This window comes from Actinoplanes sp. NPDC051859 (genome assembly GCF_044452725.1).
GTDB lineage: Bacteria > Actinomycetota > Actinomycetes > Mycobacteriales > Micromonosporaceae > Actinoplanes.
Genome location: NZ_JBITBX010000001.1, coordinates 45,180 through 272,344, shown reverse-complemented (window position 1 = coordinate 272,344; position 227,165 = coordinate 45,180). Strand labels below are relative to the sequence as shown.

The window sequence follows — 227,165 nt, the reverse complement described above, 5'->3', positions numbered from 1 at the left end:
GTGGTGCTGAAGTCGAAGCGTTCCGCGGCGGTCGGCTACCACCTGCACGAGCTCTCTCTGGTGCCGACCGCGGAGGAAGACACCCTGGTCGGCCACCTCGGTCCCGATCTGCTGGGCGCGGACTGGGACCCGGCAGAGGCCGTCCGCCGCATCGCCGCCAAGCCGGACGTCAGCATCGCCGCGGCGCTGCTCGACCAGCGCAACCTGGCCGGGGTCGGCAACCTCTACAAGGCGGAAACCCTGTTCCTGCGCGGCCTCTGGCCCTGGACTCCGGTCGCCGACGTCCCCGACCTCACCGCCACGGTCACCCTGGCCCAAAAACTCGTGGCGTCGAACCGTGGCCGCTGGACGCAGACGACCACCGGCTCACTGCGCCGAGGCCAAACCAGCTATGTGTACGGCCGCAGAGCCCAACCCTGCCGCCGCTGCGGCGCTGCCGTCCAGAAAGCGGAACAGGACGAGCGGGTCACCTACTGGTGCCCACACTGCCAACCCAAGCCCTGACTGACTCAAGCCGCGGGGGCGGGCGGCCGCTTCAGTTCCGACAGGCCCTCGGCGAGTCCGCGGAGCCGGTCGGTCGCGTCGATGAGACCGGTCAGGCCCGGATGCTGCCCGGCGATCGGGTGCCCGTCCTCGGCAACGTAGCTCGCTGCCGCGGCGACCAGCCGCTCGTAGGCGGTCACGCCCGCGGTGAACTGGTCCGACAGGGAGATGTGCGACTGTTCGAGGGTGGCGCGATTTTCCGCCGGGGTCAGGGGCAGGGCACGTTCGACGCTAGCCACTCGCTGACCCAGGTCACGAAGCCAGTGTTCGGCCGTCGCGGCTTCGAGGACCGCGCCCTCGCCGGGGCCGGTCAGTCGTCCGGTCAGGCCTCCGAGGGTGATGGATGCGCGATCCAGCCGGTCCCAGGCCTGCGCCACAGCGGAGCCGCGGACGGCGTACCGGTTGCGCTGGCGGCGTACCTCCTGGAGAACCTGACGCCCGGCCGGGAAGCGTTCCACCGCGGCGACCAGGCGGTGGCCCGGCAGTGCGGGTGGCGGCGCGGGCGGCGGCTCCACCGCGGCGAGTTGCCGGTGGTCGCTCCAGCGCCACCAGGCCAGCGCGACCGACGCTCCGGCGGACGCGGCCCAGGCGGCATCCGCGATCCCGATCCCCGCGTACGGGGTGAGTACCGCGGTCGCGGCCGTCAGCCCGCCGCCGATGACACTCCAGCGCCGCGCCGCGCCCCGCAGCCGCTTGAGCCGCCGGAAGTGTCTGGTCCGCTCGTCCACCGTCCGCTCCCTCTCCGCTCGTCCGGCCGACTAGCCCGCGGCCGACGCGTCTCCACGCTTGTTCATGCTGGCCCGGATCTCGTCGAGGCGGGCGACGCCGGCCGGGTCAGCGGCCGGGGTCTGCTCGACCGCGGGCTGTGCCGGGGTGGCACCGAGTTTGTCGCCGGCCATGCTGGCGCGGATCTGCTCGAGGCGGGACGAGCCGGCCAGGTCGAGGCTCGACTTCTGCACCTCGAGCATGCGGCCCTCGACCGAGTTGGAGGCGAGTTCGGCCCGGCCCATGGCGTTGGCGTAACGCTGTTCGATCTTGTCGCGGACCTCGTCCAGCGACGGGGTGTTGCCCGGCGCGGCCAGGGACGACATCGATTCGAGCGACTTGGCGACGGTTTCCTGCATCTTGGCCTGCTCGAGCTGGCTGAGCAGCCGGGACCGCTCGGCGATGCGCTGCTGCAGCACCATCGCGTTGTTCTCGACCGCCTTGCGGGCCTGCCCGGCGGCGCCGAGCGCCTGGTCGTGCAGGGTTTTGAGGTCTTCCATCGACTGCTCGCCGGAGACGAGCTGGGTGGCGAGCGTCTGCGCCGTGGCCTCGTACTTCTGGGCCTCGGCCTCGTCGCCGCCGGAACGGGCGCGGTCGGCCAGGACGAGGGCCTGGCGGGCCATGCCCTGCAGCTTCTCGACCTCGGACATCTGCCGCGACAGCTTCATTTCGAGCTGGCGCTGGTTGCCGATCACTGCCGCAGCCTGCTGCACGAGCGCCTGGTGCTGCCGTTGGGCATCCTCGATGGCCTGCTGGATCTGCACCTTGGGATCGGCGTACTCGTCGATCTTCGCGCCGAAGAGCGCCATCATGTATCGATAGCCCTTGACGAACGGGTTCGCCATATCCGCGGTATCCCCTCAATGTCGCTGCATCTGACGCGCCACCGACGCGGGCCCGAGGGGTCTTCACGATGGCGCGGGCTCCATCGTGTCAGCTCTTCGCCACCGGCGTCACGTGACCTCGGGGGGATCTCAGGGTGTTCCAGGAGCTTCCCCCACGTCCGAGGCTACGCGCCGATCCGCGTTCCGGCGACGCCGCGGGTCCCCGAACGATCACGCCACGTGGCAGGAAATGACCCGCCACCGGCTCCAGGGTGATCATGCGGCACGGGCTGGGCAGCCAGCGATACGCTGCTCTGCCCCGAGCGGGCAGGCTGCGTGATCGAGCCGTGGATCGGGCGGTCAGGCCGCGTAGCTGACGTCGCGCTCGCGCTTGCGGCGGGTGCGCAGGGTGGCCTTGAGCGGATTGTCCTGGTGGACGGAGACCGAGACGGTGCCGTCGGTCGTGACCTGGCGCACCGGCGAGGCTTCCTTCGCCTGCTGTTTGACTCTCGTCCCGGCGACGGCCTGTGCTCCGGCAGCCTGAGCAGCGGCGGCCGGTCCGCTCGTGCGGGCCGCGGCCGGGTCGACGGGCACGAGCACACCTGTCATGCCTTCGGCGAGTGCCAGCGTGTCGCTCACCTCGCCCAAGACCTCGGAGAGGCGCGCGCCGAGCGCTTCGCAGATCGCGGCGAGCAGTTCGCTGGATGCTTCCTTCTGGCCTCGTTCGATCTCGGAGAGATATCCGAGGCTCACGTTGGCAGCGGTTGACACCTCACGCAGCGTGCGGTGCTGTCCCTGTCTGCGCGCCCGCAGTGCGTCACCGATTACCCGGCGTAGCAGGACCATGGCACCTCCTCCTGCGGCGAGGCCGCCGGCAGCCGCCGGAGGCTTCCCGCAACCGTACCCGGTGCGAGCGACGCCGACATCCCGCCCCGCCGAATTCCGCCGAGGGCCGAGAACGGTCAGGGTCGCGACACGGCCGCTGAAGTGATCATGACGGTGCCGATGGATGGGCTGGCTGGCGAAGTTCGTCGACGAGCAGCGCCAGCACCGAGGTGATCGTCTCGTGCCGGATGTCGGCCCGCGAACCGGTCAGCTTCAGCTGCCGGACCTGCGTGCGGGCGGGTCCGGCGACAGCGACGAACACCATGCCGACCGGCTTGCCGTCCTGCGGCTCCGGCCCGGCAACGCCGGTCGTCGCCAGACCCCAGTCGGCACCACACCGGCTCCGCGCTCCTTCGGCGAGAGCCCAGGCCACGTCCGGGTCGATCGGGCCGCGATCCGCCAGCATTTTCTCGGGTACGCCCGCCAGCGAGTGCTTCAGCTCAGTGGCATACACGACCAGGCCGCCACGGAACACGGCACTGACTCCGGGTATCTCGACCACGGTGGCCGCCAGCAGCCCGCCGGTCAGCGACTCCGCCACCGCCAGCGTCTCCCCGCGGTCCACGAGTGCGTGCACGACCGCAGCCGCGGCTACCCCGATGTCCATGTCCCCCTCGTTCCGCAGCAGCGCAGCAGTCCCCGCGCAGAAGCCGAGAATGTCACCCGTGCGAGACCCCGCGAGTCAGGACCGGCCGAACCGGTCGAAGACCGGTCAGGACAGGCCAGGACCGGCCCGGAGCGCATCCCGGCGGATCCGCATTGCCTGCAGCACGTAGTCCGCCCCGGTGATCAGCGTGATCAGCAGCGCCGCCACCATCAGCCACGTGCCCACCGCGTCGAACGGCGCCGGCACCGGCCAGAGCAGCCAGGCGATCGCCAGGATCTGCAGGGCTGTCTTGAGCTTGCCGCCGCGGCTGGCCGGGATGATGCCGTACCGGATGACCCAGAACCGCAGCGCGGTCACGCCCCACTCGCGGGCGAGAATCAGCCCAGTCACCCACCACGACAGCCGGTCGTACGCGGACAGCAGGATCAGCGCGCTGCCGGTGAGGGCCTTGTCGGCGATGGGGTCCGCAACCTTGCCGAACGAGGTGATGAGCTGGTATCTGCGGGCGATCCAGCCGTCGGCGAAGTCCGTCGCGGACGCCACGCAGAAGGTCAGGCAGGCAATGATGCGCCAGCCGTTACCGGCCGTCTCCGAGATCACCGTGAAAACGACGAAGACGGGGACGAGCACGATCCGAGCGGCGGTGAGCATGTTGGCCGGGTTGTTGAGCGGGACGCGCCGGGGGACGGCGACCGGCACCGGCTCGTCGGTCATGGCGCGGTCGCCACCGTCTGCACAGAGACCGCGCCCGCCGGGGAGACCGGGCGGGAGGCAGCCGAGATCATCTCGACCGGGACGGCGATCAGGTCGACGCCTTCGGTGGCCGTGACCCGGGCCCGAACGAAGTCGCCCGGGCGGAGAGCGGCCAGGTCGACTCCGGCGTCGCCGGCGACCAGCGTGGTCGAGCCGTCGACCTCGGGCGCCTGGTGCTCGGCGCGGCCTTCGATCTCACCCTCGTCCACGGTGTCGACCATGACTTCGACAATGGATCCGAGGCGGTCTTCGGCGCGCTGGGCGCACAGCTCGTCGGCGAGGTCGCTGATCCGGGCGTACCGTCGCTTGATGGTGTCTTCGCGCACCTTGTCGGGCAGACCGACGGCCTCGGTGCCGTCCTCGTCGCTGTAGTCGAAGACGCCGATGGCGTCGAGCCGCGCGTCGGTGAGGAACCGGACCAGCTCGTCGACGTCCTGCTTGGTCTCGCCGGGGAAGCCAACGATGAAGTTGCTCCGCGCACCCGCTCCGGGGGCGAGGGCTCGCGCCGAGGCGAGGAGCTCCAGGAACCGCTCGGTCGACCCGAAGCGGCGCATCCGGCGCAGCACGGGCTCGCTGGAGTGCTGGAACGACAGGTCGTAGTACGCGGCGACGCCCGGCGTGGTCGCGATGACCTCCACCAGCCCGGGCCGGGTCTCGGCGGGCTGCAGGTAGCTCGCACGGACCCGGACGATGCCGGTGACCGCGGCGAGCTGGGGCAGCAGCTTTTCCAGCGCCCGCGGGTCGCCGAAGTCCTTGCCGTAGGAGGTGCTGTTCTCGCTGACCAGCACCAGCTCGCGGACGCCCGTGCCGGCCAGCCATTCCGCCTCGGCGAGCAGCTCTTGCGGGTCGCGGGAGACGAACGCGCCACGGAAGGCCGGGATCGCGCAGAACGAGCAGCGGCGGTCGCAGCCGCTGGCGAGCTTGAGGCTGGCGACCGGGCCGGTGTCGAGCCGGCGGCGCAGGACTTTGCGCAGGTGGGCCGGCGTGTGCTCGTCGACGGTGGCGTGCCCGGGGACGACCACCTTGGCGGCCTGCCGGTGCACCGGGGTCAGCGGCAGCAGTTCACGGCGGTCCCGCGGGGTGTGTGCATCGAACTTCTCCCCGGCCATGACTCCGTCGAGCCGGGCGGCGATGTCGGTGTAGTCGTCGAAGCCGAGGACGGCCTGCGCTTCGGGCAGGCTGTCGGCCAGCTCCCGGCCGTACCGCTCGGCCATGCAGCCGGCGGCGACGACCTTGGCACCGGTGTCAGCGGCGGCGAGCAGGGTCTCGATGGAGTCCTGCTTGGCTTTCTCGACGAAGCCGCAGGTGTTGACGACCACGACGTCGGCGCCCTCGGCGTCGGTGCTGACCTGCCACCCCCCGGCGTCGAGGCGCGCAGCGAGCTCCTCGGAATCGACCTCGTTGCGGGCGCAACCGAGGGTGAGGAGAGCTACACGGCGGGGCGGAGGAGTCACGGACACCCGCCAAGGTTACCGGCAGGCCGGGCTCAGTCGTCCAGGCGGAGTGTGGCGAGCGTCGCTTCCAGCTCGTCCGGTTTCACGAGGACTTCGCGAGCCTTGGAGCCTTCGGACGGGCCGACGATGCCGCGGGTCTCCATCAGGTCCATCAGTCGGCCGGCCTTGGCGAAGCCGACCCGCAGCTTGCGCTGCAGCATCGACGTCGAGCCGAACTGCGAGGTGACGACCAGCTCGATCGCCTGGAGCAGCACGTCCAGGTCGTCGCCGATCTCCTCGTCGATGTCCTTTTTCTTGCTGGCCGCCGGGGCGGTGACGTCTTCGCGGAACTCGGGTTCGCGCTGTTCCTTGCAGAACTTGACGACGTCGTTGATTTCTTTCTCGTCCACCCAGGCGCCCTGGATGCGGACCGGCTTGGAGGCGCCCATCGGCAAGAACAGCCCGTCGCCGCGGCCCAGCAGCTTCTCGGCGCCGGGCTGGTCGAGGATGACCCGGGAGTCGGCCAGCGAGCTGGTCGCGAACGCCAGCCGGGACGGCACGTTGGCCTTGATCAGGCCGGTCACCACGTCGACCGAGGGCCGCTGGGTGGCTAGCACCAGGTGGATGCCGGCCGCACGGGCCAGCTGGGTGATCCGGACGACCGAATCCTCCACGTCGCGCGGCGCCACCATCATCAGGTCGGCGAGCTCGTCGACGATCACCAACAGATACGGGTACGGCTTCATGACCCGGTCGACGCCGGGCGGGGCGACGATCTCCCCGGAGCGGACCTTGCGGTTGAAGTCATCGACGTGGCGTACCCCGTTGGCGGCGAGGTCGTCGTAGCGCATGTCCATCTCGCGGACGACCCATTCGAGGGCGTCGGCCGCCTTCTTGGGGTTGGTGACGATCGGTGTGACCAGGTGCGGGATGCCCTCGTACGCGGTCATCTCCACCCGCTTGGGGTCGACCAGCAGCAGCCGTACCTCGTCGGGGGTGGCTCGGGTCAGCAGGGATACCAGCAGGGAGTTGAGGCAGGAGGACTTGCCCGCGCCGGTGGCGCCCGCGATGAGGATGTGCGGCATTTTGGCGAGGTTGGCGACGACGAAGCCGCCTTCGATGTCCTTGCCGAGCGCGACGAGCATCGGGTGGTGGTCGGCGGTGGCGGCGCGGGAGCGCAGGACGTCGCCGAGGGAGACGTTTTCCGGGTCGGTGTTCGGGATCTCCACGCCGACCGCACTCTTGCCGGGAATCGGCGACAAGATCCGCACATCAGGCGATTTGACCGCATAGGCGATGTTGCGGGAGAGCTGGGTGATGCGCTCGACCTTGACGCCTGAACCGACCTCGACCTCGTAGCGGGTCACGGTCGGCCCCCGGGTGAAACCGGTGACCTGGGCATCGACGTTGAACTGCTCGAAAACGCCGGTCAACGCCGCCATGATCTCGTCGTTGGCCCGACTGCGCGTCTTCGGGGCGCTGCCCTTGCCGAGCAGGTTCGGCGGCGGCAACCGGTAGTCCCCCGGCACCGAGGAAATCTCCAGCTGCTCGGCGCGGGTCGGCAGCGCCGAGTGCTCCGGCGGCTCCGGCGCCCGGCTGGCCGGCAGCTTGGCACCGCGCGGCAGGGCGACCGTGTCGTGCAGGATCTCGCCGTCGCCCTCCCCCGCACCCTCGTCCGGGCCGAGGCCGATGTCGGCGAGCGAGCCCTGCCGGCGGCGAGCCGGCCGTCGGGTCGGGGCTGGTTCCGGCTCGTCCTCGTCCAGCTCCAGGTCCAGGTCGGGGGCGTCGAGCACCGGCGACTGGGCTGACGGGCGGCCCGCCAACAGGTCGACCAGCAGCAGGAACCGCTCGGGAATCTTGTTGATCGGCGTCGCGGTGATGACCAACAGACCGAAAACGAAGAGCAGGATCAGCAACGGTACGGCGACCCAGCCGGTCACCGCCCGTTCGAGCAGCGCCCCGACACCGAACCCGAGGAGGCCACCGGAGTTGGTCAGCTCGACGTCGTCGGTGGGCTGCCGGGAGATGTGCAGGAGGCTCGCGGTGGCGACGACCAGGGCGGTCCAGCCCACCACCGACCGGCCCCGGTGTTCAGGGTCGGCGGGTTTACGCATGAAGCGGATGGCCCCGTACAGCAGGAGCAGCGGAAGCAGAATGCCCAGGCCGCCGAGGAAGAGTCGGACCGCGTCGGCGAGCCAGGTGCCGACCGGGCCGGCCGCGTCGGCCCACACCGCGACACCGACGAGGATGGCGAAGCCGAGCATGAGCAGGCCGGCACCGTCGCGCCGGTGCTCGGGGTCGATCTCTTTGGCGGTGGCTGCCTGCCGGCCGACACCACGCGCGGCCCAGCCGACGCCGTGGGCGACACCCATCCAGACGGCGCGGGCGCCGCGACCGGCGCCGGTGGCGAGCGCCGAACCCACGCTCGGGCGGGCCTGGGTGGCGCTGCGGGCGCGGGCCCGGGCCCGGGCCGGAGTGGCTTTACGCGGCGCTGGCTTGCGTGCCGGCGCGGCTGCGGCCTTGCGAACCGGCTGTTTTCCGGGCTGCCGGGCACGCGCCGACGCGGCGCCGCCCTTGGACGCGGCACGGCCCCGGCTCGCCGGAGGAGTACGGCCCGCCATGAAAGCACCGTAACCTTGCAGCGCCCGCCGGGCGTTACGCCGCACCGTGACCAGGTTTCGCTTTTTCCACCGATAAGATCGAGACCATGCCCGCGTCCCTACAGCCGCTCAGCGACGAGCTGATCATCTCGGCCCTCACCGCCCGCGAGTTCGCCCACTTCGTCGACGACGACGGCGACATCGGCGGCAACTGGCAGGGCTGCCTGATCTACTTCTTCCGGCTCGGCAAGAACAACGAGATCTTCCAGGTCAGGGCGCTGACTCAGACCGAGTTCAGCACCGACGACGTGCCCCAGCTGTATTCGTTCTGCAACGCCTGGAACCACGACCGGCTCTGGCCCAAGGCGTACGTGCACACCAGCGACGACGGCGTGGTCCGGGTGGTCGGCGAGGTGGGTGCCGACTTCGAGCACGGCGTCACGCCCGACCAGCTAGACCAGGTGCTGATCTGCGGCATCGCCACCGGTGTCGAGCTTGCGGAGGCGGTTGCGGCGCTGAAGTAGCGCGAACCCGACCCACGAGGTCAGCACCAGCACGGCGACCACGATCTGCGCCACCCGCTCGTAGCCCGCGGGGTAGAAGATCCCGGCGACATGGTTGTCAAGGAAGCCACCGTCCAGCGCCGGCTTGCCCAGGCGCTCCCGGGACCGGTCCTCGATCCAGGTGAGCGGGCAGTAGAGGTTCGACACGACGATGATGAACAGCCAGAGCGCGTCCGCGGCCTGCCACCAGATCAGCCGGGGCCAGCGCCAGGCGAGGAAGCCGCCGAAGACACCGAACGCGATGAAGGCGTAGTGCGTCGCGACAGCGAGCACGATCAGCAACTGATACCCCACGCCTAGCACGCTATCGACACAGTGCTGCCCGCGTAGGTCGGAGGATGACCTGCGCGGGCAGCACGTTCCAGGCGGGAAGAATCAGGCGTGGCTGCGCTGCTTCCCACCGCGGTTCTGGCCGTTGCCCTGCTGGTTCTGGCCGCCCTGCTGGTCGTTGCCGCCCTGCTGGTTCTGGCCGCCCTGCTGGTCGTTGCCACCCTGCTGGTCGTTGCCGCCCTGCTGGTCCTGACCGCCCTGCTCGTTACCGCCCTGGTCCTGGCCGTTGTCCTGACCGCCGTTGTCCTGGCCGCCGTTGTCCTGACCGCCGTTGTCCTGGCCGCCGTTGTCCTGACCGCCGTTGCCCTGGTCGTTGCCGCCCTGGTCCTGGCCGCCGCCCTGCTGGTTACCGCCGCCCTGACCGCCCGTGGTCAGCAGGGAGAGGTTGTTGCGCTCGAGGATCTCGTTAACCGGCTGGAAGAAGGTCTCGCCGCCGACCGTGCAGTCGCCGGAGCCACCCGAGGTGACACCCTGCGCCTGGTCGCCCGAGAGCCACGGGCCGCCGGAGTCGCCACCCTCGGCGCAGACGTCCGTACGGGTCAGGCCGGTGACCGCGCCCTCCGGGTAGTTCACCGTCTGGTTCTTCGCCAGGATGGTGCCGCAGAACGTGCCGGTCGTCGAACCGGAACGGCACACCGCGGCGCCCACCGGCGACTCGGTCGAACCGCCGACCGGCAGCGCGTTGCCGTTGAAGTCGTCCACGAACGGCTGCAGCTGCACATCCGCGCCGGTCTGCACGAAGCCCAGGTCAGAGTTGCCCGGGAAGACCGAGTCCACGACCTGGCCCTGCGCCTGGCCGTCCAGGTCCCGGGTCTGCGTGCCCTCGGCGCCGCAGTGACCCGCGGTGACGAAGCCGCCTTCGACCGCGAACCCGATCGAGCAACGGGCCTGGCCGATGAAGTAGGGCTGCGCGCCGATCACGTCGGCCAGCGGCTTCGGCGACGACTTCACCGTCACGACGCGGACCGCCGAGCTCGGGATGCCGGCGTCCGCGGCGAGGGCCCGGGCCTTACGGGAGTCGCCCGGCAACGCCTGCACGACGACCTCGTTCGCCGCCACGTCCACGTACCAGCCGGGCAGGTCGCGGTCCGACTTCGTCGCGGCCGAGTCCAGTGCCCGCTTGGCCGAGTCGAGCTGGGCGACGCTGCGCTTGACCAGCTTGGGCTCGGCACCGGCGGCGCGGACCTTCGGGGCCAGGCTCGCGTCGGTGATGGCGATGTTCAGCGTGTTGCCGTCCTTGCCGAGCCACGCGCCGCCGTACGAGTCACCGGCGGTGCCGCGGAGCTGGGCGCTCACGCCGCTGGCCCACTTGGCCCGGGCGAGTCGTGCCGTGGCCTGGTCGGCGTTGAGGCCGAGGTCGCGCTTCATCGCGGCAAGCAGCTGCGGAGCCACTGCACTCGCGGGCTTCGCGGCAGGGCGCTGTGACGGCTGGGTACCCGCCATGGACGGCAGGGTGAAAGCCACCGCCGCTCCCGCTGCCGTTACCGTCGCCGCGATCGCGACCACCGTTCTGCGCTGCATTCGCAAACTCCCCTCGCATCGCGGTGCCGTGGGGGCGGCACCGTGCCCATCGATACGAAGGGGAGCGCGGAACGGTTCAAATAATTGTCAGACCTCCACGACAGTGGGGACGATCATCGGGCGGCGGCGGTACGCGTCGTTGACCCAGCGGCCCACCGTACGACGCACGATCTGCTGCAACTGGTGGGTGTCCGTGATGCCTTCCTCGGCCGACCGGTCCAGGGCGGCGGTCAGTAACGGCAGCACCGGATCGAACGCCGCCGGGTCCTCGGAGAAGCCCTTCGCCATGACGGTGGGCTCGCCGACCACCTTGCCGGTGACCGAGTCGATGACCACGGTGGCGGAGATGAAGCCGCCGTCGCCGAGGATGCGCCGCTCGGTCAGCAGGGACTCGCTCACGTCGCCCACGGCGAGGCCGTCCACGTACACATAGCGGCTCTTGACCCGGCCCACGTGCCGGGCGTGCCCCTCGATCAGGTCGACGACGTCGCCGTCCTCGCAGAGGACCACCCGATCGGGTGCCACACCGGACTCGATGCCGAGCTGGGCGTGGGCACGCAGGTGCCGCCACTCGCCGTGCACGGGCATCAGGTTGCTCGGGCGCACGACGTTGAGCAGGTAGAGCAGCTCCCCCGCGGGCGCGTGGCCGGACACGTGCACCTTGGCGGTGTCCTTGTGCACGACCGTCGCACCGGCGCGCGCCAGCTGGTTGATGACCCGGTAGACCGAGGTCTCGTTGCCCGGCACCAGCGAGCTGGCCAGCACGACCGTGTCGCCGGGGGCGATGGTGATGTGCCGGTGGTCGCCGGTCGACATGCGACCCAGCGCGCTCATCGGCTCACCCTGCGAACCCGTCGACATGAAGACGATCTCGTCCGGCGGCAAGTTCGTCGCCTCGTCCAGGCCGACCATCAGGCCGTCCGGGATGCGCAGCAGGCCCAGGTCGCGGGCGATGCCCATGTTGCGGACCATCGAGCGGCCGATCAGGGCCACCTTGCGGTCGTATTCGTAGGCGGCGTCCATGACCTGCTGCACCCGGTGCACGTGCGAGGCGAAACTCGCCACGATGACCCGGCCGGAAGCCTTAGCGAAGATGGAGTTCAGCACCGGGCCGATGTCGCGCTCCGGGGTGACGAAGCCGGGGATCTCCGCGTTGGTGGAGTCCGACAGCAGCAGGTCCACGCCCTCGGCGCCGAGCCGCGCGAAGCCGGCCAGGTCGGTGATCCGGCCGTCCAGCGGCACCTGGTCCATCTTGAAGTCACCAGTGTGCAGCACCAGGCCCGCCGGCGTGCGCACCGCCACGGCCAGCGCATCCGGGATGGAGTGGTTCACCGCGAAGAACTCGCACTCGAACGGTCCGAGCCGTTCCTTCCCACCCTCACGGACGGTCAATGTGTACGGGTCCAAGCGCCGTTCCGCCAGCTTCGCCTCCACCAGCGCCAGCGTGAACTCGGAACCGACCAGCGGGATGTCCGGCTTGTGGGCGAGCAGGTAGGGCACCGCGCCGATGTGGTCCTCGTGCCCGTGGGTGAGCACGATGGCCTGCACGTCTTCGAGCCGGTCCAGGATCGGCGCGAAGTCGGGCAGGATCAGGTCGACGCCCGGCTGCTCCACGTCGGGGAACAGGACGCCGCAGTCGACGATCAGCAGCTTGCCGTCGTACTCGAAGACCGTCATGTTGCGGCCGATGGCGCCAAGTCCACCGAGCGGCATGACGCGCAGGGCGCCCTCCGCGAGCGGCGGGGGCGGATCCAGCTCTGCGTGCGCTTGGCTCATGTGTGTCTTTCCGTTGGTGTCAGAGGTCCACGCCGGCCGCCGTGGCGTCCTGGCGCAGTTGGTTCAGTTCCGCTGCGGTGGCGTCGACCAGCGGCGGTCGCACCGGACCGGCCGGAAGCCGCAGCTCTTTGAGGCCGGCCTTCACGAGGATCGTGCCCTGCGTGCGGAAGATGCCGGTGAACAGCGGCAGCAGCAGCTGGTGCAAGGCGAGAGCTCCGGCGACGTCGCCACGCTCGTACGCCTCGATCATGTCCTTGGTCTTCGCCCCGATGAAGTGGGTCGACGTGCCGACGACGCCGACCGCCCCGACCGCGAGCCAGGGCAGCACGGACGCGTCCTCGCCGGCGTAGTAGGCGAGATCGGTCCGCCGCATCACGTCCGCGCTGGCCGCGACGTCACCCTTAGCGTCCTTCACCGCGATGATCCGGGCGTGCTCGGCGAGCCGGATCATCGTCTCGGTCGCAATCGGCACCCCGGTCCGGTGCGGCACGTCATACGCCATGACCGGCAGCCCGGTGGCGTCCGCGACGGTGGTGAAGTGGTGCAGCAGCCCGGCCTGCGGCGGCTTGTTGTAGTACGGCGTGACGACGAGCAACCCGTGCGCCCCCGCCTTCTCCGCAGCTCGGGCCAGCTCGACGGTGTGGGCGGTGTTGTTGGTGCCCACACCCGCGATGATCCGCACCCGGTCCCCGACCGCCTCGGCGACGACCCGGATGAGCGTCTCTTTCTCGGCATCGGTCGTGGTCGGCGACTCGCCGCCGGTGCCACTGAGGATGAGGGAGTCGTGACGCTGCTCGTCGACCAGATAGGTGGCAAGGGCGGCGGCCCCGTCCGTGTCGAGCGAGCCGTCCGCGGAGAAGGGAGTCACCATGGCCGTGATCAGCCGGCCGAAGGGCCGAGCGGGGTCGGGCGTCATACCGACAACTTATCGGACGCCGCTGCGCGCCGCCCTCGGGCTTCACCTCCCCGCCGCGCTCCGCAGCCGCGGCCGGTCAGCAGTTCGAGGGGCCGACCTGAGCGGTCGGTCGATCGGACCGGCCGGACGGAACCGGGGGTGGCTCGGCCGGCGCGGGACGGGCGGCGGTCAGACGTAGAAGGCGGCGAAGGGTGCCCAGGGCAGGTTGCGCAGGAGGCTGAAGGCAGCCCACACCGCGATGAAGGCACCGATGACGCCCGGGGACAGGTTGAGCTCCGGAAGCTTCCAGCGGAACAGGCGCTGCCCGCTCCACGCCACATACATGTAGAGCAGGAAGGGGACCGCGAAGACGAAGAGCGCGTGGTGCCGGGCCGCCGCGGGGACGTCGCCGTGCAGCAGGAACCAGGCGGCCCGGGTGCCACCGCAGCCGGGGCAGATGAAGCCCGTCGTGAGCTTCAGCAGGCAGCTGGGCGCCGCGCCGGCGTTCGCCTCAGTCGGGTGGGTGCCCAGGGTGTAGCCGACAGCACCCGCCATGCAGACCAGCATGGCCGCGGGCGCGACCCACACCGGCGAGTCCCGCCATTTGCGTTGGACGAACCGGGTCAACCGGTCCTGCTGCGGCGCGGCATAGGGCGCGTAACCGGCGGGAAAGGCGGGAACTCCGGGGTGCGGGGCCGGCAGGTCAGCCGAATCGGGCTGCAGAGGAGCCACGGGCTCGGTCGTGCTGCTCATGGCCGCCACGGTACACGGGGATGGGCCCTCGCTGCCGCCCCCGAATGCTCGCTATGCGCCCACCCTTCGCCCACCAGTCACTCCCCCGTCGGGACGCCGGCTCGATGCCCCTCAGGCGCCCGCTCACTCGCTCCTCAAGGCGCCCGCTCACCCCGCCTTGAAAGCGCCCGCTCACCCCGCCTTGAAAGCGCCCGCTCACCCCCGCCTTAAAAGCGCCCGCTCACCCCCGCCTTAAAAGCGCCCGCTCACCCCGCCTTGAAAGCGCCCGCTCACTCCTCTTTCAGGGCGTCGGTGAGCGCTGGCGCGAGGTCGCCGCGCTCGGGGAGCGCGATCGTGTCGAGGCCCAGCCAGGTCGCGAGCCGGCGCAGCTCCGCGGCGAGGGCGGTGGCCGTCTCGGCGGGGTCCGCGGCTGGCTCGGACCAGGCCGCGGGAACGCAGAGCATTCTCGCTTTGCGGTCGGCTTTGAGGTCGACGCGGGCCGCGAGTCGGTCGCCGAGCAGGAACGGCAGCACGTAGTAGCCGTACAGCCGCTGGGCGGCCGGGACGTAGATCTCGATGCGGTAGTTCATGCCGAACAGCCGCTCGGTGCGGCCGCGTTCCCAGATCAGCGGGTCGAACGGGCTGACCAGGGTCGCCGCGTGCACCCGGCGGGGCAGCTTCGCCTCGTGGTGCAGGTACGCGGGCCGGTTCCAGCCCTTAACCGTCACCGGCGTCAGCACCTTGTCCTCCACGAGCTCGGCGAGCGCCTGTTTGAAGCCCGCCACCGGCAGCCGGAAGTAGTCGCGCAACTCCGGCTCGGCGGCCACCCCCAGCGCTCGGGCGGACAACTGCACGAGAGCGCGAAACGCATCCTGCGGTGCCGGGGTGGTGATCTCCATGACGTCGCGCGGCAAGACGCGCTCGGTGAGGTCGTAACGGCGCGCGAACGAGGTCGTGCGCTCGGCCGCGGTGACCTGACCGGTGTAAAAGAGCCATTCGAGGGCCTGTTTGACCGCCGACCAATTCCAGCCCCAGTGCTCCTTGCTGCGGGGCACGTCGTGCTCGAGCTGCGCGGCGGTGACCGGGCCGCGGTCGCGCACCTCACGAAGCACCCGGTCGATCAGCTCGGGCTGCTCGGTGGCGATCCGGACCATGCCGCCCCACGCATACTCCCGGGCCCGTTCCATCCGCCAGCGGAACAGCGGTTGCAGGTCGACCCGGATCAGCGACGCCTCATGGCCCCAGAACTCGAAGAGCTCCCGCGGCTCGCGGTAGGCGGCCCGCTCCAGCAGCCCCGGATCGTACGGCCCGAGCCGGCTGTAGAGCGGCATGAAGTGGGCCCGCTGCAGCACGTTCACCGAGTCCACCTGGATCAGGTGCAGTCGGCGCAGCACCCGGCGCAGGTGGCGACGGTCGGTGGCGCCGCCGGGCGCGGGATCGGTGAACCCCTGCGCGGCCAGCACGATGCGGCGGGCCTGCGCGACAGAGAGACTTTCGGGAACAGCCATCGACGCGCACGCTAGCCGAGGGGTACGACAAAAATGACCGGACCGGGCAGGATCAGGCCATGATCGTGATCCGCCCCCAGACCGATGTCGACATCGACCAGGTCGCCGCCGTGCACCTGCGCAGCTGGCAGATCGGGTACGCCGGCATCGTCCCCGCTGACTACCTTGCCGGCCTGACCCAGGCCGAGTTCGCGGCACGGCGCCGGGAGATGACCCGCCGCGGCGCGGAGTTCGGTGCCGCCACGCTGGTGGGATTCGAGGCCGGGGTGGTCGTCGGGTTCGTCAGCTTCGGGCCGTCCCGCAGCAATGCCGGGGTGGATCGGGCACACGGCGGGATCTATGCCCTCTACGTCGAACCGGAGCGGTGGGGCTCCGGAGTGGGACAGGCGCTGTTTGCCGCGGGGACACGGGAATTAGCGACAGCCAAATACCCCGACCTGCGGCTATGGGTATTGGCGGAGAACCACCGCGCCCGGCGGTTCTACGAACGGGCCGGATTGCGGGCCGACGGCGAGCGGGACGTCTACACGCCACAGGGCACGAGCGTGGAACTGCCCGAAGTGCGCTACTCGGGGCCTCTGTAGGCTCCCCGCATGGCTCTCGGCTTCGTCCGTCCGGCCCGTCCCGTGGACGCCGGCGAGATCGCTCGTATTCAGCTCGCCACCTGGCGCACCGCGTACCGGCGGATGTTCCCGGCACACGTGCTCGCCAACCTGGACGAGGCGTACCTTGCCCGGGGCTGGGCCGAGGCGATCGAAGCCGCGCCGTCGCCGCGGCACCGGGTGCTGATCGCCGTCGAGCAGAGCGAAACGGCGAATACCGTGGTCGGCTTTGCCGCCGCCGGCCCCGCCGACGAGCAGGCGTTGGCTCCCGAGGAGCCGCCGCTGGCCGAAGACGTCGCGGCGGTGACAGATCTGCTCGTGGAGCCGCGCTGGGGGCGGCGAGGACACGGGAGCCGGCTGCTGGCGGCCACCGTCGACCTGTGGCGCGAGGACGGCTTCTCCTCGGCGGTCGCCTGGGCCTATGACGCGGACGAGGCGATGAAGAAATTCCTCACCTCGACCGGCTGGGAGCCCGACGGCGCGACCCGCGCCTTGGACGTGGACGACATGCTGGTCAACCAGCTCCGCCTGCACGTCGCCCTCAACGACTGAGCCGCGCGCGGAGATGACCGTCAGATCAAGGAGCTGAGCCGCACGCCAAGGAGCCCGTCGCGCACGCCCGGCGAGGCGATTCAATCCAGGAGCGCGTCAAGGCCCAGCGTCAGGCCGGGGCGGTTCTGGATGGCGCGCACAGCGAGGAGGACGCCGGGCATGAAGGATGCGCGGTCCAGGCTGTCGTGCCGGATGGTCAGGGTCTCGCCCTTCGCGCCGAACAGGACTTCCTGGTGGGCGACGAGGCCAGCTGCGCGTACGGAATGAATGCGGACGCCGTCGACCTCGGTGCCGCGCGCTCCCGACATCTCTTCCTTGGTGGCGTCGGGCATCGCGCCGAGGCCGGCGTCGGCGCGGGCCGCGCCGATCAGCTTGGCCGTGTGGGTGGCCGTGCCACTGGGGGCGTCGAGCTTGCGCGGGTGGTGCTGCTCGATGATCTCGACCGACTCGAAGTAGCGGGCCGCGCGGGCCGCGAACTGCATCATGAGCACCGCGCCGAGCCCGAAGTTGGGGGCGATCAGCACGCCGACGCCGGGCTTGTGGGACAGCCAGGAGCGGATCCGGTCGAGGCGCTGGTTGGTGAAGCCGCTGGTGCCGACAACCACGCTGATGCCCTGGTCGACCGCCCAGTGCAGGTTGTCCATCACCACATCCGGGGTGGTGAAGTCGACGAGCACCTGGGCGCCGGCGTCGGAGGCGTTGAACAGCCAGTCGCCCTGGTCGACCATCGCCACGAGTTCGAGGTCGTCGGCGGCGTCGACCGCCTGGCACACCTCGAGGCCCATACGGCCGCGGGCGCCGAGGACGCCGACCCGGATCGGTTCAAGCTCGTCAGTCACGCGGACAATTTATCCCACGGTGGTCACCGGCTCAGCGGTCGGCACCCGGCGGCACCACCGCGCCGTCGCTCCCGACGACCGGCGCGGCACCGGGCTCGTCGAGGCTGCCGCGCGGTCCGGCGGGTGTCGGGGACGCGCCCCGGCGGTCCCGCCACCAGCGTTCGAGCGCGCCGACGAGCAGGAACACCCCACCCACGTACGCCCAGCCGACCAGCACGTCGATGATGTAGTGCTCACCCGAGTAGACCAGGGTGAACGTCATCGCCAGCGGGTACGCGAGCAGCAGCGGCCACCACTTGCGGGCGACGACCGGCAGGAAGAAGACGACGGCCATGAGCGCGTACGCGGTGTGCAGCGACGGCATCGCCGCGACCGGGTTGGAGGCGCTGACCTGGAGGGCGTTGAGGGTGTTCCCCGCGCTGTGCAGGCCGATCACATCCCACCCGTTCGTGGAGATGCGGGCGACGTGTTCGTCGAGTTGGCCGTACACCGACGCCCACCACGGCGGGGCGGCCGGGTAGAGGAAATAGGTGATCAGCCCGGCGACGCTCAGCGTGAACCAGCGACGCATGAACCGGCCCCACTGCTCGCGCTGCCGCAGCCACAAGATGACGCCGATGGTCGGTACGGCGAGGAAGTGCGAGACGTAGACGAGGGAGACCACGACTTCCCACCACTGGACCACGCCTGGGTCGTAGAGGTGCTGCTGGAGCCACACCGTGGGGACCTCACCGCCGGTCGCCCAGCCGAACATCACCTCGTCGGCGCGGATCAGCTCGGTGACGTGCGGGGCGAACAGGTCGTCCGCGTAGCTGCGGGAGACGTTGTAGATCTGCAGGAGCACACAGATCGGCAGCCAGTCCCGCAGGAACAGCAGATGCTGCCGCCAGGGCAGATCGCTGCGCCAGGCGATCGTGGCGAGCCAGAGCCAGCCGAATGCGATCAGCGGGTCGCTGGTGGGCACACCGATGAACCAGGTGCCGACGGCGAACACGGCGGCCCAGATCAGCATGCCGATGATCCGGCGCTTGCGGCGCTCGGCGGTGATCGACTCGTCGACGGGTGGTAAAGGGCTCAGGGTGGTCACGGCGTCCCAGGCTAGCGGTCGGACGAAAACGCACCGGTGTCGAATGGGCCGACCACGGCCAGTGACATCGGGCGGGAGAGCAGCTCCGCGGCGAGGGCGTTGACCTCGTCGAGGCGGACGGCGTCGACCTTGGCGAGCAGGTCGTCGACGCCCATCATGTCGCCGTAGAGCAGCTCGGACTTGGCGAGGCGGCTCATCCGTGAGCCGGTGTCCTCGAGGCCCAGCACGTACGTGCCTTTGGCCATGCCTTTGCCGCGGGCCAGTTCGGCGGCGCTGATGCCTTCGGCGGCCACCACGGCGAGCTCCGCACGGATCAGCGCGAGGACCTCTTCCGCTTTGCCCGGGGCGCAACCCGCGTAGACCGCGAAGACGCCAGCGTCGGCGTACTGGCTGCCGTACGAGTAGACGGAGTAGGCGAGGCCGCGCTTCTCGCGGATTTCCTGGAAGAGCCGGCTCGACATGCCGCCGCCGAGGACGTTGTTGAGCACGCCGAGCGCAAACCGGCGGTCGTCGTCCCGGCCTAGGCCCTCGCAGCCGAGGACCAGATGGGCCTGCTCGGTGTCGCGGTGCCGTACGACGGTGGCCGGGGGCTTGATCCGGTGCTTCTTCGACGCGTCGCGGGCACCGGCCGGGCTGCCCGGGGTGTCGAGCGGTGTGCCGGCGAGGGCGGCGCGGATCAGCCGGACGACCTTGCCGTGGTCCAGGTTGCCGGCCGCGGTGATGACGATTTCGGACGGCTGGTACCGGGTGCGGTAGAAGCGGTGGATCTGGTTGCGGGTCATCGGCGAGATGGTGGCCTCGGTGCCCGAGATCAGCCGGCCGAGTGCGCTGCCGGCCCCGAAGATCGCTTCGAGGAAGACGTCGTGCACCTCGTCGCCGGGCTCATCGTCGTGCATGGCGATCTCTTCGAGGATCACCCCGCGCTCGGTCTCCACGTCGGCCGGGTTGAGCACCGAGTTGGCGACGGCGTCACAGAGCACGTCCACGGCCAGGGGGAGGTCGGCGTCGAGCACCCGCGCGTAGTAGCAGGTGTATTCCTTCGTGGTGAAGGCGTTCGTCTCGCCACCGACAGCCTCGATCTGCGCCGAGATGTCGAGAGCCGTGCGCTTCTCCGTACCTTTGAACAGCAGGTGTTCGAGGAAGTGGGAGGCGCCGGACAGCTTGGGGGTCTCATCGCGGGAGCCGACGCCGACCCAGACGCCGAGCGCGGCGCTGCGGGTCGTCGGAATCGCCTCGGTGATGATGCGCAGACCGCTGGGCAGGATGGTCCGACGGACGCCGTCCTGCAGGGTCTTGGTAGAGACGCGGGCCGGCCTCTCGGCCGGCCCGCGGTTGTTACTCGTTGTCATGTGGTGACTTAGCCGCGGTCGCCACCGCGGTCGCCGCCACGGTCGCCGCTGGGACGCGACCGGCGGCGCCGAGGAGCGTCGCCGCCACCCTCGCCACGGTCACTGCGGGGGGCACGCTCCTCGCGGGGCTTGTCGGACGCGGCCGGAGCGGCCGGGGCCTCCTCGCCCTCGGGGCGGACCTTGTCCAGGTAGATCTTGCCGCGGTTGTCGATGTCCGCGATCGAGACCTCGACCTTGTCGCCGACGTTGAGGAAGTCCTCGACCTTGTCGACGCGCTTGCCGTCGCCCACCTTGGAGATGTGCAGCAGGCCGTCGCGGCCGGGCAGCAGCGAGATGAATGCGCCGAACGCGGCCGTCTTCACCACCGTGCCGAGGAACTTGTCCCCGACCTTCGGCAGCGTCGGGTTGGCGATGGCGTTGATCCGCTCGACCGCCGCGTCGGCCGACGGGCCGTTGGTCGCGCCAACGTAGATCGTGCCGTCGTCCTCGATCGAGATGTCCGCGCCGGTCTCGTCCTGGATGGCGTTGATCGTCTGACCCTTGGGGCCGATGACCATGCCGATCTTGTCGACCGGGATCTTGACGCTGGTGACGCGCGGGGCGTACTCGCTCATCTCGGCCGGGGTGTTGATCGCCGCGTCCATGACGCCGAGGATCGTCGCCCGGGCCTCGTGCGCCTGCTGCAGCGCGGCAGCCAGCACGTCCGACGGGATGCCGTCGAGCTTGGTGTCGAGCTGCAGCGCGGTGACGAACTCCGGCGTGCCGGCGACCTTGAAGTCCATGTCGCCGAACGCGTCCTCGGCGCCGAGGATGTCGGTCAGCGTGACGTACTCGGTCTTGCCGTCGACCTCGTCGGAGATGAGGCCCATGGCGATGCCGGCGACGTTCGCCTTCAGCGGCACACCGGCGCTGAGCAGGGCCAGCGTCGAGGCGCAGACCGAGCCCATCGAGGTCGAGCCGTTCGAGCTCAGGGCCTCGGAGACCTGGCGGATCGCGTACGGGAACTCCTCGCGCGTCGGCAGCACCGGCACGAGCGCCCGCTCGGCCAGCGCGCCGTGGCCGATCTCGCGGCGCTTCGGCGAACCGACCCGGCCGGTCTCACCGGTCGAGTACGGCGGGAAGTTGTAGTTGTGCATGTAGCGCTTGGACTTCTCGGGCGCGAGGGTGTCCAGCGACTGCTCGAGGCGGAGCATGTTCAGCGTGGTGACACCCATGATCTGGGTCTCGCCGCGCTCGAACAGCGCCGAGCCGTGCACGCGGGGCAGGATGCCGACCTCGGCGGACAGCGGCCGGATGTCGCGCGGGCCACGGCCGTCCATGCGGACCTGGTCGCGGAGCACGCGCTGGCGTACCTCGGACTTGGTGACCGAGCGGAACGCCGCGCTGATCTCCTTTTCGCGACCCTCGAACTGCGGGCCGACGGCCTCGAGGACCTTGGCCTTGATCTGGTCCAGGGCGTCCTCGCGGTCGGCCTTCTGGACGATCTTCAGCGCCTCGGTGAGCTCACCCTTGGCGGCCGCGGCGACGGCGGCGTACACGTCGTCCTGGTAGTCCAGGAAGACCGGGTAGTCCAGGACGGGCTTCGCGGCGACCTCGGCCAGCTCGCTCTGCGCGCGGCACAGCTCGCGGATGGCCGGCTTGGCGGCCTCGAGGCCGCTGGCGACGACCTCCTCGGTCGGCTTCGGCGCACCGGACGCGATCAGGCTCAGCGCGTGCGGGGTGGCCTCGGCCTCGACCATCATGATCGCGACCTCGCCGTCGGCCAGCGTCCGGCCGGCGACGATCATGTCGAAGGTGGCGCGAGCGAGCTCGTCCAGCGTGGGGAAGTTGACCCACTGGCCCTCGACGTGCGCGACGCGGGTCGAGCCGACCGGGCCGCTGAACGGCAGGCCGGACAGCTTGGTCGACATCGAGGCGCCGTTCATGGCGACCACGTCGTACGGGTGCTGCGGGTCGAGCGCGAGGACGGTCTCGACGACCTGGACCTCGTTGCGCAGGCCCTTGGTGAACGACGGGCGCAGCGGCCGGTCGATCAGGCGGCAGGTGAGGATGGCGTCCTCGCTCGGGCGGCCCTCGCGGCGGAAGAACGAGCCGGGGATGCGACCGGCGGCGTACATCCGCTCCTCGACGTCCACCGTGAGCGGGAAGAAGTCGAAGTGGTCCTTGGGGGTCTTGCCGGCCGTGGTGGCGGACAGGACGGTGGTCTCGCCCAGCTGGACGATGACCGAGCCAGCGGCCTGCTTGGCGAGGCGGCCGGTGGAGAAGACGATCTCGCGGGTGCCGAACGATCCGTTGTCGATGACGGCGGTGCGGGATTCGGTGCCGAGAGCGTTGTGCTCTGTCATGTGGTGCGGTACTCCTTCGTCGAGGACCCGGCGGTCTCTACAGCGCGGTTTACAGCGTGGCCGGTCTTCGATCGAAGTGCCCGGGATTCTGGCCCGGGAACCACTACCGAGGACCGGTGCCGTGTGTCTGTGGCCGCGCGGGTCCGTGGGGTAAAGCTCGGGGGAGCAGCCCGTTGGCTACTCCCCCGGCGAAACTAGCGGCGCAGGCCGAGACGCTCGATGAGCGTCCGGTAGCGCGCGATGTCCTTCTTCTGCACGTAGTTGAGCAGACGGCGGCGGCGACCCACCAGCAGCAGCAGACCACGACGGCTGTGGTGGTCGTGCTTGTGCACCTTGAGGTGCTCGGTGAGGTCGGCGATCCGCTTGGTGAGCATCGCGACCTGGACCTCGGGCGAGCCGGTGTCGCCTTCCAGGGTCGCGTACTCGGTCATGATCTTGGTCTTGGTCTCTTGGTCGAGCGCCATGTTCTCCGTGATTCTGTGTTGCCGGTGAGAGCGGTATCCCCGCGGCCCGCGGCGTCGGGCAGGCAGGCGGGACCGTGGACCTAGAGCCGGTCCGGGGCCAACCCTACCAGGGGCTCAGCTGAGCAGCTCGCGGGTCTGCGCGACGTCCTGCTCGATCTGCGCCACCAGCGGATCGATCCCGGTGTATTCGCGCTGCTCCCGCAGGTGGGCCACGAAGTCCAGGCTGACCCGCTCGCCGTACAGGTCGCCCGCGAAGTCGAGGACGTAGGCCTCGACCCGGCGCTCCCGGCCGTTGAAGGTCGGGTTGGTGCCGATCGACACCGCGGCGGGCAGCGGCGTGCCCTGGTCGCCACCGCGGACCAGCCGGGCGGCGTACACCCCGTCGGCCGGGATGGCGGCATAACGGTGACACATCAGGTTCGCGGTGGGAAAGCCTATTTCGCGGCCGCGCTGGTCGCCGCGGACCACCACCCCGCTGAGCCGGTGCGGCCGACCCAGCGCTTCGGCAGCGGCCCGGACGTCCCCGGCGTCGACACAACTGCGGATGTACGTGGAGGAGAACACCAGCCCGTCCTCCGTGACCAGCGGCGCTTCCTCGACGGTGAACCCGAAGGTGCGCCCGAGACGGGCCAGCAGCGCCATGTCCCCGGCGGCCTTGTGCCCGAAGCGGAAGTTGTCCCCCTCGACGACGACCGCGGCGTGCAGGGCTTCCACGAGCACGTCGTGGACGAACTGCTCGGGGCCGAGTTTCGAGAACGCCGGGGTGAACGGCACCACACACAGCGCGTCCACGCCGAGCTGTTCGATCAGCTCCGCCTTGCGGACCGCCTCGGTGAGCACGGCCGGGTGCGACCCGGCGCGAACGACCTCGGCCGGGTGCGGGTCGAAGGTCACCACCACCGACTGGAGACCGGCGTCCCGGGCGCGCTTCACGGCGTACCCGATGATCGCCTGGTGTCCGCGGTGCACCCCGTCGAAGACGCCGATGGTCACCACCGATCGGCCGAACCCGCCGGGCACCGCCTCGTACCCGCGCCACCGCTGCATCTTCGCTTTCCTCCCCTGTCGTCCCGGGCGTAAGAGTATCGGTCTGTACGAGTGCCTGAAACGCTACAGTTGATCCTGATATGCAGGTCGACTGGAGCGCGCTGATCCTGTTAACGGCGGAGTTCACCTTCGTCGTCCTGTTCGTCCGTGCGCTCCGTGGCTATCTCCGTCGCCGCGATCCGTTGGAACGCGACGTGACGCTCGTCTTCGCGCCCTGCACGGTGCTGTTCTGCGTCGATGTGGCCCGGCGGCTCCACGACGGCACTCTGCCCTCCTGGGTGAGCGCCGTCGCCCTGGCCTTCCTGCTGGCCCAGCCCTATCTGACGGTCCGCCTCGCCGGCCGGCTACGCCCGGTGCCGCAGTGGCTGCACATCGTCCTGCCGGCCGTCTTCCTCGCGGCTGCGGTCCCGCAATTCTTCATGGCCCGGCCGTTGCCACGGGGTTGGGTGCTGTTCGCGCTCAGCTACTTTCTGGTCGCCGAGGTCGTCGCCGCCGCCCTGATCTTCGGCAAAGCCCGGACCCGGACCGGCGCGAACCGGGCCCGGCTGACTATCGCCGCGGGCGCGACCCTCGCCTTCGGGCTGATGATCGTGCTCATCGGCCTCGGCTCGCTGCCGGGCGCCGACCCCGCCTACGGCGCGGTCAACCGGGTGCTCGCGCTGGTCTCCGGCATCGGCTACCTGATCGCGTTCGTCCCACCCCGTTTCCTACGCCGGGCCTTCTCGGCCACCGCGGCCCAGTCGGTGACCGAGCGCCTGCTGCGCGCCCAGGTCAGCAGCCCGGAACAGGTCTGGCAGACGTACGCCGAAATCATGCGGCTGCAGACCGGGGCCGACGCCGTGGCCGTGCTCATGCCCCGAGCCGACGGCCAACTCGCCCCCGCCGCGTACGCCGGACCGCCGCTCACCATCCCCGAGGATCTCGGCTTCACCGACCTGACCGCGCTGATCCGCGCCGGCCAGCCAGCCCGACTCCGCGAAGGCGACCCCGCGCTGGTCCGGCACTACGGCGGCGCTGATCTGGGCGACGACTTCGTGACCGTCCTCAGCATGCCGGTGCCGCCCGACGCGGAGGGGGCCGTGCTGCTGTTCAACCGGCACCGGGGCCTGTTCAGCGACGACGATCTGCGGCTGCTGGCTCTGCTCGGCGGCCAGGCGGCTGTGCTCGCCGAACGGCAGGCGGTGCTGGATGCGCAGCGCCGCATGGCGACCGAGCTGAGCGCGTCGGTGGAGGCGCTGACCCGAGCCAGCCAGGCGAAGAGCTCCTTCCTGGCAAACATGAGCCACGAGCTCCGGACGCCCCTGAACGCGATCATCGGCTTCAGCGACCTGATGCGGCTGGAGGAGCCCGACGGCGACCGGCGTCGGGTGCCCGCCGAGTGGGTCGAGCACATCCACACCAGCGGTCGGCACCTGCTGGGCCTGATCAACGACATCCTCGACCTGGCGAAGGTCGAGGCCGGAAAGTTGGAGCTGCGACTCGCTCCGCTGCGCGTCGACTCCGCGGTCGAGGAACTCCTCACCGGCCTCTCCCCCTTGCTCACCACCAAGGACCTCACCGTCCGGACCGAGCTCGTCGCGGCCACCGCCAACGCCGACCGGGTGCGCTTCCGGCAGATCGTCGAAAACCTGCTCTCCAACGCCATCAAATTCACGCCGGAGGGTGGCCGGATCACCGTGACCACGGCAGTCCGCGGCGACTTCGTCACCGTCACCGTCGCTGACACCGGCGTCGGCATCGCCCCCGCCGACCAGGAGAAGGTCTTCGAGGAGTTCCAGCAGGTCGGCGACCCGGACCGGCAGCGGGCCGGCACCGGACTCGGACTCGCCCTCACCCGGCGTCTGGTGGAGGCGCACGACGGGGAGATCACCCTGGTGTCGGCGCCGGGTGCGGGCAGTGCTTTCACCGTACGGCTGCCAGCCGCCCCCGTCGTCAGCTCGCAAGCACCCGCCGAGCCCGGCGCGGGCGCTCGCGTCCTGCTGGTCGAGGATGATCCGCAGTCCGCGGAGTTGCTGAAGACCCAGCTCGAGCACGCCGGCTACCAGGTCGACCTGGCCGGAACCGGCGAGGCGGCCCTCACCGCGGCCGGCGCCCACCCACCTGACGCGATCGTGTTGGACGTCAGCCTGCCCGGCATGGACGGCTTCGAAGTGTTGCGCCGGCTCAAGGCGGACGAGCGCCTCGCGGGCATCCCGGTCTTCTTCGCCACCATCCTCGACGAGCGGCAGACCGGCCTCGCCCTCGGCGCCGCCGACTATTTCATCAAGCCCGTCGACCAGCCCGCCCTGCTCGGCGCGCTGGCCCGCGCGGTAGCCAACCGGCCCGCACCCCGGGTGCTGGTGGTCGACCACGACGATGCGATCCGGCAGGCCATCGAGGACGGGCTACGCGCCGGCGGCGCCGACGTCGTCGCCGTAGCCAACGGCCGCGACGGCCTGGCGCAAAGTCGCGAGGGCCACTTCGACCTGATCGTCTGTGACATGCAGGCACGCGAGGTCGACGGGTTCAGCATGCTGGCCGCGCTCGAACAGGACCCGGCTACCCGGGACACCCCGGTGCTGGGCCTCGCCCCCGCCGCAGGAGATGCCTCGCTGGTGGCGACGGCGATCGCGGGCGGCGTGGTCGCCACCGCCATGGCCGGTGGCGCCGGCTCGGACAAACTCGGCCCGCTCCTCGGTGGGCGCAGCGACGACAAGGAGAAGCCGTGACGGCCGAGAATCCGCGCATCCTGCTCGTCGAGGACGAGGAACTGAACCGCACCCTGGTCAAGGCGGTCCTGGCCCGGGCGGACGTAGCTGCCGTCCGTACCGCCGAGATCCTCGACGCGCCGAGCCTGTCCTCGGCCCGCGCCCAGCTCGGCCGGGAGGATGTGGACCTGGTGCTGCTGGACATGAACCTGCCGGACGGCAACGGGCTCGCTCTGGCCGGCGAGCTGATCGCCGGCACGGCCACCGCGGGCCGTCCGCGCCCGGCGGTCGTGGCGGTCACGGCAAGTGTGCTGCCACAAGATCGGGCTGCAGCGCTGGAGGCGGGGTGCGACGGTTTCCTCGACAAGCCGTACGCCGCCGCCGAACTGGTCGCCGTCGTCGCCGAGCACCTGCCCAGCCCCGCCGCCTAGGCGGGAGCCAGCACGATCTCCGCGCGCGCCTTGCCGTGCCGCTCCGACACGATGGCGAGCAGCTCACCGGCCGGGCCGAAGACCGCGTACGGTCCCGAGATGCCCACCGGCTCCAGCGGTCCGCCGTGGCGCAGCACCCGCGTCTCCTCCTCGGTCGCGTCACGCTGCGGGAAGGCTCGACGTGCCGCCTCGGCCATCGGCAACGAGACCACGTCCGGGGAGCGTTCCTCCAGCTGGTCCAGCGTCGACGCCTCAGCCAGGGTCATGCCGCCTACCGCCGTACGCCGCAATGCGGTGAGGTGACCGCCCACGCCGAGCGTGCGGCCCAGGTCTCGCGCGATGGCCCGGATGTAGGTGCCGCTGGAGCAGTCCACGTCGACGTCGACGTCGATCCCGTCCTCGACCCGGCGGATGTCCAGCACGTCGAGCCGGGAGATCGTGACCCGGCGCGCGGCCAGTTCGACCTGTTCGCCGTCGCGCACCCGCTTGTACGCCCGCTCACCGTTGATCTTGATCGCACTGACCGCGCTGGGCACCTGGTCGATCTCGCCGGTCTGCGCGGCCAGCCCGGACCGGATGCCGGCGTCGGTGACGTCGTCGGTGTTCGCCGTCGCGGTCACGTCCCCCTCGGCGTCGTCGGTGACCGTGCTCTGACCGAGGCGGATCGTCGCCCGGTAACTCTTCTGCGACCCGATCACGTAGGTGAGCAGCCGGGTCGCCCGGTTGACCCCGATCACCAGGACGCCGGTAGCCATCGGGTCGAGCGTGCCGCCATGCCCCACCCGTCGGGTCTTGGCAAGCCGCCGGATCCGGGCAACGACGTCATGGGAGGTCATCCCGCCCGGCTTGTCCACCACGATGAGGCCATCCACATTCACGGCACCACCCAACCAGATCGGCCCTATCGGGTTGCGCCCAGGACCACCCACCGGGGGCCACGCCAGCGGATCAGCAGGGCCACCAGCCGGACCAGGGTGAACATCGCGAGGCCGGCCCAGATGCCGGGCAGGCCCCAGTCAAACGCGTACGCGAGCCAGATGAGCGGGAGAAACCCGCCGAGTGCGCCCACCAGGGTCATCGTGCGCAGGTAGCCGACGTCTCCGGCGCCGATCAGCACCCCGTCCAGGGCGTAGACCACACCGGCGAACGGCAGCATACCCACGAACCACGGCCACACCACGGCCGCCTGCTCGTGCACCGACCGGTCGCCGGTGAACAGTCCGGGAATCAGCCCGGCACCGGCCGCGGCGCCGAGCGCGAACACCACCCCGGCGATCCCGCCGACGATGGTGACCCGGCGAGCTACTTCCCGGGCGGCCTGCTCGTCACCCGCACCTAGCGCGGCACCGACCAGTGACTGGGCGGCGATGGCGACCGCATCCAAAGCAAGCGCGGCGAAGAACCACAGTTGCAGCGCGATCTGATGCGCGCCGAGGGCGGCCACGCCGAACCGGGCCGCGACAGCGGTGGCTGAGAGCCAGCAGGCTTGAAATGCCGCACCTCGCAGCAGGAGGTCCCGGCCGAGCAGCAGCTGGTTGCCGATCACCGCCGGCACTGGCCGCAGTGGCGCACGCTCCCGCACGATCGCCCACAGGAACAGCCCGCCGGAGACGGACTGCGCGACGACGTTGGCGACCGCGGAGCCCAGAAGTCCCCAGCCGGCGGGATAGACCAGCAGCGGACAGAGCGCGGCGGAGAGCACATTCGCACCGAGGACGAACCACAGCGGGCGGCGGGTGTCTTGGACTCCGCGCATCCAGCCGTTGCCGGCGGCGGCGAGCAGCAGCCCCGGCGCACCGAGCACGGCGATGCGCAGCCAGTCCGCGGCGGCCTCGGCGGCCTGGGGATCGCTGGCGAGGGCTCGGCACAGTGGCCCCGCGCAGAGCTGGACGAAGGCGATCAGGAGGACGCCGGTGGTCAATGCCAGCCAGGACGCCTGCACTCCCTCAGCGACGGCGGCGGTGCGATCCCCGGCACCGAAGCGGCGGGCGGCGCGGCCGGTGGTCCCGTACGCCATGAGCGTGCCGAACCAGACGGCGAGCGACATGACGGTGCCACCGACGGCGACTGCGGCCAGGGGCACGCGGCCGAGGTGACCCACGACGGCGGTGTCCACCAGGACATAGAGCGGTTCGGCGGCGAGCACGACCAGGGCCGGCAGGGCCAGAGCGGCGATGCGGCGCGTGAGCGTGCGATCGGCGACCACGGCGGACGGGCTCATGAACAGTCAGGATGCCCGCCCGACCGTAAGGGTCGCAAGGCAGGTGCGCCAGTTACATCGGCGCGCCTTGTCGAGTGTTACTGGCGAGTGTCCATCGACGTCTGCAGGGCCCGACGGGCCTGTTCGCGGGTGTCTTCGGACGGCTGGGGCTTCGGCTGAGCGGCCATGATCGTGGAACCTCCCACATGGGATCGGATCGAGCGGGGCGCCGCTTCCGCCGGCCCGGGGTCACCGGGGCACATGGCATGCGACGCAGCCCGGATGGGTGACATCCGGGTGGCTCGAGGTCAACGCGACGGACCAGGTTCGGGCCTGCGCAATAACCAAATCACCGTTAACCCAAGCTAACGTTCCGTCCCGCTCTATGCCGCATCGTTCCCGCACCATGGGACAACAATCTTCGCCCAGACCGCGCATCCGCCCTGCTGAGGGCGTATTTCAAGGCTGGTCACGCCACCACGTGGGCGGCCAACTGTTCGCGGACGGACACCATGACGTCGCCTGGGGCGCCGTAACCGGTGAAGCCGGCGGCGAGCCGGTGCCCGCCGCCACCCAACGCGATCGCCACCGCGCTGACATCAACAGCACCCTTGCTCCGCAACGACACCGCCCACTCGCCCGCAGCGACCTCCTTGACCACGACGGACACGTCCACCTCGGCCACACAGCGCACCGGGTCGATCAACGCGTCCAGCACGTACGGCCGCTGCTCGTGCCGGGCCAGGTCGTCCAGCGTCGCGTAGGTCCAGACCAGGCCGTGCCCCGCCGCGGCGGTCGGTTCGAGCTCCGCCCGGCCCAGCACGTCGGCGAAAAGCTTCATGGCTCCGAACGGGCGGCTGTCGAAGATCCGCCGGGAAATCTCGCCCGGCCGCAGCCCGGTAGCGATCAGCCGAGCCGCCATCTCGTGCACCCGCGGCGTGGTCATGTCGAACCGGAAGGAGCCCGTGTCGGTAGCCAGCGCGACATACAGGCATTCGGCGATGTGCAGGTCGAGTGGCACATCAAGGCGGTCGAGCAACTGCTCGGCGACCACGGCGGTAGCGGCCGCGGTGGCGTCGACCAACTGCACATCCCCGAACCGGGTGTTGGAGGCGTGGTGGTCCAGCACCACCGTGGCTCGGGCCGCCGCGAGCCGGTCGACGAGACCGCCGAGTCGAGACTCAGCGGCCACGTCGAAGACCAGCACCAGATCCGGGTTCGGGTAGGCGTCGGCCTCCGGCACCAGCAGATCGAGACCGGGCAGGCCGGTGAACGGCTCCGGAATCTCGAACGGCCCGGGGAAGGTGGCCTGCAGGTCGCGTACGCCCAGCCGGCGCAGGCCCAGCGCGAAGCCAAGCATGCTGCCGAGCGCGTCGCCGTCCGGGCTCACGTGGCAGATCAGCAGAACCCGGCCGGCCGGCGCGAACTCGCGCACCGTGCGGACGGCACTCGCCCAGTCCGCCTCCGCAATGGTGACGTCGATGGTCGTGGCGACCGCCTCGGTCACCGTTTCTCCTCGGCGCCCACTCGCTCGTCGGCTGCGTCGTCGTCCTCGTCGTCCTCGGACTTGTACGGGTCCGCGTCGCCGGCGTACTTCTTGTCGGCCGCCAGCCGCTGCACCTCAGCATCCCGGTGCCGTGCCTCGGCGAGCAGGTCGTCGATCTCCTTGGCGTGGTCCAGCACGTTGTCCAGCACAAAGGTGAGGCTGGGCGAGTGGCGCAGCCGAAGCGCGTGTCCCACCCGGGTCCGCAGCATGCCCTTGGCGCTCTCCAACGCTGCCGCGGTTGACGCCTGCTCGGTCTGGTCACCCAGCACGGTGTAGTACACATGGGCGTCCCGCAGGTCACCCGTGATCCGGGCGTCGGTGACGGTCAGCATGCCGAGTCGCGGATCCTTGATCTCGCGCACCAGCGAGGCCACCAGCTCCTTCACCCGCTCCGCGTGCCGCCGAGTCTTGGCCGGGTCCGACATTTCGCCCACCTCCGACAACCGTGCTTCCGGGGTGAGTCCCACCCCCGCCTAACGCAGAGAGCCTACCCATCACTGCCCCGGCCCGAACGTCCCGCCGGTCCGTCCATGCCCCAGCTCACCCCGCCGCCCGCCGAGAGTGGCCGCCCTGAGCCGGAAGCGGCCGGGCCGCCCTTTCCTGCCCCACACCCGCCGGTTCAGTCTTCGTCGCCATAGAGGCGGCGACGGACCGACAGCAGTTCGATCTCGGGACGCCCGGCGACCTGGTTCTCGCAGGTGTCGAGCACCGCGCGAGCCTGTGCCGGCTCAGCCGCGACCACGGCCACGCCGAGCTGCGCGCGACCGTGCAGGTCGTGCATGCCCACCTCGGCGACGCTGACCTCGAACTTGCGCAGCATCGCGATGATCGGCCGGACATAGGAGCGCTTCTGCTTGAGCGACTGCGAGTCGCCGGGCAGGAGCAGGTCAAAGAGCGCAGTCTCCGTATACATCAGCGAGCAGCCTACGCCCGGCCCACGACAAGATCATCCGGATTATCGGGCCGGCTTGCGGGCCACCACCACGTCCCGTTCGATGCCCTGGTCGACGCGGTGGCTCAGCTCCTCGTGAGCGACGATCTGCAGGCCATTGGCGATCAGGATGTCCTCGGCCAGCTCCCGCTTGGCGACCTTCAGGTTCCAGGACAAGCCGATCGCACCGCCCGGCCGCAGCAGGTTCGTCCACAGCGGCACACCTCGCTCCAGCAAATCCAGCGGGCGACGAGACATGCCGCCCTCGTCGTCGTAGCTGCCGTGGGCCACGCCGTACGGCAGGTCCGCCACCAGCACGTCCGCGCAGTTCGGACGCAGCAGGCCCTCGATCTGCGTGGTGTCCGTGTGCATCACGGTCACCTTGCTGACGTCGCCGGCCTTGTGGTCTTCCTTGCTCGCCGCGAACGTGACCTCCATCCGACGCGCGGCCCGGCGGCCCTGACGGCGAACCGGCACCAGCTCAGCGGAGTGCTTCAGCCGCTTACGCTTCAGCCAGGTCTGCAGGAACAGCTTGTACGCCTCGACGTCCTTGCCGTCGATCTCGATGCCCAGCGCGTCGTACCCGTACATGAGGGCCTGGTTGAGGGTGGTGCCGCGGCCCGCGAGCGGGTCGCAGACCGTGAGGCGGCCGTCGAGCATGCGCGGCGCCGAGGCCGAGGCGAGCAGCGTCAGGTTGAGCAGCAGCTTGGTGAACTGCTCGTTGGTCTTGCCCGCGTATTTCGGGATGGTGATGAGGTCGCTGTCGAAACGGGCCAGCGGGCGCAGCGCGAGTGGGCGCAGCAGGTCGTCGTCGACCCGCGCGAAGAGGGCGTAGCCGGCCGACAGGTTCGACAGGTACGCGATGTCCTTCTCGTCGAGCTCACCGGCGAAGGTGAGGTAGCCGACGCCGCCGATGGTGGTCTCCGCGAGGTCCGTGAGAGGGCCGGAGAGCACCGGCGAGAAGGCCGCCAGTTCGGCCAGCGAGAGGCGGCCGGCCTGGTCGGCGTAGACACGGTTGGCGGAGGGCGCGAGCAGCAGGGCGTAGCGGGACATCCCAGTAGTAAAGACAACGGCCCCCGGTGCTCTCGCACCGGGGGCCGCATCAGGCCGGAGCTCTTACGAGCGCGGCTTCTCGCGCATCTCGAAGGTCTCGATCACGTCGCCGGTCTGCGGCGTGCCGAAGCCCTGCAGGGTCAGACCACACTCGAAGCCCTCGCGGACCTCGGTGGCGTCGTCCTTGAAGCGCTTGAGCGAGCTGATCGTGACGTTCTCCGCCACCACGACACCGTCGCGCAGGATGCGCGCCTTGGCGTTGCGACGGATGAGGCCGGACCGGACCATACAACCCGAGATGAGACCGATCTTGGACGAGCGGAAGACCTCGCGGATCTCCGCCGTGCCCAGCTCGACCTCTTCGTACTCGGGCTTGAGCAGGCCCTTGAGCGCCGCCTCGATCTCCTCGATGGCCTGGTAGATGACGCTGTAGTAGCGAATCTCCACGCCGGCGCGGTCGGCCATTTCCTTGACCTTGTTGGAGGCCCGGACGTTGAAGCCGATGATCGTCGCGATCTGCTCGGACGAGGCCGACGCCAGGTTGACGTCGCTCTCGGTGATCGCACCGACGCCGCGGTGGATGACCTTGAGCTGGATCTCGTCCGGAATCTCGATCTTGAACAGGGCGTCCTCGAGCGCCTCCACCGAACCGGAGGAGTCACCCTTGATGAGCAGCGTGAGCGAGGTCTTCTCGCCCTCCTTGAGCTGCTCCATGAGCGTCTCGAGAGTGGCCCGGCCGCGCGAGTTGGCGAAGCTCGCCGCGCGGCGACGTGCCTGCCGCTGCTCGGCGATCTGCCGCACCGTGCGGTCGTCCTCGGCGGCGAGGAACGTGTCGCCCGCGCCCGGCACCGAGGTCAGACCCAGCACCAGGACCGGACGAGCCGGCTCGGCCTCGGCCACGGTGTTCCCGTTCTCGTCGAGCATGGCGCGGACGCGGCCGTGCGCGCCACCCGCCACGATCGAGTCGCCGGCCCGCAGCGTGCCCTTCTGCACCAGGACGGTGGCGACCGCACCGCGGCCCTTGTCCAGGTGCGACTCGACCACGACACCCTGGGCGGGGCCGTCGATCGGAGCGGTGAGCTCCAGCGACGCGTCGGCGGTCAGCAGCACGGCCTCGAGCAGGTCGTCGATGCCGATGCCGGGCTTGGCGGCCACGTCGACGAACATCGTGTCGCCGCCGTACTCCTCGACCAGCAGGCCGTAGTCAGCGAGCTGCTGACGGACCTTCTCCGGGTTGGCGTCCGGCTTGTCGACCTTGTTGACCGCGACCACGATCGGCACCTCGGCGGCCTTGGCGTGGTTCAACGCCTCGACCGTCTGCGGCATGACGCCGTCGTCGGCGGCCACTACGAGGATGACGATGTCCGTCGCCTGGGCGCCACGGGCACGCATGGCGGTGAACGCCTCGTGACCCGGGGTGTCCAGGAACGTGATCGCCCGGTCCTCGCCGTTGTGCGGGACAATGACCTGGTAGGCGCCGATGTGCTGGGTGATGCCACCCGCCTCGCCGGCGACCACGTTGGTCTTGCGGATCGCGTCGAGCAGCTTCGTCTTACCGTGGTCGACGTGACCCATGACGGTCACGACCGGCGGCCGGGTGACGAGGCGGTCCTCGGCGATCTCGGCGTCGAGGTCGATGTTGAACCGCGACAGCAGCTCGCGGTCCTCGTCCTCGGGGCTGACGATCTGCACGTCGAAACCGAGGTGCTCACCGAGCAGCAGCAGGGTGTCGTCGGAACACGACTGGGTCGCCGTGACCATCTCGCCCAGGTTGAACATCTCCTGGACCAGCGAACCCGGGTTGGCGTTGATCTTGTCGGCGAAGTCGGAGAGCGACGCACCGCGGGACAGCCTGATCTCCTGGCCGCTGCCGCGAGGCGCGCCCGAGCTCATCTGCGGAGCCGACAGGTTGTCGAACTCTTGACGCCGCTGCTTCTTCGACTTGCGACCGCGGGTCGGCCGGCCACCCGGACGCCCGAAGGCACCCGCGGCACCGCCGCCACGGCCACGGCCGCCACCACCGGGACGACCCGGGGCACCGCCCACGGGACCGCCGCCACCGGGACGGAAACCGCCGCCGGCACCGGCACCACCGCCGCCACCGGGACCACCGCGGTAGCCACCGCCACCGCCGGCGCCCCCACCGGGACCGCCACGGTAACCGCCGCCACCGCCGCCGCCACCGGGACCGCCGCGGTAGCCACCGCCGCCGCCACCGGGACCGCCGGGACGCGCGCCCGGACCGCCGGGACGGCCACCGGGACCGCCACGACCGCCGCCGGGACCGGCAGGGCGCTGCGAAGGCATGGACGCGGGGCTGGGCCGCGGCGGCATCGACGCCGGGCTCGGCCGCGGCGGCATGCCGGGCTGGTTGGGACGCGGCATCGCCGACGGGGTCGGCCGAGCGGCGCCACCGGAGACACCGAACGGGTTGTTACCGGGACCACGCGCCGGCGGACGCGGCGAACCGCCCGGACCGGGACGACCCGGCGCAGGGGCGCCCGGCGCACCGGGACGAGTGGCCGCGGGCGAACCGGGACGTGGCGGAACCGTGCCCGGGCCCGGGGGACGCGGGCGGGAAGTGCCCTCGGCCGGGGGCTGCTGCGCCCGACGCTCGGCATCGCGGGTGCGAGCGGCCTGGGCCGCCTTCACCGCTGCTTCCTGCTCGGCCTTCAGAGCCGAGGCGCGCGCCTCGGCGGCCGCCACCTCGATGTCGTGGGCACTCGCCGGCTTGGCGACCGGACCGGGCACGGGGCCCGGACGGCCGGGAACCGCCGGCTTGGGCCGGGCCAGCGCACCGGGACTCGGCGCCGGGGACGTGGGTGCACTGGGTGCACCCGCGGCCGGGGCGGCGGGCCGACGCGGCGGCTGCGGCCGTGCGGTTGCGGGATTGGGACGGGGCGCGCTGGGCGCGGGGGCGCTCGGGGCTGCCGCGGCGGGAGCCGCCGGAGCGGCACCGTCCTGGGCGTCGAGGGCGCCTCGCAGCCGCCGGGCCACGGGGGCCTCGACCGTGCTAGACGCGGATTTGACGAACTCGCCCATCTCCTTGAGCTTGGCGAGAACGGTCTTGCTGTCGACCCCGAGCTCCTTCGCGAGCTCGTGTACGCGGGCCTTACCTGGCACTGCACTCCTCACTTCGAGGTCGTGCGAGCCGGAAAAACCCGCAGCGACCTCACTCCTGCACTTGAAGCCTGGTCATTTCAGGGACTTCATCGTGTGCTCATGTCGGTCGTCCTACCTTGCTGGGTCGTGACGGGACTCTGACGCTCCGTCAGCGGTCGTTCCGGGTGGCATGACCACGCGGATGTGCTCGGCAAGCAAGCCGGTGTCAGCAACACCGGTGAGACGCAACGCCCGCCCGAAGGCGCGACGCCGCTCCGCCTGCGCGAAGCAAGCCGGATCAGGATGCAGGTGCGCTCCCCGACCCGGCAGTCGACGGTCCGGATCGGGCTCCAGCCGGAAAACAGCTCCGACCGGCACCGCGACGAACCGCAGTAACTGGGAGGTCAGCACGCGTGAGCGACAGCCGATGCAGGTTCGCATCGGGCCGACCTCCGAAAAGTCTACCCCTCGGACGCGGGATCCGCGTATCCGGTCAGCTTCCGGTCTCGGCGGCATCCCGCTCCGCAGTCGTCGCCGGCTCGTTGTCGGGGCGGATGTCGATGCGCCAGCCGGTGAGCCGAGCCGCGAGGCGGGCGTTCTGCCCCTCCCGGCCGATCGCCAGCGAGAGCTGGAAGTCGGGCACGATCACCCGCGCGGTCCGGCTCGCGAGGTCCACGACCTCCACCCGCAGCGCCTTGGCCGGCGACAACGCGTTGCCGACGAACTGCGCCGGGTCGTCCGACCAGTCGATGATGTCGATCTTCTCGCCGTGCAGCTCGCTCATCACCGCACGCACCCGCTGACCCATCGGCCCGATGCACGCACCCTTGGCGTTGACGCCGGGCACCATCGAGCGGACCGCGATCTTCGTACGGTGACCAGACTCACGCGCGATGGCGGCGATCTCCACCGTCCCGTCGGCGATCTCCGGCACCTCCAGCGCGAAGAGCTTCTTCACCAGCGCCGGGTGGGACCGCGACAGGGTGACCTGCGGGCCGCGGAAGCCCTTGGCGACGTGCACGACGATCGCGCGGATCCGGGAACCGTGCTCGTACGTCTCGCCGGGCACCTGCTCGGCCTGGGGCAGCACCGCCTCGATCTTGCCGAGGTCGACGATCACGATGCCCTTCTCGGCACGCGCGGCGTCGGCCTGCACGATGCCGGTGATCAGGTCACCGTCGCGGCCGGCGTACTCGCCGAAGTGCACCTCGTCGGTGGCCTCGCGCAGCCGCTGCAGGATGACCTGCTTGGCCGTCATGGCCGCGATGCGGCCGAAGTCGTGGGGAGTGTCGTCCCACTCCCGCACGATCGTGCCCTCGGCGTCGAGCTCCTGGGCGTAAACCAGCGCCGCGCCGTGCTTGCGGTCGATCTCCACCCGGGCGTGACTTTCCGCACCGTCGGTGTGCCGGTACGCGGTCAGCAGCGCGGTCTCGATCGCCGCGAGGATCGTCTCGAACGGGATCTCCCGCTCGCGCTCCAGGGCGCGCAGCGCCGCGAGGTCGATGTTCATCTGTCCCCGCCCTCCCCATCCTCGTCGTCTTCGATTAGGTCGTCATCTTCTGCATCGTCTTCGCCGTCATCGTCGTCTTCATCGTCTTCGTCGGCGAAGACCGCCTCGTCGAGGCGTTTGAACTCGATCTGCACCCGGCCTGGGCCCAGGTCGGCGTAGGCCGCCTCGGTCACCTTGCCGTCGCTGTCCAGCACGATCCCGGCGTCGTCGGCTGCCGTGATGCGGCCGGTCACCGTACGCCCGGCGACGGCGACCGTCACGAGGCGGCTGACGTTGCGCCGCCAGTGTCGCGGCAGGGTCAGCGGCCGGTCCACGCCCGGCGAGCCGACCTCGAGCTGATATTCGCCGGCCAGCACCTCGCCGCCCGACTCCTCGGCCGCGTCCAGCGCCGCCGAGATCTCCCGGGACACCACCGCGACGTCGTCCAGGCTGATCCCGCCGTCGGCGTCCACCAGCACGCGAACCACGTGCCGCCGGCCTGCGCGAGACAGGTGCACTTCTTCGAGGTCGTACCCGGCCGCCGCGACCACCGGCTCGATCACCGTCTGGACCCGCGCGCGAGCCGCCACCAGGTCGATCCGCGGCGCGGCGGGCGGGCGCTGCTCCTCGGCGGCGTCCCGGCCCCGGTTCCCCGAGCGACGGTTAGCCGGCCGGGCTCCGGCGCGACCACGCTGCGTCATCGGACCCAACCCTTCTGTTTGTGTCCGGCGAGGTCAGGTGCGCCCCACCGGTGGTTCACCGGAAACGCCGGCATGCCACCGGGCCCAAGTCCCCGGAGGCTGACGCAGAGCGTAACGCGCCCGGCTCCCGACCCGGCCGCCGCCGCACCGATTCCGCGCCATGCGCAGGTCAGCGACCACCCCACCGGGCGGCGACGACCGGCCGCCGGGGCTACGAGCGGCGATGGTGTTGACTGGCGGGCGTGAGAAGACGTCAGCTCCTGGGCGTGGCCGCGGGAACGGCCGTGGGTGTGTCCGCGGTCGCCGGGTGCAGCCTCTTCGATGACGATCAGGACCCGGCGCCCGAGCCTGACGCGCTGCAACCCCTGCTCGATGAGGCCATCCGACTGGCCGCTGGCTACGACCGCGCTATTGCCGCCGATCCGTCGCTGCGGGACCGGTTGAGTCCCCTCGCCGACGATCATCGGGCGCATGTCACCGAGTTGTCGGCACTCATCGGCGTGACCGCCCCGTCCACCGCCGCGTCCGCCCCGCCGGGCGGCGCCCAGTCGCTCGCCGCGCTGCGTAAGGCCGAGCAGACCGCGCAGAAGACCGCCGTCACCGCCTGTGGTCAGGCTCCGGCCGACCGCGCGGCCCTGGTCGGCTCGATCGCCGCCGCCCGCGCCGCGCACGCCGAGGTGCTGCGATGAACGCCCAGCTGGTGGCCGCCCTGGCTGCGGAAGAGGCGGCCATTTACGCGTACGGGGTGTTGGGCGTCAAACTCGGCGGCGACGGCGACGTGACCCAGGCCCGAGCCGCGGAGGCGGTGCACCGGAACCGCCGCGACGTGCTGGTGAGCAAGATCGCGGCAGTGCAGGCCAGCGCGGCCGCAGCGCCGGCCGGCTATCAGCTGCCGTTTCCGGTGAACGATCGGGCGAGCGCGGTGAAGCTGGCGATTCAGGTCGAGGACGGCGTGGCCCAGGCGTGGCGGGCTGTCCTGCCGGTCACCGAGGGCGGCGACCGGTCCACCGCGTTGAGCGCCCTCACCGACGCTGCCGTCCGGGCGGCCCGCTGGCGCCGCCGCGGCTCCGTCACTCCGACGACGCTGGCCTGGCCCGGACGCCCTACGGGAGGGTGAGGATTTCGTAGCCGTCCTCGGTGACGACGAGGGTGTGCTCGAACTGGGCCGTCCATTTGCGGTCCCGGGTGACGACCGTCCAGCCGTCGTTCCACATCTCGTACTCGTACGTGCCGAGCGTGATCATCGGCTCGATGGTGAACGTCATGCCGGGCTCCATCACCGTGGTGAGTCGCGGGTTGTCGTAGTGCGGGATGTAGAGCCCGCTGTGGAATGTCTCACCGATGCCGTGGCCGGTGAAGTCACGCACCACGCCGTAGCCGAACCGGCGGGCGTACGCCTCGATCACCCGGCCGATGGCGTTGATCTGTCGCCCGGGCGCCACCGCGCGGATGCCGCGCATCATCGCCTCGTGGGTGCGCTCGACCAGCAGCCGGGCTTCCTCGCTGACGTCGCCGACGCAGAAGGTCGCGTCCGTGTCACCGTGCACACCCCCGATGTACGCGGTGACGTCGACGTTGATGATGTCGCCGTCCTCGAGCACCGTGCTGTCCGGGATGCCGTGGCAGATCACCTCGTTGAGCGAGGTGCAGCAGGATTTGGGGAATCCCTTGTAGCCCAGCGTCGAGGGGTAGGCCCCGTGGTCGACGAGGAACTCGTGCACGACACGATCGATCTCGTCGGTGCTCACGCCCGGCTTGCAGTGTTCCCCGGCGAGCTGGGTGGCCTGCGCGGCAAGCCGGCTCGCGAGCCGCATCTTCTCGATCGTCTCGGGGGTCTGCACGTGCGAACCGCGCCACTCTTTCGGGCGCCTTTTGCCGACGTACTCGGGCCGGACGATCTGCGGCGGTACCGCCCGGGTGGGCGTCTGCTTTCCGGGGGTGAGCGGGGCACGAACGGTCATACCGACAGCCTATCGCCGCCGATGTGTCTGATCCGCGGAGCGTGCACCGGTTGTTGCCGCCGCCAGAACCGCTGTGTAATCGTGGCTAGCGTGGATCAAGACGACATGGCGAGCTTCTTCTCGGCCACCACGTCGGTGGTCGGCGACCGGGCCACTGTGCTGGTGACCGGAGAGGTGGACATGTCGACCGCGGACCGGATGTTCCAGGCGGCGACCGGCGAGGGCACCCGTGCCGCCACTCTCGACCTGCGCGCGGTCACCTTTTTCGACTCCGCCGCTATCCACACCCTGCTCCGCCTCGCCGAACGGTTCCCGACGACCCTCGAGGTGATCCCTTCCGCACAGGTCCGGCGGGTGCTCGACATTTCCGGCCTGAGCGGCCAGCCCTGGCTGGTCAAGCCCGACTGAAGGGCCGCCGCAGGGTGACCGACGTGCCGGCCTCGGAGCGGGTCACCGACAGGTCGGCCAGCGCCCCGATCAGGGCGAGCCCGCGACCGCGGAAGCTCGGGCCGGTTGCCGGGCGCCAGCTCCCGGTGTCCCGGACGGTCGCCGTCACCGCGTCCTCGTCCAGCGAAACGCGGACCGTGACTACCGGTTCGACCGGGTCGACCGGATGTTCGATCGCGTTGGCCGCCGCCTCCGACACCGCCACGAGCAGGTCGAAGATGTCGTTCTCCGGCACCTGGTTGCCGGTGAGGAAGTCCTCGACCCGCCGGCGCAGCACGGTAAGCTTCGTCGCATCGGCCGGCAATCGCAGCTCCAGTTCGCGCGGCTCGGTGACCTGCAGGGCCAGCAGTGCGATGTCGTCTCGGCGTGCGTGCCGGGCTGCCTTGCCGAGCAGGCCGTCAAGAAGATCCTCGACGTGGTCGGCGCTCTGGGCCAGGTCGGCGCACACCTCGGCAAGCCCCTCATCGATGCCCTTGCGCCGGTCCTCCACCAGCCCGTCGGTGTAGAGCAGCAGTCGGTCGCCAGGCGCCAACTCGGTGCGCAACGTCGGATACACCGAGTCGCCAAGCGCGCCGATCGGCGGCCCCAGCGCCGACGTGAAGAGAAAATCCCCGACCTGGCCGGGCGCCGCCCGCACCGGCGACGGGTGGCCGGCCGCGGAGAAATGCAATTCCCGGGTACGCGGATCGAACCGCACGCACACCACGGTCGCGAATTGCCGCTGACCCAGGTTGTCCACCAGCCGGTTGAGGCGGGTCAGGGCCTCGCCACAATCGAAACCCTCGAGAATGTACGCCCGCAGCGCGTTACGCAGCTGCCCTATCCCCGCGGCGGCCTGCACACCCTTGCCGACCACGTCACCGATGACGAGGAAGAGCTGGTCGCCGGGGGCGTGGATGACGTCGTACCAGTCGCCGCCCACCTCGGCTTCGCTGCTGCCGGGCAGGTATCGGCTCGCCACGATCGCGCCGGGCATGCGGGGCAGCGACTGCGGCAGCAGGCTGTGCTGCAACGTGCTGGCGATGCGGTGCTCGGCCTCGTAGAGCCGGGCGTTCTCCAGCCGCAACCCGATGAGCCGGGCCAGTTGGGTGAGCAGCACCGGCTCGGGCGCGCCGTCCGGGCCGGACCAGACCGACAGCTCACCGAGGATGACCCCCGACGTGTCCGGCAACGGCAGCACCGCGTCGGCTACCGCGGCCAGCTCGACTGTTCCGCCGACCGCTTCGGCGCGGGCTCCGGGCGCGGTCACCACGACCCGGCCTGCGGAGGTCATCGCCGCCACGTGCCGGGCCGCGACGTCGAGCACCTCGGCGGTCGTGCGTACGGTATTGACGGCCGCCGCCGCGTCGACCAGACCGCGCAACCGGCTGATGATCTGTCGGCGCACCTGGCCCAGCTCGAGGTTGGCCCGCACCCCCGCCGTCAGGTCCCGCACCGAGAACGGCTTGACCAGATAGTCGTCGGCGCCCGCGGCGAGACCCTCGACTGAGGACTCTTCGCCGGCCCGGGCGGACAGCATGACAATCGGCACGTCCCGGGTACGCTCGTCGGCCCGCAACGCCTCGATCAGCCCGAACCCGTCCAGCCGCGGCATCATCACGTCCGTCAGCACCAGATCGAACGGCAGCGCCCGGGCCTGTTCCAGCGCCTCCCACCCGTCTTCCGCCGTCGTCACCTCCCAGTACGGCCGCAGCAGCCGCGCGACGTGATCCCGCAGATCGGCGTTGTCATCGACGAGCAGCACCCGGCCCTGCCGTGCCGCCTCGACCTCGCCTGGCGGCACCGGCGGCCCTGGCTCAGACCCGGTGTCCCCGAGCCACCAGTGCGCCTCCTCCACATAGAGCCGTGACTGCTCGTCGGGCGCCGCAGCGGAGTGCTCCGCAACGATTTGGTCGGCGGGCAGGTGTGCCGTACCGAGCGGCACGGTCACGGTGAACGTGCTGCCCACGCCGAGTTCACTGCGCGCGGTTGCTGTGCCGCCGTGCATCTCGGCTAGCTCGCGGACCAGGGAGAGGCCGATGCCCGTACCCTCATGGCTGCGAGACCAGGCCCCGGTGACCCGGTGGAAGCGGTCGAAGAGCGACTGTTGATCGTCGGCGCTGACGCCGGCGCCGGTGTCTTCGACCTCCAGCACGGCCGCGCCGGTCGGTGCGGTGGCGGGGTGTTCGCGCAGCCGGACGGTGATGTGGCCGGCGCGGGTGAATTTGAGCGCGTTGGAGAGCAGGTTGAAGACGATCTTCTCCCACATTTCCCGGTCGACGTGCACCGGCCCGGTCAGCGGCGGGCAGTCCACCCGCAGCTCGAGTCCCGCCCGCTCGATGGCGGAGGAGAAGGAGCTGGACAACCGCATCGTGTAGTCGGCCAGATCGGTGGGCCGGAATTCGGCCCGCAGCCGCCCCGACTCCAGCCGGGAAAAGTCGAGCACGGTGTTGACCAGCTTCAACAGGCGCAATCCGTTGCGCTGCATGGGAATCAGCCGGTCCCGCAGTTCACTGTCGAGCTCCCGGCGGCCGAGCAGGTCTTCCAGCGGACCCAGGATCAGCGTCAGCGGGGTCCGGAACTCGTGACTGACATTCGAGAAGAAGTTCGTCTTCGCCGCGTTGAGCACCGCCAGCTCCGCCGCCCGCCGACGTTCCTCTTCGTACGTTCGCAGATTCGTCACGGCCCGCGAGATTTGCGCGGCGACCAAATCCAGGAAGTCCCGATAGGTGTCGTCCGGCGCCAGGTAACGGCTCACTCCGACCACGAGCGCACCGGTCCCCACGGGGAGGACGAAAGCCTCGTCGGCGGCCGATGGGGGCGGCGCATCGATAAGCGCGGTAAGCGGTGTCGTCGCGGGCCGACCGCTGCGCACCACCTCGTCGACGACTTGCCGGGCCGCGTCAGTCAGCGCCCTCGCCGCCTCCTTCGCCGTGGCCTGGCGCTCCCCGTCCGCTGTCTCCTCGGCGCCGGCCACATATAGGGCTGCATCGTCGCCGGAACCATGCGCTTCGTCGCCGGAACCGTGCGCTTCTTCGCCGGAACCGTGCAGGTACAAGGCCGTGATCGGCAGGTCGTCCCGGTTTTCGGCGAGGACCTGCACCGCCCGGCTGCCCAACTCCGCCTGGTTCGTCGAACCCGTCAGCAGGGAGCCGATCCGACTCAGCGTGCGCACCCGACGATCGCCCAGCACGCGGCGCGTGGTGTCGCTGACGATGCAGAACACCCCGCCGACCGTGCCGTCAGCCCGCCGGATCGGATCGTAGGAGATATCGAAGTAGGTTTCCTCGAGGAACCCGTGCCGCTCCAGCATGAACGGGTGATCAGCGGCGTAGAACGCCTCGTCGGCTGCGGCCACCCCGGCGAAGAGGTCATCGAGCAGCGACCACGTCTCGGCCCACATCTGGTTGCCGGGCCGCGCCAGATGCCCTGGATGTTTGCTGCCCATGGTCGCGATGTAGGCGTCGTTGTAAAGCGCGCACCGCTCCGGCCCCCAGAAGAGCACGATCTGCGCCTTTGAGGCGAGCAGCCGTGCCACGGCTTCCGCCAGCTCGGTGGGCCACCGGTGCGGCTCGCCCAACGGGGTCGCCGCCCAGTCCAGAGCCAGCATCCGGCGACCCATCTCGCCGCCGCGCTCGAACGCCGTCCGGAGCCGCTCCGGCAGCGCGCCCCCCATGCGTCCTCCCGTGTGTCCCGCCGGTCGCGATCCGCGCCGAACCCCACATGGGCACGGTAACGGAATCGGCGCCGACCTGCCGGGCGGCACCGCCCGGATGCGCTGGGCGGACAGAGAGAACGGAGTCAAGCAGCGAGGCCGGTGCGACCCAGACCCGACCGGCGGGCGGCGGCCTCCGCCAGCGCCGCGAAGACCCGGAGATCGCCGGTGCGTTCCGGATGCCACTGCACGCCCAGCGCAAACGACGCGTCGCGCTTCTCGACGATCTCCACGATCTGGTCGTCGGGACACCAACCGCTGACGGTGAACGTACCCGGATCGTCGATGGCCTGGTGATGGAAGGAATTCACCGTGAGCTGTGCCCCTAACAGACTCATGGCCCGCGAGCCCCGCTGCACGACCACGTCATGCCGGCCGAACGAGGCCGAGTCCGCAGCGAGCGGATCGGTGCCGGGCGACGCCCGATGCCGATCATGCCCGACGAGATCAGGCAGATGCTGGTGCAACGAACCGCCGGTCGCCACGGCCATCAGCTGCATGCCCCGGCACACACCGAGCACCGGCAGGTCGGCGGCGAGGGCAGCCCGCATCAGCATCAGCTCGGAAAGATCACGGACCGGGTCGGCGTCGGTCGCCGGATGCGGCTCGGCACCCCAGTGCACCGGGTCCAGATCCCCACCGCCGGCGAAGCAGATGCCGTCCAACGACTCGATCACGTCGGTGCCGGGATCGTCGGGGGTGATCAGCACGGCTCGGCCTCCGGTGGCGTGCACGGCTTTGACGTAGGACAAGGGCAGCATCCCGGCCATAACGTCGTTCCCGTTGTACTGCACGTTCTCGGCGTACGAGGTCAGTCCGATCAGGGGCCTGCGCATGTGGTGCAATCCCTCCTTGGTCTTCAGCTCACCATTCGGCGGCACATATCTTGTTTTCCTTAACCAGCGCCACCGCGAACAATCTGTTGATCACCAACGATTTCTCCGAGCCGGAGAATATTCCCGGTTGCCACGAGATTTTCCCGACAAAGAACGCCATTCGCGGTACCTGTTTCCAACAATCCGACCGGTAGGAGAATTCCGGCGTTCACCCCATCGAGTGCCGAACTCCCGGTTCGGACGCGGCCGCCGTGAGTGCACCAAACAACCGCTTGTCCCGGACGACTTCGGGGTGCCATTGCACACCGAGGACGAACCTGCGCCGCGGATCCTCGACCGCTTCCACACACCCGTCGTCCGCCCAGCCGGTCACCACCAGCGAACCCGCCTCGGCGACCCCCTGATGGTGATAGCACCGCACGGCGCGATCGTCACCCATGAGCGCGGCAATCCGACTGCCCGCAACGAAGCTCACTTCCTGCCGCCCGTAAACCGCGGGCGCCGGGCGATGCCGCTCGTGGCCGAACACGTCAGGTAGATGCTGGTGCAGCACTCCCCCAGCGGCAACAGCGAGCAGTTGCATGCCCCGGCAGATCCCCAACACCGGCAGGTCACGCTCCAGCGCGGCCCGCGCCAGCAGCAACTCCCCTGAGTCTCGATCTGGCCGTGTGTCGGTCAAGGGCTCGGCCTGCGCACCGTACAGCTCGGGGTCGACGTCTGCGCCGCCGCTGAGCACCAGCCCATCGAGCACTCGCACCACATCGGCATCAAGGTCATCAGGAGGCAGCAGCACCGCCCGACCGCCGGCATCCGTCACCGCCGCGACATAGTCGTACGGCACGAGCGCCGAGGTCAGATCGTGCCAGACAGCCCAGGAGGCGGGCTCCACATAGGTGGTGATGCCGATGACAGGGCGCACCAATCCAACCTAGCGATCAGCGGGCGGCGATCAAGCCCCCCCAACTAGGCGATCCCCAACCAGGCAATCCCCCAACCCAGACCCGGACCCGAGCGGCACCACCACACCCACCCGCGCCCGCCACCCGGTCACCAAGACACCCAGCGGCGCTCTGCAGCACCAGATCAGGCAGCACCACATCAGGCGGCACCATCACCGAGTGGCACCAACACCGAGTGGCACAAACACCGGGTGGCATCAGGCGGCACTAACGAGCGCGCGGCGCCCGCCCCTTGGGGATGGCGCCGCGCTCGGGCCCGTGCATCCCGCCAGCGCAGCGATCGAAGCGTGCACCCGCGGGGATTCGACCCCTGCACGCTGCCAGAGCAGCGCGTGAACGATCGGTGCCCGCGGACTGATCGGCTTAAACAAACCCGCGCGATTCGGTTGCTCCAGATCGCGAACCGCCCACGCAGTCGGTTGCTCCGAGTCGCGAACCGCCTCCGCGATCGGTTGCTCGCCAACCACGAACCGCCCACGCGATAAGGCCGCTCGCCAACCACGAACCGCCCACGCGATAAGGCCGCTCGCCAACCACGAACCGCCCACGCGATAAGGCTGCTCACCAACCACGAACCGCCCACGCGGTCGGTTGGCGGCGGCGTTGGCGTGCACTCAGAGCGGGGTCACGTAGGCCCCCGTGATGCCGCCGTCGACGACGAACTGGGCTGCCGTCATGAAGGAGGCGTCGTCGCTGGCCAGGAAGGCCACCGCTGCCGCGATCTCCTCGGGCTCGGCGAAGCGGCCCATCGGGACGTGCACCAGGCGCCGGGCCGCGCGTTCCGGATCTTTGGCGAAGAGGTCCATGAGCAGCGGCGTCGCGACCGGGCCGGGGCACAGTGCGTTGATCCGGATGCCTTCGCGGGCGAACTGCACGCCGAGCTCGCGGGTCATGGCAAGCACACCGCCCTTGCTCGCCGTGTACGCGATCTGCGACGTCGCGGCACCGAGGAGGGCAACGAACGACGCCGTGTTGATGATCGAGCCTTTGCCCTGCCGCTGCATGTGCGGGATCGCGTACTTGCAGCAGAAGAAGACGCTCGTGGTGTTGACCTTGAGTACGCGTTCCCAGGCCTCGATGCCGGTGACCAGGATGGAGTCGTCGTCGGGCGGGGAGATGCCCGCGTTGTTGAAGGCGATGTCCACACGCCCGTGCCGCTCGGCCACCCCGTCGAAGAGGGCGCGCACGGCCTCCTCGTCACTGACGTCGCACGCGACGAACTCTCCACCCACCTCGTCGGCGGCCGCCTTGCCCGCATCCGCCGAGATGTCGACGCACACCACCGTGGCCCCTTCGGCGGCGAACCGGCGGGCAGTCGCGAGGCCGATGCCGCTGCCGGCCCCGGTGATGACGGCGACCCGATCCTGCAAACGCTGCATGCGCGAACCTCTCAGCTATCCGTGGCGATGAAAACGTTCTTGACGTCGGTGAAGCTCAGCGGCGCGTCGGGGCCCAGCTCGCGGCCGAGCCCGGACTGCTTCATGCCACCGAACGGCGTCCAGTAGCGCACCGACGAATGCGAGTTGACGCTGAGGTTGCCGGCATCGACGGCCCGGGACATCCGCACGGCCCGGCCGAGGTCGCGGGTCCACAGGGAGCCGGAGAGGCCGTACTCGGTGTCGTTAGCCAGCTCGATCGCCTCGGCCTCGTCCCGGAACGGCATGACCGACAGCACCGGCCCGAACACCTCTTCGCGCCAGTGTGCGTCGCTGGACGAGCGGGCGAGCAGCACGGTGGGCGGGAACCACCAGCCGTCGCCGGACGGCGCCTCACCGGTGAAGGCGACCTCCGCCGCGGCGGTGTACGCGGCGACCTTGTCGCGGTGGGCTGCCGTGATCAGCGGGCCCATCTCGGCGGTGTCCAGGCTCGGGTCCTGCACCCGGAACGCCTTCACCGCCGGCTCGAGCAGGGCGAGGAAGCGCTCGTACACCGACTCCTGCACGAGCAGCCGCGACCGGGCGCAGCAATCCTGCCCGGCGTTGTCGAACACCGCGCTGGGGGCGGTGGCAGCGGCCTTTTCCAGGTCGGCGTCGGCGAACACGATGTTGGCGCTCTTGCCACCGAGTTCGAGGGTGACCCGCTTCACCTGGTCAGCGCAGCCAGCCATGATCGATTTGCCGACCGCGGTCGAGCCGGTGAAGCAGACCTTGCGGACGGCCGGGTGCGTCACGAACCGTTGCCCGACAATGCTTCCCTTGCCGGACAGCGCCGTGAAGACGCCTTCCGGCAGTCCCGCCTCGAGCGCCAGCTCGCCGAGGCGCACCGCGGTCAACGGGGTCACCTCGGCCGGCTTCAGCACGACGGTGTTGCCGGCAGCCAGCGCCGGCGCGAACCCCCAGCCCGCGATCGGCATGGGAAAGTTCCACGGGACGATGATGCCGACCACGCCGAGCGGCTCGTGGAAGGTGATGTCGATGCCGCCCGGCACCGGGATCTGCCGCCCCGACAACCGCTCCGGGGTGCCCGCGTAATAGTCGAGGACGTCCCGAACGTTGCCCGCTTCCCAGAGCGCATTGCCGATCGTGTGTCCCGCGTTGCGCACCTCCAGCTCCGCCAGCTCCGCACGGTGCTCGTCGACCACCACCGCGAACCGCCGCAGCAATCGCGCCCGGTCTCCCGGTGCCACCTGTCGCCACGCTGCGAAAGCCCGCTGCGCCCGCTCGATGGCGGCATCGGTCTCGGCCAACCCGTGCGACGGCACGGCCGTCAGCACGGCGCCGGTGGCCGGATTGATCACCTCAGTGCTGTCCACGCCCCACCTTCCTGGTCAAGCCGGGCAACGTCGTTCTGGTCAAGCCGGGCAACGTCGTTCTGGTCAAGCTGGGGCGCCTCAGAGCCGCTCGAAGCCACGGCGCAGCTCCCAGTCCGTCACGGCGGCGTCGAAAGCGGTCAACTCCACCTTCGCCATGTTCGCGTAATGCGCCACCACTTCGCCTCCGAACGCCGCATTCGCCACCGCGCCGCGCTCCCACAGCTCCAGCGCCTCCCGCAGGGTCGTCGGCACCCGGGGCGCGGTGCTGTCGCCGTACGCATTGCCGGAGAATTCGTCCTCCAGCGACAGCTCGTTCTCGATGCCGTGCAGTGTTCCGGCGACGAGCGCCGCGATGGCCAGGTACGGATTGACGTCGCCGCCCGGCACCCGGTTCTCCACCCGCATCCCCTGGCCGTGCCCGGCGATGCGCAACGCGCAGGTCCGGTTGTCGACGCCCCAGCGCAGGGCGGTCGGGGCGAACGAGCCGGGCTGATACCGCTTGTAGGAGTTGATGTTGGGCGCGAAGAGCAGGCTGAACTCCCGCATGGTGGCGAGCAGCCCGGCGAGCACCCGCTGGCCCGTCTCGGAGAGGTGGGCGGGGCCGGCACCGAGCATCGCCGACTGTCCGTCCGGTCCGCGCAGCGAGAAGTGGATGTGGCAGGAGTTGCCTTCGCGGGCGTTGGGCTTGGCCATGAAGGTCAGCGCCATGCCCTCCTGAGCCGCGATCTCCTTGGCGCCGTTCTTGTAGATGACGTGGTTGTCGGCACTGGTCAGCGCATCGGCGTACCGGAAGGCGATTTCGTGCTGCCCGAGGTTGCACTCGCCCTTCGCACTCTCGGGGACCAGTCCCGCGCCGGCCATGTCGTTGCGGATGCGGCGCAACAGCGGCTCCACCCGGGCGGTGCCGAGCAGCGAGTAGTCCACGTTGTACTGGTTGGCCGGCTCAAGATCACGGTAGTTCTTCGTGAAGGCCTGCTCGTAGGTGTCGCGGTAGAGAACAAATTCCAGTTCGGTTCCCGCGTACGCCGAAAGCCCGTGCTCGGCCAACCGATCGAGCTGGCGCCGCAGGATCTGCCGGGGTGACGCGAAGACCGGCGTGCCGTCGGTGGTTTCGAGATCGGCGAGGACCAGCGCGGTGCCGGGCTGCCACGGAACGGGGCGCAGTGTGCTGAAGTCCGGTCGCATCACGAAGTCGCCGTAGCCGCTGTCCCAGGAGGACATGGCATATCCGTCGACGGTGTTCATGTCGACGTCGACGGCGAGCAGGTAGTTGCAGCCCTCGCTGGCGCCGGCGGACACCTCGTCCATGAAGTAGCGGCCGTGCAGCCGTTTGCCCTGCAAGCGGCTCTGCATGTCGGTGAGCGCCAGCAACACCGTGTCGATGCTGCCACTGTCGACGGCGACGGCGAGGTCCTCGAGATCCATGGGTGCAGTCCTATCGCATGGGGCCGACAATTTCTCGCCGGACCGGACCCGGGTCCGGTCCGGCGAGCGATCTTCACTCCGGTGGGGTCGGCATCGTCTGCTCGCCGTGCGCGGCCTTGTCGATGAGGTTCTGCTTCGGCCCGGTGAACCACTTCCGCGCGCTCGCGAACCACCAGATTCCGGCCGCGCCGACCACGACGGCTACCGCGACGATCGTGTAGTTGAACGTCTTCGCCGTGATCGGGCTGGTCGTCGGCAGGACGAACAGGACGCAGATGAGCACGACCCAGACGATCGCGATCCAGCCGACCGGCGCGCTCCAGCGACCCAGGTTCCAGGGACCCGGCCGGAAGTCGGGGCTGAGCCGCCGTAACAACACCGGTCCCACGTAGGCGATGTAAAGACCGATGACAGCGATCGACGTGGCCGCTGCGTAGGCAGTCGTATTCCACAATGAGGGCAGCACGAGAATCGTGCTCATCGTCACGCAGAGCCAGATCGAGTTGGTCGGCGTACCCGTGCGAGGGTTGACCTGCTTCCACCACCGCGAGCCCGGCAGCGCGCCGTCGCGGGCAAATGCGTAGGCCATGCGGGAATTGGCGGTGACCGATGCCATGCCACAGAACCACTGCGCCACCATGCAGATGAAGAGCAGGAAGGTGCCCAGATCATGACCAACGGCGTCGATGAAGATCTGCGCTGGCGGCAGCCCTAGTGCGGTCGTGCGCTGCGTCTCGTAGTCCTGAATGGACCAGGTGATCGCCACCAGCAGGACGAAACCGGCGATCACCGAGACCACGACCGACATCACGATTCCGCGCGGCGCGGCGCGCGCCGCGTCGTGCGTCTCTTCCGCGACGTGCGCCGACGCGTCATATCCCGTGTACGTGTACTGCGCCATCAACAGCCCCACGAGCACGGCGTAGGCACCCGCGCCGGCGAAGGTGAAGCCCGTGGCGTTCTGCACCTCGAAGAAGACCTCGGAAATCGGCTTGTGCTGGTCGGGGACGACGGCGAGCACCCCGACGATGACCGCGACGCCCACGAGATGCCACCAGGCACTCACGTCGGAGAGCAGCCGCACCAGGTTCACGCCGAACGTGTTGAGCAACCCGTGCGCCACGATGATGACCAGGAAGATCAGGAAGGTCCGCGGCGCCGTCACCGTCATGTCGAAGGCGAGGCTGAGAAACGCGGAGGTGGTGATCGCCGCACCGAAATCGATGGCGGCGGTGACCGCGACCTCCCCGAGGAAGTTGAACCACCCGACGAACCACGCCCAGGCGGCCTTGTTGCGTTTCGCCAGCGCGGCAGCCCACCAGTAGAGGGCACCGGCGGTCGGATAAGCGGAACAGACCTCCGCCATCGCCAGCGCCACGAAGGTCACCATGACCCCGACGAACAGCCAGCCGAGGGTGATCGCCAAGGGTCCGCCGGCGGTCATGGCGATGCCGTACGACGTGATCGCGCCGGCGAGAATCGAGATGATCGAGAAGGAGACCGCGAAGTTGGAGAAGCCGGACAGTCGGCGGTGCAGTTCCTGCTGGTAGCCGAGCTGGGCAAGCCGTTCTTCGTCGGTGCTGGGGACAGGGTCAGCGCTCATGCAAGCTCCCTGGGCCGAGGGGGCGGCTGTGACCTGGGCCACCGCCGTTGGGGAATGATCCACCCACGGTGCGACAGCCGTCAATGACTCCCGGTAATTGCGTTGCCCAGCGTCGATCGCTGCGCGCACACTCGTACCCATGACAGGGACGACGAACGTACGGCGCGGGCTCACCCGCCGCCGCATACGGACGGCCCTGCCGGTGTTCTGACGCCGCGCTGCGGCGCGCGAGCCCTCGGTAGGCATCGCGAACACCCGGGAGCAGCTTCCGAGCGCTCCCATCCCGCGGCGGCGCGGGGCGTGGTCACCTCTCTCTCGCACGGCGATGCGCTGTGCCACGCGCCCGCCCCGCGCCGCCGCCCCTTTCCCCGCGCCGCCATCACCGCCGCCGACACGCCAGAAAATCTACAGCGGCGAGTCTAGAAAATGACACGTGGTCGTCCTAATATCGTGAGGTCGGCCACGCACAGCCGACAAGCAACTGGCACAGAACCTGAGTTGGTTAAGGAGGACGAGATACCGCAGCAACGCGAAATCACCACGTCCCCGAATCGACAAGAGGTGATCGCAGCCGATGCCCATCACTCCGGCCACCCGCTAGCGGCACGCAGGCGGACGGCCCTTGCCGGCGACGGTCGGCAACAGAATTGAAAAGCCAGGGTCCCGGTAACCCGCCGGGGCCCTGGACTATGTCTCAGCCCCCCGCCCGCCACGCAGTCCCCGCCCCCGGAAGGCCGCATGAGCACGACGTTCGACGACGCCGACTTCCCGGCGTACACGATGGGCAGAGCCGCCGACATGCTCGGCGTGACGCCCGCGTTCCTGCGCAGCCTCGGAGTCGCCGGGCTCATCGAACCCGAACGGTCGCTAGGCGGTCACCGGCGATACTCGCGGCATCAGCTCCTGCTCGCCGGCCGAGTGCGCCAACTGCTCGACGAAGGAATCCTGCTCACGGCCGCCTGCCGCATCGTCACCCTCGAAGACCGGCTAGCGGCAGCCCACCGCCGGATCCTCGAACTCGGCGGCAGTCTGACGCCCGACGAGGACGCTGACGTTCCCACGCAGACCCATCCGGACATCGCCACCACCAGGTATTACCCCACGCCACGCACCGACCACTCCCCGACGGCGCCATAGCAGCGGACGTTTCGGTCAGCTCAGACCGGTTGCGGCGAGGCTCGACTCCCACAGCAGGTCGGCGCGTCGAAGGCTCGTCGACCGGCCCGTGGCGCCGAACGGTCGTTCCCAGGCGAAGTACCCGCCCGGCACCAGCCCATCCGTTTCCCGCGCCAGCCAGACCAACGTCTCGGCACCCTGCGCAGGACTTCTGAACAGCACCGGCACCAGCCCCGCCAGCGAGAACAGCGGACTGCGCCGCCCAAACCGGCTGCGAATCAAGCCCGGAAAGAAACACGTCGGCACGATTCCGTACGGGGCCCAGCGCCGCGCCGCCGCCACCGTGAAGAGGAGGTTGGCCTGCTTGCTGGCGCCGTACGCGAGCCATCGGCTGAGCTGACGCCGGCCGGGACGCCGCACGTCGAGCGTGCCCCACGCCTCGGCCGCGGAGCCGGTCGTGATCACCCGCGCCGGGCCGTCCGCGCCCGCCGCCGCCCGGAGCCGGTCGAGCAGCAGATGCGTCAGCAGGAAGCCGGCCAGGTGATTCGTCTGCATCGTCGGATCCCACCCGTCGACGGTCGGCCGCCGCACCGAGGCAAGCTGCCCGGCGTTGTTGATCAGGACGTGCACCCGCTCGTAATCAGCCGCCAGCCGGGCACCCACCTCGCGGACCTCGTCGAGCACCGCGAAGTCCGCCCGATAGGCGGCGGGGGTGCGGGCACTCACCTCCCGTACGGCGTCGACGGCGTGTTGCAGCCGCGCCGGATTCCGCCCCAGCAGGACCACTTCGTCCCTGCCACGAGCCAACTCCACAGCGCCGGCCAGGCCGATCCCCGAGCTGGCTCCTGTGATCACCACCGTCCGATCCACCTGGTCATTGGATCACTTCACTAGCGTGGGACCATGCTGTGGATCACGAAAGTCCTCCTACTCGGCGCTGCTGCGACCCGGTGCACCACCGACGCAGGTCAGCCCACGAGGTCCGCATGGTGATTCGCCGCTCCTGGCCTGCCGGTGACACCGCCCGCTGGTGCGGTGGCATCGCGGGTGTAGCTGTTCTCGCCGGGGCGACGGTCATGCTGGTCGCGCTGATCGCCGCGCCTGGTTCCTGGCTCGTGGGCTACGTCAGCGAAGCGGGCACCGCGCTAGCGCCATGGGCCACCGCCTACCAATGGGGGCTGCTCATCCTCAGCGCCGGAGTCGCCCTGCTCGGGTTGGCGTTGCGGCCATGGTCCCGGCTCATCGCCGGGCTTCTGGGCGGAGCCGCGGTTTTCGCCGCGACGTCCGGGGCAGTGCCGTGCTCCCGCCAGTGCCCACTGCCGCCGTACGAGCCGACGACGCTGAGCGATGTCGTGCACTCGGGCGCCAGCATCGTCGGCATGGTGCTGCTGGCCGGCGCCATGTCCCTCGTCGCCGCCTCGGCCGCCTTTCGTCCCGCCGCGCGCCGCTTGGCCGGCGCCCACGCGGCGCTGACCATCCCGCTGGGCGGCGCGCTCGGGCTCATCATGCTTCTGGTGGGTCGGGGATCGGCCGGAGCCATCCTCGAACGGATCATGCTTGCCGTCGGTGTCAGCTGGCTCGTCGGCACCTCGCTCTTGACGATGTTACGCATTTCCGAAAAAAGATCATTACGGATGCCGCCCCGTAGCCCCTCGAGCCCGCAAACCTCACGCGCCTAGGGACTGTTCCGCAGCCGGAATTCACCGGTCGCATAGCGTAGGGACATGACCAAGGTGCTGACCGTAGACGCCGTGAGCCGCAGTTTCGGGGAGCGGCAGGTGCTCAAGGATGTCTCGTTCACTGTGGAGCCAGGCCGGATGACCGGGTTCGTCGGCGCCAACGGTGCGGGGAAGACAACGACGATGCGGATCATGCTGGGGGTGCTCGCCGCGGACAGTGGGGTGGTGAGCTGGGGCGGTGAGCCGTTGAACCGACAAGCTCGGCATCGGTTCGGATACATGCCTGAGGAACGTGGGCTCTATCCGAAGATGACCGTGGCGGACCAGATCGTCTATCTGGGTCGGCTGCACGGCATGACCGCTTCGGATGCCCGGCGCAACACCGCTGCGCTGCTGGAACGGCTCAGGCTCGGCGAGCGGGCCGGAGAGCTCGTCGAGAAGCTGTCGCTGGGAAACCAGCAGCGGGTGCAGATCGCTGCCGCGCTGGTCCATGATCCGGAAGTGCTGGTGCTCGACGAGCCGTTCTCCGGATTGGATCCCCTTGCCGTCGATGTGGTCGTCGGAGTTCTCCGGGAGCGTGCTGCTGCAGGTGCTCCCGTGTTGTTCTCCAGCCATCAGTTGGATGTCGTCGAGCGGTTGTGTGACGACCTGGTGATCATCGCGGACGGGATGATCCGGGCTGCCGGGTCGCGACAGGAGCTGCGGACAGCGCATGCACTTCCCCGCTTCGCCATCGAGGTGGCGGCGGATGCCGGCTGGCTGCGCGACCATCCCGGGCTCACACTCGTCGACCTCGACGGCGCCCGGGCCGTGTTCGACCTCGCGCCCGGGGCCGACGACCAGGCCGTGCTGCATGCCGCACTCGCGCGGGGTGCGGTTCGTTCCTTCGGCACGGTCACCCCGTCGCTCACCGAGATCTTCCGAGAGGTGACCCAGTGACCACCGCCCAGGCCGCAAAGTTGGTCGCCGCCCGCGAGCTGCGGGTCAAGCTGCGCGACAAGACCTTCATCTTCAGTACGGTGTTCTTCCTGTTCATCGCGGTCGCCAGCACAGTGCTGCCCGCCCTGATCGACGGTGGCCCCACCAAGGTTGCCGTTGCGGACAGCGCGCTCGCTGCCGCCTTGAAGCAGAATGCCGACTTCGAAGTGCAGGTGGTCGCCGACGACGCTGCCGCCGAGCAGGCTTTGCGCAACGAGGACGTCGAGGCGGCCATCGTTGCCGGACCGACCGTCGTCGCGAAAGAGGAAGCACCGTCCGATGTGATGAGTGCACTGAGCGTGGCACCGAAGCTTCGGTTGCTGGAGCCGGACACCGTGGACCCGTTCCTGAAGTTCATCGTGCCGTTCGCTATGGCGTTTCTCTTCTTCATCACGTCCTTCACCTTCGGCTTGCAGATCGCTCAGAGCGTCACCGAGGAGAAGCAGACCCGCATCGTGGAGATCCTGGTGGCAAGCGTGCCAGTGCGGGCGCTGCTCGCCGGCAAGGTCGCCGCGTTGACGCTGCTCGCCTTCGGGCAGATCGCTCTGATCGCGCTCATGGCCGGCCTCGGTATGCAGATCGCCGACGTCGACGCCGAGGTGGTCAGCCTGGTCGGGCCGGCGATCGGCTGGTTCCTTCCGTTCTTCGTGCTCGGGTTCGTCATGCTCGCCACGCTGTGGGCCGGTGTCGGCGCGCTGGCTGCCCGGCAGGAGGACATCGCGGGCGCGTCGACGCCGCTGCAGATGGCGGTCATGTTGCCGTTCTTCGCGGTCCTCTTCCTGACGGACAATGAGGCCGCGATGCGCATCCTGTCCTACGTCCCGCTGTCCGCACCGATCGCCATGCCGATCCGCCTCTTCAACGGTGAGGCGGCCGCCTGGGAGCCCTTCCTGTCGCTGGCCCTGCTCGCCGTCGCGGCGGCGGTCTTCCTGGCGGTGGGCGCTCGCATCTATGAGGGTTCACTGCTGCGCACCAACGGCCGCACCTCTTTCGCAGCCGCATGGCGCAGCCGGTCGGCTGTGGGCTAGACCGGCTCCAGTCAGAACGGGGCCGGGATCACCCCAGTGATCCCGGCCCCGTTCTGCGCGTTCCGGGCGGCTAGGACACGCGGCGGACGATGTTGAGGAGGGACTGTTCCACCTCTTCGATGCTGCGGTCCGGCTGGAAGACGAGCCAGTCGACCGCGACGACCAAACCGACGCCGAACAGGGCCGACGAGGCGACGCGGACGTCGAGGTCGGCCGGAAGGTCACCGGTCTGCACGCCGGCTTTCAACGTTTCGGCGATCACGCTGATTGCCTGCTCCCTGAGCAACACCAGGGTCTGCTGCCATTCCCGGTTGGTCCGCCACATCTCCGACAGGAGCAGTTGAGCGAACGCTTGGTAGCGGCGGATGTAATCGAGTTGGGTGCGGACGAGGGCCGCCACCGCTTTGGGCGGCGGCAGCCCCTCGACAGCCGCGCGGAACTCGTCGGTCAGGACACCGATGCCGTGTCTCAACAGCTCCTCGAAGAGCGCCGTCTTCGAGGCGAAGTTGTAGTAGACAGTGCCCTTGGCGACCTTGGCCCGCAAGGCGATGTCGTCGACCGTCGTGGCGGAAAAGCCCTGTACGGCGATCAGTTCCACCGCGGCCTCGTACAGGCGCTGGCGGGTGTCGTTCCGCCGTCGGGTTCTTCCGTCCACGATTGTCAGATCACCAGCTCCGGGTGCAGGTCAGACGACGACAGACGACGCTTGCCGCGGGCGACTGCCACCGTGAGAGCCAGTGCGGCCGCGCCGTAGCCGGCGAGGGCGAGGGCGCCCGTCCACACCGTATCGCTCGAGCCACCGTCGATGGCGTGGCGCAACGCCGCTACGACGTACGTCATAGGCAGGAAGGAGTGGACCGCCTGGAAGAAGCCGGGCGTGGTCTGCACCGGATAGGTGCCTCCGGAGGAGGTGAGCTGGAGCATCAGCAGGGCGAGGGCGATGATGCGGCCCGCGGGGCCGAGGGCCGCGCCGACCAGCTGCATGATCGCCGCGAAGGCCGTGGCGGTGAGCAACAACAGACCCAGTGTCGTCCCCGGGTTGTGCGGGCCGAGGCCGAGGCCGAACACCACCACGACGAACAGCAGGATGGCCTGGGCGCACCCGATCGCGATCGCCGGGAACAGACCGGCGAGCACAACGCGGTGCGGCGGGGCTCCGGAGACGAGGTAGCGCCGGTTGAGGGGGCGCAACACCATGAAGGTGATCATCGCACCGACCCAGAGCGCCAAGGCCAGGAAGTACGGGGCGAAGCCCACACCATAGGTAGCAGCCGGGTTACGCACCGTCCGATCCACCCGTACCGGGTTGGCGAGCAGGTCCGCACGGTCCGCGGTCTCGTTGCCGTACCCGGGGATCTCGTCGACGCCGTCGGTCAGACCCGAGGCCAGTTTGTCGGCACCCTTCTGCAGCTCACCGAGCCCCGAGGCGAGTTTGCGGCTGCCGCCGGACAGCGTTGGCAAACCGTTGTCGAGCTGGCGGGCACCCGAAGCGAGCTGGAAGACGCCACCGCTGATGGCTGCCGCACCCGCCGCCGCGGTGGACGTGCCGTCGCTGATCTGCTGGGCACCGGTCGCGATCTGGCTGAGTCCACCGGCCAGTTTGTCCATCTTGGTGCGAGCCCCGACGATGTCGTCGGCAAGGTGCGGTGCGACGTCGGACAGCTCCCGGGCCATGACCGACACGGTCTTGAGCTTCTTGCTCCACTCGTTCAAGTCGGCGTCGGCGACGGCGGCCTGGAGCTTTTTCGCCACAGCGAGGAGCTGCGCCACGTCGGCACGCGCGTCGGCGATGCCCTCGGTGCTGTCGGGCATCAAGTTGAGGAACATCTGCACCTTGGTCGCGAGGGCCACGGCAGCAGCGGCGTCCTGGTCGAGCGTGTGCACGTTCTTTGACAGGTCCTCCGAGGCACGGGCCACCAGATCCGCGCCGTCCTCGATGAGCTTGGCATTCTCGCGCAGCATCGGCTCGTACTTGTCGGCCGCACTGCCGATCTTCGCGGCGAACTGGCGGGTGCCGTCGGCCGCCTGCTTCGTCCGCTTGGCGATCTCGGCCGTGCCCGACTTCAAGGTGACCAGACCCGCGGCGAGCTCGTCCGTCTTCTGAGCAGCCGTGCCCAGCCCACCCGCGATCTTGTCGACGCTTTCCTCGACCTTGGTGACGCCCTTGTCGACCCTCTTCGCACCGGCATGCAGCTCGGTCGCGCCGTCGTCGAGCTCGTGCGCTCCATCGGCGGCCTTCTGCGTCTCCGCCTTCAGGTCGGTGAAGCCGATCAGCATCTTGTCGAAGTAGCCGGACTGCGCGGACTGCGCCGCCGAGGTCCGCACCTCGTCGAACACGGTGCGCGAGAACACCCCGGAGAGGTAGTTCGTGGCGTCGTCGTTGATGACGATCAGCTGCGCCGGTTTCGGGGCCGCGTTCGCATCGGGACCGCTGGTGAGGTTCGCGGAGAAGTCCCGCGGGATCCGCAACGACAGCTGGTAACTGCCGTCCTTGAGCCCCTTCTCGGCCCCCTGCTCGTCCGTGATCTTCCAGTCGAAAATCTCGCGCTCGATCAGTTTGTCGGCGAGATCCTTCCCGGCGTGCACCTTGGTGCCGTCGGTCGCGGTGGCCTCGCTGTCCTCGAGCACCAGCGCGACGGGCACGTGGTTCAGCCGCCCGTACGGATCCCAGAAGGCATACAGATACAGGGCGCCGTAGAGCAGCGGGATGACGCAGATCACGACGAGGGCAGCGGTGGGGAGCCGGCCGCGGAGGAACCGGCGCAGCTCGAAGCCGGCCAGGCGCAGGCTTGACGTTCCGGTCACTTGTTCTCTCCGAGGTGGTCGGTGTCGGTCACAGGTCTACGGGCGGCGGGAATCGGCTGGGTCTCCGCCGAAACATCGATCGTCTCGGTCTCCCACATCGGCTCGTCCTCAGCAGCCGACTCCGCCTCAGCAGCCAACTCCGACTCAGCAGTCGACTCCGCCTCAGCAACCGACTCCGACTCAGCAGCCGACTCCGACTCAGCAGTCGACTTTGACTCAGCAGCCGACTCCAATGCAGCGGCCGACTCCAGGTCAGCGGCCGACTCCGGCTCAGCGGCTGTGGAAGGGTCGTGCGACGCAGAGCGCTCGGGCGGCGAGGGCGGCGAGGGCGGCGAGGGCGGCGAGCCGGGTTCTGCAGGCGCGGCCCAGAAAGAAGCCGCTGCAGCGGGTGCGGGTGCGGGTGGCAAAGTCGCAGGGGTTGGCTCAGCGTGGTCGCGGTGCGGCCCGCCTAGCTGCACCACTGTGGTGACCTGGGCAGCGTCAACTTCCCGGGCAGCGACCAGCACAGTGACCCCGGCCGCCGAGATCTCGGCGATCAGACGCCAGAGCGCCGCCCGCTCCCCCGCGTCGAGGCCTTCGTCGGCGGCGTCGACAGCCACGACCTGGGGACCGCCGAGCCGAGCCAGGATCAAACCCAGGATCTGCTTTTCGTACGGGCTCAGCGTGTACCCACGCGCAGCAGGATCCAGCCCGTGCCACTCCACCGCCACGTCGGGCCGCTGTCCGATGAGGATCGCGCGTTCGCGGACGTGTTCGGCGGCGGTGAGCACCGCTTCGGGTTCTGAGACGCGGGGCACATAGCCGAGCGCCGCCTGACCCGCGATGTCGACCTTGCCCGCGGAGAGCTTGAACCGCTGGGCGAGGGCGAGGAGAACCGTGGTTCGCCCGCTACCGGGCGGGCCGACGATGGCGACGATGTCGCCCGCGGAGGCGGTGACGTCGAGGTCGCGGAAGAGCCACTGACGGTTACGGCGTACGCCCGCGCCCCGTGCGCTGAGGACCGACATGATGAGCACCCACTTTGCACTGACTGGTCAGTGCAAAAACATACCGACGAGATCCGCGGATAGCCCTGTACCGTGGCCGACCTCACGGACGGTTGCCGATATTTCAATGCGTTTTTACATGCGCATCAAGCAGGTGAAACTCGGACGAAACCGGGGCCGAACCGGTGGACCCGGCCGCCCTCTGGAGGCAGGATCACACACATGTCGCAGCGATGGGGAATCACGGTTCCACTGGGCGGAGTCCCGCTCGTCGATCACGCCGCGGTCTTCGCGGCTTGCACCGAGGCCGGATTCACCGACTTGTGGTCGAGCGAGGTGAACGGCGCCGACGCCTTCACACCGTTGACCCTCGCCGCCGCGTGGGCACCCGAGGCCCGGCTCGGCACCGCCATCGCACCGGTCTACACCCGGGGGCCGGGGCTGCTCGCGATGACCGCCGCCGCCCTGGCCGAGGCCGCGCCCGGTCGCTTCCAGCTCGGCATCGGCGCCTCGTCACCCGTGGTCGTCGGCGACTGGAACGCCGGCGACTTCTCCCGCCCGTACGCCCGCAGCCGCGACATGCTCCGCTTCCTGCGCGCCGCCCTCGCGGGCGAAACAGTCGACCAGGCTTACGAAACGTTCAAGATCCGCCGGTTCCGCCTCGAGCGCCCGCCGGCCACTCCGCCGGGCATTCTGCTCGCCGCCCTGCGACCACAAATGCTCCGCCTCGCCGCCCGCGAAGCCAACGGCGTGATCCTCAACTGGCTCGCCGCCACCGACGTCGCGAAAGCCCTGGCCGAAACCAGCACGTCCGCCACGGCCAGCACGTTCGCCACGGCCAGCACGTCCGCCACGGCCAGCACGTCTACCACGGCCAGCACGTCCGCCACGGCCAGCACGTCCGCCACGGCCACGACTGCCGTGACCGCCGCCACGACTAGGACCGCCGGCACCGGCACGTCCGACTTCGACGTGGTCGCCCGCATTTTCGTTTGTCCGACCGCCGACGCGACCTACGCCCGCACGCTGGGCCGCCGGATGATCGCGGCCTACCTGACCGTCCCCGCCTATGCGGAGTTCCACCGTTGGCTGGGTCGCGACGATGCACTAGCTCCGATGTGGACGGCCTGGGCGGCGGGTGATCGCAAGGGCGCACTCGCCGCCATCCCGGACGAGGTCGTCGACGAGCTGATCGTCCACGGCACTCCGGAACAGTGCCGGGCGCACGTGCAACGCTACGCCGACGCGGGCGTCAAGGTTCCGGTCATGGCGCTGCTGCCCACCCCGGATGACTCCCTCGACCTGATCAAGGCGTTGGGGCCAGCCGCGTAGGCGACGGCCGGCCGCGTAGGCGAGGGCCGGCCGCACAGGCGAGGGCCAGCCGCATAGACGAGGGCCAGCCGCATAGACGAGGGCCAGCCGCATAGACGAGGGCCGGCCGCATAGTCAGAACAGGACGGTCGCGAAGCTGCCCTGCGGCACGAACCCGCAGCGTGCGTAGACCCGCCGGGCCGCAGCGTTGTAGTCGTTGACGTACAGGCTGACGGTCGGTGCCACTCGGCGGAGGGCGTCGTACACGACGGTTGCCATCGCGGCGGCGGCCAGGCCACGGCCGCGGAATTCGGGGTCGACCCAGACGCCCTGGACCTGCGTCGTGCGCCGGGTCACGATCGCCAGCTCGGCCTTGAAGATCACCCGGTCGCCCAGGAACCTCGCGTACGCGCGTCGCCCCCGGACCAGCTCGGCGATGCGCCGCTTGTAGCCGCGGCCGCCGTCGTCGAGCAGGGGCGAGACCCCGACTTCTTCGGTGTACATCGCCACCGCGGCGGGGAACAGCTGGTCGACTTCTTTGAGCGTGACCAGGCGCACGGCCGGGTCGGGGGCGACTGGTGCGTCCCGGTCGGCGACCAGGAGCGGCTGGTGGGCGCGGATGTCGCGGGCCGGCCCCCAGTGCCCGCCGAGGCGGTCCCACAGCTCCAGCACCGCGTCCGCTCGGCCGATGATCGAGGAGCAGATCCGAGACTCGGCGCCGAGCAGGTCCGCGTAGGCCGCGACAGCCGGCGAGGTTGCGCAGACCGGCACGAGATGGGCGCCGGACCAGCATAGGGATTCGATGCGGCGGCCGCCGTAGCCGTAGATCCGGCCGTCCGACCGCCACCAGTTGAGGCCGTGCGCCGCCACCCGCTCGGCGATCTGGGCGCCGGCGTAGGGGTCTTGGTCGAGGATCCGCTCGACCGTCGCGCGCTCGGGCTCCCCGAGTTGGCGAATCGGCACCGTCAGCACAGCTATCAGATTGCCAGATGGCGGCCGCCGCGTACCCGACGCTCCCCGCCGGAATCCAGAAACCCTTGCGGCCGACAGGTTGCCGATATATCGTCTAACTATCGACAACAGATCGGAGATAGTCATGAGGCACGAACACATGCGGCGACTGCACGAGGCTCGGATGCGCGGAGGCTTCGGCTTCCCGCCCGGATTCCCCTTCGGCCCGGGCGGCCCCGGCGGCGGCTTCGGCGGCGGCCCGGGCTGGGGACACGAAGGCCCCGGCGGTCGCGGCCATCGACGCGGCGGGCGAGGAAGCAGGCCCAACGTCCGGCCCGCTCTGCTCGCTCTGCTGCTGGAGCGCCCGATGCACGGCTACGAGATGATCCAGGAGCTGGAGAGCCGCACCGGCGGCATCTGGCGCCCGAGCCCCGGCTCGGTTTACCCGACCCTGCAGCTCCTCGAAGACGAGGGACTGATCCAGGCGGAGGCCGAGGGCGGCCGCAAGCGCTTCTCCCTCACCGAAGCCGGCCAGGCGGAGGCGCAGACCGCCGCCGAGAACCCGCCGTGGGCCCAGTTCAGCGACGACACCATGTCGCAGGTCCAGGACTTCCGCGACGCGGCCGTCGGCATCATGGGCGCCCTCAAGCAGGTCGGTTTCAACGGCACCCCCGAGCAGCGCCAGCAGGCCCTCGAAGTCCTCAACGAGACCAAGCGCAAGCTCTACGCGATCCTCGCCGAGTGATCGTCAGGTCCCACGAGCGAAATTCTTGATAATTACGGCGCGACGAGCCGGACAACCGCACCACCGGGCTGAGCCCGCACACGCCAACGCAAACGACCCGCCGCACGATGTTCGTGCGGCGGGTCGCCCATGTGTGGGTGCTTTGGCGAGCGCGGGAGTCGCTTCCGGGGGCTGTCCAGTTCGGGAGCTTGCGAGCCGTGTGCGGGCTCAGCCTCGGTGTTGCGGTTGTCCGGCTCGTCGCGCCGTACTTAAGAAAGCGGTTGATTCTGGGAATGCCTGGTCAGTCCGGGCAAACCTAGTGCACCGTGACCTGGGGGCCGGGGAGCAGGTCGCGGAGTTCTTCGGGGAGCTCGGCGCCCATCTCGTCGGCGAGGCGGAGCGCCTCCTCCACCAGGGTCTCGACAATGATCGACTCGGGCACCGTCTTGATGACCTTGCCCTTGACGAAGATCTGGCCCTTGCCGTTGCCGGACGCGACGCCGAGGTCGGCCTCGCGAGCCTCGCCCGGCCCGTTCACGACGCAGCCCATGACCGCGACCCGCAGCGGCACCGGGAAGCCTTCGAGGGCCGCCGTGACCTGCTCGGCGAGGGTGTAGACGTCGACCTGGGCACGGCCGCAGGACGGGCAGGACACAATCTCCAGGCCGCGTTCGCGCAGGCCCAGCGACTCGAGGATGCCCTGGCCGACCTTGATCTCCTCGACCGGCGGGGCGGACAGCGAGACCCGGATGGTGTCGCCGATGCCCTCGGCGAGCAGGGCACCGAACGCCACCGCGCTCTTGATCGTGCCCTGGAAGGCCGGGCCCGCCTCGGTGACACCGAGGTGCAGCGGGTAGTCGCACTGCTCGGCGAGCTGGCGGTACGCGCGGATCATCACGACCGGGTCGTTGTGCTTGACCGAGATCTTGATGTCGCGGAAGCCGTGCTCCTCGAACAGCGAGCATTCCCACAGGGCCGACTCGACCAGCGCTTCCGCGGTGGCCTTGCCGTACTTCTCGAGCAGACGCTTGTCGAGCGAGCCCGCATTGACGCCAATCCGGATGGGCGTGCCGGTGGCGCTGGCCGCCTTGGCGATCTCCTTGACCTTGTCGTCGAACTGGCGGATGTTGCCCGGGTTGACCCGGACGGCCGCGCAGCCCGCGTCGATGGCCGCGAAGACGTACTTCGGCTGAAAGTGGATGTCGGCGATCACCGGGATCTGCGACTTCTTGGCGATCGCAGGCAGCGCCTCGACGTCGTCCTGGGACGGCACGGCGACCCGGACGATCTGGCAGCCGGATGCGGTCAGCTCGGCGATCTGCTGCAGCGTCGCGTTGATGTCCGAGGTGAGGGTGGTGGTCATCGACTGCACGCTGACCGGGGCACCGCCGCCGACCAGGACACCGCCGACGTTGATCTGGCGGCTCTGCCGGCGGGTCGCCAGCGGCGGCGGGGGTACGGCGGGCATGCCGAGGCTGATCGCGGTCATTTCACACTCACCTGGAGAAGATGGAGATCGGGTTGACGACGTCGGCGGTGATCGTCAGCAGGGTGAACGCACCGCCGATCAGGATGACCGCGTAGGTCAGCGGCATGAGCTTGTAGTAGTCGACGCGGCCGGGGTCAGGCTTTTTCAGGCGGGCGTAGACCCACGAGCGGGCGCGTTCGAACCAGGCGATCGCGATGTGGCCGCCATCCACCGGCAGCAGTGGCAGCAGGTTGAAGAGGCCGATGAAGACGTTGAGCGAGATGAAGATCATCAGGAAGATCTCCGGAACGCCCTTCTCGATCGCCTCGCCACCGAGCCGGCTCGCGCCGACCACACTGATCGGGGTGTCCGGGTCGCGTTCGTCGCCGGTGATGGAGTTCCACAGCGCGGGGACCTTCTCCGGGATCCGCTTCATCGCGGCGAAGGAGGCCTTCACCAGGGTCCAGCCGTAGTCGAAGCTCGCCCCGATGCTGTCCACCGGCCCATACGTGACCAGGCCCGGCATGTCGAGCAGCGGGCCGACCCCGGCGACGGCGACCTGCTTGACCTCGCCCTTCGGGTCGTCGAGCGGAGGCCGCTGCGCCGCCATGAGCGTGACCGTCGTCTTCGCGGCAACGCCGTCGCGGGTGTAACCGAACTCGATCGGGCCGGCGGGCAGCGACCGGATCGTGTCGGTCAGCTGGCCGTAGTTCTGGATGGTGGTGGCGCCGACGCTGGTGATCAGGTCGCCGCTCTTCAGCCCGGCGGTGGCGGCCGGCGCCTTCGGGTCGGTCGGCGCACAGCCCTGCTGGTCGGTGAGGTTGATCTGCACGCACTCGCCGACCGAGATCTTGGCCGGGATCGCCCGCTCCTCGGCGGCGGTGGCGGGCAAGTCGGGGTTGGGCAGGCCGACGAAGACGGCAGCGAACCAGGTGGCGACGATCGCCAGCATGAAGTGGGTGATCGAGCCCGCGGACATGACGATCGTCCGCTTCCACACCGGGAAGCGCCACATGGCCCGGTGCTGGTCCTCCTCGGCCACGTCGTCGTCCTGCGGCGTCATGCCGACGATCTTGCAGAAGCCGCCGAGCGGGATGGCCTTGAGGCCGTACTCAGTCTCGCCGCGCTTGAAGGAGAAGATCGTCGGGCCGAAGCCGACGAAGTACTTGGTGACCTTCATGCCGAAGCGCTTCGCCGTGATCATGTGGCCCAGTTCGTGCAGGCTCACCGAGATCAGGATCGCGAGCGCGAAGGCGGCCGTTCCCACCCAGTACAGCATCAGGCTCCTTCAGCCGCAGTCGCGATGATCCGCTGTGCCTGGGCCCGTGCCCAGGTCTCCGCGGCAAGCACTTCTTCGACGGTACCCGGTTCGCCGAAGTCGGGGGCCGCCGCGAGCACCGCCGACAGGGTGTCGACGATGCCCAGGAAAGGTAGCCGACCGGCGGCGAACGCGGCCACACACTCTTCGTTCGCAGCGTTGTAGATCGCCGGACGACACCGACCTGTCCGTCCGGCTTCCTTGGCCAGCTCCACCGCCGGGAAGGCCTCGTTGTCGAGCGGGCGCAGCTCCCAGTTGTGCGCGAGCGTCCAGTCGACGGGCTCGGCGGCGTGCGGCACCCGCTCCGGCCAGGCCAGCGCCAGCGCGATCGGCAGGCGCATGTCGGGCGGGCTGGCCTGGGCGAGTGTCGAGCCGTCGGTGAACTCGACCAGTGAGTGCAGCACCGACTGCGGGTGCACCATGACCTCGATGTCGTCGTACACCACGTCGAACAGCTCGTGCGCCTCGATCACCTCGAGCCCCTTGTTGACCATCGTCGCGGAGTTGATGGTGACCACGGGACCCATGTCCCAGGTGGGGTGCTTGAGGGCTTCCTCGGGGGTGACGTTCGTCAACTCCTCGCGCCGCCGGTCCCGGAACGCGCCGCCGCTCGCGGTGAGGATGAGCCGCCGTACCTCCCGCTCGGTGCCGCCGCGCAGGCACTGGGCCAGCGCGGAGTGCTCGGAGTCGACGGGCACGATCTGCCCCGGCCGCTGCACCGCGGCCTTGACCAGCGGGCCGCCGGCGACGAGCGACTCCTTGTTGGCGAGCGCGAGCGTCCGCCCGGTGCGCAGCGCGGCCAGCGTCGGCGCGAGCCCGAGACTTCCCACCACGCCGTTGAGCACCACGTCACACGGCCACTGCGCCAGCTCGGTCATCGCCTCCGGCCCGGCCACGATCTTGGGCAGCTTGAAGTCGCCGGTGGCCCAGCCCCGCCGCTGCGCCTCGGCGTAGAACGCGAGCTGCAAGTCCTGCACCACGCTGGAACGGGCCACCCCGACGGCGTCGACGCCCAGTTCGAGGGCTTGCTCGGCGAGCAGGGCGACGTTGCCGCCACCCGCGCCGATCGCGACAACCCGGAAGGCGTCCGGGTTGCGCCGGACGATGTCGATGGCCTGGGTGCCGATGGAACCGGTCGATCCGAGCAGGACGAGCTCACGCATGCCTGCCATCATTCCGGACGCCCGCACGCTGTGAGAAACCGTGGTCCGGGGTATGTGAGGTGCATGCGAAAGCTGCGCCGGACGTTCACCGCCCCTTTTCATTCGTTACGGGGCCGCGACCTGGCGCTGCATGCTGCCGCGGTGACGTTCTACGCCGGGATCGCGGTGGTGCCGGTGGCGCTGCTCGCCGTGTGGATCACCGGCCTGGTCGCCGGGCCGGGGCGGGTCCGTCGCCTCACCGGCCACACCATCGACGCGCTGCCGGACGCGATCGGCGCCCCGCACGCCCTGGACCGCCTGATCGACGCCGGGCTCCAGCTCACGCCCTGGCTGGCGCTAGCCAGCCTGCTGCCCGCCACCCTGTACGGCGAGGGCCTGCGCCGCGCCTTCGTCAGCCTCAGTGCCGCCGGCGAGTCCCTGATCGGCTGGCGCGGCCGACTGCTCTGGCTGCCGCTGCTCGCCGCCTCGCCCGCGTTGCTGCTCGCCCTGTTCCTGGCCCTCCCGGTCACCAGCGGCCTCTGGGTCCGCGGCGGCTGGTACGCGGTGCTCGGCGTCGTGCTGTCCTTCCTCGCCGCCTGGCTGGTGCTGACCCCGGTGGTGATCTGGGTCTATCGCGCGGTCGCACCCGGCCGCCCGGAGTGGCTGGCGACGGTCCTCGTCGGGACCTTCACCGCTGCCAACCTCTCCGGTTTCCTGCACGGCTTCGTGCTGTTCTGCTCGCTGCCACTGGACCTGGGCGCGCCGTTCGGCGGGTTCACCCAGATCGGCGGGGTGGTCGCTGTCGGCCTGTGGCTCTACCTCTTCCACGTCATCCTGCTGGCCGGCTTTGCCGCCACTCGCAGTGCGAGCGCGTACCAGGTCAGACGGACACGGAGTCGCGCTGCGAAGACTCAGCCGCCTTCGGAGCCGGCGCCTCGTGGATCCCGTACCGGGCGTAGAAGCGACCGAGGAATCCCGGTGCCCACCAGTTCCAGTGACCCAGCAGCCGCATCGTCGCCGGGACCAGCAGCGCCCTGACCAGGGTGGCGTCCACGATGATGGCGACGATCATGCCCACGCCGATGGTCTTGATCACGCTCATGCCGCCGGTGGCGAAGCCCGCGACCACAGTGATCAGCAGGACCGCGGCGGCCGTGATGATGCCGCCGGTGTGCTGCAGGCCGGTAGCCACGGCGGCGGTGTTGTCGCCGCGGGCGTCCCACTCCTCCCGGACCCGGGAGAGCAGGAACACCTCGTAGTCGGTGGCTAGGCCGAAGAGCACGGCCAGCACCAGAATCATATTGCTGGGTTCGATGAAGCCGGTCGACTCGAACCGCAGCAGGCCTTCCAGGTGCCCGTCCTGGAAGATCCACACGACGACGCCGAAGGACGCGCCGATCGATACCAGGTTCATCAGGACGGCCTTGATCGGCAGCAGGATCGAGCCGAACGCCAGGAACAGCAGCACCATCGTGGCGACGGCCATGATGAGCGCCATCCAGGGCAGCCGGTCGGCCAGGCTCTCCAGCAGGTCGAGGTCGATCGCCGGGCGGCCGCCCACCAGCACGCCGGCGTCCGCGGGCGGGGTCAGGCCGCGAATGCCGGAGACGATCTCCCGGGCATCGGCGGTGTCCAGCGCGGGCGGGTAGGTCACCGTCAGCAGGGTCGCGTCGCCCTGTTGCGCGGTCACGGTGGCCGACGAAACGTCCGGCAGCTTGGCAATCTGGTCGGCGAACCCGGTCGCCGGCCCGGTCACCAGCACGCTGATCGGGTCGGCGGCGCCACCCGGGAATTCGGCAGCGATCCGCTCGCCGACGACGCGTGGCTCCGAGCCGGGCGGCAGCACCCGCTCGTCGAAGCCGCCGAACTCCACCCGCAGGAACGGGGTGGCGAACGCGGCCAGCACCAGGAGGACACCGACGGCGTACAGGACCGGACGCTTCATGACGCTGTGTGCGAGCTTGGCCCAGCCGCCTTCCGCCACGGGCCGCTTGCGCGTCGGCAGCGGGATGCGCAGCTTGTCGATGCGGTGCCCGAGCAGCGACAGCACCGCCGGGAGCACGGTGAGCGCGGCGAGCATGGCGACCAGCACGGCGGCCATGCCGCCGATGGCGAGACCGCCGAGGAACGGCTGCGGGAAGATCAGCAGGCTGGACAGCGCGAGCACGATGGTGAGGCCGGAGACCACGACCGTACGCCCGGCGGTCGCGACCGTGTTCCGGACGGCGGCCGGCACGTCATGGCCGTGTGCCAGCTCCTCCCGGAACCGGCTGACCACGAACAGCGAATAGTCGACGGCCATGCCCAGGCCGAGCAGGGTGATGACGTTGATGGCGAAGACGGAGATGTCGGTGACGTAGGTCAGCGCGCGGACGGCCACGAAGGCGCCGAAGATGGCGATGCCACCGACGAGCAGGGGCGACAGCGCGGCGATCAGCCCGCGGAAGATCAGCACGAGCAGGACGAAGAGCACCGGCAGCGAGAAGATCTCCGCGCGGGTGACGTCCTCCTCGGTCTGGATGTTGGCCCGGTCGGCGAAGGCGATCAGGCCACCCACCTGCGTCTTCAGCCCGGGTGCGGCGAAGTCCTGCTCGATCCGGTGAAAGGCTGCGCGCTTCCCGTCCTCGTCCGCCGCGGTCAGGTAGACGGCGGCGTAAGTGGCGTGCTTGTCGGTGCTGACCATCGCGGGCGCGGCCTGCGGATCGGTGTACGCCGCGACCCGCTGCACGTCACCCTGAGCGGCACGGATCCGGCCCACCGCCGCGGTGACCGCCTCCCGGAAGCCCGCGTCCTCGACCGTGGCCGACGCACTGGACCACAGCACCACGAGGTCGGGATCGCGCACCCCGAGCTGCTCGGCGATGGCCGTGGCAGCGCGCTTCGCCTCACTGTCCGGATCCTCGTAGCCGCCACCGGTCAGGGCGCCGAAGACGCCGGTTCCCCAGGTGGCGCCGGCCACGACGAGCGCGAACGCGGCTGCGACAACCCACCACCGCAGCCGTACGACCGCTCTGCCCCACCAGCCGAACATGCGTCCGCCTTCCGCCCGAGCCGTTACAGTCGCCACAGATCGTCGACGAATGAGTGAACAGCGTTTACCGTTGCAAACACCGTTCGCTACGTCAATGGAGTTGATCTATGACGACGACCACGCCCAGCCGGCGGGAGCGGCTGCGCGCGGAGACCGTCACCGAGATCAAAGACGCCGCCCGGCGCCTGCTCGTGGCCGGCGGCCCGACCGCTGTCTCGCTGCGCGCCATCGCCCGGGACGTGGGAATGACCGCGCCCGCGCTGTACCGCTACTTCGCCAACCTCGACGCCCTGGTCACCGCGATCGTCACCGACCTCTTCGAGGATCTGCGGGCCGCCGTCGCCGACATCGCAGCAGTGCACGCCGGCGAGGATCCGCTCACCCGCATCGCGCACATGTCACGCGGCTTCCGGCAGTGGTCGCTCGCGCACCCCGCCGAGTTCGCCCTCATGTTCGGCAGCCCGCTGCCCGGGGTCACCCCCCTCCCCCAGCGCGGCCCGCCCCTGCACGAGGCCGGGGCCCGGTTCGGCGAGACGTTCTTCGCAGTCCTCGGTGAGCACTACGAGCGACACCCGTTCGGGGGCGAGACGCACCGCATGGCCGACCCTGAGCTGCGCGAACTCTTCAAGCCGTACCTGGACAACTTCGGCGACCGGTTCCCACTGCCGATCATCTATCTCTTCGTGACCGCATGGGTCGGGCTCTACGGCATTGTGGCGATGGAGGTCTTCGGCCATCTGGCCTGGGCAATGACCGACGTGGAGCCACTTTTCGAGGCCGAATTGGCCCGCACCATGGCCCAATTGGCACGCTAAGCTCGCCAGCCATGAGTGCTCTGCCGGAACGCGCCGATGTCGTGATCATCGGGTCGGGCCACAACGGCCTGGTCTCCGCCATTCTGCTGGCCCGCGCCGGCCTCGACGTCGTCGTGCTCGAAGCCGACGCCGTGCTCGGCGGGGCGACCCGCACCGAGCATCCGTTCGCCAAGGTCCCCACGCTGGGCCAGTCGACCGGCTCCTACCTGCTCGGCCTGATGCCGCCGGAACTGCTCGCCACCCTCGACGTCGACATCCCCGTCCTGCGCCGCGACCCGCACTACTTCCTGCCGACGCCCGGTGGGCCAGGCTCGCCGTACCTGCTGTTCGGCAGCGACCGCGACGCCACCCGCGCCCAGATGGAGCAGTTCTTCTCGGCCCGCGACGTCGCCGCCGACGAGGCCATGCAGGTCGAGATCGCCGCGCTGCGCGCCGACCTCGCCCCGGCCTGGCTCGCCGAGCCCGGCACCGTCGAAGAGATCGCCGACCGGCACATCCGGCCGCAGCTGCAGAGCACCTTCATCGACCTCGTGCGCGGCTCGGTCGCCGACTATCTCCAGCGCTTCGGCTTCAAGAGCGAACTGCTGATGAGCATGTACGCCGTCACCGACGGCCTCTCCGGCCTCAACGCCGGCCCGGACGACCCCGGCACCGGCCACAACTTCCTGGTCCACAACATGTGCCGCCTCCCCGGCGCCGACGGCACGTGGATGATCGCCGCGGGCGGCATGGGCACGGTCTCCGGCACCTTCGCGGCCGCGGCCCGCGCCGCCGGAGCGAAGATCTTCTCGAGTGCACCGGTCAGCGCCGTGACCGTGGCCCAGGGCGCCGTCACCGGGGTGGCCCTGGCCGACGGCCGGACCATCGAGGCCGGGGTGGTGCTCGGCTCGTGCGACCCGTACCAGCTGATGTCGCTCGTGCCGGACGGTGCGCTGCCTGCCGAGCTGACCAGGCGCATGAACGCCGTCCGCAAGACCGGCAGCACCATGAAGGTCAACCTGGCCCTGGCGGGGCTGCCGCAGTTCGCCTGCCTGCCTTCGGGCACGGCGTCGCCATTCGGCTCGACCATCCACCTGTTGCCCGGATCCGCGGGACTCGCGGGCCTGGCCGAGTCCGACTCCCCCATGGCTGCCCTGCGCGCGATGTGGGCGGACGTGCAAGCCGGCCGGTTGCCCGCCGAGCCGACCATCGAGTGGTACCTGCACACCACGGTCGACCCGTCGCTGCAGGACGCGGCCGGGCACCACTCGTCGGCGCTGTTCGTGCAGTCCGTGCCGTACGAGCTGGCCGACTCGACGTGGGACGCCGAACTGCCCGGCTACGTCGAGAAGCTCCTCGACATCTGCGAGCGGTACGCCCCCGGCACCCGCGAGCTCGTCGTCGACATGATGCCGCTGACCCCGGCCGGCATCGAGCGGCACTTCGGCATCACCGGCGGCCACATCCACCACGTCGACAACACGGTCGCCTTCGACGAGCGCATGCCGTACGCGACGGGTCTGGACGGCCTCTACGCCGGCTCCGCGGGCGCCCACCCGGCCGGCAGCGTCATCGGCGCAGCCGGCCACAACGCCGCCAAGCGCATCCTGGCCGACCTCGGCCGGGGTTGATCTTCTGCCCTGACCGGAACCACTCACGCACAGTGAAGGGTTCGGAGATCCGCTCATGAGCCGCTAGGCGATTGGATCTCCGAACCCGGCTCGGCGGGAGCGGCGGCTCGCACCACCCACCGAGCTACGACATATGCCTTCTATGCAGTTTTCTCGGCTCGGATCTTGTGCCCCACACTCGTCAGGCACTTCCCGCTGTTGAGGTCGAACTTCCAGCCGTGCAACTGGCAGGTGAGAACATCCCCCTCGACGATGCCGAACCGGCTCAGGTCGGCCTTCAGGTGCGGGCAGCGGCGCTGGACCGTCCAGTCCCCCAGCTGGGTGTCCTCGGCGTCGACCGACCTCTCGTGCTCGTCATACCAGCCCTCGGCATACTGCAGCCGCTCCTCGCTGAGGCACTTGAAGAAGGCGTAGACGAACTCGTTGTACTGGCCGATCCGCGCCGCGGAGAAGCGGCAGCTGAGGAACAGCGAGTTCACCCAGTCGCCCTCGTCGACGAAGATCAGATGCTCGATCAGCTCGCGCTGGGTGCGGAAGCGGTATCGCACCTTCTCGTCGGCATACGGGCGAACCTGCTTGCCCGGGAAGTCCACGACGATCGACTCCACCGCGTCGCCGTCGTAGTGGACCAGGTCGAAGCGGACCGGCCCGCCGACGCCCTTGGCCAGGTAGATCGACTCCTCGAGCAGCGGCTCGATGCGCTTCTTCAGCTCGCCGAGCACGTCGATCTCGGGGTGCCGCCACGACGCCTTCTCCGCGGCGATGACGGGCGCCTTACGCTCCCGCATCTCCTCGAGGTGCGCCTTCTTGTTGGCGAAGAACTCGTCCACGTCGGTGGGGTGGGTCGTCTCGATGCTGCCCGCCGTGACGTCCGAGACGCTGCCCGGCAGCAGGATCACGCCGTTGGTGCCGCCGACCTTCGCGTATTCGCGCTGGAAGACCGACTGGTCCGGGAAGATGTTTCCCTCGTCGCCGAAGATGTCGTTGAACTGCCACAACTCGTCGTCGAGGAAGCACGGCGGCCCGGCGATCGGGAAGACGTGGTCAGCCTTCAGGTCGTCGATGTAACGCCAGGTGCGGTCGAACTGTCGATCCCGCTTTTGCTTGCCGAACGCGGTCTTCGCGGCGTTGGGCAGCTCATAGACCATCGGATACCAGATGGCGCCGGAGAACTGCAGCATGTGCGCGTGCACGTGGCCCAGCTCGGCGAAGCGCGACAGGTCGGACGGCCGGGCGTCGTTCTGGTTGAGCAGCCGGACGCCCTCGTGCTCCACCCAGAGGGAGGAGTCGCCGATCGGGCCGTCGGTCGGGCTGATCAGCGCCTGAATCATGATCTTCAGGCCGCCGTCGAGCTCGTGCACCTCGTCGCTCTTCGTCCTGAAGAAGCTGGTGAAGCCCAGATCGCGCAGCTCGTCCTCGAGCTGGCTGGTCGGATACTCCGGCAGGAGCACCGTCGCCTTCTTGCTGATGAAACTCTTCAGATGCTCGGCATCGAAGTGGTCCCGGTGCAGGTGGGAAACGTAGAGGTAGTCGACGTCGCCCAAGGTCTCCCAGTCGAGCAGAGAATTGTCCGGGAACGGAAACCACGACGCGAAGTACGCCGGGTTCACCCACGGGTCGCACAGGATGCTGCCCGCGCCCGTGTCGATCCGCATGCTGGCATGCCCAGTGCCCGTGATCCGCACTTTCACTCCTCGGCTTCGCACAAATCCGACGGCATCGAAGGTACCGGGTACGGGTTGGTGAGCCGCGCGCGGAGCCGCCGTGCGACACTAGGTGCCGTCTAGAAAGCGCTCTTTAGGAGGGTCCTCGTGGCAGACGGGCCGGTTTACGCACCCGACCAGCTCAAGCCGGGCAACCGCAAGTCGGCCCGGATCGGCGCGCTGGGCTCGGCGGTCGTCCTGCTGACCATGCTGTGGGGCAACCACGAGGGCAACACCGAGAACATCTGGCTCATCGGTACGGCCGCAGCGCTCGTGCTGGTCGTGCTCGGCGATGTCGTCCTGCGCCGCAACGGCCTCAAGGCGAACGACCAGTAGCCACTTCAGACATCGCCAAGGCCCGCCCTCCGATCTCGGAGAGCGGGCCTTTCGCTTGCTGCTCAGCGCATGTGCAGCAGGATGTCCTTGACCTCGCGCAGCGCGGCGTCGACCTCGGCCTCGAAGTAGCCGCCCGGCACCAGACCGAACTGCAGCGTGTCGAGTTCGTTCTCCGGCACCGGCATCGGCCCACGGCCCGTCATGGCCTGCAGGATGCTCTCGAAGAGGCGGTCCACCTGCGCCGGGTCATAGCCACTCCCGAAGCGCCGCGGCTGGAACGTGCGCCGCAGCTGATCCACCCGATAGAGCTCCGGGCTCCCGCCCTGACCACCCTGTCCGCCGGGGCCGCCACCCATCGGAGGACCGCTCATCGGAGGACCGCTCATCGGAGGGCCGCTCATGGGCGGGCCGCTGGGCGGACCACTCATCGGAGGGCCGCTCATCGGAGCTGGGCCGAAGCCACCCCGCTCGCGTTCCGGCATGCGGATCTCCGCCGTCATGTCCGGCTTGCCGTGCCGACCCGGCTCGAACTGCTCGTAGCCACCCGTGTCGTAACCCTGCGGGGCGGCCGGGCGCTGCGGCATCTGCTGTTGCTGGCCGTAGCCCGGCTCTTCGTAGCGGCCGTACGGGTCCGGCGCGGGCATCTGCTGTCGCTGCGGCATCTGCTGCGGCTGCATGCGGTCGTCCTGCGCGTACGGGTCGCGGGCGAACTGGTCCTCGCGCTGCGGTGGGTACTGCTCTTCGCGGGGCGGGTACTGCTCGTCGCGGGCGTACTGATCGTCGCGGCCGAACTGGCGGTCGTCGCGAACCGGGGCGGCGATCCGCTCGGTGGGCGGCCCGGAGCGACCCATCGCCTGACTCATCCGGTCGGCGCCGCCCATCCGATCGGCGGGCATTCCGCCGCCACCCCGCATCGGCTCCGGCTGCATCCGGGCCTCCGGAGCGCGGCCGCCGGGCCCCCGGTCCTCAAACTCGGCGAGCTGCCGCTCCACCCGATCGAGGTGCAGGTCAACCTGCCATTCGTCGTAGCCGCCGAACCGCACTCGGAAGACGACGTCGTGCACCTCCTGGGCGCCGACGGGCGCCCCGGACTGCTCGCCGGCGAGGGTGGCCTCCACCCGGTCGAGGAAGGCGTCCACCTCGTCCACCTTGTAGCCGCGGCGCAGTGCGCGACGGCGGAAACGCTGCCCCTGACTCGTCACAACGTCTCCCAAATTCGCGTCCGCCGGGAACCGGCCCCAGTCATCGTGCCACCTCCGCGTCGGCGGCGGCGCCCCCAGCGTCCACCACCGTCAGCTCGCTTGCGGCCAGCTGGCCGCACGCACCGTCGATCTCCCGCCCCCGCGTGTCGCGGACCGTGGTCGAGATGCCCGCCTCACGGAGCCGGCGGACGAACTCGCGCTCGACCGGCTTCGGGCTGGCATCCCACTTGCTGCCCGGCGTCGGGTTGAGCGGGATCAGATTCACATGCGCCAGCTTGCCGTGCAGCAGCCTGCCGAGCAGGTCGGCACGCCAGGGCTGATCGTTTACGTCCCTGATCAGGGCGTACTCGATGGAGATCCGGCGGCCGGTCTGCGCCGCGTAGTCGAACGCGGCATCGAGCACCTCGGCCACCTTCCAGCGCTGGTTGACGGGCACAAGCTCATCGCGCAGATCATCATCAGGGGCGTGCAGGGACAGCGCAAGGGTCACGGAGAGCTCTTCGGCGATCAACCGCCGCATAGCGGGCACAAGTCCCACCGTCGATACGGTGATGTGCCGCTGGGAGAGCCCCAGACCCTCCGGCGCGGGCGTCGTGAGCCGGCGAACCGCCTCGATCACCCGCGGGTAGTTCGCCAGCGGCTCACCCATGCCCATGAACACGATCCGGGACAGCCGCGGCGGTGAGCCGGTGACCGCACCCGAGGCGGTCACCCCGGCGAGATACACCACCTGGTCGACGATCTCGGCCACGGACAGGTTGCGGGTCAGCCCGGCCTGGCCGGTGGCACAGAACGGGCACGCCATGCCGCACCCCGCCTGGCTGGACACGCACGCCGTGACTCGGTCGGGGTAGCCCATCAGCACGCTCTCGACCATCGCGCCGTCGTGCAGCCGCCACAACGTCTTGCGGGTAGCCCCGTCGTCGCAGGCCAGTTCCTTCTGCGCGGTGAGCAGCGTGGGCAGCAGCTTCTCGGCGAGCCGGTCCCGGGTGGCGGCCGGCAGGTCGGTCATCTCCGCGGGGTCCCGCACGAGCCGGCCGAAGTAGTGGGTGGAGAGTTGCTTGGCCCGGAACGCGGGCTCACCCAGCTCGGCCACCGCGGCCCGGCGCCCGGCCAGGTCGAGATCGGCAAGGTGGCGTGGGGGCATGGCGGGACGGCGGCGCGTAGCGACCGCGTCGGGCTCGTCGGGGCTGGTGGGGATGACCGGAAGAATCGTCATGGCAGGTCCAGTCTCCCACGTCGGGTACACACGCCTACCCCGGCGGCGCGATGAGGGAGAGCAGCAGGTATGCCGCTGGGACGGCGAAGAGGATCGAGTCGAGCCGGTCCATGAGCCCGCCATGCCCGGGCAGCAGGTTACTCATGTCCTTGATGCCGATGTCCCGCTTCAGCATCGACTCGGCGAGGTCACCCACGACCGCGGCGACGGAAATCACGGCGCCGAACAGCAGACCCCAGTAGAGGGCGACGTCGAGCAGGAAGTAGAGCAGGATCGCGCTGCCCACCGCCGACGCGGTCACCGAGCCGGCGAAGCCCTCCCAGGACTTCTTGGGGCTGATGGTGGGCGCCATCGGGTGCTTGCCGAAGAAGACGCCGGCGGCGTACCCGCCGGTGTCGGACAGGATCACCGCGATCAGCGCGGACAGCACCCGGGACGGCCCGTCGTCCGCCGGCTGGGCCAGCAGCACGGCGAAGCTCAACAGGAACGGCACGTAGACGGTGACCAGGGCTGCCGCGGCGAGATCCCGCCGGAAGCCGGCCTTGTGCTCACTGAACCGCCAGACCAGTGCCGCGAGCAGCGTCGCGACCAGTCCCAACTGCAGCGCGTCGGGCCCTTCGAACCAGGTCAGCCCGACCATCAGTACGCCGCCCGCGAGCAGCGGCACCAGCGGCGGGCGCGCCCCGGTGACCTTGAGCGCCCGCACCATCTCCCAGATCCCGACGCCCGCCACGATCACGAGAACGCCGAGGAAGGCTGGCTTCCACAAGATCAGCGACAGCAGGATGGTGACGCCGAGGCCGACGCCGACGCCGATCGCCGCTGGCAGGTTGCGGCCCGCACGGCCCTTCTGCTTCGCCGGCACCGGCTTCCCGTCTCGTCCCGCTCGACGCTTACCCGGCCCGCGACGGCCGGCTTCCGCGGTGGTCAGCTCCCACTCAGCCTGTGAAGTCGAGGTGGCGGCGACAGGTGCCGCCCAGTCCGGCTCGGGGAGCGCGTTCGCGTCGGCCGCCGCTCGTTCCGCCGCGTCGCGCCCCGCCACGCTTTCTGCGCCACGGCCAAAGTCCTGGCCGAATGCCGCGCTTCCTGCGCGACGGGCGGGTTCCTGGCCGAATGCGCCGGAATCGGGATCGGAGCCGGGACCTCGGCCGGGATCGGTCGCGCCCGGGTGGACGGTTCCGGCCGAGGGGTCGGTCGCCCAGGACGGGTAGGGCGGTTGCGTCGCGCCCTGCGAACGGGCCGCGCCGGGTGGCGAACCCCAGGGATGTGCGGCGGCGCCCGGCGCCGGCGTGCCGGGGTCGTCCCCGAGCCGATCGGCGGGCGCCGGACCGGCATACGGAACCGGGGCGTCGGAGGGTCCAGACGCCCGGCTGCCGGAGTGCCCGCCGCGGGGCTCGGGGTACGTCATCAGACCTCGAGCAGCTCGGCTTCCTTGTGCTTGAGCAGCTCGTCGACCACCGCGACATAACGGTGGGTAACGTCGTCAAGCTCCTTCTCGGCGCGGCGCACATCGTCCTCGCCGGCCTCGCCGTCCTTGTTCAGGCGGTCGAGCTGCTCTTTGGACTTACGGCGCACGTTGCGGATCGCGACCCGGCTGTCCTCGGCCTTGCCGCGGGCAACCTTGATCATCTCCCGACGCCGTTCCTCGGTCATCTGCGGCAGGTGGATGCGCAGCTGGGTGCCCTCGTTGTTGGGGTTCACGCCGAGGTCCGAGTCACGGATCGCGCGCTCGATCGAGCCGAGCTGCGACGCGTCGTACGGCTTCACGATCACCATGCGCGGCTCGGGCACACCGACGGACGCCATCTGGGTCACCGGGGTGGGCGCGCCGTAGTAGTCGACAACGATCTTGGAGAACATCGCCGGCGTCGCCCGACCCGTACGGATGGCGGCGAACTCCTCCTTGGCGTGCTCGACCGCGCTCTCCATCTTTTCTTCGGCCTCGAAGAGGATCTCGTCGATCACTGCTCCGTCGCCTCCTTGCCTCTGCTGAAAAGTCCGATGGTGGGGGGATGGCGCGGGATCACGCGGTGATCAAGGTACCGATCTTCTCGCCGCTGACCGCGCGGACGATGGTGTCGTCACCCTGCGCGCCGAAGACGAGCATCGGCAGGCCATTCTCCTCGCAGAGGCTGAAGGCAGCCTGATCGGCCACCCGCAGGCCCTGCTGGAGCACGCCCGAGAAGGTGATGTGGTCGATCTTGCGGGCCTCCGGATCGGTACGGGGGTCCGCGGTGTACACGCCGTCGACGCCGTTCTTGCTCATCAGCACGAGATCGGCGTGGATCTCCAGGGCCCGCTGCGCCGTGACGGTGTCCGTGGAGAAGTACGGCATGCCGGCGCCGGCGCCGAAGATGACGACCCGGCCCTTCTCGAGGTGCCGGATGGCCCGCAGCGGAATGTACGGCTCGGCGACCTGCGCCATGTGGATCGCGGTCTGCACCCGCGTCTCGATGCCTTCCTTCATCAGGAAGTCCTGCAGGGCGAGGCAGTTCATGACGGTGCCGAGCATGCCCATGTAGTCGGCGCGGTTGCGGTCCATGCCGCGCTTCTGCAGCTCGGCGCCGCGGAAGAAGTTGCCGCCACCGACGACGACCGCGATCTGCACGCCGCGCCGCGTCACGGTGGCGATCTGCCGGGCGAGGCCCTGGATGATGTCCGGATCGACACCGACCGCACCACCGCCGAAGACCTCGCCGGAAAGCTTGAGGACGACCCGCCGGGGCCGCTCGGGCCGCGGTGCCGGAATTTCGCTCACCGCAACAGTCTGCTCGGACACCATCGTCATGCCGAACCCGCCCTTTCCTTCACTGACACCGAGACCTTATGTGACGGGGAGGCCGGGCGCTTGTCTCGCGTCCCGGCCTCCCGCGCAGTGCGCTGGTGGCTGGATTACTCCTGGCCAACCTCGAACCGTACGAAACGGGTCACTTCGATGCCGGCGTCGGCGGCGACCTGCTTGACGGTCTTCTTGTTGTCGGTAACCGACGGCTGCTCGAGCAGGACGGTGTCCTTGAAGAAGGAGTTCACCCGGCCCTCGACGATCTTGGGCAGCGCCTGCTCCGGCTTGCCCTCCTCGCGCGCGGTCTCCTCGGCGATGCGGCGCTCGTTCTCGACCGTCTCGGCCGGCACCTCGTCGCGGGTGAGGAACTTCGGCCGCATCGCGGTGATCTGCATGCCCACGGCGCGGGCGTCGTCGGCGGCAGCCTCGTCGTCCTTGCCGGTGTACTGCACGAGGACGCCGACCTGCGGCGGCAGGTCCTGCGCCTTGCGGTGCAGGTAGACCGCGACGGTGCCGTCGAGCTCGGCGAAGCGGTTGAGCACGATCTTCTCGCCGATCTTGGCGGAGAAGTCCTGGATCACGTCGGCGACGGCCTTGCCATCCTCGAGCGAGGAGGCGAGCAGCGCGGCGGCGTCGGCAGCGTGGATCTTGGCGCCGTGCTCGACGAGCTGCTGACCGAGCGCGACGAAGTCAGCGTTCTTGGCGACGAAGTCCGTCTCGCAGTTCAGGTCGAGCAACGCCGTGCCGGAGTGGGCGACGATGCCGTTCGCGGCGGTACGACCCGCGCGCTTGCCGACATCCTTGGCACCCTTGATCCGCAGGAACTCGACGGCCTTGTCGAAGTCGCCCGCAGACTCCTCGAGCGCCTTCTTGCAGTCCATCATTCCGGAGCCGGTGAGGTCGCGGAGCTTCTTCACGTCCGCGGCGGTGTAGTTGGCCATGACTCTCTCTCGATGCTTGAGGTCCGGATCGGGAAGTACCCGGCCGCCGTCACCGGCGACCGGGCTCCTTCAGGTATTACTCCGCGGAAGCGGCGACCTTCTCGGCGTCGGCGGCCGGGGCGGCGTCGGCGGCGGGGGCAGCCTCGGCGGCCGGCTCGGCGTCAGCGGCCTTCTTGTCGGCGCCCTCGTAGAGGTCCCGCTCCCACTCGGGCAGCGGCTCGCCGGCGGCGACGGTGCCCGGCTCGGGCTTCTCGTCGGCGTTGCCGCGGCCCCGGCCGGAGCGCTTGATCAGACCGTCGGCGACAGCGGCGGCGATGACCTTGGTCAGCAGCTCGGCCGAGCGGATCGCGTCGTCGTTGCCCGGAATCGGGAAGTCGACCTCGTCCGGGTCACAGTTGGTGTCCAGCACCGCGATGACCGGAATGCCCAGCTTGCGGGCCTCGTCAACGGCGATGTGCTCCTTCTTGGTGTCGACCACCCAGATCGCCGACGGCACCTTCGTCATGTCCCGCAGACCACCGAGGGTCTTGGTGAGCTTGGTCTGCTCACGGAACAGCTGAAGGGTCTCCTTCTTGGTGTAACCCGCGGCGGTGCCGGTCAGGTCACCGATCGCCTCAAGCTCCTTCATGCGCTGAAGACGCTTGTACACCGTCTGGAAGTTGGTGAGCATGCCGCCCAGCCAACGGTGGTTGACGTACGGCTGGCCGACGCGGGTCGCCTGCTCGGCGATCGCCTCCTGGGCCTGCTTCTTGGTGCCGACGAAGAGGATGTGACCACCCTCGGCGACGGTGTCCCGCACGTACGCGTAGGCCTTCTCGATGTAGTCGAGGGTCTGGCGCAGGTCGATGATGTAGATACCGTTGCGCTCGGTGAAGATGAAGCGCTTCATCTTCGGGTTCCAGCGCCGGGTCTGGTGCCCGAAGTGGACACCGCTCTCCAGCAGCTGGCGCATGGTCACGACGGCCATGGTGAATCGCTCCCTGTTATCCCTGGTTGTCACGCTCACCGGCGGTGGGCGTCCTGGCGCCCGGTCGCCGGCCCGGAGTGGGCCCGAATCGCATCGGGACCAGGGAGGGCCGTCGCTGACAGCTCATGGTCGAGCAGGGCTCTAGTCACACAGGCACTGAACGAACACGGCAGCGGCAGAGGGCGCGCGAGGTCGACCGCGCAGGGCGGTCGCCGTCGACCAGCATACGCCGTGCGCCGGGCTGCTCGCCTCCGGGCTGCTGGCTGCGCCGCCGGGTCGGCTCAGGCCACCGCCAGACCGGCCGCCAGAAGCAGGACCAGACCGACCGGAAGGTACGCAAGTGGCGCCCGTGACCAGTTTTCCCAGCTGCCGGAGGTGAGGGAGAACACGCCGTAGCCGGTCAGCGGAAGTCCGAGGGTGAGCAGGACCGCCGGGACAACATCGCGGGCCGTCGAATCACCGGTGAAGGCCGAACGGAACAGCAGCAGGGCGGCCGGGACGAACAAGACGGCGGTGACGAGCGCGAAGATCGTCGCCGAAACCGGGCGGCCAGGGTGGTCAGGAACGGCCGGTGCGGCAGCAGGCGGCTCGCTCGATGGCGTAGGCGTGGGCTCCGTCGTAGGAATCTGGCTGGTCCGGCCGTAGGTCGCACCCTCTGCACGGGGCGTTGCATCGAAGGTCGGCGGCGCGGGTGGCGGCATCGGTCGCTCACCGAACGGCGCAACGGACGGAGACGCGCTGCTGGGGCGGACAGCGGGATATTCCGGGCCGCGGACCGGCAACCGGATCGAGCCAGAGTCGACCGCCGAACCGGCCTGCTCCTGCCCCGGCAGCGGCGTCAGTCGATCCGGCGGCGGATACTCGGCCGGGCGCTGCTCCGGCAGCCGGAAAGCACCACTGGGCCGATCCCACGGCGTCGCCTCCCGCTCGGCGCGCCGCTCCGCGTACCAACTCGGCTCCAGCTCTTCGTCGTATCGGCGATGTCCGTCCACGATCCCGAACCGTAGGCCAGGAAAAACTCCGCTGCCACCGCGGGGCACCTAGCACAACCCTCGATGACCGTACGGTTATCCACAGTTGCGGTCTATCCACAGCCCACCGGGCACCACCGGTCGTCTCCGGCCACTGTGACGCCCATGACGAACGAGACCCGAGCAGTCGGCGCGTACGGCGAACGCCTCGCCGAACGCCACCTCAGCGAGCAGGGCCTCATCGTCCTGGCCCGCAACTGGCGCTGCCCCGACGGCGAAATCGACCTCATCCTCCGCGACGGCGACGACATCGTGTTCTGCGAGGTGAAAACCCGCCGCAGCGCCACGTACGGAACCCCCACCGAGGCGATCAATCGCACCAAGGTCCACCGCCTCCGCAAACTCGCCGCCCGCTGGCTCGCCCACAGCACCATCCACCCCCGAGAAGTCCGCTTCGACGTCATCGCCATCACCCCCCAGCCCAAAGGCGCCCCCCACCTCGACCACCTCCGCGCGGCGTTCTGATGAGCTACGCCAAGGTGCTGTGCATCGGCCTCGTCGGTCTGGCCGGCCAGGTCGTCGAAGTCGAGGCCGACATCGCCGTCGGTTTGCCCGCCGTAGTGCTCACCGGACTTCCGGACGCCGCCCTGAACGAGGCCAGAGACCGGGTGCGGGCTGCGGTGGTCAATTCGGGCCAACGCTGGCCGAACCGCCGGATCACCGTCAACCTCCGGCCGGCAACCTTGCCCAAACAAGGCAGTGGATTCGATTTAGCTATCGCCTGCGCCTTGCTGGCCGGTGCGGGTGAGCTACCGCTTGCGCCGCTGGAGGGCACGGTGGTTCTCGGCGAGCTGGGCCTCGACGGCACTGTCCGCCCGGTGCGCGGAGTGCTTCCTATGGTCACCGCCGCGGCTGCCGCGGGGCTCACCAAAGTGGTCGTACCGTTCGACAATGCCCACGAGGCAACTATGGTGCCGGGCCTGACCGTCGATGCCGTCGACTCGTTGCACCGACTCGTTGCCTTCATTCGCGGCGAAGCAGACCTCCTACGCCCGCCGCTACAACCCACGACGCCGCTATCCCTCGGCCCGGACCTGGCCGACGTCGCAGGGCAAGAATTTGGCCGCTACGCGATCGAGGTAGCGGCTGCGGGCGGCCATCACCTTTCCATGGTGGGACCGCCGGGCGCGGGCAAGACCATGCTCGCCGAACGGTTGCCCTCGCTCCTTCCAGAGCTGGACGACACATCGGCACTCGAAGTAACAGCCCTGCACTCGATCGCCGGAGTGCTGCCACTCGACGGACGGCTGATCAGACGACCTCCGTTTCAAGCACCTCATCACAGCGCGAGCCTCGCCGCGCTGGTCGGCGGCGGGTCAGGAATCGCTCGACCAGGGGCAATTTCCCTTGCCCACCGGGGCGTACTTTTCCTGGACGAGACACCGGAGTTCGCGAATGCCACTTTGCAAGCCCTGCGCCAACCGCTTGAGAACGGCAAGGTCCTCCTAGCCAGAGCACGAGGGACCACGGAGTATCCGGCGCGGGTCCAAGTCGTCCTGGCAGCCAACCCCTGCCCGTGCGCGACCCCCACCGGTGAGCAGTTCTGCCAATGCTCTGCCGTGGTCAGGCGGCGCTACCTGCACAAACTTTCCGGGCCGCTCCTCGATCGCATCGACATTCAGATCAAACTCCAGTCTCTCGGTGCAGCTCAGCTCATGACGGCGACCACTCCGGCCGAGCCTTCCGCAGCAGTAGCGACGCGCGTCGCCGCAGCGCGATCAGCGGCAGCGGCCCGCTGGGGCAGCCACGGATGGCAGGTCAATGCAGAGGTCCCCGGCCCGCACCTGCGAAGACTTCCCTGGCGGCTACCTCCCGGAGCAACGGCCGCACTCCGCAAGGGCTTAGAGCGCGGATCGCTCTCGGCCCGCGGCTTCGACCGAGTGCTGCGCCTCGCCTGGACTATCGCCGACCTCGACGGCCGCACCGTTCCCACCGCCTCCGAGGTGGACGAGGCGGCCCAACTAAGGATGGGAGAAGCGCATGAGCGGCAAAGCGCGAAGTGACGGCGGCAGTGACGCCGACCGAAGGGCGCGGGTGGCGCTTACCTGGCTTGCAGAGCCGGGAAATCGCGTGGTGTGGGAGCTCGTCCAAGCCCACGGCGCCGTGGACACCCTCGAGCGGCTGGTCGCCGGCGACATTCCCGAGGCTTCCTTGCGTACGACTGTGCTCGCGCGCTCGAGATCGGAGGATCCACGCCGGGTGGCCGAGTTCGCGATGCGGCGCGCACGGCGGCTCGACGCTCGGGTGATCGTCCCCACCGATGATGAGTGGCCGGACGGCGTGCAGTCACTGGCGACCCTCGAGCTGGACATCGGCGGCCGGATCAGCCGAGACATCCGCCCGCCGCTGTGCTTGTGGGTGCGCGGAGCCCGGCCGCTGGGTGCGGCTCTCGAGCGGTCCGTTGCCATCGTGGGGGCGCGGGCTGCCACGCCGTACGGCTTGCACGTTACGGCCGATCTCGCGTACGGCCTTGCCGAGCAGGACTGGACGGTCGTCTCGGGTGGGGCGTTCGGCATCGACGCGGCCGCGCATCGGGCGACGTTGGCGGCGGGTGGGTGCACGGTCGCGGTGTTGGCCTGCGGTGTCGATCGGCCGTACCCGATGGGAAATGCCGCGTTGTTCGAGCAGATCGTGGAGAGCGGGCTGCTGGTCAGCGAGTGGCTGCCGGGTGCGGAGCCGTTGCGGCACCGCTTCTTGATCCGCAACCGGGTCATCGCCGCAGCGACCACCGGCACGGTCGTTGTCGAGGCGGCAGCTCGGAGCGGGGCGGTGCAGACGATGAGCCGGGTGGTCGCCTTGAACCGGCGTGCCATGGTCGTGCCGGGACCGGTCACGTCCGCGATGTCGGTGGGCTGCCACGAGCTGCTCCGCCGCTATCCACAGACGCGGCTGGTGACGGGCACCACCCACGTACTCGACGAGATCGGCCGGATCGGCGAATACCTGGCCGAACCCGCGCGGGGCGGCGTTCACGTCCGCGACGACCTCGACGAGGAATCCGCGCTGATCTTGGAGGCCGTGCCGCGCCGCGGCGCCGCGGGTCCTGAGCGACTGGCCGCGAAGGCGGGCCTCAGCCTGCGCACGGTTCTGCGCCGTTTATCGCTATTGGAGACGAAAGGCCTGATCGTACGCCGTCCTGACGGCATCGCACTGGCACCGCTGGCGACGGCTCAGGTTCCCCGCACGGTGGTCCGCCAAGCTCAGCAACAGCCTGACGCGACGGGGTGAGGCCACCACGCTGCCGGCCGGGCCACGCGCAGCGATGGTGTCGCCGCACGTGGCTGCCGTCGTCGATCAGTCTTCGGAGTCGTCGAGGTCGCGGCGGTGGACCTTCATCCACGCCTCTACATCTTCGGTCAGCCACACTTTGCCCTGCGCGAGATCTGCGATCGGGGCAGGAAAGTCGGCCCTGCTGGTGATCTGGTACGCCCGCTGCCGGCTCACCCCGCCCAGACGGACGCGGATCTCGTGCGCACCCATGAGTCGGATCGCCTTAGCCACATGATCGACCGTAGGCGCATGACTATTAGTCGCGAGTCAACTTGTTGCAAGACAGCTAGTTATTAGTCAACTAGATTGGTCGCATGACTACCCCACGCGGCCGAAGCCCCAACCGGCATCCGCAACACACCCTCCACAGACGCCATTGGCGCAGCTTGTGGCGTCGATGCACCTGCGGTCGCCGCACTCCCTGCCCCTTCGGAAACCCGCAAAGTTCCGACATCTCGGCAGCACTCGAGGAGACGGTCCCCTTGCCGTTCTACCGCTTCCCACCAGCCCCGCAGCCGCGCCCCGACTCCACGACTCATCGCATCGAGCCACCATCGAATCGAGCGTCCACACCCCCACCAGCCACCGCGGGAGTCCCGGCGCGGCACCTGCCGCCACCGTCCGATCGATCAGTCCCAGCGACGCGCTCGGCGAACGCGGCGGAATACGACCCGGTCTCGCTCAGGCTGGAAGACCGCCAAGCGGCCCGACCGCGGGCAACTCCGCTACCCGATCATCTTCCGGGATCACCAGGCCGCCGCGACGCCACTGCTGACAGCAGGACTCCTGGCGTGCTGCGCGCAGATCCGAGGCCCGAACCCATCCCTCGCGCATGGAGCGAAGGACAATCCGACGCTCCCACCAAAACAAGACCCCGCCGCCGCCCGCACGATCCCACGAGACCGGGTCAGCGCCACGCTGATCCCCCTGGCCTCAGAGCCAGTAGCCACCCACCCACAGCGGAAAGATCCACCCTCGAGCAAAGTCGTCGACCTCCCGCCGCCCGGCCAGAGCCGCAGGACAAACGACACACACGCTCGATCTACTCGATGAACTGGGTGCCGGTGCCGGCGTCGGCGTCGGTGTCGGTGTTGAAAGGCGGTGTCGGCGTTGACGGCGGCGAAGCTCAGCGGTGGCCGGCGGATCGCACCAGCGCCATCCTCGGCGCCAACACGTCACGTCCGGCAACGAGCAGCAGCTCCCACACCACTGCACGCGCCACGCAAGGCGACATCCGGCATGCCGATCCGCGCGGTGATACCGACACAATTCGCATTCACCGAAATGGATCGGCGTGGTCAACTCCAAGCCCTCCGAACAGCGAGCCGAATGCCCATGCCCCTACGCCGGATCATGCGCGGCGAGATCCGTCACGAAGTCTCCCGAGCTGGACCGCGCACACAGTGGCCTCCGACCAGGTCGGCAGAGCGGGTGCGCTCACACCCGCACAAGCGTTCCGCGCACAGGGCCACCTGGGCAGAAGCGAGCGCCGAACCTCAATGCCAGCTTCGAAGGTTGACCAGCAGCGCCAAGACCGTGCCAGGCGAGTGCCATGGTTCGATCCGCACGGCGAATAGCCACCCAGCAATGACAAGCACTGCTCTTGGGATAAGACGGCGGTAGCAGCAGGCGGCGGCCGGTACCTGATGGGACCGCCGACCGCCGCCCGCCACGCGATCAAGCTCAGCCTTCCAGCGCGGTCTTCCGTCAGCTCGCCGATCTGCTGCGCAACCAAATCGCATTGACGCCGGGTGAGCCGCTGCCGAGCGAACTGCGCCGAGCCCAGGAACACGGAATCAGCCGCACCACGGTCAGGCAGGCCATCGGCCAGCTCCGCACCGAAGGCCTGGTAACTGTCGACCGTCCTCGAGGGACCTTCGGCCAAGTGCCCGAACCGACAGAGCTCGTGGCCCTGGCACCCGGCGAAAAAGCCAGTGCGCGCAGGCCCACCGACGCGGAACGCCGCACCTACCGACTCGGTGAAGGCGTCCCGGTCTTCGTCATCACGGCTCCCGACGGGTCAGTCACCGTGCATCCAGCCGACCGCGTGCAACTCACCCGCCCCTAGCAGCGCGGTCATACCCAAGCAGCAGCCACGCCAGCAGCCTGCGCTCTGCGGCCGCCGAAGCGGCATCACGCCAACCGCCTGCCCCCCGTCGCGACACCTGAGCGGCCCAATCGCATCCGCGCCAACCGCCGCCTCCCGGCGATGCCTAAGCGGCCCGAGCGGCATTCATGTCACCCCCTGCGCTGCTCGACGCCCGAGCGGCCTGCGCCTACTTTCGGGTGCGTCGCCGATAGCCGTGGTGCGAGTCCCAGGACTCGATCACCAAATGGTCTGCCGGGTTGCCGACATAGGTGAGGACCACCTCGCGGATGTCCACCCGGAAGCTGCCCGACCCCGGGAACGGGCTGTCCTCCGGCACCGGCACCTCCACCGCCACGCCGGCAAGTTTGGCGTCACCCAGCCATTGTTCGGGGTGGTCCGTGGGCGGATCGGCTGAGGGGCTATGGATGGCAATGCGGGGATCGCGGCGTACGTCGAGGAGCTTCATCGAGCCGCCCATCGAGCCGAAGGTGACCTCGCCGTCGACGAAGCCGAGCTCGGTGCCACTGATTCGCGGGGAGCCGTCTCGGCGGAGGGTTGCCATCGTCTTGTTGGTGCCCGCGTCGAAGCGGGACTTGACCCTGGCGGCGAACTCGGGGTTGTCCGCCGCGACCTGCTGCCAACTAGCCATGGTTGCGACCCTAGGACACCGAACGCGGATCATGACGACAGCCGACTCTTTCGCCGCGGGGCCAGGTTGCCAGCGAAGTCCATTCGCCGTGGCAGCAGCCGGATCGATCTGCCACCAGGGCAGCGGCGGTCCGCAGAGCCGCAACTCAAACTCAGCACCCCCGAGACGAGGGCCTGACCGCACCGCCGCGCGATGATGGAACCATGGGTACGCGCGAGATCCACGAGATATTGCCGCCGGCGCTGCGCCAAGCAGTGGATGACTTCAGCGTCCATCTAGCGCGGGTCGACAATCGCTCTGCCCACACCGTACGGGCGTATGTCGGTGATGTCGTTTCTTTGCTCGACCATGCCGCGCGGGCGGGGTGCGCGTCCGCCGCCGATCTGGACATTGCCCTGCTGCGTGGTTGGCTCGCGCAGCGGATGTCGGCGGGTGCTGCACGCACCTCACAGGCGCGGCGGGCCGCTGCCGCGCGCACCTTCACCGCCTGGGCGCACCGCAATGGTCTCTGCCCCAACGACGTGGGCGCTCAGCTCGCCAGCCCACGCGCGCACCGCGACCTTCCGTCGGTCTTGCGCACCGATCAGGCAGCGGATCTGGTCGTCGCCACGACCGACCCCCATCACGTACGCGACAGCGCGGTCCTCGAACTCCTTTATGCCACCGGCATCCGCGTCAGCGAGTTGTGCGGCCTCAACCGCACCGACGTGGACGAGACTCGACGGGTAGTCCGTGTGCTGGGCAAGGGCGCCAAGGAGCGAGCGGTCCCCTATGGCGTGCCGGCGCAGCGCGCGCTCGACGACTGGTTGCGGCACGGTCGCCCGAAGGTAGCCACTCCAGACAGCGGCGAAGCCCTCTTCCTCGGCGCGCGCGGTGGCCGGCTGCAACAGACCGTCGTCCGCCGAATCGTCGACGGGGCGGCCCGATCTGCAGGACTGCCCCACACCAGCCCGCACGACCTGCGCCATTCGGCCGCCACCCACCTCCTCGACGGCGGCGCCGATTTGCGCGCGGTGCAGGAGCTCCTCGGCCACGCCTCCCTGTCAAGTACCCAGATCTACACCCACATCTCCACCGAACGACTCCGCGCCGCCTTCCGCCAAGCCCACCCCCGAGCCTGAGCCCGCTCACCTCCCACTGCACCACTCAAGAGAGAACACCCAGCCCAAACGCCACAACGCTCATGCACCCATCCAGCGCCCACATCGCTGTCGAGGCGACCCAGCGAGGGTGGTGCAGGCCGGCGACTAGCCCCGCCGCGCCAGCCGGGATCCGGGTCGTCGCCGCCCTGCGCATCCCGCCGCGCGCCACATCCCGACGCGCGCCACATCCCGACGCGCCGCATCCCGACGCGCGCCACATCCCGCCGCGCGCCACATCCCGCCGCGCGCCACATTCCGCCGCGCCGCATCCCGACGCGCAGCTCTCCTACGCGGCACTCGCCGCGCCCCGTCCCATCGCATAGCGCTCCCAACCGGCGGCGCATGAGAGCCACGACACCAGCAGGGACCAGGGGCGGGCGCGTGGCTGCAGGCCGTCGTTGATCACGGGACCTGGTGCGGCGCGGTGACGTACGATCGCAGCGTGAGCGCCGGAGATCCGCCCCCGCCCATTCCGGGAGCGCGGCTCCTGTTCTCCCTCGACCCCGGCGTCGCCTATCTCAATCACGGCTCGTTCGGCGCCGTGCCGATCAGTGTGCAGCGCGCCCAGCAGCGGCTCCGGGACGAGACTGAGCGCAATCCCATGTCGTTCTTCGCGCCGCCCGGGCTGACCGAGCGCATCGTCCATACCCGACGGCATGTTGCCCAGTTCCTCGGCGCGGATCCGGACGGCAGTGCTCTGGTGCCGAACACCACGAGCGGGGTGTCGCTCGTCTTGCAGACGGTGCGGCTGCAATCCGGCGACGAGGTGCTGCTGACCGACCACGGGTACGGCTCGAACGCCCTCGCTACCCGACGCCAGTGCCGCCGTGACGGGGCGACTGCGCGCACGATTGCGTTGCCCGTCGACGCCGGGGACGCCGAAGTGGTGTCGCGGGTTCGGAGTGCGCTGCGGCCCGGCAAGACGAAGCTCTTGATCGTCGACCAGCTCACCTCCCCCACGGCCAAGGTCCTGCCGGTACGCGACATCGTGGCAGCGGCCCGTGAGCACGACATTCCCGTCCTCGTGGACGCCGCCCACGTCCCGGGCATGCTTCCAGTGGAGGTCGACCGGATTGGTGCCGACTTCTGGGTCGGCAACCTGCACAAGTGGGCGTACGCACCCCGCGGCACCGCTCTGCTCGCCGTGGCTCAGCCGTGGCGCCGCCGGGTGGAACCGCTGGTCGTCTCGTGGGAGCAGGAGACAGGTTTCCCCCTCTCGGTGGAGTTCCACGGCACGGTGGACTACAGCTCATGGCTTGCCGCCCCCATCGGACTGTTCATGTTGCGCACGCTCGGCGTGGACACGGTGCGCCACCACAATGCGGCGCTGGCGGCGTACGGCCAACGGGTTGTGGGTGCTGCTCTCGGCCTTGCGCCCACCGAGCTGCCTGACCCGGGTGCTGCCGAGGCTGCGATGCGCGTGTTGCCACTGCCGCACGGCGTCGCCACGACCGCTCCTGAGGGACAGGCGCTGCGACAGCACATCGCGGAGAAGTTGGGCGCCGAAGTGGCAGTGAACGCGTGGGGCGGCCGGGGTTGGCTGCGACTGAGCGCCCAGGTCTACAACCGTGCGGAAGAATACGATCGGCTCGCCCAGCGCCTGCCAGATCTCCTCGCCGCCTGGCGATAACCACCGCCCCAGCGACAACCACCGGCCCGGCGACGGCCACCAGCCCGGCGACAGACACTGGCCCGGTGGTGGGCACCGACCCGGCGGCAGGCACCGACCCGGCGGTGGCACCGACCCGGCGGCAGGCTGGCCTGGCGATAGACACCGGCCTGAAGGTGGGCACCCGAGTCGACCTGGGCTGTCATAGCGGCAGCAGGCGGACCCGGCCCAGACTCAGCAAACTCAGCGGGTCAAGGTAGTCCGCACCGCGGCGGAGTCCCCAGTGCAGGCACGCCGCGGCTGGGCAGCCGCGATGCCCCGCCGACAGCGTTCCGATGTGTTCGCCTGCGGCAATCGACTCACCCATCCGCAGCTGCCGCACGTGGAGTGGCTCGTAGGTGGTGCGCAGACCGCCCGGATGTGCGAGGCTCACCACCCCCCGCGTGCCCACCGTGCCGCTGAACACCACGGTGCCCGCCCTGGCCGCCCGGATCGGAGTTGCCGGGGGCGCAGCGAGGTCCACGCCGCGATGGCCGGCCAACCAGGGCTGCGGCGGCGGCTCAAAACGACGGACGACGGACGCATCGGCCACCGGCCACACGGAGCCACGAGCCGGCGAAACCGGTAACCCGACAAGGGCCGAGGACGCCACGAGACCCGAGGACCCCGTCAAAGCCGAGGACGCAGGAGAAGCCGAGGACGCAGGAGAAGCCGAAGACGCGAGAGAAGCCGAAGACGCGAGAGAAGCCGAAGACGCGAGAGAAGCCGAAGACGCAGGAGAAGTCGCCGAAGCCGAGGTGGAGGCTGATGACGCGACAGGAGGCGCGAGAGAAGCCGAAACGAGAAGCAGGAGCGCGATGAGCGAAGCCATGCCCGCATCGTGCCGGGTTGATTCCCCCATGGCGGAGAGCCCTGTGGAAAGCCCAACTCTGTGGAAAACCCAGCCCTGGTGAACCAGCCCGGCTTGGAAATCAGGTAACCCTCAGCCGCCGAAGTTCGCGTCGTCAGGCAGCGAGATGTCCGGCTTTTCGAGCTCCTCGACGTTGACGTCCTTGAAGGTCATCACGCGGACGTTCTTGACGAAGCGGGCCGGGCGGTACATGTCCCAGACCCAGGCGTCATGCATCTCGACCTCGAAGTACACCTCGCCGTCGGAGTTGCGGACGTGCAGGTCCACCTGGTTCGCCAGGTAGAAGCGGCGTTCCGTCTCCACCACGTACGAGAATTGGCGGACGATGTCGCGGTACTCCCGGTAGAGCTGCAGCTCCATCTCGGTCTCGTACTTCTCGAGATCCTCTGCGCTCATCGCTTCTCGCCCTCCATGGCCTCATCTTCCCCCACCGGCACCGGCGGCCGAGGCTGCACGCCCGACGCCACGCCGACGGTACCCTCCAGCTCCGGCCACAGCATCAGCGGCTCGGCCGTACCGGCCGCAGAATGCATGTGGGCTCCCGATGTCGACGGACGGCGAGCCCGTGGCGGGCGATTTCCGCGGCCCGAGGCGGCGGCCACATTCACGTACGAGAAGCGGTGCTCCACGCATGGACCTTGGGCGGTCAGTGCCGCGCTGTGCTCGTCGGTGATGTAGCCCTTGTGTACGGCGAAGCCGTAGCCCGGGTATTGCCCGTCGAGCTCGACCATTAGTCGGTCTCGGGTGACTTTGGCGAGCACGCTGGCGGCGGCCACGCACGCGGCGACCCGGTCGCCTTTCCACACGGCGAGCCCGGGGGCGCCGAGGCCGTCGACGGGAAAGCCGTCGGTGAGGACGTAGTCGGGGGTGGTGCTGAGCGACGCCAGCGCCCGGCGCATCGCTGCGAGGTTGCAGACGTGCAAGCCGCGGGCGTCGACCTCGGCTGGCGGGATGATCACCACTGACCAGGCCAGGGCTCGCCGCACCACCTGGTCGTAGACGCGCTCCCGGGCGGCCGCGGTGAGCAGTTTCGAGTCGGCCAGTTCGTCGATCTCGCCGCGTTTGCCCTCGGGCAGAATCGCCGCGCCCGCCACCAGCGGTCCGGCGCAGGCGCCGCGCCCGGCCTCGTCGGCACCGGCGACGTTGCGGAAGCCCCGGCGTTGCAACGCGCGTTCCAGCGCGTACAGGCCGGCTTCGCGGCGGACGACCGTACGGGGTGGGGCGAGCATCAGTGCCCCCGTACGGTATCGGCGCAGCGCTGGAGCAGCGCGGCGAGATCGGCGGGGTAGATCTCGGCGTCGGTGGTCTCGATCTCGGCGACACTCCACCAGCGGTGTTCGGTGATCGTTTCCTGCTCGTCGGCGTCGAATCCGGCGGAGTCGACCTCCCAGGACGGCACGCGGTGCAGGAAGAAGTGCTGGTTCTGGCGGTAGTGCTGCTCGCGGTAGCTGAACTCGGTCACTTCGTGGTGCACCGGCTCGCCGAGCTCGGTGGGGTCGACGCGCAGGCCGGTTTCCTCGGCCAGCTCGCGGGCGGCGCACTGCGCAGGCGTCTCGCCGGAGTCCAGGCCGCCGCCGGGGGTGAACCACCAGCGCAGTCCGGGCCGCGCCGGGTCACCGCCGCAGAGCAGCAGGACGCGGTCCTCGGCGTTGACGAGCAGCACCCGTGCCGCCCGCCGGTCGATGTACGTCACGCCTCCAGCCTATTGCGCCGGACATCGATCTTGACCCCGGCCCCGGGACGGAGGCCCGGGAGCTACTTGGCCGGGGGTGCGTCCGGGATGCTGTCGAACTGCTCGGGGACGCTGAGCCAGGTCGCCCGGCCCACCGGCCAGAAGATGGTGAAGGCGCGACCGACGATCGAGTCGGCTTTGATCGTCGCCGCGTCGATCTGCTGGGTCTGTTCCCAGTGTTCCAGCGAGTCACCGGACTCGGACCGGTGGTCGCCCATCACCCAGAGCCGGCCTTCCGGCACGACGATGTCGAACGGCTCGTCGGCGGCGGGGTCCTGATTGCCGGCGTCGTCCTTGAAGATGTACGGCTCGTCCAGGGACTGCCCGTTGATCTTGATGCGCTGCTGGTCGTCGCAGCACATCACGTGGTCGCCGCCGACGCCGATGATGCGCTTGATGAAGTCCTCGCCGTCGCGGCCACGCCAGTCGCTGGGCGCTTTGAATACGACGATCTCGCCGCGGCGGGGCTCGCGGAAGTCGTACACGAGCTTGTTGACCAGCACCCGGTCCCAGATGTTGAGGGTGTGCTCCATCGACGGGGACGGGATGTAGAACGTCTGCAGGACGAATGCGCGGACCAGGACCGCGACCAGAATCGCCACGCCCAACAGGATGGGAAGCTCGCGCCAGAAGGAACTGTGACGCTGCTTGCCGGTCTGCTCGTCAATCACTCCCGGAGCCTACGTCTCCGGGGGCGGAACCACAGTCTGGAACGCGCGGATATGCCGACACTCAATAGCAGCGGGAGGGCTGCTGCCGTGGTGACCGGATCGGGCGAGCGGTCCGGTTCGGTGCTGATCGGGGCGACACCGACCGGATTGGCGGCCGCGTAGGCCTTCCAGTTGTCGGGCACGGACAGGCTGGTGAAGCGGCTGGTCGGCCACACCACGATGAAGGCGCGCCCGATCACGTTGTCGATCGGGACGGTGCCCTGACACCGGGCGTCCTGGGAGACGAGCCGGTGGTCGCCCATGACGAACATCTCGCCGGCGGGCACGGTCACCTCGGCGAACCGGCGGCTGCTGCACTGCCGCGGGTTGGGTGGGGCATCGAGCGGGGAGTTTTCCTGCACGTACGGCTCGTCGATGGGCGCGCCGTTGACGGTGATTCGGCCTTTGTCGTCGCAACATGCCACTTTGTCGCCGGGCAGCCCGATCACCCGTTTGATGAAGTCTTTCTCACCCGGGCGGCTGACGCCGACGAGGTCGCCGATGGTCCGGCCGAGTTTAGCGCCGAAGGTGTTGCTGATCGGCTCGGAGGGCTCTTCCGGTGCCCAGCTGTCGGTGCCGCGGAAGACGACGATCTCGCCCCGGACCGGGTCGCGCATGTCGTAGACGACCTTGTTGACCAGCACCCGGTCGCCGACGAGGAGGGTGTTCTCCATCGAACCGGAGGGGATGAAGAACGCCTGGACCAGGAAGGTGCGGATCAGCACCGCGAGGCAGAAGGCCACCACGAGCAGCAGCGGGAGTTCCTGCCAGAGCGGCATTTCCTTGCGCCGGATGACCCGGCCGCGGCGGCGCCCGGAGGAGGAGCCCCGGTACCCACGCATCGGTTCCACGCTACGTATCTCCCGCCGCCGATCCGGTCGATCGCCCCGGATACAGCACTACCGCCCGCATTCCCTTGCGGGAACAAGTCGGGCGGTAGTGCGAATAAACCCGCCAGCGCGGCGGACGCCGCAAAGGCACTGTTTCCCATTCGTCACCGGCGCAAGCGTAGTTCGCCTGACCGAGAAACGTCAGTCCGAGTGAATACGGCCCGGACCTACGAAGGGGTTCAGTTGGCGGTCTGCTTCTCGCGCAGCTCCTTGATCTTGGCCTTCTTGCCCCGGAGCTCACGCAGGTAGTACAGCTTGGCGCGACGGACGTCACCGCGGGTCACGACCTCGATGCGGTCGATCGCCGGGCTGTTGAGCGGGTACGTCCGCTCGACACCGACGCCGAAGCTGATCTTGCGAATCTTGAAGGTCTCCCGCAGGCCACCACCCTGCCGGCTGATGACGACGCCCTGGAACACCTGGACGCGAGAGCGGTTGCCCTCCACGACCCGGGCGTGCACCTTCAGGGTGTCCCCGGCGCGGAAGAGCGGCAGGTCGGTACGCAGTGACTGGGCGTCGAGATCGTCCAGCGTATTCATCGAGGCATCCTCGTGTTACTCAAAGCGCACCGGGAGTTCGATACGCGAATGGGTGATTCTGAACTTCTCCGCGGGCGGGAAGAACGCGGGCGGGGAAGAACCTCGTCCGGCCACCACGGCGTAGTGAACGAACGGCAACCTCCCTACTTTGCCACACGCGACCCCGGGACCCGAAATCCGGCCTCCTCGATCGCCGCCCGGTCTCGCTTGTCGAGCCGCTCAGGCGGGTACGCCGCGAACAGGTCGGGACGACGGGCGGCAGTCCGCAGGAGGGACTGTTCTCGACGCCAGCGCGCGATCCGGCCGTGGTCCCCGGAGCGCAACACCTCGGGCACGTCCAGGTCCCGCCAGGTCGCGGGCTTGGTATAGACGGGTGCTTCCAGCAGCCCGGCGGCGTGCGACTCCTCAGTCAGCGAATCGGCGTTGCCCAGCACTCCGGGCAGCAACCGGGTGATCGCCTCCATGATCACGATGACCGCGACCTCGCCGCCGAACAGCACGTAATCACCGAGCGACACCTCCCGCACCGGCATCCGGGTCGCGGCGTCGTCGAGCACCCGCTGGTCAATGCCCTCGTAGCGGCCACAGGCGAAGATCAGATGGGGCAGCTCGGCGAGCGCGGTGGCGTCCGCCTGGGTGAACGGCTTGCCCACCGGCGACGGCACGACCAGCATCGACTCATCCGTCGCCACGGCGGAAAGGGCCTGGGACCACGGCTCGGGCCGCATGACCATGCCGGGCCCGCCGCCGTACGGGGTGTCGTCGACGGTGCGGTGCACATCGGAGGTCCAGGTGCGCAGATCGTGCACGGACAGGTCAAGAATGCCGGTGCCGCGGGCCTTGCCGATCAGCGACAGGTCGAGCGGCGCAAAGTAGTCCGGGAAAATCGAGATGACGTCGACGCGCACGGGGAGAGGCCTTCTAAAGGTCGAGCAGGCCCTCGGGCAGGTCGACGACGACCCGGCCGGCGGCCAGATCGACCGTCGGCACGATCGCGCTGACGAACGGGATGAGCGCGGTGCCGCCCGCGGACTTGCGGAGCACGATCAGGTCGGAGGCGGGCGCGTGGTCGATCCGGTCGACCGTGCCCAGCTCGGCGCCGTCCGCCGTGACGACCTTCAGCCCGACGAGCTGGTGGTCGTGGAACTCGTCCGGGTCGTCCGGCGGCGCCACGTCCGCGCTGTCGACCTGCAACAGCACGCCGCGCAGCGCTTCGGCGATGTTCCGGTCGTGGATGCCCTCGAACTGGGCGATGATCCGGCCCTGGTGCCAGCGCAGCGACTCGAGGGTGAGCTTCCCGGGCACCTGATAGGGCACGCCGGGAGCGGAAGCGGCGGAAGCCGGACCGGTGTTCACCCGGCGATCCCGCGGGATCTCCGTGACAAACACCGATCCGGCGACGAATCTCGCCTCTGGCTCATCGGTCCGAACGGTCACCATGACCTCCCCACGAATGCCGTGGGGCTTACCGATCTGACCGACTACCAGCAGCATCGCGACAGCAGACGATCAGTACGCGTCGACGATGTCGACGCGGATGCCGCGCCCACCGATCGACCCGATGACCTGACGCAGCGCCTTGGCCGTGCGCCCGCCGCGCCCGATGACCGTTCCCAGGTCCTCGGGGTGCACGCGCACCTCGAGCCGCTTACCACGGCGCGAGTCGACCAGCCGCACCCGGACGTCGTCCGGGTTGTCGACGATGCCCTTGACGAGGTGCTCCAGCGCGGGCCGGAGCGCCCCGTCAGCTCGCGTCGGCGCCGGCACCGGCCGGGTCCTCTGCGGTCTCGGCGACAGCCTCGCGGTTCGGCTCGGCGGCCTCGGCGGGCTTCGACTCGGCCTTGTCGGCCTTCGCCTCGGTGGCCTTGGCCTTCTTCGGGGTGCTCTTCGCCGGGGTCTCGGCGAGACCGGCGGCAGCCTTGGCCTCGGCCTCGTAGGCGGCCTGGCGGTTGGCCTTCTCGGGCGCAACGAGCAGCGGCGGCGGAGCCGGCAGACCCTTGAACTGCTGCCAGTCACCGGTCTTCTCGAGGATGCGCTGCACGGCCTCGCTCGGCTGCGCGCCGACCGAGAGCCAGTACTGCACGCGCTCGCTCTTGACCTCGATCACCGACGGGTCGTGCTTCGGCTGGTAGATGCCGACGTACTCGATGGCGCGACCGTCACGCTTGGTGCGCGAGTCGGCGACAACGATGCGGTACTGCGGGTTGCGGATCTTGCCCATCCGCAGGAGCCGGATCTTAACGGCCACGGTTGTTTCGCTCCTGATGATCACGAGGGTGAGCCGACGGAACCCACGTGGGGATGCGGGACCGATGTCTCGGTGGACTGGCAACGCGATCAGGGTTAGAGGGCGCCTCACGCGTGCCGGATACCAGCTGTTCATTCTGCCAGACGTGGGGTGCCAGGTCCCAATCGGGCCGGAGAAGATCAAAATCACGATCACATGCCAGCTGTCGTGCCTGGTTGCCTGGTGCAGTCCGCAGCTCCCGCCGAGCCGGGTTCGGGCGCCCAAGAGCCTGGCGGCTCAAACCGGTCACCCGCCCCCTTCAAGCTGCGTAAGTGGTCAGAACCGTCACGCGAACCGCCCCAACGCCGTGCGCGCGACCTCGGTCAGCACAGCGTGCACCTTCGGATCGTCCGGGCCCTCGTCGACGGGCAGCATCAGGAACACGCGGAGTACGGCGTTCGCGTCGCAGACGACCAGCTCCAGAAAGCGCACGTCCAGGCGTTCGGGACGAGATGATTCGGTTCGTGCCCGGTCGCCGAGGCCGGAGATCCACACGCCGGGAGTCGCGCCCGGTTCGTTCGAGTCAGCTAGGTTGTCGCACTGCTGCCTGGCCATCAACTTCCAGTCGTACCAGGTCATGAACAGCGTGCCCCTGATCTTCGGGAAGCTCTCGTCGCTGACGGTCTGGAAGGTGCAGGAAACGGTAGTCCCGCCCTTGCCCTCGGTCGGCGCGTCCGGCTCGTCGCTGAGTCGCAGCGGGCCGAGTGCCGCGGCAAGCGGAGCGAGATCGAGGGCGGGGCAGGCGGCCGCGCGGGCCGTACGCGGCGATCCGAACATGTCGGAGAAGCCCCGCACGCCGAACGCCGCGCCGGCGATGACGAGAAGAAGGGCGACGGCAAGGTAAGCGGGGGTCCATCGAGGCTTGCGAGGGCCAGGGTCCCAGTCGGGGATGGTGGCCGTAGGGGCGGCCGGGGGTACGTCGATCACCCGGGCAGGCTACGGATCACGGACCGCCCGCGCCGCCCGTGATGGCCGTCACAGGTAGCCGGTGACCTGGGCGGGTGTGATAGATGCCCGGTTACGGACCGAGATTTCCTGCAGCGGCGAGCCGCCTGCCGGCAGGACTGCGTGGGCCAATGCACAGCGCGGCGAGCGGCAAGGCCGCGGCAAGCACGGTCGTGGCAGGCGCAGTCGCGGCAAGCACGGTCGTGGCAGGCGCAGTCGCGGCAGGCACAGTCGTGGCAGGCACAGTCACGGGCGGGGTGCGGGCGGGCGGTTCCAGCCCGGCGGGATCTCCGTGGGGACCGGCCAGGTGGGGTCGGGGTGGAAGTCGGTCCAGGTGCCGTCGAAGGGGAAGTCGCCGGCCTCGATCAGCTTGATCACGCGGCGGCCCTCGGCGCGGACCTGGGCCTCGTCGTGGACCCAGTAGTGCTCGGGGAAGGCGAGGCGTTCGGTGAACTCGTCCTCGTCCTTCCAGGTCCAGGTGCGGTCCGGGGCTACCACGATGTCGAGATCCTGGTCGATGACGTCGACGCCGGCCAGGTCGCCGTCGTCCCAGCGCAGGGCGCGTTCCTCGAGGTTGACGTACCAGCCGGTGAAGCGGCCTTGGTCGTCGCGGAAGAACCAGACGGAATGGTCGGCGTCCGGGGGGATGAACTTGAGCAGGCCCGGCCCCTGCCAGGAGGCGGGGACCGGGCGGTAGCTCAGCTGGATCCACTCGGCGAACGGCATGTCGCGGATGCCGCGGCCGTCGGTGGACTCCTCGACCAGGACCGCCGAGCCGCGGGCCAGCCAGAGGAGCAGCCCGCGGTCGTCGTCGGAGATGACCCGGCACGGGCGGACCGAGGCCAGCCGCGGGCCGTCGATGTTGCGGTAGAGGACCTGACGGCCCTGGGCGAACATCAGGCGACCCCGGCGAACGTCAAGCGGCCCGGGGCGAACATCAGTACGCGCGGGCCAGGATCGCCTGCACGCCGGGTTCGTCGTCGGACTCGGGGACGCCGCCATCCTCGCGGACGAGGCAGCGGACCGTGACCGCCTTGCCGTTCGCCTCGGCCTCGCCGTCGGTGCCGATCGCCGACCAGGGCACCCGCGCCCAGCCGGTCTGCGCGGCCTCGATGGCGTCGCCCAGGGTTTTGACGTCGACAGTGCGCTCCTGGCGGTGGGCCAGGGCCTCGTCGTGGAGACGCTGCTGGTCCTCCCGGAGGGCGCCGGTCACCACGGACACCACGTCGGCCAGCGCAACCGGGGTCTTCGTGCCGTCGATGCGCCGGGCCACCACCGCGTTGCCCGCGGCCAGGTCGCGCGGGCCCACCTCGATGCGCACCGGGATGCCCTGGAGCTCGGCGTCGACCGCGCGACGGCCGAAGGGGATGTCGGCGCGGTCGTCGAGCTTCACGCGTACGCCGGCGGCTTTGAGGTCGTCGCGGAGCTTGGTTGCCGCTTCGGTGACGCCGTCGCCGGCCTTGACCACCATGATCTGGGCCTGGATCGGCGCGAGCAGCGGCGGCAGGCGCAGGCCGTTGTCGTCGCCGTGCACCATGATCAGGCCGCCGATCATGCGGGTGGTGCTGCCCCACGACGTGGTCCACGCGTGCTCGACCGACCCGGCCTGCGACGTGTAGGTGATGTCGAAGGCCTTGGCGAAGTTCTGGCCCAGCTCGTGCGAGGTGCCCATCTGCAGCGCCTTGCCGTCGCCCATCATGGCCTCGAGGGTCATGGTGTTGGTCGCTCCGGCGAACCGCTCGCCCTTGGTCTTGCGACCGGGGACGACCGGGATGGCCAGCAGGTTGGTCATGAAGTCCTCGTAGACCGTGTGCAGGATCCGCCGCGCGTAGTCGCGGGCATCCGCCTCGGTCGCGTGCGCGGTGTGGCCCTCCTGCCAGAGGAACTCGGTGGTCCGCAGGAACGTACGCGGCCGCAGCTCCCAGCGCACGACGTTGGCCCACTGGTTGAGCAGCAGGGGCAGGTCGCGGTACGAGTCGATCCACTTCGCCATGAACTCGCCGAAGATCGTCTCGCTGGTGGGGCGCACCACGATCGGCTCGGCCAGCTGCTTGCCACCGGCGTGGGTGACCACGGCCAGCTCCGGCGAGAAACCCTCGACGTGCTGCGCCTCGCGGCTCAGGTAGCTCTCCGGGATGAACAGCGGGAAGTAGGCGTTCTGCGCCTCGGCTTCCTTGATGCGGGCGTCCATCTCGGCCTGCATGCGCTCCCAGATCGCGTACGCGGCCGGGCGGATCACCATCGTTCCGCGCACCGGGCCGTTGTCGGCCATCCGCGCCTTGGCGATGAGGTCCTGGTACCAGCGGGGGAAGTCCTCCGCACGGGGAGTGAGCACGCGAGCCATGAGGCAGCATCCTAGCCGCGCCCGGCCGACCACCGACCGGGCGGTCGGGGCGCGCCACCCATTCGATCTCTCGCCGGCAGGCGCGCCACCCCTTCGACCTCCTGCCGGCGAGCGCGCCAACAACGGACGCGGCCAGTCAGCGGACGACGCGGACCTTCATGGAGCGCCCGGTCAGCGGACTACGCGGCCCTTCAGGACGATGCGGCGGGGTTCCCGGACCACGCGCAGGTTGGCGCGCGGGTCCTCGGGGTAGACGACGAGGTCGGCCAGGCCGCCCTCGACCAGACCGGGGAAGCCCAGCCACTCCCGGGCTTTCCAGGAGGCGGCGGCCAGGACGTCCACGGCGGGGATGCCGGCCTCGTGCAGCAGGAGCATCTCCTCGGCGGCCAGGCCGTGCCGGATGCTGCCACCGGCGTCCGTGCCCACGAAGACCGGAACGCCGGCCTCGTGGGCTGCCACGACAACCTGCGGAAAGTTGTCGCGCAGGCTGAGCATGTGGTCGGCGTACCCGGGGAATTTGGGTCGGGCCTGATCGGCGATCTTGCCGAAGGTCTGGATGTTGATCATCGTGGGCACCAGGGCGGTCCCCCGCCGGGCCATCTCGTCGATCAGGTCGAAGGAGAGCCCGGTGCCATGCTCGACGGAGTCGACCCCGGCCCGCACCATCAGCGCGACCGCTTCCTCGGAGAAGGTGTGCACGGCCGCCCGCGCTCCCGCGGCGTGCGCGGCCTCCACGGCGGCGGCCATCGTCGCGGCGTCCCAGGAGGGCGCCAGGTCCCCGACGTTGCGGTCGATCCAGTCCCCCACGATCTTGACCCAACCGCCGCCGGCCTTCGCCTGCGCGGTCACGGTGTCGACGACGTCGGATGCGTCCACCTCGACCCCGATGTCGCGCAGGTAGCGCCGGGTGGGCGCGACGTGCCGACCGGCCCGCACCAGGCGCGGGATCTCCGGCTCGTCCTCCAGCTCCGGATACGGGTACGGCGAGCCGGCATCGCGCATGGCGAGCACCCCGGCGTTGCGGTCCATCGCGGCGTGCTCGCGGGCTTCGTCCAGGCTTTCGATGGCCGAGGCGCCGTAGCGGATGCCGAGGTGGCAGTGCGCGTCGACCAGGCCGGGCACGATCCACCCGCCGTCGCTGATCGTCTCGGCGTCCTTGACCGGCTCGAACGTCACCCGGTCCCCGACGAGCCAGAGGTCACGAACCTCTCCCTCGGGCAGCACCACACCCCGAACATGCAAAGCCATGCGTCAGTCCTACCCGATGGCCCGCTCAGCCCGCGCCCTGGGGCCGACAATGCCGCGCGGTCAGTGCCGGCAAGTCGACCGTCACGGGATACGGCAGCTCCGTCTCGAACATCTGCCGCGTGCTGCCGACCGCCTCGTAGTCACCACGGACGAGCCGGTATTCGCTGATCGTGATGCCTTCAGCGAAGGTGAGATCGATGACCCAGTAATGCGGGATGCCGGCAGCGGCGTATGCCTTCGTCCGGGAGAACAGCTGGTGGTAATGCCATCCGGGCGCGACGATCTCGGCAGCTAGGAGGACGTCTCGCGCGGAGACCGGGTCACGGTCGAGACGCTCGACCGGGCCGACCACCACATCCGGGCCCGGCTCACCGACCTCGCAGCTGCCCAACGTGGGACCAATGTCCAGGGCGAGACCGGGAACCGGGGCGTGATCCGGTGGGCAGTGTGCGCGCAAGGCGAGCACGACGTCCACGCTCAGAATTCGGCGGATAGCGGCGGTCATCCGTTCCTCCCGATCGACCGCCGCCTACTCTACTGGACGCGCGACTAGTTGTCTCCTGCCATCGTCAGCGCTTGTCGTCGTCGTTCTTCTTGCGGGTGAGCTTGTTGAAGTCGAGGTTGGGGAGTTTGAAGCCGGGCGGGAGACCCTGGGGACCACCACCGCCGAGGGCTCCGGGGTCCATGCCCGGGGGGAGTTGGGGCATGCCGCCCGGGAAGCCGGCGGGCATGCCGCCGCCCATGGTGCGGGGCCGGTTGCCGCCCTTGGTGCCCTTCCGCTTGTTCTTGGGGCTCTTGGTGGCCTTGCGCCGGTTGCCGCCGGGCAGGCCCATCATGCCGCCCATCTGCTTCATCATCTTCTGCGCGTCGGCGAAGCGGTTGAGCAGCTGGTTGACGTCCATGACGGTGACGCCGGAGCCGTTGGCGATGCGGGCGCGGCGGGAGCCGTTGATGATCTTCGGGTTGGTGCGCTCGCCCGGGGTCATCGAGCGGATGATGGCCGTGACCCGGTCGAAGTGGCTGTCGTCGAGCTCGGCCAGCTGGTCTTTCATCTGGCCCATGCCGGGCATCATGCCGAGGATGTTGGCGATCGGGCCCATCCGGCGGACCGCGATGAGCTGGTCGAGGAAGTCCTCCAGGGTGAACTGCTCGCCACCGAGCAGCTTGGAGGTCATCTTCTCTTTCTGATCCTCGTCGAAGGCCTGTTCGGCCTGCTCGATGAGGGTCAGGACGTCGCCCATGCCGAGGATGCGGCTGGCCATCCGGTCGGGGTGGAAGATGTCGAAGTCTTCGAGCTTCTCACCCGTGGAGGCGAAGAGGATCGGTTCGCCGGTGACGTGGCGGACCGAGAGGGCGGCGCCGCCGCGGGCGTCGCCGTCCAGCTTCGACAGGACGACGCCGGTGATGCCGACGCCGTCGCGGAAGGCTTCGGCGGTGCTGACGGCGTCCTGGCCGACCATGGCGTCGATGACGAAGATGACCTCGTCCGGCTGCACGGCGGCGCGGATGTCGGCGGCTTGCTGCATCATCTCGGCGTCGATGCCGAGGCGGCCGGCGGTGTCGACGATGACGATGTCTTTCGCCGTCCGCTTGGCGTGCTCGATGGAGTCGCGGGCGACCTGGACCGGGTCGCCGACGCCGTTGCCGGGCTGCGGGGCGTAGACGTCGACGCCGGCCCGGCCCGCGAGGACCTGGAGCTGGTTGACGGCGTTGGGCCGCTGCAGGTCACAGGCGACCAGGAGCGGCTGGTGACCCTGACCCTTCAGCCAGCGGGAGAGCTTGCCGGCGAGGGTGGTCTTACCGGAACCCTGCAGACCGGCCAGCATGATCACCGTGGGCGGCTGCTTGGCGAACGTGAGCCGCCGACCCTCGCCGCCGAGGATGTTGATCAGTTCCTCGTGGACGATCTTGATGATCTGCTGGGCCGGGTTGAGCGCCTGGGAGACCTCGGCGCCGCGGGCGCGTTCCTTGAGGTTGGCGATGAACGACTTGACCACGGGCAGCGCGACGTCCGCCTCCAGCAGCGCGAGGCGGATCTCCCGCGCGGTGGCGTCGATGTCGGCGTCGGTGAGCCGGCCCTTGCCCCGGAGCTTGGTGAAGATCCCGGAGAGGCGGTCGCTCAAGGTGTCAAACACGGCACAACTTCCCGTTGGTCAGTAGGGAGGAGATGTCCGCAAGCCTAGCTTCCCGCCGGATCGCTCACTGGTTGCGCATCCGGTACGTCTTCGCGGCCGCCTCGATCCGCCGCTGGGTGCGGGTGCCGGGGGCGAGTCCCTTCTTGGCCTTGCCGTAGAGGTAGACGCCGCCGCCGACCACGATCGCGCCCACGATCAGGTAGGCCAGTGCGCCGACCAGGGCGTCAAGCAGGGCGAACGCGACCCACCCCACCACGATCACGCCGGCGATCATCGCCACCAGGTATGCGATTGCCTTGCCCATGTCGTTACCCCCTAGGAGAGCCTGCCGTCCACGATGCCTCCGCGACGCAAGTTCGCGCATCGGGGCGCACCCGTAGGGGTGGGCGGGGGCCGTTCGGCCACGCCCCACCGGCAAATCGCGTATACCGCAGATAACAGGTGTAACTGCGGAATAGCACGGATGTCCGTAATGGCGACATCGACCGCAACCATCCGGCAGATCTCTCCGTTGAGGCACAGGTACCGGGCGGCTGACCGATCGGCCCGAACGACATCCGGCGGAAGGACGTACTCGTGCCCCTACGGCGGATCCTGCGACTGGCGCCCTGGGAGGTCCGGTCCCGCATTCTCACCTCGGTCCAGCGCCGGGTACTCCCCCGCGTCGCCGAGACCCGGCGGCTGGGTGTCGCCCGTCGGCTGGTCTCCCTCGAACCAGCCCCCCGGCTGCCGCTGATGCGCGGCGCCCGCGACGCGAAGACGATGCGGGTACGCACCGGCCGCGGCTGGGTCACGGCCCGCCGCGAGGTCGCAGCCAGCCCTGCGGGCGTACGCCGGGAAAACCTGGACCGGGTCGTCGCCGCGCTGGACGAGGCCGGGGTGGACTGGTTCCGGATTCCCGCCAAGGCCCTGCGCTCGACCGCGGTAGCCGTCCTGGACACCGATCGCGCCGCCGCCGTCCGGGTGCTCCGCGACATCACCGAGGGCGACGGCCTGCTCGACGTCGTCAAGCCGCAGCGGGCCAAGCCGGGCGCCGCCTCGGTCTTGAAGGCCAGCTGGCCGGTCACCGACCCGAACGGAAGGCTGCTCCTCGGCGCTGATCTGGGCTGCGAGATCGAATTCTGGACCGCGCGCGACGGGGTCCTGGCCGGGCCGCGCAGCAACCCCATCGCGGACGTCATCGAGGTCGATGAGCCGGTGGTGGAAGCGCCCGAGCCGGCGTTCGGCGCGTTCGCCTCGCCGCACGACCGGACGACGTACCGGACTCGCGAGATCTTCACCCTGCCCAGCCCGGAGCGGATCAGTTTCCCGATCGACGTGGTCTACACCTGGGTCGACGGCGGCGATCCGCAGTGGCAGGCCCGCAAGGCGGCCGCGCTCGGTGAGAACGCCTGGCTGGACGAGTCGAGCAAGCTCGCCTGCAACGACTCCCGGTACGCCTCCCGGGACGAGCTGCGCTACTCGCTGCGCGCCCTGCACTGCTTCGCGCCCTGGGTCAACCACATCTACCTGGTCACCGACGACCAGGTGCCGGACTGGCTGGACACCGCGCAGCCGGGTCTGACGCTGGTCAGCCACCGGGAGATCTTCGGTGACACCGGGCGGCTGCCGACCTTCAACTCGCAGGCGATCGAGTCCCGGCTGCACCGCATCCCCGGCCTCAGCGAGCACTTCCTCTATCTGAACGACGACGTGTTCCTGGGCCGACCGGTGTCCCCCGATCTGTTCTTCACCCCGGCCGGGCTGACCCGGTTCTTCTTCTCGAACGCCCAGGTGGACTCGGCGCCGCGGCGGCCCGACGACCCGCCCGCCGACTCGGCCGGCAAGAACAACCGGGAGCTGATCCGCAAGACGTTCGGCCGGGTGCTGACCCGCAAGATGATGCACACGCCGCACCCGTCGCGGATCGGCGTCATCACCGAGATCGAGCAGCGGTTCGCCGAGCACGTCAGCGCCACGGCTGACCACCAGTTCCGGCACCACGACGACATCTCGCTGCTGTCGTCGCTGCAGCAGTACTACGCGTACCTGACCGGGCGGGCGGCGCCCGGGGTGATCGCGTTCGCGTACGCCGACCTGGCGAATCCGACGTCGCCGTTGAAGCTGGCGGGCCTGCTGCGGCACCGCAATCTCGACGCGTTCTGCCTCAACGACACCGACTCGGACGAGGTGGTCGCCGCCGAGCAGATGGCGTTGCTCGCGGACTTCCTGCCGGCGTACCTGCCGTTCGCGTCGCCGTACGAAATGACTTGCCCGGCACCGGCGGTCCTGCCGCAGGTGGACCGCGGCCCGGCGCTGGCACCCGACAGCACCGGCACCGCGGCCGACGTCGCTGTCCCGGCACAGGCACACAGCGGCCCGGCCGCCACCAATTCGCCCGTCCCCTGACGGGACAGCAGCAAAGGAGATCTTTCTCGTGAGCTTCGACGTCGTCATCCTCGGCCTCGGGTACGTGGGGCTGCCCCTCGCCCAGCAGGCCACCCGCGCCGGCCTGACCGTGCTCGGCTTCGACGTCAACGCGGCGGTCGTCGACGCGCTCGGCTCCGGCCGCTCGCACGTGGACGATCTGTCCGACGCCGACGTTGCCGAGATGATCGCCGGCGGGTTCCGCACCACCGCCGACGAGACGCGGATCGCCGAGGCAGCCACCGCCGTCATCTGCGTGCCGACGCCGCTCTCCGAAGGCGACGGCCCGGACCTGCGTGCGGTGACCGGCGCGACCGAGGCGGTCGGACGCAATCTGCGGCCCGGCATGCTGGTCGTGCTCGAATCAACGACCTATCCGGGTACGACCGACGACGTGGTCCGGCCGCTGCTGGAGAAGCTGTCCGGGCTGAGCGCGGGCATCGACTTCCACGTGGCGTTCTCGCCGGAGCGGATCGACCCGGGCAACGAGCGGTTCGGCGCGCACAACACCCCGAAGGTCGTCGGCGGGTACACGGCTGGCTGCACCGACAAGGTCGAGGCGTTCTACGGCCGGTTCATCGAGACCGTCGTGCGCACCCGGGGCACCCGGGAGGCCGAGACCGCGAAGCTGCTGGAGAACACGTACCGGCACGTCAACATCGCGCTGGTCAACGAGATGGCCCGGTTCTGCCACGAGCTGGACATCGACCTGTGGGACGTCATCCACGCCGCGTCGACCAAGCCGTTCGGGTTCCAGGCCTTCTACCCCGGTCCGGGCGTGGGCGGGCACTGCATCCCGATCGACCCGAACTACCTGAGCCACAACGTCCGCAGCAAGCTGGGCTACCCGTTCCGGTTCGTGGAGCTGGCGCAGGAGATCAACGCGACCATGCCCGCGTACGTGGCCCGCCGCGCGCAGAACCTGCTCAACGCGGACGGCGTAGCCGTGCACGGCGCGAACATCCTGCTGCTCGGTGTGACATATAAGCCGAACATCGCCGACCAGCGCGAGTCGCCGGCCACGCCGCTGGCCCGGCACCTGACGTCGCTGGGCGCGGTGCTGACGTTCCACGACCCGTACGTGAGCCAATGGAGCGTGCCGGGCACCGACGACCTCGAGGGTGCCGCCGCGGCCGCCGACCTGGTGATCCTGGTGCAGCACCACCGCGAGTACGACGCCGACCACCTCGCCGGGATCGCCAAGCGGTTCTTCGACACCCGGGGCGTCACCACCAGCCGGGAGGCGCACCGCCTGTGACCGACACGAGTCTCGCGGCCGTCGCGTCCCCGCCCCGGCAGAGCCCCGGCCCTGCCGGACCGGTGGGGACCAGCACTGCGGCCCCGGCTGCCGGACCACCCCGGCACCGCCGTGACATCGAGGGGCTACGCGCGGTCGCGGTGCTGCTCGTGGTCGCGTACCACTGTGGTCTGCCGGTCGTCACCGGCGGCTATGTCGGCGTCGACGTCTTCTTCGTCATCTCCGGCTTCCTGATCACCGGCCTGCTGCTGCGTGAGGCACGCGACAAGGGCACGGTGTCGATCCCGCGCTTCTACGCCCGCCGGGCGCTGCGGCTGCTGCCCGCCTCCGCCACCGTCGTGGTGGCGACGCTTGTCGCGGCAGCACTGTGGCTGCCGCCGCTGCGCCTGGGCGCGATCCTGTCCGACGCCCTGCACACCACGATCTACGCGATGAACTACCGGCTCGCCACGGTCGGCACGGACTACTTGCAGGCGGACGCGGAACCGTCGCCGCTGCAGCACTTCTGGTCGCTGGCCGTCGAGGAGCAGTTCTACCTCGTGTGGCCGCTGCTGATCATCCTCTTCGTGCGGCGGCGCGGGCTCGGCGTGGTGCTCGGCCTGCTGACCGCCGGTTCGCTGGCGATCGCGGTGTGGCAGACGCAGGAGAACGCCGGGTGGGCGTACTTCGGGGCGCACACCCGGGCCTGGGAGCTCGGTGTCGGTGCGCTGCTCGCGGTGACCGCGTTGCGGCTGCCGCGGTGGTGCGTGCCCGCCGGCCTGGTCGCCGTGGCTGCGTCGGCCGCGGTCTACACCGCGCAAACCCCCTTCCCCGGGTACGCCGCCCTGCTGCCGGTCCTGGGCACCGCCGCGGTCATCGCGGGCGGCACCGGGCGATCGGCGGGGCTGCTGGGGCACCCGGTGCTGCAGACGATCGGGCGGCTCTCGTACTCGTGGTATCTGTGGCACTGGCCCACCCTGATGATCGCGCCGCACGCACTCGGCCGGAAGCTCGCGGTGTGGGAGAACGTGCTCGTCGCGCTGGGCGCGCTGGTGTTGGCCGCGCTGACGTACGCGCTCGTGGAGAACCCGGTCCGCAACCTGGCAGCCCTGCGCAACCGCCCGTGGCGCGGCCTCGGCGTCGGCCTCGCCATCTCGGTGCTCAGCGCCGCGCTGTGCGTAGCTGTCGTGTTCACGGCGCACCAACTGGCCGGCGTCACCAACTTCCAGGCCAAGGTGCTGAACCCGGCAACATTCCAGCCCGAGGGCCTGCCCGCGGAGATCGCGGCCGCCACCCGGGCACCCGGTGTGCCGGCCAACCTCACGCCCACGCTGGCGAAGGCAACCAAGGACAAGCCGCGCTACTACCGCGAGGACTGCTCCGGCGCCTTCGACGACCCGGAGGTGAAGAAGCCCTGCGCGTACGGCGACCTGACCTCCAAAACCACCGTCGTGCTGTACGGCGACTCGCACGCCGGGCACTGGTTCCCGGCGCTGGAGGCCGCAGCCCACCAGCGGCACTGGAAACTGGTCGTGGTGGCTAAGAGCGCCTGCACCGCCGCGGACGGCATGATCTTCCTGCCGCAGCTCAAGCGCGAGTTCACCGAATGCGTGCAGTGGCGCAAGGACGCCTGGCGCTACATCCGCTCGCTGCGCCCGGCCAAGGTGCTGATGTCGTCCACGTACCCGACGCTGAAACTACTCGGCGTGACCGGCAACCTGGACGTCGAGTACGTCGCCGCCTGGCAGCGGTCCCTGCGCGCAGTCTCCACGCCGGGCGCCGAGGTGTACTTCATGAACGACACCCCGTGGCTGAAGGCGTCGACTCCGGAGTGCCTGTCCGAGCACATGGACGACCCGATGGCCTGTGGCCGGGAGCGCCGTAGTGCGATCGCTGAGCCGGCCCGCCGCAAGCTGGTCGCCGACGCGATGCGCGCGGGCGGCGCCACGGTCATCGACCCGACGCCGTGGTTCTGCACCGCGACCGATTGCCCGCCGATCGTCGGCAACACGCTGGTCTACCGGGACCAGCACCACGTCACGACGGCCTACAGCCGGCTGCTGGCACCCCAGCTGGGCGCCGCTCTCGCGGCTCCCTAGCGCTCAGAACACCGCGAGGAGGCTCGGCAGAGTGCGCTGCCGGGCCTCTTTGCATCCGTACGGCAACCGGCCGCCGAACCCAGCGGAAACTCGCGGAGGGCAGGCACCCGGGCGGCAACTCAGCGCTCACGCCAAGGCACCCGTAACGGCATCAGTGAATACCGCGGCCGCACCGAAGGGATATGCGTAGCCGGCGAACAGCGCCGGCGCGGATTACCCGAAAGGTTGTGCCCGTGCAGAAGACCCTGGTCCGCCGCCTCGCCACCCTCGCGCTGATCCCCGCCGCCGCCATCATCGGCCTGATCACCCTCGCGAGCCCGGCCCAGGCCGCCACGGTCTCCCCCACGACCCTCCAGACGCAGGTCGTCACCCTCTCCAACCAGGCCCGCGTCAAGGCCGGCTGCAAAGCCCTCAAGGTCAACGCCGCCCTGCTCTGGGCCGCCCGCGGCCACAGCAAGTACATGGCCACCACCGGCCGCTTCAGCCACACCGGCGCCCGCAACTCCACCTTCACCGCCCGCGCCCGCGCCGCCGGCTACACCGCCGCCCGCAGCGAAAACATCGCCTGGGGCTACCGCACCGCCCGCGAAGTCGTCAACGCCTGGCTCAAGTCCCCCGGCCACCGCGCCAACCTGCTCGACTGCGGCGCCAAGACCATGGCCGTCGGCGTCGTCTACGCCGCCAACGGCGCCCCGTACTACACCCAGGAGTTCGGCAGCCGCTGAACCTGAAGCTTTGTTCGCCCCCCGAAAGACCGGCCGGCATGCCCCCGCATGCCGGCCGGTCTAATTTTCGGTTCAGGCGGGGACAGACGTCTTGGTACCGCTGCGCAAGTAGGAAAGGACGGCGTGCCGTCCCAGCAGTTGCGGCTCGGCGGTCAGGCCGGCGATGTTCTCGGTCCAGCGCCGCACCGCGTCCTGTTCGTCGGGGCGGTTCACGTCGTCCAGGATCACCGTCGCCTCGGCGGACAGCCGGCTCTGCAACGCGTGCAGCGCGGGATAGCGCGCGTCCGGACCGGTGGCGGCGGGCGGGCCGTCGATGAGCAGCAGGTCGATGTCGCGGATGCCGCCCAGCTTGTCGACGTCGTACCAGCGGTAGGTGCGGCCGTCGACCACCAGGTCGGTCAGCGGGGCGGTGCGCACTTCCGCCACGGCCGAAAGCCCGTGCGCCGCGAGCAACTGGGTGGTCCGGGTGGCATGTTCCGAGTCGTGGTCGTAGGAGACGAGCCGTCCGCCGATCTGTTCCAGGACGTACCCGAGCCACACGGCTGACGTGCCGCTGCTGCCGAGTTCCACGACGAGCTGCGGCTGGCGCTGGCGGACGAGGTGCAGCAGGCTGAGCAGGTCGGTGGGGTTGAGGGCGAGGTCGCCGGACGACGGCATCGGCGCCCGCGGGGTAAATTCGGCGAAGAGTTGGAACATCGCCTCGATTTCTCGGCTCTGCGCGCGCAGCAGCAGATCGTTGCCGTGGCCGTGCTGGCGCAGCCCTCGGGTCAACGTCCGGGTCAGTTCCTGGTGCCGGTCGCCGGCGGTGAGGCGTTCTTTCTCGACGCCGGCCACGACCCGGCGCTGCATCTGCTCGACGACGATGCGGAGGTCGCGGTGGGCGAGCTGGTTGGCGCGGTAGATGCCGGTCATCCAGCGGGACAGATGCAGGACGCCGAGCAGCACCCCGAGCAGCAGCAGCGCGACGAGCGAGATGGCGAGGCCTTGCCGGTCCGTGGCGGCCGCCGTCCAGATGGCGGCGACGAGCAGGCCGACCGCCATGAGAACGATCGCTTGCGGGCGGGTCACGCTCTTCCACCGCTCCGACACACGACCGCCGAACTGGGTCAGGCCGCTCATTTGCTCAAACCTCCGATGTGCACACGACTCACAGTCGCCTAACGGCGCCGGCTAACCACCCGTTACGCCGAGTTTGATGGGCATTACCTCCCGGCCCTCGCCGTTCTGGCCGTCCACAGCGTGCGGACGGGAGCAGCTCGGTGCGGTCGGTCATGCCAAGGCGGGTTCGGGTGTGCGCTGGGCCGGCGCGGCGTTTTGCGGGGCGTGGATCAGGCTGGCGATGCGGTCCACGTAGGCGAGCGCCTGGTGGGCGTTGGCGACGACGAGGCGCGCCCGGCGGCTCTGCTCGGCGAAGAGCACGCGGTCCTGGCTGTATCGCTTGATCAGCCCGGCTACTTCGGCGGGAGCGCAGTAGACGGCGGCGTCGCCGAAGATGGCCGCGTGCCGTTCCTGGGTGACCACCACGCACCCCTGCGCGGCTGCCTCCAGCGCGGGACGGGAGAAGGTCTCCACCGTCGCCGGGTGCGGGAAGTGCAGATAGAAGTCGAGCTGGTGCAGGAAGGTCCGCAGGTCCAGGTCCGCGGCCTCGTAGACCAGGTGTGAGCGGGGTCCACCGAGGCCCACGTCGATCCGCGGCCAGTCCGGCAGCCGCAGCCGTACGTCGACCCGCCGCAGGTCGTCATAGACGTACAAGGCCTCGCGGGTGTCCCGCGGCCACACCCCGTTGTCGCACAGGTCAGTCCCGGCGACCGGCACCCGGATAGCGCCGTCCCGCACCGTCGTCCACTGCTCGGTGCTCACGACCGTGGGCATGTCGTAGGGCGTCAACTCGATCGTCGGGTACGTCCGCAGCACCGCCCGGATCTCCGGGTCCTGCGGACTCCACACCACCGGCGCCTCGAACAGCCGCTTGGCGGTGCGGGTGCAGGTCGACGGGTCGTAGCGGTGGTCGGTGCCGTCGGAGCGTACGGGTGCCTGGTCCGCGACGATGACCACCCGCCGCGGCCGCAGCAGGCATGCGTCGCCGGAGGGGAATTGCAGGGCGGCCGCATGCCGGACGACGGCCAGCGCGGCGGTGTTCTCGTCGCCGGGCAGCACCTGGTCGATGCGGCCGGCGTTGACGAGTTGCTGGATCGGCGCGGCCAGCGGGTAGCGCTGGCGGGCCATGGGTCGCAGCGATTCGACGTGCAGGACGGCTACTCGCAGGCCGCGGTCCGCGCAGGCAATCATCTCGTCGAGGGCGGAAAGTTGGGGGCCTTGCAGGAACCGCCAGTCGCCGACCATCACCAGGTCGTAGTCGGGGCGCTGGGGTGCCGCACCGCGGGCGTACGCGAGGTGGTCGGGCGCGGCGAACGGCCGCTCCCCGCCGTCTCGCGGCAGGTAGGGCTTGGCGGCCCGGGCGGCGATCTGGGCGTGCCACAGCTGGTAGGCCGAGGCGTACGCGACTCGCGAGGGGTGCATCCAGTAGGCCCGGATTTCGGACCGGGACAGCGACCCTTGGGAGAGCCGGATCAGTGCCAGTGGGTCGGATTCGATGTGCCGGACGGCCCGTTCCCCGAAGACAGCGCGCATCCGTCCGATGTACTCGGAGTCGGCGGCCTTGCGGACCCGGTCGAAGTAGCCGATCCGGTCCATCACCTCCTGCCGCCGGAACAGCAGCGACGACGGGTTGAACCGGCCGCGCCGGACCGCCGGCCGGGTGAGCACGAGCTGCTCGGTGACGGCGAGGCCGTCGGTGGTGGTGGCGACGAGCCGGGCATTTTCGAGCAGCGGCCGGATCTGCACTTCGAGGCGCCGCGGGTGGGACCAGTCGTCGGAGTCCTGGAAGGCCACGAACTCGCCTTCGGCGGCGTCGAGTCCGGCGTTGCGTGCGGCGTAGGTGCCCTGGTTGGTGGGCTGTTTCACGACCCGGATCCGGGGCCCGAGCGCGACGGCCCGCTCCAGCACCTCGTCGTATTCCGGCGGCGACGCGTCGTCCACGATCACCACTTCGACGTTGCACCAGGACTGGGCAAGGATCGAGCGGACCGCGGTGATCAGGCCCTCGTCGGGGTGGAACGCGGTGACGATGACCGTGATCCGGTGCGGCTCGTCCACCGGCACAGGCGGGGCGGTCACGGTGAGCCGGTCGAACGGCGGCAGCCCGTTGGCCGGGTCCAGCGCCGGATATGGCTTCGGCATGAGCCGTTGGAAGGCCGCGAGCCAGGGCGCGACCGGGAGTTCACCGTCGCTGGCAAACGGATTCGCCACGTCGATCTCCAGGTCGCTGCGGACGGCCCCGCTCATTTTCGGGTACGCCCGCAGCAACGCCCGCGCCGCCGCGGCACCCTTCCACGTGTACGTGAGCTGCGCGTGCAAACCCTGGTGCGCTACGGGCACCGCCTTGGCACCGAGCGCCCCACGGACCAGCTCGTAGATGCCCAGCGCATCGTCTCGGTCCGTCGGCAGCATGTCCTGCAACGCCACCGTCTGCGCCAGTCGGGCCAGCACGGACGGCCGCAGGGTGCGGCGGAGTTTCCGCAGCCACAGGGTGTCACCGGCCCGCGCGGCGGTCAGCAGTCCGGCGTACGTGCCCTCAGTTTCCCGCAGCGCGATGTACGCCAGCAGTTCCCGCATCTCCAGCGAGCGGATCCGGATCGCCGTGGGCGGCACGGCCCGCTGCACGTGGTACTGGGCGATCCTCAGGTAGTCGTCGAGCAGACCGGCTGGTTCCCCCATGCGGCAACAGACCCTCTTCGTACGCCCGAGATTGTCACCAATGCAACGCTGCCGCCGCGCGCGAGGTGACGGTCAGGCGACGGCCAGGACGGCGGCTGCCACCTTGGCGCGAGCCTCGGCGTCGTCCCACGCACCGACGAGGTAGAAGGCATCGACCACGTCACCGCCGAGGGTGGAGATGCGCGCGGCACGGACCTCAGCTCCGGCGTCGTCCAGGGCGGTGGCGACCCGGTGCAGCAGGCCGGCGGAGTCGGCCGCGCGGAGTTCCAGCACTACGGCGTCGGTGGCGGCGGCTCGCAGCCAGACGACTCGCGGGGCAGCGCCGTCGCGGGCTGGGAGCGGGCGGGCGCGCAGCCGTTGGGTCACTGAGACGTCTCCGGCGGCGACCCGACGCAGGTCGGCGGCGAGCGCCACCGGGTCGGCCGACCAGCCGTAGCGCGGCTGGGTCAGGAACTCGACGATGCCCCGGCCGTCGACCGCCGCCGCGTCCGCCGCGATGACGTCGAGGCGGTGCAGGGCGAGACAGGCGGCGACGGCGCCGAGCAGCCCGCGCCGGTCGGCCGCGGCCACCACGACCCGATCGCCGTCGAGGTGCACGGCGGGCAGTGCGCCGGAGCGCAGTTCGGGGCCGGGCTCCGGCGGCTCGGGCAGCGCACCGGTGTCGAGGGCGGTGTGCACGCGCCGCACCAGCTCGGCCAGCAGGCGGCCTTTCCAGTCGGTCCACGCGCCCGGGCCGGTGGCGTGGGCGTCGGCGCGGGCCAGCGCGTGCAGCAGGTCCAGGGTGGCGGTGTCGCCGACCTGCTCGGCCACGGTCGCAATGGTCACCGGGTCGCTCAGGTCGCGCCGGGTGGCCACGTCGGGCAGCAGCAGGTGCAGGCGAACCAGCTTCTCGATGGTTGCCACGTCCGCGGGCGGCAGGCCGATCCGCAGCGCCACGTCCGCGGCGATCGGGGCGCCGACGAGGCTGTGGTCGCCGGGCAGGCCCTTGCCCACGTCGTGCAGCAGCGCGCCGATCAGCAGCAGGTCGGGGCGGTCCACTTCACGGGTGTACGCGGTCGCCTCGTACGCCGCCTGCACGAGGTGCCGGTCGAGGGTGTACCGGTGCACCGGGTGGTGTTGGGGCAGGCTGCGCATCCGTGCCCATTCCGGCAGCCAGCCGTCGATCAGGCCGTACCGGTCGCAGGTTTCCCAGGTGGGCAGCAGGCCGGGACCGGAGCCGAGCAGCGACACCAGCGCGGCGCGGGCGGTGCTCGGCCAGGGCGTCGGCAGCGGAGGGCAGAAAGCGGCGAGCCATTCGCAGGTGGCGCGCGCGATGGGCAGCCGGGCGGTGGCGGCTGCGGCGGCCACCCGCACCGACAGGGCCGGGTCGGGTACGGGTCCGATCGCCGTCCGGGCGAGCACCAGTTCCCCGTCCTGTTCGACCACGTCCCGGGCCACCGGCCTACGGGTGGGCGAGCCGGGGATGGTGCCGCGGCGGCGTACCCCACGCAGCCGGTCGGCGGCGCGCCACGCATCGTCGAGGGCGTGCGCGATGGTCCTCGCGTCGCCGGAGACGCGGCGCAGCAGCGCATCGCCGTCGTCGAGGTCCAGCAGCCCGGCCACGGTCTCGCGTTCCTGGGCGATCAGTCGATCGACTCGGCGGCCGGTGGTGAGGTGCAGGGCGTCGCGGGTGTCGAGCAGGTGCAGCCCGGCGGCGCGGACGGCGGGGCGGAGAGTGTCGGCGAGTCCGGCACGGCCGATGCCGCGCAGGATCGTCAGGTCGCGAAGGCCACCGGCGGCTTCCTTGAGGTCGCCTTCGAGGAGGAACGCCAGCTCGCCGTGGCTCGCCCAGCGGGTCGCGGTGAGCTCTCGCAGCTGCGGCAGCATCCGCACTGCGGTGCGTCGCCACTGGTCGCCGGCAGCGGCGATCAGCTCCGCGGAAAGGTCAGCGTCGCCGGCTATGTGTCGGGCGTCGAGCAGGCCCAGCGCAACCTTCCCGTCGTCGCAGGCAACGGACAAGGCCTCGGGCAGGGTCCGCACCGAGTGGTCGAGGCCGTGTTTGGCGTCCCAGATCGGATACCACAGCGCGGCGGCGATCCGATCGATGCCGGGTGTGCCGCGGTGCAGCAGGACCAGGTCGAGGTCGCTGTGCGGGGCGACGTCCCGCCGACCGAGCCCGCCGACCGCCACCAGGCTGACGCCCGGAACATGACCGGGGAAGAGTCCCGTGAGCCAGGAGTCGTGCGCCGCGGCCCGGTCTTCCCGGGCCGCGGCGCCAACCTGGTCGCGAATGGTCACGTCGTTACAGGGCGTCGAGGCCGCGTTCGCCGGTGCGGACCCGGACCACCTCGTCCACCGAGGTCACCCAGACCTTGCCGTCGCCGATCTTGCCGGTACGGGCGGCGGAGACCACCGCGTCCACGACCTTCTCGACGTCGATCTCGTCGGTGACCACCTCGACTTTGATCTTCGGTAGGAACTCCACCGTGTACTCGGCGCCCCGGTACACCTCGGTGTGGCCCTTCTGTCGTCCGTATCCCTGTACCTCGCTCACGGTGAGCCCGGCGACGCCCAGGGCGTGCAGAGCTTCCTTCACCGCATCGAGCTGGTAAGGCTTGATGACCGCGGTCACCAGCTTCATGCTGAGTCCCTCCATGTCAGAGAACTTAACCGGCGATCTTCTCCGACGGCGCCGTCTTGCCGTCGGCGGGCTTCGAGGCGGGCTCGGGAACGCTTCCGGTCAGGCCGGCCATCGCGAAGGCGCCACTGCCGGCGCCGCCGCCGCTCGGGGTGAGTTCATAGCCGGTCTCACCGTGGTCGGCGATGTCGATACCGGAGACCTCGGCCTCCGGCGTGAGCCGCAGCCCGTTGACCTTCTTGATGATCAGCGCGATGACCGCGGCGATGGCGAACGAGTAGACCGTCACGACCAGGCTGCCCAGGAACTGCCGGCCCAGCTGGGTAACGCCGCCGCCGTAGAAGATGCCCTCGCTAGCGTTCAGGATGGCCGGGTCGGTGATGCCGGCGTTCACCTGCGAGGTGGCGAAGAAGCCGATCGCCAGGGAGCCGATCCAGCCGCCCACGAAATGCACGCCGACCACGTCGAGCGAGTCGTCGTAGCCGAGGCGGTACTTCAGGCCCACCGCCAGTGCACACACCGCTCCAGCGATGAGACCGATGAGCACCGCCGGCAGCGGCGCCACGAACCCGCACGCCGGGGTGATCGCCACCAGGCCGGCGACCGCGCCGGAGGAGGCACCAACCAGCGTCGGCTTGCCGTCGCGCAGCCATTCCACGACGACCCAACCGCACAGTGCGGCAGCCGTGGCGACCTGCGTGTTGAGAAAGGCGAAGACCGTGGTGCCGTCGACGGTCAACTCGGAACCGGCGTTGAAGCCGAACCAGCCGAACCACAGCAGCCCGGCGCCCAGCGCCACGAACGGCACGTTGTGCGGGCGCATGTTCTCCCGCGGCCAGCCCACCCGCTTGCCGAGGATCAAGCACAGGGCGAGCGCAGCGGCACCGGCGTTGATGTGCACGGCCGTACCGCCGGCGAAGTCGAGGGCGCGGATCTTCGAGCCGATGAAGCCACCGCCCCAGACCCAGTGCGCGACCGGGACGTAAACCAGGGTGAACCAGGCGAGCGCGAAGACGACCCAGCCGGCGAACTTCATCCGGTCCGACACCGCGCCGCTGATCAACGCGACCGTGATGATCGCGAACATCATCTGGAAGCCCATGAACGCGTACGTGGGGATGCCAGTGTTCGCGCCGAAGAACAGCCACTCTTCGGTGATGCCGCTGGTGCCCGTACCGAAGTAGTCGAAGTTGCCGATCACGGTGTTCAGGCCGTCGCTGCCATTGACGCCGAAGGCGAGGGTAAAGCCGTAGAGCACCCAGAGCACGGAGATGAGCCCGATGCAGGAGAAGCTCATCATCATCATGTTGAGGACGCCCTTGGACCGGTTCAGGCCGCCGTAGAACAGCGCGAGACCCGGAGTCATGAGCAAAACGAGCGCAGACGACAGGAGCAACCAGGCCGTGTTGCCGGTGTTGATCTCCACGCTGCCTCCTCTCGGAGAACGGGGGCCGAACCCGAGGCAGCGCCGCGCCGGTCGACCGGTGTGATGGCGGGAAGCCTTCCGGTCGGCTGTTTCACGCAATGTCCGTGCGTGATTTCGAGCAGGTCACCGTTTGTTTCGTACGTGTGAAGAAACTCGCACGGCCACGGGGGTCACCGCAGGGCGTACTCCAAGGTGTGCCGCTCATAGTCGAGCAGGCGCAGATCGCGCATCGGCCGGCGCAGATGGCCCTTGTGCACGATGCGGACGAAAGCGGGATCGCCGGCGGCAGCCATCCGGCGGATGCCCTCCACGTGGTCGACGATGCGCTTGCGGATGGTCCGGACCAGGCGGTGCCGGTCGCGCGGAATCAACCCGTACGCGTCCGCGAACAGCCGCAGCCGCCGCGGCCGGTTGGGCCGCTTCCACCCCAGCGTGTACGAGTCCCGGTCGCTGAACAGCGGCACCCAGGTCCACGCGGCGTACGCCACGTCGTAGATCCGGGCACCCGGCGAGGCCAGGTCGAAGTCGATCAGCGCGAGGGTGCCGTCCGGACGCCACACCACGTTGTGCGGGGCGGCGTCGTGGTGGCAGATCACCTCGGTGTCCGGCGGGGGCGGGCCGAAGCTGCGCCACACCGCGCCCGGCGGCGGCTGGAAGCCGTACTGCGCGTCGTGGAACATCCGCAGCATCGTGGCGACCGTGACCAGGGCTTCCTCGGTCGTCCAGTGCGGCGCCAGCGGATACTCCCCGCACTCCCCGTCAAGGTACGACAGGACCTCGCGGCCCTTCTCGTCCATGCCCAGGGCGTGCGGCGACCCCGTGAAACCCACCTGCTGCAAATGGTTGAGCAGCGAGTGCACGGCCGGGGTCCACGGTCCCGCGTTGCGGCGCACGGTGTCGCCGAGCTTCGAGACCGTGCTGACGTTGCCGCCGTGCAAGGGGATCTCGCGGTTGTCATCGGGAGCACTACGCTCCTGCGTCACCCACGACCTCCCCTGTTAGTTAAGCGTGGCACGAGACCGCCGACCTCGAAGCCTACGCGTCCGCGCCGAGCAGAGCCTCGACGAACGCCGCCGGCTCGAACGGGGCCAGGTCGTCCGGGCCCTCGCCCAGGCCGACCAGCTTGACCGGAATTCCCAGCTTGCGCTGCACGGCGATGACGATGCCGCCCTTGGCGGTGCCGTCGAGCTTGGTGAGCACCACCCCGGTGACGTCCACCACTTCGGTGAAGACCCGGGCCTGTTCGAGGCCGTTCTGGCCGGTAGTGGCGTCCAGGATCAGCAGGGTCTCGTCGACCGGGCCGTGCTTCTCCACCACCCGCTTGACCTTGCCCAGCTCGTCCATCAGGCCGATCTTGTTCTGCAGCCGGCCGGCCGTGTCGATCAGCACGGTGTCCACGCCGACGTCGATGCCGCGCTTCACCGCGTCGAACGCCACGCTGGCCGGGTCACCGCCCTCCGGACCGCGGACGGTCTCCGCACCGACCCGCTCGCCCCACGTGGTGAGCTGGTCCGCGGCGGCCGCCCGGAACGTGTCAGCGGCGCCCAGCAGCACCGTACGCCCATCCGCGACCAGCACCCGGGCGATCTTGCCGCAGGTGGTGGTCTTCCCCGCGCCGTTCACCCCGACGACCAGCACGGTCGCGGGCCGGCCGTCGTGTGGCGTGGTGCGCAGGCTGCGGTCCATGCCGGGGTCCAGCGCGTCGGTCAGCTCCTCGGCGAGCTGCTCGCGCACCCCGGCGACGGTTCGGGTGCCGAGCACTTTCACCCGCTCGCGCAGGCGCTCCACCAGCACCTGGGTGGCCTCGACGCCGACGTCGGCGGTGATCAGGCTGTCCTCGATCTCCTCCCAGGCGTCCTCGTCCAGGTGGTCCCGGGACAGCACGCTGAGCAGGCCCCGACCGAACACGTTCTGCGAGCGGCTGAGTCGGGCCCGCAGCCGCACCAGGCGGCCCGCGGTCGGCTCAGGCTTCTCCAGCTCCGGCTTGGTGGGAGCCTCGACCACCGGCGGCTGAACCACTGGCGGCTCGACAACCGGCTTCTCGACCTGCGGCTTCTCGACCAGCGGCGGCGCGGTCGACGGCACCTTCGGCGCGGCCGGGGGACGTTCGAGCGTGGTCGTCCCGCCCCGGCCCTCCTGCGGCGGCAGCTCGCGCTTGCGCAGCCGCGGCACGACGAGACCGACGGCCCCGACGATGAGCACCACGAGGAAGATCAGAGAAGCGACCACGTATTCCATGTACGAAATCCTGACAGATGGGCGAGCGGGGCGTGGGGCCACCCGGTCCGTTGCCAACGAACACGCTAAGTGATCATGACGTGGCGCAGAGCGTGCTGGCGCATTCGCGAGCCGATGGGGAGGATGGGCAGCATGGCTCTCCCCCTGGCAGTCCGGTGACCGCGCACCTGCTCATCGGTCCGGTGCTCCGCCGCGTCACCGGTGATCGCGCCACGATCTGGGTCGAGACCACCTCGGCCGCCCAGGTCCGGGTCGAGGCCACCGGCGGCGGCGCCGGCTCCGCACAGACCTTCTCCGCGTACGGGCACCACTACGCGATCGTGGTGGTCGAGGGTCTGCGCCGGGGCGAGGCCAGCGAGTACCAGATGTGGCTCGACGACCGGCAGGTGTGGCCGCCGACCGACTCGCCGTACCCGCCCAGCGTGATCGTCACCCGGCCGGCCGACGACGCCGAGCACCCCGTCAGCATGATCTTCGGCTCCTGCCGGGAAGCCACCCCGCACGCGACCGGGCGCAAGCTGCCACCCGACGCGCTGGACGCGTACGCGAGACGCTTGATGACCGACCCGCAGGACCCGCAGCTGCGCCCCGACCTGGTGGTCCTCCTGGGTGATCAGGTCTATGCCGACAAGACCTCCGCGAAGGTCCGGCGTTTCCTGCGCCGCCGCCGCGCAGCGGGGCAGGACGGCCCGGCCGACGAGGTCGTGTCGTTCGACGAATACACCAAGCTCTATCTGGAATCGTGGCGAGATCCCGAGGTCCGCTGGCTGCTCGCCACCGTGCCCAGCGTGATGATCTTCGACGACCACGAGATCATCGACGACTGGAACACCTCGGCGTCCTGGCGTGCCGACATGTCCACGCAGCCCTGGTGGGCCGAACGCATCGCCAGCGGCCTCGCTTCCTACTGGGTCTACCAGCACCTCGGCAACCTGAGCCCGGACGAGCTGGCCGCCGACCCGCTGCTCGCGAAGATCACCTCCGTGCCGGACGCCACCGACCTGCTGCGCGACTTCGGCCTCTCCGTCGACGCACCGGAACAGGCCGAGAACACCGACCGTCCCTACCAGTGGAGTTTCGCCCTCGACATCGGCCGCACCCGCCTGGTCATGCTCGACAACCGCTGCAACCGCGTCCTCACCCCGGCCCGCCGCGAAATGCTGCCCGCCGCCGAATGGGCCTGGTTCACCGACCAGGCGCACGGCGACTACGACCACCTGGTGATCGGTTCCTCCCTGCCCTGGCTCATGCCGCCCGCCATCCACCACGTCGAAGCCTGGAACGAGAAGCTCACGGTCAACCCGGACACCCGCCGGGCGGCCTTCGCCGAAAAGATCCGCCGCGCCGTCGACCTCGAGCACTGGGCGGCGTTCAGCCACTCCTTCCACGCCCTCACCGAACTCTGCCGTCGCCTCGGCGAAGGCGGCGCCGACGCCCCCCGCCACCGCGTCGGAGTCGGCGGCGCGTACGCACCCCCGGCCACGATCAGCGTCCTCTCCGGCGACGTCCACCACTCGTACGTGGCGCGCGCCAAGCTCGGACCGGCCGTACGCACCCCGGTGCACCAGCTCACCTGCTCCCCCATCCACAACCAGGTCCCGGCGCCGATGAAGCCCCTGATGCGCCTGGCCTGGTCCCGCGTGGCGGCCCGCGGCATGCGTGCCCTGGCCAAGTCGGCCGGAGTTCCGCGGCCACCACTAACCTGGAAACGACTCGCCGGCCCGTACTTCGGCAACGCGGTCAGCACCCTGCGCCACCACGGGGCCCGCGCGGAGGTCGAGGTCGAAGGCACGTCCAAGGACGGCCACCTTTTCACCGTCGCCACCGTCCCGCTGACCGACGCCGTCAAGAACGCCTGACGGGGCAGAAAATGTCATAGGGACGGTCCACTATGGCTCAGTGACTTCCTGGACCGCGCCTCAGGCGCACCGAGAGACCCTGGCCCGGACCGGCGACGAGCGCGCCCTGCTCGAAAGCTGGCTCGAATGGCACCGGCTGACTCTGCTGACGAAGTGCGCCGGCCTCACCGCGGAGCAGTTGAAAACCCGCTCGGTCGAGCCGTCCGCGCTGTCCCTGCTCGGCCTGGTGCGGCACATGGCCGAGGTCGAACGCAGCTGGTTCCGCACCCGAGCCGCCGGCCTGCAACTCCCCGACATCTACTGCACCGACGCGAACCCCGACGGCGACTTCGACGACGTGGCCGACGCCGACGCGGAGCGGGACTACGCCACATTTCTAGCCGAGCTCGACGCCGTACGGACCGTCGCGGCAGAGCTGTCCCTCGAGCACGAGTTCACCGTCGGCGACCGCCCACCGACGAACGTGCGCTGGGTCTACCTGCACATGATCGAGGAGTATGCCCGGCACAACGGTCACGCCGACCTGCTCCGCGAACGCCTCGACGGCCAAACCGGCGACTGACCCGCGGGCAGCCGCCGGTTTGGCGGCACCGGACTCCGCGGACCGGGCACCCGGGCACCGCGGACCGGGCACCGCGGACCGGGCACCGCGGACCGGGCACCCGGGCACCGGGGCACCGGGGCACCGGGGCACCGGGGCACCGGGGCACCGGGGCACCGGGGCACCGGGGCACCGGTGCCCCGGTGCCCGGTCCGCGCACGTCCGAACGGCTTTCGGAGGCTGGTCAGCTGGGGAAGCCGGGGCTTCGGAGGTTGGGTCAGCTCGGGAGGGCGAGGGCTTTCCGCAAGTAGGGCAGGCCTTCCGGGCCGGTCCACCGGAAGCCGAGCAGCTTGGCCGCGCGGGCGCCGCGGATCACCCGGTCGTCGTCGTCCACGAAGAGCACCCAGGGAGCCTCGGTGGCGAGGGCTTCGCAGGCGTGCGCGAAGAACTCCGGCGCCGGCTTGTGGATCTTCACCTCGGCTGAGCTGATGATCGCGTCGAACTCTTCCGTGAGGCCGAGCGAGTCGAGGTCGCCGCGGAGGCGGTCGGTGGCGTTGGTGGCGAGGCCGACCGGGCGGCCGGCGGCACGGGCTGCTCGGACGAGAGCCAACGCCTCCGGGTCGACCGTGCCGCGGTGCTGCTGCCAGTCAGCGACCGCGGCTGCGGCCTCGTCCTCGGGCAGCGGCAAGCGCTTGGCGATGAGATACATCCACTCGGCGTCGGTGATCTCGCCTGCCACGGCCGGCCGGAGCAGCTCCCAAGCGAACGCCGTCTGCATCAGCGCACCGGCGGGCAGCGAGTGCGCCGCCTCGGCCGCCGCGGCGACGGCAGGATCCCAGCGGCGAAGCACGCCATCCAGGTCGATGAGCATGGCCTGGGCGGGTTGGCGCTGCATGCGGGGAACGGTCCTCTCTCGGCGACGTGTCGAGCGGCCCGACCATCGACGACCTGGTGCGGCACCTTCCGCCGACCCAGCGACGACCTGGTGCAGCCCGCTCAGCCGTCCAAGATTACGCCGCCGGGCAAACCGGGCTCCGCCGGGCAAGCCGAGCCGAGCAAGTCGAGCAAGACGTGCTCCGCCCGGCCGACCCGGTGGACGCGGCCATCTCCGACCGCGGAGGCCAGCTCGACGACGCGGTCAGTCTTCCTGGTCGCGGTTGAGGCGCTGGCTGATGACCTGGGTGACGCCGGCGCGCATGGTGACGCCGTAGAGGGCGTCGGCGACCTCCATCGTGCGCTTCTGGTGGGTGATGATCAGGAGCTGGCTCTTCTCGCGGAGCTGCTGGAAGAGCGTGATCAGGCGACCCAGGTTGACGTCGTCGAGGGCGGCTTCGACCTCGTCCATGATGTAGAAGGGGCTGGGCCGGGCGCGGAAGATGGCGCAGAGCATCGCCACGGCCGTGAGGGAGCGTTCGCCGCCGGAGAGCAGGGACAGGCGTTTGATCTTCTTGCCGGGCGGGCGGGCTTCGACCTCGACGCCGGTGGTCAGCATGTCCTCGGGGTCGGTGAGGACGAGCCGACCTTCACCACCGGGGAAAAGCACCTGGAAGACCGTCTGGAACTCTCGGGCGGTGTCTTCGAAGGCGGAGGTGAAGACCTCGAGGATGCGGTCGTCGACGTCCTTGACCACGGTGAGCAGGTCCTTGCGGGTGGCCTTGAGGTCTTCCAGCTGGTCGGACAAGAACTTGAAGCGTTCCTCCAGCGCGGCGAACTCTTCGAGGGCCAACGGGTTGACCTTGCCGAGCAGGGCCAGGTCGCGTTCTGCTTTGTTGGCGCGCTTCTCCTGCGTGGGGCGGTGGAAGGTGACCGGTTCCGGTACGTCCTTGCCGTCCTTCTCCGCCTGGGCGACTCCAGCCTGCGTCGGGGGTACGAGCTGGTCGGGGCCGTACTCGGCGACGAGCGTGTCGACGTCGAGGGAGAAGTCCTCGGCAGCTTTGGCCTCGAGCTGTTCGATGCGCATCCGCTGTTCGGCGCGGGCCACCTCGTCGCGGTGGACTTCGCTGGTGAGGCGTTCGAGCTCGGCCACGAGGCGTTTGGCGGAGGCGCGGACCTCGGACAGTTCCGCCTCCCGGGCCGTACGCGCGCGGGCCAGCTCGTCGCGGACCTCGACGGCACCGGCGAGCGAGACCGCCACCCGGGCCAGCGCGGCGCCGGCGCCCAGCGCGACGGCTTTGGCGATTTCCGCACCGCGGGCGCGGGCTGCTCGGCGGGCCGCGGCCCGTTCCCGGGCTTGGCGTTCGGCGTTGGCTTGGCGCAGCAGCGAGTCGGCACGGCCGGCGATGGAGGACACGCGCTCCTCAGCCGTACGGACGGCGAGCCGCACTTCCATCTCGTTCTGCCGGGCTTGCGGGACGAGCGCGGCGAGCCGGTCGCGTTCCTCGGTGGACGGTTCTTCGTCGATCGGGGTGGCTTCGGCGAGGCGGAGCCGTTCTTCGAGCTCGGTGAGGCCGGCGAGGTCGCGGTCGCGGTTGGCTTCGGCCTTCTGTCGGGAGGCGCCGAGCCGCTCGGATTCGGCTTTGGCGGAGCGGGCGGCGGCGCCGAGTTCGGCGAGACGGCGGGCGGCGGCGTTGCGTTCACCTTCGGCGGCTCGTTTGGCGGCGGCCGCCACGTTAACCGCTTCCTTGCGGGTGGCTACTTCGGCGCGGGCCGCGGCGAGCTGGTCCTTGAGTTCGCCGATGGACTGTTCGGCGGCTTCTCGGTTGGCGTGGGCCTCGTCGACGGCGGCCTGCACCTCGATGTAGCTGGTGGCCTTGCCGGAGCCGCCGGCTGCGGCGTGGGCGCCGAGGACGTCGCCGTCCGGGGTGACCGCGCGAAGTTCGGCGTTCTGGGCGACGAGCCGGGTGGCGGCGGCGAGGTCGGGGACGAGCACGACGTCGCGCAGCGCGCGGTTGAGGGCGGGCCGGATGGTGTCGGGGCAGTCGATGACGTCGGGCGCCCAGGTCGCGCCCTCCGGCAGGGAGGGTCGCAGGGAGTCGAGCGGTCCCTGCATGCCAGGCGCCGCGGGGCCGGCGACGATCAGGGCGGCACGGCCCGCGTCCGAGATTTTGAGCGTACGCATGGCCTCGACGGCCTCGTCGACCCCGCTGAGGGCGACGGCGTCGGCGAGCGCACCCAGCGCCGCGGCGAGGGCGGCTTCGTGTCCGGGCCGGACGGTCAGCATCGAGGCGAGGCTGCCGAGCAGACCGGGGACCTGGTCGGCCTTGCCGAGCAACGCGCCGGCGCCGTCCTTGCGCTTGAGGCCGAGGGCGAGCGCTTCTTCGCGGGCTTTCCAGCTCGCGGCGTCTTTTTCCGCGGCCCGTTCGGCGTCGTTGAGTTCCTTGACCACGGCGGCGGCCCGGTCGTGGGCGGTGACCGCCTCGGCGTGCCGCTCGTCGAGCTCCACGTTGTCGCGGTCGGCTTCGGTGGATTCGGCGGACACCGCGTCGACCTCAGCCTGCGCGGCTTCGGCGCGGGTCAGGGCGTCGGTGTGCGCGGTGGCGAGGCGTTCGATCTCCTCTGCGGCGCTCCCGGTGCGGGCTCGGGCCGCGTTCACCTGCCCGGTGAGCTTGGCGAGGCCCTCACGCCGGTCGGCGATCGCTTTGGCCGCCGTACGCAGGGCGCCCTCAGCCGCGTGCAGTTCGCGTTCCAGCTCCTGCCGGTGCTCGACGGCCTCGGCGAGGCGCATCTGGTCTTCGGTCAGCGCCTCGCGCAGCTCGTCTTCCTGCTCGCGGACCCGTTCGGCCTCGGCGACGAGCTGGTCGGGGTCGCGACCCATGCGCTCCTCGTCGCCCGTGGCGGCCAGGTGGCGCTGCCGTTCGGCGGCGAGTTGCTCGGTGGAGCGGAACCGTTCCTGCAGCGTGGACAGCTTGTACCAGGTGTCCTGGGCGGCTTGGAGCAGCGGCGCGTCTTCGGCGTGCTGGGCTTCGAGGTCGGCGAGCCAGCGCTGCACTTCGCGGTTCTCGTCCTCGACCTGCTGGCGCCGTTCGCGCATCGCCGACTCGTCGGCGATCTCCTTGTCCAGAGTGGTACGCAGGGTGTGCAGGTCGTCGGCGAGCAGCCGGAGCCGGGCGTCGCGCAGGTCGGCTTGGATGCCGGCGGCGCGCCGAGCGACCTCGGCCTGCTTGCCGAGCGGCTTGAGCTGGCGACGCAGCTCGGCGGTGAGGTCGTTGAGGCGGTTGAGGTTGGTCTGCATCGCGTCGAGCTTGCGGATCGCCTTCTCTTTGCGCTTGCGATGCTTGAGGACGCCGGCGGCTTCTTCGATGAAGGAGCGGCGGTCTTCGGGCTTGGCGTGCAGCATCGCGTCGAGCCGGCCCTGGCCGACGATGATGTGCATCTCGCGGCCGATGCCGGAGTCGCTCAGGAGTTCCTGGATGTCGAGCAGCCGGCACGCGTTGCCGTTGATCTCGTACTCGCTGGCGCCGTCGCGGAACATGCGGCGGGTGATCGACACCTCGGTGTAGTCGATGGGCAGGGCGCCGTCGCCGTTGTCGATCGTGAGGGTCACCTCGGCGCGGCCGAGCGGGGCCCGGCCGGCCGTGCCGGCGAAGATGACGTCCTCCATCTTGCCGCCGCGCAGCGCCTTGGCGCCCTGCTCGCCGAGGACCCAGGCGATGGCGTCGACGACGTTGGACTTGCCGGAGCCGTTGGGGCCCACCACACAGGTGATGCCCGGCTCCAGGCGCAGCGTCGTGGCGGAGGCGAAGGACTTGAAGCCCTTGACCGTCAGGCTCTTGAGGTGCACGGATCTCCGAGGGGTCGCGTTTTGCTCTCCGGCAGCAGGTTACCCGCAGACGCCTGCGGGTCAGTGCACGGCGCGCGTCCCAGTTCCTGCCTCTCTCAAAGCGTTACGGCCCGATTGTCCCGTTCCTCGGGTCGCGCACGTCAGAATCAGGACGACCAAGTCGGCACAGGACGCAAAAAGACGCGCCCGCCATCCAATGCGGGAAGAAAGGGAAAGCCGTCGATAAAGCGGCGCGGCAAAACGCGATGGGCAAAATGCGCGGCGCACAATGGCCGGGATCTGAAAAAGGTCCGAAAAAAGAGTGCGCGCCGCCACTGTGTTCGTGGAGGCGCGCTTTTCGTGTGTGCGTTGCGGGGTGCGGAGGGGGGACTGACGGCGCCGGGTCACGACGCCGCAGGGGAGCTCAGGTCAGCGCCGGCTCGGTCAGCCGCATCAGGTCGTCCGCCTCGGCGGCCGCCGCCGCGAGCCGGTCGTTTTCCGCGCGTAGCCGGGTGATCTCGAACTCCATAGCCTGCACCCGGGACCGCAGCCGGGTGACCTCGTCGAGCAGGCGCCGATCGGGCGCCGCACCTACGTGGCCGTAGAGGGCCTTCGCCATGACTTCTCCTTGTGAGACGCTGCGTCTCTTCGTCAGCGTTGCCGCATAGTGCCGGCCGAACGCTCGCCTACTGGTATCGCACCAGGACCCACAGAAAGGCACCCACGGGCACGCGTGGGGCACAACAATCTGCATCCAGGTTTAAGCGATGAGGCTGCAGATGTTTCCGCACTCAGGACTCGACTGAGCACAGATAAGCGCGACTGGCGACTCTTCTATGGTGCGCCGATGACCAGGCTCCGTCAAGCCGTGGCGACCGCGCCGACCCCCGTCTACCAGTGAATCACGCCACCTTGGCACGCCACCCACGCTTGGATCAAGCATTTTCCTCGTCTGGGCGACGATCTCCGAGGTCAACGGCTACCCCGCGCCAGGCAACGGTGACCGCGTGCAGCAGTTGATCAAAAGCCGAGTCCATCGCCGCGAGGACGGTGTTCGTCCGGTCCTCGGCGGCCAGCCGATCGAGCAGGAGCTGCTGACGTTCCAGATACCGATCACAGTCGCGGAGTAACTCGAGGTGCTTCGGATCGAACATGCCTGTCCGCGTACCGGGCTGGGGGGCGTCGCAAACCGCGACGGACGGCAACGGTCCGAGCGGCGGCCAAGGCGCGCCGAACGGCGGAGCCCGAAATGGTGGAAGGCTACCTGAAGGGAGACTTAGATCTTCCTTAGCTGGTTTGCCGCCTATCGGCGGGGCTGCTTACCGTCGCCCGGGTCGAAATTTCTCGATCCCGGGACAGCACGGAGGGCAAGACCTTGCGCGGGCCGATCGAGCACAGCGACCGGGGACAGCAGCCAAGCCGGACCGGACGGCACCGCGGACGACGGTCGATGCCGTCACCGGCCCTGCTGGCACTGCCGGTCGGCGGCGTCCTGGCCGTGCTGGGCGCCGGAGCCTTCCTGCTGCCGTCCGATGTCACCGGCTCGGGCACCGCCGCTGAGCGCCCCGAAGCAGCGGCTGCCGCGCTCGCTCCGCGCAACGCAACGCCGGAAGGCGGCACCGCGGAGGCACCCACGGCTCCCGCGGTTGCCCCCAGCTCGACTCCCGCACCGAAGCCGACCACCAAGAAGCCGGTGATCAAGAAGACCACCGCGGCGCCGGCACCGAAGAAGGCCACCGAGGCGGCCCCGACGAAGACTCGCGAGACCTCGGCGCCCAGGGTCGCTTCGGGCCTGCCGGGCCAGGAGTCCGAGGTCATCCGGCTGGTCAACGTCGAGCGGGACCGCGCCGGCTGCGGATCGGTCAACCTCAACACCGATCTGCGTACGGCCATGCGCCTGCACACCCAGGAGCTCGGCACGCACGGCGATCTCTACATCAGCCACACCAGTGACGACGGCCGGGACTTCGGGCAGCGGGCGCGGGAGCAGGGCTACACCGATCCGGGCGGCGAGAATGTGGCCCGCGGGCAGCGCGATGCCGCCGATGTGATGGATGCGTGGATGAACAGCCCCGGGCACCGCGCCAACATCCTGAACTGTGACTTCAAGGCGATCGGCGCGAGCGCGACCACCGGGGTGGACGGCACGATTGTGTGGGGCCAGCTTTTCGGGCGTTCGTGAGCAAATCACCTCACAAAGCCGACAATTAGCCCAAAGATCTGTCACTTAGTTGACACGCTCCCCGTCCTTGGTGCCGCTGCGTCGTTGCAGCCTTCGTGATATCGCCCTCGACGCGCCCGCAGTGCTGACCGCATGCGCATCTGTCTGCTCACCGGAGGCGGCTATCCGTTCCGCCGGGACGCGCTAGGCGGTTGGTGCCGGACGCTCGTCGACGGCCTCGACCGGTTCGACTTCGACCTCGTCACCGTCTCGGACCGGGAACCGCCGGGCGGACCCGTCTACCCGCTGCCCGCGCACGTGACCTCCGCCCGGACCGTCGCGCTGTCCCGGGAAACGCCACGGCGAGAGGGCAGGGACGAGCACGCCACGGCTGCGGCCACCCTGCTCTGCCGAGGGCTGGTGCTGGAACAAGACGACGTCTTCGCCCAAGGTCTCATCGGAGTGTCGGCGCTCACCGAGGGCGGCGGGCCGACCGCAGCGGCGCCGCTCAACGCCGTACCGCTGGCCGATGTGTTGGCGGAGGCGTGGCGGGCCGGGCGGTCAGGGGGCGCCGGGGAACGCCTGCCGCGGCTCAGCCTGCGGGACGCGCGGACCGCGGCCACACTGCTGCGACACGCGGCGCGGGCGTTGGCCGTACCCATGCCCGGGGTTGATCTTGTGCATTGTGTCGGTGGCACCACGCCGCTGCTGGCCGCGCTGGCCGGGCGGTGGCGCACCGGAACGCCGCTGTTGCTGACCGAAGCGCGGGCACCGGTCGCCAAGCTGCGCGCCCACGAAGAGCGACTCTCCCCCGCGGTGCAGACCGTCCTGCGCCGCTTCCGACGAGCCGTGGCCCGCACCGGGTACGCCGAAGCCGGCCTCATCGCGCCGCTCAGCGAATACCACCACGCGTGGGCGCTGCGGCACGGCGCTGCACCGAACCGGCTGGTGGCGGTCCCCGCCGGCGTCGACCCGCAGGATTTCCCCTGCGCACCGGAGTCCCGCAATCCGCCAGCGATCATCTGGGCCGGCAACGGCAGCCCAGAAAGCGGACTGAGCGACCTGCTCGCCGCCTTCGCCCACGTGGCCGCCGCCGTGCCCGGGACCGTGCTGCACCTCGTCGGAGTGACACCCCAGCACGAGGACCACTGCGCCGAACAGGTCGAACGCACCGGGCTCGGCCGGGCGGTACGCCAGCACCCCCTACCCGCCGACCCCCACGACCGGTACGCCGCCGGCCACCTCGTCGTCTACGTGCCGGGACCATCCGATCCGCCGTACCGGCTCATCGAGGCCATGATGTCCGGCCGCGCAGTGGTCGGCATCGACGTCGGCCCGGTCGCCGAGACGCTGGGCGAGTCGGGCCTCGTGGTGCCGGAGCGCGACCCCAGCGCCCTCGCCGCCGCCTGCATCAGCCTGCTCACCGCCCCGGCCCGGCGGCGCGCCCTCGCCGACGCGGCCCGCCGACGCGCACTCGCCTACTTCACCGCCGACCGGGTGGTCCGCGTCTACGGCGCGCTCTACACCGATCTGGCCGGACCCGGACCGGCCCCGTCCTACGAGCTGGCCCTGGCCGTACCGGCTCCCCGCGACGCCCGCCCCGCCACGGTCCGGTGGCTCACCGGGACCGGACCTGACCCCCTGCCCGCGCCCCTGCCGCCAACCCTGGAGAGGACGCCGTGAAGACCCTGTTCCCCCCGTACGCGCACCCGTCGCCCGACCTGCCCATCGACGATGACACCTGGATCGTGCAGGACCGACCCGGCCCGGCCCGCTCGGCGCACCAGCGGCTGGGCCGCGTCGACCTGGACTGGGGCGGACGCTCCCTCGCCGACGTGCTCGCCGACGTGGACGCGTGGCGGGAGGACGGCGTCCAGGGGCTCTTCCTCGACCGCGCTGCCGCCGGATCCAGCGGAGTCGGGCCGGTGGCGCTGACCGTGCGGCTCGCCGCCCGCCGCGGGTTGCACCGCATCGTGCTCAACCCCGGTGTGCCCACCCACCCGCTCTACCGCGACCTGGGCGTGCAGATCTGCACCTTCGACGGGCCGTGGTCGGCCTATCAGGGCTGGGATGGCGACGGGGTGCAGCCTGGCGACGGCCACCTCGTGCACGGGGTGCCCTCGGAGCTGCTGACCGCCGCCCGCCGCTTGATGGGCCGACGCGGCGCCGGGTTCGGGCTGGCTACCGATGCGGAGCCCTGCGTCAGCGGAGCGGCTGCCGCGGGCGGGATTGGCAGCGCGGGCAGCTGAACGAGGAGCGGTTCATGAACTGCTCCCGGCGCAGCGGTGTGCCGCACCGGTCGCACGGCAGACCTTCCCGCCCGTACGCATGCAAGGCTCTGTCGAAGTAACCGCTCTCGCCGTTGACGTTGACATAGAGCGCGTCGAAGCTGGTCCCGCCCGCCTTGATCGCTTCGGCGAGAACGTCGCGCACGTGGGCGAGCAGCCGGCGCACCGCGGGCGCGGTCAGGGCGTCGGTCGCGCGGGCGCCGTGCAGTTCCGCACGCCACAACGCCTCGTCGGCGTAGATGTTGCCCACGCCGGAAATCAGCGTCTGATCGAGCAACGCCCGCTTGATCTCGGTGTGCTTGCGGCGCAGCGCCGCCACGAACGCCTCGTCGTCGAACAACGGGTCCATCGGGTCGCGGGCGATGTGGGCGATCTCCGCGGGCAGCTCGCCGCCGCCCTCGGAGACCGAAAGCCCGCCGAACGTACGCTGATCGACGAAGCGCAGCTCCGGCCCGGAGTCAGCGAACCCGAACCGGACCCGCAGGTGCTTCTCGTCCGGCGCCCCCGCGGGCTGCATCAGCAGCTGACCGCTCATGCCCAGATGGGCGATGACCGCGTCGCCGGAGTCCAGCGGCAGCCACAGATACTTCCCGCGGCGGGAGACGCCGGCAATCGTGCGCCCGGCGAGCACCGCCGCGAAGTGCGCGTCGCCGGGCAGATGCCGGCGGATCGCCCGGGGATGCCGCACCTCGACCGCCCCGATCCGGCGGCCGGTCACCCACTTCGACAAACCCTCGCGGACGGTCTCGACCTCGGGCAGCTCAGGCATCGTTCTCCGTCAGATGGTGTAGGGCCACACGGTCAACATGTACGCGCCGTACCAGAGGCCGAACGCGGACCAGGCGGCGATCGCGAGGACGGCCACCCTGGGTCGCGCCCGTCCGGCAGCGATGACCGCGGGCAGAAGCGTCAACAGTACGGGCAGCAGCAGTCGCGGCTTGGAGTGGTAGTAGCCGGCTTGGCCGTACACGAGCACCATCGCGACCACGCCGTAGACGGTGAGCGGCAACCACGGCCGGCCCCACAACGCGACAGTGGCCGCGGCGGCCGCGGCGAGCAGGATGAGCGCGACACTCATCGGCACCCAGCCCTGCGAAGACGTCAACGTGTCGCCGAGGAACGCCAGCGTGCTGCTGCCGAAGTCGAAGGACGTGCCCCAGCCCGCCGTCTGGATCCGGAACCATGCGTCCGGGTCGCCGACCCGCCAACCGACCCAGGCGAGAAACGCGGGAACGCCGCTCAGCGCGACACCCGCCGCGAGCAACGGCGGCCACTTGCGGGCCGGATCGCTGCGCACCGCGAGCAGCGCAGCGACCGCCAAGGCGATCGCTGCCGCGGCGCCGGTTGGCCGGGTGAGGGCGCACCCCAGGCCCAACAGGCCAGCCGCCCACCACACCTGGCGGTGCGCGGCAACGAACATCCCGGCGAGCAGGGCCAGAAACAAACTTTCCGAGTACGCCATGGAGAGCACCACGGACATCGGCGCCGTGCAGCAGATCGCGACCAACGCCCACCCGCTGCGGCGCCCCCACAGGCTGGTGCCGAGCAGGTGCAGGGCAACAGCCGCGCCGATCGAAGCGAGCCAGCTCACGGTGAGCGCAGCTGTGCCGGGATCCATGCCCACATGCGACAAGCCCCGAATGAGCATCGGGAACAGCGGGAAGAACGCGAGCTCGTTGCCCTCCAGGGAGCCGTCGGTCGCGTACGTGTAGCCGTGCGGGTAGCCGGCGGCGGCCCGGGTGAACCAGCCGCCGTCCCAGACCAGCAAGGTGGCGCGCAGCCCGGCCGGCTCCGCGGTCCGGCGGTCAAGACCGACGAGCAGCACGAGCTGGACAAGCCGGGACAGCGCCAGAATGCCCACCGCAACGGCGGCGCCATGCCACCCGCCGGCCGCGTCCCACAGCCGCCGTTTGACGTCGTCCCGGACCGGGACCGCGTCCGGGGCTGCCACACTCACCGGCCGGCGGCGCTTCTGTCGCCGGCTGCGGGGGCGCTGTCCGCCTGGCCCTTTTCTTCGCCGTCTCCGCCGCTGTCCGCTCGGGTCTTTTCGTCGCCGTCTCCGCCGCTGTCCGCTCGGGTCTTTTCGTCGCCTTCTCCGCCGTGCGGGCTGTCTGCCTGGGCTGCGGCGGTGCGGCTGTCGGCGGTGGACAGCTCGGTGTGGCCGCCGCCGGCGACCGCCGGGGGCGGGGTGTCCGCCTCGGCGCGCTCCGTGAGGGTCCGCCAAGCGGCGGCCGCGGCGCGCTGCTCCGCCTGCTTCTTGCTGCGGCCATCGGAGCCGCCATAACGCTCCCCGGCCACCACCACCCAGGCGGTGAAGGTCTTGGCGTGGTCCGGCCCGGCGTCATCGATCACGTAGTCCGGCACGCCGAGCCCCAGCGCCGCGGTCAGTTCCTGCAGGCTGGTCTTCCAGTCCAGGGCGGCGCCCCGGCCCGCCGACTCCGCCATCAGCGGGTCGAACAGCCGGTGAATGACCTCGCTCGCCAGGTCCAACCCATGCTCGAGGTAGATCGCCCCGAGCAACGCCTCCAAGGTGTCAGCGAGAATGCTCGCCTTGTCCCGGCCGCCGGTGGTCTCCTCGCCCTTGCCGAGCAACAGATGCGGACCAAGGCCCTGCGGCCCGAGCGTCCGAGCGACATCAGCGAGCGCGTGCATGTTGACCACGCTGGCCCGCAGCTTGGCGAGCTGCCCCTCCGGCAGGTCCGGGTGGTTGTGGAACAGCGCCGACGTGATCACCACGCCCAGCACCGAGTCGCCGAGAAACTCCAGCCGCTCGTTGGTGGGCAAACCGCCGTTTTCGTACGCGTACGAGCGGTGGGTCAGCGCCCGCTCGAGCAGATCGGCCTCCAACGGCACACCGAACGCCTCCTGCAGCGGCTCGGTCGAGGGCCGCAGCCGCCGTCTGTCGTTACTGCTCATCAAGCACCTCTTGCGTTCTGCGGATCCGGGGACGTGCGGTCCTCGGCCCGGTCGGCGACCAGGCCGGCAATGGCCGAAACGGCGTTCTGGCGGTGCAGGCTCGCCGCAAAGCCGATACCCGCGGCGATGTCCGATCCGGCTGCGGCGCCGTGACAGACGACGACGGTGCCACCCACGCCGAGCAGGAGGGCAGCTCGCGGCGGAACCTCGCCGGGGTGCGGGGCGCCGAGGAGCGCGTACGCCGTCTCGAGGCCCTTGAGCAGGACGTTGCCGCTGAAACCGTCCGTCACCACGACGTCCGCGCCGGCGCCGGTCACCACGTCGTCACCCTCGACGAGGCCGGCGTAGCGGCCGCCCGCGGGGTAGCCGAGAGCAGCCAGGACAGCGGGGGCGGCCCGGCGCAGACGATCACCCTTGCCGCGTTCGGTGCCGATGGTGAGCAGGCCTACCCGCGGCGCGGCAATCTTGTGCACCACGGCGGCGTACGCCGCACCGAGTCGCGCGTGCATGGCGAGAGCCGCTTCGTCGGGGTCGACGGTCGCCCCCACATCGAGCAACACGAGGCGGCCCGCGGAGGTGGGCAGGACAGCGGTGAGAGCGGGACGGCGCACTCCGGGCCAGCGGCCGAGGCTGAGCGCGGCCGAGGTGACCGTGGCGCCGGTGTTGCCGGCCGAGACGACCGCATCAGCGTGGCCTTGGGCGACGGCGAGAACGGCTGTGCGCACCCCGCATTCGATGCTGCTGGGGTCGCGGCCGGCGCAGTCGGAGTCGGCAGTGCCGCCGTCGCGGCTGGCCCTCGTGGGGTCGCGGTCGGGACGGCGCGCACGGTCGCTGTCGGCGTGGGGCGCGCGGTCACGGTCGCTGTCGGCGTGGGGCGCGCGGTCACGGTCGCGGTCGGCGCGGGGAGCGCGGTCGCTGCCGGCGTGGGGCGCGCGGTCACGGTCGCGGTCGGCGCGGGGAGCGCGGTCGCTGCCGGCGCGCGGAGCGCGGTCGCGGTCGGCGCGGTCGCTGCCGGCGCGCGGAGCGCGGCTGGGAGATGGGGAGCCGCTAGGTGCCGGGATGGCGAAGATTCGGTGCCGGTCGTTCGGTGCCAGGGCGTGGCGAACTGCGTCGGCTGCTTCGACCGGGCCGACGAGTAAAAGCTGGAGGGCCGGATCGGCCTGAGCGGCGCGCAGAGCGCCGTCAACCACGACGGCGGGAGCTTGGTCCCCGCCGAGGAGGTCGACGGCGATCCGCGCGATGCCCGGTTCCCGCGCAGTGCCGGCCTCGCGGCCGGCCTGCGTCGGGCTCGGTGCACCGGACGACCGCCGCTGCTCAGGCTCGACCCGTCCGATGATCGGACGTGTCACTCCGCGAGGCTCAGACCTCGAGAACCTGACGGCCGTTGTAGGTGCCGCAGACCGAGCAGGCGGTGTGCGGCAGCTTCGGCGACTTGCACTGGGGGCAGGCGACGGTCGAGACCGCGGCAGCCTTCCAGTTCGCCCGGCGGGACCGGGTGTTGCTGCGCGACATCTTGCGCTTGGGGACGGCCACGGTACCTACTCCTCGATCGGTTTTTGCTGGTGGTGCGGCAGAGCCGCCGTCGGCGACTCGGCTTTCGCCAGGTTGCTCAGAGCGGCCCAGCGGGCATCGATTTCCTCATGGCTGTGGTCAGCCGGAAGGTCGTCGAGATGCACCCCGCACTCGGGGCACAACCCTGGGCAGTCCGGCCGGCAGACCGGATTGGCCGGCAGTGTGAGCACCACTGCGTCGCGGAGCGCAGGCTCCACGTCGAGCAGGTCGCCCTGCATCCGGCCCACCTCGTCCTCGTCCGTCGTCTCCTCCGTGGTGCTGTCCGCGTAGGCGTACAGCTCCGCGAGGGACACGTCGAACGATTCGGAGATCTCGTTGAGGCAGCGCCCGCATTCACCGGTGAGTGAACCGCGCACGTTGCCGCTGACGTACACGCCTTCGGAGACCGACGTCAGGCTCAGGTCGAGCTCGAGGTCGGAGCCCTCGGGCACCGAGATCAGCTCCAGACCGAGGTCCGCCGGTGCCGGGACGACCCGCTTCAGGGCACGCGTCTCACCGGGCCGGCGCGGGAGTTTCGTCGTGTCGACGACCAGCGGCTGCCTGGGATCGAGGTGTTTCTGCGGTGACTTGGGCATCATGAGTCCTCAGCCTTGGGTAGGCCGACTGGAAAGGTTACCTGAGCAGGGTCCCCAGCGTCGAATCGGCCCCGGCGGCTAGAAGGGCAGCGGGCGTTCGGTGTCTTCGCCCTGGAAAGTGCCGATTTCGCGCAGCGCGTGCATCTTGTCGCGGCCACGCTCTATCGACGCCAATGCCCGGGTCAGGAACTGTTCGAAGTTCGCCAGCGCGGTGTCGACGTAGTCGTCGACCTCCTCGCGGAGGCGCTGAGCCTCCGACCGGGCCTCCGCGACGATCCGGGCGCCCTCATGCTCGGCCGAGACCGTGATCTCGTTCACCGAGACGAGCCGAGCATGCTCGGTTTCGCCCTCACTGATGATGCGGTCCGCTTCCCGCTTGCCCGCATCGATGATCTTGTCGCGCTCTTCGAGCAGCGCCACCGCGCGGCGCAGGTCGCCCGGGAGCTCCGAGCGCAGCTCGTCCAGGAGGGCCACCATCTCGGCCCGGTCGAACATGTAGTTGGTCCGCGACATGGGTACGGACCGTGCCTGCTCCACCATGGAGATGATCTCGTCGATGCGGTCGAGCGGATCCACCGGCGCCTCACTCCTGTCAGACAGCACTCACGCTGCGTGGTGCGATCACGTTACTGCCGAACCCGGCGACGAAGCCGGATAGGCCACGCCGTCAGTTTGTCGTCAGGTTTGCTGGAGCCTGGTCACCAGCCGCTCGCCGACGAAGTCCGGCACGTACGGCGACGCGTCTCCGCCCCACTTGACCACGTCCTTGACCAGACTGGACGAGAGGAAGGAGTACAGCGGATTGGTGGGCATGAACAGCGTCTCGACCCCGGAGAGGCCGATGTTCATCTGCGCCATCTGCAATTCGTAATCGAAGTCGCTGACCGCGCGCAGGCCTTTGATCACCACCGCGGCGTCCTGCGTACGGCAGAAGTCGACCAGCAGGCCGTGGAAGGACTCCACCCGGACGTTGCCGTACTTCGCGGTGGCCTCGCGCAGCATGTCGATGCGTTCGGAGACCGTGAACAGGCCGGTCTTCGAATTGTTGATCAGCACACCGACAATCACCTCGTCGAACAGCCGGCTGGCCCGTCCGATGATGTCGAGGTGGCCGTTGGTGACCGGATCGAAGGACCCGGGGCAGACCGCACGTCTCATGATCGGCGACCGTACCAAAGAGTGGTCTCGCCGTAACGACGACTGCGGTCGGCGGTGATGCCGTCGACCCACGCCAGCGGCTCGCCCCGCACCGCCGTACGGGACGAACGCTCGAAGGTCACCACCGCGTCCTCGGCGAGCCAACCGTTCTCGACCAGCGCCTGTTGCACCTCGGCCACCTCGTCGTCGGTCACCGCGTACGGCGGGTCGGCGAAGATGACGTCGTAGGGACCGCCTTCTGGCGGAGCCGCGAGCAGCTGGGCCACCTTGCCGGTCACCAGCCGGGCGTCGTTGCCCACTTTGAGCGCCACGATGTTGTCGCGAATGGCCCGGGCCGCCTTGCCGTCCGCCTCGACCAGCAGCGCATAGGCCGCACCGCGGGAGAGTGCTTCGAGGCCGATCGCGCCGGAGCCGGCGTACAGGTCGGCGAAGCGGGCGCCCTCGAGGTCGGTCATCGTGCCCAGGGCGCTGAAGTAGGCCTCGCGGACCCGGTCGGAGGTGGGTCGGGTGAGTCCGCCGGGCGGCGCGCTCAGCCGGCGACCGCCGTGGGCGCCGGCAATGATCCTGGTCATGCGGCCTCGCGCGAATGGTCGGATAGCACGGTGCGACGCTACGCCACCACAAAGCACGCACCACTGCGGAGTGAATAATTCCGCCCTTATGACCCCTGCTGCCGGCCCCGCGGCGCGCTGCCACAAAAGGGACATGTGCGATTCATTGGCATTGGCGAATTATTACCGTCGGCGCGGCTCCGGCTCTTTTGAGTGACCAAGACGGCGACAAATAGATACCCACCGCATCGATCCCAGTGCTTTCCGTATAGCGATGGTCTCGGATCTGCAACAAGAGCCTTAGCCGCTCCTGAGCCTCTTCCCAGATTCCACTTAGTCGATAAGGTCAGCCCGCCGACGAAACGCTGTCGGCTCGACGACGCGGGGAGGTGTCGTCTCTGGTCGCCGATCATCCGGCGCGAGCGGTCCTCCTCGAGTCTGGCCCCCCGTGATTCACCGCCCTCAGGAGAACGCGTGAAGTTGAACTCCCCGCTCCGCCGTGCCGCGACGGTTCTCGCCGGCGCGCTCATCGGCCTGGGTGGAGTCGCGGTCATTTCCGCGCCCGCCAGCGCCCATCTCACGGCAGTCAGCGGCAAGGCCGTCTGCGACACCGCCACCGGCACGCGGATCGTGACCTGGACGCTCACCAACGACTACCCGACCAGCGCCACCGTGTCGAAGCTGGTCACCACCCCGACCTCGGTCGAAGGCGTGGACGGCAGCATCGTCATCCCGCAGGCGACCCGGGCCACCGGCAACGGCGTCAAGACGCTGACCCAGAAGATCCCCGCCGGGACCGACGCCAAGGAAGCCACTATTTCCTTCACGTCGACCTGGACGTCGGACGGCTACAAGGACGAGAGGAACTCGGCCAAGGTCGACCTCAGCGCGCCCTGCACGCCGACCGAGAAGCCGTGTGTCGAGGCGGGCAAGGCCGGCTTCACGCACACCTTCGGTGTGACCGGCGGCAAGTCGACCGCCACGGTGAAGCTGGACGACGGCGTCAAGCTGTGCGCGGGTGAGCCCGTCACGCTCGTCTCGTACTACGCGCCGAAGGCCGAGTTCTCGTACCCGCAGTTCAAGTACGACGACGACAGCAACACGATCACCAACGAGCAGCGCTCGGTGACCCTGAACGTCGACGTACCGGACTGCTACACCCAGGTCGACCTGTTCTTCGGCGGCAAGAAGGACATCCTCGACGAGATCACCGAGAAGGGCGCCCGCTACGGCGACAAGAAGCTCGGCAGCGAGACCGGCCTCGGCGCTCGCTCGAAGGGCAAGCCGGGCTGGTACAACGGCGGCGCCAAGGGTTGCTCCAACCCGGCCGTCAAGCCGGTCTCCCAGTGTGACGGCGCTGTCGCGGTGAACCTGAGCAACGACGGCACCATCAGCAAGTACGCCGTGGACTTCACCGTCAAGGCGGGCACCTTCACCAAGACCGTTTCGGTCGCCAACGGCAAGGGCGAGACGGTTGTCGTCCCGGCCGGCGCCGGTGCCATCACGGTCAGCGCTGAGGGCATGAAGGACGTCACCTACACCTGGGTCCGTCCCGCCGACTGCGCGCTGCCCACGGTCATGGTGAAGAACGACTGCGAGACCGTCGCGATCACCGTCGAGAACCCGAAGGGCGTCACCTCGGCGGCCGCCAAGGTCACGTACGGCACCGAGGTCAAGGACATCACCGTCGCGGCCGGCGCCACCGAGAAGGTCACCTTCAAGGCCAACAAGGCCACGTTCGCGACCATCGAGTTCCCCGGCCTGAACGTCGAGCCGGTCAAGGCCACGCTCGAGAAGCTCGAGTGCGAGAACGGCGGCGGGGGCGGCGGCAAGACCGACGAGCCCGAGCTGCCCGTGACCGGCCCGGTCGTCGGCAGCATCGCAGCCGGCGCGGCCCTGCTCCTCGCCATCGGCGGCGCCGTGTTCTTCATGGCTCGCCGGCGCAAGGTGACCTTCACCGCGTAAGCACCAGCACCAGCACCAGCACCAGCACCACCTAAGTAAGCGCACCAACGAGGGCGCGCCGGCCACCCAGCCGGCGCGCCCTCGCCACCCTCCACGAAGGCGGCTCCGCATGAAGTCCCTGGTCCCCCGCATCTCGGCGGCCGCCGCGGCCGCACTGATAGCCCTCACCGGCCTGTTCTCCCCCACCACCCCGGCCAGCGCCGGGCCACCCGTCGTCGCCGGGCAGACCGCGGTCTCTGGCGCCGCGACCTGCAACCCCGACAAGCAGGAGTGGCTGGTCACCTGGACCCTGACTAACACCGCCAGCGAGATCGCGACGATCTCCGCGCTGAAGACCGGAGTCGCCCCGATCCCCGCACTTGTCGAGGACGCCACGATCCCGCGTCGGGCAGCCAACGGTAAGGACGGCCAGCGGCTCGTTCACCAGACTTTGCCCAGCGGCACACCGTCCGCCACGGTCTCCTTCATCGCCAAGTGGAAGGGCGGCGGGGATGCCGACAACACGGCGACCGTGACGTTGGGCGACTGCAAGCCCGCTGAGACCCCGTGTGTCGAGCCGGCGGATGCGAAGTTCCACCACGAGTTCGCGGTCACCGGTGGACAGGCAACGGCCACCGTGTCGGTCGACGAGGGTGTGAAGCTCTGCAAGGCGGAGCCGGTCACGCTGGTCACGTACTACGCGCCGAAACCGCAGTTCTCGGTGCCGCAGTACGAGTTCGCGCACCAGAGCGCGACCCTCTCCAACGACATCCGCTCGGCGACTCTGACGGCTGCCCTGCCGGACTGCAACGCGCAGGTGGACCTGTTCTTCGGCGCCGAGAAGGACATCATCGCGGAGATCACCGAGAACGGTCCCCGCTACGGCGACAAGAAGCTCGGCAGCGACAAGGGACTCGGCGCTCGCTCGACCGGCAAACCCGGCTGGTACAACGGCGGCGCCAAGGGCTGCCACACCCCGGCGGTCAAGCCGCTGTCCCAGTGCGACGGCACCGTGGTGCTGCACCTGAGCAACGACGGCAAGCTCAGCAAGTACGCCGTCGACTTCACCGTCAAGGCGGGCACGTTCACCAAGACCGTCGCCGTAGCCCCGGGCAAGGGCGAGACTGTCACCGTCCCGACCGGCGCTGGTCCGATCACCGTGCAGGCGGACGGCATGGCTGACGTCACCTACACCTGGACGCGGCCCGCGGACTGCCCGGCGCCGACCGTGGTGGTCGAGGGTGACTGCAAAACGGTGACCGTCGTGGTGACCAACCCGAAGGACGTCCTCCCGGCGCAGGCGACGGTCGCCTACGGCACGGAGACCCAGCAGCTCACGGTCGCCCCCGGCGCCTCGGCGAAGGCCACCTTCGGTCGCGGCACCGCGACCCAGGCGACGGTGACCATCGACGGCCTCGCACCGATCACCGTCGCCGTCAACAACCCGGCGGACTGCGCGCCCGGCCAGCCCAGCGAGCCCGCCAAGCCCGGCGACGACCAGGGCACGGGTGGCGGCACCGGCGACAAGGACGACGAGGGCGGCCTGCCCAACACCGGCACCATCGCCGGCACGGTCGCCGGCGGCGCACTCGCGCTGTTGGTCGCGGGCGGCGTGCTCTACCTTGTGGCTCGCCGGCGTCGGATCACCTTCACGCCGTAGGCATCAGCAAGACCGGCCCCGGTAGTCCCGCGAACAATGCGGAACTACCGGGGCCGATTGCTGAGTACGGTCGGGCAGCGGCGAATGGAGCAGCCAGCCGTCGAGGACTGCTGCCAGCCCCGAACGGCTGTTCACCCGGCACGCGATCCGGGTGCCGGTGAGGTCCGACGCGGCTATTCGCGGTCGGCGGAGATCCAGTCCTGCGGCGTGAAAGTCAACCGTCGGTCACCCTCGACAAGGTCGGCGGCACCGTCGAGCCGGGCCTTCTGGACTGTGCTGAGGCGTACCTGAAGGGCTTCGGCGTTTTCGGTGACCCGGGCCGGGGACCGCGTGCCGGGAATCGGCACGACCGGCAGGCCGAAAGCCTCGCCCTGCGCCCACAGCCAGGCAAGTGCGACCTGGGCCGCGGTCGCCCCGATCTCGGCGCCGATCTCCCGCAGGAGCGCGACGACCCGCTGGTTGGCGTCGAAGTGGGCAACGAATCGGGGCTCGGCACGCAGCATGCCGCCCGAGATCCGGTCCGGCGTCAGGGCTCCGGTGAGGAAGCCCCGCCCCAACGGGCTGTACGGGACGAAGCCCGCCCCCACCGCCCGGGCTGCCGGCACCACCTGGGCTTCGACGTCGCGGGACCAGATGCTCCACTCGCTCTGCACGGCAGCGATGGGATGCACGGCGGCGGCGGCCTGCAACTCGCCGGCGGTGACTTCCGACAGCCCGAGGTGCCGGACCTTGCCCTCCGCAACGAGTTCGGCCATCGCCCCCACGGTCTCCTCGATCGGGAGGTCGACCTGGCGCCGGTGCAGGTAATACAGGTCGATGACATCGGTGCCCAGCCGCCGCAGGGACGCTTCGCAGGCGCTGCGGACGTACGCACGATCCCCGCGGGTCGCTGTGGCACCGCCGACCGCGCCGGTGATGCCAAACTTCGTCGCGATACGCACTTCGGCGCGGCGCTCCGCCAGGAGCTTGGCGATCAGTTCTTCGTTGGTGCCCGCCGGCCCCGAACTGCCGTCGCGCGGCTTCCCGTAGACGTCCGCGGTGTCGATGAACGTCACGCCGTGGTCGACTGCGTGGTGCAGAGTGCGCAGCGCCTGCTCTGGATCGGTGTCACCGTAAGCGTGGCTGAGCGCCATGCCACCGAAGCCGATCTTGCTCACGTCCAGCCCAGCGGCGAGCGGGACGGTGGGAACGGCAGTCATACCGAACTCCTCTGCTGGGCACGGATCGCCGGGTCGGTGACCTCGCGGGCAGCGCAGTCGCGGCCCTCGGCGATGAGTCCGGCGTAGTGGTCGATCTTGTCGTCGATGGCGTGCAGGTCGTTCCGCAGCTGATCGAGGTGCGCGCGGACGCGGTCGCGATGCGCTTGGAGCAGAGCCATCCGGCGGCCGTGGGTGGCCGTACCCTGTCGGGTCATCGCGATGAAGTCCTTGGCGTCTTTGACCGGCATGCCGGTGCGGCGCAGGCGGACAACGAGGTCGATCATCCGCACCGCGGCCTCGTCGTAGGACCGGTAGCCGCTGGCGTCGCGCTGCACGGCCGGAATCAGTCCCTCGGCCTCATACCAACGCAGGGTGTCCTTGGAGAGACCGGTGCGCTCAGCCACCTCGGCAATCGGTATCGCGCCGCTCATGAAGCCGCCCGATCAGCACCAGCGATCAAGGCCGCAGGTTCAGCGGAGGCGATCGAGGCCGGCAGGTCGGCGGCGGTGACGACCTCGACTCCGGCCTCGCGCAGGTCGGCCAGCGCCTTCTCATGGGCTGCGGAGCTGGTGGCTGCGCAGGCGTCGGCGACGACGGTGACCGCCCACCCGCGGGCGGCAGCGCTGCGGGCAGCCAGCGCGACGCCGTGCTCGGTCATCAGCCCAGTGAGCACGAGCCGGCCGGTGTTCAGCCGCCCGAGCAGGTTCGGCAGGTCGGGCACATCGAAGGCATCGCGGCCGTGTTTGGTGATGACCGCATCGTCCGGCCCCGGGCCGAGGCCGGCGAGAAACGCTGCGGCCGGGCTGTTCGGATCAGCGCGGGCCCGGTCGGACAGATCGGCGGAGAGATAACGGCAGCAAAGCACCGGCCAGCCATGCGTACGGGCCAAGGACCGGACCTGTCGCCCCTGCTCGGCTGCTGTGGCGTCATGTGCCCGCTCGGCGATCCAGACTTGCCAGTCGATCTCCAGCACTGTGGCTTGCTTCCCCATGGGACCCGACGCTACGGGTTGGAGTGCACTCCAAGGCAAGCCGGCGGTGCGAACGAGCCATCGGGCTGCGGCGGCCACTCGTGCACGGCTTTGACCGCTGCCACCGGGATGGGGGCGTACAGGTGGGGGAACTGCATGCCGCTGGGATGGGGCGGGTCGCCGTCCTCCCACACCACGGGTACGGGCAGGAGCTGCTCGTCCAGCACCAACAGCAGCAGGTCCGTGCACCCCCGGGCCAGCATCGTCGCCGGGATGTGCACCTGCTCCGGTGTGGAGCAGTGGATGAAGCCCTGGGTCGCGAGCGAGGCGGCGCGGTAGGTGCCGGCTGCCATCGCCGCGTCCCACTCGGCGCGGGTGCAGAAGTGCAGGATCATCCCTTCTCCAAATACTCGGCGCGTTCCTCATCGACCAGGGCGGCCACCGAGGCGGCCAACGCGGGGTGCCGGGCCAGGGTGGGGTCGTCGCCCACCAGCTCGCCGGCCTCGGCGCGGGCGTCGGTGATGAGTTTGCTGTCGCGCAGCAGGGACAGCAGCCGCAGGTGGCTGTGCTTGCCGGACTGTGAGGCGCCCAGCACGTCGCCTTCGCGGCGCTGTTCGAGGTCGAGCTCGGCGAGTTTGAACCCGTCCGTCGTGGATGCCACGGCGTCGAGGCGTTCCCGGGCGGGCGTGCCCTCGACCGCCTCGGTGACCAGCAGGCAGATGCCGGGCGCGGAACCCCGGCCGACCCGGCCGCGGAGCTGGTGCAGCTGGGAGACGCCGAAGCGGTCCGCATCCATGATGATCATGACGGTGGAGTTCGGCACGTCGACGCCGACCTCGATGACCGTGGTAGCCACCAGGACGTCCAGGTCGCCGGCGGCGAACCGCCGCATCACCGCGTCCTTCTCGTCGGCGGGCAGCCGGCCGTGCAGGATGCCGATCCGCAGCCCCTGCAGCGGGCCTTCCTCGAGAATCGGCGCCACGTCGAGAACCGCCAGGGGCGGGCGCCGGGCGGGTTCGTTGTCACTGGGCGGCTCGCCGTCGTCCTCGGCTCCGGCCGCGTCCCCGATCCGGGGGCACACCACATAAGCCTGGTGGCCGGCGCGGACCTCCTCCTTCACCCGGGTCCAAGCTCGGTCCAGGAAGGCCGGACGCTCCGGCGGCACCACGTGCGAGGCGATCGGCGAACGGCCGCGCGGAAGCTGGGACAGGGTGGACGTCTCCAGGTCGCCGTACACGGTCATCGCGACCGTCCGCGGGATCGGCGTCGCGGTCATGACCAGGACGTGCGGCGGCTGGGCGGCTTTGGCCCGCAATGCGTCGCGCTGCTCCACGCCGAAGCGGTGCTGCTCGTCCACCACGACCAGGCCGAGATCCCGGAAGTCGACTCCCTCGTACAGCAGGGCATGCGTGCCCACGACGATGCCCGCGCTGCCGTCAGCGACCTTGGCGAGTGCGGCCCGGCGCGCGGCCGCGCCGAGCGAACCGGTGACCAGGGTGAGCTGGGTGCCCGCCGGGTCGCCGTCCAGCTCGCCCGCCCGAGCCAGCGCGCCAAGCTGGGCACTGATGCTCCGGTGGTGCTGGGTGGCGAGCACCTCGGTGGGGGCCAGCAACGCCGCCTGCCCGCCCGCGTCCACCACCTGCAGCATCGCGCGCACCGCGACCAACGTCTTGCCGGACCCCACCTCGCCCTGCAACAACCGGTGCATCGGATGCGCGCGGGCCAGGTCCGCGGAGATCTCCTCGCCGACCTGCGCCTGCCCCTCCGTCAGCTCGTAGGGCAAAGCCGCGTCGAACGCGGCCAGAATCCCGTCCGCACGCCGGGGTCGAGACCGTCCGGGAGCTGCGGCTGCGCGGGCCTTGCGCTGCACAAGCGTCAGCTGTACGGCGAAAGCCTCGTCCCACTTCAACCGGTACTTCGCCTTGTACAGCTCCTCCTTGGAGCTGGGTCGATGGATCTCCCGCAGGGCGGCGCCGATCCCGATCAGGTTGCGGTTCGCCCGGACGGCGCCAGGCAGCGGATCGGCGGGCGGCTCGAAGGTGTCCAGGACCGTTCGTACGCACTTGGTGATCGTCCAGGTGGGCACGGCGGCCGCAGCCGGATACACCGGGATGAGCGCCCCGGCGAACTCCTCGATCTCCTCGGCGGCTTCGTCCTCGGTCGCGTCAGCCCGCAGCAGTTGGTAGGACGGCCCGTTGAGCTGGCGTTTGCCCCGAAAGTCGGTGACCTTTCCGGCGAACAGCCCCCACCGACCGGTCCGCAGCTCCCGTTCCCGCCACGCCTGGTTGAAGAAGGTGCAGGTCAGTGTCGCCCCGGACCCGTCACCCACGGTGATCTCCAGCATGGAGCCGCGGCGTTGGCGCATCGGGCGTACGGTCGTGCTCTTCACCTGAGCAAGCAGGGTGACCTGCTCACCCACCTGGAGCTGACGCAGGTCGGTATGTTCGCCACGCTCGTCGTAGCGGCGCGGGAAGTGATAGATGAGGTCGCCCGCGGTGTGCAGGTCGAGATGCGTAGCCAGCGCCTTGGCGGTCCGTTCCCCGAGCACCGCACGCAGCGGGGTGGTGGTCGTCGTTGCCGTGGTCGTGTCGCTCATTCCACTCCTGCCAGGAGGTGGTATCGGGGCTGTCCACCGGCATAACACTGCACCTCGACGAAGGGCCAGGCCTGCGTCACGTGCGCCCGCAGCGCGTCTTCCAGCCCGTCCGGTGCGTCGGCGCCGAGCACGAGGGTGACCAGTTCGCCGCCGCCGCCGAGCATCCGATCGAGCAGCTGCCGGCAGACCTCGGCGAGGCCCCCGTCCGCGCCACCGCTGATCACATGCACCTCGCCGTCGACCAGGCCCAGCAGATCGCCGGGGTGGCAGCGGCCGGCGACGGTCAGCGCCTCCCGGGCAGCTGTCGTCACTTCGCCGTACCGGCAGGCGCCCGCGGCCTCGGCCATCGCGATCACGTCGTCGTCGAAGCGTCGTTGCGAGTCACGCACGGCGAGCGCAGCCAGCGCCTGCACCGGTGAGCGCGTCGGCACCACGCTGACCCGAACACCCGCGGCAGCGGCCTCCTGGGCGGCGGAGACGGCGACCGCGTGGGTGTTGCTGTCATTCGGCAACAGCACGACCCGGCGCGCCCCGGTCTGCGCGACCGCCGCCAGCATCTCCTTGATCGAGGGGTTCCGCCCGACCACGATGGTTCCTTCGTCCGCGAAGAGCGACGTCAAGCCCTCCCCCGCGGCCACGACAACGGCACCGCGCTCGCCGGTTTCCCAGGCGCCGGTCTCGGTGTCCTCCTCCGGCAGGATCTCGGCAGATCCGGCCGGGTGCGCGTGGTCGTGGATCCGCTCCTCGAGCCGGTTCACCGCAATCCGGTGCGGCCGCCCGGCGACAATCCCGGCCTCGATGGCGGCCCCGATGTCGTCCACGTGGACATGCACATTCCAGGTGGGCGGTTCCCCGTCACCGGTCCCGACCACGACCAGCGAGTCGCCCAGGGCATCCAGCGTCCGTTTCATGGCCTCGACGGCGGCGGGCTCGGCGTCAAGCAGGAACTGCACCTCGTAGCCGAAGCCACTCCCGTCCGAAACGCCATGCCCGTCGTTCTCCGGACGGCAAGAACCATCCGGCACAGCCGGCGCCTGAGAATCGGCCGGCATGGTCGACGCCTCGGAAACAGCCGGCACGGCCGGCGCCTGGGGATCGGCGCTCTGTGGCCGCTCGACCGGGGTCGCTTCGGTGCCGTCTCCTGCGCCTAGCACCGCCACCAGCGCTTCCAACAGCACCACCAGACCGCGCCCACCAGCGTCCACGACTCCGGCGCGGGCCAGCACAGGCAACTGCTGCGGAGTGCGGGCCAGTGCCTCGGCCGCCGCGCGGGCCGCCGCCCGCGCCACCGCCTGCAAATCGTCGGACTTGATCCGCCCGGCGCCCTCCGCGGCCGCCGCCGCCACCGTCAACACGGTGCCCTCGACGGGCCGGGCCACCGCGGCGTACGCGGCCTCGCTCGCCTTCCGTAAGGCCAAAGCCAGGGCAAGGCCCCGCACGGAGGCCGCCGCCGCGAAAGTGTCGGCCATGCCTCGCAGGATCTGGGACACGATGACGCCAGAGTTGCCCCGGGCGCCCAGGAGCGCACCCCGCGCCATCCGCCGCATCACCGGCCCCAGCGCGGCACCGTCGGCGGCGCTGCTGACGTCCCGGAGCTCGACCGGAGCCTGCCGGAGCGCCTCCGGGGCCGCCTCCCGCGCGTTCTGACCGAGGCTCTGCACACGCCAGGCCTGGGGCGGTTCCTCCCAGGTTTCCGAGGGCTCTTCCAGGGCTTCCTGAGCCGATGCCAGGGTCAACACCAGGTTGGTGCCGGTGTCGCCGTCCGGCACCGGATAGACGTTCAGCTCGTCGATCTCGTGCTGGTGTTCCCGCAGGGCGGCGAGCCCCGCACCGCACCAGCGGCGTACGGCCGCGGCATCCAGGGTGTCCAACACGCGAAAAGCGTACTAACCGCCTCCGACAATTGCCCGGTGCGCCCACCCACCCGAGGGCGATTGGCTGTTCGCCCCGGCCATCGGGTAACCTGACCAGGTTGCCCGGGCGAAGTCTGCTTCCAGGCTCTAAGCTCGGCACCCTCAGTTCGCAGCTGGGTCGCGGTCAGTCCCGCCCGGCGTATCAATCTCAGGAGTACCCCGTGGCTAGCGTGTGCGACGTCTGTGGCAAGGGACCGGGCTTCGGCCACAACGTGTCCCACTCGCACCGGCGGACCAACCGCCGCTGGAACCCGAACATCCAGTCGGTGCGCACCCCGGCCGGTGGCGGCAACACCAAGAAGGTCAAGGCCTGCACCTCGTGCATCAAGGCCGGCAAGGTCGTCCGCGCCTAATAGTGCGCCGGCGGTGCTGCTGTCCAGCGCCGACTCTGAAGTTCTTCCGTAGCCGCCGGGTCCTCGCGACCCGGCGGCTATCTGTGTAACCCCGATCAGAGGGTTCGGGCGTAGGACAGCACCCCCGGCTCACCCTTGTAGTAGCCGAAGTCCTCGATCCGCTCATATCCGCATTTTTCGTATAGCGCTATGGCTTCAGGCTGTTTATCGCCCGTCTCCAGGATCACCCGCTTGCAGCCCTGCTCCCGGGCGGACTCCTCGATCGCCGCCAACACCCGGCGAGCCACCCCACGCCCCCGGGCCGCCGCGATCGTAAACATGCGCTTGAGCTCCGCGTCCTCGCCGTGCCTCCGCCAGCCGCCACAGCCAACCAGCCGCTCCCCCGCCGGCACACCCACCTCCATCCCGCCGGAAACGAACGACCGCGAGCCGGCAGCCAGCCCTGCGGAAACGGGCGCTTGCAGGTCTGCAGCCGGCCCCCCGGCGACTAACGCCTGCGAGTCAGCAGCCAGCCCACCAGCGACTGACACCTGCGAGTCAGCAGCCTGCCCGCCAGCCACTGACACCTGCGAGTCAGCAGCCTGCCCGCCAGCCACTGACACCTGCGAGTCCGCAGCCTGCCCACCAGCGACAAGTGGCTGCGAGTCAGCAGCCGGCCCACCAGCGACAAGTGGCTGCGAGTCAGCAGCCTGCCCGCCGGTGACTAATGGCTGCGAGTCGGCAACTGGGGTCCGGGAGACTGCGACGAAGAAGGCGCCGCCCGGCGGGTCGAAGTCGGTGGCTGCCACCGGGGTGTCGTCGCCGCTGCCGCCGTATCTGCTGCTGAGCTCGGCCATCGCCAAGCCGATGAGCTCCTTGACCGCCGGATCGCCGAAGCGGGCCGCACGGATCTCGATCTGTTCCACGCGGCAACGCTAACCGCCGCCCGAACCGCCCGGCAGCCGAGCCCCGCCGCGAAGCCGATGCGGAATTCTTCGGCAGCCGAACCCGCACGCGGAGCCATCCGACGGCTGAGGAGCCGGCCGCAGACCATTCAACAGCCGAGGCGCCGCCCACGGAGCATTCAACAGCCGAGGCGCCGCCCACGGAGCATTCAACAGCCGAGGCGCCGCCCGCGAAGCCATCCGACAGCCGAGGAGCCGGGCGAAGAGCCGGCCGAAGAGCCTTTCTCTTGGGAGGCCCGCGCGGGACGCAGGAGGCCGGGGGCCGCTCAGCGGAAGTGGTCCCAGCCCATTCCGCCCTGCCACGGCTTCTGGTCGACCGTCACGCCGGTGCCCTCATGCACGCTGCCAATCGCCCGCCAGGCCGGCGGCAGCTTCACCCCAGGCGGGAAGGTCGCGGCAAGGGCATGGTCGTCGCCGCCGGCGAGCAGCCAGATGTACGGGTCCACGCCCAGCGCTGACGCCGCATCCCGCATCTGGTCCGGCACTTCGAAGGCGTCTCGTCGGATGTCGATCCCGACCACGCTGGCGGTAGCCACGTGGCTCAGGTCCTGCAGCAGCCCGTCGGAGACATCGATGAGGGAGGTCGCACCGAGAACTGCGGCGGCGGGTCCTTCGGCATAGGGCACTGTTGGCCGCCGGTAGGCCTCGACGAGGAGTTTGGGCGTACGGAATCCGCGGGAAAGGACCGTGTAGCCCGCCGCAGCGTGACCGGTGCGACCGGCGAGGGCAACGACGTCGCCGGGTTGGGCACCGCTGCGCACGACCGGTGCGCGACCGCTCAGGTCGCCCAGTGCGGTGACCGCGATCGTGAGGGTGGGGCTGGCTGACATGTCACCGCCCACCACAGTCGCCCCGCACAAGGCGGCCTCGGCGGACAGTCCCTCGGCGAGTTCCTCAGCCCAGACCACGTCCAGATCGGTGGGTACGCACAGGGCGACCAGCAGCGCGGTCGGCACCGCACCCATGGCCGCGATGTCGGCGAGGTTGGCGGCGGCGGCGCGGTGACCGACGTCGGCCGCGCTGGACCAGTCGCGGCGGAAGTGCCGGCCTTCGACGAGGACGTCCGTCGACGCCACCATTCGGCCGTCCGGTGCCGCGACGACTGCGGCGTCGTCGCCCGGGCCGAGCAGGGCTACCGGGCCTTCTCCCAAGCGCGCGACGATCCGGGCGATGAGCCCGAACTCGCCGGCTTCCGCGATGCTCACGTCCACCGTTCCCTCGTTTCCCCCGTCGCGTTCCGCCCCAAGGGACGCGCGCCGTCGTGTAAGCCGCCGGATGGTGTCGCCACAAAGCCGACTGCGATGCGTGCCGCAAGGACCGCGCTCCGTACTGTAGTTTCACGTTCGGGTCGCCGGCGGCGGCGGATAGGAGTCGGATCGTGGTCCAGGCATACATCCTCATCCAGACGGAGGTCGGAAAGGCCCGTGACGTGGCCGCAGCGATCGACAAAATTCAGGGAGTCGTCCGGGTCGACGCGGTGACCGGCCCCTATGACGTGGTGGTCCTGGCAGAGGGGCACAGCGTCGATGAGCTCGGTCGGATGATTGTGAGCAAAATCCAGTACGTGCCGGGCATTACCCGGACCGTCACGTGCTCCGTGGTAAATCTCTGACATGGTCGACACCGAGTCCCGCACCGAGCCACAGCCCGCCAAGGACCCGGTGACGCGCAGCGCCGCCCTCTGGGCGACCGTCGTCGCGGTCCCGGTGGCGATTCTCGCGGGACTCGTGATCTTCTCGCAGCTGACGCCGGGCGACGCCGACGGCACCGCCAAGCCGACGGCGAGCGCCACCCAACCGGCGATCCTGCCGGGCGAACCGGTGCAGCTCGCCGCGCCCAAGCTCGACGACCGGGCGCAGCAGGTGTGCCTCGCCGTCACCTCTCAGCTGCCGCAGCAGGTGCGCGACCTGCGGCCTCGCAAGGTCAGCGCCGGCCCGGAGCAGAACGCGGCGTACGGCGAACCGCCCCTCACCGTGTCGTGCGGGGTGGCCCGGCCGACGATGTGCCCGTCGCTGGAGGAGACCGGCTCGGGCTGCGTGCCGCTGGACACCGAGCTGATGACGATGAACCGGGTGTGCTGGTGGGCCGCCAAGCAGGCCACCGGGACCACGTTCACCACCATGGACCGTGAGGTGCCGGTGCAGGTGACGGTGCCGAGTCAGTATGACCAGCCGGCCCAGTGGGCCAACGAGTTTTCCGACCTTGTGGTGAAGACCGACAAGTCGATCACCGAGGGCGTCCCGAGCGGCTGCGCCTGACCCCGCTTAGTGCAGACCGATCCCGCGAACTTGGTGCAAGCCGGTCCCGCGGCTTGGTGCTGCCGGTCCGCGGCTTGGTGCAAGCCGGTCCCGCGGCTTAGTGCTGCCGGTCCCGCGGCTTAGTGCAGGCCGGTCCCGCGGCGCAGAGCCGTCCGGATCAGGCGGTCGACGACCTTGGGGTAGTCGAGGCCGGTCGCGGCCCACATCTGCGGGAACATCGACATCGGCGTGAAGCCGGGCATCGTGTTGATCTCGTTGAGGTAGATCTGGTCGTCGGCGGTGACGAAGAAGTCGACGCGGGCGAGGCCGGCGCAGTCGAGGGCCGTGAAGGTGCGGCAGGCGTACTCCTGGACCTGGCGGGCCACGTCCGGCTTGAGGTCGGCCGGGATCTGGTACGGCGTGCCCTCGCCCAGGTATTTGGCTTCGAAGTCGTAGAACTCGTCGTCGGACGTGTTCACCATGATCTCGGCCAGCAGGGAGGCTTCGGCCCCGCCCGTCGTCTCGCCCTCGAGCACTCCGCACTCGATCTCCCGGCCGACGATCGCCGCCTCGACCAGCACCTTGGGGTCGATTTTGCGGGCCTTCGCGACGGCCTCGTCGAGGTGTGCCCAGTCGGTGACTTTGCTGATGCCGTACGAGGAGCCGGCGCGGGAGGGCTTGACGAAGACTGGCAGGCCGAGCCGCTCCTTGTCCGGCTCAGACAGCGACTGTCCGGCGCGCAGCACGGCATAGGGCCCGACGGGGATGCCCTCGGCGACGGCGAGTTTCTTGGTGAATTCCTTGTCCATGCCGGCCGCGGAGGCGAAGACGTTCGCGCCGACGTACGGGATGCCGGCCATTTCGAGCATGCCCTGGATGGTGCCGTCCTCGCCGTACGCGCCGTGCAGCACCGGGAAGACGACGTCGACTCCGGCGAGGACGGCGCCGCCGCCGGCGGGGTCGACGACCATCAGGCCGGAGTTGGTCGGGTCGGGGGGCAGGACCACGGCTCGACCCGAGTCGACGGTGATTTCGGGGAGCCGGTTGCCTTCGATGGCGAGTTGCGCCGGGTCGTCGCCGGCGAGCACCCAGGCGCCGTCGCGGGTGATGCCGACCGGCACGACTTCGTACTCGTCGGGGTCGAGGGCGCCCAGGATGGCGCCGGCGCTGACGCACGAGATGGCGTGCTCGGTGCTGCGACCGCCGAACACGATGGCCACGCGGGTTCTGCGAGGGGTCGTCATGGAAGTGGCCTCTCGTTGCCGGTCGTTACTGGGCCGCCGCCGGGTGGCATGCCGGGAAGACCCTACTCTCCGTAGACCGCTTTCCCGACACGGTGGCACCACCCGCTACGTCGCGTGGAGATGGCGCCACCGAATGTAGTCAAGGAATCGCTATCCCATGGCCGGGCGGCGAATCGGGGCACCGTGGGTCAGCCAGTAACAGAGGAGCGCGCCGAGCAGAGTCACCGCCAGCGAAACGGGCAGCCCCGCCGCATAGGGCAGGACTCGGGTGAGCACCTGCCCCGACCCGTCGACGCCGAGCAGTTCCTCGGCGACCACCAGCGGCAGGGCGGCCGGCACGGCTAGCGGCAGCCCACGCCACGCGCCGAAGCGGTAGAAGCCCACGGCGGCCGCCGCCCCGGAAACGAAGAAGGCAATGCAGATCGGCAGCAGATGACCCAACTCGGCGACTGCGCCGGCGACAGACCAGGCCGGGTAGCCCGGCGAGACGTCGCCGATCAACGCCGATTCCAGGCCGTGTCCCAGCGCGGTCAGCACGGCGGCAGCAATCGCCGAGAGCACGCCCAGGACCGCGCCGCCCGTCAGAACGGCACGGCGGGTGAGCCCCGCGGCGGCGAACAGGCGCAGGTGTCCGGCCACCAGCAGAACGCCGAAGGCGAAGAGCCAGTACTTGACCACCGAGCCGGCCACCACCATCCACGGGCTGAAACTCGGATCGATGCGAGCGCCGACGACGAGCGAGGAGATCACCACACCGACTGCGAGGACCAACCCGGCGATCAGCAACGGGAGCCGGTATCTGCGCAGGAGGGCGCCGAACACCGCACGCGTTCCGTTCATCGGGCGGCCTCCGAGGTGAGGTGGACGAAGAGATCTTGAATGCCGACCGGGGCGAGGCCGAGCCCCGCCGCTGCGGCGCGCCGCTCGTCCCCGTCGTCCAGCGCGCCGAAGACGGTGACCTGGCGGACGCCGCCCAGGCTCTGCCCGCCGAGCACCGTCCGCCCGGCGGTGAAGCTAGCCACCGCCTCGGCCGGGCCGGTTACTGCGACGCCGCGCGCCCGGAAGGTGCTGGTGTCCTCGTGCACCACCAGCCGACCCCGGTCGATGATGACGACCTCTTCGAAGAGGTCGGCGACCTCCTGGATCAGGTGGGTGGAGAGGACGATCGTGCGCGGATGGGCGAGGTAGTCGTCGAGCAGCTCGCGATAGAAGGCGGTGCGGGCGGCGGCGTCCATGCCGAGGTAGACCTCGTCGAGCAGGGTGAGTGGGGCCCGGCAGGCGAGCCCCAACACGACGCCGAGCGCGGAACGCTGACCGCGGGACAGAGCGGAGACCCGGGTGCGCCGGTCCAAGCCGAAGACGTCGAGCAAGCGGTCTGCGTACGCGGTGTCCCAGCGCTGCCGCAGCCCAGCGTGAAAGTCGAGGACCGTGCCGATCCGGTCGCCGTCGGGCACATCGGGGGTGTCCCGGACGAAGACGGTGTCTCGCATGAGGTCCGGGTTCTCATAGGGGTCGGCGCCGTTTACCCGGACGGTGCCGCGGTGCGGCCGGCGATAGCCTGCGAGCACGCTGAGCAGGCTGGTCTTGCCAGAACCGTTGCGGCCCAACAGACCGTAGATCTTGCCGGGTGCGAGGTTCAGCGTGAGACCGTCGAGCGCGGTCGTGCCGCCGTAGGTGACCGTGAGGTCGTGGACCGCGATCATCGTGGTGCTCCGTCGAGGTGCTTGCGGATCTCGTCGACCGAGACGCCGATCATGCGGGCCTCGGCGAGCATCGGGTCGACGACGTCGGCGAAGAACCGTTGCCGCCGCAGCTCACGGAGCCGGGTGCGGGCGTCGGGGCTCACAAACATGCCGATGCCGCGCTTCTTGTAGAGCACGCCCTCGTCGACGAGCTGGGCAAAGCCCTTGGCGGCGGTGGCGGGGTTGATGCGGTAGAAGGCCGCGTATTGATTGGTGGACATGACCTGCCCATCTTCTTCGAGGGCTCCGCTCAGGATGTCGTTCTTGATGCCGTCAGCGATCTGCACGTAGATCGGGCTGCGGTCGTCGAACACGCCGAGCCTCCATGCTTCAGTGGTTCATTACTGATGCAACGAACCATAGAGCCATGGCGGCCTCCTGACAAGAGCCGAGAAGATCAGGCCGCTGCGAAGGTCTGCGGCAGCACGCCCGCGTCCCACAGTTGATCGAGGTGGGCGAGGAAACCGACGAGGCTGCGCTCCAGCTCACGCCGCTCTTGAGCGCCCAGGGCAGCCAGCGGGTCGGAGAACACCAACCCCTCCGGGTGCTTGGCCCGGGTGCCCACAAACCGGTGACAAGAGGAACACCAGACGTAACTCACCAGGGTGGGCCGGCGGGCGTTCTCCGGAACATTCACGTACGCGCGCACACTGCGACAACCGCAGGCGGGACACTCCCGTTCCCCAGGGCTGGCGAAGAAACTCTCGCCCTGCGCCAGCGCGGTGACCTCGGCTCCGCTGAAACTGCTCCACTCCATGGCACAGAACCGTAGATCAGGCGGCGTCGAGGGCTGCGCAGAGATCCCGGACCAGGTCGGCCGTGTCTTCGATGCCGCAGGACAGCCGGACTAACCCGGGCGCCGTGTCGTCGCCCCACTGCGCCCGGCGGTCGGCGGTGGTGTGCAGCCCGCCGAACGAAGTAGCCGCAAAGATCAGCTCCGATGCCTGCAGAAACCGACTCACCCGCCCCGCGCTGCCCAGGTCGAACGCCAGGACACCGGGGATCCGGCGCATCTGCGCCCGCGCGATGGCATACGAGGGATCGGTGACCAGGCCGGGCCAGCGCAGCCCGGTCACGTCGGACCGGGTGGCGAGCAGCTCGGCGACCGCGGCCGCATTGGCGCTCTGCCGGCCCAGCCGCAGGTCCAGGGTGGCTAGGGACCGATGGGCCAGCCAGCAGTCGAACGCACCCGGCACCCCACCGGTCTGCGCCCGCCACGTCGTCACCCGCTCCACCAGGTCCCCGCCGCGAGCTGCCCCGCCGCGAGCAGCCCCGCCGCGAGCAGCCCCGCCGCGAGCAGCCCCGCCGCGTGCTGCCCCGCCGCGAGCAGCCTCGCCGCCAGCCGACCCGCCTGCGCCACCGTGAGCCGAACCGCCTGCCGCGTGGCCGACTGCGACGTAGCCGAGGAGCACGTCGGAGTGCCCGGTCAGCGCTTTGGTGCCGGACGCGACCACCACGTCCGCCCCGAGGTCCAACGGCCGCTGCCCGAGCGGCGTGGCTGTCGTGTTGTCGACCGCGACCAGCGCCCCCTCGGCCCGGGCGGCCGCAGCGACCGCTCGCAGGTCGCAAACGTCCAGCCCCGGATTGGCCGGGGTCTCCCACAGCACCAGCCGCATGCCCGCGAACGACGGGTACGGCCCCGCGGTCGGCACGAGCACTGTCCGCACGCCCAGATCCCGCAATGTCCCCTCGGCGAAGGCCCGGACGGTGAAGTAGCCGTCGGATGGCAACGCGATCACATCACCCGAGCGCAGCACCGACAGCAGCAGCGCGGTGATCGCGGCCTGTCCCGTCGCAAAGGCGCGGACAGTGCCACCCTCCAATTCCCCGATCGCCGCTTCCAGGGCGCGCCGGGTCGGATTGTCGGGACGGCCGTAGCCGTTCTCCCCCGGCCCGGTCGCGGGGTCGAGGTGATACGGGGCAGCGAACACCGGCCCTGGCAGGAACGGCTCGCCGGGCACCGGAGCGGGTAGCCCGGCGTGGACCACCCGCGTGCCGTCACCTCGCTCGGGCCGAGCGGTCACTCCGGCTTCATCTCCCGGCCCATCAGCAGCTTGACCGCGACTCGCGGATCGACACCCTCGTGGCAGACCCGCTCGACCTGTTCGGTGATCGGCATCTCGACCCCGTGCGCGCGGGCCAGATCCCGGATGGCGAGGCAGCTTTTCACGCCCTCGGCGGTCTGTTTGGTGGAGGCCTGTGCGGCTTCCAGCGACTCACCGCGGCCCAGGTGCTCGCCGAATGTCCGGTTCCGCGACAGCGGCGACGAGCAGGTGGCGACCAGGTCGCCCAGCCCTGCCAGGCCGGCGAAGGTCATCGGGTCGGCGCCCAGCGCGACACCGAGCCGGGCCGTTTCGGCCAGTCCCCGGGTGATCAGCGAGGCCTTGGTGTTGTCGCCCATGCCCATCGCGGTCGCCATGCCGTACGCGAGCGCGATGACGTTCTTCACCGCCCCGCCCAGCTCGCACCCGATGACGTCGTCGCTGGTGTACGGCCGGATGTAGGGCAGGGCGAGCGCCTGCTGCACGAGCTGGGTGCGGGCCGGGTCGGTGCCGGCGACCACGGTGGCGGCGGGTTGCTCGGCGGCGATTTCGGGTGCCAGGTTGGGGCCGGAGACCACCACGACCCGGCCCGGCTCGACGCCTGCGGTCTCGATGATGACCTGGCTCATCCGCTTCGTGGTGCCGAGCTCGATGCCCTTCATCAGCGAGACCAGGGTGGAGTCGGCCGGCAGGTGCCCGGCCCAGTCGGCGAGATTGCCGCGCAGGGTCTGCGACGGCACCGCCAGGAACACGACCTCGGCGTCCGCCACGGCGGCGGCGAGGTCGCTGGTGGCGGTGATCTGCGTGGGCAGCTTGACGCCGGGCAGTGCACTCTCGTTGACACCGGTCTCGCGAATGGCCGCGGCGACCGTCTCGCGCCGCGCCCAGATGGTGACGTCCGAACCGGCGTCGGCCAGGATCTTGGCGACCGCCGTGCCCCAGGCTCCGGCGCCCAGCACCGCCGCCCGGCTCACGCGGACCGCTCCGAGGAGGAGGAACGTCGGGCGGGCGCCGCGTAGAGCTCCGGCGGTGGTGGCTCGTCGCGCAGCTCGGCGAGCAGGTCCCGACTGGCCAACTGAATTGCCTCCGTCATCTGCTCCAGCACCTCACGGGTGGGCTCCGCGCCCTGCCAGCGGCTCAGGTCGACCGGTTTGCCGGCGGTCACGGCGACCTTCCGCCGCGGCCGGAAGGAGATCTTCTTGGTCCTGACGTCGTGCACCTGCTGCGACCCCCAGCTCGCCATGGGTACGACCGGGGCGCCGGTGAGCAGTGCGAGCCGTGCCGCGCCGGTCTTGCCGCGCATCGGCCACAACTCGGGATCCCGGGTGGTCGTGCCCTCCGGATAGATCACCACGGCGCCACCTGAGTTGATGGCGGCGACGAGCGAGTCGAGCGACTTCACCGCTTCCACACTGCCGCGTTCCACCGGGATCTGCTGGGTCTTGCGCAGCATGAATCCGACGAACGGGATCTTCCAGATGCTGGCTTTCGCGAGGAAGCGCCCCCAGCGCCCGGCACCGTAGATGTAGTGGGCGATGAGCACCGGCTCGAACTGCGACATGTGGTTCGGCGTGATGATGACGCCGCCGGGCGGTAGGTTTTCCATGCCCGACCAGCGCCGGTCCGTCCAATACCACATGACCGGCAGCACTATCCCCACCGCCAGCCGCCGCCAGAACCCCAGGCGCTGCGCCACGGTATCTCCTCCTCCACACCCCGCCTTGCGACGAAATCATGCCTGCTCCCCGCCGCCGGAGCCAGCGCGGGGCGGTCACGGTCCGGCCCTGACATGGGCCGGTGGCAGGATTGGCGGCGTGTCAGCAGCGGACTGGACGGCGGTCGTACCCGTCAAGAGCCTCGGCACGGCGAAGAGCCGGCTGCGGGGCGCGGTTCCGGCCGCCCGGCACGAGGAGCTCGCGCTGGCGATGGTGCTCGACACCGTGACGGCGGTCGCGGCGTGCGAGCAGGTCGGTGAGCTGGTCGTGGTGACCGACGACCCGGCCGTGGCCGCGGCGGTGGCCGGAATCGGCGCCCGGATCGTCGCCGACGTCCCGGGTGGCCTCAACGCGTCGCTGCGGTTCGGTGCCGACGTGGCCGTGGGCCACGGACGCCGCCGGGCTGCCCTGGCCGGGGATCTGCCCGCGTTGCGGCCGGCCGAGCTGGGCGCCGTGTTGCTGGCCGCGGGCGACGGCCGTGCGTACGTGGTGGACGCCGCGGGTTCCGGCACGGTGCTGCTGACGGCCGGTCCGGGTTGCGCTCTCGATCCCCGGTTCGGCCCCGGGTCGGCAACCGCACACGCCGCCTCTGGCGCCGTCGCGCTGGCCGGCGACTGCCCCGGGCTGCGACAGGACGTGGACACCGCGGCAGATCTGCGTACGGTGCTCGGGCTCGGCGCGGGCGACCACACCTGCGCCCTCTTGCGCGATCTTGGACTCACGGGGTGTGGCTCTTCCCGTGTGCCGGCCGGACCGCACCGGTAGCGTGCTCGGTATGCAGGGCACGATCGCCACCTTCGATACCCAGACTTCCACCGGCACGCTGCTCCTTGACGACGGCAGCGAGCTCACCTTTCCCGCGGCGGCGTTCCACGCGTCCGGCCTGCGCCTGTTGCGGCCCGGTCAGCGAGTGGGCGTCGAGGCGACGCCGGACGGCGAGATCACCAGGGTCCGGGTTCCCGGAATCTCCTGAGCTTTGTTCATTTCCCGTTAACCCCGAACGGGCAATGATGGAGCGATGACCACCCCGTCCCGTACCCCCCGCTCTGCCGTGCCCGCCACCAGCGCGCGCCGCCGCGGAGCCGACGGGAGGTTCCTGCCCCGGACCACCGGGGTTGCCGCACCGACCACGAACGACGCCATCGGAATAGTTGCCACCCTCGAGCCGACGGAGCCCGCCGTGACCACCGCCCTCCCGCGCCCCGAAGACTCCGTCGACCAGCGCGACGAGCTGCCCGATGACCGTTTCCTCAACCGTGAGCTGTCCTGGCTCGACTTCAACGCCCGGGTCCTGGCCCTTGCCGAGGACCCGGAGACGCCGCTGCTGGAACGGGCTAAGTTCCTGGCGATCTTCGCCAGCAATCTCGACGAGTTCTACATGGTCCGGGTGGCCGGGCTGAAGCGTCGGCTCAAGGCCGGTCTGCCGATGCGCGGCGGCGACCGCAGCTCGCTGCGCAACCAGCTCGAGATGATCACCGAGCGGGCCGCCGACCTGGTGACTCGGCACGCCGCCTGTTTCGCCGAGGAGGTTCGGCCCAAGCTGCAGGCCGAGGGCATCGAGCTGGTGAGCTGGGCCGAGCTCGACGCGCCGGAACGCGAACGGCTGCGCACCTTCTTCCGCGAGCAGGTCTTCCCGGTGCTCACGCCGCTTGCGGTGGACCCGGCGCACCCGTTCCCCTACATCTCCAGCCGGTCGTTGAATCTGGCCGTGGTGCTGCGGGATCCGGCCGACAGCAGCGGGGAGCTGTTCGCGCGGATCAAGGTGCCCAACAACGTGCAGCGGTTCGTGACCGTGCAGAACGACAGCCGGGGCGTGCGCTTCCTGCCGGTCGAGCAGCTCATCGCCGTACACCTGGATCAGCTTTTCTCGGGCATGCAGATCCTCCAGTGGCACCTGTTCCGGGTGACCCGCAACGCCGAGGTGGAGGTCGACGAGGACCGCGACGAGGATCTGCTGCAGGCCCTCGAACGCGAGCTGGCGCAACGCCGGTTCGGCCCGCCGGTCCGGCTGGAGGTCGCCGCGTCGATCAGCGACCACGTGCTGGATCTGCTGGCCCGCGAGCTGGACATGGATCCCCAGGACGTGCTGCGCGTGCCCGGCCTGCTGGATCTGGCCGCGCTCTGGCAGGTGTACGGCGAAGCGGACCGCGACGACCTCAAGGACCGCCCTTTCGTCCCGGCGACGCACCCCCAGCTCGCCGACGGTGAGGTGCCGCGCAGCGTCTTCAACCGGCTGCGCGAGTGCGACATCCTCGTGCACCACCCCTACCACTCGTTCTCGACGAGCGTGCAGCGCTTCATCGAGCAGGCCGCCGCCGACCCGAACGTGCTGGCTATCAAGCAGACCCTCTACCGCACCAGCGGCGACTCTCCGATCGTCGACGCGTTGGTCGATGCGGCGGCCGCGGGTAAGCAGGTGGTCGTGCTCGTCGAGGTGAAGGCACGCTTCGACGAGGTCGCCAACATCGGCTGGGCGCGCACCCTGGAACGGGCCGGTTGCCACGTCGTCTACGGCCTCGTCGGCCTCAAGACACACTGCAAGACCGCGCTCGTCGTGCGCCAGGAGGGCAACCAGATCCGCCGCTACTGCCACATCGGCACGGGCAACTACCACCCCAAGACCGCGCGATTGTACGAGGACTTCGGCATGCTCACGGCCGACCCGGAGATCGGGGCGGACGTCACCGACCTGTTCAACGTGCTCACCGGGTACAGCCGGCAGACCGCATTCCGCCGGCTGCTGGTGGCGCCACACGGGGTGCGTAAGGGCCTGATCGAGCGGATCGAAGGACAGGCCGCCATCGCCCGCAACGGCGGCGAGGCCCTGGTCCAGTTCAAGGTGAACTCGCTGGTGGACGAGGAGACGATCGACGCTCTGTACCGCGCCTCCGCCGACGGTGTCCGCGTCGACCTGGTCATCCGCGGCATGTGCGCGCTGCGGCCGGGAGTGCCGGGGCTGTCGGACAACATCCGGGCGCGCTCGATCGTCGGCCGCTTCCTCGAGCACTCCCGGGTGTTCCGGTTCGGTGCGGGCGACGACGCCGAGTATTGGATCGGTTCGGCCGACCTCATGCACCGCAACCTGGACCGCCGGGTGGAGGCACTCGTCCGGGTCACCCTGCCGTCCGCCCAACAGGACCTGCGCGATGTGTTGGAATTGGCTATGAGCGACGAATCCGAGGGCTGGGACCTGGCCGGCGACGGTACGTGGCACCGCCGGGCCGCTTCCCTGTCGCAGCCGCACGTCCACCTGCAGGAGGCGCTGTTGCGCCGGATCATCGGCAAGGCGGTCTGACTTCGTGACGGACACTGTTCGCGCCGCGGGCGGGGTGCTGTGGCGTCCCGCCGGCGACGGGATCGAAATCTGCGTGGTGCACCGCCCGTACCGCAGTGACTGGAGTCTGCCCAAGGGCAAGCTCGACGGCTCCGAACATCCGGTCGCCGCCGCGGTACGCGAGGTGCAGGAAGAGACCGGTGTCCACGGTGAGCCGTTGGTACGCCTGCCCGACGTGGCGTATTCGCTGCCGAACGGCGCCCCGAAAACCGTCGAGTGGTGGTGGATGCGGGCCGGCGACGGACCGGTCGGGGCCCCGCAGGATCCGACGGAGGTTGACGAAGTGGTGTGGCTGGCACCGGCCGCAGCCCTCGCCCGGCTGACCTACCCGGACGACCGCCGGACCGTCGAGCATGGGGTGAACCTGCCACCGGTGACCGCGCTGACCGTGCTGATCCGGCATGCGCATGCGGGCAACCGCAAGGACTACGGCGGCGACGACGCGCTCCGCCCGATCGACGACCGGGGCCGCACCGAGGCGGAGACGATCAGCGCCGCTGCCGCGCTGTTCGGCCCGCGGCTGCTGATCGCGGCGACGCCGCTGCGTTGCCGGCAGACCTTCGAGCCGCTCGCCGCCCGGCTGGGTCTGCCGATCGTGTCGGACTCGGCCTTCGCCGAACCCGGCGATCCCGCTGACGGCCCGGCCCGGGTGAAGGCGGCGGCGGCCCGGTTGGTGGAGCTGCGGGCCGGTCGGCGTACGGCGGTCTGCAGCCAGGGCAAGGTCATCCCGGGTCTGCTCGCGCTGCTGGCCGGCGCGGAGGATCCGGCGCCCTACAAGACGCCCAAGGGCGACGGCTGGGTGCTCACCTGGTCGGGCGATCAGCTCGTGGCGCTGAGCCGGATCTGACCCGCGGGCCAGCGGCCGGGCGTCGGGGCAACGGTGGCGGCAGGGGGTCCGCGCGCCAGAAGCCGATCAGGTCACCGGTGAGCCACCTCGCCCGCCAGAGTTCATCCTCACGGGGCTCCCAGTCCCGCAGGGGCAGCAACGCGATGCGCCAGGACAGCAGGCTGGTCAGATACCAACCGTAGAGCGGCACCAGCGCAAGCACAGCATCCCTGCGCCGGTACGAGCCGTACGGCGCGAGGAAGTACACGGCTACGCCGGACAGCGCACAGGTGACGGTCCAGTCGAGCAGGCCCCAGCCGGTCCAGTGCTCGGCGGCGTCGCCGAGCACCCAGGCAGGCAGCACCGCGGCCATGAAGACGGTGGCGGCGATCAGCGACCGCGACACCGGTCCGCGGGGGCGCGGATCGCGCTCGCCGGACTCCGGCACGGATTCCAGCCTGGTGCTTCTGCGGTCCATACCGCGAAACGTAGGCTCAGCTGCCGTATGCGCGCCGGAACACGCGAAAGGCGTCCACCGGACGGGTGGACGCCTTTTGCGTTCGTCAGCGGGCCGCTGAGCGGTCGCGTCAGCGGGTCTTGCGGGCGGTGGCCCGCACAGTGGTGGCCTTGCTGGCCGGAGTGGCCTTGGCCGCCGCCGTGGTCTTGCGTGCGGCCTTCTTGGCCGGAGCAGCCTTGGTGGCCGCCGCCTTGGTGGCGGTCTTCCGCGCCGGCGTGGCCTTCGTGGCCGCTGCCGTCTTGGTGGCGGTCTTGGCCGGAGCGGCCTTGGTGGCGGTCTTCTTCGCCGCCGCCGTCTTGGTGGCGGTGGCCTTCGTCGCGGCGGCCTTGGTGGCGGTCGCCTTGGTGGCGGTCGCCTTCGTCGCCGTCGCCTTGGTGGCCGCGGTCTTCTTCGCCGCTGCCGTCTTGGTGGCCGCCTTGACCGGGGTGGCCTTGGCCGCGGTCTTCTTAGCCGTCGTGGCCTTGGTGGCGGTCGCCTTCGCCGCCGCCGTCTTGGTGGCGGTGGCCTTGGTGGCAGTGGCCTTGGTAGCGGCCGCCTTCGTCGCCGTCGCCTTGGTGGCGGTGGCCTTGGTGGCAGTGGTCTTCTTGGCGGCGGCGACCTTGGCCACCTTGCCGCTGGCCACCATCTCCCGGAAACCCGTGCCGGGCTTGAAGGCGGGGACGGATGTCTTCTTCACCTTGACTGGTTCGCCGGTGCGCGGATTACGAGCGGTACGCGCGTTACGCGCGCGTTTCTCGAAGACACCGAAACCGGTGATAGCAACGCGGTCGCCCTTGGTCACGGCGGTCTGCACTTCGCTGATCACCGCGTCCAGCGCCGCTGTCGCCGTCTTCCGGTCCCCCAGTCGGGCGGCGAGCGCCTCAATGAGCTCGGCCTTGTTCACGGTTTTCCTCCCGAACGTGAGAACAGATGCTCGTTCATTGCGGTTGCGCCCTGCGCGAGTCCACGTGCGGGTCGTTTCCGTCGTGAACGAGCATCACTGGCCCAATGCGAGCCATTCTGCGCGCACCGTATGCCCTCTGACCAGCAGACACAAACATTGGCTGGAAAAAAAACCGTTGTGTCGCAACGAATTCGCCCCCGCCGGAGACTCCGACGGGGGCGAAAATCCCTGCACTGACAGGGTTTTGGCTCAGGCGACCACCGGTTTGAACGCCGGCCGACCGTTCTCGTACGTGGTGATCGAGATCTCGTGCCGCAGGGTCAGTCCGATGTCGTCCAGACCCTCCATGAGTCGCCAGCGGCTGAAGTCGTCGATGCTGAAGCTCCACGCGGCGTCGTCCACGCGCACTTGCTGCTCGGCGAGATCCACCGTGACCTGCTTGCGGGGCTCACTTTCGGCCATGTCCCAGAGCGCCTCGACGGCCTTCTGGTCGAGCTGCACCGGCAGCAGACCCTCCTTGAGGGCGTTGCCGCGGAAGATGTCGCCGAACCGGGCGGCGATGACGACCTTGAAACCCCAGTCCCGCAACGCCCAGACGGCGTGCTGGCGCGAGGATCCGGTGCCGAAGTTGGGCCCGGCAACCAAGATCGAAGCGCCCGCGTAGGCCGGGTTGTTCGCGACGAACGACGGATCGTCGCGCCAGGCCCGAAACAGCCCGTCCTCGAAGCCGGTCCGGGTGACCCGCTTCAGGTAGACGGCGGGGATGATCTGGTCGGTGTCCACATCAGAACGGCGTAGGGGCAGCACGTTCCCGACGTGGGTGGTGAACTTCTCCATGACAGTAGCTCCAGCTCAGAGGTCAGCGGGGGCGGACAACCGGCCCACCACGGCGGTGGCGGCGGCAACTTCCGGCGAGACCAGATGGGTACGCCCACCGCGCCCCTGCCGGCCCTCGAAGTTGCGGTTGGACGTGGATGCGGCGCGCTGCCCCGGATCCAGCGTGTCCGGGTTCATGCCCAGACACATGGAGCAGCCGGCGAACCGCCACTCGGCGCCCGCGTCCCGGAAGATCTTGTCCAGGCCTTCCTGCTCGGCGGCTTCGCGCACCTGGTACGACCCCGGGACGATCATCATCCGGACGCCCTCGTGCACCTTGTGTCCACGGATCACATCGGCGGCGGCCCGCAGATCTTCGAGCCGACCGTTCGTGCAGGAGCCCACGAAAACCACGTCGACCGGCACGGACTTGAGCGGGGTGCCGGCTGCCAATCCCATGTATTCCAAGGCCCGCCGGGCGGCGTTGCGCTCGACCTCCTCGACGAACTCCTCGGGATCCGGCACCGCGCCGTCCAACGCGGCACCCTGAGCCGGGTTGGTGCCCCAGGTGACGAACGGGCTGATCGCGGCGGCATCGAGGATCACCTCGGTGTCGAACTCGGCACCCTCGTCCGTGACCAGCGACCGCCAGTACTCCACAGCGGCGTCCCAGTCCGCGCCGACCGGCGCATGCGCGCGGCCCTTCAGGTAGGCGAAGGTCGTGTCGTCCGGCGCGATCATGCCGGCCTTGGCACCCCACTCGATCGACATGTTGCAGATGGTCATCCGGCCCTCCATGGAGAGCTTGCGGATGGCTGCGCCGCGATATTCCACGATGTGGCCGTTGCCGCCGCCGGTGCCGACCTGGGCGATGAGCGCGAGGATCAGGTCCTTCGCGGTGACGCCGGGGCGGAGCTCGCCGACCACGGTGACCGCCATGGTTCGTGGCTTCGACTGCGGCAGCGTCTGCGTGGCAAGCACGTGCTCGACTTCGCTGGTGCCGATACCGAAGGCCAAGGCGCCGAAGGCCCCGTGCGTCGCGGTGTGCGAGTCGCCGCAGACGATGGTCGTGCCGGGCTGGGTGAGGCCGAGCTGGGGGCCGATCACGTGCACGATGCCCTGCTGCTCGTGGCCGAGTGAGCGGATCTGCACGCCGAACTCGGCACAGTTCTTGCGCAGCGTCTCGATCTGGGTGCGGGACGTCGGGTCCGCGATGGTCAGCAGGTCGCCGCGGCGGGTGTTGTTGGCCGGGTCCGCGTACCCCGTGGGTGTGTTGTGGTCCTCGGTGGCGAGGGTGAGATCGGTGCGGCGGACCTGGCGGCCGGCCAACCGCAGACCGTCGAAGGCTTGCGGGCTCGTCACCTCGTGCAGCAGGTGAAGGTCGATGTAGAGCAGATCGGGCTCGCCCTCGACGGCGCGCACGACGTGGTCGTCCCAGACCTTTTCCGCCAAGGTCCTCGGATTCGGAGTGACTCCCACCATCTGGACATCCTAAATTCTGGGAGGTATGTTTCGGCTTGTGGGACACAGTATGAGCGGTGTCGGCGTTCTCGACAAGGCAGTGGTCATCCTCGCGGCCTGTGTCGACGGCGCCAGCCTGGCCGAACTCGTCGAACGCACGAAGCTGCCGCGGGCCACCGCGCACCGGTTGGCCCAGGCCTTGGAGATCCACCGGATGCTCGTCCGCGACACCCAGGGCCGGTGGCGCCCCGGGCCGCGGCTGGGCGAACTAGCCAACGCAGCGCCCGACGTGCTGCTGACCGCCGCGGAGCCGTTGCTGTCGGCCCTGCGCGACGCGACCGGCGAAAGCGCGCAGCTCTACCTGCGCCGGGCGGACGAACGCATCTGCGTGGCGGCGGCGGAACGAGCCAGCGGTTTGCGGGACACGGTCCCGGTCGGGTCGGTGCTGCCGATGGTGGCCGGCTCCGCGGCGCAGATCCTGCTCGCCTGGGAGCCACCCGAAGCCGTCATGCCCCTGCTGCCGCGGTGCAAGTTCACCGGACGCACCCTGGCCGAGGTCCGCCGCCGCGGCTGGGCGCAGAGCGTCGCCGAACGCGAGGCGGGCGTGGCTAGCGTTTCCGCACCGATCCGCGACCGGACGGGCCGGGTCATCGCGGCCATCTCGATCAGCGGCCCGATCGAGCGCCTCGGCCGCCGCCCCGGCGAACGCCACGCGATGGCGGTCGTCCGCGCAGGCCAACGCCTCAGCGGCCTGTAAGCCGCTGCCCGGCCCCCGCCACCCGATTCCCTTCGAAGTCCAGGTCGGCAACGCTCTACTTATTGCCAGGCTGAATTTCCGGCTCCCTCAAGCAGCCCAGTCCGCGTTGTCGTGCTGCGAAGACGACGCGGACGGGGTTGAAGTCGAGGTACCGGGCCCACCAGGCCGGGCAAGCGGCGCTAGCTCGAGTTCCACGCCGAGTATCGATCGGCCGGTTGGCAAATAGCTGAATGTGACCCGGAGCACCGGGAGATCCGTCACACTGACAGTGTTCCCGCCGGCAGCCCGAGTGGTGCAGCCCCGGAACGAACAACGGCAAAGCGAAACGGCCCGTGTCCGAAGACACGAGCCGTTTCCTACTGGTAGTCCCGAAGGGATTCGAACCCTCGCTACCGCCTTGAGAGGGCGGCGTCCTAGGCCGCTAGACGACGGGACCAGGCCTTGCCTTTGTTGCTCCAGCTTTCGTTCTTCCCGCTTGAGCAACGGTGCCGAACTCTATCAGAAGTCCAGCACCGCCGATCTCGCGGGGAGATCTTCAGCGCTGGGGTACCAGGACTCGAACCTAGACTAACTGAACCAGAATCAGTCGGGCTGCCAATTACCCCATACCCCATCGGTACGGCGCGCCGTACCGAGTAGGAACTCTACCCGAGGCCGTCGGGGCCACCAAATCGGCCCCCGCCAAACAGTTCTTGGTGCGCGCGAACCCACTCGGTGAAGGTGGTGCCGGGACGGCCGGTCAGCTCGGCAACAGTGGGCACGGCACGCTGCGGATGTTCGGCCAGCACCCGAAGCCCGTCGGCGTACCAGGCGGCGTATTCGCCCATGCTCAGCTCGAGCTGCTGGACCAGCTCGTCGTGGGGCAGGTCGACGTAGGTCAGCTCACGGCCCAGCACCGCACCGATCTGGGCCACGCGTTCGCGCCGGGTCAGCGACTCGGGGCCGGTCAGCTCGTACGAACGGCCTTCGTGACCGTCCTCGAGCAGGCAATGGGCCGCGACCGCCGCGATGTCCTGCAGCGCGATCAGCGCACTGGCCGCCGAGCCGTAGCCGTCACGGACCTCGTCGCCGGCCTTGATCTGCGCGGCCCACAGGTCGGAGTTGCTCATGAACTCGCCCGGCTCGAGGTGCACCCACGGGACCCCGCACGCCTCGACGCCGTCCTCGATGGCCTGCCAGTGGTCACCCTTGGCCCCGGCCAGGTCGACGATCCGGCGCACCCCGGCGGCCGCCGCGAGCTGGCAGACCTCGGCGTTCGTCTCGATCAGCGGCGCCAGGTACATCCGGTCGACGCCGTCGAGAGCGGCCGGGAGACTCGCCGGCCGACCGATGAAGCCCTTGACCACCTCGACGCCAGGCGGCAGGTTCGCCTTCGCCGGATTCACCGTGAGCGCCCGCACGTCGGTGGCGCCCAGGGCCAGCAGCTCGTCCACGACCAGTCGCCCGACTCCGCCGGTCGCGCCCGTCACCAGGATCTTCATCGCGACACCCCATTCCCGTACGGTCTACGAAAACTGTTCTCGTAGGCTATACGAAAAGTCTCGGGAGGACGAGTGAAGGATCGGCTACTGGCCCTGCTCTGGCGGCACCGCGAGCCCGCGGCCCCGGCCCGCACCGGCCGCCCGGCGCGGCTCAGCGTGGACGAGGTCATCGCTGCGGGCATCGCGATAGCCGACGCCGACGGGCTGGCAGCGGCGTCGATGGCCCGGGTCGCCGAACGGCTCGGCGTGGGGACGATGACGCTCTACACGTACGTACGGTCGCGATCGGATCTGAATGATTTGATGGTCGACGCGGTGCTTGCCGGGCGCGACCTGCCCGGCCCCGCAGATGCCCGGCCTGAGGGGTGGAAAGCGCAGATCCAGCTGTACGCGGACCGCACCCGCGCGATGTATCGGGCGCATCCGTGGCTGAGCCGGGTGTCAACCGTCCGGCCGCCACTCGGTCCGGGCATGTTCCGGGAACGCGAATTCGTGCTGTCCGCGGTGGAGAACGCCGGGTTGCCGATCGAGCGGGTCAACGAGGCCGCGGTCGCGATCGCGATGTTCGTCGTCTCGGCCGCCCGCCAGGAGGGCGAGAACGTGCTGCTGCAACGGGCCAGCGGGCAGACGAACGACGCGTGGTGGCAGGACCGGGAACAGTTCTGGGAGGACTGGTTCGACGTCGAGCAGCACCCGACGATGACCCGGGTGTGGGAGGCCGACGGCTTCGGGGGCGGCAGCGAGGAGCAGGCCGAGGCGGCGTTCACCTACGGCCTGCGCCTGCTGCTGAACGGCATCGCGGCCGACGTCAGTCCAGCGTGACTACCGGATTGCGCAGCTCTCCGATGCCCTGCACGCTCACGGAGACCGTGTCACCGGCGACGATCTGGCTCACTCCCGCAGGTGTGCCGGTCAGGATGACGTCGCCGGGCAGCAGCGTCATGACGTGCGAGACGTAGGACACCAGGCTGGGGATGTCGAAAACCATGTCTTTGGTACGCCCGAGCTGACGTACCTCCATCTCGTCGGGCTTGCGGCCCACCTCGCACCGCACCTCCAGGTCGCTGACGTCCAGCTCGGTCTCGATCCACGGCCCCAGCGGGCAGAACGAGTCGAAGCCCTTGGCCCGGGTCCACTGCGGGTCGCTGCGCTGCAGGTCGCGCGCGGTGACGTCATTGCCGACGGTGTAACCGAAGATCGCCTTCTGGGCGCCGGCGCGATCGACCCGTCGCGCGCCGCTGGCACCGATCACGACGGCCAGCTCAGCCTCGTGCTCGACCTGGTTCGTGACGGCCGGGATGCGGATGGCGTCGTTGGGGCCGATCACCGAGGTGGACGGCTTGATGAAGATCAGCGGCTCCTTGGGCACCTCGTTGCCCATCTCCGCGGCATGCTCGGCGTAGTTGCGCCCGACCCCGATCACCTTGCTGGAGAAGATCGGCGCCAGCAGCCGAACGTCCGCGATCGCCCACCGCTGACCGGTGAACTTGACGTTCTGGAACGGGATGCTGTCGATCTCGGCGATCGTCAGGCCCTGGGCGCCGGGCTGCGCCTCCCCCTCGACGACACCGAAGGACACGCCACCGGCATGAACAAAACGAGCGAAACGCACGGATAACCCCATCCATCGAAAGCTTGCACGCGCCTTGGAGGCTACGCCCCGCCCCGACGGTGAGCCGGGCCACGCCGGGTCCCGTTCGGGCGTTCCTCACACCCGGCGACGCCGCGACTCGATCCCGCTGGACTAGCTGGATACGCTGGACCGATGGGGAGGATCAGCGAGAGTCACGCGCTGACGACCGTGCTGCCCTCGATCACCTGGATCCCGCTGGCCCGCGCCCACGCCGAACGCGCCGACGAGATGACGGCCGGCCACCGGGCCCGGAAGGCCGCCGGCGAAAAGCACGCCATAGAGGATTTCCTCTACGACTACTACGGCACCCGCCCGGCTCAGCTGCGCCGCTGGCACCCCGGCGTCGGCACCGGACTCGCCGCGGCCCCCGACGGCGTCAGCGAGCAGGCCACCTGGAAGTTCTACGCCACCCGCAACGACGGGGTCGTGACGCTCGACGTCGAGGCGTACATGCAGGCGCGCGGCGAGAGCGTGCGCTACATCCACGGCCTGCTCACCGCGACCGCTTCCCGGCCGGCCTTCTCCGGCTGTTTCGGCCTGCACGAGTGGGCCATGGTCTACCGCCAGCCGGAGCACCGCCATGCTCTGCCGCTGCGCCTCGGCCAGACTGCCACCGACCGGGTCGTCGAGGAGCACCCGATCCGCTGCACCCACTTCGACGCCTTCCGCTTCTTCACGCCGGAGGCTGTCGGCCTCAACCGCCTCCAGCCCACCCGCGCCACCCAGGTCGACTTCGACCAGCCCGGTTGCCTGCACGCGGCAATGGACTGCCATAAATGGGCTACCAAGCTCGGTCCTGCCGTCCCGGGCGCGTTGGCGCTGGACTGCTTCGCCCTGGCCGGCGACATCCGACTCCTCGACATGCAGGCCAGCCCGTACGACCTCAGTTCCTACGATCAGCCGCCGGTGAAGATCGAAACCCCGGAGGGCAAAGCGGAGTACGTGGCCCGGCAGCGCGAGTTCGCCCGCCGTGCCGCGGCGCTGCGCGCCCGCCTCATCCGCGTCTGCGACGAGTTGCTGGGCCCGGCCCTGGCCGCCGAGAACCGCGAAGCCGTGGCACCGCACAACGTCTGAGCCGCCGCCGATATCGGCTTTTTTCCGGTCAAGTACCCCCAGCAGAGCGATGGTCGGGCCGCCGCTGGGCCGGAATCATCGCAGCGTGCATGCGCTGAGATGGGTGCGGTACGCGTTCTTCGCGGCCGCGGGGCTTCAGGTCCTGGGACTGTTCCTCGACCGCAACCTCATGCCCTACGCCGGCACCGGCGCGATGGCTGCCCTGCTCGCGGCGGCGCTGCTCAGCGCGAATCCCCCGGGTGTTCCCCGCTGGACCCGCTCCGCCGCACTGTCCGGGCTGTCCCTGCTGACCCTCACCGCTTTCCTGGCCGACCTCTATGGCGACGGGTACGGCTGGCCCACGGCCTACGGGCAGGGCGAAGGCCTCGGCGCCATGCTCGAACCAGTGCTGCTCGCGGCGAGTGCGGCCGCTCTGGGCGCAGCCGTCCTGGGCCGCGCCGGGCGGGCGCTGCGGTGGCGACACCTGCCCGCCGGGATAGTCGCCCTGACGTTCGTTCTCTGGGTCGTCGGCGCGGCACAGTACGGCGGCGCGTCGACCGACTCGAGGATCCGGGTCATGGTGCTGGTTCCCGCCGCACTCGCCATCGCCTGCGCCGGGATGGCGGCGAATGCCGGGCTGTGGTCGCGAGGCCGGCTGCGGACGGCCGGCGCTGGGCTGGGCGTGGTGGTGGCGCTGGCGCTCGGCGGGCTCTTGACGCTGGAGCAGAACGAGCTGTTGAGGCCACCTGCCGACCCTGCCGCGGAGACCCTCCGGACCGACACTTATCAGCATCTTGTCATTGACGACGTCGGCCCCCTCTACTACCGGACCTATTCCGACGACTACGGCATGTTCGACTACGGCGACACTGATCCGGCTGCCGCGGTAGTGGTCGAAATTCCCGTAGTCACTGAGGTACCGATCGACCTGACGAACCCGTGGGAAACGGAGACCGACTGGTCGCGGGCCGCGCCCGCATTACAGAGTGGGCTCGTCTTCGCCGGCCTGGTCCTGTTGGTGGTGTCGCTGTTCCGGCTCGAGCGCTACGAGCAACTCCCACCCGCGTGACCTCATCAGGTCAGTCGAAGCCGCCGCGGCGATTGCGTTTGGTCTGACTGCGTCGCTTCTTGTCGGAGATGCGCCGTTCCACCGCGCCGCGGGACGGTCGGGTCGCCCGCCTGGCTCGTGGTGGTGGGGCGATGGCTCCGGCGACGATTCCCGCGAGTCGGGCCGCCGCGGCCTCGCGGTTGCGCAGCTGGGAGCGATGTTCCGAAGCCACCACGGTCAGGACGCCGTTCACCAGGCGCGTGCCGAGCCGCTCCAACGCCCGCTCCCGCAGCATCGGCGGGAGCAGGTCGGAGCCGGCGAGGTCCCAGGACAGCTCGACCCGGCTGTCGGTGGTGTTCACGCCCTGGCCGCCGGGGCCGCTCGAGCGGGAGAACCGCCACGACAGCTCGGCGGCGGGGATCACCAGCCGCTCGTTGATCAGGACGTCATCGGGCACGCCACAGCATCGCATCGAGCGGCGGCCCGCCGCCACGGGGTTTGTGATCAACTCAGCGTCGTCGACCCGATGCTGGCGAGCACCACCACGACCATCGCCACCCCGCCGGCCCAGTTCAGCGGCTGCGCCAGCAGCAGCCAGCCGGCCGTGGCGGCGACCACCGGTTCCAGGCTGAGCAGGATGCCGAAGGTCCGCTTCGGCAGGCGGCGCAAAGCTGAGATCTCCAAGGTGTACGGGATCACCGACGCGAGCACCCCGGTGCCGAGCGCGAGCAACAACAAGTGCGGCGAAGCGAGAGCCTGACCGGCGCCGACCGCCCCACCCGGAACCAGCAACAGCGCGCCGATCGCCATCGCGACGGCCAGACCACCCTGGCCCTGGACCGCAGCACCGGCATGGCTACCCGCAAGGATGTAGAGCGCCCAGAACACCGCCGCGATGAGGACGTACGCCACTCCCACGGGGTCGAGATCCGCCGCACCGTCGGCGAAGCCGAGCAGGGCGACGCCCGCGGCGGCCAGCAGCACCCAGCCGAAGTCGCGGAGGCGGCGAGACAGAACGGCGGCGAGGGTGAGCGGCCCCAGGAATTCGATGGTGACGGCCGGGCCGAGCGGGATGCGCTCGATCGCCGCATAGAAGAAGCCGTTCATCCCGGCCATCGACAGTCCCAGCAGCGCGACAGCCCGCCACTGGTGGCTGCGCCAGGCCCGGACCGCGGGCCGGACCAACGCCAGCAGAACCCCGGCGGCAAGCCCGAGTCGCAGTAGCGTCGCGCCCGCGCTGCCGGTTGCCGGGAACAAGCCCGCCGCCAAGGCCGCGCCGACCTGAAGCGAGACACAAGATCCCAGCACCATGAGTACGGCGGGGCCGGGGCGGGCGGCGACAGGGGCAATGGCGGTAGTGGTCACGTCATCCACGATCCGAGCCCGGAACTGATTCGTCCAGCGAATGTTTCTGGGCAATAATCGTCAGTTATGTTGGATGTTCACCGGCTCCGGCTCCTCCGCGAGCTGGACCGGCGTGGCACACTCGCCGCCGTCGCCCACGCGCTGAACTACAGCCCCTCCGCCATCTCCCAGCAGCTCAGCCTGCTGGAAACCGAGACCGGCGCCACGCTGCTCGAACGGGTCGGCCGCGGCGTCCGACTCACCGGACAGGCCCGCCTGCTGGTCCGGCACGCGGAGGCGATCCTGGAACGGATCGAGCTCGCCGAGGCCGAGCTCGCCGCCAGCATGACCGAGGTCACCGGCACGCTACGGGTGGCCTCGTTCCAATCGGTGTTGCTGGCACTGATCCCGGCCGCGCTGTCCCGGCTCGCCACCAAGCACCCCGGTCTGCGCATCGAACTCACCCAAGCCGACGCGGGGTCGGCCTTCGCCGGACTGCTCGCCCGCGACTTCGACGCGGTGCTCGGCGAGGACTACCCGAGCTTCCCCGAGCCGCGACTGCCCGGCATCGACGAAGAAGTGCTGTGGCACGACGAGATGCGCGTCGCCGTCCCGGCACACGGGCCCTGGAACCGGGCCAAACTCGCCGATCTGGCCGGAGCACCGTTCGTCTTCGACCCCGACAGCGTCACCCCCGGCCGGTGGGCCCGGCACCTCTGCCGCGGTGCGGGCTTCGAGCCGGACGTACGGTTCCAGAGCGGCGACTTGCTGCTCCAGCTCCGGCTGGTGGAGACGGGACACGCGGTCGCGTTCGTACCCGATCTGCTCTGGACCGACCGGGCCCCCGGCGGCCTGGAGTTGCACCACCTGCCGGGGCGGCCGCGACGCCGGCTCTACACGGGAGTACGCAGTGGATCGGCCGGCCACCCGGCAATCCGTGCCTTCCGCGCCGCCCTGCACGACGCTCGCGGCTGACGGCTCTCTGTGGACAAGTCGGTCCTGCTTGAACGTCTGCGGGCGGCGATTGCAGACCCGTCTGTGGACAACGGTGATCGGGTGCCGGGGCGACCGGGATACTGGAGGCTGAGATCAGGGAGGTTGCGTGTCTGCTCAGCCCGCACCGGTCACCGGAACCGGATATCCGTGGCCCATCGAAACCGCACGCCTGGACAACGGGCTGCGCATCGTCGTCAGTGAGGACCACACCGCACCGGTGGTCTGCGTCAACCTCTGGTATGACGTCGGCTCCCGCCACGAACCGGCCGGCCAGACCGGCTTCGCGCACCTCTTCGAGCACTTGATGTTCGAGGGATCGGTGCATGTCGGTAAGACCGAGCACATGCGGCACGTGCAGGGGGCGGGTGGCTCACTCAACGCCACCACCAACCCGGACCGGACGAACTACTTCGAGACGCTGCCGGTCGAACACCTCGAACTGGCCCTGTGGCTGGAAGCAGACCGGATGGGCGGCCTGGTCCCGGCGCTCACCCAGGAAACTCTGGACAACCAGCGCGAGGTGGTCAAGAACGAGCGGCGGCAGCGCTACGACAACGTGCCCTACGGCGACGCGTGGCTGCGCCTGCTGCCACTGCTGTATCCGCCCGGCCATCCGTACCACCACGCCACGATCGGGTCGATGGAAGACCTGAACGCCGCCAGCCTGGAGACGTTCCAGGCTTTCCACGCGCGGTACTACGCGCCGAACAACGCGGTGCTCACCGTCGTCGGCGATGTCCTGCCGGCCGACGTCATCGCCCTCGCTGAGAAGTACTTCGGCGGGATCGACGCCGTGGCCGACATTCCACCCGCGCCCTCCGGTCATCTGCCGGGCCCGGCCACCGCGCCCGCCCGGGAAACGGTCACCGGCCCGGTCCCGGCGCCGCGGGTCTACCTGTCGCACCGCACCCATCCGTTCGGATCCGCGGGATACGACGCCATCACCGTTCTGGGCACGATCCTGGGCAGCGGCCGAGGCAGCCGGCTCTACCAGCGGCTCGCCGACGGCGCCCGGATCGCCCAACCGGACTACATCGGCGCGTACGGCGTCGACCTGGCGCATGCCCCGGCGCCGCTCATCGTCACCGCGACCGCCAAGGACGGCGTCGACATCGCGAAGCTGGAAGCGGGCGTCGCCGAGGTCCTGACGAGCATGGCTACCGAACCGGTCACCGATGCGGAACTCGAACGCGCCAAGGCACTGCTGACCACCTCGTGGTGGCGGCAACTGTCCACAGCCGGCGGTCGGGCCGACACCCTCGGCCGCTACGCGACCCAGTTCGGCGACGCCGCAACGGCCGGATACCGGCTGCCGCAATGGCAGGCAGTGACCGCGGGCGACATCGCCGACGCCGCCCGAACGCTCGACCCGCAGTCCCGGGTCACCCTGACCTATCTTCCGGAGGGGACCGCAGCATGAGCCTCATCGCCACCCGGCCCGAGCCGGGCGCCGCCCGCCCCTACTCCTTCCCGACGATCCACCGCGCCACGGTGGCCGGCGGCGAGGTCGTCGCCGCGCACATGCCGGGACAACTGCTAGCCACCGCGTTCCTGCTGCTCGACGGCGGCGCAGCACGGGAATCCCAGGGCCGGGAAGGAACGGCGGCAGTCCTCGCCAAATGCCTCGAGGAAGGCACCAAACAGCGCGACTCCGCCGCGTACGCCCTCGCGTTGGAGGGCCTCGGCGCGGAGCTCACCACCGCCGTCGACTGGGACGCCTTCCGGACCGGCGTTTCCGTGCCCGTCGACCTGCTGCCGCGAGCCGTGGCACTCATGGCCGAAGCAGCCCGTACGCCCCGGCTGGACCCGGCCGACATCGCACGGGTCCGCGACGACGAAGCAACCGCTCTGCGCATGGATTGGGCCCAGCCCGGTCCCCGCGCCGACGCAGCGTTGCGGGCCGACCTGTTCGGCGCGGGCGAGCGGTACGGCCGACCCCTGCACGGCGACCCCACCTCGATGGCGGCCGTCACCGCCGATGATGTCCTTCAGTTCCACCACACCTGGCTCACCCGACCCGGCGTCCTGCTCATCGCCGGCGACCTCGACAAGCTCGACCTCACCGAGCTGGGCGCCGCCGCCTTCGCCGGCACGTCAGGCACGTCCGCGGCACCCGAGCCGCCCCTCGACGTGCCGATCGCCACGAGCCGCCGCGTGCTGCTGGTCGACCGGCCCGGCTCGGTGCAGTCGACACTGCGGCTGGGCCACCGCGCCCCCGAACGAGCCCACCCGGACTACGTGCCCATCACGCTGGTGTCGACGGTGCTGGGCGGCGCATTCACGTCTCGGCTCAACCACCTGATTCGCGAGGTGAAGGGCTACACGTACGGCATCCGCGCGGACTTCGCCATGAGCCGGCGATTCGGCCGCTTCGGCGTGAGCTCGTCGGTCCACACCGCGGTCACCGCGCCCGCTCTCACCGACACGGTCGCGGAGATTGCGCGTACCCAGGCCGACGGCATCACCGAGGAAGAACTAGCCGTCGCGCGCACCTGGCGCGCCGGCTCCCTGACCGTGGACATGCAAACCCCGGGGTCCATCGCAGGCGCCCTCGCCACCCTGGTCCTCCACGGCCTTCCCGACGACTACTACGCCACCCTCCGCCAACGCCTCCTCGAAGCCACGGTCGACGAAGTGTCGGCGGCCGCGGCCCGGTATCTCCACCCCGACGGCATGACCCTGGTGGTGGAGGGCGACGGCGCCCTCATCCGCGACGACCTGGTTGCCGCCGGCCTCGGCGACATCATCGACGCCGCTGTCTAAGCCGTTCGCGGCGGCCGCGGATCGCGGCCGCCGTGCGGCTCCGGCCGGTCCGGTCGGGTGACGTAGCGCCGGAACGGACCAGCACCGGAAGCGGGGAACAGCGCACTGACAAGAGCCACCAGCCCGACCGCGATGAGGGTGGCTTTCAACGCGGGACGCGAGCGCGTCCAGTCGGCGTCGCCGTTGCCCCACGTAGGCGCATGGGGCACCGCCACCATTCCCGATTCTCGACGCTTGTCGATGCGCACGGCCCGTCTGTACGCCTCCTCCGGCGTCGACGGCGGCGGAAGATGCCGGTAGAACTCCGTCAGGCTCTCCTCGGCGTTCAATCCCGGTTGTTCTGAGGCCCATAAGGCTTTCTGCAAATACGGCGGAATGTCGAAAACACGCTCTGCCGGCTCGCCTGCGACGAACCGCTTCGCGTCGGCTTCCAAGGCCGCGGCCGCGGACCGGTCGAACCGCGGTTGCAGACTGTCCATCTCCTCGAGGCTGGTGAGGCCGAGCATCGCCAGCGCCGCGACGGCCAGCATCCCGGCCGCAGCCTGCCGTGGGATAGCTCGCGAGACCAGAGCGGCATTGGCCGCCAGGCATGACACGGCGACGACGTAACCGGCAGGCATGATGACGAGAGCACGTAGCAGGGGATGGGGGGAAACCATGTCGTCGGCGAACAGCGGCTTCACCACCATGACCGCGGCGGCCGCCACGAAGATCACCCCGATCAGCGCGCCGGGAAGGTGTTGCCGACGCAGCAGACGACCGACCCGACCCAGGACCGCGGCGGCCAATGCCGCGGCACCGACGACCAGGAAGACCGCCTCGACAACGTGGGAATCGCTGCCCGGTAACCCGAACCTGAGCGAATCGCCGTCCCCGTCGGCGACGTCCGTCGTCCAGCCGAAACCACCGGTGCGGTGGTCCGCGAGGAAAGCGGCGACGGTCAGCAGGATCAGTCCGGTCAGGGCAACCGGAGGCGTCCACCAGCGGACGGTCAGCGGCGGCGGGCTCGCCATGGACATGGCGAGCAGAGCCACCATGGCGACGGTCCCGCAGTAGGGCACCAGCCGCTCATCGAGGAATACCGTTGCCACCTGCAGGCCGACGGCCCCCAGGAAGATCAACCGCACCCACGTCAGTCCACGCACTTTGCAAGGATCCTGCCCGCACCGCGCCGGCCCCATAGACCCCGGCGGCGCAGATCCGACTCATCGGCCGCCTTCTGCAGCTTGTGGCGGCAGTTGAGCAGAAAACGGCGACGCTTGCCCCGGCCCGGCGTACAGGTTTCAATAGCCTCCAGTATCGGAGAGCGCTCTCAGCCAGCTGAGGACCGGACATGCCCACCAATGTCACCGCCTCATCCGCCATGTTTCATCGCCGTGGCCGGCGGGTGCCGGCCGAGCCGGGCGCCACCAACGCGCGAGTGCCGGTGCCGGCGTCGGCAGGGTCGTGTACGCCCCGGCACCTGGCCGATCCGTGCCTGGCCGGGCCGATCGGGCGGGCCTACCACTACCTGGACGTCGTACAGGACGCGTATGTGAAGGGTGGGGAGCCGCGGCTGCTGCAGAGCTACAACAACGAAAGCGAGCTGATGACCACCGCGTTCGTCTATGACAACGCGCTGGCCGTGCTCGCCTACCTCGCCGACCCCACGGTGGCGAACGTGCGCCGGGCGCGACTCGTCGGCGACGCCCTGCTCTGGGCGCAGGGCCACGACGAGACGTACGCGGACGGGCGGCTCCGGCAGGCGTACGCAGCAGGTCCGATGGTCTTTTACGGCGGCGGGCCGTCGTTCCCTGGTCTCCGACGCGCGGACGGCAAGGCTGCGGCACTGCTGCCGTTCGGATTCGGCGGCTCGTCGACGGGCGACCTGGCCTGGGCCGGGCTCGCGTTGGCACAGCTCTACGCCGACACGCGGATCGGCAAGTACCTCGACGGGGCGGTGGCGCTCGGACATTGGGTTGGCGCGCAGCGGTCACCGTTTCGGCACGGCGGCTATCACGGGGGTGTGCGGGCCGATGGGCAGACGACGCAACGCTGGGCGTCGACCGAGCACAACATTGACGCGTACGCCCTCTTTGTGCTGTTGGGCAGGCTGACGCGCGACCGGCGCTGGCAGGGTCGGGCGGCGATAGCCGCGGCTTTTGTTCGCCAGATGTGGCATCCGGCGGGCGGGCATTTCTGGACCGGCACCGCCGAGGAGGAACCCGACGCGGTCAATGCGGCCAACGTGCCGGAGGACGTGCAGAGCTGGGCCGTTCTCGGCCTGGGCGACCACCGCTACGACCGGGCCGTCGATTGGGCGACCGGCAACCTGGGGACGACCGACGGCACGGTGTCCGGCGTGACCTACAGCAGCCACGCCAAAACCGTTACGGGTACGGTCCCCGGCAGCGCCCTGCCCGCCCACCGGAACGCCGTGTGGCTCGAAGGCAACGGCCACGCCGCGCTGGCCCTGCTCGAGCGCGGCGGCCCCGAGGATGCCATCCGGGCCGGGCGGCTGCTCCGGGCAATGGTGACCGCGCAGGAGGAACTGGGCGCAGGCCAAACCGTCGGGCTGACCCGGGACCCGAACGGCGGCCGGCTCAGCAACCCGGGCGAGGGCGGGACCTGGACCGGCACGCCCCTGCCCGCTTCCGCAGGGATTGTGGCCGCCACGAGCGCCTTCGACACCGGATTCGCTTTCGGCTACTTCAGCCGCCAGCATGTGGGCACCACCGCCTGGTTCCTGCTGGCCGGCCAGCACTTCAATCCCTACCGATGAACCCGGTGACCCGGGGAATGTGACGTAAGCCCGGATCGCTCGGTGCGGGTGGCCGCCGCCGGCTACCGTCGCCGCCATGACCCTCACCACCTCGGCGCCCGTGGCGACACCTGTCCGGGCTCGACGGGTCCTCTGGTCGGTGCTGTCATGGCTGCTCGTGCTACCCGGATTCGGGTGGGCCGTGGTGCGGATCGGCGGCTGGGAAGACGGCCTGCTGGTGCAGTTGCTGGCCTTCACGCCGTACGTTGCGGCCTGGTCGGTAGTGCCGTTGATCCTCGCCCTGGTGGCCCGGCGCTGGCCGGCCGCCGCCGTCGCGACCGTGACCCTCGCACTGCTCGCGACGAGCGTGCTGCCGCGCGCCTTCGCCGACAGCGACCGCGGGCCGCAGACCGGCATGAAACTGCACGTCATGACGTCGAACATGCTGTACGGCGGCGCCAGCGCCGCCGAGATCGTTCGGCTCGTGCGGGAGAACGACGTGGCTGTGCTCGCCGTCCAGGAGTTCACGCCGGCCGCGCAGACCGCGCTCGCCGAGGCGGGACTGGGGCAACTTCTGCCGCACTCGTCGCTCAGCCCCCGGTTCGGCGCGGACGGGTCCGGGCTGTACTCCCGCTACCCGATCACCAACCCCGGAGTCCGCATCAACGGCGGCTTCTTCCACCAGGCGTACGGCACGATCCAGCCGCCGGGCGAGGGTGCACTCCTCGTGGAATCGGCGCATCCGTTGGCCCCGTTCGCCGTCGACGTCGTCGACCGGTGGCGAGCCGACCTGGAAGCCGAGCCACGTGCCGACCAGAACGGCCTGCCGCGGATCCTGCTCGGTGACTTCAACTCGACCCTCGACCACAAGCCGCTCCGCGACCTGATCGACAGCGGATACCGGGACGCGGCCGACGCGACGGGGCACGGACTGATCGGCACGTGGGGGCCGTACGACGGGGACAAGATCCCGCCGGTCACCATCGACCACGTCCTGGTCGACAAGCGCCTCGGCGTCAGCGATGCGGCTGTGCACGACGTACGCGACAGCGACCACCGCGCGATCATCGCCGAGATCATCCTCCCGGCTGCTTAGCCTTGCGCCCGTCGACGACGATGATCTGATGCCGCTCCCAGCCACGTCGCTCAACGTCCGGGTCACCGGCCGCCGGGTCGTCGCCACCCTCATCGACGGCTTCGTCCTCAGCCTCCTGGGCAGCCTGATCGCCTGGCTCTCCGACGCTGAACGGCCCACCGGAGACGTCGACCTGACCGCCTTGTCGACGGGCGGCAAGATGTGGCTGCTGGGCGTCGTGCTTCTCTACTACGTGCTGCTCGAAGGGCTCGCCGGACGGACGGTCGGCAAGCTCGTCACCGGCATCCGCGTGATCGACGCGGAGACCGGCGGCCGGCCAGGCGTCCTGTCGGCTTTCGTCCGGACGCTGCTCCGCTTGATCGACAGCATCTTCGGCTACCTCGTGGCCCTCATCATCGTGGTCAACTCGGACCGCCGCCGCCGGCTGGGCGACATGGCCGCCAAGACCCTGGTCGTCCGCGTCTGATCAACAACCGCACGCCGAAGCGCCCTGCTGGTCGATAGCCAGCAGGGCGCTTCGTGTTGGCTCAGGCGGTGGCGGTGGCGGCGGCGGTGCGGGCGAGGCCGTACGTGAGGGCGTCGGTCAGGGCTTTCCAGCTGGCCTCGACGACGTTCTCGTGGACGCCCACCGTGGTCCAGTCGCGGTTGTCGCCGTCGCTGGTTTCGAGGAGGACGCGGGTGACGGCGTTGGTGCCGTGGGAGCCTTCGAGGATGCGGACCTTGTAGTCGGCGAGCTCGAAGCTTTCCAGTTCGGGATAGTGCTTCGCCAACGCCGTACGCAGAGCTTCGTCGAGGGCGTTGACCGGGCCGTTGCCTTCGGCGGTGGCGATGACGCGTTCGCCGCGTACGCGAAGCTTGACGGTGGCCTCGGAGACGACCGCGCCGTCTTCGCGGTGTTCGACCTGCACCCGGTAGGACTCCAGGCTGAACGGCCTGGCCAGGGCGGCACCCGGCAGGGCGTCGCGGACCAGCAGCTCGAACGAAGCGTCGGCGGCTTCGAAGGACCAGCCGACCGCTTCGAGGTCTTTGACCTGGCGGGTGACTTCCGTGAGGGTGTCCGGGTGGCCGGCCAGGTCCAGTCCGAGCTCACGGCTCTTGAGCTCGATGCTGGCCCGGCCGGCCATCTCCGTCACCAGGATCCGCATGTCGTTGCCCACCACCGACGGGTCGACGTGGTTGTAGAGCAGCGGATCCACCTTGATCGCGCTCGCGTGCAGACCCGCCTTGTGGGCGAAGGCCGCGGCCCCGACGTAGGCCTGGTGGGTGTCGGGGGCGATGTTGGCGATCTCGGCGAGCGCGGTGGAGACCCGCGTCGCCTTTTCCAGGCAGCCGTCCGGTAGGACGGGCAGCCCGAGCTTGAGTTGCAGGTTGCTGACGACGGCGAACAGGTCGGCGTTGCCGGGCCGTTCGCCGTAGCCGTTGGCCGTGCACTGGAAGTGGCGGACGCCCGCCTCGACCGCGGCGATGGTGTTGGCGACCGCGCAGGACGTGTCGTTCTGGCAGTGGATGCCGAGGCGGTCGGCGGGGACGCCGGTCCGCTCGACGAGGGCGTGCACGACAGCGGTGATCATCGACGGGAGCATGCCGCCGTTGGTGTCGCACATGACGACCCGTTCAGCGCCGGCCTCGATCGCGGTCGTGACCACGGACGCCGCGTAGGCCGGGTCGAAGCGGAAGCCGTCGAAGAAGTGTTCGCAGTCGACGAAGGCGCGGCGGCCGTGGGCGACCAGGTGGGCGACCGTGTCGCGGACCATGGCGAGGTTCTCGGCGCCGGTGGTGCGCAGGGCCCGTTCGACGTGCCGGATGTCGGACTTGGCGACGACGCAGACGACCGGGGTCTCGGCGTCGAGCAGCGCCCGTACCTGAGGATCCTCGGCGACGTCGACGCCGGCCTTGCGGGTGGCGCCGAACGCGACCAGCAGGGCGTGCTTGAGGTCCAGCTCGGTGCGCGCCCGGCGGAAGAACTCGGTGTCCTTGGGCATCGCGCCCGGCCAACCGCCTTCGATGAAGCCGACCCCGAACTCGTCCAGCAGCCGCGCCACGGCGAGCTTGTCGGCGACCGAGTAGCTGATGCCCTCGCGCTGCCCACCGTCACGCAAGGTGGTGTCGAACACCTGGTAGGTCATGGGAGCTTCCTCTCGCGGGAATGGGGACGGCCCAACAAAAAGACCCCCCGCGGATGCGGGAGGTCTGCGCACAGGCGTTGCGTCAGCCGGTGCGCTAGGTGCGAATAATCAGCACGGGAAGGTGGGTCACGTACGGAAGCATGCCACCGACCGCGCAATGCTGAGGCGGAAGTCCAGATTCCGGGACGGTTGTCGCCGTAAGGAGTGACGTAGGTTGTTCGGGTGACCGTCGATCCGTACCCCCGGAATCTGTCCTTCAGCACCAGCTACAACTTCCGTGACGTCGGCGGGTATGCCGGTCTCGACGGGCGGACCGTGCGCTGGCGTCGGCTGTTTCGCGCCGACTCGTTGCACCGGTTGAAGGGCGCCGACCTCGAGGCGTTTGGGGAGCTCGGGGTGCGCACGGTGATCGACCTGCGGCGGCTGTTCGAGATCGAGGAGCACGGGCGGGTGCCGGAGGCGGACGGGCTGAGCTACCACAACCTGGTGGTGCAGCACGTCGACTGGGAGACCGTGCCGGAACCGGCGGGGACCGCGCATGCTCGCTGGCTCGCCGACCGCTACCTGAACTTCGCGGAGGACGGCCGGGAAGGACTGGCTTCGGCGCTGACGCTGATCGCCGACCCGGCAGCGGCGCCGGTCGTCGTGCACTGCATGGCCGGCAAGGACCGTACGGGAGTGGTCTGCGCTCTTGCTCTGTCGTTGCTCGGCGTGCCGGACCAGGTCATCGCGGACGACTACGCGCTGACCGAGGTGGCGATGGCGTCGCTGACCGAATACTTGCAGCGGACCCGGCCGGACATGGTGCAGGACAAGTACCACATGTTCGACTGCCCGCAGGACGCCATGCTCATGTTCCTCGGCGACCTGCGTGCGCGGCACGGCTCGGTGGAGAAGTACGTGCAGGAGATCGGCCTCAACGCAAAGCAGGTGGCCGCGATGCGCGACCACCTGCTGACGTCCGACGCTTAGAGAACCTTGTGGACCCAGCCGAACGGGTCCTCGCCGCGGCCGCGCTGAATGTCGGTGAGCTGCTTACGCAGGCCCATCGTGACCTCGCCGGGGCGGCCTTCGGCCACCGAGAACTCGCCCTCCGGCGACTTGACCGTGCCGATCGGCGTGATCACGGCGGCGGTGCCACACGCGAACACCTCGGCGATGCGGCCGGAGGCGGCACCCTCGCGCCACTCGTCGATGCTGACCGGGCGCTCCTCGACCTTGCGGCCGGCGCGGGCGGCCAGCTTCAGCACCGAGTCGCGGGTGATGCCGGGCAGGATCGTGCCGCCCAGCGGCGGCGTCACCAGCGAACCGTCGTCCATCACGAAGATGACGTTCATGCCGCCGAGCTCGTCGACGTACTTGCGCTCCACGGCGTCCAGGTAGACCACCTGGTCACAGCCGTTCTCGATCGCCTCGGCCTGCGCCGACAGCCCGGCCGCGTAGTTGCCGCCGCACTTCGCCGCGCCGGTGCCACCGGGAGCCGCGCGGGTGTAGTCGGGCGTCGCCCACACCGTCACCGGCTTGACGCCGCCGCTGAAGTAGGCGCCCGCCGGGGAGGCGATGACCAGGTAGAGGTATTCCATCGCCGGGCGGACACCCAGGAAGACCTCGCTCGCGTACGCGAAGGGCCGCAGGTAGAGGCTGCCCTCGTCGCCCGGCGGGATCCACTTCTGGTCGATGTCGATGAGCTGCCGCAGCGACTCGAGGAACATGTTCTGCGGCACCGGCGGCATCGCCATGCGCTGCGCCGACTGGGCGAACCGGGCCGCGTTGGCGTCCGGCCGGAACATGGCGACCCCACCGTCCGGCAGCGTGTACGCCTTCAGGCCCTCGAAGATCTCCTGCGCGTAGTGCAGCACGGCCGACGCCGGGTCCATCGGGATCGGGGCGCGGGCCTCGACGCGGGGCTCGTACCAGCCTTTGCCCTCCGCGTAACGCACGGTGACCATGTGGTCGGTGAAGATCCGGCCGAAACCCGGGTTCGCCAGCAACGTCGCGCGGTCCGCGTCGCTTACGGGCGCCGGGTTCGGACGGATCTCGAAGTCGAGGTTGTCACCACCACTCATGGGGGTTGACCTGCTTTCTCTCGCGGAAAGGGGTGTGGAATCCAGGCAGCACCCGCAGTGCTCCATGGAACTTACCCCGAACGGCCGTTAAAGCCGACCACGCACCGCAAGCAGTCGCAGAAGGTCAGACCGCCGCGGCCGCGACCCGGTCGCCGACCTCGGCGGTGCGCAACGGCTCCCCCGGCGTGCGCGCGGCCACCTCGGCCGCCACCGCTTCGGATACCCGCCGGGCCGCGTCCGCATGCCCGAGGTGGTCGAGCAACAGCGCGGCCGACAGGATCGCGGCGGCCGGGTCGGCGATGCCCTGCCCGGCGATGTCCGGCGCGGACCCGTGCACCGGCTCGAACGTCGAGGGGAACGCCCGCTCCGGATTGATCGAGCCGCTCGCAGCCATGCCGATGCCCCCGGTCACCGCGGCGGCGATGTCGGTGATGATGTCGCCGAACAGGTTGTCGGTGACGATCACGTCGTAACGCTGCGGGTTGCTCACCATGAACATGCTCGCCGCGTCGATGTGCTGATATTCGGTGGTCACGCCAGGGAATTCGGCGGCGACAATCTGGAACGTACGCGCCCAAAGCCCGCCCGCGTGGGTCAGCACATTCGTCTTGTGGACGAGGGTCAGATGGCGCCGCTCGCGACGGGCGGCCCGGGCGAAGGCGTCCCGGATCACCCGCTCGACACCGTGCCGGGTATTGAGGCTCTCCTCGGTGGCGATCTCGGCGGGAGTGTTCTTGTGCAGGACTCCGCCCGCGCCCACGTACAGGCCCTCGGTGCCCTCGCGGACCACGACCATGTCGATCTCGCCGGGCTTGAGACCCGAGAGCGGACTGACGGTGCCGGGCCAGAGCTTCGAAGGGCGCAGATTCACGTACTGGTCGAAGTCGAAGCGCAACCGCAGCAGCAGGCCCCGTTCCAACACGCCCGGCGGGACGGTGGGATCGCCGATCGCGCCGAGCAGAATGGCGTCGTGGCCGGCCAGCTCGTCGCGAACCGCCACCGGGAGCACTTCGCCGGTGCGGTGGTAGAGGCGGGCGCCAAGGTCGTACTCCTGGTATTCGACGCCGGGAAGGACGGCCTCGAGCACCTTGCGGGCCTGTGCGGTCACCTCGGTCCCGATGCCGTCCCCGGCCACCACCGCGATCCGCGCCACTGCCACGTCAACTCCCTGGTCCGTCCGGTCTGGAACCCGGCCGAGCCTAGTCGGCCGTCCCGATCTTCGGTATGAAAGTCCCAGATTATGAACCGTCCGGCGGGGAACTCAGCAGAATGCCCGGGAGCGGCAACCCGCTCCCGGGCATTCCTCACCTCAAAGGATCAGGCGCAGACTCACGGAGCCGGCTGGACGGCACCCGCGCATCGGCCGAACCTGCTGGGCGGGAATCCCAAGTTGCTCTCGTAGACCCAGCCCTGGCCCTTAGGCGTCCGCACGAACCACCACACATTCCCCCGGGCGTTGACCTGGAAGCACTCCAGGGTGGCCGACGTCGACCCGTTGAACCGGACGCTGCACTCCTCGTACAGCCCCGAGCGGACCGGCTGGTTCGCGCGAATGGAGTTCGCCTGGCTGGTCATCGTCTGGTGTGCAGACTCACCGGTGCAGTCGATTGCCGCGCTGGCGGGCGTGGCAGCCACCAGCGAGCCGGCGAGGACCATCGCCGCGCTACCGACGGCGACACCGACCGACCGAAATCTGTTCCTGTGCATGTTGCTCCAATTTCGTGTCGCAATATTGCATCGAACATCATCACCGTGCCGCACCGGTATCAAGATCGCAAACGGAGATCGTCATCTATTTTTAGGCCCCCGCCGGAAGCGGCAGTCTCGCCAAACGCGAACAACCCCCGCCGATCGCGGCAACGATCGCGGGGGCTGTCACGACGAAAACGCGTGGCTCGCGCCGCCGGGGTGCACAACCGCGCGGCCCGCCACCAGGCATGTCACCCGAAGACACGCCCGCGACGCCCGCGCGGCAAGGACCAACGCTAGCGATGCGGACTAATGTCGCGCAAGACGCATCCCCCGCGTGTCGGCGTGAGATCGGGATGCAACGCCCACCTTTATGGCACCATGCGCCGGTGAGTTTCGACCTCGTGGTGTGGGCCATGGACAACGCGGACCTGCCGGACAACGTCCGCGCCGCCAACGCACGCTGCGCCCGCGGCGAGCACCCGCAACGCCCCGCCGACCCTCGCGTCGTCGCCTTCTATGACGCGCTGACCAGCACCTACCCCGACCGCGGCCCCCGCGCGGCAGCAGCCGGCTCCCCCTGGGCGAGCGCACCCCTGCACGCCGCCGCCGACCACATCCAGATGCGCCTGGACGAACACTGCCCCGACGAAGTCCTGGAGACGATCGAGCGCCTCGCCGGCGAACTCAACCTCGACCTCCTCGACCTCCAGGACGGCACCGTCTACCCGCCACCGGTGAAAGCCCGCCGTACCGCGGCCCAGGTCCGCTGACGACCGGCCCTGACTTGCTCCCCGACGCCGAGTACTTCGCCACGCTGCCCCGCAAACGCATGGCCGCCGGAGTGCTCCTGTCGGACGACCGCGGCCGCACCCTGCTCGTTGAGCCTTCCTACAAGGACGACTGGGAGATCCCGGGCGGCACGATCGAAGCCGACGAGTCGCCCTACTCCGCGGCGCAGCGCGAACTCGAAGAGGAGCTCGGCCTGTCGATCAAGCCGGGCCGACTCCTGGTGACCGACTGGGTGTCACCACGCCCCGGCCGCACCGAAGGTCTGATGCTGGTGTTCGACGGCGGCCTCCTGACCCCACCGCAGACCGCCGTGATCCAACTCCAAACCGAAGAGTTGAGAAGCTGGGCCTGGTGCACCGAGCCGGAAGCCAACGAACGGCTCTCAGATCTCCTCGCCCGCCGCGTTGCCGCCGCAATCCGAGCCCGCGCCGACGACACAGCGGTCTACCTCGAGGTCGGCTACCTCTGCGCCTAAGCCTGGCGCCAACAGAGGTCGCCGCCCTGCCACGCCAGCTCAGCGGTCGAACTCGCCGCCCTTGGCGCCGCCGACGAAGCTGCTCCACACCTCAGGCGTGAAGACCAGCGCCGGGCCAGCCGGGTCCTTCGAGTCACGCACCGCGACCACACCGGACAGGTCGTCAGCGACCTCGACACAGTCGCCGGTGGAACCGGACCGGGTGCTCTTCCGCCATTTCGACCTTGACAGGTCCATGCCCGCCCCTTCTCCAAGACGACGACCATAGAACGATAACAGTCGATTCGCTTGCTGTGATGGGGTCCGAACGAACACACGGCGATCAAGCTCAGGCTCCGGCGATGAGTGCTCCGAGACCAGGGAGGAGCGCGGGCGGCGCGGCGACGGTCGAAGACGACGACATGTCGTGGAGTGCTCCGTCCCGGTCGACTACCTCGGCACCGGATTCGCGGGCGATGACTACTCCTGCTGCGGTGTCCCACGGCTTGTTGGACAACATGACGACGGCGTCCACCCGACCGGCGGCCAGCCAAGCGAGATCGATGGCGGCCGAGCCGTGCATGCGGATCCGCTGGGCCTTCCCGCGAGTCGCTCGGTGATGGCTATCCGTTCCAGGTTCTGCTCAGTCGCCCGGGCGCCTACGGCGTAATCCCCGATCGCCACGACGGCTGCGGAGATCTTCGAGACGGAGCTACAGGCGAGTCGACGTCCGTTCCTTCAGTTCAGCTGCGCCACCTTCGACGGCGGAGTAGCGCTCACTGAGGAACGGAAGGTCGATGACTCCGAGCCCGGGTCGGTTGCCGACGATCAAGCCCAGCGAGATGGCGCACAGGGCGAGCCGTGCATGAAGTTGACTGTGCAGTCCACCGGGTCGAATGCCCACATCAGGCCACCGGATGCACCGCTCCTGCCTCTCTCCTCACCCAGGAAACCGATGTCGGGGTTTCCCGGTCGAGAAAGGCCCGAACCTGTTCCTCGACGGCGTAGTCGACCTCCGTAGCCATGTCGCGCTCGCCCTTGGCGGTAAGCACGCCGGGTCGCCTGGTGGTCATGATCTCGCGAGCCAGCCGGACGGCCTCGTGCGCGACGGGAAGGAGGCCGGCGAAATCGGTCATCGGTGCTCGCGTTCGACTGGGCAGGGTGACGACGAGCCGCCACCCTGCCGCATCACCTCAGCGGTCGAACTCGCCGCCCTTGGCGCCGCCGACGAAGGTGCTCCACACGTCGGGCGCGAAGACCAGCGCCGGACCGGCCGGGTTCTTCGAGTCACGCACCGCGACCACACCGGACAGGTTGTCAGCGACCTCGACGCAGTTGCCGGAAGACCCGGATCGCGCGCTCTTGCGCCACATCGCGCTGGACAGGTCCATCATGCGCCTCCTTCTCTATGTCGCCAGATCAGCAGCGACCTTACTCAATTTGTCCCGTGTTTCCTTGGGTCCGAGCGACAGCGCTTGCAGTTGCTCGTAAGCCGCAGAGTACGCGGCAATCTCGGCGGGACGCTCCAGATAGAGAGCTCCTGTCAGCGTATCGACGTAGACCATCTGATCCTCGGCGGCGTCCGGGTAAGGCGCAGGAAGTGGCGGGAAGTTGAGGATCACGAAGCTGCCATCGAAGCCTGCACCGACGGCATAAGGGAGCATCAAGATCTGAATGTTCGAGCGCTGACTGTCCTCGATCAATCGCCCGATTTGCGCCTTCATGACCGCCGGACCTCCGACCATGCGGCGGACAGCGCCCTCGTCGATGACCACCCGTAGCACGGGCGGCTCGCTGGAGGAGAGCACCGACTGTCGCTCTAGCCGCAGCGCGACCTGGCGCTGCAATTCGTCGTCACGCATCGGGATCGGTGCGCCCTGGAACGAGGTTCGCGCGTAGTCCTCGGTCTGCAAGAGGCCGGGGACCATCTGACACTCGTAGGTTCGGATGACCGACGCCTCGGACTCCATCCCGACATAGGTCGAGAACCAGTCCGGAAGGATTTCGGAGTAGCGCTGCCACCAGCCGCGCTGCTTGGCCTGGCGGGCGACGGCGATGACCGCCTCGGCTTGGTCGTCCTTCACTCCGTAGAGGGAAAGCAGCGCGCGGACGTCATTGGGATGGGGACGGACTTCGGCGCTCTCGATGCGGGAGAGCCAGCTCGCGTCGTGGTCGACCCGGCGGGCGGCGTCTCCGGCCGTCAGACCTGCGGAATCGCGGAGTTGGCGCAGCGTCAGGGCCAGCCGTCGCCTTCGGACGGTAGGGCTTTGGCGTGGAAGCACGGCTCATCTTCCCCTCATCGACTACTTGCCGACAACACACCCAAGGATCGCAATTTCCTAAAGACGATCATGAATTGCGCATCTTGCGGATTTCACTCTAGTGCGGCACGGTGAATCACGTCCAGGTCGTCCGACAAGGAGGGTCCTCATGCGACATAAACCGGTCCGGGTGTGGTTCAAGCCGTGGCACAAGCGTTGCCGCTGCGGCTGCCGGTGGTTTCCGTGCCCTGACTCGGTCACGTTGGATCGGCCCAGGCCTGGCTGGAACGATCAGACCGCGGTCTACGACATCATCACGCCCGCGCTGCGCAACGAGCGGCCGCTGATGACGCCGGGTCAGGAATGGCGGTCACGGCAGCGGTGGCCGGGGTGACCGGCAATACCGAGCACATTGCCGCGCGGCCGTCCTGGGACTGCCGATGGTGTGGCAAGCCCTGGCCGTGCGACCCCGCACGCGAATGTCTGATCGTGGAACTCGACCGGGTCCAGCTCGCGATCTACATGTGGATGCACCTGGAGGAAGCGCTCGCGGATCTGCCGCCGGGGCCGCCGGCCGAGCTCTTCGAAAGATTCATCCGCTGGACACACTAGGAGTCGGTTGCCGAGGTCATCGACGTGGGTAAGTGGATGGCATGGCAAGATTCACCGCGCGGCCGAGTCGCCGCCTGGCAATCCTGATCGCGGTGCTGACACCGCTCCTGCTCATCTTCGGGATCGTGCAGGTTCTGCGCGGTGGCGGGCCGGTCTGGTTCTTGGTGCTGTGGCTAGCCGCAGGTGCCTTCATCGTTGCCGCCGCTCTCAGGCGCGTTCTCAAGTCCGGCGGTTGATCGGGTCAGTCTTCGCGGAGGTCGGCGATGCTGCCGCGGGCTGAGCCGATGGCGCCGGCTACCGCCGAGACGAGTTCGGCGGAGACCGAGGAGTCCACAGTGAGGGCCATCAGGGCTTCACCGCCGGCGGAGCGGCGGGCTACCTGCATGGCGGCGATGTTGACGCCGGCGCCGCCGAGGATGGTGCCGATGGCGCCGACCACGCCGGGGCGGTCGGCGTAGCGGAAGAACAGCAGCACGCCGCCCGCGTCGAGTTCCAGATCGAATTCGTCGACGCGGGTCAGTTTGCGGGCTTCGCGGCCGCCGGTCGTGGTCAGGGTGCCGGTCACTGTCACGGGGCGGCCGTCGGGGAGCGCGCCGCGTACGGTGACAAGGTTGTGGTGATCGGGGTCTTCGGGGGAGATGACGAGCTCGACATCCACGCCGCGGTCGGCTGCGAGCTGCGGGGCGTTGACGTAGGTGACCTGCTCTTCCACCACTGAGGCGAACAGGCCCTTGGTGGCGGCGAGCTTCAGCACGGTGACGTCGTGCGAGACGATTTCGCCGCGGACTTCGACTGTCACGGTGGCGGCGATGCCGCCGGCGACCGCGGTGAAGATCTTGCCGAGGCGTTCGGCGAGGCCGAGAAGGGGCCGGACGTCCTCGTCGACGACGCCACCGGCCTGCACGTTGACCGCGTCGGGGACGAACTCGCCTTGCAGGGCGAGCTTCACGCTGCGGGCTACAGATAGGCCAGCCTTGTCCTGAGCCTCCACTGTGGAAGCGCCAAGGTGCGGGGTGACCACGACGTTCTCGAAGGCGAACAGCGGTGACGAGGTCATCGGCTCGGTCGTGAACACATCCAGCCCTGCGCCGGCCACTCGACCGTCGGCCAGGGCCTCGGCCAGGGCGTGTTCGTCGACCAGACCGCCGCGGGCGGCGTTCACGATGCGGACACCGGGTTTGACGATCGCCAGCTCTTTTTCGCCGATCAAACTCAGAGTCTCGGGGGTACGCGGTAAGTGCACCGAGATGAAGTCGCTCTCCCGCAGCAGCTCGTCCAGCCCGACCAGTCGGACGCCGAGTTGGGCGGCTCGGGCCGGCTGGACGTACGGGTCGTACGCGATCAGCCGGGTCCCGAAGGCTTCCATGCGTTGCGCGAAGAGGACGCCGATGCGACCGAGCCCGACCACCCCAACGGTTTTGCCCTGCACTTCGACGCCGGTGTAGCGGGAGCGTTGCCATTCGCCGCGCTTGAGGGCGACCCCGGCGGGCAGGGTGTGGCGGGCGACCGCGAGGAGCAGGGCGATGGCCTGTTCGGCGGCGGAGACGATGTTGGAGGTGGGTGCGTTGACCACCATGACGCCGCGGGCGGTGGCGGCCGGAACGTCCACGTTGTCGAGGCCGACGCCGGCGCGGGCGACGATGCGCAGGCGGGTGCCGGCGGCGATGGCTTCGGCGTCGATGCGGGTCGCGCTGCGGACGATGACGGCGTCCGCTTCGGCCAACTCGGCGAGCAGCGCGGCGCGGTCGGTGCCGTCGACGTACCGGACATCGAAGTCGTGGGCGAGCACGTCGAGCGCGGCGGGTGCCAGTTCCTCAGCGATCAGCACGACGGGGGTCATGGATGGATGGTAGGCGGATCAACCGTCCTGGTGGGACCCTCATTTAGATCGATCATGATCGAACCGTTGCGGGCCTGCAGGAACTCCGGCGACCGGGTGGCCGGTCCGATACGATCGGCCGACAGTGATCTCGGTCGTCGAGGGGATGCCGGTGCCGCAGGTTCGTTCCACGCCCGAGAAGTGGTCGCTGGGCGATCTCTTGGCATTGCAGGCCTTGCAGCCGCTGATCACGTCGTACATTCCGTGGACTTCCTGGTCGATGCGGCCGTCCGCGGTCGCCAGTGTGGTGAACGACGTCATGCTGCGGCAGCGGCGGACGGTGGTCGAGCTCGGCGCGGGTTCGTCCACGTTGGTGCTGGCCCGGGCCGTGCAGCTCACCGAGGGCACGCTGGTCAGCATCGAGCACGACGCGGGTTTCGCCGCGGCGCTGAACCGGCAGTTGCGGGCTGCCGGGCTGGCTGATCGGGCCGCCGTGCACCACGTGCCGCTGACACCGTTTCCGGCGGCCGACGCCCCGAGCGGGGGCCGGAGCGCGCCGACCACCTGGTATGACGTCGAGGGGCTGCGCTCGGTCACACCAGAAGGTATCGATCTGCTGATCGTGGACGGTCCCCCGGCTGGTGATCTCGGCGACGTCCTGGTGCGCGAGCCAGCGGTCCGGGTGCTACGGGACAGGTTCGCGACCTCGTACTCCGTGTTCTTGGACGACGCGGAACGGGAGCCGGAGCGGGAGACGTTGGCGCTGTGGGAGCAGCAGCTCGGCATCCCTTTCCTCATTGTGGATCGCCTGACCCTTGGCGTAGGAAGTACGGATGGTGGTTTCACGCCCACGCTCTGAACCGGCCGTCGAGCGGACGGCGCCCTGCCTGCATTTCGACATCCAGCTGACCGAGCCGGCCGAGCTGCGGTGGACGTGTGGCTCACGGCTACACATGGAGAAGGCCGTCTTCACCGAGGCGACGGACCTCGAGCATCCGGCGTACGGCACGTTGTCCACGCTCGGGGAGACCGCGGGGCTGCACGACGTGCAACTGTCCACGGTGGGACCGGTGCGGCTGGAGATCGATCTCGAGCCGCACAAGGGGCCACGCCATGGTTCGGTGCCCGGGACCGAGGCGGAGCAGCGGCGGGTGGTCGGCATGCTCGCCGAGTGGGCCTGGGGCGATGACGGGGTGGACCTCACCGAGGTGGTGATGCAGGCGCCGCTGGCCGACAACAACTCGGATCAGCCGCCGCTGTCGGACCGGTTGCGTGAGCGCGGCTGGGACGCCGCCGACATGTGGCTGCTCACCTCGCTGGCGCCGAAGATGATGGAGCACAAGACGCCGTGGTGCATCCGCCCGGTCCGCGTGGTCTATGGCAGCGCGGGCACGCTGATGGTGTGGCATCCGATTGCGGACGAACATGACTGGGAGCCGAACCAGCCGATGCCACCGGGTAAGCGCTTCTTGGTCCCGCTGCCCGAGTGCCGGCGGCGGCACGGACAGCTCACCGCCATCCAGGGCACCGATGGCACTGCCGAGGCCGGCCGGCTGGTGCAGGATGTCATGCAGCACCACGACTGGACCGAGTGGCAGTTGACGCAGCGGGTGGAGCAGTGGGAGCGGCAGTTCTTCGCGCTGGCCCGCGACGGCGCTTTCGAGGCCCACCTAGATGCCAGGCACCTGGGCGTCGCCCTGGACGAGGCGCATCAGCTGCTGGGACTGCTGCGCCGGATCAACCGGGACATGGCCCGCCGCGGCCGGCTCGGCTGGCTGCCCGCGCCGCCGGTGGAGGAGATCGAGGATTCGGTGACGTCGCTGCGGCTGGAAGTGCAGCGGCGGACCAACCGGGTGGAGACCCGGACGGAAGCGCTGAACGGCAGCCTGCGGGAAGGCTGGACGCTGCTGTCCAGTGCGGCGGGTGGCGCCCGCCTGCAACTGGACCGGGAGACCTCGGAGCGTACGCAGGGCTTCCAGAACGCCGCGGGCCTGGTGGCTGCGCTGGTGCTCGTGCCGGGCCTCGTGCTGAGTCTCTACGGCGCGGAGGTCAAGGGGCTGCCCGGTATGGACGGCTCGTTCGGGCTGATCGCCATGGCGGCGTACGCGGCGGTCGGGGCGCTGTCCACCTTCTCGACCCTGCGCGCCATGGCTTACCGCAAGCGCGCGCTGGCGTTGGTGATTCTGGTGGTGGGCTTCTTCGCGCTGGTGCTGACCACGGTTCTGCTGATCACTTTTGGATGGGACTAGTTGACATCTTCCCCGCCCTAAAGGACAGGGATTGCCTGGGTCGCCCCAGGGGTTTCCTGCTTCGCCGACGACTGCCCCGTGCGAGAGGACTCTCGTTGAGGTCTTACACCGCCTCCACAGGCAATCACGGAGAGCCCCTCCGCGAGAATGTTGCGGGCCGCGTTGACGTCGCGGTCGTGGGCGGTGCCACACCGGCACGTCCACGACCGCATGTTCAGCGGCATCCGCTCAGCGAGGGCACCACACGCCGAGCACAGCTTGGACGATGGGAACCATCGGTCCACCACCACGAGGTTGCGGTCGTGCCAGTCGGCCTTGTATTCGAGCAGGGTGCGGAACTGCCGCCAGGCCGCGTCGCTGATGGCGCGGGCCAGGCTGTGGTTCTTGACCATGTTGCGCACGGTCAGGTCCTCGATCACGATCGTTTGATTCTCACGAACGAGCCGAGTGGTCAGCTTGTGCAGGTAATCGCGCCTGCGGTCGGTGATCCGGGCATGGACGCGGGCAACCTTGAGTGCGGCCTTGGCCCGGTTCGTGGAGCCCTTCTCTTTCTTCGCGAGGTTCCGCTGAGCCTTGGCGAGCGCGGCCCGGTCGCGGCGTTCGTGCCGCGGGTTGGTGATCTTCTCCCCGGTGGACAGGGTGAGCAGGCTGTCCAGCCCGACATCGACGCCGACCGCACCCGTGGCCGGGGCCTGTTCGACCCGACCGTCGCACAGCAGGGACACGAACCAGCGGCCTGCGGCGTCCTGCGACACGGTCACCGTGGACGGCGCCGCGCCCTCGGGCAGCGGCCGGGACCACACGATGTCCAGGGGCTCGGCCATCTTCGCCAGGGTGAGCCGGCCGTCGCGGTAGCGGAACCCGCTGGTGGTGTACTCCGCCGATTTCCGCGACGTCTTCTTGCTTTTGAAGGTCGGGTACTTGGCGCGCTTGGCGAAGAAGTTCGTGTACGCCATCTGGAGATGGCGCAGCGTCTGTTGCAGCGGGACCGAGGAGACGTCGTTGAGGAACGCCAGCTCGTCGGTCTTCTTCCACGCGGTCAACATCGCCGACGTGGCGTTGTAGCTCACCCGTTCCTGGCGCAGCGTCCACGCCTCGGTGCGGGCCTGCAACGCCCTGTTGTAGACCAACCGGACACAGCCGAACGTACGGGCAAGCTCGCCCGCCTGCTCGGGGCTCGGATAGAAGCGGTACCTGAACGCCCGCTTCACCGCACGACTGGTCACGGCTCACAACCTAGCAAGCTAGCCAGTAAGGCCCGCGGCGGCAGCCGGGTACACGCCCATCCGCCTTGGCGGCGGATCAACTTTTCCTGCCCTGCCCTGCTCCGCAAGCGATCCGTTACCTCTCCGCCCGAAGACCGGAATATCCACGGAAGGAATCTGATGACGGAAGTCGCTTTTCTCTCCGGCGTCACACGGCCGGAACTGCTCGCGGGACTCCACGCGTCGCTGTGCGCGCAGGACGTCGACTGGAAATGGTGTGCGCAGCTCGACGGCGACGCGATCGGCTGGGAGCCGGGCGAGGCCGATCGGGACGGCTGGCTCGGCGATCCGCGGGTGGAGCTGGAACGCAATCCGAAGCCGCTGGGTTCGGGCACCAGCCGCAACCTGGCGCTGATCCGCAGCAAGGGCACGCCATACGTGCTCTGTGTGGACGACGACGATCTGCTCTACCCCGGCGGGATCGACACGCTGCTGAAAACCGTCAAGGAGCAGCGGAAGTGCCTCGGGGCGTGGGGCCGCACGGACGTCATGCGCGATGCCACCGAGCCGCCGGATGCCGCGACGGCCGAGGTGTTCAAGTCGTGGCCTGAGACCGGCCTGATTCCGCCGGGGACGATCGGCGCGCAGTTCCAGGAGACGGGCCGGTTCGCCGTGCATGTCGGTGCGGTGCTGTGGCGGCGTACCCATCTGGTCGCGGTCGGGGGTTATGGCGCCTTGCCCCGGTCGATCGACACGCACCCGTTCATCTCGGCCGAGTCGTTGTTTCCCGTCTACTACGAGGACGTGCCGGTGTATCGCTACCTGATCCATCCCGGGCAGATGACGCAGACGGCGTACTACCAGGAGATCAAGAGCCGGGTGCAGGGCCACACGTTCGAGCGGGCGGCCCTGATGCGGCAACTGCTGGAGCTGCGCGAGGAGTAGGGGCGACCGGACCGGCCGCCCCTACTCACCTCAGGCGGTTTCGGTGATCGGCCGGTCCACCCAGCTCATCATGTCGCGCAGCTTCTTGCCGGTGACCTCGATCGGGTGTTCGGCGCCCTCCTTGCGGAACTGCGCCAGGCGGGTGCCACCCTCCTCGTCGTCGGCGATGAGCTTCTTGGTGAACTCACCCGACTGGATCTCGGCGAGGATCTTCTTCATCTCCTCCTTCACCCCGGCGTTGATCACGCGCGGGCCGCTGACGTAGTCGCCGAACTCGGCGGTGTCGGAGACGCTGTAGCGCATGCGGGAGATGCCGCCCTCGTACATGAGGTCGACGATCAGCTTGAGCTCGTGCAGGCACTCGAAGTAGGCGATCTCCGGGGCGTAGCCCGCCTCGGTGAGCACCTCGAACCCGGTCTGCACCAGGGCGGCCGTGCCGCCGCAGAGCACCGCCTGCTCGCCGAACAGGTCGGTCTCCGTCTCCTCCTTGAAGGTGGTCTTGATGACGCCGGCGCGGGTGCCGCCGATGGCCTTCGCGTAGGACAGGGCGAGCGCCTGGGCGCCACCGGAGGCGTCCTGCTCGACCGCGATCAGCGCGGGCACGCCCTTGCCGTCGACGTACTGGCGGCGGACGAGGTGGCCCGGGCCCTTCGGCGCGACCATCGCGACGTCCACGTTTGACGGGGGCTTGATCAGCTCGAAGCGGATGTTGAGGCCGTGGCCGAAGAACAGCGCCTTGCCCGCGGTCAGGTGCGGCTCGATCGACTCCGTGTAGATCTTGCGCTGGGCGGTGTCCGGGGCCAGCACCATGATCACGTCGGCCCAGGCGGACGCCTCGGCGGGCGTGGCGACCTTGAGGCCCTGCTCCTCGGCCTTGGCCCGGCTCTTCGAGCCCTCCTGCAGGCCGACCACCACGTCGACGCCCGAGTCGCGCAGCGACAGCGAGTGGGCGTGGCCCTGGCTGCCGTACCCGATGACGGCGACCTTGCGGCCCTGAATGATGGACAGGTCGGCGTCGTCGTCGTAGAACGTTTCGGCGGTCATGCTGGTTTCCTTTTCTACAGGTAGCAAGATTCAGGCGGCGCGCAGCGCCGGGCCGGTGGTGATGGAACGCGAGCCGCGGCCGATGGCCACGAGGCCGGACTGCACCATCTCCTTGATGCCGAACGGCTCGAGGTCGCGCAGCAGCGCGTCCAGTTTGTCGGGGTTGCCGGTCGCCTCGATGGTGAGGGTGTCCGGGGCGACGTCGATCACCCGCGCCCGGAACAGCTCGACCGTTTCGAGCACCTGCCCGCGGATCGCGCGGTCGGCGCGCACCTTGACGAGCAGCAGCTCGCGCTGGACCGACTGCTGCGGGTCCAGCTCGACGATCTTCAGGACGTTCACCAGCTTGTTGAGCTGCTTGGTCACCTGCTCCAGGGGTGCGGAGTCGGCGTTGACCACGATCGTGATGCGGGAGACGTCCGGGTTCTCCGTCTCGCCCACCGCCAGCGATTCGATGTTGAAACCACGCCGGGAGAAGAGGCCGCTCACCCGGGCGAGGACGCTCGGCTTGTTCTCGACCAGCACGGAGAGGGTGTGCTTGTTCATGATGGTCACAGGTCATCCTCGTCGAAGGTCGGGCGCACGTCCCGAGCGAACATGATTTCGTCGTTGCTCGTGCCGGCTGCGACCATCGGCCACACCATCGCGTCCTTGCCGACGGTGAAGTCGATGACCACCGGGCGGTCGTTGATCTCCATCGCGGCCTGGATCGTGGCGTCCACCTCGGCCTTGGACTCGCAGCGCAGGCCGACACAGCCCAGCGCCTCGGCCAGCTTCACGAAGTCGGGGATGCGGTGCTTGTGGGTGCCCAGCTCGGTGTTGGAGTAGCGGCCCTCGTAGAACAGCGTCTGCCACTGGCGGACCATGCCCAGGTTGCCGTTGTTGATGACCGCGACCTTGACCGGGATGCCTTCCAGAGCACAGGTCGCCAACTCCTGGTTGGTCATCTGGAAGCAGCCGTCGCCGTCGATCGCCCACACCTGGGTCTCCGGCATGCCGACCTTGGCGCCCATCGCGGCCGGGACCGCGTAGCCCATCGTGCCCGCGCCGCCCGAGTTGAGCCAGGTGCCCGGCTTCTCGTACTTGATGAACTGCGAGGCCCACATCTGGTGCTGGCCCACGCCCGCGGCGTAGATCGCGTCCGGCCCGACCAGCTCACCGATCCGCTGGATGACGTACTGCGGGGCGAGGGTGCCGTCGGTCGGCTCGTCGTAGCCCAGCGGGTACCGCTCGCGCAGATCGTTCAGCTGCGCCCACCACGGCTCGTACGCGCCAGCGCCGGTCGCCGAGCCGGACACCGCCGCGATCAGCTCGTCGATCACGTGTCGGGCGTCGCCCACGATCGGGACGTCGGCGTGCCGGTTCTTGCCGATCTCGGCCGGGTCGATGTCGGCGTGCACGACCTTGGCGTCCGGGGCGAACGAGTCCAGCTTGCCGGTGACCCGGTCGTCGAAGCGGGCGCCGAGGGTGACAAGCAGGTCGGCCTTCTGCAGCGCGTACACGGCGGGGACCGTCCCGTGCATGCCGGGCATGCCCAGGTGCTGCGGGTGCGAGTCGGGGAACGCGCCGATCGCCATCAGCGTGGTGACCACCGGCATGCCGGTCAGCTCGGCGAGCTTGCGCAGCCCGTCGGTCGCACCGGCCTTGAGGACACCGCCGCCGACGTACAGAACCGGGCGTTTAGCCTCCGCGATCAGCCGGGCCGCCTCGCGGATCTGCTTGCCGTGCGGGTGCAGCGTGGGCCGGTAACCGGGCAGGTCCAGTGTCGGCGGCCACGAGAACGAGGTCTGCGCCTGCAACACGTCCTTGGGGATGTCGACCAGCACCGGGCCGGGCCGGCCGGTCGACGCCAGGTGGAACGCCTCGGCCAGGATCCGCGGGATCTCCTCGGCCGTCTGGACCAGGAAGTTGTGCTTGGTGATCGGCAGGGTGATGCCCTGGATGTCGGCCTCCTGGAAGGCGTCCGTACCGATCGCCGGGCGCGGCACCTGGCCGGTGATCGCCACCATCGGCACCGAGTCCATGTACGCGTCCGCAATCGGCGTCACCAGGTTGGTGGCCCCCGGGCCGGAGGTGGCGAAGCACACGCCGACCTTGCCGGTGGCCTGGGCGTAGCCGGTAGCCGCGTGCCCGGCGCCTTGCTCGTGGCGGACCAGGATGTGCCGCACCTTCGAGTCGTAGAGCGGGTCGTACGCGGGCAGGATCGCCCCGCCGGGAATGCCGAACGCCACGTCGACGCCGAGCGCCTCGAGGGACCGCACGAGCGAACCGGCGCCGGAGACCGGGGTCGGCGCGACCGCCGTGACGGCCGGGGCACCGGCGTGGGCGGCGACGGTGGCCGGGGTGGCGCGGTGGGCGAGTGTCTCGGGCGTGGGTCTCGTCATGGCGTTCAGACCTTCGTTCGGGTTCGGGTGTCGTTTCCCGTAGGACAGAAATCCGAGCAACAAAAAAGGCCCGCGTGCAGAAGCACGGGACCTGGCGCACTGCCCAAGCGGATCAGGGCAGCGCGCTCAACTAAGTACTACGGAAAGCGACGAACACATGCGGCTAAGACTGCCCCATCTCACGAGGTGCGTCAACTGATCTCATATCTTGGTCACTCGAAAAGGCCGGGTCGGTCGGCAGCACCGCCCGCACCTGCCGCATTCCGGGGCCCAGCATGACGATCTGGCTGCGCGCCGGGGCGCTCGGGGCTCCCCCGGTCTTGCGGCTACGCGGCGCCGGCACCGGCCGCTGCGCGGTGGCCCGACCCGCCCGAAGCTGGGCTTCGAGGTGTTCCGCGGGCACGCCCCAGCCGAACAGCGACCCCTGGCCGAGCCGACAGCCGGCCTCCTCGACCACCTCGCGCTGCGCGGGTGTGCCGATGCCTTCGGCGAGCACTTCGAGGCCGAGCCGGTGGCCCAATCGCACCACCACGTCGACCAGCGGCGCGGCCATGCCGGTTCGGGACTCCGGCTCGGCGACGAGCGCGTGGTCGATCTTCAGGATGTCGACGGGCAGGTTCCGCAGTTGTCCGAGCGAGGAATAGCCGGCGCCGAAATCGTCCAACGCGATGCGCACACCGGTGGACCGCAGCTCGACCAGGCGGCGGATCAGCTCGTCCATGTCGGTGGCAACCGCGTGCTCGGTCACCTCCAGCACGAGGCGCTGCGGCGGCACGCCGTATTTGTCGAGGACCGCTGCCACCTGACCGGCGTAGTCGGCGGCGTGCAGCTCCTTGGGCGACAGGTTCACCGAGACCCACACGTCGTGCTTCGCGGCCAGCCACTGGGCGAGTTGGGCGCACGCCTGGTCCAGCACCCAGGCACCCAGCGAACCAATCAGGCCGGACTCCTCGGCGACCGGAATGAACTCGTCGGGGCGCACCGAACCGAGCTCGGGGTGGTGCCAGCGCAGCAGGGCCTCCGCGCCGACCGGGCGTACGGATGGAAGGGCGACGACCGGCTGGAAGACGAGCCGCAGCTGACCGCGGTCGATGGCGTGGCGCAACTCGTTCTCCAGCACGCTGTGCCGGCGCAGCAGTTCGTCGTAGCGCTTCTGGTAGCGCTCGACCCGGTTCTTGCCGCGCTGCTTGGCATAGCGCAGGGCGAGGTCGGCGTCGCGCATGAGCTCGCCGGTGTCGCCGGGCGTCAGGGATCCGGCGACGCCCACGCTCGCCGAGAGGAAGATCGACCCGTCCTCCGTCTCGTACGGCTCGCAGAGCACGGCCAGCAGGCGCTCCCCCACCGCCATCGCCTCGTCCGGGGTGGCCTGCATGAGTGCCGCGAATTCGTCGCCGCCCAGCCGGGCCGCGACGTCGCCGGCGCCGAGCACGGTGCGCAGCCGCTCGGCCACCTCGGTGAGGACGGCGTCGCCGATGTCGTGCCCGCGCATGTCGTTGACATTCTTGAAGCCGTCCAGGTCCAGCCCGACCAGCGTGCGCGGGTGGCCCGGAACAGGTGTTTCGCGCAGTGCCCGGAGCAGGCCGCGACGGTTGGCGAGCCCGGTCAGCGGGTCGGTGTGGGCCAGCTCGCGGAAGTGCGCCTCCCGCTGCCGCAGCTGCAGGGTGTAGCTGCGGACGTCCCCGAGGGCCACGTATTGCCGGCTGACGAGGGCGAAACCCTCGATGCAGGCGCCGAGGAAACCGAAGCCGGTGAACTCTCCGCCGGCCAGGATGTGCGCGGTGCCGGCGAGCACCATCGCGGCCATCGGCCAGAACGCATAGCCGGTGCCGCGTTGGGTGATGTCGCCCGCCACGGTGACGGGCCGGTCGGCGACCTTGACCGCTCGGGCGACCACGACCAGCCCGGCCGGCAGCATCAGCGCGCCGAGCAGGACCACGATCGGCCCGCCCTGGCAGATGCCGCCCGGCACGAGGGTGGCGGAGAGCGCGACCAGGGTGACGCCCGCCGACACCCGGACGGTGATGTGCCGCGGTCGGTGGGCGTGCACGGCCAGGATCGTGGTGAGCCCGGCGCCGATGGTGGCGACCCCCGCGCCGAGCAGCACCGACAGGCACCGCACCGGGGTCAGGTCACCGAGGATGCGGGTCGGGTCGGAAACCAACGTCCAGCCGACGAACCAGATCGCCGCCGCGATGACCAGGCCGTCCAGCAGGTGCCGCAACGCGGCGCGGCGGTTCTCCGCGGCGCCGGGCAGCATCAGCGTGCCGGCGAGCAGGGTCAGGGTGCCCAGCGCCATCGCCACCGCGACGGCCTGGCCGAGGGTCTGCACGTGCTGGCGCATCTCGTCGTGCGCCATGAACAGGGCGCTGACCAGCCCAGCCAGCGCGGCCCCGGTGGCAACGGCGGCTCCCGCGGCGAGCAGCAGGTGGGCGCGTCGGGCGGCGCCGGTGTGTCGCCGGCCGGAATTGCCCAACAGCGCGACAGCCGGGACAGCGGCCAGGAGGCTCGCCAGCCCGGCCAGCTCCACGCCGGACGGTGAGTGCACCCCGACCACTTTGCCGTACGCGCATCGATTTCTCTATCCCGAGGGATGGACATGCGCGGTGCCGCCACACCCCCGGTCCTTACTCGCGGTGGCAGTATGGGGGGATGCCTGAGCTGCGCTCCCGGACCTCGACCCATGGTCGGACCATGGCCGGCGCGCGTGCCCTGTGGCGCGCCACCGGCATGACCGACGACGACTTCGGCAAGCCCATCGTGGCGATCGCCAACAGCTTCACCCAGTTCGTGCCCGGGCACGTCCATCTGAAGGACATGGGCGGTCTGGTTGCCGACTCGATCGCAGCGGCGGGTGGGGTGGGTCGCGAGTTCAACACGATCGCGGTCGACGACGGCATCGCCATGGGCCACGGCGGTATGCTCTATTCGCTGCCCAGCCGCGAGCTGATCGCCGACGCCGTGGAGTACATGGTCAACGCGCACTGCGCGGACGCCCTGGTCTGCATCTCGAACTGCGACAAGATCACCCCGGGCATGCTGATCGCCGCGCTGCGGCTGAACATCCCGACGGTGTTCGTCTCCGGCGGGCCGATGGAGGCCGGCAAGACGGTTGCCATCGAAGGCGTGGTGCACGAGAAGCTGGACCTGGTGGATGCGATGAGCGCCAGCGCCAACGAGAACGTGACCGACGCGCAGCTCGACACCATCGAGCGGTCGGCCTGCCCGACTTGCGGCTCGTGCTCCGGCATGTTCACCGCCAACTCGATGAACTGTCTGACCGAGGCCATCGGCCTGGCCCTGCCGGGCAACGGCTCGACGCTGGCTACGCACGCCGCGCGCAAGGCGCTGTTCGAGCGGGCCGGGTCGCTGATCGTGGAGATCGCCAAGGAGTACTACGAGAACGACGACGAGTCGGTGCTGCCGCGGTCGATCGCTTCGCGGGACGCCTTCGAGAACGCGGTCGCGCTGGACGTGGCGATGGGCGGCTCCACGAACACGGTGCTGCACCTGCTGGCCGCGGCGCGCGAGGCTGAGTTGGACTTCAGCGTGGCGGACATCGACGCGGTCTCGCGCCGGGTGCCGTGTCTGGCGAAGGTCGCTCCGAACAGCCCGAAGTACCACATGGAGGACGTGCACCGGGCGGGTGGCATTCCGGCTCTGCTGGGTGAGCTGCACCGCGGCGGGGCACTGCGCACCGGAGTCCGCTCGGTGCATTCCCCGGACCTGACGTCCTGGCTGGACAACTGGGACATTCGTGGCAAATCACCCAGTCCAGCGGCGATGGAGCTGTTCCACGCGGCACCCGGCGGCGTGCGTACCACCCAGCCGTTCTCCACGACCAACCGCTGGTCGACCCTCGACACCGACGCAGCCGCGGGATGCATTCGCTCGGTGGAGCACGCCTACACCGCGGACGGCGGCCTCGCGATCCTGTTCGGCAACCTCGCGCCGGACGGCTGCGTGGTGAAGACCGCCGGCGTGGCCGAAGAACTGTGGAAATTCACCGGGCCGGCGCGGGTCTACGAAAGCCAGGACGCGGCGGTCGAGGGCATCCTCGGCAAGCAGGTCGTCGAGGGCGACGTCGTGATCATCCGCTACGAGGGCCCGCGCGGCGGACCCGGCATGCAGGAAATGCTCTACCCCACATCCTTCCTCAAGGGCCGCGGCCTCGGCAAAGCCTGCGCGCTGATCACCGACGGCCGCTTCTCCGGCGGCACCTCCGGCCTGTCCATCGGGCACGTCTCCCCCGAGGCGGCATCCGGCGGGCTGATCTCCCTGGTCCAGACCGGTGACGAGATCACCATCGACATCCCGGGCCGCTCGATCACCCTGCAGGTGCCCGACGAAGAACTGGCACAGCGGCGGCACGAGGAAGAGCTGCGCCCCAAGCCGTACACGCCGGTCGACCGACAGCGCCCGGTCTCGGCGGCCCTGCGGGCCTACGCCTCGATGGCGACCAGCGCAAGCGACGGGGCATACCGCCGGGTTCCTTGATAATTACGGGCACACCCGCAGACACAAGCAGCACCGACCGGCCCTGACCCACGCAGACCTTGCTGCACGGCAGGGCCGGTCGCGCAGCTGCCGGCTCAGCGCTCCGGCCAGCCCGCCGTGATATCGGCGGCGACGTCGTGCAGCAGCCCGAGGAAGACACCCACCAGTGGGGTGGCGCCAGAGTCCGCGGCGGTGACCGCGAACACGTCGCGGTGCAGGCCCGGCGAGGTGACCTCGCGGTGGGTGGTGCCTGGGGCGGCGATCAAGGCCAGCCGGGACACCAGGGCGACACCGAAACCGGTGCCGACCAGAGCCTGCGCCACGTCGTACGACTCCGTCTCGAACCGAACTCGGGGCGCGAAGCCCGCGGCGGCGGCCGCCCGGTCGAACTGGGCGCGGGCGGCATGCCCGGCACGGATGGTGACCCAGGACTCCGCGCCGAGCCGATCCAGCCCGAGCGCCGCACCGGCCGGCACCGCGGCGGCCAGCGCGTGGTCGTCGGGCAGGACCAGCACCATCGGGTCGCGCATCAGGCGGTGCACGGCCACCCGCTCGGTGCCGGCGAGCGGCTCGTCCCAGGCTGCGAGCACCGCCATGTCCAAGCGCCCCGCCGCGACCTCGTCGACGCCCTGATCGGAGCGAATGTCGGTGACGGACAGATCAGCATCCGGGAAGCGGTGGCGCAACGTGGTCAGCGCCGGAGGCAGCAGCCGCAGGGCCGCCGCCTGGAACGCGCCGATGCGCAACCGAACGCTCAGACGGCCGCGGAGGGCGTCGAGCCGGTCCGCCGCCTCCGCCGTCGCTGCGTCGATGCTGTGGCCGTACCCGGAAAGCAGTTCACCGGCCGCGGTCAGCGACGCACCGCGCGGTCCGCGATGCACCAGCCGCGTGCCGAGCTCGCGCTCAGCGCGGGCGACCTGCTGGGTGACGGCGGCCGGGGTGAGCCCGAGCGCCTCGGCGGTCGCCGCCATCGAGCCGTGCCGGCCGATCAGCGCCAGCAACCTGAGCTGTCCGGGATCCACCCAGTAAAAATACTTAATGCTGGGCCAACTATGCCGGCATTCTCTTAACGCTGAACGCCCGCCACCCTGAGCACATGCCCGTTCACATCCCCGCGTTCGTCCTGACCACGCTCCTCCTCGCGATGCTGCCCGGCCCCGGCCAGGCACTCATGCTGCGGCAGACCCTGACCCACGGGCGGCGAGCCGCTTTCGCGAGCATCATGGGCACCGCGACCGGCCTGGTGATCTGGTCCGTCGCCGCCGCCGCTGGCCTGTCCGCCGTCCTGCTCGCCAACCCCGCGATGTACGCGCTGCTCCGGATCGCGGGCGGTGCGATCCTCGCCGTCCTCGGCATCACCACGCTGCTGGCCCTCCGTAAGCCCGAAACGCCTCCGGCAGACCTCGGACCCGCCAGGTCACGCGCCTGGCTCGCGGGGCTGACCACCAACCTGGGCAACCCCAAGGCCGGCGTCTTCGCAATCTCACTGCTTCCCCAGTTCGTCACGACAGACGGTCCCGTATTTCTGTCCAATGTGGCACTTGGAGCAATCTGGGCACTGGTCACCGCCGCCTGGTACGTCGCCTTCACCTGGGCCGTCGACCGCGGCCGGGCCTTCACCAGCCGCCCAGCCGTGCACCGCCGCGTCCAGGCGTGCACCGGTTCGTTCCTCATCGTTCTCGGCGCGAGCGTGGCCGCGGGACTGTGAGCCGTCATAGGCGGGGTGGTTCTCCACCCCGGATCGTGACATTCCCTGGCCGACCGCAGAGTTCGACCCCTCAATCTCCGAAGTGGACAGCGACACGCTGGTCCCGGTTACGGCCCGAACGCCCGAACCGTTCGTCCGCGCCCACGTGGCGGCCGCACTGCGCCGCGTGCGGGCGGCGGACCCGCGACGGTCTCCCGTCGTTGTCGCGAAGTCGCTGGGCTCGTACGCCGCCACGCTGGTTGCCGAGTGGGGCTTGCCGGCGGTCTGGCTCACCCCGGTGTTGACCGACGACACGGTGGTGCGGGCAATCGCGGCAAGCTCGGCGCCCGCGCTGCTGATCGGGGGAACGGCGGACCGGTTGTGGATCCTCGAGGCGGCTCGGGCCACTGGCAAACAGACACTGACGATTCCCGAGGGGACGCACAGCCTCCGAGTGCCGGGGGCTCTGCGCCGCTATGCCGAAGTTCTGGCGACAGTCGGCACCGCCGTCGAGGACTTCCTCGACGCGCTGTGACGGACTGTTTAACCTGGGCCGGTGTCGCGGGTATGCCCGGCGGTCGACCGCTCGGCGGGCCGGGCGCGGGGGCTGCGTCCGTGGTGGCTTGGGGTCGGTGCTGCGGTTGTTTGGGCGCTGTGGCCGTACTTATGACATGCGGTGGCTTTCCAGGTAGGCCTCCATGCGCTCGGCCGGGGCGGGGCGGCCGAGGGCGAAGCCTTGGCCGTAGTGGCAGCCGGCGCGGCGGGCGAGGGCGATCTGGTCCCGGGTTTCGAGGCCCTTGGCGACGATTTCCAGGCCGAGGCGGCGGCCGAGACTGACGACCACGTCGAGGACGGCCGGGGCGCTGCCCGGCTCGCGGGGCTCGTTGACCAGGGTTTGGTCGAGTTTGAGCAGGTCGACCGGGAGGCGGCGCAGGTGGGCGAGGGAGGCTTGGCCGGCACCGAAATCGTCGAGGCCGGCGCGGACGCCGAGGGTGCGGAGGCCGGCGAGGGAGGCGACGATCGCGGGGACGTCTTCGGCGATCCAGGTTTCCTGGACTTCGACGACGAGGCGGTCGGGGGCGATGCCGTGGCGGTCGAGGATAGTGGCGACGCGTTCGGGGAACCGGGCGGTGAGGAGCTCCCGCGGGGCGACGTTGACGGACAGCCAGAAGTCGGTGCCGCTGGCGCTCCAGCCGTTGAGGCGGCGGCAGGCCTCGTCGAGGACCCATTCGTCGAGTTCGGCGGCGCAGCCGACCGCGCGGGCGATGGGGAACAGTTCGGCGGGGAGGATCGTGCCGAGCGTGGGGTGGCGCCAGCGCAGCAGGGCTTCGACGCCGACGGGCCGGTTGTCGCGCAGCGAGACGACCGGCTGGAAGACGAGGTCGAGTTCGCCGCGGGCTTCGGCGCCGAGGAGTTCGCGTTCGAGGTCCATGCGGCGGTGCAGCTGGATCTCGACGTCGGTGTCATACCACTCGACGCGGTCCTTGCCGAGCTGACGGGCGCGGCTGCGAGCCAGGTCGGCGTGCCGCAGCACTTCCTCGGAGTCTTTGCCGCCGGCGAGTTCGGCGAGGCCGACGCTGGTGTGCAGTTCGACGATCATGCCGGGCAACTCGTACGGCTCCAGCACCGCGGTGACGATCCGGGTAGCCAGCGCGTACGCGAGGACCGCCCCGTCGGGAGTGAGGACGGCGAACTCGTCCCCGCCCAGCCGGGCTGCCACGTCGTCCTCGCCGAGCAGGCTGCGGACGCGGCGGCCGACCTCGATGAGCACCGCGTCGCCGGTCTCCCGGCCTCGGCTGTCGTTGATCTCCGCCACGCCGTGCAGGTCGATGACGAGCAGGGTGCCTTGCTGGCCGGCGCGGCGCCGGAACTCGAGGAGGTCCCGCATCAGCGCGCGACGGTTGGCGAGGCCGGTGAGCTGGTCGGTATAGGACAGTCGGTGCAAGGTGCGTTCGAGGTGGCGGCGTTCGCCGACGTCGCGGACGTGCACCACCAGCGCGGCGACCTCGGGCACCGAGCGCTGGTCGGCGACGGTGGACTCGGTGTCACGCCAGATGCCGTGGCCGTCACGCAACCGGGCGTTGAGCAGGGCGGGCGGCCCGTCCGCGTGTTCCCCGGCCAGCAACGCCTCGATGCCGGCCTGCGCTCCGGGCGCGTCGTCGGGGTGGATGAGCTCGAGGAAGGTCCGGCCGACCACCTCCGCGTCGGCGAGCCCGAACAACCGGGCGGCCGCGGGCGACTGCCAGCGGATCGTGAGTCGTTCGTCGAGCACCAGAGTGAGGTCGGTGGCACCGGCGACCAGTGACCGGAAGTGCGCTTCTTTGACCCGCAGCCGGGCGGTGTAGCGCCGAATGTCGCTGACCACCAGCAGCTCACGCATGGTGAGGACGGCGACCATCGACACACCGAGCGCGATGGCCGTGGTGTTGAAGGTGCCGACCACGATGAGGTGGATGAGGGCGGCGACCACGCCGACCCCGGCGGGCACGGCAAGCAACGGGTAGCTGGAGAGGTAGTGGTCGGGCTCGCGATTGTCGAGTCGGGGCGGCAGGTGGTGCCGGGATCCGCCATCGGCGGCCAGGGCCAGCCCGGCCACGATCACCAGGCCGAGCAGCGGCACCAGCCAGTCGACCCGGCCGCTGAGCACGACGTTGACGAGCACGCAGAGGGTGGCGAGGACGCCGATGACCCCGAACCCGCAGCGCAGGGCGGCGGGGCGGTGCAGTCGGGCGCGGAGCACGATCACCGTCACCACTGAAACTCCGGCCGCGGCGAGCAGCGTATTGACCAACGTGGACCAGGGTGTGTGTTGCAGCGGGGTGATCAGGTAGGCCGCGAAGCCCAGGCTCACGCCGAGGCCGAGGCCGTCGAAGGCCCGCCGCAGTCGCACCGCGACCGAGGCCGCGGACCCGGGGAGCAGCATCGTGCCGAGGACCGAGAAGCACGCGGCGGTGCCCAGGCCGAGGGCGACCCAGAGCGCAACGCCAGGCGGCTGCCACCGCAGCAAACCGCAGGTGGCAGCCGTGGCTAGGGACGCCACACCGATGAAGCCGGCGCCGCGGCAGGCGGCGAAGACACCTTCGCGGTGGTGAATAGCCAGCGCGGTGTGCCACAGCACAGCGGTGGCGAACAGGGCGACGATGCCGACCCCGGCCGCGAGCGCAGTCAGTGGCGGCAGCAACCCGCCCGTGCCGGCGAGCAACACGATTGCGCCTGCGGCGGGGGCGAGCAGAAACCACACCCGGGTGCCGGCCCGGGTGGCAGGGCGTGCGGGGGGCGGCGCTGCCACGACTGCGAGATCCTCTGCGGAGGTCAAGGGGTGGGCGGAGCAGAATTCGGCGCAGGGGACGCCGCTTCCACCCGGGAAACGATCGCCCCTCGGACAGGTTACGCCTGTCCGGGAAAGTTATCCCCCCGCGACCGAGGGCAGGATCTGAATCTCGGCCGCCGGCGGCACCGGGGTGTCTTGGCCGCCGGACCGACGGCAGTCTTCCCCGTCCACATAGACGTTGACGTAGCGGCGCAGGGCTCCGCTCTCGTCGCGGATCCGGCGTTCCAGCCGCGGCCAACGCCGGGCCACCTCGTCGAGAACCGCTTTCAGCGAGCCGTCGGCGTCGACATCCAAGTGGGATGCGCCGCCCGCTTCCGTGCGCAGCACACCCGGCACCAGCAGCGTAGGCATCAGATCTGCACCGCCCGCACGCAGAGGACGTCCGGCAGGTGCGCGGCCACTGTGGACCAATTCTCGCCCTCGTCGCGGCTGGCGAAGACGTCGCCCGCCCGGGTGCCGAAGTAGACGCCGGCCGGGGTGGCGTTGTCGGCACACATCGCGTCGCGCAGCACCACCGGGTAGTAACGGTCCTGGGGTAGGCCACGCTCCATCGGCTGCCAGGTGGCTCCGGCGTCGGTCGAGCGGAAGACCCGGCACATCAGGTCCACGGGGTGCCGTTCGCCGTCGCTGGTCAGTGGAAAATTCCAGATGGTGCCAGGAGTGCTCGGGTGCGCCACCATCGCGAAGCCGAAATCGGCGGGGAGGGTGTCAGCGATGGACTGCCAGGTCTCGCCGCCATCGGTCGAGCGGTAGACGCCGTGGTGATTCTGTGCGTAGTAGCGCTCGGAGTCGCCGCCGTCCCGGGCCACCTTGTGCACGCATTGCCCGAACTCGGGCCACGGGTCGGGCAGGAAGTAGGCCTTGATGCCGTCGTTGGCGGGCGCCCAGGTCTCGCCGCCGTCGCCGGTCCGGTAGACGCCGCCGGTGGACATCGCCACCAGAATCCGCTGCGGGTCGGCGGGGTGCGGCAGGATCGTGTGGACCGCCTGGCCGCCGAATCCGGCACCCCAATCGGGCCGGTGCGGGTGGTCCCACAGGCCGCGGACCAGCGCATAGGTCTGACCGCCGTCAGCAGAGCGCCACAGCGCGGACGGCTGGGTGCCGGCATAGACGACACCGGGCTGATCGGCGCCCGCGGGCACGATCTGCCACACGCGCTCCACCGTCGCGCCGGCATCCGCGGGGAAGGCCAGTGGCGCGGCGTCCGGCTCCTGCCAGGTCTCACCCAGATCGTCGCTGACGGCCACGCTCGGCCCGAAATGGGAGCTGTCCACCCCGGCCAGCACGCGCGGGGCCGGGCCCCGGGTGTCGAAGGCGACGGAGTAGACGGCTTGCCCGGCGAAGTGCGCAGAGCTGACCTGCCAGCTCTGCCGGTCATCGTTGCTCGTGGCGAGGAACAGGCCTTTTTGGGTGCCGATGGCGAGCAGTTCGGTCATGGAAAAAGTATGGGGCGTGGGTCCGACAAAAAACGTCCATCGGGCGGGTGCGAGGATGACGAACGTGAGTCGTAAGCCCCTCCTGCGCGTCCGCAAGCCCGGCGCTCTGTTCTTCGCCGCCTTGATCGCGTTGCTCGGCACCATGGCACTCCCGGCGGCGAACTGGCGGTTCCTGCCGATCCTGCTCATTCCGTTCGCGGTCCTGGTCTGGTCGCTGCGGGCGGGCACCGACGTGGCCGAGGACGGTTTGACCGTGCGCGCGTTGCTCGGCGCCATCTTCGTGCCCTGGACAGCGGTGCGGGAGCTGGCCCCGGATCCGCGCGGCCGCATTTCGGCCCTGCTCACGGACGGACGGGCGGTCCCACTCACCGGTGTCACCACGGCAAATCTCGCCCGCGTGCTCGCCGCCGGCGGCCAAGAGGTCAGTAGCCCTCCGACACCTGATTGATCAACGGCTCACCGGCCACGACGCGGCGGAGCTGGTCACCGACCAGACCGTAAGCCCGCGGCAGCAGACCATCCACCGTGCCGGCGGCGTGCGGCGTCAGGAACGCGTTCGGCAGCCGCCACAGTGGGTGACCAGGCGGCAGCGGCTCCGGATCGGTGACATCCATCGCTGCCGACAACCGCCCCGACTCCAGCTCGGCGACCAGGGCATCCGTGTCGACCACCGGACCCCGCGCGGCGTTCACCAGCAACGCGCCGTCCGGCATCGCGGCCAGAAACCCCGCATCCACCAGGCCACGGGTCAGCTCGGTCAACGGCACCACCAAGATCACCACCTCCGCGTACGGCAGCAGGCGCGGCAGTTCATCGACCCCGTGCACCTTTTCAGCCAGCCGGGCGGTGCGAGCGACCCGCGTCACCGTCACGCCCAGCGGCGCCAGGTGCTCCTCGATGGCCCTGCCGATCGAGCCGGCGCCCACGATCAGCACCCGCTTGCCGGTGAGTTCGGGGGTAGGCGCGAATTTCTTCGTCGCCCAGTCCTCGCGCTCCTGCGCGCGTACGAAATCAGGAAACCGGCGAAACATCCCGATGGCGGCACCGAGCACCCACTCGGCGACCGGCTTGTCGTGCACGCCCCGCGCGTCACACAACGTCACGCCCGGTGGCACCTGTCCCACCCAGACGTCGGCCCCGGCAGTGAGCAGCTGGATCGCTTCCAGTTTCGTGAACCCGGGCAACCAGCCCACGGTGTGTGCGGTCGCGAGGAACGGCGGCACCCAGAATCGCACCCCCGCCGGATCCGACGGGAATGCCTGCGTACCCGTGCACACCTCGACGTCGACGCCGGCGGGCAGCTCGCCGAGCAGCTCCCGGCCCGCTTCGTGGGCGACCCATACCTTCACGTCATCAAACTAGTCGGGGCCGCAGACGCGAGTTCGCCCGCGGCTACCCTGGTTTGGTGACCGAGGAAACCGTGTGACCGTCCGCAGCCGCGCCTGTGCCGTGCTCGGTGCCGTGCTGGCGCTCACGTCCGCCTGCAGCTTCGGCCCGCCGGATCCCGACGTGGCCGGGGCGCCACCCAACCTGCCGGCGCCTTCCGTCTCGTCCGCGCCGCAGGGCGGTGGCGAACGTGAGGTGGCCGTCACCGTGCTCGCCAAGGGCCTGGAGGTGCCGTGGGACATCGCCTTCCTGCCCGACGGCTCGGCGCTGGTCACCGAGCGCGACACAGCCCGGCTCCTCCAGGTCGGACCGGATTCCGATCCCGCCGGCCTGAAGGTGACCGAAGTGCAGCGGCTGTCCGAGGTCACCGCTGGCGGCGACGGCGGCCTGCTCGGCCTCGCGGTCTCGCCCGACTACGCGAAAGACCAGACCGTCTTCGTCTACTACTCCACGGCGAAGGACAACCGGGTCGCGAAGCTGAAGCTGAAAGGCAAGCCGGAGCCGATCCTCACCGGCATCCCGCACGCACGGGACGTCAACGGCGGCCAGCTCGCTTTCGGCCCGGACGGCCAGCTCTACGTGACGACCGGGGACGACTCCGGCGGCACACAGGCCCAGAACCCGAAGAACCTCGGCGGCAAGATTCTCCGCATCACCTCAGACGGCAAGCCAGCACCGGGCAACCCGGTCAAGAACTCCCCCGTCTGGTCGTCCGGTCACCGCAACGTGCAGGGCATCGCTTGGGACGCCACCAAGCGGATGTACGCGAGCGAGTCCGGTCAGCCGAAGACCGGCGAGCTCAACGTGATCCAGAAAGGCAAGAACTACGGTTGGGCGGCCGCCGACGGCACCAGCACCGACGCCAAGTTCACCAATCCGCTGATCAGCTGGCCCAGCGCCGAGTCGTCCTGCGCGGGCGTCGCCGTGCTGGAACGCATGGTCGCGACGGCCTGCCCGCAGGGTAAGCGGCTGTGGATGGTCGACGTGACCGGCAACGGCACCGTGTTCGGCCAACCCCGCGCGCTGCTGACCAACGAGTACGGTCGGCTGCGGGCATTGTCCGCGGCGCCGGACGGTTCGCTCTGGGTCGCCACCTCGAACCACGAGGACGGCGGCGACGCAAAATCCGATGACGACCGCATCCTGCGGCTGGTCTTCTCCGATGGCGGCGCGGGCCGCAGCTGACGGGCAGTACCGTTTGACGACCGGCACACGGGGGCAGGTGAGCCGTTGACCATGAAGAAGAAACTTTCCGAGCTGACCGCCGCCGCCGTACGCGTCTGGCGGCACGAGTGGGCGCAACGCGTACGCGTGGCGACCGCCGTGCTGCTGGTCAGCCTCACCGGCGTCGTACTCGGCACGATGCTGCTGGCCCAGTCGGAGATCCCGGTCGGCCCGTTCCGTGCCGACATGTCCATCAGCCCGTCACTCGAGGGCGGCACCGAGGTCGACATCCCGCCCCTGGGCTCCCTGCACCTCGACAGTCACGACGGCCCGCTGCACCTGAAGGTCAATCTCGGCGCACTGGACCAACAACGCACCGAGGCACTGATCGATGACCCGACCGCCATCGGCCTGGCCGGTCAGTCCGCGGTCGACGACGTGACCCGCGGCGTCCTCCAGTTGAGCCTGCGCGCGCTCGGCGCGGCGATCGTCTGCGCGCTGGTCCTGGCCGCGATCATCTTCCGCAACCTGCGCCGGGTGGCGACGGCGGGGGTGCTGGCGCTGGTCGTGACGGGCGGCAGCATGGGCCTTGCCGCGGGCACCATCCGTCCCGACTCGATCGGCGAGCCACGCTACGAAGGCCTGCTGGTCAACGCGCCCGCGGTCGTGGGTGACGCACGCCGAATCGCGGACAACTACGGCCGGTACGCCGACCAGCTCGCGCAGCTCGTCGGCAACGTCAGCCGGATCTACACCACGGTGTCCAGCCTGCCGGTGGAGCCGTCCGGCAACACCACCCGGATCCTGCACGTCTCCGACCTGCACCTGAACCCGACCACCTGGAACGTCATCAAGACCGTGGTCAAATCCTGGGACATCGACGCGGTGGTGGACACCGGCGACATCGTCGACTGGGGCAGCAGCGCCGAGACCACCTATGTGAACGGCATCAGCCAGATCGGCGTGCCGTACATCTACGTCCGCGGGAACCATGACTCGGCGGCCATCCAGGCGGCGGTGGCCCGGCAGAAGAACGCCGTCGTGCTGGACAACGCGACCTACACGATCAACGGCCTGACGCTGGCCGGCATCGGCGATCCGGAGTTCACTCCGGACAAGAGCGAAACCCCCGAGGCCGCCGACCCCGCCAACCCGGCTGCCAACCGACTCCTGCTGGCCGGCGAACGCCTCGCCACCACCATCCGCCAGTCCAAGACCCCGATCGGCGTGGCCCTCGTCCACGACCCCGCCATGGCACCACCCCTGTCCGGCGTCGTCCCCGTCGTCCTCGCCGGCCACACCCACCGGCGGGAGGTCCGCATCCTGCCGGCCCCCACCGCCCCGACCGACGGAGCATCGGCGTCTCCCGCACCGTCTGCCGCCCCGACGCCCACCACCCAGACCCGCCTCCTGATCGAAGGCTCCACCGGCGGCGCCGGACTGCGCGGCCTGGAAAAGGAAGATCCGACCCCGCTGCAGCTGTCGGTCCTCTACTTCGATGAGAACCAGACCCTGAAGGCGTACGACGACATCAACCTCGGCGGCACCGGCCAGTCCAACGTCGAAATGCAGCGCAAGGTCATCGGCATCGAGCCCGAGCCCACGCCGGCACCCTCCACCAGCGCCAGCAGCACCCCTAGCCGCTGACGCTGCGTCAACAGGGCATCAGCCGGCGCAGATGTCGGTCATGTCCGCCCGGGACACGACCTTGACCCGCTTGCGGCCCTGCGGCACGCCAAGCGCGATCTCGTGCTCGTCCAGCCGCTGCCAGCCGGCCCAGGTCGTCACCCGCAGGCCCCGACCGGCCAGGTGAGCCAGGATCGCAGCCGGGCTCTGCTCAGGCGCGGTCGGCAACCGATCCACGTCCTCGAGAATGCTGGCGACGGTCTCGCCGGCGTCCCCCTTGGTGTGCCCGATCAACCCGACCGGGCCACGCTTGATCCAGCCGGTGACGTACATGCCGGGAAGATGCTCGCCGTCGAGGTCCAGCACGCGGCCGGCCGCGTGCGGAATGGTCCCGGTCGCGTGGTCGAACGGCAGCTCCGGAAGCGCCTGGCTCAGATAGCCGACCGCCCGGTACACGGCCTGGACCGGCCAGTCGGTGAACTCGCCGGTGCCGCGGACCCAGCCGTCACCGGTCAGTTCCTGGGTCTCGGTACGCAGACCGGACACACAGTCAGCACCGAGCACCGCAACCGGCGCCTGCATAAAGTGCAGGTGCAGCCGGCGCGGCCGGTCCCGCGGATCGCGCACCGCCCAGTTCTGCAGAATGTCGACGCACATCTTCACGTGCCGGGTCGCCCGCATCGCGGCAAGGCTGCCCTCGTCGAACTCGAAACCCTCCGGGTGCACGATCACTTCGACGTTCGGCGACGCGTCGAGCTCGCGGAGCTCCATCGGCGTGAACTTCACCTGGGCCGGTCCGCGCCGGGAGAACACGTGCACGTCGGTGACCGGGCTGGCCTTCAGATGCTGGTAGACGTTGTCCGGGATTTCCGTCTCGAGCAGCTCGTCGGCGGTCTTGGCCAGAATCCGCGCCACGTCGACGGCCACGTTGCCCGCACCGATCACCGCGACCTGGCGAGCGGCCAGCGGCCAGTCCCGCGGCACATCCGGGTGCCCGTTGTACCAGGAGGCGAAGTCCGCGGCCCCGAAGCTGCCCGGCAGGTCGATGCCCGCGATGTCGAGCGGCCGGTCCTTCTCCGCACCGGTGGCGATGACCGTGGCGTCGTAGAAGCGGCGCAGCTCCTCCTGCTTGATGTCGACCCCGTACTCGACGTTGCCGATGAACCGGATCCGCGGGTTGTCCAGCACTCGATACAGGGCGTTGACCACCTCTTTGATCCGCGGGTGATCCGGAGCCACGCCATAGCGAATCAACCCGTACGGGGTCGGCAGTCGATCGAAGATGTCGACCGTCACCGCCTCCGTGGCCTTGATCAGGTGATCGGCGGCGTAGATGCCGGCCGGGCCGGTTCCGATGACGGCAACCCGCAGCGGGCGTTCCATGATGACGGTCCCCTTGGTCGAAGTGCTGAGGAGCCATCATAGTTAGGCTTGCCTTACCTAGATTGCGGCGCACGTCACACCTGGCGGCAGTAAATGGCTTAGCGCCCGCCTTCGCACCGCAATACCGTGCCGGAATGCCCATGCATGCCCACGAAGTCCGGGTCACCCCGCAGCAGGTACGCCGCTTACTGCAGGAGCAATGCCCGCACTGGGCCGACCTTCCCGTGCTGCCCCTCCCCGATGAGGTAGCCGGCACCGACCACGTGCTCTTCCGACTCGGCGACGCTCTCCTCGCCCGGATGCCGAAAGTCGCGTGGGCCGTCGACCAGGCAGAAACAGACCGGAAGTGGCTGCCCGCGCTGGCCCCACACTTGCCCGCACGAGTCCCCGTGCCGCTGCATGTCGGCGAGCCCGGCGCAGGTTATCCGTGGCACTGGTCGGTAGTGCCGTGGTTGCCTGGAAGCACTCCGCCGCGGCTGGGCTGCGCCAACGAGGCCCTGGCCCGCGATCTCGCGTCATTCGTCCATGCCCTGCAAACGATCGATCCGTCCGACGGCCCCGTCAAGACGCCGGGGTCGCGAGGTTCCGCTCTGCGACACGCAGACGCGGGCGTACGGTCGGCACTGTCCCGCCTCGCCGAACACGACGACGGGTTTGCGGTGACAGCGGCCGAGGCAGCCTGGGACGCGTGCCTTGCCACTGAAGAATGGGACCGGGAGCCGGTGTGGATCCACGGCGACCTGCAGCCCGGCAATCTCCTCACCGAGCAGGGTCGGCTGACCGCCGTCATCGACTTCGGCGCCCTCGGGGTCGGCGACCCGGCCCCGGACGTGGCAGCAGCATTGTGGACCTTCACCGGCGCCGCCCGACAGGCCTATCGGAAAGCTCTCGGCTGCGACGCCGCCACGTGGCGGCGGGCCTGCGGCTGGGCCTTAGCCCCCTCGCTGACCGGCATCGACTACTACCGGCACTCCTTCCCGCGAATGGCCGAGCACGGACGCCGCATGGTCCGGGCCGCCATCTCCGAGCTGGCGCCGAACGGCTAGCCGGCCGGCCACTCCAGCAACGGCCAGTACAGCCGGAACCAGCGGCGGTCGCCGCCGGGACAGCCTGGCCGCATCCGAAACTGCCTGGCCGCATCCGAAACAGCCTGGCCGCATCCGAAACAGCCAGGCCGCATCCGGGACAGCCTGGTCCAGCAGGCAGCCTCGGTCCAGAACGCCGCCGGGCCAACCGCGACAGCTCGAGCGACCGCCAGGACGGCCGGGTCAGCTCAGGCGGGCGAGGATGAGGTCCCGGACAGTTTTGGCGTCGGCCTGTCCGCGGGTGGTCTTCATGACCGCGCCGACCAGGGCACCGGCCGCGGCTACCTTGCCGTCGCGGATCTTGGCGGCGACGTCGGGGTTGGCGGCGATGGCTTCGTCGACCGCGGCCTGCAGAGCGCCAGTGTCCGAGACAACCTCGAGACCCCGAGCCGCCATGACCTGCGCCGGGTCGCCTTCGCCGGCCACGACACCCTCGAGGACCGTACGCGCCAGCTTGTCGTTGAGCTTGCCGTCATCGACCAGGCCCTGCAGCTGTGCCACCTGGGCGGGGGTGGCGCCGACGTCGGCCAGCTCCACGCCGGTCTCGTTGGCGCGGCGGGCGAGCTCGCCCATCCACCACTTGCGGGCGCCGGCCGGGCTGGCACCCGCGGCGATGGTTTCCTCGATGAGCTCCACCGCGCCGGCGTTCGCCACGGACTGCATGTCGAGCTCGCTGATGCCCCAGTCCTCGCGGAGGCGGGCGCGCTTGGCACTCGGCCGCTCCGGGAGGGCGGCCTTCAGCTCGGCGACCCAGGCCGGGTCCGGCGCGATCGGCACCAGGTCGGGCTCGGGGAAGTAGCGGTAGTCCGTCGCCGTCTCCTTGGAGCGGCCGGGCCGGGTGTCGCCGGTGTCCTCCTGGAAGTGCCGGGTCTCCTGGTGGATGGCGATGCCTTCGTCGAGGAGGCCGGCCTGCCGAATGATCTCGGAGCGCACGGCCCGCTCGACCGACCGCAAGGAGTTGACGTTCTTCGCCTCGGTACGGGTGCCCCACTCCTCACCCGGCTTGTTGAGCGAGGTGTTGACGTCGCACCGCATCGAGCCCTGCTCCATCCGCACGTCGGAGACGTTGAGCGAACGGATGATGTCGCGCAGCTCCGTCACGTACGCGCGGGCGACCTCGGGTGCCTTGGCGCCGAGCCCCGTCACCGGCTTCGTGACGATCTCGACGAGCGGGATGCCGGCCCGGTTGTAATCGACCAGCGACTCGGTGGCGCCGTGGATGCGGCCGGTGGCCCCGCCGACGTGCAGCGTCTTGCCGGTGTCCTCCTCGAGGTGGACCCGCTCGATCTCGATGCGCACGGTCTCGCCGTCGATCTCAACGTCGACATAGCCGTCCACGCACAGCGGCTCGTCGTACTGCGAGGTCTGGAAGTTCTTCGGCATGTCCGGGTAGAAGTAGTTCTTCCGGGCCATCCGGCACCAGGTGGCGATGTCGCAGTTGAGGGCGAGGCCGATCCGGATGGTGGCCTCGATGCCGGCCCGGTTGGCGACCGGCAGCGCACCCGGCAGCGCCAGGCAGACGGGGCAGACCTGGGTGTTGGGCTCCGCGCCGAACTCGGTCGGGCAACCGCAGAACATCTTGGTGTTCGTGCCCAGCTCGACGTGCGTCTCCAGGCCGATCACCGGCTCGTAGCGGGCGGTCGCGTCCTCGTATGAAACATGCACAGTCGAACTCATTCGGGAAACTCCAGGTGACTGCGGGGCATCCTGACGGAATCAAGCCTAGTTAGCGGTGTTCTGATGAAGCGCCGGTGCCCCGGTCGGACCGGGGCACCGGATTGTCACAGCTCGGGCGGGGTGAGGGTGCCGACTGCTGACTCGAGCGCCGCGGCCACCCGGTACATCCGATCGTCTGCCATCGTCGGCGCCATGATCTGGAAGCCGACCGGCAGACCTTCGGACAGCCCGCACGGCACGGAGATCGCCGGGCCGCCATACAGGTTGGACGGGATCGTGTAGAGGTCGGAAAGGTACATCTGGTACGGGTCGGCGGTGCGCGAACCGAACGGGAACGCCACGAACGGCGTGGTCGGCGAGATCAGCACGTCGACCCGCTCAAACGCCGAGGTGAAGTCCCGTGTGATGAGCGTACGGACCTTCTGCGCCTGGCCGTAGTACGCGTCGTAGTAGCCGCTGGACAGCGCATAGGTGCCGAGGATGATGCGCCGCTTGACCTCGGGGCCGAAGCCCTCGTCGCGGGTCAGCGACATGACTTCTTCGAGCGAGCGGTTGCCGTCGTCGCCTGCGCGCAGGCCGTAGCGCACGCCGTCGAAGCGGGCCAGGTTGGACGATGCTTCGCTGGGGGCGATGAGGTAGTAGGCCGGGAGGGCGTACTCGAAGTGCGGGCAGGAGACCTCGACGACCTCGGCACCCAGCTTGACGAGGGCCTCGACGGACTCGCGGAACGCGGCGATGACGCCGGGCTCGGCGCCCTCGCCGGCGAATTCCTTGACCACGCCGAGGCGGACGCCGGTCAGGTCACCGGTCGCGCCGAGGCGGGCCGCTGCGACGATGTCCGGCACGGGCTGCGGGATGGACGTCGAGTCACGCTCGTCGTGGCCGGCGATGACCGCGTGCAGCAATGCCGCGTCCTCGACCGTCCGCGCACACGGCCCCGGGGTGTCCAGCGAGGACGAGAAGGCGATGAGGCCGTAACGGGAGGTGCCGCCATACGTCGGCTTGGCGCCGACCGTGCCGGTGACCGCGCCGGGCTGCCGGATCGAACCGCCGGTGTCGGTGCCGATGGCGAGCGGGGCCTCGTAGGCGGCGAGTGACGCCGCGCTGCCGCCGCCGGAGCCACCGGGGATGCGCCCGAGGTCCCACGGGTTGTTGGTGGCGCCATACGCCGAGTATTCGGTGGACGAGCCCATCGCGAACTCGTCCATGTTGGTCTTGCCGAGCATGACTGTGCCCGCAGCGCGCAGGCGCTCGACCAGGGTCGCGTCGTAGGGCGGCCGCCAACCTTCGAGGATCTTGGAGGCGGCGGTGGTCGGCACGCCCTTGGTGGCGATGACGTCCTTGACCGCAACCGGCACACCGGCCAGCGGACCGAGCTGTTCGCCGCAGCTGCGGCGGGCGTCGACCTCGGCAGCGGCGGCGAGCGCGCCGTCTGTGTCGACGTGCAGGAACGCGTGGACGCGCTCGTCGACCGCGGCGATCCGGTCGAGGTGCGCGGTGGTGACCTCGACGGCGGAGGTTTCGCCGGCGGCGATGAGACCCGCGAGCTGCGCCGCGGTCATCCGGGTGACGTCGCTCACGGCGCTCACTCCTCTTCGCTCAGGATGCGCGGCACGCGGAACCGGCCCTCGGCGCTGTCGGGCGCGCCGGAGAGCGCCTCCTCCTGCGTCAGACTCGGCCGCACGACATCGTCACGGTAGACATTGGTCAGCGGCACCGAGTGCGACGTGGGCGGGATGTCCTCGGCCGCGACGTCACCGATGCGGGCGACGGACTGGAGGATGACGTCGAGCTGACCGGCGAACTGGTCCAGCTCCTCCTCGGTCACGGCGAGCCGCGAAAGCCGCGCGAGATGCGCGACTTCTTCGCGGGAGATGGCGGCCATCGTGCCCCCTGGTTTCCGTCGGTGATGCTGACCGGACGAGTCTATTTGCCCGGGCAGGCGGCCGGCCCGGCGGCTCCCCGGTCTGTGGATAACTGCCATCTGTGGATAACCGGCGACCCCGCCCGGCGCTCCGCCAGACTGGCGCCATGCTTCTTCTAGGTGGTCGCCAACGCATCAGGCTCCCGGCCTGGGCGCAGTGGGCGATACCGCGCCAGCCAACCCGCAAAATCTTCCGCAGGCATCGGCCGCGCGTGAAACCAACCCTGGGCTGCGTGGCAACCGTCAGCGGCGAGCACACGCCAGGTGCGCTCGTCCTCGACGCCCTCGGCGACCACCCGCAGGCCCAACGAGCCGGCCAGCGCGATGACCGACCGGACGATGGCCGCATCGCCGGGGTCAGCAGCCATGCCGAGCACGAAGGACCGATCGATCTTCACCTCGGAGAGCGGCAGCCTGCGCAGGTGCTGCAGGGAGGAGAAGCCGGTCCCGAAATCGTCGAGCGAGATCGCCACGCCCATCCGATCGAGCCGGGTGATGGTGTCCAGAACCCGGTGCGGGTCAGCCATCAGCGCGCTCTCGGTGATCTCAAGTTGCAGCAGGTCGGCCGGCACCTCATGGCGCAGCAGAAGGTCTCTGATCTCTTCGGCGATATCGGTGGCGTGCAAGTCACGGACGCTGACGTTGACCGAAGCCCGGATCGGCCGGCCGGCAGCCTGCCAGCTCGCGAGCTGTCCGATCACCTCGCGCAGGACCCGGCTGGTCAACAACCGCATCACCGGGGTCTGCTCGACGACCCGCAGCAGTTCCTCGGGGCCGACGACGCCACGTTCGGGGTGCCGCCAACGCAGCAGAGCCTCGACACCGACGACCTCTCCGGTCGCGATGGCGATCTGCGGCTGGTAATAGAGCGTGAGACCCTCGGCCGGTTCTTGCTGCAACGCGTGCCGCAGGTCGGCGAGCAGGGTCAGATCGGGCGTGTGGTGCTCGGCATCTCGGGCGTAGACCGCGATCTGCCCGCCACGTTGCTTCGCGTCGTACATGGCGGCTTCGGCTTGGCGCAGCAGCACGGCGCAGTCACCGCCGCGCTCAGACTGCACGGCAATGCCGATGGAGGCGCTGACGTCGATGACCAAGCCGTCCAACGCGAACGGCATACCGAGCGCGTCGACCAGATGGGACGCGATCCGCCGGGCCGCGGCCGGCCCGTCGACCCGGGTTGCCAGCACCGCGAATTCGTCACCCCCGAGCCGGACGACAAGATCATGCGCGGGTACGGCGCCAGCCAAGCGCTCGGCGACCTGGACCAACAACTGGTCACCGTGGGTGTGCCCGAGGGCGTCATTGACCGTACGGAAGCGGTCAAGGTCGAGCAGCAGCAAGGCAATCCCATGCTCGGGGCGCTGCGCCTCGCGGCCGTTCTGTTCGGCGACCGAGGCCTGCAAGGCCCGCCGATTGGGCAGTCCGGTGAGCACATCGACGCGGGCTGCTCGTTCGTATTCGCCGGCAGAGCGCACCATCCGATGGACAGCGTGCAGAGCCAACAGCACCAACGGCACAAGGGCGAGTCCGACTTGCGCCGCGGCGAGCACGATCGGCCCCAGCAGCAGCAGCGCCGCGGTGGCGAAGAGCTCGAGCCCCCAACGCTGCACCCGGCGGCGTTTGCGTCCGCCGCGAAGCAGCCGGGTAGCCAGGGTGTCGAGGCCGTACCGGGCGCCGATCCAGGCGACGGCGGCGGCGACGGTGATCAGCGCGTCGCCCCAGTCGGGATCGGCATGCAGGCGCAAACCGAACAGCCCAGCCACCAAAGCCGCCCCGGCGAGGGCGCAACCGTGCTGCACCGCGAGATGGAAAGCCCGGCGGGCGGACTGCCGCATCCGAATACCGGCAACTGACATGGCCGCGAGTTGTACGGCGAGGGCGGGCACGAATCCCCAGGCCAGCACGATCCCGAACGTAAAGCAGATCGAGGGCAGAATGACCGATCCGGCCCGCCGGTTCGCCACGACATAGGGCCGGGCGTCGACGGCGAGAGCCAATGCCGCCATCACCCAGAATGCTGTGGGCAGCCGGGCGAACGTATCGGCGAACACGAGAGTGAGGACGGCGTCGACAAGCAGGGCGCCACCGATGGCAGTTAAGGAGCCCCGCCTGGCCCGACGAGCTCGCCGATCGCCCGGCGTCCAAAGGCGCTGCTGTGCGGCACCCACGCGACCTCCACGATGGCGTCGATCGACCGAATTCACCTCACACTAGATCCATATCGACAAAACTACGCGAAACAGACTCGCCGTTATCAAATTGGCATAAGTGCCAGGACTGCGAACGGGAGATTGTTCACCCGTTGGAGCACTCCAGCATTCCCATTCGGGCGCTGTCAGCCAAAGCACCGCCCCAGACAACCGCCGCCCCGGCCATAACGGCACGTTCCGGCTCGGACACCGTTTCAGTCTGGACGCGCCACCTCAGCCTGACCGCCGCCCCAACCTGACCGCGGCCCCAACCTGACCGCGGCCCGAGCCTGGCGCACCGCCCAGCCAGAGCGCCGCCCAGCGAGAGCCGCCCCAACCTAGGCGCCCGGCCCAGCCAGTGCGCCGCCCAGCCAGAGCCACCCCAACCCAGGCCCACCGCCCAGCCAAAGCGCCGCCCAGCCAGAGCCACCCCAACCCAGGCCCACCGCCCAGCCAAAGCGCCGCCCAGCCAGAGCCACCCCAACCCAGGCCCACCGCCCAGCCAA

Annotated in this window: 210 protein-coding genes, 2 tRNA genes and 7 pseudogenes (1 of these 219 only partly in view); 70 read left to right on the top strand and 149 right to left on the bottom strand. The window is 69.8% G+C overall.

Translation table 11 applies throughout. From position 1 onward, the window contains the following. On the top strand, positions 1 to 504 hold the 3' portion of the coding sequence (locus ACIA1L_RS01290) for a DNA-formamidopyrimidine glycosylase family protein (RefSeq protein WP_396070298.1). Its footprint begins 282 nt before the window's first position; the window shows 504 of its 786 coding nt (coding positions 283-786); the start codon falls outside the window, past its left edge; the stop codon is at positions 502 to 504. A gap of 5 nt (positions 505 to 509) precedes the next feature. Here ACIA1L_RS01290 and ACIA1L_RS01285 read toward each other — a convergent pair whose 3' ends face one another. From ACIA1L_RS01285 to ACIA1L_RS01255, 7 genes are all read right to left on the bottom strand, one after another. After that, the gene (locus ACIA1L_RS01285) at positions 510 to 1,271 is read right to left on the bottom strand and encodes a hypothetical protein (protein WP_396070297.1); all 762 of its coding nucleotides are present in this window, start codon (positions 1,269 to 1,271) and stop codon (positions 510 to 512) included. 30 nt (positions 1,272 to 1,301) lie between these two features. Next, on the bottom strand, positions 1,302 to 2,153 hold the full coding sequence (locus ACIA1L_RS01280) for a PspA/IM30 family protein (protein WP_396070296.1): 852 nt from the start codon (positions 2,151 to 2,153) through the stop codon (positions 1,302 to 1,304). 339 nt (positions 2,154 to 2,492) lie between these two features. Then, positions 2,493 to 2,978: a helix-turn-helix domain-containing protein gene (locus ACIA1L_RS01275; RefSeq protein WP_396070294.1), complete on the bottom strand. Its 486-nt coding sequence runs from the start codon at positions 2,976 to 2,978 to the stop codon at positions 2,493 to 2,495. A gap of 145 nt (positions 2,979 to 3,123) precedes the next feature. Further along, a complete protein-coding gene (locus ACIA1L_RS01270) occupies positions 3,124 to 3,624 on the bottom strand; it encodes a CinA family protein (RefSeq protein ID WP_396070293.1) in 501 nt (166 codons plus the stop codon). 105 nt (positions 3,625 to 3,729) lie between these two features. Then, a complete protein-coding gene (gene pgsA / locus ACIA1L_RS01265; protein WP_396070291.1) occupies positions 3,730 to 4,338 on the bottom strand; it encodes a CDP-diacylglycerol--glycerol-3-phosphate 3-phosphatidyltransferase in 609 nt (202 codons plus the stop codon). Next, complete coding sequence (gene rimO, locus ACIA1L_RS01260) at positions 4,335 to 5,837, bottom strand: 30S ribosomal protein S12 methylthiotransferase RimO (RefSeq protein WP_396070289.1); 1,503 nt, start codon at positions 5,835 to 5,837, stop codon at positions 4,335 to 4,337. Before rimO ends, pgsA begins: the two co-directional genes overlap by 4 nt. Positions 5,838 to 5,863: 26 nt before the next feature. Next, entirely contained in the window at positions 5,864 to 8,431 is a 2,568-nt protein-coding gene (locus ACIA1L_RS01255) for a DNA translocase FtsK 4TM domain-containing protein (RefSeq protein WP_396070288.1), read from the bottom strand. Between the two features lie 86 nt (positions 8,432 to 8,517). Here ACIA1L_RS01255 and ACIA1L_RS01250 point away from each other — a divergent pair, with 86 nt between their 5' ends. Then, positions 8,518 to 8,934 (top strand): YbjN domain-containing protein, encoded by a 417-nt coding sequence (locus ACIA1L_RS01250; RefSeq protein WP_396070287.1) that lies wholly within the window; start codon positions 8,518 to 8,520, stop codon positions 8,932 to 8,934. Here ACIA1L_RS01250 and ACIA1L_RS01245 read toward each other — a convergent pair. The 6 genes from ACIA1L_RS01245 to ACIA1L_RS01220 form a co-directional block, all read right to left on the bottom strand. After that, positions 8,863 to 9,267 (bottom strand): DUF2784 domain-containing protein, encoded by a 405-nt coding sequence (locus ACIA1L_RS01245; protein WP_396070286.1) that lies wholly within the window; start codon positions 9,265 to 9,267, stop codon positions 8,863 to 8,865. The two genes, ACIA1L_RS01250 and ACIA1L_RS01245, sit on opposite strands and share 72 nt — an antisense overlap. An 81-nt stretch (positions 9,268 to 9,348) precedes the next feature. Next, positions 9,349 to 10,824, bottom strand: a complete 1,476-nt coding sequence (locus ACIA1L_RS01240; RefSeq protein ID WP_396070285.1) for a S1 family peptidase — start codon at positions 10,822 to 10,824, stop codon at positions 9,349 to 9,351. Between the two features lie 87 nt (positions 10,825 to 10,911). Beyond that, positions 10,912 to 12,600: a ribonuclease J gene (locus tag ACIA1L_RS01235; protein ID WP_396070284.1), complete on the bottom strand. Its 1,689-nt coding sequence runs from the start codon at positions 12,598 to 12,600 to the stop codon at positions 10,912 to 10,914. 19 nt (positions 12,601 to 12,619) lie between these two features. Further along, entirely contained in the window at positions 12,620 to 13,516 is an 897-nt protein-coding gene (dapA, locus tag ACIA1L_RS01230; RefSeq protein WP_396070282.1) for a 4-hydroxy-tetrahydrodipicolinate synthase, read from the bottom strand. Between the two features lie 168 nt (positions 13,517 to 13,684). Then, the gene (locus ACIA1L_RS01225) at positions 13,685 to 14,248 is read right to left on the bottom strand and encodes a DUF2752 domain-containing protein (protein ID WP_396070281.1); all 564 of its coding nucleotides are present in this window, start codon (positions 14,246 to 14,248) and stop codon (positions 13,685 to 13,687) included. A gap of 269 nt (positions 14,249 to 14,517) precedes the next feature. Continuing rightward, complete coding sequence (locus ACIA1L_RS01220; RefSeq protein ID WP_396070280.1) at positions 14,518 to 15,735, bottom strand: winged helix-turn-helix domain-containing protein; 1,218 nt, start codon at positions 15,733 to 15,735, stop codon at positions 14,518 to 14,520. A 59-nt stretch (positions 15,736 to 15,794) separates the two neighbouring features. Between ACIA1L_RS01220 and ACIA1L_RS01215 the strand changes: the two genes are divergently transcribed. Both ACIA1L_RS01215 and ACIA1L_RS01210 read left to right on the top strand, forming a co-directional pair. Next, complete coding sequence (locus ACIA1L_RS01215; RefSeq protein ID WP_396070278.1) at positions 15,795 to 16,319, top strand: GNAT family N-acetyltransferase; 525 nt, start codon at positions 15,795 to 15,797, stop codon at positions 16,317 to 16,319. Positions 16,320 to 16,328: 9 nt separating this feature from the next. Next, positions 16,329 to 16,889 carry a GNAT family N-acetyltransferase gene (locus ACIA1L_RS01210; RefSeq protein ID WP_396070277.1) on the top strand — a complete coding sequence of 187 codons (561 nt, stop codon included), beginning with the start codon at positions 16,329 to 16,331 and terminating at the stop codon, positions 16,887 to 16,889. A gap of 80 nt (positions 16,890 to 16,969) precedes the next feature. Here ACIA1L_RS01210 and dapB read toward each other — a convergent pair whose 3' ends face one another. The 6 genes from dapB to ACIA1L_RS01180 form a co-directional block, all read right to left on the bottom strand. Further along, positions 16,970 to 17,737, bottom strand: coding sequence for a 4-hydroxy-tetrahydrodipicolinate reductase (dapB, locus tag ACIA1L_RS01205; RefSeq protein WP_396070978.1), 768 nt, complete (start codon positions 17,735 to 17,737; stop codon positions 16,970 to 16,972). A gap of 22 nt (positions 17,738 to 17,759) precedes the next feature. Continuing rightward, the gene (locus ACIA1L_RS01200) at positions 17,760 to 18,740 is read right to left on the bottom strand and encodes a phosphatase PAP2 family protein (RefSeq protein ID WP_396070977.1); all 981 of its coding nucleotides are present in this window, start codon (positions 18,738 to 18,740) and stop codon (positions 17,760 to 17,762) included. Positions 18,741 to 18,826: 86 nt separating this feature from the next. Beyond that, positions 18,827 to 20,164: a M16 family metallopeptidase gene (locus tag ACIA1L_RS01195; RefSeq protein ID WP_396070275.1), complete on the bottom strand. Its 1,338-nt coding sequence runs from the start codon at positions 20,162 to 20,164 to the stop codon at positions 18,827 to 18,829. A gap of 8 nt (positions 20,165 to 20,172) precedes the next feature. Further along, positions 20,173 to 22,509 carry a polyribonucleotide nucleotidyltransferase gene (locus tag ACIA1L_RS01190; RefSeq protein WP_396070274.1) on the bottom strand — a complete coding sequence of 779 codons (2,337 nt, stop codon included), beginning with the start codon at positions 22,507 to 22,509 and terminating at the stop codon, positions 20,173 to 20,175. A 194-nt stretch (positions 22,510 to 22,703) separates the two neighbouring features. Then, complete coding sequence (gene rpsO, locus ACIA1L_RS01185; RefSeq protein ID WP_023561775.1) at positions 22,704 to 22,973, bottom strand: 30S ribosomal protein S15; 270 nt, start codon at positions 22,971 to 22,973, stop codon at positions 22,704 to 22,706. A 114-nt stretch (positions 22,974 to 23,087) separates the two neighbouring features. Beyond that, positions 23,088 to 24,020, bottom strand: a complete 933-nt coding sequence (locus ACIA1L_RS01180; RefSeq protein ID WP_396070272.1) for a bifunctional riboflavin kinase/FAD synthetase — start codon at positions 24,018 to 24,020, stop codon at positions 23,088 to 23,090. Between the two features lie 80 nt (positions 24,021 to 24,100). Between ACIA1L_RS01180 and ACIA1L_RS01175 the strand changes: the two genes are divergently transcribed. Further along, positions 24,101 to 26,728 (top strand): response regulator, encoded by a 2,628-nt coding sequence (locus ACIA1L_RS01175; protein ID WP_396070270.1) that lies wholly within the window; start codon positions 24,101 to 24,103, stop codon positions 26,726 to 26,728. Beyond that, positions 26,725 to 27,138: a response regulator gene (locus ACIA1L_RS01170; protein ID WP_396070268.1), complete on the top strand. Its 414-nt coding sequence runs from the start codon at positions 26,725 to 26,727 to the stop codon at positions 27,136 to 27,138. The genes ACIA1L_RS01175 and ACIA1L_RS01170 overlap by 4 nt, the downstream gene beginning before the upstream one ends. Here the strand turns inward: ACIA1L_RS01170 and truB are convergent. The 10 genes and pseudogenes from truB to rimP form a co-directional block, all read right to left on the bottom strand. After that, positions 27,135 to 28,016 (bottom strand): tRNA pseudouridine(55) synthase TruB, encoded by an 882-nt coding sequence (gene truB, locus ACIA1L_RS01165; RefSeq protein ID WP_396070267.1) that lies wholly within the window; start codon positions 28,014 to 28,016, stop codon positions 27,135 to 27,137. The genes ACIA1L_RS01170 and truB overlap by 4 nt on opposite strands. A 23-nt stretch (positions 28,017 to 28,039) precedes the next feature. Further along, the gene (locus tag ACIA1L_RS01160; protein WP_396070265.1) at positions 28,040 to 29,359 is read right to left on the bottom strand and encodes an MATE family efflux transporter; all 1,320 of its coding nucleotides are present in this window, start codon (positions 29,357 to 29,359) and stop codon (positions 28,040 to 28,042) included. 448 nt (positions 29,360 to 29,807) lie between these two features. Continuing rightward, a complete protein-coding gene (locus tag ACIA1L_RS01155; protein WP_396070263.1) occupies positions 29,808 to 30,845 on the bottom strand; it encodes a bifunctional oligoribonuclease/PAP phosphatase NrnA in 1,038 nt (345 codons plus the stop codon). After that, positions 30,842 to 31,309, bottom strand: coding sequence for a 30S ribosome-binding factor RbfA (gene rbfA / locus ACIA1L_RS01150; RefSeq protein ID WP_396070262.1), 468 nt, complete (start codon positions 31,307 to 31,309; stop codon positions 30,842 to 30,844). The genes ACIA1L_RS01155 and rbfA overlap by 4 nt, the downstream gene beginning before the upstream one ends. 194 nt (positions 31,310 to 31,503) lie before the next feature. Further along, a complete protein-coding gene (locus ACIA1L_RS01145; RefSeq protein WP_396070261.1) occupies positions 31,504 to 31,797 on the bottom strand; it encodes a DUF503 domain-containing protein in 294 nt (97 codons plus the stop codon). Positions 31,798 to 31,839: 42 nt separating this feature from the next. After that, a complete protein-coding gene (locus ACIA1L_RS01140) occupies positions 31,840 to 32,868 on the bottom strand; it encodes a TRM11 family SAM-dependent methyltransferase (RefSeq protein WP_396070260.1) in 1,029 nt (342 codons plus the stop codon). 63 nt (positions 32,869 to 32,931) lie between these two features. Beyond that, positions 32,932 to 35,991 (bottom strand): translation initiation factor IF-2, encoded by a 3,060-nt coding sequence (infB, locus tag ACIA1L_RS01135; protein WP_396070258.1) that lies wholly within the window; start codon positions 35,989 to 35,991, stop codon positions 32,932 to 32,934. A 97-nt stretch (positions 35,992 to 36,088) separates the two neighbouring features. Next, positions 36,089 to 36,411 (bottom strand): annotated as a pseudogene (locus tag ACIA1L_RS01130) (YlxR family protein). Positions 36,412 to 36,463: 52 nt separating this feature from the next. After that, positions 36,464 to 37,480 (bottom strand): transcription termination factor NusA, encoded by a 1,017-nt coding sequence (gene nusA / locus ACIA1L_RS01125; protein WP_396070256.1) that lies wholly within the window; start codon positions 37,478 to 37,480, stop codon positions 36,464 to 36,466. After that, on the bottom strand, positions 37,477 to 38,160 hold the full coding sequence (gene rimP, locus ACIA1L_RS01120) for a ribosome maturation factor RimP (protein ID WP_396070255.1): 684 nt from the start codon (positions 38,158 to 38,160) through the stop codon (positions 37,477 to 37,479). The genes nusA and rimP overlap by 4 nt, the downstream gene beginning before the upstream one ends. A gap of 242 nt (positions 38,161 to 38,402) precedes the next feature. Between rimP and ACIA1L_RS01115 the strand changes: the two genes are divergently transcribed. Together ACIA1L_RS01115 and ACIA1L_RS01110 are read left to right on the top strand one after the other, a co-directional pair. Continuing rightward, on the top strand, positions 38,403 to 38,849 hold the full coding sequence (locus ACIA1L_RS01115) for a hypothetical protein (protein ID WP_396070254.1): 447 nt from the start codon (positions 38,403 to 38,405) through the stop codon (positions 38,847 to 38,849). Continuing rightward, entirely contained in the window at positions 38,846 to 39,277 is a 432-nt protein-coding gene (locus tag ACIA1L_RS01110) for a ferritin-like domain-containing protein (protein ID WP_396070253.1), read from the top strand. Before ACIA1L_RS01115 ends, ACIA1L_RS01110 begins: the two co-directional genes overlap by 4 nt. Here the strand turns inward: ACIA1L_RS01110 and map are convergent. Continuing rightward, on the bottom strand, positions 39,264 to 40,121 hold the full coding sequence (gene map / locus ACIA1L_RS01105) for a type I methionyl aminopeptidase (RefSeq protein ID WP_396070252.1): 858 nt from the start codon (positions 40,119 to 40,121) through the stop codon (positions 39,264 to 39,266). The genes ACIA1L_RS01110 and map overlap by 14 nt on opposite strands. Before the next feature lie 90 nt (positions 40,122 to 40,211). Between map and ACIA1L_RS01100 the strand changes: the two genes are divergently transcribed. Then, entirely contained in the window at positions 40,212 to 40,529 is a 318-nt protein-coding gene (locus ACIA1L_RS01100) for an STAS domain-containing protein (RefSeq protein ID WP_396070251.1), read from the top strand. Here ACIA1L_RS01100 and ACIA1L_RS01095 read toward each other — a convergent pair. The 7 genes from ACIA1L_RS01095 to ACIA1L_RS01065 form a co-directional block, all read right to left on the bottom strand. After that, on the bottom strand, positions 40,516 to 44,223 hold the full coding sequence (locus tag ACIA1L_RS01095; protein ID WP_396070249.1) for a SpoIIE family protein phosphatase: 3,708 nt from the start codon (positions 44,221 to 44,223) through the stop codon (positions 40,516 to 40,518). The two genes, ACIA1L_RS01100 and ACIA1L_RS01095, sit on opposite strands and share 14 nt — an antisense overlap. 125 nt (positions 44,224 to 44,348) lie before the next feature. Then, positions 44,349 to 45,098, bottom strand: a complete 750-nt coding sequence (locus ACIA1L_RS01090; protein WP_396070248.1) for a gamma-glutamyl-gamma-aminobutyrate hydrolase family protein — start codon at positions 45,096 to 45,098, stop codon at positions 44,349 to 44,351. 208 nt (positions 45,099 to 45,306) lie between these two features. Next, on the bottom strand, positions 45,307 to 46,017 hold the full coding sequence (locus ACIA1L_RS01085; protein WP_396070247.1) for a gamma-glutamyl-gamma-aminobutyrate hydrolase family protein: 711 nt from the start codon (positions 46,015 to 46,017) through the stop codon (positions 45,307 to 45,309). A gap of 654 nt (positions 46,018 to 46,671) precedes the next feature. After that, positions 46,672 to 47,436 (bottom strand): 3-oxoacyl-ACP reductase, encoded by a 765-nt coding sequence (locus ACIA1L_RS01080; protein ID WP_396070246.1) that lies wholly within the window; start codon positions 47,434 to 47,436, stop codon positions 46,672 to 46,674. A gap of 11 nt (positions 47,437 to 47,447) precedes the next feature. Then, positions 47,448 to 48,809 (bottom strand): aldehyde dehydrogenase family protein, encoded by a 1,362-nt coding sequence (locus tag ACIA1L_RS01075; protein ID WP_396070245.1) that lies wholly within the window; start codon positions 48,807 to 48,809, stop codon positions 47,448 to 47,450. Positions 48,810 to 48,887: 78 nt separating this feature from the next. Beyond that, positions 48,888 to 50,234: a glutamine synthetase family protein gene (locus ACIA1L_RS01070; RefSeq protein WP_396070244.1), complete on the bottom strand. Its 1,347-nt coding sequence runs from the start codon at positions 50,232 to 50,234 to the stop codon at positions 48,888 to 48,890. A gap of 73 nt (positions 50,235 to 50,307) precedes the next feature. Beyond that, a complete protein-coding gene (locus tag ACIA1L_RS01065; protein WP_396070243.1) occupies positions 50,308 to 51,837 on the bottom strand; it encodes an amino acid permease in 1,530 nt (509 codons plus the stop codon). 738 nt (positions 51,838 to 52,575) lie between these two features. On the opposite strand from ACIA1L_RS01065, the gene ACIA1L_RS01060 reads away from it, so the two are divergent. Continuing rightward, positions 52,576 to 52,974 carry a MerR family transcriptional regulator gene (locus tag ACIA1L_RS01060; protein WP_396070241.1) on the top strand — a complete coding sequence of 133 codons (399 nt, stop codon included), beginning with the start codon at positions 52,576 to 52,578 and terminating at the stop codon, positions 52,972 to 52,974. Positions 52,975 to 52,989: 15 nt separating this feature from the next. On the opposite strand, the gene ACIA1L_RS01055 is transcribed toward ACIA1L_RS01060, so the two are convergent. Then, positions 52,990 to 53,811, bottom strand: coding sequence for an SDR family NAD(P)-dependent oxidoreductase (locus ACIA1L_RS01055; RefSeq protein WP_396070240.1), 822 nt, complete (start codon positions 53,809 to 53,811; stop codon positions 52,990 to 52,992). Positions 53,812 to 53,939: 128 nt separating this feature from the next. Between ACIA1L_RS01055 and ACIA1L_RS01050 the strand changes: the two genes are divergently transcribed. Genes ACIA1L_RS01050 through ACIA1L_RS01040 form a run of 3 tightly spaced genes read left to right on the top strand, consistent with a single transcriptional unit; the run spans position 53,940 to position 56,638 of the window. After that, a complete protein-coding gene (locus ACIA1L_RS01050; protein ID WP_396070238.1) occupies positions 53,940 to 54,632 on the top strand; it encodes a DUF998 domain-containing protein in 693 nt (230 codons plus the stop codon). Positions 54,633 to 54,677: 45 nt separating this feature from the next. Then, positions 54,678 to 55,571, top strand: coding sequence for an ABC transporter ATP-binding protein (locus ACIA1L_RS01045; protein ID WP_396070237.1), 894 nt, complete (start codon positions 54,678 to 54,680; stop codon positions 55,569 to 55,571). Beyond that, positions 55,568 to 56,638, top strand: a complete 1,071-nt coding sequence (locus ACIA1L_RS01040) for an ABC transporter permease (RefSeq protein ID WP_396070236.1) — start codon at positions 55,568 to 55,570, stop codon at positions 56,636 to 56,638. The genes ACIA1L_RS01045 and ACIA1L_RS01040 overlap by 4 nt, the downstream gene beginning before the upstream one ends. 70 nt (positions 56,639 to 56,708) lie before the next feature. Here ACIA1L_RS01040 and ACIA1L_RS01035 read toward each other — a convergent pair whose 3' ends face one another. From ACIA1L_RS01035 to ACIA1L_RS01025, 3 genes are read right to left on the bottom strand one after another with little or no spacing between them, the layout of a single operon-like run. Continuing rightward, positions 56,709 to 57,296, bottom strand: coding sequence for a TetR/AcrR family transcriptional regulator (locus ACIA1L_RS01035; protein ID WP_396070976.1), 588 nt, complete (start codon positions 57,294 to 57,296; stop codon positions 56,709 to 56,711). Between the two features lie 2 nt (positions 57,297 to 57,298). Further along, the gene (locus tag ACIA1L_RS01030) at positions 57,299 to 59,443 is read right to left on the bottom strand and encodes a YhgE/Pip family protein (RefSeq protein ID WP_396070234.1); all 2,145 of its coding nucleotides are present in this window, start codon (positions 59,441 to 59,443) and stop codon (positions 57,299 to 57,301) included. Next, positions 59,440 to 60,450 (bottom strand): ATP-binding cassette domain-containing protein, encoded by a 1,011-nt coding sequence (locus ACIA1L_RS01025; RefSeq protein ID WP_396070233.1) that lies wholly within the window; start codon positions 60,448 to 60,450, stop codon positions 59,440 to 59,442. The genes ACIA1L_RS01030 and ACIA1L_RS01025 overlap by 4 nt, the downstream gene beginning before the upstream one ends. Before the next feature lie 219 nt (positions 60,451 to 60,669). On the opposite strand from ACIA1L_RS01025, the pseudogene ACIA1L_RS01020 reads away from it, so the two are divergent. Then, positions 60,670 to 61,719: pseudogene (locus ACIA1L_RS01020) on the top strand (LLM class F420-dependent oxidoreductase); the annotation flags it as partial. Between the two features lie 156 nt (positions 61,720 to 61,875). On the opposite strand, the gene ACIA1L_RS01015 reads toward ACIA1L_RS01020, so the two are convergent. Beyond that, entirely contained in the window at positions 61,876 to 62,712 is an 837-nt protein-coding gene (locus tag ACIA1L_RS01015; protein WP_396070232.1) for a GNAT family N-acetyltransferase, read from the bottom strand. Between the two features lie 124 nt (positions 62,713 to 62,836). Here ACIA1L_RS01015 and ACIA1L_RS01010 point away from each other — a divergent pair, with 124 nt between their 5' ends. Beyond that, positions 62,837 to 63,436 (top strand): PadR family transcriptional regulator, encoded by a 600-nt coding sequence (locus ACIA1L_RS01010; protein ID WP_396070231.1) that lies wholly within the window; start codon positions 62,837 to 62,839, stop codon positions 63,434 to 63,436. A gap of 295 nt (positions 63,437 to 63,731) precedes the next feature. Here ACIA1L_RS01010 and ispG read toward each other — a convergent pair whose 3' ends face one another. Genes ispG through dxr form a run of 3 tightly spaced genes read right to left on the bottom strand, consistent with a single transcriptional unit; the run spans position 63,732 to position 67,373 of the window. After that, complete coding sequence (gene ispG / locus ACIA1L_RS01005; RefSeq protein ID WP_396070230.1) at positions 63,732 to 64,904, bottom strand: flavodoxin-dependent (E)-4-hydroxy-3-methylbut-2-enyl-diphosphate synthase; 1,173 nt, start codon at positions 64,902 to 64,904, stop codon at positions 63,732 to 63,734. 7 nt (positions 64,905 to 64,911) lie between these two features. Continuing rightward, a complete protein-coding gene (locus ACIA1L_RS01000) occupies positions 64,912 to 66,162 on the bottom strand; it encodes a M50 family metallopeptidase (protein ID WP_396070229.1) in 1,251 nt (416 codons plus the stop codon). Next, complete coding sequence (gene dxr, locus ACIA1L_RS00995; RefSeq protein WP_396070975.1) at positions 66,162 to 67,373, bottom strand: 1-deoxy-D-xylulose-5-phosphate reductoisomerase; 1,212 nt, start codon at positions 67,371 to 67,373, stop codon at positions 66,162 to 66,164. Before dxr ends, ACIA1L_RS01000 begins: the two co-directional genes overlap by 1 nt. Positions 67,374 to 67,427: 54 nt before the next feature. Here dxr and ACIA1L_RS00990 point away from each other — a divergent pair, with 54 nt between their 5' ends. After that, positions 67,428 to 68,381 (top strand): YhjD/YihY/BrkB family envelope integrity protein, encoded by a 954-nt coding sequence (locus ACIA1L_RS00990; RefSeq protein ID WP_396070227.1) that lies wholly within the window; start codon positions 67,428 to 67,430, stop codon positions 68,379 to 68,381. Here the strand turns inward: ACIA1L_RS00990 and ACIA1L_RS00985 are convergent. Continuing rightward, a pseudogene (locus tag ACIA1L_RS00985) lies at positions 68,326 to 70,374 on the bottom strand (MMPL family transporter); the annotation flags it as partial. The gene ACIA1L_RS00990 and the pseudogene ACIA1L_RS00985 sit on opposite strands and share 56 nt — an antisense overlap. Positions 70,375 to 70,481: 107 nt before the next feature. Between ACIA1L_RS00985 and ACIA1L_RS00980 the strand changes: the two are divergent. Both ACIA1L_RS00980 and ACIA1L_RS00975 read left to right on the top strand, forming a co-directional pair. After that, positions 70,482 to 71,189 carry a TetR/AcrR family transcriptional regulator gene (locus ACIA1L_RS00980; RefSeq protein ID WP_396070226.1) on the top strand — a complete coding sequence of 236 codons (708 nt, stop codon included), beginning with the start codon at positions 70,482 to 70,484 and terminating at the stop codon, positions 71,187 to 71,189. Positions 71,190 to 71,200: 11 nt separating this feature from the next. Beyond that, positions 71,201 to 72,799, top strand: coding sequence for a phytoene desaturase family protein (locus ACIA1L_RS00975; RefSeq protein ID WP_396070224.1), 1,599 nt, complete (start codon positions 71,201 to 71,203; stop codon positions 72,797 to 72,799). Positions 72,800 to 72,939: 140 nt separating this feature from the next. Here ACIA1L_RS00975 and ACIA1L_RS00970 read toward each other — a convergent pair whose 3' ends face one another. Further along, positions 72,940 to 74,484, bottom strand: coding sequence for a Rieske 2Fe-2S domain-containing protein (locus ACIA1L_RS00970; protein WP_396070223.1), 1,545 nt, complete (start codon positions 74,482 to 74,484; stop codon positions 72,940 to 72,942). Positions 74,485 to 74,610: 126 nt separating this feature from the next. On the opposite strand from ACIA1L_RS00970, the gene ACIA1L_RS00965 reads away from it, so the two are divergent. Then, positions 74,611 to 74,838, top strand: coding sequence for a DUF2631 domain-containing protein (locus ACIA1L_RS00965; protein ID WP_396070222.1), 228 nt, complete (start codon positions 74,611 to 74,613; stop codon positions 74,836 to 74,838). Positions 74,839 to 74,900: 62 nt separating this feature from the next. Here the strand turns inward: ACIA1L_RS00965 and ACIA1L_RS00960 are convergent, their stop codons facing one another. From ACIA1L_RS00960 to ACIA1L_RS00925, 8 genes are all read right to left on the bottom strand, one after another. Next, positions 74,901 to 76,040: a DivIVA domain-containing protein gene (locus ACIA1L_RS00960; protein ID WP_396070221.1), complete on the bottom strand. Its 1,140-nt coding sequence runs from the start codon at positions 76,038 to 76,040 to the stop codon at positions 74,901 to 74,903. Positions 76,041 to 76,080: 40 nt separating this feature from the next. Beyond that, positions 76,081 to 77,259 (bottom strand): 23S rRNA (adenine(2503)-C(2))-methyltransferase RlmN, encoded by a 1,179-nt coding sequence (rlmN, locus tag ACIA1L_RS00955; RefSeq protein WP_396070220.1) that lies wholly within the window; start codon positions 77,257 to 77,259, stop codon positions 76,081 to 76,083. A gap of 34 nt (positions 77,260 to 77,293) precedes the next feature. Continuing rightward, positions 77,294 to 78,667 (bottom strand): phosphatidate cytidylyltransferase, encoded by a 1,374-nt coding sequence (locus ACIA1L_RS00950; RefSeq protein WP_396070219.1) that lies wholly within the window; start codon positions 78,665 to 78,667, stop codon positions 77,294 to 77,296. After that, positions 78,667 to 79,224 (bottom strand): ribosome recycling factor, encoded by a 558-nt coding sequence (frr, locus tag ACIA1L_RS00945; protein ID WP_396070217.1) that lies wholly within the window; start codon positions 79,222 to 79,224, stop codon positions 78,667 to 78,669. The genes ACIA1L_RS00950 and frr overlap by 1 nt, the downstream gene beginning before the upstream one ends. A gap of 58 nt (positions 79,225 to 79,282) precedes the next feature. Continuing rightward, the gene (gene pyrH / locus ACIA1L_RS00940; protein WP_396070215.1) at positions 79,283 to 80,047 is read right to left on the bottom strand and encodes a UMP kinase; all 765 of its coding nucleotides are present in this window, start codon (positions 80,045 to 80,047) and stop codon (positions 79,283 to 79,285) included. A 104-nt stretch (positions 80,048 to 80,151) separates the two neighbouring features. Further along, a complete protein-coding gene (gene tsf / locus ACIA1L_RS00935) occupies positions 80,152 to 80,982 on the bottom strand; it encodes a translation elongation factor Ts (protein ID WP_396070213.1) in 831 nt (276 codons plus the stop codon). Positions 80,983 to 81,058: 76 nt separating this feature from the next. Further along, positions 81,059 to 81,949 (bottom strand): 30S ribosomal protein S2, encoded by an 891-nt coding sequence (rpsB, locus tag ACIA1L_RS00930; RefSeq protein ID WP_396070211.1) that lies wholly within the window; start codon positions 81,947 to 81,949, stop codon positions 81,059 to 81,061. A 281-nt stretch (positions 81,950 to 82,230) separates the two neighbouring features. Beyond that, positions 82,231 to 82,941 (bottom strand): hypothetical protein, encoded by a 711-nt coding sequence (locus tag ACIA1L_RS00925; protein WP_396070209.1) that lies wholly within the window; start codon positions 82,939 to 82,941, stop codon positions 82,231 to 82,233. Between the two features lie 144 nt (positions 82,942 to 83,085). Between ACIA1L_RS00925 and ACIA1L_RS00920 the strand changes: the two genes are divergently transcribed. Genes ACIA1L_RS00920 through dprA form a run of 3 tightly spaced genes read left to right on the top strand, consistent with a single transcriptional unit; the run spans position 83,086 to position 86,208 of the window. Continuing rightward, positions 83,086 to 83,445 (top strand): YraN family protein, encoded by a 360-nt coding sequence (locus ACIA1L_RS00920; protein ID WP_396070207.1) that lies wholly within the window; start codon positions 83,086 to 83,088, stop codon positions 83,443 to 83,445. After that, positions 83,445 to 84,983, top strand: coding sequence for a YifB family Mg chelatase-like AAA ATPase (locus ACIA1L_RS00915; RefSeq protein ID WP_396070205.1), 1,539 nt, complete (start codon positions 83,445 to 83,447; stop codon positions 84,981 to 84,983). The genes ACIA1L_RS00920 and ACIA1L_RS00915 overlap by 1 nt, the downstream gene beginning before the upstream one ends. Beyond that, positions 84,961 to 86,208, top strand: coding sequence for a DNA-processing protein DprA (dprA, locus tag ACIA1L_RS00910; protein WP_396070203.1), 1,248 nt, complete (start codon positions 84,961 to 84,963; stop codon positions 86,206 to 86,208). Before ACIA1L_RS00915 ends, dprA begins: the two co-directional genes overlap by 23 nt. Before the next feature lie 66 nt (positions 86,209 to 86,274). On the opposite strand, the gene ACIA1L_RS00905 is transcribed toward dprA, so the two are convergent. Beyond that, complete coding sequence (locus ACIA1L_RS00905; RefSeq protein WP_396070974.1) at positions 86,275 to 86,460, bottom strand: DNA-binding protein; 186 nt, start codon at positions 86,458 to 86,460, stop codon at positions 86,275 to 86,277. A gap of 1,510 nt (positions 86,461 to 87,970) precedes the next feature. Here ACIA1L_RS00905 and ACIA1L_RS00900 point away from each other — a divergent pair. Both ACIA1L_RS00900 and ACIA1L_RS00895 read left to right on the top strand, forming a co-directional pair. Then, positions 87,971 to 88,117, top strand: a pseudogene (locus ACIA1L_RS00900) (GntR family transcriptional regulator); the annotation flags it as partial. An 18-nt stretch (positions 88,118 to 88,135) separates the two neighbouring features. After that, on the top strand, positions 88,136 to 88,318 hold the full coding sequence (locus tag ACIA1L_RS00895) for a hypothetical protein (RefSeq protein ID WP_396070201.1): 183 nt from the start codon (positions 88,136 to 88,138) through the stop codon (positions 88,316 to 88,318). A gap of 208 nt (positions 88,319 to 88,526) precedes the next feature. Here the strand turns inward: ACIA1L_RS00895 and ACIA1L_RS00890 are convergent, their stop codons facing one another. After that, positions 88,527 to 88,988: a pyridoxamine 5'-phosphate oxidase family protein gene (locus ACIA1L_RS00890; protein ID WP_396070199.1), complete on the bottom strand. Its 462-nt coding sequence runs from the start codon at positions 88,986 to 88,988 to the stop codon at positions 88,527 to 88,529. Between the two features lie 203 nt (positions 88,989 to 89,191). Between ACIA1L_RS00890 and ACIA1L_RS00885 the strand changes: the two genes are divergently transcribed. Together ACIA1L_RS00885 and ACIA1L_RS00880 are read left to right on the top strand one after the other, a co-directional pair. Next, entirely contained in the window at positions 89,192 to 90,109 is a 918-nt protein-coding gene (locus ACIA1L_RS00885; RefSeq protein WP_396070197.1) for a tyrosine recombinase XerC, read from the top strand. A 463-nt stretch (positions 90,110 to 90,572) separates the two neighbouring features. Continuing rightward, complete coding sequence (locus ACIA1L_RS00880) at positions 90,573 to 91,760, top strand: aminotransferase class V-fold PLP-dependent enzyme (RefSeq protein ID WP_396070195.1); 1,188 nt, start codon at positions 90,573 to 90,575, stop codon at positions 91,758 to 91,760. A 181-nt stretch (positions 91,761 to 91,941) separates the two neighbouring features. On the opposite strand, the gene ACIA1L_RS00875 is transcribed toward ACIA1L_RS00880, so the two are convergent. The 18 genes from ACIA1L_RS00875 to ACIA1L_RS00790 all read right to left on the bottom strand — a co-directional run bounded on the left by ACIA1L_RS00875 (position 91,942) and on the right by ACIA1L_RS00790 (position 105,783). Further along, entirely contained in the window at positions 91,942 to 92,610 is a 669-nt protein-coding gene (locus ACIA1L_RS00875; RefSeq protein ID WP_396070193.1) for a M23 family metallopeptidase, read from the bottom strand. A gap of 111 nt (positions 92,611 to 92,721) precedes the next feature. Then, positions 92,722 to 93,045 carry a DUF2469 domain-containing protein gene (locus ACIA1L_RS00870; protein WP_043532656.1) on the bottom strand — a complete coding sequence of 108 codons (324 nt, stop codon included), beginning with the start codon at positions 93,043 to 93,045 and terminating at the stop codon, positions 92,722 to 92,724. Further along, positions 93,042 to 93,878 (bottom strand): ribonuclease HII, encoded by an 837-nt coding sequence (locus tag ACIA1L_RS00865; RefSeq protein WP_396070191.1) that lies wholly within the window; start codon positions 93,876 to 93,878, stop codon positions 93,042 to 93,044. Before ACIA1L_RS00865 ends, ACIA1L_RS00870 begins: the two co-directional genes overlap by 4 nt. Then, positions 93,878 to 94,342 (bottom strand): NUDIX hydrolase, encoded by a 465-nt coding sequence (locus ACIA1L_RS00860; protein ID WP_396070189.1) that lies wholly within the window; start codon positions 94,340 to 94,342, stop codon positions 93,878 to 93,880. Before ACIA1L_RS00860 ends, ACIA1L_RS00865 begins: the two co-directional genes overlap by 1 nt. A gap of 62 nt (positions 94,343 to 94,404) precedes the next feature. Beyond that, positions 94,405 to 95,052, bottom strand: coding sequence for a signal peptidase I (lepB, locus tag ACIA1L_RS00855; RefSeq protein WP_396070187.1), 648 nt, complete (start codon positions 95,050 to 95,052; stop codon positions 94,405 to 94,407). Next, the gene (gene lepB / locus ACIA1L_RS00850) at positions 95,049 to 95,933 is read right to left on the bottom strand and encodes a signal peptidase I (protein ID WP_396070185.1); all 885 of its coding nucleotides are present in this window, start codon (positions 95,931 to 95,933) and stop codon (positions 95,049 to 95,051) included. The genes lepB (ACIA1L_RS00855) and lepB (ACIA1L_RS00850) overlap by 4 nt, the downstream gene beginning before the upstream one ends. Before the next feature lie 227 nt (positions 95,934 to 96,160). Continuing rightward, complete coding sequence (gene rplS / locus ACIA1L_RS00845) at positions 96,161 to 96,520, bottom strand: 50S ribosomal protein L19 (RefSeq protein ID WP_396070183.1); 360 nt, start codon at positions 96,518 to 96,520, stop codon at positions 96,161 to 96,163. 143 nt (positions 96,521 to 96,663) lie between these two features. Beyond that, positions 96,664 to 97,428 carry a tRNA (guanosine(37)-N1)-methyltransferase TrmD gene (trmD, locus tag ACIA1L_RS00840; protein WP_396070181.1) on the bottom strand — a complete coding sequence of 255 codons (765 nt, stop codon included), beginning with the start codon at positions 97,426 to 97,428 and terminating at the stop codon, positions 96,664 to 96,666. A 13-nt stretch (positions 97,429 to 97,441) separates the two neighbouring features. Then, positions 97,442 to 98,011, bottom strand: a complete 570-nt coding sequence (gene rimM, locus ACIA1L_RS00835) for a ribosome maturation factor RimM (RefSeq protein ID WP_396070973.1) — start codon at positions 98,009 to 98,011, stop codon at positions 97,442 to 97,444. 18 nt (positions 98,012 to 98,029) lie between these two features. Next, positions 98,030 to 98,287 carry an RNA-binding protein gene (locus ACIA1L_RS00830; protein ID WP_014447131.1) on the bottom strand — a complete coding sequence of 86 codons (258 nt, stop codon included), beginning with the start codon at positions 98,285 to 98,287 and terminating at the stop codon, positions 98,030 to 98,032. After that, positions 98,265 to 98,768, bottom strand: coding sequence for a 30S ribosomal protein S16 (gene rpsP, locus ACIA1L_RS00825; protein WP_396070179.1), 504 nt, complete (start codon positions 98,766 to 98,768; stop codon positions 98,265 to 98,267). The genes ACIA1L_RS00830 and rpsP overlap by 23 nt, the downstream gene beginning before the upstream one ends. A 324-nt stretch (positions 98,769 to 99,092) precedes the next feature. Beyond that, positions 99,093 to 99,734, bottom strand: a complete 642-nt coding sequence (locus ACIA1L_RS00820; RefSeq protein WP_396070177.1) for a hypothetical protein — start codon at positions 99,732 to 99,734, stop codon at positions 99,093 to 99,095. Between the two features lie 264 nt (positions 99,735 to 99,998). Further along, on the bottom strand, positions 99,999 to 100,652 hold the full coding sequence (locus ACIA1L_RS00815) for a DUF402 domain-containing protein (RefSeq protein ID WP_396070972.1): 654 nt from the start codon (positions 100,650 to 100,652) through the stop codon (positions 99,999 to 100,001). A 37-nt stretch (positions 100,653 to 100,689) separates the two neighbouring features. Further along, a complete protein-coding gene (proS, locus tag ACIA1L_RS00810) occupies positions 100,690 to 102,096 on the bottom strand; it encodes a proline--tRNA ligase (RefSeq protein WP_396070175.1) in 1,407 nt (468 codons plus the stop codon). Between the two features lie 171 nt (positions 102,097 to 102,267). Then, complete coding sequence (locus ACIA1L_RS00805) at positions 102,268 to 103,344, bottom strand: amidohydrolase family protein (protein ID WP_396070173.1); 1,077 nt, start codon at positions 103,342 to 103,344, stop codon at positions 102,268 to 102,270. Positions 103,345 to 103,369: 25 nt separating this feature from the next. Then, on the bottom strand, positions 103,370 to 103,849 hold the full coding sequence (locus ACIA1L_RS00800; protein ID WP_396070171.1) for a Uma2 family endonuclease: 480 nt from the start codon (positions 103,847 to 103,849) through the stop codon (positions 103,370 to 103,372). 64 nt (positions 103,850 to 103,913) lie between these two features. Next, a complete protein-coding gene (gene ffh, locus ACIA1L_RS00795; RefSeq protein ID WP_396070169.1) occupies positions 103,914 to 105,479 on the bottom strand; it encodes a signal recognition particle protein in 1,566 nt (521 codons plus the stop codon). A gap of 64 nt (positions 105,480 to 105,543) precedes the next feature. After that, positions 105,544 to 105,783 carry a hypothetical protein gene (locus ACIA1L_RS00790; RefSeq protein ID WP_396070168.1) on the bottom strand — a complete coding sequence of 80 codons (240 nt, stop codon included), beginning with the start codon at positions 105,781 to 105,783 and terminating at the stop codon, positions 105,544 to 105,546. A 272-nt stretch (positions 105,784 to 106,055) separates the two neighbouring features. Between ACIA1L_RS00790 and ACIA1L_RS00785 the strand changes: the two genes are divergently transcribed. From ACIA1L_RS00785 to ACIA1L_RS00770, 4 genes are all read left to right on the top strand, one after another. Further along, the gene (locus ACIA1L_RS00785; protein WP_396070166.1) at positions 106,056 to 107,867 is read left to right on the top strand and encodes a stealth family protein; all 1,812 of its coding nucleotides are present in this window, start codon (positions 106,056 to 106,058) and stop codon (positions 107,865 to 107,867) included. Positions 107,868 to 107,895: 28 nt separating this feature from the next. Beyond that, a complete protein-coding gene (locus ACIA1L_RS00780; RefSeq protein ID WP_396070164.1) occupies positions 107,896 to 109,143 on the top strand; it encodes a nucleotide sugar dehydrogenase in 1,248 nt (415 codons plus the stop codon). Further along, the gene (locus ACIA1L_RS00775) at positions 109,140 to 111,221 is read left to right on the top strand and encodes an acyltransferase family protein (RefSeq protein ID WP_396070162.1); all 2,082 of its coding nucleotides are present in this window, start codon (positions 109,140 to 109,142) and stop codon (positions 111,219 to 111,221) included. Before ACIA1L_RS00780 ends, ACIA1L_RS00775 begins: the two co-directional genes overlap by 4 nt. Positions 111,222 to 111,454: 233 nt before the next feature. After that, entirely contained in the window at positions 111,455 to 111,946 is a 492-nt protein-coding gene (locus ACIA1L_RS00770) for a CAP domain-containing protein (RefSeq protein ID WP_396070160.1), read from the top strand. Between the two features lie 72 nt (positions 111,947 to 112,018). Here the strand turns inward: ACIA1L_RS00770 and ACIA1L_RS00765 are convergent, their stop codons facing one another. The 7 genes from ACIA1L_RS00765 to ftsY all read right to left on the bottom strand — a co-directional run bounded on the left by ACIA1L_RS00765 (position 112,019) and on the right by ftsY (position 122,004). Beyond that, positions 112,019 to 113,065: a class I SAM-dependent methyltransferase gene (locus ACIA1L_RS00765; protein ID WP_396070158.1), complete on the bottom strand. Its 1,047-nt coding sequence runs from the start codon at positions 113,063 to 113,065 to the stop codon at positions 112,019 to 112,021. 150 nt (positions 113,066 to 113,215) lie between these two features. Next, positions 113,216 to 115,723, bottom strand: a complete 2,508-nt coding sequence (locus ACIA1L_RS00760; protein WP_396070157.1) for a glycosyltransferase — start codon at positions 115,721 to 115,723, stop codon at positions 113,216 to 113,218. Positions 115,724 to 115,795: 72 nt separating this feature from the next. Then, the gene (locus ACIA1L_RS00755; protein WP_396070155.1) at positions 115,796 to 118,000 is read right to left on the bottom strand and encodes a [protein-PII] uridylyltransferase; all 2,205 of its coding nucleotides are present in this window, start codon (positions 117,998 to 118,000) and stop codon (positions 115,796 to 115,798) included. A 4-nt stretch (positions 118,001 to 118,004) separates the two neighbouring features. Further along, entirely contained in the window at positions 118,005 to 118,343 is a 339-nt protein-coding gene (locus ACIA1L_RS00750) for a P-II family nitrogen regulator (RefSeq protein ID WP_396070971.1), read from the bottom strand. Between the two features lie 25 nt (positions 118,344 to 118,368). Beyond that, positions 118,369 to 119,766 carry an ammonium transporter gene (locus tag ACIA1L_RS00745; RefSeq protein WP_396070154.1) on the bottom strand — a complete coding sequence of 466 codons (1,398 nt, stop codon included), beginning with the start codon at positions 119,764 to 119,766 and terminating at the stop codon, positions 118,369 to 118,371. Positions 119,767 to 119,936: 170 nt separating this feature from the next. Continuing rightward, positions 119,937 to 120,749, bottom strand: coding sequence for a phosphotransferase (locus ACIA1L_RS00740; RefSeq protein WP_396070153.1), 813 nt, complete (start codon positions 120,747 to 120,749; stop codon positions 119,937 to 119,939). A 52-nt stretch (positions 120,750 to 120,801) separates the two neighbouring features. Continuing rightward, positions 120,802 to 122,004 carry a signal recognition particle-docking protein FtsY gene (gene ftsY / locus ACIA1L_RS00735; RefSeq protein ID WP_396070152.1) on the bottom strand — a complete coding sequence of 401 codons (1,203 nt, stop codon included), beginning with the start codon at positions 122,002 to 122,004 and terminating at the stop codon, positions 120,802 to 120,804. A 155-nt stretch (positions 122,005 to 122,159) separates the two neighbouring features. On the opposite strand from ftsY, the gene ACIA1L_RS00730 reads away from it, so the two are divergent. Both ACIA1L_RS00730 and ACIA1L_RS00725 read left to right on the top strand, forming a co-directional pair. Continuing rightward, positions 122,160 to 123,863 (top strand): alkaline phosphatase D family protein, encoded by a 1,704-nt coding sequence (locus tag ACIA1L_RS00730; RefSeq protein WP_396070151.1) that lies wholly within the window; start codon positions 122,160 to 122,162, stop codon positions 123,861 to 123,863. A 40-nt stretch (positions 123,864 to 123,903) separates the two neighbouring features. Next, positions 123,904 to 124,425, top strand: coding sequence for a DinB family protein (locus ACIA1L_RS00725; RefSeq protein WP_396070150.1), 522 nt, complete (start codon positions 123,904 to 123,906; stop codon positions 124,423 to 124,425). A 256-nt stretch (positions 124,426 to 124,681) separates the two neighbouring features. Here ACIA1L_RS00725 and ACIA1L_RS00720 read toward each other — a convergent pair whose 3' ends face one another. The 4 genes from ACIA1L_RS00720 to ACIA1L_RS00705 all read right to left on the bottom strand — a co-directional run bounded on the left by ACIA1L_RS00720 (position 124,682) and on the right by ACIA1L_RS00705 (position 130,257). Continuing rightward, the gene (locus tag ACIA1L_RS00720) at positions 124,682 to 125,299 is read right to left on the bottom strand and encodes an HAD family hydrolase (protein WP_396070148.1); all 618 of its coding nucleotides are present in this window, start codon (positions 125,297 to 125,299) and stop codon (positions 124,682 to 124,684) included. A 243-nt stretch (positions 125,300 to 125,542) separates the two neighbouring features. Continuing rightward, positions 125,543 to 129,124: a chromosome segregation protein SMC gene (gene smc / locus ACIA1L_RS00715; RefSeq protein ID WP_396070146.1), complete on the bottom strand. Its 3,582-nt coding sequence runs from the start codon at positions 129,122 to 129,124 to the stop codon at positions 125,543 to 125,545. Between the two features lie 403 nt (positions 129,125 to 129,527). Next, entirely contained in the window at positions 129,528 to 129,722 is a 195-nt protein-coding gene (locus ACIA1L_RS00710; RefSeq protein WP_071805696.1) for a hypothetical protein, read from the bottom strand. Positions 129,723 to 130,038: 316 nt separating this feature from the next. Continuing rightward, positions 130,039 to 130,257 (bottom strand): hypothetical protein, encoded by a 219-nt coding sequence (locus ACIA1L_RS00705; RefSeq protein ID WP_396070144.1) that lies wholly within the window; start codon positions 130,255 to 130,257, stop codon positions 130,039 to 130,041. 296 nt (positions 130,258 to 130,553) lie between these two features. Between ACIA1L_RS00705 and ACIA1L_RS00700 the strand changes: the two genes are divergently transcribed. The 3 genes from ACIA1L_RS00700 (at position 130,554) to ACIA1L_RS00690 (ending at position 133,513) form a co-directional block, all read left to right on the top strand. After that, positions 130,554 to 131,285 carry a CAP domain-containing protein gene (locus tag ACIA1L_RS00700; protein WP_396070142.1) on the top strand — a complete coding sequence of 244 codons (732 nt, stop codon included), beginning with the start codon at positions 130,554 to 130,556 and terminating at the stop codon, positions 131,283 to 131,285. 132 nt (positions 131,286 to 131,417) lie between these two features. Further along, positions 131,418 to 132,947 carry a DUF3492 domain-containing protein gene (locus ACIA1L_RS00695; protein WP_396070140.1) on the top strand — a complete coding sequence of 510 codons (1,530 nt, stop codon included), beginning with the start codon at positions 131,418 to 131,420 and terminating at the stop codon, positions 132,945 to 132,947. Further along, the gene (locus ACIA1L_RS00690) at positions 132,944 to 133,513 is read left to right on the top strand and encodes a Spherulin-4 (protein WP_396070139.1); all 570 of its coding nucleotides are present in this window, start codon (positions 132,944 to 132,946) and stop codon (positions 133,511 to 133,513) included. Before ACIA1L_RS00695 ends, ACIA1L_RS00690 begins: the two co-directional genes overlap by 4 nt. Here the strand turns inward: ACIA1L_RS00690 and mutM are convergent. The 10 genes and pseudogenes from mutM to rsmD form a co-directional block, all read right to left on the bottom strand. After that, entirely contained in the window at positions 133,467 to 134,321 is an 855-nt protein-coding gene (gene mutM, locus ACIA1L_RS00685) for a bifunctional DNA-formamidopyrimidine glycosylase/DNA-(apurinic or apyrimidinic site) lyase (RefSeq protein WP_396070137.1), read from the bottom strand. The genes ACIA1L_RS00690 and mutM overlap by 47 nt on opposite strands. 9 nt (positions 134,322 to 134,330) lie before the next feature. Then, entirely contained in the window at positions 134,331 to 135,509 is a 1,179-nt protein-coding gene (locus ACIA1L_RS00680) for a hypothetical protein (RefSeq protein ID WP_396070135.1), read from the bottom strand. A 203-nt stretch (positions 135,510 to 135,712) separates the two neighbouring features. After that, a pseudogene (gene rnc / locus ACIA1L_RS00675) lies at positions 135,713 to 136,468 on the bottom strand (ribonuclease III); the annotation flags it as partial. Next, positions 136,468 to 137,193 (bottom strand): annotated as a pseudogene (locus ACIA1L_RS00670) (phosphate acyltransferase PlsX); the annotation flags it as partial. The pseudogenes rnc and ACIA1L_RS00670, both read right to left, overlap by 1 nt. A gap of 396 nt (positions 137,194 to 137,589) precedes the next feature. Beyond that, positions 137,590 to 137,817 (bottom strand): annotated as a pseudogene (locus tag ACIA1L_RS00665) (phosphate acyltransferase PlsX); the annotation flags it as partial. A gap of 10 nt (positions 137,818 to 137,827) precedes the next feature. Beyond that, a complete protein-coding gene (rpmF, locus tag ACIA1L_RS00660) occupies positions 137,828 to 138,001 on the bottom strand; it encodes a 50S ribosomal protein L32 (RefSeq protein WP_396070133.1) in 174 nt (57 codons plus the stop codon). A 5-nt stretch (positions 138,002 to 138,006) separates the two neighbouring features. After that, positions 138,007 to 138,615 carry a YceD family protein gene (locus tag ACIA1L_RS00655; RefSeq protein WP_396070970.1) on the bottom strand — a complete coding sequence of 203 codons (609 nt, stop codon included), beginning with the start codon at positions 138,613 to 138,615 and terminating at the stop codon, positions 138,007 to 138,009. A 78-nt stretch (positions 138,616 to 138,693) separates the two neighbouring features. Next, positions 138,694 to 139,191, bottom strand: coding sequence for a hypothetical protein (locus tag ACIA1L_RS00650; protein WP_396070131.1), 498 nt, complete (start codon positions 139,189 to 139,191; stop codon positions 138,694 to 138,696). A 102-nt stretch (positions 139,192 to 139,293) separates the two neighbouring features. Beyond that, complete coding sequence (gene coaD, locus ACIA1L_RS00645) at positions 139,294 to 139,773, bottom strand: pantetheine-phosphate adenylyltransferase (RefSeq protein ID WP_396070129.1); 480 nt, start codon at positions 139,771 to 139,773, stop codon at positions 139,294 to 139,296. Beyond that, positions 139,770 to 140,345, bottom strand: coding sequence for a 16S rRNA (guanine(966)-N(2))-methyltransferase RsmD (rsmD, locus tag ACIA1L_RS00640; RefSeq protein WP_396070127.1), 576 nt, complete (start codon positions 140,343 to 140,345; stop codon positions 139,770 to 139,772). The genes coaD and rsmD overlap by 4 nt, the downstream gene beginning before the upstream one ends. 453 nt (positions 140,346 to 140,798) lie before the next feature. On the opposite strand from rsmD, the gene ACIA1L_RS00635 reads away from it, so the two are divergent. Together ACIA1L_RS00635 and ACIA1L_RS00630 are read left to right on the top strand one after the other, a co-directional pair. Beyond that, on the top strand, positions 140,799 to 142,289 hold the full coding sequence (locus ACIA1L_RS00635) for a cell wall anchor protein (RefSeq protein WP_396070126.1): 1,491 nt from the start codon (positions 140,799 to 140,801) through the stop codon (positions 142,287 to 142,289). Positions 142,290 to 142,398: 109 nt separating this feature from the next. Further along, on the top strand, positions 142,399 to 143,928 hold the full coding sequence (locus ACIA1L_RS00630; RefSeq protein WP_396070124.1) for a transmembrane domain-containing protein: 1,530 nt from the start codon (positions 142,399 to 142,401) through the stop codon (positions 143,926 to 143,928). A gap of 173 nt (positions 143,929 to 144,101) precedes the next feature. Here the strand turns inward: ACIA1L_RS00630 and ACIA1L_RS00625 are convergent, their stop codons facing one another. The 6 genes from ACIA1L_RS00625 to ACIA1L_RS00600 are packed head-to-tail and all read right to left on the bottom strand — an operon-like array spanning position 144,102 to position 150,567. Beyond that, the gene (locus ACIA1L_RS00625; protein WP_396070123.1) at positions 144,102 to 145,127 is read right to left on the bottom strand and encodes an aldo/keto reductase; all 1,026 of its coding nucleotides are present in this window, start codon (positions 145,125 to 145,127) and stop codon (positions 144,102 to 144,104) included. Further along, complete coding sequence (locus ACIA1L_RS00620; protein WP_396070121.1) at positions 145,124 to 145,531, bottom strand: MerR family transcriptional regulator; 408 nt, start codon at positions 145,529 to 145,531, stop codon at positions 145,124 to 145,126. Before ACIA1L_RS00620 ends, ACIA1L_RS00625 begins: the two co-directional genes overlap by 4 nt. A 23-nt stretch (positions 145,532 to 145,554) precedes the next feature. Next, on the bottom strand, positions 145,555 to 146,118 hold the full coding sequence (locus tag ACIA1L_RS00615; protein WP_396070119.1) for a cysteine hydrolase family protein: 564 nt from the start codon (positions 146,116 to 146,118) through the stop codon (positions 145,555 to 145,557). Positions 146,119 to 146,129: 11 nt separating this feature from the next. Next, complete coding sequence (locus tag ACIA1L_RS00610; RefSeq protein WP_396070117.1) at positions 146,130 to 146,492, bottom strand: DUF952 domain-containing protein; 363 nt, start codon at positions 146,490 to 146,492, stop codon at positions 146,130 to 146,132. After that, positions 146,489 to 148,693: an ATP-dependent DNA helicase RecG gene (recG, locus tag ACIA1L_RS00605; RefSeq protein ID WP_396070115.1), complete on the bottom strand. Its 2,205-nt coding sequence runs from the start codon at positions 148,691 to 148,693 to the stop codon at positions 146,489 to 146,491. Before recG ends, ACIA1L_RS00610 begins: the two co-directional genes overlap by 4 nt. After that, complete coding sequence (locus ACIA1L_RS00600; protein WP_396070113.1) at positions 148,690 to 150,567, bottom strand: DAK2 domain-containing protein; 1,878 nt, start codon at positions 150,565 to 150,567, stop codon at positions 148,690 to 148,692. The genes recG and ACIA1L_RS00600 overlap by 4 nt, the downstream gene beginning before the upstream one ends. A gap of 200 nt (positions 150,568 to 150,767) precedes the next feature. On the opposite strand from ACIA1L_RS00600, the gene rpmB reads away from it, so the two are divergent. Then, positions 150,768 to 150,959 (top strand): 50S ribosomal protein L28, encoded by a 192-nt coding sequence (rpmB, locus tag ACIA1L_RS00595; RefSeq protein WP_071805713.1) that lies wholly within the window; start codon positions 150,768 to 150,770, stop codon positions 150,957 to 150,959. A gap of 95 nt (positions 150,960 to 151,054) precedes the next feature. Here the strand turns inward: rpmB and ACIA1L_RS00590 are convergent, their stop codons facing one another. Further along, on the bottom strand, positions 151,055 to 151,471 hold the full coding sequence (locus tag ACIA1L_RS00590) for a GNAT family N-acetyltransferase (RefSeq protein ID WP_396070969.1): 417 nt from the start codon (positions 151,469 to 151,471) through the stop codon (positions 151,055 to 151,057). Positions 151,472 to 152,169: 698 nt separating this feature from the next. Next, the gene (locus ACIA1L_RS00585; protein ID WP_396070968.1) at positions 152,170 to 153,108 is read right to left on the bottom strand and encodes a thiamine-phosphate kinase; all 939 of its coding nucleotides are present in this window, start codon (positions 153,106 to 153,108) and stop codon (positions 152,170 to 152,172) included. A gap of 173 nt (positions 153,109 to 153,281) precedes the next feature. On the opposite strand from ACIA1L_RS00585, the gene ACIA1L_RS00580 reads away from it, so the two are divergent. Continuing rightward, complete coding sequence (locus tag ACIA1L_RS00580; RefSeq protein ID WP_071805731.1) at positions 153,282 to 153,515, top strand: Lrp/AsnC ligand binding domain-containing protein; 234 nt, start codon at positions 153,282 to 153,284, stop codon at positions 153,513 to 153,515. A 1-nt stretch (position 153,516) separates the two neighbouring features. Further along, a complete protein-coding gene (locus ACIA1L_RS00575) occupies positions 153,517 to 154,161 on the top strand; it encodes a DUF3515 family protein (protein ID WP_396070110.1) in 645 nt (214 codons plus the stop codon). A 119-nt stretch (positions 154,162 to 154,280) separates the two neighbouring features. Here the strand turns inward: ACIA1L_RS00575 and ACIA1L_RS00570 are convergent, their stop codons facing one another. The 8 genes from ACIA1L_RS00570 to ACIA1L_RS00535 all read right to left on the bottom strand — a co-directional run bounded on the left by ACIA1L_RS00570 (position 154,281) and on the right by ACIA1L_RS00535 (position 160,807). Next, complete coding sequence (locus ACIA1L_RS00570) at positions 154,281 to 155,384, bottom strand: D-alanine--D-alanine ligase family protein (protein WP_396070109.1); 1,104 nt, start codon at positions 155,382 to 155,384, stop codon at positions 154,281 to 154,283. A gap of 150 nt (positions 155,385 to 155,534) precedes the next feature. Beyond that, complete coding sequence (locus tag ACIA1L_RS00565) at positions 155,535 to 156,224, bottom strand: hypothetical protein (RefSeq protein ID WP_396070108.1); 690 nt, start codon at positions 156,222 to 156,224, stop codon at positions 155,535 to 155,537. Next, entirely contained in the window at positions 156,221 to 157,087 is an 867-nt protein-coding gene (locus tag ACIA1L_RS00560; protein ID WP_396070106.1) for an ABC transporter ATP-binding protein, read from the bottom strand. Before ACIA1L_RS00560 ends, ACIA1L_RS00565 begins: the two co-directional genes overlap by 4 nt. Further along, positions 157,084 to 157,440, bottom strand: a complete 357-nt coding sequence (locus ACIA1L_RS00555; protein WP_396070104.1) for a GntR family transcriptional regulator — start codon at positions 157,438 to 157,440, stop codon at positions 157,084 to 157,086. Before ACIA1L_RS00555 ends, ACIA1L_RS00560 begins: the two co-directional genes overlap by 4 nt. An 83-nt stretch (positions 157,441 to 157,523) precedes the next feature. Then, positions 157,524 to 157,883 carry a hypothetical protein gene (locus ACIA1L_RS00550; protein WP_396070103.1) on the bottom strand — a complete coding sequence of 120 codons (360 nt, stop codon included), beginning with the start codon at positions 157,881 to 157,883 and terminating at the stop codon, positions 157,524 to 157,526. A 16-nt stretch (positions 157,884 to 157,899) separates the two neighbouring features. Further along, positions 157,900 to 159,150, bottom strand: a complete 1,251-nt coding sequence (locus ACIA1L_RS00545; RefSeq protein WP_396070102.1) for a cystathionine gamma-lyase — start codon at positions 159,148 to 159,150, stop codon at positions 157,900 to 157,902. After that, positions 159,147 to 160,142: an NAD(P)H-dependent glycerol-3-phosphate dehydrogenase gene (locus ACIA1L_RS00540; RefSeq protein ID WP_396070101.1), complete on the bottom strand. Its 996-nt coding sequence runs from the start codon at positions 160,140 to 160,142 to the stop codon at positions 159,147 to 159,149. The genes ACIA1L_RS00545 and ACIA1L_RS00540 overlap by 4 nt, the downstream gene beginning before the upstream one ends. Continuing rightward, positions 160,139 to 160,807: a lysophospholipid acyltransferase family protein gene (locus tag ACIA1L_RS00535; RefSeq protein WP_396070967.1), complete on the bottom strand. Its 669-nt coding sequence runs from the start codon at positions 160,805 to 160,807 to the stop codon at positions 160,139 to 160,141. The genes ACIA1L_RS00540 and ACIA1L_RS00535 overlap by 4 nt, the downstream gene beginning before the upstream one ends. 175 nt (positions 160,808 to 160,982) lie before the next feature. Here ACIA1L_RS00535 and cofC point away from each other — a divergent pair, with 175 nt between their 5' ends. From cofC to ACIA1L_RS00515, 4 genes are read left to right on the top strand one after another with little or no spacing between them, the layout of a single operon-like run. Then, positions 160,983 to 161,648, top strand: coding sequence for a 2-phospho-L-lactate guanylyltransferase (gene cofC / locus ACIA1L_RS00530; RefSeq protein ID WP_396070099.1), 666 nt, complete (start codon positions 160,983 to 160,985; stop codon positions 161,646 to 161,648). A 10-nt stretch (positions 161,649 to 161,658) separates the two neighbouring features. Next, positions 161,659 to 161,856, top strand: coding sequence for a cold-shock protein (locus ACIA1L_RS00525; RefSeq protein WP_396070098.1), 198 nt, complete (start codon positions 161,659 to 161,661; stop codon positions 161,854 to 161,856). 45 nt (positions 161,857 to 161,901) lie between these two features. After that, the gene (locus ACIA1L_RS00520) at positions 161,902 to 164,178 is read left to right on the top strand and encodes an RNA degradosome polyphosphate kinase (protein WP_396070097.1); all 2,277 of its coding nucleotides are present in this window, start codon (positions 161,902 to 161,904) and stop codon (positions 164,176 to 164,178) included. A gap of 4 nt (positions 164,179 to 164,182) precedes the next feature. Beyond that, positions 164,183 to 165,064, top strand: coding sequence for an NUDIX domain-containing protein (locus ACIA1L_RS00515; protein WP_396070096.1), 882 nt, complete (start codon positions 164,183 to 164,185; stop codon positions 165,062 to 165,064). Here ACIA1L_RS00515 and ACIA1L_RS00510 read toward each other — a convergent pair. The 4 genes from ACIA1L_RS00510 to leuC form a co-directional block, all read right to left on the bottom strand. Further along, positions 165,021 to 165,521, bottom strand: coding sequence for a hypothetical protein (locus tag ACIA1L_RS00510; RefSeq protein WP_396070094.1), 501 nt, complete (start codon positions 165,519 to 165,521; stop codon positions 165,021 to 165,023). The two genes, ACIA1L_RS00515 and ACIA1L_RS00510, sit on opposite strands and share 44 nt — an antisense overlap. A gap of 109 nt (positions 165,522 to 165,630) precedes the next feature. Next, positions 165,631 to 166,443 carry an HU family DNA-binding protein gene (locus ACIA1L_RS00505; RefSeq protein ID WP_396070093.1) on the bottom strand — a complete coding sequence of 271 codons (813 nt, stop codon included), beginning with the start codon at positions 166,441 to 166,443 and terminating at the stop codon, positions 165,631 to 165,633. Positions 166,444 to 166,692: 249 nt separating this feature from the next. Further along, positions 166,693 to 167,280 (bottom strand): 3-isopropylmalate dehydratase small subunit, encoded by a 588-nt coding sequence (gene leuD / locus ACIA1L_RS00500; protein WP_396070092.1) that lies wholly within the window; start codon positions 167,278 to 167,280, stop codon positions 166,693 to 166,695. Positions 167,281 to 167,295: 15 nt separating this feature from the next. Then, positions 167,296 to 168,741 (bottom strand): 3-isopropylmalate dehydratase large subunit, encoded by a 1,446-nt coding sequence (gene leuC, locus ACIA1L_RS00495; protein WP_396070091.1) that lies wholly within the window; start codon positions 168,739 to 168,741, stop codon positions 167,296 to 167,298. A 49-nt stretch (positions 168,742 to 168,790) separates the two neighbouring features. Between leuC and ACIA1L_RS00490 the strand changes: the two genes are divergently transcribed. Beyond that, a complete protein-coding gene (locus ACIA1L_RS00490; RefSeq protein ID WP_396070966.1) occupies positions 168,791 to 169,477 on the top strand; it encodes an IclR family transcriptional regulator in 687 nt (228 codons plus the stop codon). 360 nt (positions 169,478 to 169,837) lie between these two features. Here ACIA1L_RS00490 and ACIA1L_RS00485 read toward each other — a convergent pair. The 3 genes from ACIA1L_RS00485 to ACIA1L_RS00475 all read right to left on the bottom strand — a co-directional run bounded on the left by ACIA1L_RS00485 (position 169,838) and on the right by ACIA1L_RS00475 (position 170,958). Continuing rightward, positions 169,838 to 169,913 (bottom strand) — tRNA-Glu (locus ACIA1L_RS00485). 105 nt (positions 169,914 to 170,018) lie between these two features. Continuing rightward, positions 170,019 to 170,090, bottom strand: a tRNA-Gln gene (locus ACIA1L_RS00480). A 31-nt stretch (positions 170,091 to 170,121) separates the two neighbouring features. Continuing rightward, positions 170,122 to 170,958 carry an NAD(P)H-binding protein gene (locus tag ACIA1L_RS00475; RefSeq protein WP_396070090.1) on the bottom strand — a complete coding sequence of 279 codons (837 nt, stop codon included), beginning with the start codon at positions 170,956 to 170,958 and terminating at the stop codon, positions 170,122 to 170,124. Positions 170,959 to 171,030: 72 nt separating this feature from the next. Between ACIA1L_RS00475 and ACIA1L_RS00470 the strand changes: the two genes are divergently transcribed. After that, entirely contained in the window at positions 171,031 to 171,780 is a 750-nt protein-coding gene (locus tag ACIA1L_RS00470) for a TetR/AcrR family transcriptional regulator C-terminal domain-containing protein (RefSeq protein WP_396070089.1), read from the top strand. Here ACIA1L_RS00470 and ACIA1L_RS00465 read toward each other — a convergent pair. After that, the gene (locus ACIA1L_RS00465; protein ID WP_396070088.1) at positions 171,767 to 172,570 is read right to left on the bottom strand and encodes a fumarylacetoacetate hydrolase family protein; all 804 of its coding nucleotides are present in this window, start codon (positions 172,568 to 172,570) and stop codon (positions 171,767 to 171,769) included. The genes ACIA1L_RS00470 and ACIA1L_RS00465 overlap by 14 nt on opposite strands. Before the next feature lie 153 nt (positions 172,571 to 172,723). Here ACIA1L_RS00465 and ACIA1L_RS00460 point away from each other — a divergent pair, with 153 nt between their 5' ends. Both ACIA1L_RS00460 and ACIA1L_RS00455 read left to right on the top strand, forming a co-directional pair. Next, on the top strand, positions 172,724 to 173,665 hold the full coding sequence (locus ACIA1L_RS00460; protein ID WP_396070087.1) for a 3-methyladenine DNA glycosylase: 942 nt from the start codon (positions 172,724 to 172,726) through the stop codon (positions 173,663 to 173,665). Between the two features lie 85 nt (positions 173,666 to 173,750). Beyond that, positions 173,751 to 174,713 carry a hypothetical protein gene (locus ACIA1L_RS00455; protein ID WP_396070085.1) on the top strand — a complete coding sequence of 321 codons (963 nt, stop codon included), beginning with the start codon at positions 173,751 to 173,753 and terminating at the stop codon, positions 174,711 to 174,713. A 10-nt stretch (positions 174,714 to 174,723) separates the two neighbouring features. Here the strand turns inward: ACIA1L_RS00455 and arfB are convergent, their stop codons facing one another. Beyond that, a complete protein-coding gene (gene arfB, locus ACIA1L_RS00450) occupies positions 174,724 to 175,164 on the bottom strand; it encodes an alternative ribosome rescue aminoacyl-tRNA hydrolase ArfB (protein ID WP_396070965.1) in 441 nt (146 codons plus the stop codon). A gap of 32 nt (positions 175,165 to 175,196) precedes the next feature. After that, positions 175,197 to 176,057 carry an EamA family transporter gene (locus tag ACIA1L_RS00445; protein WP_396070083.1) on the bottom strand — a complete coding sequence of 287 codons (861 nt, stop codon included), beginning with the start codon at positions 176,055 to 176,057 and terminating at the stop codon, positions 175,197 to 175,199. 66 nt (positions 176,058 to 176,123) lie between these two features. Here ACIA1L_RS00445 and ACIA1L_RS00440 point away from each other — a divergent pair, with 66 nt between their 5' ends. From ACIA1L_RS00440 to ACIA1L_RS00430, 3 genes are all read left to right on the top strand, one after another. Further along, a complete protein-coding gene (locus ACIA1L_RS00440; RefSeq protein WP_396070081.1) occupies positions 176,124 to 177,011 on the top strand; it encodes a LysR substrate-binding domain-containing protein in 888 nt (295 codons plus the stop codon). Between the two features lie 127 nt (positions 177,012 to 177,138). Then, a complete protein-coding gene (locus ACIA1L_RS00435) occupies positions 177,139 to 178,452 on the top strand; it encodes a M16 family metallopeptidase (RefSeq protein WP_396070078.1) in 1,314 nt (437 codons plus the stop codon). Beyond that, positions 178,449 to 179,795: a M16 family metallopeptidase gene (locus ACIA1L_RS00430; RefSeq protein WP_396070075.1), complete on the top strand. Its 1,347-nt coding sequence runs from the start codon at positions 178,449 to 178,451 to the stop codon at positions 179,793 to 179,795. Before ACIA1L_RS00435 ends, ACIA1L_RS00430 begins: the two co-directional genes overlap by 4 nt. On the opposite strand, the gene ACIA1L_RS00425 is transcribed toward ACIA1L_RS00430, so the two are convergent. After that, entirely contained in the window at positions 179,792 to 180,940 is a 1,149-nt protein-coding gene (locus ACIA1L_RS00425; protein WP_396070073.1) for a hypothetical protein, read from the bottom strand. The two genes, ACIA1L_RS00430 and ACIA1L_RS00425, sit on opposite strands and share 4 nt — an antisense overlap. 188 nt (positions 180,941 to 181,128) lie before the next feature. On the opposite strand from ACIA1L_RS00425, the gene ACIA1L_RS00420 reads away from it, so the two are divergent. The 3 genes from ACIA1L_RS00420 to ACIA1L_RS00410 all read left to right on the top strand — a co-directional run bounded on the left by ACIA1L_RS00420 (position 181,129) and on the right by ACIA1L_RS00410 (position 184,097). Beyond that, entirely contained in the window at positions 181,129 to 182,556 is a 1,428-nt protein-coding gene (locus tag ACIA1L_RS00420; protein ID WP_396070072.1) for a hypothetical protein, read from the top strand. A 76-nt stretch (positions 182,557 to 182,632) separates the two neighbouring features. Next, on the top strand, positions 182,633 to 183,631 hold the full coding sequence (locus ACIA1L_RS00415; protein ID WP_396070071.1) for an endonuclease/exonuclease/phosphatase family protein: 999 nt from the start codon (positions 182,633 to 182,635) through the stop codon (positions 183,629 to 183,631). 28 nt (positions 183,632 to 183,659) lie between these two features. Then, on the top strand, positions 183,660 to 184,097 hold the full coding sequence (locus ACIA1L_RS00410) for an RDD family protein (RefSeq protein ID WP_396070069.1): 438 nt from the start codon (positions 183,660 to 183,662) through the stop codon (positions 184,095 to 184,097). A gap of 61 nt (positions 184,098 to 184,158) precedes the next feature. On the opposite strand, the gene cimA is transcribed toward ACIA1L_RS00410, so the two are convergent. Next, positions 184,159 to 185,757 carry a citramalate synthase gene (gene cimA, locus ACIA1L_RS00405; protein ID WP_396070067.1) on the bottom strand — a complete coding sequence of 533 codons (1,599 nt, stop codon included), beginning with the start codon at positions 185,755 to 185,757 and terminating at the stop codon, positions 184,159 to 184,161. 222 nt (positions 185,758 to 185,979) lie between these two features. Here cimA and ACIA1L_RS00400 point away from each other — a divergent pair, with 222 nt between their 5' ends. Beyond that, entirely contained in the window at positions 185,980 to 186,729 is a 750-nt protein-coding gene (locus ACIA1L_RS00400; protein ID WP_396070066.1) for a tyrosine-protein phosphatase, read from the top strand. Here the strand turns inward: ACIA1L_RS00400 and ACIA1L_RS00395 are convergent. The 3 genes from ACIA1L_RS00395 to ACIA1L_RS00385 form a co-directional block, all read right to left on the bottom strand. Continuing rightward, positions 186,726 to 187,823, bottom strand: coding sequence for a branched-chain amino acid aminotransferase (locus ACIA1L_RS00395; protein WP_396070065.1), 1,098 nt, complete (start codon positions 187,821 to 187,823; stop codon positions 186,726 to 186,728). The two genes, ACIA1L_RS00400 and ACIA1L_RS00395, sit on opposite strands and share 4 nt — an antisense overlap. A 124-nt stretch (positions 187,824 to 187,947) precedes the next feature. After that, entirely contained in the window at positions 187,948 to 188,976 is a 1,029-nt protein-coding gene (locus ACIA1L_RS00390) for a 3-isopropylmalate dehydrogenase (protein WP_396070964.1), read from the bottom strand. A 176-nt stretch (positions 188,977 to 189,152) separates the two neighbouring features. Beyond that, positions 189,153 to 189,530 (bottom strand): hypothetical protein, encoded by a 378-nt coding sequence (locus ACIA1L_RS00385; protein WP_396070064.1) that lies wholly within the window; start codon positions 189,528 to 189,530, stop codon positions 189,153 to 189,155. Between the two features lie 398 nt (positions 189,531 to 189,928). Here ACIA1L_RS00385 and ACIA1L_RS00380 point away from each other — a divergent pair, with 398 nt between their 5' ends. Next, positions 189,929 to 190,285, top strand: a complete 357-nt coding sequence (locus ACIA1L_RS00380; protein WP_396070963.1) for a hypothetical protein — start codon at positions 189,929 to 189,931, stop codon at positions 190,283 to 190,285. 14 nt (positions 190,286 to 190,299) lie between these two features. Then, a complete protein-coding gene (locus ACIA1L_RS00375) occupies positions 190,300 to 190,779 on the top strand; it encodes an NUDIX domain-containing protein (RefSeq protein ID WP_396070062.1) in 480 nt (159 codons plus the stop codon). Between the two features lie 39 nt (positions 190,780 to 190,818). Here ACIA1L_RS00375 and ACIA1L_RS00370 read toward each other — a convergent pair whose 3' ends face one another. From ACIA1L_RS00370 to ACIA1L_RS00345, 6 genes are all read right to left on the bottom strand, one after another. Beyond that, the gene (locus ACIA1L_RS00370) at positions 190,819 to 191,016 is read right to left on the bottom strand and encodes a DUF397 domain-containing protein (RefSeq protein WP_396070060.1); all 198 of its coding nucleotides are present in this window, start codon (positions 191,014 to 191,016) and stop codon (positions 190,819 to 190,821) included. A gap of 91 nt (positions 191,017 to 191,107) precedes the next feature. Beyond that, a complete protein-coding gene (locus ACIA1L_RS00365) occupies positions 191,108 to 191,341 on the bottom strand; it encodes an inositol monophosphatase family protein (protein WP_396070058.1) in 234 nt (77 codons plus the stop codon). 245 nt (positions 191,342 to 191,586) lie between these two features. Beyond that, complete coding sequence (locus tag ACIA1L_RS00360; protein WP_396070962.1) at positions 191,587 to 191,667, bottom strand: hypothetical protein; 81 nt, start codon at positions 191,665 to 191,667, stop codon at positions 191,587 to 191,589. Beyond that, on the bottom strand, positions 191,664 to 191,894 hold the full coding sequence (locus ACIA1L_RS00355) for a hypothetical protein (RefSeq protein ID WP_396071005.1): 231 nt from the start codon (positions 191,892 to 191,894) through the stop codon (positions 191,664 to 191,666). The genes ACIA1L_RS00360 and ACIA1L_RS00355 overlap by 4 nt, the downstream gene beginning before the upstream one ends. A 57-nt stretch (positions 191,895 to 191,951) precedes the next feature. Beyond that, positions 191,952 to 192,152: a DUF397 domain-containing protein gene (locus ACIA1L_RS00350; protein ID WP_396070057.1), complete on the bottom strand. Its 201-nt coding sequence runs from the start codon at positions 192,150 to 192,152 to the stop codon at positions 191,952 to 191,954. Between the two features lie 12 nt (positions 192,153 to 192,164). Then, positions 192,165 to 193,040 carry a helix-turn-helix domain-containing protein gene (locus ACIA1L_RS00345; protein WP_396070055.1) on the bottom strand — a complete coding sequence of 292 codons (876 nt, stop codon included), beginning with the start codon at positions 193,038 to 193,040 and terminating at the stop codon, positions 192,165 to 192,167. A 148-nt stretch (positions 193,041 to 193,188) separates the two neighbouring features. Here ACIA1L_RS00345 and ACIA1L_RS00340 point away from each other — a divergent pair, with 148 nt between their 5' ends. From ACIA1L_RS00340 to ACIA1L_RS00330, 3 genes are read left to right on the top strand one after another with little or no spacing between them, the layout of a single operon-like run. Further along, on the top strand, positions 193,189 to 193,413 hold the full coding sequence (locus ACIA1L_RS00340) for a hypothetical protein (RefSeq protein ID WP_396070053.1): 225 nt from the start codon (positions 193,189 to 193,191) through the stop codon (positions 193,411 to 193,413). Next, the gene (locus ACIA1L_RS00335) at positions 193,410 to 193,631 is read left to right on the top strand and encodes a hypothetical protein (protein WP_396070050.1); all 222 of its coding nucleotides are present in this window, start codon (positions 193,410 to 193,412) and stop codon (positions 193,629 to 193,631) included. Before ACIA1L_RS00340 ends, ACIA1L_RS00335 begins: the two co-directional genes overlap by 4 nt. Positions 193,632 to 193,672: 41 nt before the next feature. After that, positions 193,673 to 193,867 (top strand): hypothetical protein, encoded by a 195-nt coding sequence (locus ACIA1L_RS00330; RefSeq protein ID WP_396070048.1) that lies wholly within the window; start codon positions 193,673 to 193,675, stop codon positions 193,865 to 193,867. Between the two features lie 5 nt (positions 193,868 to 193,872). On the opposite strand, the gene serA is transcribed toward ACIA1L_RS00330, so the two are convergent. Further along, on the bottom strand, positions 193,873 to 195,471 hold the full coding sequence (gene serA, locus ACIA1L_RS00325; RefSeq protein WP_396070045.1) for a phosphoglycerate dehydrogenase: 1,599 nt from the start codon (positions 195,469 to 195,471) through the stop codon (positions 193,873 to 193,875). A 124-nt stretch (positions 195,472 to 195,595) separates the two neighbouring features. On the opposite strand from serA, the gene ACIA1L_RS00320 reads away from it, so the two are divergent. Next, positions 195,596 to 196,309, top strand: a complete 714-nt coding sequence (locus tag ACIA1L_RS00320) for a class I SAM-dependent methyltransferase (protein ID WP_396070043.1) — start codon at positions 195,596 to 195,598, stop codon at positions 196,307 to 196,309. Continuing rightward, a complete protein-coding gene (locus tag ACIA1L_RS00315; RefSeq protein ID WP_396070040.1) occupies positions 196,284 to 197,699 on the top strand; it encodes a hypothetical protein in 1,416 nt (471 codons plus the stop codon). Before ACIA1L_RS00320 ends, ACIA1L_RS00315 begins: the two co-directional genes overlap by 26 nt. A 17-nt stretch (positions 197,700 to 197,716) precedes the next feature. Here ACIA1L_RS00315 and ACIA1L_RS00310 read toward each other — a convergent pair whose 3' ends face one another. Continuing rightward, positions 197,717 to 198,925, bottom strand: coding sequence for an RNA-guided endonuclease InsQ/TnpB family protein (locus ACIA1L_RS00310; protein ID WP_396070038.1), 1,209 nt, complete (start codon positions 198,923 to 198,925; stop codon positions 197,717 to 197,719). 159 nt (positions 198,926 to 199,084) lie between these two features. On the opposite strand from ACIA1L_RS00310, the gene ACIA1L_RS00305 reads away from it, so the two are divergent. Next, positions 199,085 to 199,849, top strand: coding sequence for a glycosyltransferase family 2 protein (locus tag ACIA1L_RS00305; protein ID WP_396070037.1), 765 nt, complete (start codon positions 199,085 to 199,087; stop codon positions 199,847 to 199,849). Positions 199,850 to 199,879: 30 nt separating this feature from the next. On the opposite strand, the gene ilvC is transcribed toward ACIA1L_RS00305, so the two are convergent. From ilvC to ACIA1L_RS00285, 4 genes are all read right to left on the bottom strand, one after another. After that, positions 199,880 to 200,893 carry a ketol-acid reductoisomerase gene (ilvC, locus tag ACIA1L_RS00300; RefSeq protein WP_396070035.1) on the bottom strand — a complete coding sequence of 338 codons (1,014 nt, stop codon included), beginning with the start codon at positions 200,891 to 200,893 and terminating at the stop codon, positions 199,880 to 199,882. A gap of 30 nt (positions 200,894 to 200,923) precedes the next feature. After that, the gene (gene ilvN / locus ACIA1L_RS00295; protein WP_396070961.1) at positions 200,924 to 201,439 is read right to left on the bottom strand and encodes an acetolactate synthase small subunit; all 516 of its coding nucleotides are present in this window, start codon (positions 201,437 to 201,439) and stop codon (positions 200,924 to 200,926) included. A gap of 5 nt (positions 201,440 to 201,444) precedes the next feature. Beyond that, positions 201,445 to 203,277, bottom strand: a complete 1,833-nt coding sequence (locus tag ACIA1L_RS00290; protein WP_396070033.1) for an acetolactate synthase large subunit — start codon at positions 203,275 to 203,277, stop codon at positions 201,445 to 201,447. 163 nt (positions 203,278 to 203,440) lie between these two features. Beyond that, positions 203,441 to 205,822, bottom strand: coding sequence for a putative bifunctional diguanylate cyclase/phosphodiesterase (locus ACIA1L_RS00285; RefSeq protein ID WP_396070032.1), 2,382 nt, complete (start codon positions 205,820 to 205,822; stop codon positions 203,441 to 203,443). Between the two features lie 104 nt (positions 205,823 to 205,926). Here ACIA1L_RS00285 and ilvD point away from each other — a divergent pair, with 104 nt between their 5' ends. Continuing rightward, positions 205,927 to 207,771, top strand: a complete 1,845-nt coding sequence (gene ilvD / locus ACIA1L_RS00280; RefSeq protein ID WP_396070031.1) for a dihydroxy-acid dehydratase — start codon at positions 205,927 to 205,929, stop codon at positions 207,769 to 207,771. 95 nt (positions 207,772 to 207,866) lie between these two features. On the opposite strand, the gene ACIA1L_RS00275 is transcribed toward ilvD, so the two are convergent. Next, entirely contained in the window at positions 207,867 to 208,793 is a 927-nt protein-coding gene (locus ACIA1L_RS00275) for a LysR family transcriptional regulator (RefSeq protein WP_396070030.1), read from the bottom strand. Between the two features lie 74 nt (positions 208,794 to 208,867). On the opposite strand from ACIA1L_RS00275, the gene ACIA1L_RS00270 reads away from it, so the two are divergent. Beyond that, entirely contained in the window at positions 208,868 to 209,479 is a 612-nt protein-coding gene (locus tag ACIA1L_RS00270) for a LysE family translocator (protein WP_396070028.1), read from the top strand. Positions 209,480 to 209,561: 82 nt separating this feature from the next. Continuing rightward, positions 209,562 to 209,993 (top strand): alpha/beta hydrolase, encoded by a 432-nt coding sequence (locus ACIA1L_RS00265; protein ID WP_396070025.1) that lies wholly within the window; start codon positions 209,562 to 209,564, stop codon positions 209,991 to 209,993. A 129-nt stretch (positions 209,994 to 210,122) separates the two neighbouring features. On the opposite strand, the gene ACIA1L_RS00260 is transcribed toward ACIA1L_RS00265, so the two are convergent. From ACIA1L_RS00260 to ACIA1L_RS00250, 3 genes are all read right to left on the bottom strand, one after another. Continuing rightward, the gene (locus tag ACIA1L_RS00260) at positions 210,123 to 212,747 is read right to left on the bottom strand and encodes an EAL domain-containing protein (RefSeq protein ID WP_396070023.1); all 2,625 of its coding nucleotides are present in this window, start codon (positions 212,745 to 212,747) and stop codon (positions 210,123 to 210,125) included. A 117-nt stretch (positions 212,748 to 212,864) separates the two neighbouring features. Then, positions 212,865 to 213,140: a MoaD/ThiS family protein gene (locus ACIA1L_RS00255; RefSeq protein ID WP_396070022.1), complete on the bottom strand. Its 276-nt coding sequence runs from the start codon at positions 213,138 to 213,140 to the stop codon at positions 212,865 to 212,867. Beyond that, complete coding sequence (locus ACIA1L_RS00250) at positions 213,140 to 214,225, bottom strand: WD40/YVTN/BNR-like repeat-containing protein (RefSeq protein ID WP_396070020.1); 1,086 nt, start codon at positions 214,223 to 214,225, stop codon at positions 213,140 to 213,142. The genes ACIA1L_RS00255 and ACIA1L_RS00250 overlap by 1 nt, the downstream gene beginning before the upstream one ends. A 55-nt stretch (positions 214,226 to 214,280) precedes the next feature. Between ACIA1L_RS00250 and ACIA1L_RS00245 the strand changes: the two genes are divergently transcribed. Further along, a complete protein-coding gene (locus tag ACIA1L_RS00245) occupies positions 214,281 to 214,673 on the top strand; it encodes a PH domain-containing protein (RefSeq protein WP_396070018.1) in 393 nt (130 codons plus the stop codon). Here ACIA1L_RS00245 and ACIA1L_RS00240 read toward each other — a convergent pair. After that, entirely contained in the window at positions 214,648 to 215,574 is a 927-nt protein-coding gene (locus ACIA1L_RS00240; RefSeq protein WP_396070015.1) for a 2-hydroxyacid dehydrogenase, read from the bottom strand. The two genes, ACIA1L_RS00245 and ACIA1L_RS00240, sit on opposite strands and share 26 nt — an antisense overlap. A gap of 73 nt (positions 215,575 to 215,647) precedes the next feature. Here ACIA1L_RS00240 and ACIA1L_RS00235 point away from each other — a divergent pair, with 73 nt between their 5' ends. After that, entirely contained in the window at positions 215,648 to 216,796 is a 1,149-nt protein-coding gene (locus ACIA1L_RS00235) for a PQQ-dependent sugar dehydrogenase (protein ID WP_396070014.1), read from the top strand. A 51-nt stretch (positions 216,797 to 216,847) separates the two neighbouring features. Next, entirely contained in the window at positions 216,848 to 218,422 is a 1,575-nt protein-coding gene (locus tag ACIA1L_RS00230; protein ID WP_396070013.1) for a metallophosphoesterase, read from the top strand. Positions 218,423 to 218,440: 18 nt separating this feature from the next. On the opposite strand, the gene ACIA1L_RS00225 is transcribed toward ACIA1L_RS00230, so the two are convergent. Next, positions 218,441 to 219,784, bottom strand: coding sequence for an FAD-dependent oxidoreductase (locus tag ACIA1L_RS00225; protein WP_396070010.1), 1,344 nt, complete (start codon positions 219,782 to 219,784; stop codon positions 218,441 to 218,443). Positions 219,785 to 219,918: 134 nt separating this feature from the next. On the opposite strand from ACIA1L_RS00225, the gene ACIA1L_RS00220 reads away from it, so the two are divergent. Further along, positions 219,919 to 220,830, top strand: coding sequence for an aminoglycoside phosphotransferase family protein (locus tag ACIA1L_RS00220; protein WP_396070009.1), 912 nt, complete (start codon positions 219,919 to 219,921; stop codon positions 220,828 to 220,830). 222 nt (positions 220,831 to 221,052) lie between these two features. Here the strand turns inward: ACIA1L_RS00220 and gatB are convergent, their stop codons facing one another. The 4 genes from gatB to ACIA1L_RS00200 all read right to left on the bottom strand — a co-directional run bounded on the left by gatB (position 221,053) and on the right by ACIA1L_RS00200 (position 226,638). Then, a complete protein-coding gene (gatB, locus tag ACIA1L_RS00215; protein WP_396070008.1) occupies positions 221,053 to 222,534 on the bottom strand; it encodes an Asp-tRNA(Asn)/Glu-tRNA(Gln) amidotransferase subunit GatB in 1,482 nt (493 codons plus the stop codon). Positions 222,535 to 222,650: 116 nt separating this feature from the next. Continuing rightward, the gene (gatA, locus tag ACIA1L_RS00210) at positions 222,651 to 224,108 is read right to left on the bottom strand and encodes an Asp-tRNA(Asn)/Glu-tRNA(Gln) amidotransferase subunit GatA (protein WP_396070960.1); all 1,458 of its coding nucleotides are present in this window, start codon (positions 224,106 to 224,108) and stop codon (positions 222,651 to 222,653) included. A 23-nt stretch (positions 224,109 to 224,131) separates the two neighbouring features. Beyond that, the gene (gene gatC / locus ACIA1L_RS00205; RefSeq protein ID WP_396070006.1) at positions 224,132 to 224,431 is read right to left on the bottom strand and encodes an Asp-tRNA(Asn)/Glu-tRNA(Gln) amidotransferase subunit GatC; all 300 of its coding nucleotides are present in this window, start codon (positions 224,429 to 224,431) and stop codon (positions 224,132 to 224,134) included. A gap of 155 nt (positions 224,432 to 224,586) precedes the next feature. Continuing rightward, the gene (locus ACIA1L_RS00200; protein ID WP_396070004.1) at positions 224,587 to 226,638 is read right to left on the bottom strand and encodes a putative bifunctional diguanylate cyclase/phosphodiesterase; all 2,052 of its coding nucleotides are present in this window, start codon (positions 226,636 to 226,638) and stop codon (positions 224,587 to 224,589) included. Positions 226,639 to 227,165: the final 527 nt, after the last annotated feature.

Coding starts and splice junctions, on each gene's coding strand:
- ACIA1L_RS01280 (WP_396070296.1), bottom strand. CDS start 2,153: ATGGCGAACCCGTTCGTCAAGGGCTATCGATACATGATGGCGCTCTTC.
- ACIA1L_RS01275 (WP_396070294.1), bottom strand. CDS start 2,978: ATGGTCCTGCTACGCCGGGTAATCGGTGACGCACTGCGGGCGCGCAGA.
- ACIA1L_RS01270 (WP_396070293.1), bottom strand. CDS start 3,624: ATGGACATCGGGGTAGCCGCGGCTGCGGTCGTGCACGCACTCGTGGAC.
- pgsA (WP_396070291.1), bottom strand. CDS start 4,338: ATGACCGACGAGCCGGTGCCGGTCGCCGTCCCCCGGCGCGTCCCGCTC.
- ACIA1L_RS01255 (WP_396070288.1), bottom strand. CDS start 8,431: ATGGCGGGCCGTACTCCTCCGGCGAGCCGGGGCCGTGCCGCGTCCAAG.
- ACIA1L_RS01250 (WP_396070287.1), top strand. CDS start 8,518: ATGCCCGCGTCCCTACAGCCGCTCAGCGACGAGCTGATCATCTCGGCC.
- ACIA1L_RS01240 (WP_396070285.1), bottom strand. CDS start 10,824: ATGCAGCGCAGAACGGTGGTCGCGATCGCGGCGACGGTAACGGCAGCG.
- ACIA1L_RS01235 (WP_396070284.1), bottom strand. CDS start 12,600: ATGAGCCAAGCGCACGCAGAGCTGGATCCGCCCCCGCCGCTCGCGGAG.
- dapA (WP_396070282.1), bottom strand. CDS start 13,516: ATGACGCCCGACCCCGCTCGGCCCTTCGGCCGGCTGATCACGGCCATG.
- ACIA1L_RS01225 (WP_396070281.1), bottom strand. CDS start 14,248: ATGAGCAGCACGACCGAGCCCGTGGCTCCTCTGCAGCCCGATTCGGCT.
- ACIA1L_RS01220 (WP_396070280.1), bottom strand. CDS start 15,735: ATGGCTGTTCCCGAAAGTCTCTCTGTCGCGCAGGCCCGCCGCATCGTG.
- ACIA1L_RS01215 (WP_396070278.1), top strand. CDS start 15,795: ATGATCGTGATCCGCCCCCAGACCGATGTCGACATCGACCAGGTCGCC.
- ACIA1L_RS01210 (WP_396070277.1), top strand. CDS start 16,329: ATGGCTCTCGGCTTCGTCCGTCCGGCCCGTCCCGTGGACGCCGGCGAG.
- ACIA1L_RS01200 (WP_396070977.1), bottom strand. CDS start 18,740: ATGCTGATCTGGGCCGCCGTGTTCGCCGTCGGCACCTGGTTCATCGGT.
- ACIA1L_RS01195 (WP_396070275.1), bottom strand. CDS start 20,164: ATGACAACGAGTAACAACCGCGGGCCGGCCGAGAGGCCGGCCCGCGTC.
- ACIA1L_RS01190 (WP_396070274.1), bottom strand. CDS start 22,509: ATGACAGAGCACAACGCTCTCGGCACCGAATCCCGCACCGCCGTCATC.
- rpsO (WP_023561775.1), bottom strand. CDS start 22,973: ATGGCGCTCGACCAAGAGACCAAGACCAAGATCATGACCGAGTACGCG.
- ACIA1L_RS01180 (WP_396070272.1), bottom strand. CDS start 24,020: ATGCAGCGGTGGCGCGGGTACGAGGCGGTGCCCGGCGGGTTCGGCCGA.
- ACIA1L_RS01175 (WP_396070270.1), top strand. CDS start 24,101: ATGCAGGTCGACTGGAGCGCGCTGATCCTGTTAACGGCGGAGTTCACC.
- ACIA1L_RS01160 (WP_396070265.1), bottom strand. CDS start 29,359: ATGAGCCCGTCCGCCGTGGTCGCCGATCGCACGCTCACGCGCCGCATC.
- rbfA (WP_396070262.1), bottom strand. CDS start 31,309: ATGTCGGACCCGGCCAAGACTCGGCGGCACGCGGAGCGGGTGAAGGAG.
- ACIA1L_RS01145 (WP_396070261.1), bottom strand. CDS start 31,797: ATGTATACGGAGACTGCGCTCTTTGACCTGCTCCTGCCCGGCGACTCG.
- ACIA1L_RS01140 (WP_396070260.1), bottom strand. CDS start 32,868: ATGTCCCGCTACGCCCTGCTGCTCGCGCCCTCCGCCAACCGTGTCTAC.
- nusA (WP_396070256.1), bottom strand. CDS start 37,480: ATGAACATCGACCTCGCGGCGCTGCGCGCCCTGGAGCGCGAGCGGGAG.
- rimP (WP_396070255.1), bottom strand. CDS start 38,160: ATGACGCAGCGTGGTCGCGCCGGAGCCCGGCCGGCTAACCGTCGCTCG.
- ACIA1L_RS01110 (WP_396070253.1), top strand. CDS start 38,846: ATGAACGCCCAGCTGGTGGCCGCCCTGGCTGCGGAAGAGGCGGCCATT.
- map (WP_396070252.1), bottom strand. CDS start 40,121: ATGACCGTTCGTGCCCCGCTCACCCCCGGAAAGCAGACGCCCACCCGG.
- ACIA1L_RS01095 (WP_396070249.1), bottom strand. CDS start 44,223: ATGGGGGGCGCGCTGCCGGAGCGGCTCCGGACGGCGTTCGAGCGCGGC.
- ACIA1L_RS01090 (WP_396070248.1), bottom strand. CDS start 45,098: ATGCGCAGGCCCCTGATCGGACTGACCTCGTACGCCGAGAACGTGCAG.
- ACIA1L_RS01080 (WP_396070246.1), bottom strand. CDS start 47,436: ATGCAGCGTTTGCAGGATCGGGTCGCCGTCATCACCGGGGCCGGCAGC.
- ACIA1L_RS01070 (WP_396070244.1), bottom strand. CDS start 50,234: ATGGATCTCGAGGACCTCGCCGTCGCCGTCGACAGTGGCAGCATCGAC.
- ACIA1L_RS01065 (WP_396070243.1), bottom strand. CDS start 51,837: ATGAGCGCTGACCCTGTCCCCAGCACCGACGAAGAACGGCTTGCCCAG.
- ACIA1L_RS01060 (WP_396070241.1), top strand. CDS start 52,576: ATGAGCACGACGTTCGACGACGCCGACTTCCCGGCGTACACGATGGGC.
- ACIA1L_RS01050 (WP_396070238.1), top strand. CDS start 53,940: ATGGTGATTCGCCGCTCCTGGCCTGCCGGTGACACCGCCCGCTGGTGC.
- ACIA1L_RS01045 (WP_396070237.1), top strand. CDS start 54,678: ATGACCAAGGTGCTGACCGTAGACGCCGTGAGCCGCAGTTTCGGGGAG.
- ACIA1L_RS01025 (WP_396070233.1), bottom strand. CDS start 60,450: ATGTCGGTCCTCAGCGCACGGGGCGCGGGCGTACGCCGTAACCGTCAG.
- ACIA1L_RS01010 (WP_396070231.1), top strand. CDS start 62,837: ATGAGGCACGAACACATGCGGCGACTGCACGAGGCTCGGATGCGCGGA.
- ispG (WP_396070230.1), bottom strand. CDS start 64,904: ATGACCGCGATCAGCCTCGGCATGCCCGCCGTACCCCCGCCGCCGCTG.
- ACIA1L_RS01000 (WP_396070229.1), bottom strand. CDS start 66,162: ATGCTGTACTGGGTGGGAACGGCCGCCTTCGCGCTCGCGATCCTGATC.
- dxr (WP_396070975.1), bottom strand. CDS start 67,373: ATGGCAGGCATGCGTGAGCTCGTCCTGCTCGGATCGACCGGTTCCATC.
- ACIA1L_RS00990 (WP_396070227.1), top strand. CDS start 67,428: ATGCGAAAGCTGCGCCGGACGTTCACCGCCCCTTTTCATTCGTTACGG.
- ACIA1L_RS00980 (WP_396070226.1), top strand. CDS start 70,482: ATGACGACGACCACGCCCAGCCGGCGGGAGCGGCTGCGCGCGGAGACC.
- ACIA1L_RS00975 (WP_396070224.1), top strand. CDS start 71,201: ATGAGTGCTCTGCCGGAACGCGCCGATGTCGTGATCATCGGGTCGGGC.
- rlmN (WP_396070220.1), bottom strand. CDS start 77,259: ATGACGATTCTTCCGGTCATCCCCACCAGCCCCGACGAGCCCGACGCG.
- ACIA1L_RS00950 (WP_396070219.1), bottom strand. CDS start 78,667: ATGACGTACCCCGAGCCCCGCGGCGGGCACTCCGGCAGCCGGGCGTCT.
- pyrH (WP_396070215.1), bottom strand. CDS start 80,047: ATGACGATGGTGTCCGAGCAGACTGTTGCGGTGAGCGAAATTCCGGCA.
- tsf (WP_396070213.1), bottom strand. CDS start 80,982: ATGGCCAACTACACCGCCGCGGACGTGAAGAAGCTCCGCGACCTCACC.
- rpsB (WP_396070211.1), bottom strand. CDS start 81,949: ATGGCCGTCGTGACCATGCGCCAGCTGCTGGAGAGCGGTGTCCACTTC.
- ACIA1L_RS00920 (WP_396070207.1), top strand. CDS start 83,086: ATGACGAACGAGACCCGAGCAGTCGGCGCGTACGGCGAACGCCTCGCC.
- ACIA1L_RS00915 (WP_396070205.1), top strand. CDS start 83,445: ATGAGCTACGCCAAGGTGCTGTGCATCGGCCTCGTCGGTCTGGCCGGC.
- dprA (WP_396070203.1), top strand. CDS start 84,961: ATGAGCGGCAAAGCGCGAAGTGACGGCGGCAGTGACGCCGACCGAAGG.
- ACIA1L_RS00905 (WP_396070974.1), bottom strand. CDS start 86,460: ATGGGTGCGCACGAGATCCGCGTCCGTCTGGGCGGGGTGAGCCGGCAG.
- ACIA1L_RS00890 (WP_396070199.1), bottom strand. CDS start 88,988: ATGGCTAGTTGGCAGCAGGTCGCGGCGGACAACCCCGAGTTCGCCGCC.
- ACIA1L_RS00885 (WP_396070197.1), top strand. CDS start 89,192: ATGGGTACGCGCGAGATCCACGAGATATTGCCGCCGGCGCTGCGCCAA.
- ACIA1L_RS00875 (WP_396070193.1), bottom strand. CDS start 92,610: ATGGCTTCGCTCATCGCGCTCCTGCTTCTCGTTTCGGCTTCTCTCGCG.
- ACIA1L_RS00870 (WP_043532656.1), bottom strand. CDS start 93,045: ATGAGCGCAGAGGATCTCGAGAAGTACGAGACCGAGATGGAGCTGCAG.
- ACIA1L_RS00865 (WP_396070191.1), bottom strand. CDS start 93,878: ATGCTCGCCCCACCCCGTACGGTCGTCCGCCGCGAAGCCGGCCTGTAC.
- lepB (WP_396070185.1), bottom strand. CDS start 95,933: ATGCGTGGGTACCGGGGCTCCTCCTCCGGGCGCCGCCGCGGCCGGGTC.
- rplS (WP_396070183.1), bottom strand. CDS start 96,520: ATGAATACGCTGGACGATCTCGACGCCCAGTCACTGCGTACCGACCTG.
- proS (WP_396070175.1), bottom strand. CDS start 102,096: ATGGCTCGCGTGCTCACTCCCCGTGCGGAGGACTTCCCCCGCTGGTAC.
- ACIA1L_RS00805 (WP_396070173.1), bottom strand. CDS start 103,344: ATGGCTTTGCATGTTCGGGGTGTGGTGCTGCCCGAGGGAGAGGTTCGT.
- ACIA1L_RS00800 (WP_396070171.1), bottom strand. CDS start 103,849: ATGACCGCCGCTATCCGCCGAATTCTGAGCGTGGACGTCGTGCTCGCC.
- ACIA1L_RS00790 (WP_396070168.1), bottom strand. CDS start 105,783: ATGGGCAAGGCAATCGCATACCTGGTGGCGATGATCGCCGGCGTGATC.
- ACIA1L_RS00765 (WP_396070158.1), bottom strand. CDS start 113,065: ATGAGCGGCCTGACCCAGTTCGGCGGTCGTGTGTCGGAGCGGTGGAAG.
- ACIA1L_RS00760 (WP_396070157.1), bottom strand. CDS start 115,723: ATGGGGGAACCAGCCGGTCTGCTCGACGACTACCTGAGGATCGCCCAG.
- ACIA1L_RS00750 (WP_396070971.1), bottom strand. CDS start 118,343: ATGAAGCTGGTGACCGCGGTCATCAAGCCTTACCAGCTCGATGCGGTG.
- ftsY (WP_396070152.1), bottom strand. CDS start 122,004: ATGGAATACGTGGTCGCTTCTCTGATCTTCCTCGTGGTGCTCATCGTC.
- ACIA1L_RS00720 (WP_396070148.1), bottom strand. CDS start 125,299: ATGCAGCGCCAACCCGCCCAGGCCATGCTCATCGACCTGGATGGCGTG.
- ACIA1L_RS00710 (WP_071805696.1), bottom strand. CDS start 129,722: ATGGCGAAGGCCCTCTACGGCCACGTAGGTGCGGCGCCCGATCGGCGC.
- ACIA1L_RS00705 (WP_396070144.1), bottom strand. CDS start 130,257: ATGTTCGATCCGAAGCACCTCGAGTTACTCCGCGACTGTGATCGGTAT.
- ACIA1L_RS00700 (WP_396070142.1), top strand. CDS start 130,554: ATGCCGTCACCGGCCCTGCTGGCACTGCCGGTCGGCGGCGTCCTGGCC.
- ACIA1L_RS00695 (WP_396070140.1), top strand. CDS start 131,418: ATGCGCATCTGTCTGCTCACCGGAGGCGGCTATCCGTTCCGCCGGGAC.
- mutM (WP_396070137.1), bottom strand. CDS start 134,321: ATGCCTGAGCTGCCCGAGGTCGAGACCGTCCGCGAGGGTTTGTCGAAG.
- ACIA1L_RS00655 (WP_396070970.1), bottom strand. CDS start 138,615: ATGCCCAAGTCACCGCAGAAACACCTCGATCCCAGGCAGCCGCTGGTC.
- coaD (WP_396070129.1), bottom strand. CDS start 139,773: ATGAGACGTGCGGTCTGCCCCGGGTCCTTCGATCCGGTCACCAACGGC.
- rsmD (WP_396070127.1), bottom strand. CDS start 140,345: ATGACCAGGATCATTGCCGGCGCCCACGGCGGTCGCCGGCTGAGCGCG.
- ACIA1L_RS00630 (WP_396070124.1), top strand. CDS start 142,399: ATGAAGTCCCTGGTCCCCCGCATCTCGGCGGCCGCCGCGGCCGCACTG.
- ACIA1L_RS00625 (WP_396070123.1), bottom strand. CDS start 145,127: ATGACTGCCGTTCCCACCGTCCCGCTCGCCGCTGGGCTGGACGTGAGC.
- ACIA1L_RS00615 (WP_396070119.1), bottom strand. CDS start 146,118: ATGGGGAAGCAAGCCACAGTGCTGGAGATCGACTGGCAAGTCTGGATC.
- ACIA1L_RS00610 (WP_396070117.1), bottom strand. CDS start 146,492: ATGATCCTGCACTTCTGCACCCGCGCCGAGTGGGACGCGGCGATGGCA.
- recG (WP_396070115.1), bottom strand. CDS start 148,693: ATGAGCGACACGACCACGGCAACGACGACCACCACCCCGCTGCGTGCG.
- ACIA1L_RS00575 (WP_396070110.1), top strand. CDS start 153,517: ATGGTCGACACCGAGTCCCGCACCGAGCCACAGCCCGCCAAGGACCCG.
- ACIA1L_RS00570 (WP_396070109.1), bottom strand. CDS start 155,384: ATGACGACCCCTCGCAGAACCCGCGTGGCCATCGTGTTCGGCGGTCGC.
- ACIA1L_RS00565 (WP_396070108.1), bottom strand. CDS start 156,224: ATGAACGGAACGCGTGCGGTGTTCGGCGCCCTCCTGCGCAGATACCGG.
- ACIA1L_RS00560 (WP_396070106.1), bottom strand. CDS start 157,087: ATGATCGCGGTCCACGACCTCACGGTCACCTACGGCGGCACGACCGCG.
- ACIA1L_RS00550 (WP_396070103.1), bottom strand. CDS start 157,883: ATGGAGTGGAGCAGTTTCAGCGGAGCCGAGGTCACCGCGCTGGCGCAG.
- ACIA1L_RS00535 (WP_396070967.1), bottom strand. CDS start 160,807: ATGTGGTATTGGACGGACCGGCGCTGGTCGGGCATGGAAAACCTACCG.
- ACIA1L_RS00525 (WP_396070098.1), top strand. CDS start 161,659: ATGCAGGGCACGATCGCCACCTTCGATACCCAGACTTCCACCGGCACG.
- ACIA1L_RS00520 (WP_396070097.1), top strand. CDS start 161,902: ATGACCACCCCGTCCCGTACCCCCCGCTCTGCCGTGCCCGCCACCAGC.
- ACIA1L_RS00510 (WP_396070094.1), bottom strand. CDS start 165,521: ATGGACCGCAGAAGCACCAGGCTGGAATCCGTGCCGGAGTCCGGCGAG.
- leuD (WP_396070092.1), bottom strand. CDS start 167,280: ATGGAGAAGTTCACCACCCACGTCGGGAACGTGCTGCCCCTACGCCGT.
- leuC (WP_396070091.1), bottom strand. CDS start 168,741: ATGGTGGGAGTCACTCCGAATCCGAGGACCTTGGCGGAAAAGGTCTGG.
- ACIA1L_RS00490 (WP_396070966.1), top strand. CDS start 168,791: ATGAGCGGTGTCGGCGTTCTCGACAAGGCAGTGGTCATCCTCGCGGCC.
- ACIA1L_RS00475 (WP_396070090.1), bottom strand. CDS start 170,958: ATGAAGATCCTGGTGACGGGCGCGACCGGCGGAGTCGGGCGACTGGTC.
- ACIA1L_RS00460 (WP_396070087.1), top strand. CDS start 172,724: ATGGGGAGGATCAGCGAGAGTCACGCGCTGACGACCGTGCTGCCCTCG.
- arfB (WP_396070965.1), bottom strand. CDS start 175,164: ATGCGATGCTGTGGCGTGCCCGATGACGTCCTGATCAACGAGCGGCTG.
- ACIA1L_RS00440 (WP_396070081.1), top strand. CDS start 176,124: ATGTTGGATGTTCACCGGCTCCGGCTCCTCCGCGAGCTGGACCGGCGT.
- ACIA1L_RS00430 (WP_396070075.1), top strand. CDS start 178,449: ATGAGCCTCATCGCCACCCGGCCCGAGCCGGGCGCCGCCCGCCCCTAC.
- ACIA1L_RS00420 (WP_396070072.1), top strand. CDS start 181,129: ATGCCCACCAATGTCACCGCCTCATCCGCCATGTTTCATCGCCGTGGC.
- ACIA1L_RS00415 (WP_396070071.1), top strand. CDS start 182,633: ATGACCCTCACCACCTCGGCGCCCGTGGCGACACCTGTCCGGGCTCGA.
- ACIA1L_RS00410 (WP_396070069.1), top strand. CDS start 183,660: ATGCCGCTCCCAGCCACGTCGCTCAACGTCCGGGTCACCGGCCGCCGG.
- cimA (WP_396070067.1), bottom strand. CDS start 185,757: ATGACCTACCAGGTGTTCGACACCACCTTGCGTGACGGTGGGCAGCGC.
- ACIA1L_RS00395 (WP_396070065.1), bottom strand. CDS start 187,823: ATGAGTGGTGGTGACAACCTCGACTTCGAGATCCGTCCGAACCCGGCG.
- ACIA1L_RS00385 (WP_396070064.1), bottom strand. CDS start 189,530: ATGCACAGGAACAGATTTCGGTCGGTCGGTGTCGCCGTCGGTAGCGCG.
- ACIA1L_RS00380 (WP_396070963.1), top strand. CDS start 189,929: ATGGACAACGCGGACCTGCCGGACAACGTCCGCGCCGCCAACGCACGC.
- ACIA1L_RS00370 (WP_396070060.1), bottom strand. CDS start 191,016: ATGGACCTGTCAAGGTCGAAATGGCGGAAGAGCACCCGGTCCGGTTCC.
- ACIA1L_RS00365 (WP_396070058.1), bottom strand. CDS start 191,341: ATGCACGGCTCGGCCGCCATCGATCTCGCTTGGCTGGCCGCCGGTCGG.
- ACIA1L_RS00355 (WP_396071005.1), bottom strand. CDS start 191,894: ATGACCGATTTCGCCGGCCTCCTTCCCGTCGCGCACGAGGCCGTCCGG.
- ACIA1L_RS00350 (WP_396070057.1), bottom strand. CDS start 192,152: ATGATGGACCTGTCCAGCGCGATGTGGCGCAAGAGCGCGCGATCCGGG.
- ACIA1L_RS00340 (WP_396070053.1), top strand. CDS start 193,189: ATGCGACATAAACCGGTCCGGGTGTGGTTCAAGCCGTGGCACAAGCGT.
- ACIA1L_RS00330 (WP_396070048.1), top strand. CDS start 193,673: ATGGCAAGATTCACCGCGCGGCCGAGTCGCCGCCTGGCAATCCTGATC.
- serA (WP_396070045.1), bottom strand. CDS start 195,471: ATGACCCCCGTCGTGCTGATCGCTGAGGAACTGGCACCCGCCGCGCTC.
- ACIA1L_RS00315 (WP_396070040.1), top strand. CDS start 196,284: ATGGTGGTTTCACGCCCACGCTCTGAACCGGCCGTCGAGCGGACGGCG.
- ACIA1L_RS00305 (WP_396070037.1), top strand. CDS start 199,085: ATGACGGAAGTCGCTTTTCTCTCCGGCGTCACACGGCCGGAACTGCTC.
- ilvC (WP_396070035.1), bottom strand. CDS start 200,893: ATGACCGCCGAAACGTTCTACGACGACGACGCCGACCTGTCCATCATT.
- ilvN (WP_396070961.1), bottom strand. CDS start 201,439: ATGAACAAGCACACCCTCTCCGTGCTGGTCGAGAACAAGCCGAGCGTC.
- ACIA1L_RS00290 (WP_396070033.1), bottom strand. CDS start 203,277: ATGACGAGACCCACGCCCGAGACACTCGCCCACCGCGCCACCCCGGCC.
- ilvD (WP_396070031.1), top strand. CDS start 205,927: ATGCCTGAGCTGCGCTCCCGGACCTCGACCCATGGTCGGACCATGGCC.
- ACIA1L_RS00270 (WP_396070028.1), top strand. CDS start 208,868: ATGCCCGTTCACATCCCCGCGTTCGTCCTGACCACGCTCCTCCTCGCG.
- ACIA1L_RS00255 (WP_396070022.1), bottom strand. CDS start 213,140: ATGCCTACGCTGCTGGTGCCGGGTGTGCTGCGCACGGAAGCGGGCGGC.
- ACIA1L_RS00250 (WP_396070020.1), bottom strand. CDS start 214,225: ATGACCGAACTGCTCGCCATCGGCACCCAAAAAGGCCTGTTCCTCGCC.
- ACIA1L_RS00245 (WP_396070018.1), top strand. CDS start 214,281: ATGACGAACGTGAGTCGTAAGCCCCTCCTGCGCGTCCGCAAGCCCGGC.
- ACIA1L_RS00230 (WP_396070013.1), top strand. CDS start 216,848: ATGAAGAAGAAACTTTCCGAGCTGACCGCCGCCGCCGTACGCGTCTGG.
- ACIA1L_RS00225 (WP_396070010.1), bottom strand. CDS start 219,784: ATGGAACGCCCGCTGCGGGTTGCCGTCATCGGAACCGGCCCGGCCGGC.
- ACIA1L_RS00220 (WP_396070009.1), top strand. CDS start 219,919: ATGCCCATGCATGCCCACGAAGTCCGGGTCACCCCGCAGCAGGTACGC.
- gatA (WP_396070960.1), bottom strand. CDS start 224,108: ATGACCGCGGCGCAGCTCGCGGGTCTCATCGCCGCCGGCGAAACCTCC.
- gatC (WP_396070006.1), bottom strand. CDS start 224,431: ATGGCCGCCATCTCCCGCGAAGAAGTCGCGCATCTCGCGCGGCTTTCG.